We start from the raw sequence: 168,322 nt of genomic DNA on the forward strand, positions 1-168,322 counted from the left end.
TTCTCCTCCCGAGTTTTGTCCAAGTTTGATCACTGTAATGACCAACAATTGGCTGAACAATTAAACCCATTAAAGGTGCAATGATCCAAAACCAGGATAAATGAGAGACATCAGCACCAAAATTTTGAAGAATACGGCTTGCGTTTGCGTTTTGAAGCGCAAAACCCATTTGTATTCCGAGAAAACCGAAACTAAGGTTCCAGATTTCGAGAATACCTAATCTACGTTTCTGCATATCGCTTTATTTAAGTTAAAACGATAAGTTGAGAAGTTATTCAAAACTTATCTTTTGTTGTGGAAGTAAAAGTATAAGTTTTGTGAAGTCACAAAGATATAAAAAATTACGAATTAATGGACTTTGTTGTTTCTCGTTCTATAATATCAGTTTTAACAATAACAGTTTTGTATTGATCTTCGGCTTCTTTTGACTCGTTTTCTAATCTATCAATGAGAAGCTCTGCCGTCTGCTTCCCCATTTCTTTACCATGCTGACTAACAGTTGTTAAGGGTGGGTAAGCGTGTTTAGAAAGGACACCATCAGTAAAGCCGATCACTTGTAAATCTTCAGGAATTTTATAACACATAGCTCGCGCAACTTTCATGGCTGTAATCGCATAAAGTTCGTTAACTGCAAAAATTGCATCAATATTTTTGGTCTCAAGAAATTCTTTGATTTGTTGTTCTAATTTTTCTAAATGATCTTCTTCATTAAGGTGATCATCAATTTTGAGAATTAAACTTTCATCAGGTTGAATTTCATTTTTTATTAAAGTTTTTAAATAGCCTTGTGTTCTCAATTTACCCACACTCACATAATCTTCAGTGGTAATAATTGCAATATTTTCCGCTTTAGAATCAATTAATTTCTGAACGGCTTTTTCTGAAGTTTCAATATCATCAACAACAACTTTATCGCAAGAGATTTCATTGAGAACGCGATCGAACATCACAATTGGAATACCTTGATCGATTGTTTCTCTTAGGTGATGATAATCTTTTTTCTGTAAAGTTTCTTTTGCAACAGAAATAATAAAACCATCAATACTTCCATTAGCCAACATTTCAAGGTTAAGCACTTCTTGATCAAAAGACTCATTAGATAAGCCGACAATCACATTATAACCACGTTGATTTGCATAATCTTCGATTCCTGAAATCACAGTTGTAAAAAAATGATGAACGATTTCTGGAATGATAACACCTAAAGTTTTTGTTTTACGGTTTTTAAGACTTAATGCAATGTTATTCGGCTTATAATTATAAAGTTTCGCAAAAGCTTTTACTTTTTGTTTTGTTTCATCACTAATCTCTTTGCTGTCTCTCAATGCTTTGGAAACAGTTGATATAGAAACATCAAGTTCTCTGGCTATTATTTTTAAAGTCGGTTTTTGTTTCATTGATAGAATCTCAATAATTTTCAATAAAAATAGCTGCTTATTTTGACAAAAACTGATAATTATCAATTAATTGCAAAACTTTTCAACACGCAAACGTTATAGTTAATTTCTTATTTTAAAGTGTGCTTGTAGTTTGCCTATCTTTAGAAATGGAAGTAAAAGTATATCAATTTTTAACCAAAATTAACACGTATGCAAACTATTAAACAATTGGGTTTCTTACTCATGTTTTTACCGATGTGTCTCTTTGCACAAGATTCTGTTGAAGGGACAATTACAGGTGAAGATGGTGGCGCTATCCCTGGTGTCAATATCATTATTAAAAACACGAATAAAGGAACAACGACCGATTTCGACGGAAATTACGCAATCGTTGTCGAACAAAATCAAGTTCTTGTTTTTACTTACTTAGGCTTTAAAAGTCAAGAGATTACTTATACAGGACAAAGTGAAATTGACGTCATCATGAAAGAGGATGCCTCTATACTTGAAGAGGTTCTCGTGATTGGTTACGGAACAGCAAAAAAAGAAGATTTGACAGGTGCAGTTGACATGGTCAGCTCTGAAGACTTTAATAAAGGTCCGATCAACTCTGCTCAAGAATTAATTACTGGTAAAGTAGCAGGTGTTAACGTCACTTCAGCAAGTGGTGCTCCTGGTGATGGACAAACAATTACCATCCGTGGTCTCGGTTCACTTTCATTAGAGAATCAACCGCTTTATGTGATTGATGGTATTCCTATTGATAATGGTGGTGTTGGTGGTTCTCGAAACCCACTCAATATTATCAACCCAAATGATATTGAAAGCATGACAGTTTTAAAAGATGCTTCAGCGACAGCAATTTATGGTTCACGAGCAGCTAATGGTGTTATCCAAATCACAACAAAAAAAGGTAAAGACACTAAAGAATTTAGATATGATGTTTCTTTAAAAAGAACTGTCAGAAGCAAATTAGAAACTGTTGATGTCATGACGGCTTCTGAATTTAGAAACCTTGTTAATAATGTAGGAACTCCTGATCAAATTGGAAGATTAGGTGACGCTTCAACAGATTGGCAAGAACAAATTTACAAAGAGCAAGCCACTGGTGAAGAATTTAATATGAGTGCTTTAGGAAACGCTTTCGGCTTTATGCCAATGCGAGCTTCTATCGGTTATACAAATCAAGATGGGATTTTGAGAGGTGATAACTTTAAAAGATTTACTGGCGGATTAAATTTAACGCCTCGTTTTTTTGATGATCAATTAAAGGTGACTTTAAATGTCAGAGGTTCTTATGTTGAAAACATATTTGCTAACCGTGATGCGATTGGTTCAGCAGTAAACTTTGACCCAACGCAACCAATCTACGATTCAAATTCTCCATTTGGCGGATATTTCGCTTGGATTGACCCTCAAACTGGTGCACAACGTTCTTTAGCAGACACTAACCCTGTTGCTCTGCTTAATTTGGTTGATGACCACTCAGAAGTCAGACGTGTGATCACAAACTTACAAGCTGATTATGATTTAACTGAACATGTTAAAGCGACTGTGAATGTTGGTTATGATGAATCAAATAGTCACGGACGTACAATTACTTCAGATCAAATGCCTACAGATGACCAAGTTGGTGGTTTAAGAAACGGTGCTAGAACAACTTTTCAACAAACTCAAAAAAATCAACTTTTTGATGCGTATTTAACTTACGATAATACCTTTGAAGATGTGCACAGCTTAACAGCTGTTGCTGGTTATTCTTATCAGAAATTTGAATATGACAACTATTCTTTTGATAGTGAAAAAGAAGAGCAAGGCAACACAGCCGAGTTTATAGATCGTTCAAGAAATGTCCTTTTATCTTATTTTGGACGAGCTAATTATAGTTATGATAGTCGTTATTTATTGACAGCATCACTAAGAGCAGATGCTTCTTCAAAATTAAATCCAGATGACCGCTGGGGCTATTTCCCGTCTTTCTCAGCAGCTTGGAATATTCATAACGAAAGCTTTATGGATGAATCAGACTTTTTTAATGTTTTAAAATTAAGAAGTGGTTACGGACAAGTTGGTAACGTTAATGGTTTGGGAGATTATAACTTCTTAACACGTTACACATCGAGTCAATCAACAGCTAATTACCAAATCGGAAATAGTTTTTATCAAACTTACAGACCAGAGCCTTACAATGAAGATCTGAAATGGGAAGTTGGATCTACAATAAATGTTGGTCTTGACTATTCCATATTAGATGAAAAAGTGAGCGGTTCTATCAACGCTTATATCAAGAAAACGGAAGACTTAATTGCTTTTACACTTGTTGATCCATTTACAAACTTTGGAAACAAAATCGATAAAAACATCGGTGATATGGAAAACAAAGGAATTGAGTTTGCTATCAATTACAAAGCCATTGATACTGATGATTGGTCGTGGAATTTAGGTTACAATGTATCGTTTAACGATAACAAAATCACTAATTTACCAGATGAGCAAAATGTTGGTGGAATTTCTGGTGGTACAGGAAACAACATTCAACTTCACAGAGAAGGTGAAACGCCTTACAGCTATTATGTTTATGAGCAAGTTTACGACAGTAACGGAAGTCCTATTGAAGGCGTTTACGTCGATAGAAACAATGATGGCGTAATTAACGATGATGATAGATACATCAAGGAAAACCCTTACGCTGATGTTCTCATGGGCTTCAACACAAACTTAAGCTATAAAAACTGGGATTTATCAGTTCAATCTAGAGTTAGTTTAGGAAACTACGCTTATAACAACGTTGCTTCAGCAAATAGTTACGAGCGTAAAGCGACTGAAAACCAAATGTTATCTAACTTACATAGTAATTATTTTAATACAGGTTTTAAAAATATTACACAAAGAGGTTTACTGAGTGATTATCATATTCAAGATGCTTCATTCTTTAGAATTGATAATGTGACACTTGGTTACAATTTCAACAGTGTTTCAGGAAATACTCAGTTTAGAGTTTACGGATCTGTTCAGAATTTATTAACTGTAACAGATTATGACGGCATCGACCCAGAGATTTCTGGAGGTATCGATAACAATTTTTACCCACGCCCTAGAACATTTGTTTTAGGATTAAATGTTGACTTATAAAATAAGAAATGATGAAAATAAAATTTAATACTTTATTAGTCGCTCTGATCTCATTTTTCACATTGGTATCATGTCATGATGATTTGAATCAAACACCAATTGATCCAGACAGTACGACAGAAGAAGACGTTTTTGCAAATGCAAGCCAAGCTAAAGGAGCACTTGCAAAACTTTATGCGAGTTTAGCATTAACAGGACAACAAGGTCCAGCAGGACAACCAGATATTTCAGGAATTGATGAAGGTTTTTCACAATTCTCTAGAATGCTGTTTAACCTAAATGAACTTACAACTGATCAAGCTATTGTTGGTTGGGGTGACCCTGGTTTACCAGATTTACACGGTTTATCTTGGTCATCAGGTAACGACTTTACTGAAGCGATGTATTATCGTTTAGCACAAGAGGTTTCATTTACAAACTCTTTTATCTCAAATGCTGAATTATTAGCTGATGAAGAAGTGAATCAATTTATTGCTGAAGCGAGATTCTTAAGAGCTTTTGCTTATTATAACTTGATGGATTTATACGGAAATGTGCCTTTAACAACTGAAATTTCAACTGATTTACCTCAACAAGCTTCTCGTGAAGAGATTTTTAATTTTGTTGAAGAAGAACTTTTAGAAATTGAAGATCAATTGGCTGATAGTGGCGCAAATGAATACGGACGTGTTGATCGTGTTGCTGCTTGGGCTCTGTTATCAAGATTATATTTAAATGCTGAATCTTTTATAGGAACACCGCGTTACAATGATGCTGTCACTTATTCAGAAAAAGCAATTAACTCAAGCTACAGCATCAATACAACAGACGCTAATGGCAACGGAAGTGCTTACGATGAGTTATTCTTGGCCGATAACAACACAAACGGTGCTCAAAAAGAATTTATTTTTACCTTAAATTTTGATGGTATTCAATCTCAAACTTTTGGCGGAACAACATTTTTAGTTCATGCGGCTGTTGGTGGAACAATGAATCCAGCAGAATTTGGTATCAACGGTGGTTGGGCTGGTAACAGAACGACTGAAGCATTTGTGAACAAATTTGTCAAAACAAATGCTGAACTAAACGCAAATATTGGTCCTGTGTCTGACTGGGGAATTATCGGTGACTCAACACCAAATGGTTGGGCAGATCCTGATACAGATATGTATGAATCAGCATCAAATGTTTATAAAATCTTCACAGAATTAACTGAAGGTGAATTGAAGTTTAGAAAAAATGATGATTGGGCTGAAAACTTTGGTGGCGAAAATGGAAACCTTATTTCTGACGGTGACAACATTGCTGTAGAAACAACTGGTCGCGTTGTGATCACACTTAATCTAAATGACAACACTTACGCAATTCAAAGTATTTATGAAAGTTTACCTGATGCTAGAGCGATGTTTTATACTGATGGGCAAACTTTGGAGATCAATGATGTTGCAACATTTGAAGAAGGGTTAACTGTAACGAAATTCAGAAATATCGATTCAAATGGAAATCCAGGAAGTGACTCAACAGGAGATTTTGTTGACACTGATTTACCTATCATTCGTTTAGCTGAAATGTACCTGAATTATGCTGAGGCAACATTAAGAGGCGGCGGTGGAAACGCATCACGTGCAGTGAACTTAATCAATGAATTAAGAGAAAGAGCTTATGGAAATAACTCAGTAAACATCACAAGTGGTGATTTAGATTTACAATTCGTCTTAGATGAAAGATCACGCGAGCTTTATTGGGAAGGTCAAAGAAGAACAGATTTGATTCGTTATGAGCAATTCACAACTAATCAATATTTATGGCCATTTAAAGGTGGTGTGCAAGATGGTGTTTCTGCGCCAACTTATAGACGCCTCTTCCCTATCCCAAATGATTTATTAACGATTAACCCAAATCTTACACAAAATGATGGCTACTAAATTTTATACAAAATTTCTCTTCATTTTTATTGCAGCTATTTTTATCAGCTGTGAAGATGACGATGATTTTACAGTAATTAATGAAAACGCAACAACAAATCTGAATCTTTCAGATGATGTTGTCGTGATGACAAAAGAAAATGCTGATGAGGATATTCTAGAAGTGACTTGGCAAGAGCCAGACTTTGGTTTCCTTGCTGTACCGAAGTATAACATAGAAATTGACTTGGCTGGAAATGATTTTGCTAGCGCAAAAACAGTTGCCGTTGGATCAGAACTTTCAAAGACTTTTACGTCAGATGAGTTAAACAAGCTTTTATTAAACATCGGAATCACACCTTTACAGGAAACTGATGTTGAAATGCGCTTAAAAGTGATTTTAAGCCAAGCAAAAAGTATTTATTCTCCTGTATCAACTTTGCAAGTCACCGCTTTTTCTTCAATCTTAGATTTATCGACAGATTTTGGAGTTGTTGGAGATGCAACACCTGGTGGATGGTCATCTACACCAGAAACACCAATTCAAGATATTCCTTTTTATACAACTTCTGAAGATGGAATCATTGTCGCATATACAAGTTTACGTGATGGTGATATCAAATTTAGAAAAAATAACCAATGGAATTTTGATTATGGTGATAATGATAATAACGGAACCTTAGATGAAGGTGGTGCGGACATTCCAGTCACAGCTGGTGATTACAGAATCACTTTAAACCTCAATAATTTAACCTATACAATGGAAGAGTTTTCTTGGGGAATTGTTGGTGATGCTACGATCTACGGTTGGGATGCACCTGATGTAAAATTACACTACAATGCTTTTAATGACAATTGGGTAGCAGCTATTACATTAACAGATGGTGAGATCAAGTTTAGACAAAATGAAGAATTCGTTACCGATTTTGGTGGTAGCAACGGCTCACTTGTCTCTGGTGGTGATAATATCGCTGTAACAGCAGGACATTACATCGTTACAGTTGATTTTAAAAACTTGACTTATAATCTTGAAGAAACTAATTTATGGGGCTTAACTGGTGATGGAACAACTTTCGGTTGGGATGCACCTGATGTGAAATTTTTGCCAGATTTAGGAACTGAAGATGGTAAGTTTTACGCCAACGGTGTTGAACTTATGCTCGGTGATGTTAAAGTCAGACAAAATGAAAACTCAGATGTTAATTACGGCGATAACGGAAACGATGGAACTTTAGAAGAAGATGGTGATGACATTCCTGTTACGACACCTGGTATTTATAATATTGAGTTAGATTTTTCAGCGAATCCACCAACAATTTCATTTTTCCCTTGGGAAGAGTAAAATAGACTGAAATCTCATAATATAAAGCTGCTTTTCATCGCTGAGAAGTCATTCATTTAAGTTCTTTATTTTGAAAAAAGAACGCTTGAAGGGTTATAATTAATCTTTGATAAATGAAACTGACTTAAGCCTGAAAAGCAGCTTTTTTAATTTTAAAATCTTTAAAGATGAAATATTTTTACACACTCATTTTGAGCTTCATTGTATTTTGCAATTATGCTCAAACACAAACAGGCACATTTACAACAAGCCCAGAATTTTTTGACGCTGATCAACAAGTGACAATTACTGTGGATGATGTTAACGCTAACCTATGGAGTACATCTGATTTATACTTATGGATGTGGTACACTGACTCAAATGGCGTAGAATCTGATTCGCCAACAAATGGACAATGGTCAAGCTCTGATGAAGCTCAAAAAATGACAAATAATGGAGACGGAAGTTTTTCATTTACATTCATCCCTTCTACCCTATTTAATAACACCGACATTTCTGAAATTGGTGTTTTAGCAAAAGCTAAAAATGGTAGTGGTGACAAGAAAACACAAGATTATCTAATACCCGTTGGCACTTATCAAGTGACCCTAAATCAGCCAACACAAGACTTAACAATTTTAAACGCTGGTGATCAATTCACAATTTCTGCGGAGTCAAACCTGACTTCTGATTTTGAATTATACGCAAATAACACATTGATTTCTTCAGTAGCAGCAAACACTAATTTTACTTATAATTATACTGTAAATTCTGATACGGATTTTGAGCTTGTTGCAAATCATACAGATTCAAATGCGAGCGAAAGCTTTCTATTTTCAGCAGTGATTACGCCAACACCTGTTGAAGAATCATTACCTAGTGGTTTAAAAAATGGCATTAATTACGATGTGTCAACACCAAACGAAATAACTTTGGTTTTAGAAGCACCAAACAAAGATTTTATTCATGTAATTGGCGATTTTAATAACTGGGAAATGAATTCTAATTTCTTAATGAAGAAAGATTCTACACTAAATAAGTTTTGGTTAACAATTGATATTCCCGAAAATTCAAGTTGGTCAACTGATTTTTTATTTCAGTATCTCATTGAAGGACAAATCAGAGTTGCTGATCCCTACTCAACTTTAGTGTTAGATCCATTTAATGATACTTATATTAATGAAACAACTTTTGCAAACATTCCAGATTATCCTACAGAAACATCAGAAATTGTAAGCTGGTTTAGATATAATGAATATGACTGGCAATTCACAAATTTTGAAAGACCTCAACAGGAAGATTTAGTGATCTATGAAGTTTTATTGAGAGATTTTGATGAAAATCACTCTTTTCAAGCACTTATAGACAGACTCGATTACCTCGAAGACTTGGGCATTAACGCAATTCAATTGATGCCTGTTAATGAATTTGATGACAATATTTCTTGGGGTTACAATCCATCTTTCCACATGGCTTTAGACAAATATTATGGCTCGCCAGAAAGTTTTAAAGCTTTTGTAGATGCTGCACACCAACGCGGAATTGCTGTTATTTTAGATGTGGTTTATAATCACGGAACTGGTCAAAGTCCTTACTTCAGAATGTATAATAACTGTAACGGATGTTATGAAGGACAGGCAACTGCTGATAATCCACTTTTTAATCAAAACGATCCGAATACAGCATTTCAATTTTTTAATGATATCGACCACACTTCAACATTTACAGAAAATTGGTTAGATGAAATGAATCGTTTCTGGCTAGAAGAATACAATATTGACGGTTTTAGATTTGACTTTACTAAAGGCTTCACCAACACACCTGGAGATGGAGGCACCAATGATGCATCACGTATTGCCATTTTAAAAAGAATGTACAACCAAATTCGTGCGATTGATAATGATGCTTATGTAATTTTAGAACATTTTGCCCCAAATGCAGAAGAAACGGAATTGATAAATCACCGTGCAACTACTCAAAGCAACGAACCTGGTATGATGGTTTGGGGAAACTTGAACTTTCAATATAACCAAGCCACAATGGGTTATGACAATTCTGACTTCTCAGGCGTTAATTATCAAAATCGTGGCTGGACAACAGCATCCAATGTGAGTTATATGGAAAGTCATGATGAAGAACGCTTGATGCATAAAAATTTAGAATTTGGAAATAATTCAGGAAGTTACGACGTCACAAACCTCAATACTGCCTTGGATAGAATGAAGATGGCTGGTGCATTTTTCTTTACAGTTCCTGGGCCAAAAATGATCTGGCAATTTGGGGAATTAGGTTATGATTATAGTATTAATTATTGCGAAGATGGCTCTATCAACAATGATTGTCGAACTTCACCAAAACCTATTGTCTGGAATTATTTAAACAATAATAACAGAAAAAGTTTACATGATTCTTGGGCTGAATTGATAAACCTCAGAAATAATGAAAACATTTTTAAAACAACAAATTTCAGTGTAAATACGAGTGATAATGATCAAAAGATCATCAAATTAACACATGATAATCCGTCAACTGATGATGTTGAAGAAATTGTGATCATTGGAAACTTTGGCGTGACACAAACTTCTATTTCTCCAGAATTTCCTTCAACTGGCAATTGGTATAATTTTGTTGATGACAGTTATATTTCAATTACACAAACAAACCAAAGCATTAGTTTAGACGCAGGAGAATTTATGATTTTGATGGATAAAGAACCTCAGGGCTTATCAACTGATCAACCACAAATCAGTCAAAAACTCTCGATGTATCCTAATCCTGCAAGTCATGTAATCCGTTTTAATCAAGCTTTAGAAGCTGTCAAGATTTTCAACACCTTAGGGCAAGAAGTCAAGAGTTTTAATGAAACAAAAGCTGTCAATTCTCCTTATATTATTGAAGATTTAAGCAAAGGAATCTATTTTATCAAAGCAAAAAACAAAGAAGGTAAAGAACTTGATCTTAAGCTTATTAAAGAATAAATGACAATGCAGCTCTTCAACATGAAGCGCTGCATTTTTTAAATAGAACACTAAATAATTGAAAAAGCAACCTATTTGCTTATCATTTAATTCTGATTTAAAATTTAACAAACAGATAAAAACACAAGCAACTGGTTATTAGCAAATTACAATGTTAATCAGAAATTATTTTATTGAATTATTCAAAATAATATAACTTATATATTAAATTAAATACAAAATATTTAGAATTATCAAAGTTTAATTTCAAAGAAATTGAATTTCTACTTTTCTTTTACAGTCTAATCGTTATTGTATTTTTATTTTAAGAACAATTTCGTTATTAATCTTCAAACAAATCTTACTTTTGTGCATACTCTATTGAGAAATTAATAACATTAAATTATCAATCATATGGATGCAGAATTAATAAAAGGTCAAGATTTAAAAAAGGTTGCGCCAGTTTTCGGACAGCTTTCTTTTGATGACCATGAACAGGTTGTTTTTTGCTATGACAAAGAAACTGGACTAAAAGCAATCATCGGAATTCATGACACAACTTTAGGACCTGCTTTAGGTGGAACAAGAATGTGGAATTACGAAAGCGAATGGGAAGCTTTAAATGATGTTTTACGTTTATCACGTGGAATGACTTTTAAAAGTGCCATTACTGGTCTTGATTTAGGTGGCGGTAAAGCTGTGATTATCGGTGATGCTAAAACTCAAAAAACACCAGAATTAATGCGTCGCTTCGGTAAGTTTGTCGATTCTTTAAGCGGAAAATATATCACTGCTGAAGATGTTGGTATGGCAACTGAAGATATGGATACAGTTCGTGAAGTGACTAAACATGTGACTGGTATTTCTGAAAGCTTAGGTGGATCAGGGAATCCTTCACCTGTGACAGGTTACGGTGTTTTCATGGGGATGAAAGCTGCTGCTAAATTTAAGCTTGGCGTTGATACGCTTAAAGGCATTAAAGTGCTTGTACAAGGTATCGGAAATGTTGGCGAAACTGTCGTTAAACACATTCGTGAAGAAGGTGGTGAAGTTTTTATCACTGATATTAACAAAGAGCGTTTAGAAGAAGTTGCTAACAAGTACGGCGCTAAAATCTTTGAAGGTGATGATATTTACACAGCAGATGTTGAGATCTATTCTCCTTGTGCTTTAGGTGCAACTGTTAACGACGAAACAATTAATAAACTGAAAGCTAAAGTGATTGCAGGTGCTGCAAATAATCAATTGGCTGAAGAGGAGAAACATGGTCAAATGTTGCTTGACAAAGGTATCGTTTACGCACCAGACTTCTTGATAAATGCTGGAGGTGTAATTAATGTTTACGGTGAACTCAAAGGCTTTAAACGCGAGGAAGTGATGGAGAAAACTGAAAACATTTACAACACAACTTTAGAGATTTTAAAAACAGCTGAAGAAAACAAAATGACTACGCAAAAAGCAGCAATGAAAATTGCTCAAGAGCGTATTGATAAAAGAAAGAACGAAAAGTAATATTTGTATTTCTTTGAGAATACTAAAAAGGTGGTTTTTAATAAAACCACCTTTTTTATTTATAATAAATAATTGTTTCCTCTATTGGTCTTCTCACTTTTTCAAAAGAAGCAAATTGATCTTCTTCATCGCGATAACCAATTGGTAAAACCAAAACAGGTTTTAATGATTTTTCTTTTAACTTCAGAATTTCTCCATAAGCATCTGGCTGAAAACCTTCCATTGGGCAAGCATCTATTTCTTCCTTAGCACAAACAGTTAATAGGTTTCCTAAAGCTAGATAAGCTTGATTAATCGCCCATTTATCTTTTTCGCTTTTATCTTTTTCCTTAAAGAATTCAAGCAAGAAATTACGAAATGGCGCCAAAACCTCATCAGGTGTATTTCTGATTTCTTTTTGCAACTCAAAGTTATTTTCTATAAAAGCTGAATCAACAATGTCTTCAATACAAATCACCAAAATATGCGACGCTGTCCTCACCTGCTCTTGATGCATGCTTTTTTCATAAAGACGATACTTCAAATCAGGATCACTGACAACGGCTAATCGAAGAGGTTGCAACCCGTAAGACGTAGGTGTTAAATTAAAAGCTTTAGTAATAATATCAAGCTTCTCATCTGAAACTATTTTGTCTGCCTGAAACTTTTTGGCAGCATATCGCCAGTTTAAAGCTTTTAAAGTATTCATAGAATTTTTTCAGCAAATATAAGAAGTGCTTTCTGATATTACTTAGAAATCCAATTGAACGACAAAAATCTTTAAGATTTGTCTATCTTTTTTTACCCATAACATCGGATTTCTATTAATGGCATACTCAGCTTTCACTTGTGATTTAATTTCTTGATGACTAATCCAAGCTGAATTTTCAACATCAATAGTATTAAACCAATTCACTTTATCAGGTTTAAAATAAACAGCATCATGCCATTCGTCTTTAAGAAACTCGCCCCAATACAACCAAATTCCTGCAATTTGATCAGTATTCAAAAAATCAGATTGAGGAAGATCTTCCTTATATCTTCTAAAAAGAATGGCTTTAAAAAGCAATTTTTGCTGAATTGAATCTGCTGAATCTATGTTAAGTTGAGATAAGTCTTTTGCAGTTTCAGAATGATATAATAATGGAAACTGGTGCTGCATCAACTTTTCATATTTTTCATGAAAAGAATCTTTTCTATTCGGGCCGATCCAGCATAAATCAAGATTGTCAGAAAGTCTTGAGTCAAATAGATAAACTTTATAAACCATTTCCAAATGAATAATTTCAGAAGTGTTTAAATCTTGAAAGATAAAATCAAATTCACCTAAAGTTTTTTTATCGTCAAATATTTGTAAACTATGAGAAAGCAATCGATAATCAGAAGAGTTTTCTAAAACATATTTTGCAAAAAGCTCAGCGCGTTTCCCGATAAAACCTAATTTTTGAAAGCTTTTTAAATCCTCAATATCAGGTTTTGAAATCTGTTTTTTATCAAAATCAAAAATCCCGACATGGTCTAACATATCAGGATTCTTAATCAGTAAAGGCGTTTCAAAAAACGCTTTATATTGTTGTAATATCGTTTGCATTGTTTAAGCTAAACCTAAAGCAATGTCAATCATTTGGTTAAATGTCTTTTCTCTATCTTCAGTCGAAGTCACTTCTCCTGTTACCAAAGAATCTGAAATCGTTAAAACGGCCAAAGCGTCAACATTAAACTTAGCTGCAATCGTGTACAAAGCAGCAGCTTCCATTTCAACGCAAAGCACGTTATAATCAGCCCATTTTTTGTAATCATCTTTTTGATCTGTGTAAAATAAATCTGACGATAAAACATTTCCTGCTTTTACATCAATATTTTTTTCATCAGCAATTTTTAAGGCTTTTTTGAAAAGATCAAAACTTGCTGTTGGTGCATAATCACCACCATCAAAACGGCTTCTGTTAATCGATGAAGTTGTTGAAGCAGACATTGCAATGACAACATCTCTAAGTTTGACATGCTCTTTCATCGCGCCTGCACTCCCAACACGAATTAATTTTTTCGCACCAAAATCATGAATTAACTCATGTGCGTAAATACTAAAAGAAGGCAAGCCCATTCCGCTCCCTTGCACAGAAACAGGAACACCTTTATAAGTACCAGTGTAACCTAGCATATTTCTGACAGTATTGTAGCATTTAGCATCTTCTAAAAAAGTTTCTGCAATCCATTTTGCTCTCAAAGGATCACCTGGCATTAAGACTGTTTCTGCAACATCTCCAGGATTTGCGTTAATGTGAACTCCCATAATAATTAATAGTTTTGAGTTGAAGTTTTTCCTTGCATGATTTGAACGCCAGATGAGGCGCCTAATCTGCTCACTCCAAGATTGATATACATTTCAGCTGTCTCAAGGTCACGTATCCCTCCAGAAGCTTTTATTTTAACTTGATCAGAAATGTTTGCTTTCATAATTTTGACAGCTTCCGGCGTTGCACCTTCGCTTCCAAAACCAGTAGAAGTTTTCACATAATCTGCTTTTGCTTTTTCTGAAATCTGCGATGCCTTTGCGATTTCTTCATCGGTTAAATTACAAGTTTCTAAAATCACTTTAAGAAGTTTGTCTCCTATTGCTTTTCTAACTGCTGCAATATCGGCTTGCGCATCTTCTATTTTATTTGATTTTATCCAAGATTGATTTAAAACCATATCAAACTCATCTGCACCATCTTTTAAAGCTTGCTTTGCTTCATCAACTTTTGCTTGTGTTGTTGTATTTCCAAGAGGAAAACCAATCACTGTACAAACTTTAACTGAAGAACCTTTCAGTTGCTCAGCTGCATATTTTACAAAACAAGGATTGATACAAACACTTGCAAATTCATATTTTTTTGCTTCTTCACAAATTTTATCGATTTGATCAAAACTTGCTGTTGGCTTCAGCAAAGTATGGTCAATATATTTATTAATTTCCATTCTAAATTATTTTATACATTAAATCTAAAGTTCATCACATCTCCATCCTGAACAATATACTCTTTTCCTTCGACACTCAATTTACCAGCCTCTTTCACTTTGGCTTCGCTTCCGTATTTTACAAAATCGTCGTAAGCAATAACTTCCGCACGAATAAAACCTTTTTGAAAATCTGTGTGAATCACACCTGCCGCTTCTGGCGCTGTTGCTCCAACTTTCACTGTCCAAGCTCTCACTTCTTTAACACCAGCTGTAAAATAAGTTTGCTGATTGAGTAAACGGTAAGCTGTCCGAATCAGTTTTGAAGCGCCTGCTTCTTCTAAACCGATATCTTCTAAAAACATTTGACGTTCTTCAAAATCTTCCAATTCAGAAATATCAGCTTCAATACCTACTGCAAGAACTAAGACTTCAGCATTTTCATCTTTAACAGCTTCTTTAATTTGCTCGACATAAGCATTTCCGTCAACTGCTGATTTTTCATCAACATTACATATATAAAGAACTGGTTTGTCTGTGATAAATTGCATTGGTGTTACAAATTCATCTCTATCATCTTCATCAATATCGATCGCTCTAACTGAAATACCAGCTTCTAAACCTTCTTTCAATTTCTCAAGAATAGCAAATTCTCTTTGCGCTTCTTTTTGACCTGTTTTAGCTGCTCTTTTAGTTTTCTCTAATTTTTTATCAACAGCCTCAAGATCTTTTAATTGAAGTTCAATGTCAATCGTTTCCTTATCATTTAATGGATTGATTTTTCCATCAACGTGAACAACATTGTCATCATCAAAACATCTTAATACATGAAGAATAGCGTCTGTTTCTCGGATATTTCCTAAAAATTGGTTACCCAAACCTTCACCTTTACTGGCTCCTTTCACAAGACCTGCAATGTCAACAATTTCAACAGTTGCTGGCAAAACGCGCTCAGGCTTCACAAGCTCCTCAAGTTTACTCAACCTTGGGTCTGGCACATTAACAACTCCAATATTCGGTTCGATAGTACAAAAAGGAAAATTAGCACTTTGCGCTTTAGCGTTTGATAAGGAATTAAATAAAGTTGATTTCCCAACATTTGGTAATCCGACAATGCCTGCTTTCATCTATAATATTGATTAAAAATTTGAAATGCAAATGTAAGCAATAACTGAGAAACTAAGTTTAGAAACCAAGATGAACTTGTGATGAAAAGTCATCAAAATTGAATAAATTTGATAAAACTCAATGAATGAAATTCAATAGAACAAATATTCTCTACATCATTGCTGCAATCGTAACGCTTTATGGCTTAGTCACAGGTCGGTTCCTGTTTATTTTTCTAGCTCTACCAATGGGATTATTTTCATTTATGAACAAAAAAGATGATGGCAATTGAACGTTAATTTTTATTTAAAAGGCTTCTTCAAATTGCTTTAGACGTGAGATATTATTAGCTTTAACAAAAAACATTATGGAAAGCCCTGATACATTATCGCAAAGAATGAATAAATTAAAATCTGAAGGTTATACAATGGATTTTAAACTCACTGAAACTCACCTAAAAACAACTGATGATAAAAACTCATTTACTGGAGAGGATTTTATTGTTGACAATGTTTATCGTTTTGAAGGAATGTCCAATCCTTCTGACAACTCTATACTATACGCAATCACAACAACCGATGGCGTTAAAGGAACTTTAGTTGACGGATATGGCGTTTCTGGTGGACAAGTTTCAAAAAAGATTAGAGAAAAATTAAATTTATCATCAAACCGTAATTCATAAAAATTATATACAAAATGGGATATTTAAATCTAGATGACGAGAAAACCAAAAAGACAGTTGGTGAACTCAATACACTTTTAGCAGATTACCAATTATATTATCAAAAATTAAGAAATTACCACTGGAACATCAGAGGTAAAAACTTCTTCGACTTACATATTAAGTTTGAAGAAATGTATGATGATGCAATGGTCAAGATTGATGAAATCGCTGAACGTATTTTAACACTTCGTTTAAGTCCAGTCAGTAACCTATCTGATTACTTAAAAAGATCAAACTTAGAAGAATCTGAGTCTTACATCAGTGATGCTGATATGGTTAAAAATCTTTTAGCTGATCATAGTAAAATCATTCAGCAAATGCGTCAAGTGATTGATGTTGCAGATAAAAATGACGATGAAGGAACAATTGATTTGGTTGGTGCTTATATTCGTGAACTTGAAAAGACAAGCTGGATGTTAGATGCTTGGGCTTCTACACATTAATACAATCTTTAAGCACACATGCAAAACCCTAAAAAAGAAACTGAATTTATAGACCAGACTAAAAACGTCTGGTCTTCTTTTTACGATAAGATATTTAATTGGATAAACAACTTCATCGATAGTTTACCCAATTTAATTATTGCAGTTATCGTTTTTATTTTATTTCTACTCTCAGCAAAATATATTGGCAGATTAGCGACTAGAATTTTTAAACGTCACAAAACTGAACTTTCACTTCAACTTGTGATGGTGAAGATCATTAAAGTTGTCATTGTTCTCGTTGGTTTCTTTGTGATGCTTGGTATTCTTAACCTCGACACAGTATTAACCACAATTTTAGCTGGAGCTGGTGTCGTTGGTTTGGCAGTTGGTTTAGCACTTCAAACTTCATTAAACAATACTTTTTCTGGTGTCATCATCAGTTTTATTAAGAACATAAAAATTGGTGATTGGATAAGAACCCATGATCACGCAGGTCATGTTATTGAAGTTAACTTGCGAAGCGTTGTTATCAAAACTGCTGCAAACACACATGTTATGGTTCCTAATTCAAAAATAGTTGAATCTGTTTTTGAAAACTTATCGAGTACTAAACGCGGACGCATAACAATTAAAAGTCGTGTGAGTTTTGACAGTGATTTAGATCAAGCTGAAAAATTAGTCAAAAAGGTTTTAGCTGATAATTTCAAACAATCTGGGAATGAAGAAATTGAATTTTTCTACACTGAATTTGGAACAAGTTCAATTCAATTTATCACTCGTTTTTGGACAAATATCGTTAATCAAAAAGATATTTATACAGCTCAGCATAAAGCGATTGTACTGATTAAAAAAGCGCTTGATAAAGAAAACATCAATATCCCTTACCCTATAAGATCTTTGGATTTTAATAAAAGTAATTTTCCGAAGGAGACTTTAAAAATAGAGCAAATGGATTCTAAGCAAAAAAATTAAGAGTTACCATTTAACATTGTTTCATATAGTTTTTCATATTGAGGAACTATATTTTGCATGTCAAAATTTAATGCAATATCTCTAGCACGTAGTTTGAATTTGTCTAATGTATCAGTATTTTCTAATATTTTAATGGCATTATTTGCCATATCATTAATATCTCCTAAAGCACTTAAATAACCCGATTGACCATCTATATTAACTTCTGGCACACCACCAACATCAGTTGAAATTACAGGAACGCCGTAAGCCATTGCTTCAAGCGCTGCTAAACCAAAGCTTTCTTTTTCTGATGGTAGAAGAAATAAATCTGAATAGCATAAAATCTTTTCAATCTCATTACTTTTTCCAAGAAACATAATCTTCTCTCTAATACCGAGTTCATGTGCTAGTTTTGAAGCATTTTCACGTTCAGGACCATCACCGATAATAATTAAACGCGATTTGATCTTTTGCTGTACTTTATGAAAAACTTTTATCAAGTCATCTATACGTTTTACAGGTCTAAGATTGCTGACATGTGTGATAATTCTTTCATCATCTTCAGCCATTAAATCACGTTGACATTCACCTATATTTTTTGGTAAATTTTGAAAATCTATAAAATTTGGAACAACATGAATTTCTTTATGAATATCAAAAATAGCTTTCGTATCTTCTTTTAAACTCTGAGAAACCGAAGTGACCACATTGCTTTCATTAATACTAAAATTGACAGCTGGTTTATAAAAAGAATGACTTCCTACTAAAGTGATATCAGTTCCGTGTAAAGTTGTCATCATAGGTAAATCAATACCTTCGGTTTTCAACATTTGTTGTGCCATAAAACCAGCATAAGCATGCGGAATAGCATAATGTACATGCAGCAGGTCAATATCATGCTCTTTAACAACTGTAACTAGCTTGCTTGATAAAGCCAATTCATAAGGTTGATAATGAAACAATGGATATTCAGGAACAATCACCTCATGATACTTAATTTTATTTGAGAGATATTCGAGCCTAACAGGTTGTTTGTATGTTACGAAATGAATTTCATGTCCTCTTTTGGAAAGAGCAATTCCGAGTTCAGTTGCCACAACACCACTTCCTCCAAATGTTGGGTAACAGACAATAGCTATTTTCATTCAAAATATATTTGTGCAGCTAAATTACAACTTTTAGAAACTAATAAATCTTAAAGTCATCGCAAAATTAGTCATGTAAAGCGTCGTAAATATACTGTTGAAGTTTTGTTCTTATATCTTCAGTAATTAACTGACGATTTGTAGCATCAGGATAAATACGATTTGAAAGAAACACATACAGAATATCTGTTGAAGGATCAACCCATGCATAAGTTCCTGTAAAGCCAGAATGTCCGAAACTCGTCATTGAAAGACAGCCACAAGTCGGGCCAACATCATCTAATTGAGGTTTATCAAAACCTAAACCTCGACGGACATCTTCATCACAATAATAACATTTATTAAATGTGTGTAATGTACGTGGTAGAAAGTAGTTTTTACCACCATAATAACCATCATTCAAATACAACTGCATCATTTGAGCAACACTTTTAGCATTACCAAATAAGCCAGCGTGACCGCCTATACCTCCTAACATTGCTGCACCTTGATCGTGAACAAAACCGTGAATAAGTTGCTCTCGCCATAGCTCATCGTTTTCAGTAGGAACAATACGATTCAATGGCGCTTGATCTCTAGGAAGATAAAACAAATTTTGAATTCCCATAGGTTTATAAAATAAGTCTTGAACTAAGTTCTGTAATGAATCCTGATAACTTGTTTCAATATATTCTTTTAAAAAATAAAAAGGTAAGTCAGAGTATTTGTATTCGTCTCTTGTTCTTAGTTCTGATTGCTTAATTTTTTCATAAATAGAATCCTGATAATCAGATCTTAAATATAAATCATCAGCCACTTGAATTGAAAATTCATCAGACTTTTCATTTCTATAATAATCATTTTTAGTTTCTAAAGTATTGATGTAAAAAGGAATCCAAGCTTCTAATTTTGCATAATGAGAAAGCATCCTTTTTAAAGAAATATCACCTTTATTTGAATTTTTATAGGCGGGAAGAATATCTTTGATGTGATCTTCAATGTCAACTTTATCCTCCTCTTCTAGCCTCATGAAAATCGGTAATGTTGCTAGAATTTTAGTTAAGGAAGCCAAATCATAAAGGTCATCATTTTTGACATTTATCTTTTTATCGTAAGTATGAAAACCATAAGATTTTTCAAAAAGTATTTTTTTATCTTTTGCTATTAAAAGCTGAAAGCCTGGTGACATCTTATCTGACAAAACCAAATTTGCAATGCTATCAATTTGATTTCTTAATTTAGTCGCATCAAAATTTTTATTCTCTAAAAAATCATAGCCTAAACGTCCTAAAGATTTGGTTTTTAAACCAGTTCCTTCAGGATAAGCCGAAGTTACAGAAACCGGTAATTGACCAACAGCTTCACTTGCGCCAAAAATAATTTCTGCTGTTACTTGCTGTGCTTCACCTGCATTTTGATAAGACTGAATAATAGATTCAATCGGAAGGAAGCTATCTAAATCTAATAAAGCATAAGGACTTGTGAAATTGGCCAACACAAGGTTATTTTGCTTGGCAATTAACTGAATCAGTTTGATTTCAAAACTTCTTAATTCATAAGACTTCCATGGTGTTTCATCAGATTTGTGATGTCCAATAATCACAGTTTGATAAGTTTTAAGCTTCTCAAGTAATTTGTCAGATTCCGATGTAAAATAATCAACTTCTGCGTAATCTGTCAGAGTATTATAGAATTTTTCTGCTTTAGCATCGCCTAATTTTACATAAGCTATTTTATGATCTTGCAAATCAGCAATTGGCAATAAGCCTAAATCATTTTTAACTAAAGTGATGGCTTTTTGAAAAGCTTTAAAACGTGTTGCTTTATTTTGATCTGTTGCTAAATCTTGCTTTAAATTAACTTGACTTATTTGTTGATAATTTTTTAAACCAACTTTATACTTTGCAAATAGTATCTTTCTTACTGAGTTTGACAAACGCTTATCCGTGATGATACCATCATTATATGCCTTTTTAATTTTATCAAAGGCAGCATCCAAATCATTCGGAATCAATAATATATCATTTCCTGCTAAAAATGCTTGTAACTCTGCTTCACCAGGACCGCCATATTGGCTTGCGCCCTTCATATTTAATGCATCTGTAAAAATTAAACCCTTAAAGTTCATTTCATTTTGCAATAAATCAGTCACAACTTTTTTAGACAAAGAAGTTGGTAAAGTTTCTGAATCTGTTAAGGCAGGGACTTTGAGATGGGCAACCATAACACTGGTTAAGCCATAATTTATCAATTTCCTATAAGGATAAATTTCAGTATCCATCAACCGAGTTGAATCAGCGTCTATACTTGGCAACAATTTATGTGAGTCTTGATCTGTATCGCCATGACCTGGAAAATGTTTTGCACTTGTCAAGACGTCTTCACTCTGAAAACCTTTGATTAATGCGATTGACTTCGAAGTGACATTTTGTTTTCCTTCACCAAAAGCACGGTTCCCGATAATTGGATTTTTTGGATTGCTATTTAAATCAACAACAGGCGCAAAATTGAAATGCACACCAACGCGTTTTGAGTGTTGAGCGATTTGTTTAGCGACATCAAAAACCAAGTTATTGTCGTCGATAGCACCTAATGTCATATTATAGGGAAAAGCAAAACTATTTTCTAATCGCATGGCTAAGCCCCACTCTGCATCCATACCTATCAATAGTGGTGTTTCAGCTATTTTCTGAAATTCATTAGTCAATTTAACTTGTTCCTCTGCAGTTCCTTTAGAGAAAATGATACCACCGATGTGATATTTTTTTATGCGATGCTTTAAAAACTTGATGTCTTTATCTGAAGCACTAGAAAAAATATCTAACATGAAAAGTTGACCTATTTTCTGGTCAAGACTCATGTTTTTATATATGCTATCAGCCCATTGACGTTGATCATCTTTATTTAATTCGTCAATGAGAGGATTTGTATTTTGTGCGTAAAAAAAATTGGCTACTAAAAGAGCCAATAAAAGAAATTTTTTTGTCATAAATCTATTTTAAAAAACGACTGTGCCAGCTTTCTTCAAGAGGGACTTCCCAATATTCATCAAACTCTGCTTTAGTATTAACGAGATTATTAAAGACTATTGTACGAGGTGAAACAGATTTTTGTTTAACCATTTTTTTGAAGTCATTTAAAGGTTTATAGGCGACGTATTCTCCGTGCTTATAGCTGACGTTCATTTTATCTAATAAATCTATTTTGTATTTTTCTTGAAGCGCTTGAATAAACCTCATCGAAGCATCAATTGAGCAACCACTTGCTGCGCTCATAGACTCGTCTAATCCAAAAACAAGAAAACGATTATAAGGGATTTTATAACCTACTTTAAGCTCTTGGCCGTGCGCTGTCCATTCCTTCAGAAAAGCTTCAACTTCAGGCTTCATTGTTTTTAATTCCTCTTCAGAAATGCTTCTATCTGCTTGGTAAATCCATACGCGAGCATCTTCTGGTAATTGGTCAAAATTTACTAACATAAATTATAAGTCTTCTGCATTTGCAATCATTTCAACAACATCTAAAACTTCAATATCGTCTTCTTTGTTTTTTCCTTTAACGCCATCCGTCATCATTGTATTACAAAATGGGCAACCAGCAGCAATGGCATCAGGTTTTGTTTCAATAGCTTGTTCGGTTCTAAGTTCGTTAACTTCTTTATCACCTTTTTCAGCATCTTTAAACATTTGTGCGCCACCTGCTCCACAACATAAACCTTTTTGTTTACAACTTTTCATTTCAACAAGCTCAACATCAAGTTTTCTCAATAAATCTCTCGGGGCTTCGTATTCTCCGTTAGCACGACCTAAATAACAAGGATCGTGATATGTAATACGCTTACCTTTGAATTTACCTCCTTCAATTTTTAAGCGGCCTTCATCCATCAAACCTTTTAAGAATTGTGTGTGATGAACAACTTTATATTCTCCGCCTAATGATGGATATTCGTTTTTAATGGTATTAAAGCAATGTGGACATGCTGTAACAATCTTTTTGACTTCATAAGAATTTAAAACCTCAATATTTGTCATGGCTTGCATCTGGAATAAAAACTCGTTCCCAGCGCGTTTTGCAGGATCACCAGTACAGGATTCTTCAGTCCCAAGAACGGCAAAATCAACACCAATTTTATTTAAGATTTTCACAAAAGCTTTTGTGATTTTTTTAGCACGATCATCAAAACTTCCAGCACAACCTACCCAGAATAAGACTTCTGGTTCTTTGCCTTCTGCCATATATTGCGCCATTGTTGGCACTTTTAATTCTTCACTCATCGTCAGTTCGTTTTATTCTTTTTTATTCATTATGCTTCTTTTGACCAATTCAGGCGATCTTGCTGATTGTAAGGCCAAGGAGCTGCATTATTTTCAATATTTGTCATCGCATTATTAAGCTCTGCGGGAGCTGCACTTTCTTCCATAACCAGATATTGACGCATGTCCATAATGATTGAAAGTGGATCAATACCAACAGGGCAAGCTTCTACACAAGCGTTACAAGTGGTACAAGCCCATAATTCTTCTCTTGTAATATAATCATCAAGAAGTTGCTTATCATCTTCTTCTGGTTTGTAATCTTTATTTTTATTCAATTTTTCACCAACATCTTCCAATCTGTCACGTGTGTCCATCATAATTTTACGGGGTGACAATAATTTTCCTGTTTGATTTGCTGGACATTCAGCAGTACATCGACCACACTCCGTACAAGTATAAGAACTCAATAACTGAAACCAAGATAAATCTTGAACATCACTAGCTCCAAATTTCGCTGGCATCTCATCATCTTCTCCTTCTGCTGGTTCTGCAAAAGGATCTGCATCAGGATCCATCATCATTTTGACTTCATCTGTTACAGCCTGTAAGTTTTTAAACTCACCTTGTGGTTTTAGATTTGAAAAATAAACATTTGGGAATGCTAGTAAAATATGTAAATGTTTAGAATAATATAAGTAATTCAAGAAAAATAGAATTCCTAAAATGTGTATCCACCAAGCTGCTCTTTCAATAGCGATAACACTTCCTACAGACATCCCATCAAAAAGTGGCGAGATGAATTGGCTAACTGGGAAAGCTCCAGCTAAACCAGCTTCGTGCGCATAACCTGCAGCACCAACAGTTTGTAAATGCAAGTCGGCAGCATTCATCGTTAAGAATAAAGCCATCAAAACCAACTCAATATAAAGGATATAATTGGCGTCATCTTTTGGCCAACCTTTCATTTCACTGAGGATAAAACGTCTAATTTTAATCACGTTTCTTCTGATCCAAAAAAGAATAACACTTATTGCAACTAAAAGTGCTAATATTTCAAAACTCCCAATTAAAAAATCGTAAACAGGACCTAAAAATGCAAAAATTCGGTGTGTCCCAAAAAGACCATCGATAATAATTTCTAAGACTTCTATGTTTATGATTACAAAACCGACGTAAACAATCACGTGTAAAGCACCAGCTATAGGTTTTGTCACCATTTTGGATTGTCCTAAAGCAACACGCATCATTTTAGACATGCGTTCACTTTTGTGATCGCTCCTATCTAAATCTCGCCCTAAATTTATGTTTCTTCTAAGGCGTTTTACATTTCGCGCAAAGAAAATTAGTCCAAACGCTAGGGCTAACAGAAATAAAATTTGTGGGATAAATTGCATATTATAAATGTTTTAGTCTTCTTGGTAAGGTTGGTTTTTCTTTCCAAAGAGCGAAAAGTGTACGTATCGCTTTGGATTCTCTTTAATATCTTCAAGTAAAAGCTCTAATTCGTGAGTTGCATTATCTAGGTTGTTATAAAGTGATTTATCTTTAAGCAAAAGTCCTAAACTTCCTTCTTCGCTATTTATTTTTTCACTAACAGCATTCAAGTTGTTGATTGTTTCCTCAACTTCTGTAAACATTTTCTTGTACTCAACAGTAGAAAGACTGTCTGATATTTTTGAAAGATTATTAGAGGTTTTTTCAAAGTTATTGATAGAATTTGTAATTCCAGATGAATTTTGACTTAGAAGATTATCAACCCTTTCAGCTGTTTTTGATAATGATTGCATTGTTTGACTTAAATTAGCTATCGTCAATTTAATATCATCTTCAGTTTCTTTGTCAAGTATTCTGTTGATGCCATTCATCAAAGTATCAATGCTGACAACAGTTCCTTCAACCTTTTCTTGTAGAGGTGAAAGTTTTTCGTTGACAAGTTCGAGTAAACCTTCTTCAGTACGACCTTCTAAAGTATCATTGCTTACAGCGATTTCAGAGTTTTTAAAATCAGGAACAATAGAGATTGATTTCCCTCCTATAAAATCTCCGCCATAAATTTTAACAAAGCTTGTTTTGGAAAATTGAAAATCTTTTTCGATTCCCATCTCAACAATGATATCGCCAGTTTCATCTAAAAAACTAATGTTGGTCACTTTGCCAACTTGAAGCCCGTTGATTGTAACGGGTGATGAAGTCCCAAGTCCTTCAACATCATCATAAACGACGTAGTAAAATCTTGTACTTTTCAACAAGTTAGTTCCTTCAAGGTAACTGTAACCAAATATAAAAAGTAATATTGCAGCCACTGCGATAAGTCCTGCTTTGAATTCTCGTGTTAGTTTCAAATCAATTGTTTTATAGCGTCAAATGTAATAAATTATGGACTAAGTCTGATTATTTAGATGTATAATTAAGAGCTTCTTTAATACTGATCATCTCATTATTTTCATCAAAGGCGACAATAAAAGCTCCTTTGTATGAGTTTGCTTTAGCTTTGTCCTTAAGATTTTTGGCATCAAGATAGTTTTTTGCTTCACCATAAAAGTACTTATAAACCTTTCCCTTTTTCAGCTTACTAATTGGCGAGAGTTTGTTAAAATTATATGGTTTTGGCTCTAAATTATTTGAGCTGGCAGCAATCTGAACTTTAAAGCTTATCCCTTCCTTATCCTCAACTAAATCTTGTTGATTCACATTCATTCCTGCAACTTGAGCATCAACACTTGTTAGGTTAATAATGTTTTTGTAATTAATCAATCCGTCTATAATCGCGTTAGACATTTTTTCTTGTCCTTTTTTAGAATTCAAAAAACGTCCTTCGGCTTTATTTGTCAAGAAGCCAGTTTCGACTAAAACACTTGGCATATAAGTTTCCCTAAGCACCAAAAAACCAGCTTGTTTCACCTTTCTATCTTTTCTATTAAGGACACCAGTAAATTGTTTCTGGACAAAATCTGCCAATAAAATGCTTTGGTCTAAAAATTCTTCTTGCATTAAACTAAAAACAATATAAGATTCAGGAGATTCAGGATCAAAACCATCATATTTCACTTCGTAATCATCTTCCAGTTTAATCACTGAGTTCTCTTTCATCGCAATATCAAGGTTATCTTTATTTCTGTGTAAACCTAGCACAAATGTTTCCGCACCATAAGCATCTGAAGAGTGCGCATTACAGTGGACTGAAACAAATAGATCAGCTTTTGAATCGTTGGCAATCTGTGCTCTTTTATGCAAAGGAATAAACACATCTTTATCACGGGTGTAAATCACATTAATATCATCATAAGAAGATAGAAGTTCTCCCATTTTTAAAACAATCTTGAGGGCAATATCTTTCTCCGAATAACCGTTTCCAGTATTACCAGAGTCTTCACCGCCATGTCCAGCATCAAGAACAATATTAAACTTACTTGATGTCTGCGCATAAAGTGGTGTAAAAACTAACGAAAAACTAAAAATTAATAGGAATACAAATGGTTTCTTCATCATAGGTTTACTTTTGTAAAATCGTGAACATTAAAAGTGGTTTTTAATTTCACTTACTAAAATAATATGTAATTTTGAACTTTCAAAAATCAAGCCAGTAACTCAACAAAAATAGTTTTATTAATCTTGCAAACAAATCATCTTCAAATACTTTTTTTGTTCTTTCTCACTTTTGCTGGAAAATCTTTCGCACAAGTTAATGATTCGATTAACGTTGACCAAAAGCCAAAAGAAAGCTTGCAAGATTCTACTCAAATTTCTCAAGACTCCATCAAAGTTAAACAATCAATGCTGACTGATATTATCAGTACTAGCGCTATTGACTACAGAAGGTTTGACAGAAAAGAAAATAAGCTTTACCTCTACAATGAAGCTAAAGTGAATTATCAAGATTATAAAATTGATGCTGGTATCATTATTATAGATAATAACACCAATGAAGTCTATGCTAAAGGTATTGTTGACTCAACAGGAGCTTACACACAAAGCCCAGTTTTTGATCAAGGTAAAAACACGATTAAGCCTGATAGTTTGGTTTTTAATTTTAACACCAAAAAAGCTTTAGTCTATAATTCAAGAACAAATCAAGGTGCTTTTAATGTCAAGAGTAAAACTTCGAAGAGGGTTAATGACTCTGTTTATTACTCGGCAGATGCTATTTTTACAACAGATGATGATTTAGAAAATCCTGACTATTTTTTTAGAGCTAGAAAGATAAAATTTGTTCCAGATAAAAAGATTGTCACGAGTTGGGTGAATATGTATATCGCTGATGTACCAACACCTCTCGGTCTTCCTTTTGGGTATTTTCCCTTAACAGATAAGCAAGCGTCTGGCTTTATCATTCCATCTTTTGGTGAAAATGTCAACAGAGGTTTTTTTCTTCAAAATGGTGGTTATTACTTTGCCATCAGTGATTACTTTGATTTAGCATTAACAGGAGATTATTATTCTAACGGAAGTTATGGTTTTAGAGCGCAGTCAAACTATAATGTCCGTTATCGCTTTAATGGTAATTTCAACTTTAATATTGAAAAATTACTCAATGAAGAAAGAGGTTTCCCTAATTTTTCGGAGCAAAGTATTTTTAATATTAGATGGTCGCATAGACAAGATAGCAAATCTAATCCGAACTCGCGTTTTTCTGCTTCTGTGAATTTTGGTAGTAGTAAGTATTATAGAGAATCTGTAAATCAAAACAACACAGGGAACTTTTTAAACAACACCTTAAAATCTTCTATTTCATACTCAAAAACATTTGCTGGAGAACCACAAATGAATCTGAATGTCACTGCGACACATAGCCAAAACACAAATACAGAGAGAATTAATATGACATTGCCAACAGCGCAATTTAGCGTTGGTAGAATTTATCCTTTTGCGCCAAAAAATGGGATCAAAAAAGGAATTATTGACAATGTTAACCTTCAATATAATGTAAGAGCTGAAAACAGAATTAACACAACTGACTCTCTCTTTTTTAAACCTCAAATGTTTAAGGATGCACAAGTTGGTGCAAAACATAGCATTCCTTTAAGTACAAACTTTAAAGTTTTTGATCACTTTAGTGTCAGTGCTTCCACAAATATTGAGGAAGTGTGGACGCTTAAAACAATAGATCAAAGTTTTGATGAAATCAACAGAACTATTGTGAGAGATACATCTGACACTTTTGATCGCTACATGACATACAATTTCAGCGCAAGTGTTGGTACAACGGTTTACGGAATGTTTAATTTTGGAGATGATAAAAAGATTAAAGCAATTCGTCATGTGATGCAACCAAGCATTGGCTACTCTATCAATCCTGGGTTTGATCAATATTATGATTCTTACACAAAACCTGGAATTGCGGGTGTTGATGATCAGGAAATCGAATACTCAAGATTTGAAGGAACACTTTACGGTGCGCCTGGCAACAGATTTGCTAACAACTTGTCTTTTAGTTTGACCAATGATTTTGAAGCTAAAGTCAGAAAAAAAGATTCAACCCTCGTTGGCGATGAAAGATATGAAAAACGTAAATTACTGAGTAACTTCAGCATTGGCGCGAATTACAATTTAGCGGCAGACTCTCTTAAACTCAGTGATATCTCTCTTCGCGCGAGCATTCCTATTATTAAAGACAAATTAAGTATTAATACATCTGGTGCTTTAAATATGTATGCACTTGATAATAATAATCAGATTATTGATAAACTGAACATCAATAATGGCGGAAGTTTATTTAGATTGACAAGAGCAAACGTCAGTTTTAATTATGGTTTAAATTCCAAAGATTTATTCGGAAATAAAGATGATGATAAAGACAAATCTAACAAGAACGAAAATAGAGATGAAAAAGGTTTTGATGACACTGATTTATTTGGAAGTGGTAACTCAGTGAATGACCTCTCTGGCGGGGAAAATGATAATAGTTCAGATGAAGACGATGAAGAAAATGAAACACTTTACAATTATAAAATACCCTGGAGTTTAAACCTCGCCTATACAATGACTTATAATAACACAGCTAGGCAAAATGAAGTTAGCTCTCACTCAATCATGTTTTCGGGTGATGTTGATTTATCTCCGAAATGGTCGGTTGGTGTTTCATCAGGTTATGATATCAAAAATAAAGGTTTTACATTTACGCAACTTCGATTTTCGAGAGACTTAAATACATGGCGAATGAATTTCAACTGGACACCTTTTGGAACACGTAAATCATGGTTTTTCTTTATCGGAATCAAAGCAAATGTACTTAGTGATATCAAATACGATAAAAATAGAGAACGCGATAGACAACTTTAAAATTATGCCAAAAAAAATCATCAATACATCTGAAGCTCCACAACCTATAGGAGCATACAATCAAAGTGTTTTTAAAAATGGTTTTTTATACACTTCAGGTCAAATAGCGATCAACCCCAAAACTGGTGAAACAGAATTTGGTGATTTAACTCATGAAACCAAACTTGTGATGAGTCATTTATCTGAAATATTAAAGAAAGCTAACATGACTTTTGAAAACGTCATTAAAGTTTCAATTTTTGTCAAAGACATCACTAAATTTTCAGAAATTAATTCAGTTTACAGCACTTACTTTAATGAAAAAACTGCTCCAGCACGAGAAATGGTTCAGGTCGCTGACTTGCCAAAGCATGCTAATATAGAAATCAGCCTAATCGCAGCAGAATAATTTTACAATGGTTTTAGAAGCAATTGACTGGTCGATTATTATTACTTTTTTTGTCATCAGTTTATTGATTGGTCTTATTGTAGCCAAACAATCGGGCAAAAGTTCTGAAAACTTCTTCCTCTCTGGCCGTAACATGCCATGGTGGTTACTTGGTATATCTATGGTGGCCACAACTTTTGCAGCTGACACACCTGGCTTGGTTGCAGGAATTGTTAGGAAAGATGGCGTTTCAGGAAACTGGGTGTGGTGGGCTTTTTTACTAACAGGTTTACTCACTGTTTTCTTTTATGCTAAACTCTGGCGTAAATCTAATATTACAACAGATTTAGAGTTTTACGAATTGCGTTACGATGGAAAAAGCGCAGCTTTTCTAAGAGGCTTTAGAGCCATTTATCTCGGTGTTGTATTCAATATTGTCATCATGGCAACAGTTTGCTTGGCTGCTATAAAAATCGGTCATGTTCTTTTTGATTTCAGTGCAATTGAAGCCTTACTCATCGCCTGCTCTATTACTGTGCTCTACTCTATGCTTGGCGGTTTAAAAGGTGTTTTAATTACAGATTTCATACAGTTTGGTATTGCATTGGCAGGAAGCATTTGGGCTTCTATTTATGTAATCAATATGCCAGAAATCGGTGGTTTGGAAGCTTTAATTTCACACCCTAATCTAGAGAGTAAAACAAGTCTATTTCCTGACTTTACTGATCCTAGTAATTATATTCCACTTATTGTGATTCCACTTGCCGTTCAATGGTGGAGTGTTTGGTATCCAGGCGCTGAACCTGGTGGCGGCGGATATATCGTTCAGCGGATGCTTGCCGCAAAAAATGAAAAACATGCCACATTAGCGAGTTTGCTTTTTAATGTCATGCATTATGCTGTGCGTCCTTGGCCATGGATTATCATTGGTTTTGCTTCATTGATTATTTACCCAAATATTTCAAGTTTAGCTGAAGCTTATCCTGATTTAAATCCGTCTTTCATCAAAAATGATTTAGCATACGCTGCCATGCTTTCTTATTTGCCAGCCGGACTTTTAGGACTTATTATCACATCGCTCATTGCTGCATTTATGAGTACAATTTCAACGCATCTCAACTGGGGAAGTAGTTATGTTGTGAATGATTTTTATGCGCGCTTTATCAATCCAAACGCAAGTGATAAAAAGAAAGTTATGATTGGCAGATTATCAACGATTGTGATGATGGTTTTGGCGGGATTACTTGCTTTAAAACTTGAAGAAGCAAAAGAAGCATTTGACTTGCTATTACAAATTGGTGCTGGAACTGGTTTGCTTTTCATCCTCAGATGGTTTTGGGAACGCATCAATCCTTATAGTGAAATATCCGCGATGATTTCCTCTTTTGCAATCGCTTGTTTGTTCTTTGTCAATTCAAAATTAGATGAAGCCTGGTTTTCTATTCCTACTTATTGGGAGTTAGTGATTGGCGTGATCATCACAACGTTGGTATGGATTATCACAACTCTATTAACATCGAAACCTAAGCAGGAAACACTTACAAAGTTTAACGAGTTGATATTTGATGGAGGTCAAAAACTGATTTATTTAAAGTACAAATTAGCTGCTTTCTTTATCGCAACAATAGGAATTTATGCTGTACTTTTTGGAACTGGTTACTGGCTTTATGCCAATTATATTTTGAGTAGTATCGCTTTTGTCATTGCATTATTATCAAGCATTTTTCTGATTAAATACTGGAAAAAAATCACTCTTTAATCGTTCGACTTCTCGTTGATTTTGGGAATTTAATATAAGAAGGAATTTTGATTTTATCTTTATCTTCAAGGTCTTCAACTTCTTTTCGAGTTGCCTTTGCTTTATAGTTTTCATCAAAAATTTTCTTCACTAATTCTTTAAAAGAACCAAAATTAACTGTGTAAGAAATTCCGACACCTTGCGTATAACCCAAGTCTTCACCTATAAACTGAATATCACTTTCACGGTTGAAAGCTGTCGCTCTTAAATTCCCTTTTTCATTAAGTAGAAAGCTAATTTCAACATCGCCAAACACAACAGATTCAGTCGTTCCACCCACAGGAACGCCAAATCTACTATTGACATAAATTCGTTTGCTTAATTGCGTTTGTAAAGTAAAGCCAACACGATCGCCAGTTTGGTCTTGCGTTGGCGTTCTTTGTGATTGAACGTAGTCTAGGCCCAATTTAAACTTGCTATCATCACTTGAAATAATGTCATCAAAAATCCCAGATGCACTTTCAATTAAGTTTCCTGTTAAGGCATTTTGACCCAATAATTCTTGACTGTAAAAACTACCTTGTGTAATTAAACTCAATGCCTGATATTCAGTTTCTTCACCTTGAATCCTGTATTCCAATTCACTTTTAACAACTGAACTTAAATTCGGATAATTTAGTTCAAAACTAATGTCTGGTTGAATCAGTTGACCTCTTAAATTTGTAATAACTTCAACAGGAATTTCACGATTAATGCTTGGGTTCTCAAGAATAACAGCTGGATTTGCTGAAGTTGTGTATTTTGCTTGAACATCCATGTTCGCTTGAACAGGATCACCATTCCATGTTAGGTTTGAACCTGGAATAAGTTCAAATTTCTTTTGGACTAAATTTCCTGCATATCTAAAATCGTAGAAACCTTCATAAGCGACGAAATCTCCCCACATATTGAATTTTCCGTTGGTATTTATTTCTATTAAAATTGTTCCTGCGCCTCGCCCATTGAGTCGGCTTCCTGTACTTTGGTCAACAACAATTTCAACTTCAGCATCTCTTGTAATATCAAGTTCAAAATTCAATTTTAAACCCGTTACATCTTTTATTTGCACTTGTTGACCTGCTAATTGTGCTGCTTTTTCTTTTGGAGAAAGAAAGTAGATAAATGAATTATCAGCAACAGTTTCCGTATCATCAAGTGGTATTTTAAAAACCGTATTGGGTTGCGTGCTCGCATTGACATCAATGCTCAACTCATCGATTGGTCCATAAATTTGTGCATTTCCATCGATAAAAGCAGTTCCATAATACAAAGCGCCTCTTTCAAAATCAGTATCTAAAACAACTAAGTTTTCTGATGAAATATTAAGATCAAGCTCCCAATCATAAAGTGTATTATGAGTTATATCTCCAGATAAAACACCTTTTGTATCGTACTTGGTATCTTGAATATTGATATCGCTAAAAACAATGTCTTTATCATTAAATTTGACTGTGGCATCATTTGCAAAAGCATAATCAACATTCAGATAAGGAACACCCAAACCAGCTTTGTATAATTGAATTTCGCCGTTTAAATCAGGAGATTGTAAATCACCGGTTAATTTTGCATTTCCATAAAGCGTTCCTCGCATATTATTAATCACTTCATCCCCAAGTGGACTCAGCGCTTGAACATCAAAATCTTTAAAAGAAATATCTAAATCTGCAATTTGTTTCTGGTTCTTATTTTTAATTTGACCATCAATGTCAAAGAGATAAGTTCCTTCTTTCAATAATTTAGCAGAGACTGAAAATTCATTCAAATCTTTATTGCCATCTGCTTCCAATATCAATTGACCATAATCAAAATCATTTAATTTAAATTGGTCTATTTTAATATCTAAATTAGGCTTATAGAGTTTTCGCTCTTGTAAAATTTGAAGTTTTCCGTTAATTTCTCCATCAAGATTTAAGCTATCCATATAAGGCGTCACGCTGGCTAAATCTACTTTTTTGAAGTTAAGATTGACATTCTTGTATGTTGAATCTCTAACAGCTCCTTCTAAATCAATGATTTGATTTTCGTTAATCATCGAAATTGAATCAAATTCAAAATTCTGAAAACCACGCTCAACCAAAACGCGATTATTCTCATTATTATCTTTATTAATCCACCATAATTTATCTTTAAACTTCAAACTTGATCGCTTAAATCCAAACACAGATTTATTGTCTTCTGTTAAGGTTTGATATAAACTCAAATTAAACTTATCCTTATTATTTTGACCTCCTCTAAACTCTGATCGCATATATAACGTATCATTAAGCGTCACATTAATCATACTAAAGTCTGAGATATTATAAACGGATGTTGATAAACTATCGACTTTAACAAAGCTGTTATAAAGCGGGTTTTTGTTATCAATTTGAAGATTAACATTTTCTAATCTGTTTCCAAAAGCTTCAAGTAATGGCGTTTTAAAATTAAGCTTAAACTCGTTTTGGTTGGCGACTAAACTTCCATTCAAATATGTATCAGCTGACAGTCTAATATCAGGAAAGAAAACCTCGACTACTTTATTGTAAATTTTAAAATTAAAATCAACATACTGATAGTTATTTTGGTTGTAATCATCTTCCCTGAAATAAAGGTTTTGAATCGCATCTCCGAAAAGTTGAGGCAATGAAGTAATCCTAAATTCACCTGTCATTTTACCATCAATAATGTCAGGTGATTTAACCGTGATGATCTTTTTATTATTTTTATTAATCGATTTCAGAGTCAAAGTATCAAATTGATATGATTCTGCTTCTTCTTGATAAGCAAAATCAATAAACCGAAGTTCACCAACGGCTTCATCAATCGTATTTCCTTTTAAATCAACTTGAATTTTTCCTGAGAATTCTGATTTTTCAGAACGATCAACAATATTCATTTCATTAAGTTGAGCTTTCTTTATATCGAGATCAAAATCATAACTATTTAGTTCTTTTGAAGCATCAATAACACCATTAAAGTCGAATTCAAAATTATCATCGTGACTAATAATTTGTCCGTCAAAAATTGGCGCTTTTAAATTTCCTGAGACTTCGATGTCTTGGTACTCATATTTATTGATATTGATCGAACTTATCTTGGCATTGACACGCGTGTTGAGTGATTCTTGTGTAAAGCCTTTCCCATTCACAAAGGCAGACAAGCTGACTCTTCTGATTAATTTCGTATCAAGTATTGATGATAAATCATATTCGATAAGTCCTAAACTTCCTTTATAAGTGACTTGTTCAGGATCACTGATAGCTTCAAAGTCGACGTCAACTCTAATGTCTCCAAATTTATTTTTAGCATAAAAGTTTAATGCCAAATTATCGTTGTCATAAATGGTTTGTCCATTGAGATTGACATTCTCAAACTGATCCAAAAATTCAGGTAAATTTTCCTCCAATAAAGGTGGTAAAAGTCTGATAATATCATTTCGGTTGGATTGAAATGTTGAATGATTTGCTTCAACTCTAAAACCATTTTCAGTTGAAAAACTATTTCTTAAATCAATAGAACCTCGATATTTTGTTCCAGTCAAGCCATCCAAATAAAAATTGGTCAATGTAAAATCATTAAGACTTCCATTCATATTTCCTTGCACATAAAGCTTGTTTCCATAACCAAACTGATCATAAAAACGCCTTAAATCTGATGATGAAATTTCAGATGAATGTATTTGTGCATTAAAGTTCACCTTATTTTCAAAATCAGCTAAGTCTTCTCTTTCATATGTCATCTGAACATCGGCTATAACCGATGAATTTGACGTTAAAAGATTTAAATTCTTGACTTGCATTTCTTCCAAAGTATAACTGAATTGCGCTTGCATATCTTCAATGACAATTCCTCGTCCCATCACGCTAGACATTCTATTAATATCAACAGTAACAATTGGCCCATCAATCACTAAATCCGAGGCGTTTAGGTTGAGATAGTTCAGCTCTAAAGCTTTCGGATTTTCTAGATTTTCGTTTAAAATTTGGAAACGACTATCTGTCATCAAAATTCTTTCAAACTCAATAATTGTTGAGCTTTCAGAGGTTGATGTTGTATCATCAAGCTGATCGATGAAATAATCTAAGTTTGAAAAATCTTCACCTTTATATTGTGTCAATTTGAAAACCAGTGAATCTGCTTCTGTGGTCGAAAAATTCAAATGTGTAAAATCAAAGTTGATTAAATCTAGTAGCGAAGACGATAGTTGATCCGCATAAATAAGCGTATCCTTTTTATGATCCTTGATAAAAACTTTATCCAGTTTAAAGCGTCCATTATAGCCAACCTTGAATTTTTCGATGTTAATATCAGTTCCGTAATTATCATTAAGAGAAGTTGTCAATTCTTTTGCTATGCGAGTTTGCACACTAGGAATTGAGAAAAAGACAAGCAAGATCACAATCAGAATCAATAACAAAACGACAAATCGTTTGAGATAGTAAAAAAGTGTTCTTAATGCCTTCAATTATTGAATTTTACAAAAGATAATTAATTATCAATTAGAATGATTTTATAAAGCAACAAATTTATTTAGATTTGCCGTATAAAAAACAATATTCGCCTCTAATCTTATGCTCAAAAAGGAAATTTTTATTCTTGCGGTTGAGTCTTCATGCGACGACACCTCAGCAGCAGTTTTTAAAAACGAGCATAAACTTAGTAATATTGTGTCAACACAAGAGATTCACGAGGTTTATGGCGGTGTTGTTCCTGAGTTAGCATCGCGAGCTCACCAACAAAACATTGTACCTGTCGTTGATCAGGCTTTAAAAAAAGCTGGCATTACTTTACAAGATCTTGATGCAGTCGCTTTTACCAAGGGCCCAGGATTAATGGGATCTTTACTTGTTGCGAATAGCTTTGTCAAATCATTATCATTGAGCCTAAATATTCCGCTCATCGGTGTCAATCACATGCAAGGACATTTGTTAGCACATTTCATCAAAGATGAAAATCAAGATAAATCTCCTGATTTTCCTTTTTTAGGTGCAACAATTAGTGGCGGACATACGCAACTTGTCAAAGTGACAAATCATTTTAAAATGGAAGTGATTGGCGAAACTTTAGATGATGCTATTGGAGAAGCCTTTGATAAATGCGGAAAAATGTTTGGTTTGCCTTATCCGGCAGGTCCTGAAATTGATAAATTAGCGAAAGAAGGCGATCCTAAAAAATTTGTTTTTGCAAAACCTCAAGTCAAAAATCTTGACTTCAGTTTTAGCGGACTCAAAACATCCGTGCTTTATTTTTTACAAAGAGAAATTAAAAAGAATCCTGATTTCATCAAAGAGAATCTTAACGATCTTTGTGCGTCATTTCAATATACGGCTGTCAAAATTTTAACAGACAAAATCAAAAAAGCAAGTCAACAAACACAAATCAAAACAATCGCGATTGGCGGAGGAGTTTCTGCAAATTCTGGCATCAGAGAAAAGCTGAAAGAGGAAGCCAAAAAGCGTGATTGGAAAGTTTTTATTCCACCATTTGAATATTGTACTGACAACGCTGCAATGATTGCAATTGTGGCTTATTTCAAATACAAATACAGTTATTTTTCAGACTTAACATCAACAGCACAAGCAAGATTTAAAATTACAGAACACTAAGATTTATGAAAAAAATTAGCCTACTCATTTTAGTAATAATCAATATTAATTCACTGCATGCGCAGAGAAATCTTTTTAAAAATAGTTTTGACGAATTTAAAGATTTCGGCATTTCTAAAAGTGAGGCTAAAGCTTACGAAAAAGAAGGTTCTTTAAGTGTTTTCAATAAAGAAAAGCACAACACAAAACTTGCGAAAAAGCTTTTTAATAAAAAGGTCGGAAAATCAGTGAAAAACAAAACCCACGAGGGAAAAGTAGAATATAAAGTTATCGCTGAGGCTGAAAATAAACACCACAGAATCAATTATATATTTTTTGATGGGAATAAAAAAAGCTATGATAAAATAGAAGATCAACGCGGAAAGATGATCAAATTACTTGACAACAACTATAAATTTGAAAGTTTAGCACGTCAATACTCTATGGATTTAAACAAATATAAAGGTGGCGATTCTGGTTGGTTTAAATTTGGTAGTGTGATGCCAGATTTTGGAAACGCAATCACAAACACCATGTATTACGCCAATGAAGTTTTTAGAGTTGACATTCCAGAAAGAGATTGGTATTATTTAGTTAAGAAAAGTCACACGCCTAAAAATATCAAAGAAATTTTAGTTTTAAAAACTGTTGAATAATGCAATTTTTTTATCAACCACATTTTGATAAATCAAACGAAAATATCGTTTTTGATCCTCAAGAAAGCAAACATATTGTCAAGGTTCTGCGAAAAAAAAGTGGAGATATTCTTTGGATTACAAATGGAAAAGGCTTAGCTGCAAAAGCTGAACTTTTTCAGATCAATCAAAAAAAATGTGAAGCGAAAATTCTTGAATTTGATTCTCAAGAAAAATCAAAGTTTCATTTACATATTGCTATTTCACCTACAAAATCTAATGATAGATTTGAAACATTTCTGGAAAAAGCAACAGAAATTGGTATTCACGAAATAACACCACTTCTCACTAAAAACAGTGAAAGAAAAAAGCTTAACTTAGAGCGTTCCGAAAGAATCGTTCAATCTGCAATGAAGCAATCACTGAAATATCATTTACCTAAAATCAATGCTTTAACGAGTTATGATGATTTTGTTAAAGAAGAATTTTCTGGACAAAAGTGTATTGCACATTGTGAGGATAGCGATCAGAAAAAGTTTCTTTTTAACGCTATTGATTCTCATCAAGATTATAGAATATTAATTGGCCCTGAAGGGGATTTTAATTTAGAAGAAATTAAACTTGCTATTCAAAATAATTATCAAGAAATAAGTTTATCGTCTGAGCGTTTACGCACGGAAACCGCAGCTATTGTTGCAACACACATCGTTTCTTTAAAGCAAATTATATGAGGGATTTCTTCATCATTCTGTGTTTCCTTTTTGTACAATTTAATTACGGACAAGAGATTGCTACTTTAAAATATAAAGGCGGCGGTGATTGGTATAGTAACCCAACAGCACTCCCAAATTTGATCTCATTTTCAAATCAAAACATCAAAACAAAGATCTCTTCTCAAGTCAAAGAAGTTGCTCCTGATGATCCAGAGATTTTTGATTTCCCTTACATTTATATGACGGGACACGGCAATGTCTTCTTTTCGGAAAACGATATTGAAAACTTGAGAGAATATTTATTATCTGGAGGATTTCTCCACATCGACGATAATTATGGCCTTGACGAATATATTCATAAAGAATTAGAAAAACTTTTTCCTGAAAAAAAATTAGAAGAGTTACCTGCAAGCCACCCGATATTTTCAAATTATTTCAAATTTCCAAATGGGTTGCCAAAAATTCATGAGCATGATGGCAAGCCTGCTCAAGCTTTCGGGATTTATGAAGGTGATCGATTGTTATTACTTTACACCTACGAGAGTGATTTAGGTAATGGTTGGGAAGACAAAAATATCCATAACGATCCTGAAGAAGTTAGGCAAAAAGCCTTAAAAATGGGTGCAAATATTCTTTTTTACATATTTACAAAATGAGCCATCAACTCACACATTCTGAATTAAAAAACAAAGCTTCTAAAGCTGAGATTTATATTTTACTAGATGATGTCGCCAGTCCTGCAAATTTGGGGTCAATATTCAGGTTAGCTGATGCTTTTGGTGTGCAAAAAATCTTTATTCATGAAGATTTAAAAGAAACTCAATCTAGTACGAGATTTAAAAGAACAAGTCGTAGCACTGAAAAATTTGTAGAGACTTGTTTCTTTAAAAATATCACTAAAAAAATTTTAGAGTTAAAATCTGAAAACAAAAAACTCATTGGTCTTGAATTGACTTCAGAAAGTCAAGGCATCAACACTTATCCTTTTGATGTAAAAGAAACTTATATTTTAATTTTAGGAAATGAACGTTTAGGTATTTCAAATGAAGTTCTTACTAAACTTGACGCTTGTTTACATATTGATTTATTCGGTCAAAATAGCAGTATCAATGTCGCTCAAAGTTGTGGAATTGGACTGTATGAAATAACGCGTCAACTTAATAGCTAGGACAATGGCTAAATTAAAATCAATTTTAAAAAAAGAAGTTCAAGATTTTATTGATGCCAACATCAATGCAGATATCACGCGTATCATTTTATCAAAATCTCCTTTTGCTGATGTTGATTCTAAGACTTTAGCACAACAAATTGAAGCTAAACGCAAAGCAAAATCGAAATTACCAACTTGGTTTAAGTCTCAAAAAATCATTTATCCAAAGAATATTAATTTACAACAAAGTTCTTCTGAACTCACTGCAAATTACAAACTCAAACAAATAAAAGGACAAAGAATAGCTGATTTAACGGGCGGATTCGGGATTGATACTTTTGCTTTTTCTCAATCTTTTTCAAAAGTTGATCATGTTGAGAGAAATTCTGAACTCTCTGAAATAGTTCAACAAAATATGGCTTCATTAAATGTTAATAATGTTGAATGTCACACCACAACTGCTCAAGAGTTTTTAAGTACCCAGCAAGATAAATTCGATTACCTTTTTATTGATCCATCTCGGCGTGATGCTTCTCAAAACAAAGTGTTCAGACTTCAAGACTGCGAGCCGGATCTAACAAAAGAGCTTCATTTTTATCTTTCAAAATCAGAAAAAGTTTATATCAAAACCTCACCACTACTCGATCTCGATTTGGGTATTCAACAACTTAAAAATGTCGAATCCATCGCTATAGTCGCAGTACAAAATGAAGTTAAAGAATTATTATGGTTGGTTGGTCAAGAAAGTCTGAAAGACATCAATATCAAAACGGTTAACATCAAAACAAATGGAACTCAAGAAAGTTTTGATTTTAATTGGTCAGATAAATCTATTGAATTTTCAAATTATGCTGAACCTCAAAAAGATAGTTATTTATATGAGCCGAACGCAAGCATAATGAAGTCTGGCGCTTTTCAGCATATTTCAAAGTACTTTAATCTTAAAAAACTTGAAGTCAATTCACACTTGTATGCATCATCAGAAAAGAATCAGAATTTTCCAGGACGAGTATTTAAAATCAATCAAATTTTAGACTATAAGCCTAAACTGATTAAGAAAGAATTGGGTGGTGAAAAATTAAATTTGAGTGCAAGAAATTTTCCGATAAAAGTGGAAGACTTTAAAAAGAAATATAAAATAAAAGATGGTGGCAAAACTTATGTGTTTTTAACAACCACCATCTCTCAAAGAAAAATTATTTTGATTTGTGATAAAATCAATTAATCAAAACGTGTTATTTTAGCGCCGATTGCTCTCAACCTTCCATCGATATCTTCATAACCTCGATCTATCTGTTCAATATTATGAATTGTAGAAACGCCTTTAGCAGAAAGTGCTGCAATTAATAATGAAATACCTGCACGAATATCAGGACTTGACATCGTTGTCGCTTTTAGTTGCGACTCAAAATCATGACCGATGACTGTTGCCCTATGCGGATCACAAAGAATAATCTTTGCACCCATATCAATTAATTTATCTACGAAAAATAAACGGCTTTCAAACATTTTTTGATGTATCAAAACACTTCCACGAGCTTGTGTGGCGACAACCAAAATAATACTCAGTAAATCTGGTGTAAACCCTGGCCAAGGCGCATCGCTAATGTTCATGATAGAACCATCAATAAAGCTTGTGACCTCGTAACCATTTTTATGCTCTGGAATGTGGATATCATCACCGACTTTCTCAACTGTAATCCCTAATTTTCTGAAGGTTTCAGGAATAATCCCTAAATCCTTCCAACTCACATCTTTAATGGTTAATTCACTTTTTGTCATGGCAGCTAAACCAATCCATGAACCGATCTCAATCATATCTGGTAAAACAGTATGTTTACAGCCAGATAGTTTTTCAACACCTTCGATGTGGAGAAGATTTGATCCAATACCTTTGATCTTAGCTCCCATTGAGTTCAACATTTTACAGAGTTGTTGAATATAAGGTTCACAAGCAGCATTGTAAATAGATGATTTGCCTTTCGCCAAAACTGCAGCCATCAAAATGTTAGCAGTTCCGGTGACTGAAGCTTCCTCAAGAAGCATATCAACACCTTTTAATCCATTGGGTGCTTCTACGCCGTAAAAGCGTTCTTCTTTATTATATCTAAATTTCGCGCCAAGCTTGATAAATCCGCCAAAATGCGTATCCAATCGACGGCGACCAATTTTATCGCCTCCAGGTCTAGGAATATATCCTTTTCCGAATCGGCCTAAAAGTGCACCGACAATCATGATTGAACCACGAAGACTGCTGCCTTCTTCTTTAAATTTTTCACTTTCTAAATAATCAAGATAAAGCGCGTCACTTTTAAAAGAATAACTACCGTGACCTAATTTTTGAATTTTGACACCTAAATTACTGAGGATTTCGATGAGTTTATTGACATCTCTAATGTTAGGGATGTTATCAATATAAACTTTTTCGTCTGTCATTAAAACAGCGCATAATATCTGAAGAGCTTCATTCTTAGCGCCTTGCGGGCGAATTTCACCTTTGAGTTGATGTCCGCCTTCAATCTGAAAAGTTGCCATACTAATTACTTACGTTTACGATTATTTTTGTGATGACTTTTATGTGACTTCTTTGAAGATTTATAGCGTTGTTTGTGTTTCACTAAATCAGAAGCATCACTTAAATTAGACTCTATCTCTTTTAAACTTAATTTCCCATCACTTAATTCATCCAAATGTTTAATAATCACTTGATCATCAACATGGTCTTTATTCCAATTCAGATAACATTTCTTCATGTGATTTGCGATCGTTAAAGTCAGTGCTTCTTTTAAATCGCCATCTTCCATTTTTATTGCCTCATCAATCATCCTTTTAATGTTGTTCCCGTAAAATCTATATTTCGGAAAATTCTGAGGATAAGCTAAAGGTTCAGGACGTTCTGCTAGAAGTTCAGCCGTTGGCTTAGGAAAAGGAGAATCAACATCTAGTTTAAAATCACTGATAATAAAAAGTTGATCCCAAAGTTTATGTTGAAAATCAGTCACATCTCTTAAATGTGGCTGCATATTGCCCATCACATCAATGATGGCTTTGGCAGTTTCGTTTCGTTTTTGTTTGTCTTCAATGGTGATCGCATGTTCAACCATTCTTTGGATATTACGACCATATTCAGGAATGCGTAATTGAGTTCGCTCTGAATTGTACTCTAGTGAATTTGTCAAAATGATATTTTTAATTTAAAAAGAGAGTTGCAAAATACATAAAAAAATGCAGTCTAAATGACTTATAAAGAAATTACACCGTCAACTTCCTGACCGACTTCTTTATACTTCTCCACAACATCTTCAGGTGATTTCATTTTTACATGAATAGAAACGCTTGTATATTTGCCCTTTGAAGATTGTTTTGTTTTGATAACAGCACCCATATCATCAAATAAAGAGCTCAATTTTTGAAGTTCTTTTTCGTGTGTTGTAGGTAATATAAATTTGAACAAATAAGGGCCAGGCCACTTGTCCAATTTCTCAAGTTGGCGTCTTAGTTTGTTGTAAAATTCATCTTGTTGTTTATCTTGCATCAATTTTTTTTACAAATATAAAAGTTATTAAGTAAAACAATAACTGAAATGAACATTAAAAACCACTTATGGGGAGTGAAAAAATAGTATTAATTGGTGGACCAAGCACTGGAAAATCATCTATCATTGAAAGTTTGACACGTCAGAAATATCAATGTATGCCAGAAATTTCACGCGAAGTGACACGAAGAGCTAAAGAAGATGGTATCGATCAGCTTTTTTTAACAGACTCTCTGAAGTTCAGTGAGTTGCTATTAAAAGGGAGAATTAATCAGTTTAAGGCCGCAAATGCGTTGAGCAGTAAATATGTTTTTATAGATAGAGGGATTCCCGATGTCACTGCCTACATGGATTATTTTGGTCAAGAATATCCTGAATATTTTAGTGAAGCAAATAAAAATTTTATTTATGATAAAATTTTTATCTTGCCTATTTGGGATGATATTTACACAACAGATGGTGAACGTTTTGAAGAAATTGATTTGGCAAAAGGATTACAGAAAGCCCTTCAAAACACTTATGAATCGCTTGGTTATGATTTAATTGAAGTCCCAAAAACAGATATCAACAGACGTATAGATTTTATTTTAGCGCATTTATAATGACTGATGTTCAGCAAATTCTTCAAAAATATTGGGGTTTTGATCACTTTTTGGATAGTCAAGAAGATGTTATCAAAAGTGTTTTAAATCAAGAAGATTGCTGTGCAATATTACCAACTGGAGGTGGAAAATCTATCTGCTTTCAAGTTCCTGCAATCGCTATAGATGGTATTTGTTTAGTTGTCTCTCCTTTATTAGCCTTGATGGAAGATCAAGTACAGAATCTTAAATCTAAAGGTATTAAAGCGGATTACATCAAAAGTAGTATGTCTTTGAAAGATATACATCAGTTGCTTGATAATTGTGTTTATGGTCGATATAAACTTTTATATTTATCACCAGAGCGCCTTCAAAATAAAGAAATTTTAGAGCATTTAATCAAGCTACCTATTTCTTTTGTCGCCATTGATGAAGCGCATTCAATTTCACAATGGGGACACGATTTTAGACCCGCTTATCGCCAAATTCGAATTTTAAAAGACTATTTACCAAATCTGACTTTTTTGGCATTAACTGCAACGGCTACACCTGAAGTCCTGAAAGACATCAAAGAGAATTTAGTTTTAGAAAAACCTAAAACTTATCAACGTAGTTTTAAAAAACCAAATCTCAATTTCGGATTTTTCAAGGTTTCTGATAAACTTGCCGCCATTGCTAAATACCTCAAATCGCATTCAGATGACAGCGGTATTATTTATGTAAGGAAAAGACAATCTAGCCATGATATTTCTGCTTATCTCAATAAAATCGGTTTTCAATCAGAAGCTTATCATGCTGGAATATCAACTCGATTAAAAGAGAAAATTCTTAAAAACTGGATTGCCAACAAAACTAAAATTATTGTCGCCACAACTGCATTTGGAATGGGGATTGACAAACCCGATGTCAGATTTGTTTTGCATTATCATCCGCCAGAAAGCATAGAAAGCCTCTATCAAGAAGCCGGTAGAGCTGGCAGAGATCGAAAGCCTGCTGATGCATTTCTTTTTTACAATAAAAATGATATCTTTATTTTAAGATCTTATATTTCAAATCAAATTCCTGATTTCTCTTTTATAAAAACACTTTATAAAAATTTAAATCAATTTTTTGGAGTCGCTTATGGCGAAGGTCAAAATGAAGTTTTTGATTTTAATTTCAGTGAGTTTTGTAAACACAATCATTTCAACTTTAATCAAACCTATGCTGGACTACAAGTTTTGGACAATTTAGGTGTGATTCGTTTAAGCAAAAATTTTAAGGAGAAAATCAGAATTACTTTTATTGTTTCAAGTGCTCACCTGATTAATTTTTTAGATAAAAATATCAATTATCAAAATGTTGTCAACAGCATTTTAAGAACTTATGGCGGACTTTATGAACAAGAAATTAATATCAATCTAGATTTAATTAGTTACAAAACCGGTATTGCTAAACAAAATATCAAAAAGCTTTTAAGTGAATTGGAAAAGAAGGACATGATGACCTATGAAAATTTTAAGCATGATGTAAATGTTGAATTTCTTGTCCCTAAAGAAAATGATAGATCGATAAACCCACATAAAAAAAGTATCGAGTCACTCAAGAAAGCGAAAGTTAATCAGATTGAATCCGTCATTGACTTAATACTTAATCAAAAAGATTGCATCCAGAATCAAATTCTTAATTATTTTGGTGAAGCAACTTATAAAAACTGTGGCCATTGCCAGAATTGCTCAAATAATAAAGGTCAGAAATTAGACTTGAAGAAAGACGTTTACAAATATCTCCAGAATGTTGATTCTGCTTCTGTTGAAGAGTTATCAGCTCAATACAAAAATAAAGATCAAGCTGTTTTATCAAGTTTAAGAGAACTTCTTAAGCTAGAGAAAATCACAATAACAGCAGACAATAAATATAAAACAAAATGAAAAAATTAAAAATACTTTTTTTAGGAACGCCTGACTTTGCTGTTGAAACACTTTCAAAGCTTCATCAGCATTTTGAAATCGTAGGTGTTGTCACAGCTCCAGATAAACCTTCAGGGAGAGGTAAGAAGCTAAATCAATCTGCTGTAAAAAAACACGCGTTAGAGAAGAATTTAGAAGTCTTACAGCCATCAAATCTTAAGTCTGATGAATTTCAGCAAGATCTCATACGTTTAAATCCCAACTTAGCAATTGTTGTTGCCTTTAGAATGCTTCCCAAAAAGGTATGGAGTTTCCCTGAGTTTGGAATATTCAACATTCACGCATCACTGCTACCAAACTATAGAGGAGCTGCTCCGATTAACTGGGCTGTAATAAATGGCGAAAGGGAAACAGGTGTCACAAGTTTTTATTTAGATGAAAAAATTGATACTGGAGCAATCATCGATTCACGTTCCGTAGAAATTGAGAAACATGAAACCGCTGGTAGCTTGCACGATAAACTGATGGTTTTAGGTGCTGATCTAGCAGTTGAAACTGCAAAAGCGATTTCTGAAGGTACCGCTGTAGCAAAAAAGCAAATTAAAAATTCAGATAATAAGGAAGCACCTAAATTAACTAAAGAAAATACACAAATCAATTGGAGTAATGATGCTGATCAAATTATGAATTTCGTCAATGGTTTAAATCCTTATCCTTTAGCCTGGGCATCACTTATTGAGGAAGGAAAAAAAGTTCAGGTAAAAATTGGACGTGTGGAAATCGAAAGTGAAATAGACCAAGAAGCTCTTGTTGGCGAACTCATTTTTGAAAAAAATAAATTCTTAGTCAAGTCAGGAAATAAATGGATCTCAATTAAAGAATTAAAATATCCAGGCAAGAAAATGTTGAAAATTCAAGATTTTCTTAACGGCTACAATCAGGCTAAAGCTGATAAAATGGAGCTTTGAGAAGCTTTTGAACGGTCTATAACCCAAAAAAAATGCTAAAATCAAAGAAATTTGCCCTAATCAATAGGATTTATAGCCAAAAGACTTGCATAATTAGAATTTACATATAAATTTGTAATGTATTAACAAAATTTTTATTCAACAAAATTCAATTTTTTAGTTATGAACAAAACAAATTTAATCGACGCAATGGCAGAAGATGCCGGAATCACAAAAGCTGATGCAAAAAAAGCTTTAGAGTCTTTCTTAGAAAATGTAGAAGGAGCTTTAAAGAAAGGTGACCGCGTTTCACTCGTAGGATTTGGATCATGGTCAGTATCAAAAAGAGCTGCACGTGAGGGAAGAAACCCACAGACTGGAAAAACAATCAAAATTGCAGCTAAAAACGTTGTTAAGTTTAAAGCAGGCTCAGACTTACAAAAATCAGTTAACTAAGATTTTTGATTCGTATAAGAAAAGGCCTTTTTAAAAGGTCTTTTTTTATTTAATACCAAAAATAACTAACCGATACGGATTATATGCCAAACCAAAATCAATTCACAAAAGGACAACTTTTAATAGCAGAACCATCTATTTTGAATGATAGAAGCTTTTCAAGATCTGTCATATTGATAACACATGTTGATCAAAGTGATGTCGTTGGTTTTATTCTTAACAAAAAATCAAATCATAATCTTAAGGAACTCATTCCAGATTTAAAAACAGACTTTCCCATACATAAAGGTGGACCTGTAGAAGAAGATAGTCTTTACTTTATACATACAATTCCAGAATTAATTCCTGATAGTTTAGAAATTAAAGACGGTATATTTTGGGGAGGGAATTTTGAAAATGTTGTACAACTTGTCAATGATGGAATTGTCAACAATGAAAATACTAAATTTTTCTTGGGCTATACTGGTTGGCTCAATGTTCAACTTCAAGATGAAATCAACAACAAAACATGGATTATTGATAACTTTAAACAAAAAAGTAATTTGTTTAAAGTTTCATTAGAAGGAGAATACTGGCAAGATAAATTGAAATCATTGGGTGGCGATTACCTTATATGGTCTAATGCACCAGGAAATCCTAGTAACAACTAAATCACTTTTTTCTCCGTCAATCGCAACTCAGCGTTAATTTTATTTACCAATTTTTTAGCAATGTCGTTTTTAAACTCCTTTTTGCGATAACGCGAAACACTTTGAATTCCCTGAATACTATTCGTCATAAAAAGTTCATCAGATTTTTGAATCTCAAATGGTGATATCGAACTTTCTTCTAAGGTCAATTCATCCATTTTGCTAATAATTTTAATCAATTCAGATCTTAATATACCTTTTAAACATCCATCAGACAATGGCGGTGTCTTAACAAGATTACCTTTTATCAAAAACAAATTAGCATTGGTAAATTCAATAACAGATTTTTTTTCATTTAATAAAATACAATTATCTAAATCATTTTCATCTGCATATATTGATCCCAAAATCGAAGGTAATTTTGATGTCGTTTTTAAATTAGATAACATCCCAGATAATACAAAATGATCTTTAAAAAGATCAACTTCGCATTTTATATCATGGTGTTTGTAAAAAGGAGAATCAAGCTCAGAGCAAGTGATAACGAAATCTATTTCTCGTGTATCTGGCTTATACAAACCGCCATCTTTACGAAAAACTAAAATTTTAACACGTGCGGGTTTATGCTCAAGTTCATTGGCTTTTAAAGTCAATTTAATCTGATTCAATAAATACTCTGGAGAGAAAGATTGAGGAATCTCCATTCTTAAAATCCGCATGGAAGACATCAATCTAAAATAGTGTGACTCCCAAAACATTTCTTGTCCATGTATGACACGCATGCTTTCAAATAAAGCATCGCCATAATTTAAGCCTCGATTGTTAACTGAAAAATCAGGTTTATCAGTTAGGTTTCCGTTTAAGTTGACCATAAAAAATTAAGCTGAACCTAGAACTTGTTTTAATTCAGAAATCATATTTTCCCAAAGCATCTTACCTTCTTCTACTTCATCATCTTCAGCGTAGTCTGTAATCATCAATGAAACATCTTTTGTAATTTCATCAACTTGAATACGCATCTCGAAAAAATAACTTTCATCGTCTTCTTCATCAGCTAACCATCTGAGTTTTATTTTTTCATCAGATTTCTTGGTTAAAAGTTTAGCTTGCTCTTCACTACCTTCCCAGATAAATGTATAAACTTCGCCTCTAGAGTTCACATTATCAGCAAACCATTCGCTTAATCCTGAAGGTGTGGAAATATATTGATATAACAAATTTGGAGAAACTTGTATTGGAAATTCGAGTTCGTATTTTGTCTTTTCACTCATGATTATATATTCTAATTAGAAAAGCAATATATGTATTTATTAGGTAAGAATAAAAAAATAATTTTTAAATTTCATTTAAAAGAAACTTGCAGCAGCGAAAATTAATTTTATCTTTGCAAACCGAAAATGGCGAGGTAGCTCAGTCGGTTAGAGCGTCGGATTCATAACCCGGAGGTCGGCAGTTCGATTCTGCTCCTCGCTACACAAAAAAAGGCTTTCGAATAAATTCGAAAGCCTTTTTTATTTTAAATATAAATCTAGGAATTACATATCCTTGATTTCTTTCTCAAGCTCTTCTTTGGTTTTTCCAGTTTTTTCTTGAAGACGTCCTAATAATTCATCTTTTTTACCATCTGCATACTTTAAATCATCATCAGTCAAATCTCCATATTTCTGTTTCAATTTTCCTTTAGCTTGATTCCACTTTCCTTTAAATTCTTGCTCGTTCATCGTTTTTTTGTTTTATGATTATATCCTAAAATTACGATTATTATATGTTAAGTCATCACAAGATAAAGTTATATAATGTTATAAAAATGATAATAATTGAATTTTATTTTTTCAATTTTGCTTTATTATATTCAAAATTCATTTTAGCAATATTTAAAACTGAAATATCTTGAGGACATTCAATTTGACAAGCTTCTGTATTTGTACAATGACCAAAATCTAATTCCTCCATCCTATTGACCATATCGACAGTTCGTTTTGCGCTTTCTTTTTTTCCGTGCGGTAAGTGTGTGAATTGGGAGATCTTAGCTGAAGTAAACAAAGCTGCACTTGCATTTTTACAAGTAGCTACACAAGCACCACAACCTATACAAGCAGCAGAATCAAAAGCAGCCTCTGCCTCGTTATGTGTTACGGGAATACTGTTTGCCTCTGGCGCTTGACCAGTATTGACTGAAACGTAACCACCAGCTGCAATGATATCATCAAAGCCTGTACGGTCAACTTTTAAATCACGAATAACAGGAAAAGCTTTTGCTTTAAATGGTTCTATATAAATGGTATCACCATCTTTAAATGAACGCATATGTAGCTGACAAGTAGTTGTGTTTTTTAACGGGCCGTGAGCAATACCATTAATCATAACGCCGCATTGTCCACAAATTCCTTCTCGACAATCATGATCAAATTCTACTGGTCTTTCTCCACTTTTAGCCAACTTTAAATTAAGCATGTCCAACATTTCCAAAAAAGACATTTCAGCACTGACGTTGTCAAGGGTATGATCTTCTAATTGCCCTTTAGTGTCTTTATTTTTTTGACGCCATATTTTTAAATATATTTTCATAGCTGACTTATTTATAATTTCGTTGAGTCGGTTTAACGTACTCAAATTTTAAAGGTTCTTTGTTTAAAATAGGTTCCGAAGCTTGACCGCTCCACTCCCATGCTGCAGAGTAAGAATATTCAGCATCATTACGCATTGCTTCGCCTTCTTCTGTTTGAAATTCTTCTCTAAAATGTGCTCCGCAAGATTCTTCTCTTCGCAAAGCATCAATACACATCAACTCTGCTAATTCAAAATAATCGCTAACTCTTCCTGCCTTTTCAAGTTCACTATTTATATCTTCGACATCGCCAGGAACAAGTAAATTTTCATGAAATTCCTCTCTCAAGTTCTGAATATCTGTGATTGCTTTTTTCAACCCCTCTTCTGATCGTGATAAACCACATTTATCATAAAGTATTTTTCCAAGTTCTCTATGAAATTCTTCAGCTGTCTTGTTGCCCTTTAAATTGACAAATTTTTCAAGTTGAGATTTAACCTGTTTTTCTGCTTCATCAAAGGCTGGATGATTCACATCTGTTTTAGCAACTTGAATTTCATCAGCCAAATAATTTTGAAGTGTATAAGGCGCAATATAATATCCATCAACACAAGCTTGTAATAATGAATTTGCCCCCAATCTGTTAGCGCCGTGATCAGAGAAATTAGCCTCACCGATTGCAAAAAGCCCAGGCGTTGTTGTCATCAAATCATAATCGACCCAAAGTCCACCCATTGAAAAGTGCGCAGAAGGCGAGATTTTCATCGGTTCCTTGTAAGCATTAATTCCTGTAATTTTTTCGTACATGGTAAATAAGTTTCCATAACGCTCTTCAATTACATCTTGACCATATTCTTTAATGGCATGAGAAAAATCTAAATAAACTGCATTCTTTAAAGCGCCAATACCTTTACCGGCATCAATTTGCTCTTTTGCTGATCTCGATGCAATATCTCGTGGTGCTAAATTTCCAAAAGCAGGATATTTCCTTTCTAAATAATAATCTCTTTCTTCTTCAGGAATATCCTTAGGTTTTCTCGTTTCGTTTTTATCTTGAGGCACCCAAATACGACCATCGTTTCTTAATGACTCAGACATCAACGTCAGTTTTGATTGATACTCTCCGCTTTGCGGTAAGCTTGTTGGGTGAATTTGTGTCCAACTTGGATTAGCCATCAAAGCTCCTTTTTTATGAGCACGCCAAATTGCTGAAGCATTACAACCCATGGCAAGTGTTGATAAATAGTATATTTTACCAAAACCACCAGTAGCTAATATGACAGCATGAGCTCCGTGACGTTCAATTTCACCAGTATCTAAATTTCTAGCAATAATTCCTTTTGCTTTTCCATCGATAGTGACTAAATCTAGCATTTCATGTCTTGCATAAAGTTTGACTTGGCCAGTTTCTTTTTGACGCATTAAAGCCTGATAAGAACCTAAAAGCAACTGCTGACCTGTTTGTCCACGTGCATAAAAAGTTCTGGAAACTTGAACACCTCCAAAAGATCGGTTTCTCAGGTAGCCACTATATTCTCGTCCAAAAGGAACACCTTGAGCAACAGCTTGATCGATAAGACTTGCTGAACATTCGGCCAACCTATATGTATTTGCTTCTCGTGATCTAAAGTCTCCACCTTTTAAAGTATCATAGAACATTCTGAAAACGCTATCACCATCATTTTTGTAATTTTTCATTGCATTAACACCACCTTGAGCAGCAACAGAATGTGCTCGGCGTGGAGAATCTTGAAAACAAAAACTTTTGACTTTGTATCCCATTTCAGCTAAAGACGCTGCTGCTGAAGCACCTGCTAAACCAGTTCCGACAACAATTACTTCAAGCTTTTTACGGTTATTAGGGTTTACTAATTTCGCTTTTGCTTTATAATTGCTCCATTTATCTTTTAGATCTCCTTCAGGAATATTTGCGTGAATTTCTTTAATCATAATTATAATTTTAAAAAGATATAGAAAGGAATAATGAGATAACCAAATGTCATCACTACTGCGAAACCTATTCCTATAGATTTCACAATTTTACTGTAGTAAGGATGGTATAAACCAACACTTCGGAATGCACTAAAAAAACCATGTAGCAAGTGAAAGCCTAAAGCCAAAATAGCCACAGCGTAAAGAATGACATACCATAATTCTTGAAAAGACACAACGACTAATGAGTATAAATCTTTATTCCCATTAATGTCAGCTTCTATGCTTCCAAACTTATAGGGATACCAAAAATCTTTAAAATGAATCACAAGAAAAGCGAAAACAATTGTTCCCAAAAGCATCATTTGTCTTGAATACCATTTACTAGCTCTGTTTCTTTTGTCCTTGACATAAGTTTCACCAGAAGCTTTTTTTGCTTTTATACTTAAATAAATTGCATCAATTGTATGCAGTAAAATACTCGCATACAAAACGTACGAAACAATCTTAATCAAGATATTTCCCGACAAGAAATGACTGTAAAGATTGTACTGAAGTTGCGCTTCTTCTTTTGGTAGTAATAATTGAAGATTACCTAGCAAATGAATGATCAAGAAAAAGCAGAGAAAAAGACCTGTTAAAGCCATCAGGTTTTTTCGCGTTATCGCATTGTTAATAAACCACACATGAATAGATTTAGAATGAACTTCTAAGTTACGCCTTTATTTTATGAAGCTCAATCATAAAGCTGAATTTAGAATGATTTTAAAACAGCATCATAATAATTAAATCAAACTAAAAACACATTCAATATGTTGATTTTCAACTACTTATGTTTAATAAAAACAAAAGAGCTGATTTTATAAAATCAGCTCTTTTATGAGAAATCTCATAGATGCAATCATTAAAAAATAATCACATTATTTGTTAGGCAAATTTCTTCAGAATAGTTTCTAAATCCACTAATTCTTGCTCGCCTGTTTCTAGATTTTTAAGATTAAAAGCTTCTTTTTCAATTTCGGATTCTCCAGCAATCACTGCGTATTTAATACCGCGTTTATCAGCATACTGCATTTGTTTTTTAAATTTGGTATCATCAGGATAAAGCTCAGCTTTGATATCTTTTTGACGAAGTTTATTTATTGCTTTCATCGCATATTTAGACTCCTCAAAACCAAAATTCACAAAAAGAATTTGAGTTGAATCGGTTACAGTTTCAGGGAATAAATTCAATTCTTCTAAAACAAGATAAATACGGTCAAGTCCAAAAGAGATTCCGACGCCACTCATATTTTTTAAACCAAAAATACCAGTTAAATCATCATAGCGACCGCCACCGCCAATTGAACCAATTTTGACATTTTCAGGTGCTGATATTTCAAAAATTGCACCTGTGTAATAGTTTAAACCGCGCGCCAAAGTGACATCTAAATCTAAAGTTGCAGATTTAAATTCATAATCTTCTAAAGCTTGATGAACAAAAGTCAATTCTTCAACACCTTCTAAACCTATTGTTGACGTTGAAAGAATATCTTTTAATTGATCGATCTTTTCTTTAAAATTACCAGAGAAATTAAAAATTGGCTGAATTTTAGAAATCGCTTCTTCTGCTATTCCTTTTTCAAGCATTTCTTTTTTAACACCTTCCTCTCCAATTTTATCAAGCTTATCTAGTGCAACTGTAAAATCTATTAATTTATCTTGTTCGCCAATCACTTCAGCAAAACCTGATAGAATTTTACGGTTGTTTAATTTAATGGTAATACCGTTCAGTTGAAGTGCATGAAAAACCTGATCGTATAACATCACAAATTCAACTTCTTGCCATAAACTATCACTTCCAATAACATCAGCATCGCACTGCACAAATTCTCTAAAACGTCCTTTTTGCGGGCGGTCTGCTCTCCAAACTGGCTGAACTTGGTAGCGCTTAAATGGAAAAACCAACTCATGTTGATGCTGTACGACATATCGCGCAAAAGGAACTGTTAAATCATATTTTAACGCCTTTTCTGCAATTTGAGAAGACACAGCATTTGAATCTTTAGCTTGTAAATGCTGCTCGTTAGATTTTTCCAGAAAATCACCAGAATTTAAGATTTTAAAAATCAAACGATCTCCTTCTTCTCCGTACTTACCAAGTAATGTTGAAGATTTCTCAAAGCTTGGCGTTTCGATAGGTTGAAAACCAAAGTTTTTGAAATGAGATTTAATTGTTTGAATAATATATTCTCGTCTAGAGACCTCAACAGGAGAAAAGTCTCGAGTTCCTTTAGGAATTGATGGTTTTTGAGCCATGGTTAAAATTTAATTAACAACAATTTTTTCAAAGTAAGTATATAAATCGCCTTTGGTAATGTGCGCTCCTTTTTGGATCAATGCAAAAATATCTGTGTTGCGCTCTTCTGCAATTGGCTTTGTTGATGTGTAGATATTGACATCATCATTATTCAAGTTTTTACGCAACCATTGGTACCCGTCGGTTGTTGTAATATCGACAGCAGGATTTTCAATTTTGATTGCAATCAAATCAATATCTGCATCTTTAAAGTGAAAAAGAAATAATTGCTGAGGAGAAAAATGTTCGAGATAATTGACTTTATTCAAAACGCCTTCCCAAACTAGATCGCTAAAAACATCGAGTTCTTGCTCGACTATGCCGGGCTGATCTTTCTTAATTTTTTCCCACTCATCAACAGTAATTTGCTGAGTTGCCAAGAAGTTAATAAACTCTTGATGCATTTCTTCAAACTGCTCTCGTGTAAGTCTTTCGTATTTCATAATTAGCAAAAATAAAAAAAGATCGACAGTAAATTGCCGATCTTTCAAATGTTATTCAGTTATTGATTAAGCTTCGCCAACCACGTCGAATGTAATTTCGATAATTACCTCGCGATGGAAACGCAACTTAGCTGTGTACTGACCCAATCTTTTGATGTTACCACCAAAGATTGAAATATATTTCTTATCAATTTCAACATCATTTTTAGCAAGTTTCGCGCTTAAATCAGCAGTTGTAATACTACCAAAAAGTTTGTCACCAGCTCCAGCTTTCGCTGTGATCTCGATTGATACTTCTTTTGCTTTCTCAGCTAATTGTTTAGCTTCAGCAACAGCTTTCTCTTCTTTGTGAGCACGTTGTCTTAAGTTTTCTGCTAAAACTTTTTTCGCAGAAGGTGTTGCTAAAATTGCAGAACCTTGAGGAATCAAAAAGTTTCTTCCGTAACCGTTTTTTACAGTTACTAGATCATCAGCAAAACCTAAGTTATCTACATCTTTTTTTAATATAATTTCCATAGTTTTTGCTTTTTATTTTAATAAATCACCAACGTAAGGCATTAAAGCTAAGTGTCTAGCTCTTTTAATTGCTTGAGATACTTTTCTTTGGTATTTCAAAGAAGTTCCTGTTAAACGTCTTGGTAAAATTTTCCCTTGAGGGTTAACAAACTCCATTAAAAAATCTGGATTTTTGTAATCTACATACTTAATTCCAGCTCTTTTAAAACGGCAGTAACGTTTTTTTGCAGTCGTCTCAATATCTAATGGCGTTAAATATCTGATTTCGCCATCGTTCTTTCCTTTCGATTGTTCTTCAATACTAGCCATTTCTTAAGGTTTTGATTTTACACGTTTGATTCTTTCTTTAGCCCAATCGATAGCGTGTTTGTCTAACTTTACAGTCAAGAAACGCATCATACGCTCGTCTCTTCTAAACATCACTTCTAAAGGATCAATTGCAGAACCTTCTACTTCATACTCGAATAAATGGTAAAAACCACTTTTTTTGTGCTGGATTGGGTAAGCTAATTTTTTTAAGCCCCAATTTTCTTTGTTTACGATCTCGGCACCCTTAGAAGTCAAAAAATCTTCGTACTTCTGAACTGTCTCCTTTATCTGATCTTCAGATAAAACGGGATTCAAGATGAAAACAGTTTCATAATGATTCATATTATACATTTTAATTAATGGCTGCAAAAATAATCTTTTTCTTTTAATTAGAACTGTTTTTTCAAAATTGTTTTAATTTTCGTCTTCACATCTTGAACTGCATCAAGCAACATTCTTTCATTAGATGGAAAGTTTACAAAACCTTTTTGAATTAAAAGCTGTTCTTTAGGTGTTAAGACTTTTGGATCACCTTTAAATTGAGCAAAGTTATTTTCAAAAACAAATAAACTTTCAAAATCTCGACTTGTAATTTGTTCATTTTTATAAAGATCGACAAATCTCACTTTTGCTCTTACCTGCACTTCTTTAGATTGTCTCGTTTCTAGGAACAAACCTTTAGCAACACTTATGATTTCTTCTTTAATCTTATTCCCGTTTTCATCCAAAACATAATTACCACGTCTATCTTTTTTATACTCCCAACCTTCGATAATTTCTCTTTCTAAAGGAATTTCTCGCTCTTGTAGTCTTTCAGGTGAAAAATTAAAATCAGTAAATTCAACAATTACTTTCTGGTCATAATCCAATTGCTCATTTGGATTATTGTGATAAACTGTCCAAAAATCATCGAGATGATAAGTTTCTAAATTTAATATTTCTCTTTGAAAATTCTTAGGAAGTAGAAGGTCCGTTTGATTAACTGAACTGATCCATACATAAGAAACACCGTTTTGATAAGCGATGTTTTGCATTTCTTTCAGCTGTTTGTAATGAGGATTTAGACCTTCAACTCTTTTCAAAAGCTGATAAGCTTTTCTGTAACTTTGACGATTATTTTGGTCGATCAAATCAAGCGCTTCACTAAATAATTGATCAGTTAAATTCCTTTTTGAATCGATAATTTCATCTGAGTAATCATTCAATTTGAAATTTAGAGCTTTATTTTTTGAAGATTTTAAAGGAAGTAAAGGTCGAATTTGATCTTGATAATATTTTATTTCTCTGTAAGATTCATAAAGATCTTGTGCGTTATTTTTTTGAGAATCACTTTCTAAAAAGGCAATATCTCTGTGTTTTTTATCTCTATATTTTTGAAAAGCATTAAATAACAAATCTGCATAAGCTTTAGACTTATCAGAGTTTTTATCTTTCTTGATTTTAGAAATCGCATCCAGCATAGCAGTTTTGTAATTTCCACTATTAATATCTTTTTGCGTGCTTTTTAATGTTGTACAACTCATTAAAATGATAAAAAAAGAGCTTATAAATATAGTTTTCATTAGATGTAAATTTATAAGCAAATTAACAAAATAAAATTTTAACAATTGTTGTTTAAATTAAATCTAAATAAATTTTTTTGATTTAAAAATTACACTTATATTTGCGCTTAATTTTAAATAAATCTAAGTAAAAGTTATGCGTAAATTAATGTTGAGTTTATTAGGTTTCTTAGTTGTAAGCTTTGCTTATAGCCAAGACCTAGCACCTGAAAAGGATAGTATTAATCAGCTTGAAGGCGTGACGATTGTTGCTAATAAATTACTAGGCAGCAAGTTTGAGGCCAAGAACAGAACAGGTTCTGCATTTTTTATTTCAAGCAAAGAAATACAAAAATTTAATTACATTGATGTTAATAATCTACTCGGTCAAGTACCAGGTGTTAACATCTACCAAGAAGAGGGTTTTGGTTTACGGCCAAATATTAGTTTAAGAGGAACATCACCAGAGAGATCGAGTAAAATAACCTTGATGGAAGATGGTGTTTTAATTGCACCAGCTCCTTATAGCGCCCCTGCAGCATATTATTTCCCTACGATTTCCAGAATGCAAAATGTAGAAATTTTGAAAGGTAGTAGTCAGATTCAATATGGCCCATTTACAACTGGTGGAGCTGTTAACTTTGTTTCAACAGAAATTCCTGATCAATTTAATCTTAACATGAGAGCGCAGTATGGCTCTTATGACACAAGTAATTTTTATACTAACATCGGTAATTCTCACGATAACTTCGCTTATATGCTAGAGTATAATAATTCTCAATCAGATGGATTTAAAAAATTAGATAATAGATCTGAAACAGGGTTTGATATTAATGACTTTGTTGGAAAGTTGAGAGTTAACACGAATTCTGACGCTAAAGTATATCAATCATTAGAATTTAAATTTCAATACTCCGACGAATTATCTAACGAGACTTACCTAGGCTTAACTCAAAATGACTATAATAAAACTCCTTTTAGAAGATATGCTGGTTCGCAAAAAGACAATATGGATAATGAGCACACTCAATTTATGTTAACTCATACAGCAAAATTTACAAATTTCTTAAGACTGACAACAACTGCCTATCGAAACAATTTTAAAAGAAATTGGTATAAATTAGACAAAGTTAAATTTAACGATAATTCTGTCAAGATCAGTAAACTTCTTTCTAACCCAAACCAATACCCTGATCACTTTTCAATCATAAATGGCTCACAATCAATCAATGAAGGAGCTTTAATCATTAAAAATAATAATCGTGAATACTATAGTCAAGGTATTCAGACAAAATTTGATTATCATTTTTACACTGGAGACATTTATCATGACGTTGAAATTGGTTTAAGGTATCATCAAGACGAAATAGATCGTTTTCAATGGGTTGATGATTATAATATGATTAACGGAAATATGAATTTGGTGTATGCTGGTGTGCCTGGCACTGAATCCAATCGAATTCAAGATGCAGAAGCTCTTGCTAGTTACGTTTTCTATAAATTAAAATTAGGTGATTTAACTTTAAATCCTGGTATTCGATATGAGACAATAAAACTTACCAGATCAAATTATGGCAAAGATGATGTTGACAGAACTGGAATTGACTTGAGCTACAGAGAGAACACTTACAACGAATTTATACCAGGTTTAGGAGCTAATTATAAATTTAATAATCAATTGTCTGTATTCGGTGGAGTTCATAAAGGGTTTGCACCTGGAGGCTCGTCTCCTGGGGAAGAAGCTGAGCAAAGTATTAATTACGAAATTGGTACTCGCTTTAATTACAAAGGTCTTAGTGGAGAAGTTGTTGGATTCTTTAATGATTATAGTAATTTGCTAGGAAGCGACTTAAATGCAACAGGTGGTACGGGAAGCCTTGAGCAATTTAATGCTGGTGAGGTTAATGTTGCTGGCGTTGAATTTCTTCTTGGCTACAATCTTTTATCTTCAAGTAAAAGTATAGATTTACCTATCAATTTTGCTTACACATATACTGATACAGAATTTCAAAATAATTTCGAAAGTGGAATTGGCACTTGGGGTGAAGTTTTTGAAGGAGATGAAATGCCTTATATTTCAAAGCATCAATTCAATTTAGGAGCTAGCCTAATAGCACAGAGGTTTCAAATAAATACAAATCTTAGATATAGAGGTGAATTTAGAACTCAGGCTGGTTCTGGGTCAATTTCTAATAATGAAAAAGTTGGTAGCAATTTAGTGGTTGATCTTTCTGGAGAATATCAATTAACTGATAATTTCAGTTTGACTGCTAACATCATAAATTTATTGGATAATGAATATGAAGTAGCGCGAGTCCCTGCTGGTTTGCGTCCTGGTCATCCATTTGGAATTTATGGCGGGTTTAAATTTAATCTATAAAAAGTTTTAATTTCCATAAAACACAAAAGGCTTCATGTGAAGCCTTTTGTGTTTTAAAAACTATTACATTAAAAATATTTTTCCATTTTTTGCTGCATGGCTTTAGCCTCATTTCTAGCAGCCTCTGCAAAATCAGTACCTGAAGATTTGTAAATGATGCCTCGTGAAGAGTTTATAAGAAGGCCATAATTATCAGACATACCATATTTGCATACCTCATCAAGATTTCCGCCTTGTGCACCTACTCCTGGGACAAGTAAAAATGATTTTGGCAAATGCTTTCTGATAATTTTTAGATATTCTGGTTTAGTTGCACCGACGACATACATCAAACGCTCTGAGTTATTCCAAGTTTTAGATTTTTGCATGATTTTTTCAAAAAGATAAGTGTCATTTTCAATCTTGCTCAATTGAAAATCTTCTGAACCTTGATTAGAAGTTAAACCTAACATAATCACGTGTTTTTCTGGAAATTCTAAGAATGGCTCTACAGAGTCTTTCCCCATGTAGGGAGCAACCGTCACCGAATCAAAACCCAAATCTTCAAAAAAAGCCTTTGCATACATTCTAGATGTATTTCCGATATCACCACGTTTAGCATCAGCAATTGTAAAAATATTGGGATAGTTTTCTTGTAGAAAAGAAATTGTTTTTTCTAATGATTTCCAACCTTTTAAACCATAAGCTTCATAAAAAGCTAAGTTGGGTTTATAAGCAACAGCAAAATCAGCTGTCGCTTTGATAATCTCTTTATTAAACTCAAAAATAGGGTCATCAAGTTTTAATAAATGTTGTGGAATTTTTTCTAAATCAACATCTAAACCAACGCACAGCATTGATTTTTTTAATTTGATTTGCTGTACAAGATTTTCGGTTGTCATTCTAATAAATTATAGAGAATCAGAAATATTTTTTAGCTTTTCAGTATTATCAACAAGTTTTAGCTCTTCAATAATTTTGTCTATATCTCCGTTTATAATGCTGTCAAGGTTATATAAAGTCAAATTAATACGGTGATCCGTGACTCGACCTTGAGGATAATTGTAAGTTCTAATTTTCGCACTTCTGTCACCACTTGTCACCATGCTTCCTCGCTTTTCAGCATCTTCAGCTTGCTTCTTAGCTAGCTCCATTTCATAAAGTCGTGAACGCAAAACTTTAAAAGCTTTCTCTTTATTTTTATGTTGAGATTTTTGATCTTGACATTGCGCGACAAGGCCTGTCGGTTCATGCGTTAAACGAACAGCAGAATAAGTTGTATTAACCGATTGTCCACCTGGCCCTGATGAACAGAAATAATCAATACGGACATCTTTGGCTTCAATTTCAACATCAAATTCTTCAGCTTCAGGAAACACCATCACAGTTGCAGCACTTGTATGCACACGACCTTGTGTTTCAGTTTGTGGAACACGCTGAACTCGATGCACACCAGCCTCATACTTTAAAGTACCGTAAACATCTTCTCCCGAAACTTCAAATTGAATTTCTTTAAAGCCACCGTTTGTTCCTTCGTTATAATCAACTGTGCTCACTTTCCATCCTTTATTTTGAGAATAACGCGTAAGCATATTATAAATATCACCTGCAAAAATACTCGCTTCATCTCCACCTGCTCCAGCTCTAACTTCAACAACAGCATTTTTGGCATCTTCAGGATCTTTAGGAATCATCATCATTCTGATTTTCTCCTCAAGTTCTGGCAATTCTGACTCAGCATCTTCAAGTTGCATTTTAGCCATTTCAACCATTTCGGCATCACCTCCATCGGCAATAATTTCTTTGGCTTCAGCAATATTATCAGTTAGCTCAATATACTTATCACGTTCCGTCATGATGTCCTTCAGGTCCTTATATTCTTTTGATAAGCCAACATATCGCTTTTGATCAGAAATAATATCTGGTTGAATAATCAGGTCATTCACTTCGTCGAAGCGTTGTTTGATAATGTTTAATTTGTCTAACATAAATACTTTAATTGTGCTGCAAAAATAAGATAATTTATGAATTGATATCGGCTTGCAGAAAGATAACTGACAGAAAAACAAAAACTGCCTTAAAAGTCAATCATCACTAATCTTTTATTTAAAAAGAAAACAATGATTTTCGACTTTTAAGACAGTTAATAACTTATTGAGCACTATTATTTATCCACATTTAGAAGAACCGCAGTCCTTACAAGTTAGGCAACCTTCTTGATAAACCACTTTGTCCGAATTACAATTTTGACAACGGCCTTTTGCCTCAGTTCCATCTTCAACATAACGTTTTAAAGCACGAACAACACCGTTTTTCCATGTATTAATCGACTGACTGTCAAGCTGTAAACTATTAATCAAATCAACAATTTTATCGATAGGCATACCATAGCGTAGTGTACTTGAAATCAGTTTAGCATAATTCCAATACTCAGGATCAAACTTATGTGATAAACCTTCAATTGTTGTTTTATAACCGCGTTTATTTTCATATTGGAAATCATATCGAGAGCTTCCATCATCGTTTCTTGCTTTGATGACTAAACCATTGCTCACCCAACGCGGTAAAACAATACCATCTTCATCATCAGCCAAACCTGTAAAAATCTCATAAGGTTTGTCATTAATTGTACCAACGACAGCTATCCATTTTTCTTTATTATTTTGAAAACGAACAATTTCGGCAGTCAACACTTCAGGACGTATCGTCGGGAATGTTGTTAAAGATTCTGATTCCTCTTCTTTTTCTTCATTAGAAATCAAAACGCCAGAGCGTGAGCCATCACGATAAACTGTGACACCTTTACAACCTGACTGCCAAGCCTCAAGATATAATTGCCCAACTAATTCCTCAGAAACATCATTCGGGAGGTTGATTGTCACACTTATCGAGTGATCAACCCACTTTTGAACAGCACCTTGCATATGCACTTTACTCATCCAATCCACATCATTTGATGTTGCTTTATAATACGGTGATTCTTTAACGAGAACATCTAATTCTTCTTGTGAGTAATTTTTTTCTGTATCATGACCTTTAATTTTCATCCACTCTTTAAATCTATGATGAAAAACAACATATTCTTCCCAAGAATCGCCAACCTCATCTACAAAATCAACACGTGTATTTTTATCATTCGGGTTGACTTTACGTCTTCTTTTATAAACCGGAAGAAACACAGGCTCAATACCAGAAGTTGTTTGCGTCATCAAACTCGTTGTTCCTGTTGGTGCAATCGTTAACAAAGCGATATTACGTCGACCATATTCCATCATTTCGTAATAAAGCTGCTCATCAGCTTCTTTTAATCGCTGAATAAATGGGTTATTTTCTTCGCGTTTAGAATCGTATATTTTAAAAGCACCTCGCTCTTTTGCTGTATAAACAGAACCTCTATAAGCTGCGATTGCTAATGTTTTATGGACTTCAACTGAAAAATCATTCCCTTTTTTTGAACCATATTGAATTCCTAATGATGCTAACATATCACCTTCAGCAGTAATTCCAATTCCTGTTCGGCGACCTTCTTCAGCTTTCTTTCTGATATTCATCCATAGATTGCGTTCAGTTCCTTTAATTTCAGAAGATTCAGGATCACTTTCTATCTTTTCAATAATCGCATCAATTTTTTCTAATTCTAAATCGATGATATCATCCATGATGCGCTGCGCATAAGCCACATGTTTTTTGAAAAGTTCAAAATTAAACTCGGCTTCATCAGTAAAAGGATTTTCTACATAAGAAAACAAATTAATCGCTAAAAGTCGACAAGAATCATATGGACATAAAGGAATTTCTCCACAAGGATTTGTTGAGACAGTTTCGTAACCTAGATCTGCATAACAATCAGGAATAGATTCATTGATAATAGTATCCCAAAATAAAATTCCTGGTTCTGCTGATTTCCATGCATTATGAACGATTTTACTCCACAAACCAGTCGCATCAATTTCATGTGAAACTTTTGGAGATTCACTAAAAACAGGATATTTCTGTGTGTATGACTTTTGATCACGAACAGCTTTCATAAAATCATCATCCATTCTGACAGATACATTTGCACCAGTTACTTTACCTTGATCCATTTTAGCATCGATAAAATCTTCAGCATCTGGATGATTAACTGAAACAGAAAGCATTAAGGCACCACGACGCCCATCTTGCGCAACTTCTCGCGTTGAATTTGAGTAACGCTCCATGAAAGGAACAACGCCAGTTGACGTTAAAGCAGAGTTTTTGACATCGCTGCCTTTAGGGCGAATATGTGATAAATCGTGGCCAACACCACCGCGGCGTTTCATCAATTGAACCTGTTCTTGGTCAATTTTCATAATACCACCGTAAGAGTCAGACTTACTTCCATTTCCAATCACAAAACAATTGGAAAGCGAAGCGATTTGGTAAGGATTTCCAATCCCTGCCATCGGACTTCCTTGAGGTACGATATATTTAAAACCTTTAATCAAATCGAAAACCTCATCTTCTGTCATTGCGTTAGGATATTTTTGTTCAACTCTTGCAATTTCAGATGCAATACGTCGGTGCATATCATCTGGCGTTAATTCAAAAATATTTCCTTCAGAATCTTTTAAGGCGTATTTATTAACCCAAACTCGGGCTGCTAAATCATCACCTTTAAAATACTTTAAGGAAGCTTCATAAGCTTCGTCTTGCGTGTAACTTTTTTTGACAGAATGTGCTTCAACTTTCATAAGGCTTTGTTTTAAAATGAATTAAGAATATTTTCCTTTTTTAAGGCACACAAACTTAATAAATTTTAAAAAATAAACACTCTAAAAAATAAAAGTTAACAGAAATAAAATACAAAACACTGAAAATCAATATTTTAATTTTTTATAATGAAAAAAAGTTGACAAATTATAATAGTTAGTCATTTAAAGAAGGGAAAAAAGTTAAAGGAATTAAAGCTCAACAACCACCCCAATTCCGAGCTGTTGCTTCCACTGAACTCGAGAACCACCTTCCACCATATCACCATCAGAGTTTTCAACTTTGATCTTGATATCATCATCATATTTCAGATGAGATCCGAAAGAAGCTTTAATATATCCATTGACTTTAAAGTTTAAACTCAATTCCCAGTCAACATCAACATTTCCAAAATTATGTGCATAATCGGAATACAAACTTAAACGACTAAAAAGGTTGACGTTTTCTAAAATTTCCTTTGAAATTTCATTAGTGATCAGCATACCAAGTTCAACACGAGAAGTTTTTCCTTCTCTAATAATATTACCATCAGCATCTTTCTCCGCTTCTCTCACGCCAAAAGCACCTTCATTAGCTAAACGCTGATTTAAGACAAAAGTTGACTTCAAAGTTAATGGAGAAAGATAAAAAATGCGTTTTTTATCTTCTGAAGTAAATTCAGCACCAGAACCTAAGAACAAATAACCTGGTGCCATAAATTGCGATATAGGTTCATCTCGATCTGGATAATTGTAACCATTTGAAAATTGAGACTTAAAGCTGAATTTTGAAGAATAGAACCAGTTTGAATCTTTAGTCACTCGATAACCCAAGGTTGAAACAATTTCGAGATTATCATCTGTTTTCCTGATATCTTGGCTTTCTTGCTTATTGACTCCAAAACGTGTAATCAACTCATTGCTCCATTTTAAATCGTCTTTGAGATAAAGTCTTTTAAAATATAAGCCTACTAATCCAGAAATAGAGTTTGAGCCTCCTGCATTCCAATTCACAAAAGAGACTTCACTTAAATCAAAAGTTAATTTATTTTTACGATCCCAAAAACTAACAGGTCCTCTAATTCTGACCAAATCTGCTCTATCAAGAAGGTAGTTTTTTTTGAGATCAAAGCTTGTTTGAATTAAATCCTTAGGTCCTTTTGAGTAAAAGAATTGCGCAACAGACTTCTGCAACTGGATCTCACCAAAAGCTTGCCCATGACTCTGCTGAGATATTATAACTATAAAAAAAAGAAAAAGAAAAGGTTTCATCTTTAGTAATCAAATGTTCCGAACTCACTTTTAATTGTCAATGATTTTTTTTCAGCTGCTTCAACACGACCTACAATTTGCGCATCAACGTTAAAGCTTTTTGAGATTTTTATAATTTCATCAGCATACTTCTCATCAACGTAAATTTCCATACGATGTCCCATATTAAAGACTTGGTACATTTCCTCCCAAGAAGTTTGACTCTCTTCTTGAATTAACTTAAACAACGGCGGTACATCAAACATATTGTCTTTTATGACTCTTAAATCTTTGATAAAATGAAGGATTTTAGTTTGTGCTCCTCCACTACAATGAACCATTCCATTGATACTTTTGGAACCAATTTTATTGATGACTTTTTTAATAATTGGCGCATAAGTTCGTGTTGGAGATAAAATTAATTGTCCAACATTTAAATCAACACCTTCTATTTTATCTTCTAATTTTTTTGAACCAGAATAAATTAAGTCCTCTGGCACTTTTGGATCAAAACTTTCAGGATATTCTGAAGCTAATGATTTATCGAGAACATCATGTCGAGCAGATGTTAAACCATTACTCCCCATGCCACCATTATATTGTTTTTCATAAGTTGCTTGACCAGAAGATGATAAACCAACAATAACATTTCCTGGTTTGATATTCGCATTATCAATAACTTCGTTACGCTTCATGCGGCAAGTTACAGTAGAGTCTACAATAATTGTTCGTACCAAATCACCAACATCTGCAGTTTCCCCACCTGTTGTATGAATATCAACACCATGTTCAGCGAGATCACCACACAACTCTTCAGTTCCGTTAATAATCTCTGAAATGACTTCACCTGGAATCAAGTTTTTATTTCTTCCTATTGTCGATGATAATAAAATATTTTCAGTTGCACCAACACACAAAAGATCATCAACATTCATGATTAGTGCATCTTGGGCAATTCCTTTCCAAACAGAAAAATCACCAGTCTTTTTCCAATACATGTAGGCTAATGAAGATTTTGTACCTGCACCATCAGCATGCATAATGAGGCAATGTGCATCACTTTGCGTTAAATGATCAGGGATAATTTTACAAAATGCCTGTGGAAAGAGTCCTTTATCAATCTTTTTGATCGCATTATGAACATCTTCTTTTTGAGCTGAAACACCTCTTTGGCTGTAACGATTGCTTGTTGTGGACATGGTGAAAAAATTTTGACAAAAGTAATGAAAAAAGAAAACCCTCGGTATAAAAGCCGAGGGTTTAAAGTATAATTAATTTTATTTAGTAAACAATAATTCTCTGTATTTAGTGAGCGGCCAAAGTTCATCATCAACAAGGAGCTCCAGTTTATCACAATGGTATCGAATATCTTCAAAATAAGGCTTGACTTCATCACAATATAAATGTGCTCGCTTGACAGGATCTTCAGTATGATTTGCTTTTTTACGTGCATCAATCATCTGATCGATATTTTTATTGATATGAGCAATGTGTTTTGAAATTGCTTCAATAATATTCATCTGCTCCTTAGCTTGATCTTTAAAGTCTTTACCATAAATTTCTTTAAGACCTTTTACGTTTTTGATTAAAACATTTTGATATTTAATCACAGTTGGGATCACATGATTACGCGCAATATCTCCGATGAGTCGACCTTCAATTTGTATATGTTTTGAGTAGTCTTCAATTTCAATATCAAATCTCGCTTTAATTTCTGTTTCATTCATAATACTTAAATCAGAAAATAAATCAATTGCTTTTTGAGAAATTTTAGACTGAAGTGCTTCAGGTGTGTTTCGATAATTACTTAAACCACGTCCTTTAGCTTCTTCCTCCCAAGCTTTTCCATAACCATCACCTTCAAATCTGATTTTAGAAGATTTTTTGATATAATCTCTTAGTACATTAAATATCGCATCATCTTTCTTCATTTTTTTTGAAGAAATCAACCCATCAACTTCTTGCTTAAACTCGATAAGTTGCTTGGCGACAATACTGTTCAGTACTGTCATTGGATCGGCACAATTCGCGGTAGAACCGACAGCTCTTAGTTCGAACTTGTTACCTGTAAAAGCAAAAGGAGAAGTTCTGTTTCTATCGGTATTATCTAAAAGGATTTCAGGAATTTTACCAACAACATTCAATTTTAAATCTGTTTTTTCTTGAGGAGATAATTTCCCATCGGTCACTTTCTCAAGTTCATCAAGCACTTGTGTTAATTGTGACCCAATGAAAACTGAAATAATCGCTGGTGGCGCTTCTCCTGCACCCAGTCTATGATCATTTGAAGCTGATGCAATTGTTGCTCTTAATATTTCTTCATTTTCATAAACAGCTTTAATTGTATTGACAAAGAAAGTTAGAAAACTTAAATTCTTTGTCGGTGTTTTACCTGGACTCAATAAATTTGAACCAGTATCAGTCGCTAATGACCAGTTGTTATGCTTTCCGCTACCATTAATTCCTTTAAAAGGTTTTTCATGAAAAAGGACAACAAAATTATGGCGTTCTGCGACTTTTTCCATCACATGCATAAGTAAAGAGTTGTGGTCAACAGCCAAATTAACCTCTTCAAAAATTGGCGCTAATTCAAATTGATTAGGCGCGACTTCATTATGTCTTGTTTTAGCCGGAATACCCAAAAGCAAGCACTCATGTTCAAGATCTCGCATATAATTCAAAGCGCGAGAAGGTATCGAACCAAAGTAATGATCGTGTAATTGCTGACCTTTAGCCGGGGAATGACCCAATAAAGTTCGGCCAGAAATCATTAAATCAGGACGTGAAGCTGCCAAAGCCGAATCGATTAAAAAATATTCTTGCTCCCATCCTAAAGTTGCTGTGACTTTGTTGACCTTCTTATCAAAATAACGCACCACATCAGTTGCAGCTTTATCTAAAACTGAAATAGATTTTAATAAAGGCGTTTTATAATCTAGAGCTTCAGCAGTATATGCGATAAAAATTGTGGGAATACAAAGTGTTGTTCCCCATATAAATGCAGGCGATGTGGGATCCCAAGCTGTGTAACCTCTGGCTTCAAAAGTATTACGAATACCACCGTGTGGTAAAGAAGATGCATCTGGTTCTTGCTGAACTAATTGTTGACCGCTAAATTTTTCGATGGCACTATTTTCATCAACTGTTTCAAAAAAAGCATCATGTTTTTCAGCTGTAGAACCTGTTAATGGTTGAAACCAGTGCGTGTAATGCGTAGCTCCCTTTGAGATTGCCCACTCCTTCATACCAGTAGAAATATGATCAGCGAGTTGACGCTCTATTTTGTCACCTTTATCTATTGCATTAATGACACTTTTATAAGAATCACTTGTCAGATATTGACGCATTGCACTTTTACTGAAAACATTTTTTCCAAAAAGCTCAGAGCGGCGTTCAACTTCATTAATCTCAACAGGTTTTCTGTCAAGTGTTTTTTTGATTGCATTAAATCTCAAGGTTGCCATAAAATATTATTTAGCAACAAAAGTAATGTTTTTCAAAAAACACCCTATTAATTAAAGGGTTAAATTTTAAAAAAGTAACATTTTATTTAGAAACCCCCTATTTATTTAAGACTGAAAAGATAAAACAACAAAAACCAAATAAGGAATAATAATCAAAAACCCTTTATAGCGACCTAAGGAATGAGTTTTGGGAATTAAAGCTAAAAGAAGAATTAAGAATGCAAAAGCAATCATCCATAAAATATCATTTGTCAAGATTTCAATGGATTGCATGTGAATAGGTTGAATAAGAGCAGTAATACCAATAACAGAACCAATATTGAAAATATTTGAGCCGATGAGATTACCCAAAGAAATTGCTTTTTCACCTTTAAAAGCTGCGATTAATGAGGCTGCTAATTCAGGCACACTTGTTCCAATAGCAACCATGGTTACAGAAATCACACGTTCACTGACTCCTAAATCTTCAGCAATAGAAACCGCTCCGTCAACCAACCAAACAGAACCAAAATATAAGCCAAGCGCACCAATCACAAGCCAAATAAAAATTTTAAAAGCGCTGACGCCTCTTAAACTATCACTTACTTCTTCAGTTTCTATACTGGTTTTACCTCTCACCTTTCTTATTAATATAAAAAGATAGATAAATAATAAAGCTAATAAAATGAGACCCTCATAAGAAGTAATCACATGACCTGTGTATAAAAAATAATAGAACACACCTGAAAAAACAATCATGACTGGCCAATTGAGAAAATAAAAATCTCTGTCAATAGAAATGCTCGTAATTATAGTAGTTACGCCTAAAACCAAACCGATGTTAGCAATATTTGATCCAACTACATTTCCTAAAGAAATATCTGAAAAACCATTTAAGGCAGCTTGCATAGAAACAATTAACTCTGGTGCTGACGTTGCAAATGAAACAACCGTCAAAGCGATAATCATTTTTGAAATATTCAATTTAAAAGATAATGCAACTGATGATCTCACTAAATACTCACCTCCAATCACTAAGGCTGTAAAGCCTAATAAAACCAATACGACATCCATGCAAAAAAATTTTTGCTAAAATAGTATTTTAATTTTTTCTAAGATTAACTATTTAAATAGTTGTATAACTACAAAAATAGTTTACATTTGTCAATGTCACTTAAACTTCATAAATATGATTCAGAAATTAACAGCCAAAGAAGAAGACATTATGTCTATTATATGGAAGCTTAAAAAAACTTTTGTAAAAGAGATTATGCCTGAACTCAAAGAGAGCCTGCATTACAACACTGTTTCTACAATCGTTAGAAATTTAGAGGAGAAGAAATTTGTGGCTCATAAAGCTTTTGGCAAAACACATCAATATTATCCTTTAGTTTCAAAAGAAGAATACAGCAAACTCATTATGCAACTTAATTCGCAACGTTTTTTTGGTGGCTCTTATAAAAATATGGTTTCTTTTTTTGCTGAAAATGAAAAAATAAGTAAGAAAGAGCTTGAAGAAATTTTAGAACTCATTAAAAAATAAGCTTATGGAATTTTTAGTATATCTCTTAAAATCATCTTTGCTCTTATTTTTGTTTTGGGCGATTTACAAAATTTTACTTGAGCGAGAAACTTATCATTTCATCAAACGCGTTTACTTAGTGTCAGGCTTATTTATCAGTACATTTTTACCATTGATATATCATACAACTTACGAGAATTTAATTTTAAATCAGCAAGCTTTTATTTCAAAATCAAGCCAATTTGAAGAAGCAATCATCTCGCTAACTTGGTGGGAAGAAGCCTTAGAATTCATTACACAACAACATTTCATTGAGATAGCATACATTTCTGTTAGTGTAATTATTCTCGGTTACTTTATGTTTAATTTTTTGAAGCTAACTAAATCACTACGCGCTTCAGAGAAAATAACTAAAAATGGTATTCACTATATTACAACTTCTAAAAATGAAGCCTTTTCTTTTTTGAATTACATCGTTTATAATCCTGATTTATATACCGAAAAAGAAGTTGATTTTATTTTAAAACATGAAGAAGCACATGTTTATAAAAAACACAGTTTTGACACAATTCTAATCATTATCTATAAGTCAATTTTTTGGATTAACCCGATTGCTTGGTTGTATAAAAAAGATATCGCTCAAAATCTTGAATTTGAAGCTGATGCTGAAGCGACAACAGAAACAAATAGCAAAGCTTACCAATATTCATTATTTAAAATGACTTCACAGAATTACATTTTACAACAATCATTTAAACAATCATCACTAAAAAAACGAATCATGATGCTCAACACCAACAACTCTAAAAATTCAATCTGGAAGGTCTTTATGATCACGCCTTTTCTATTCGCTTACTTCATGCTTTTTCAAACTGAAACAAAGGCACAAGTTATTGACTCGACAAAAGTAAAAACTCTAGTCAACTATGAAGCTAAAGCTGAAATTACCAGAGTAACTTCAACTTATGATGAAAAATCAACTTTGAAGCAACTTAAAGAAGACATTGCTTTTATTAAAGATTCTTTTGACATAGACATCAATTATAGCCGTCTCAATCAAAAAAATGGTTTTATCACAGCCATGAAATTAAAAGCTGAAAAAGATGGTAACTCAAGCTCAGCTTATTCTAATAATTTAAAAGAGAACCCTATTTATTTTTATTACGATAAAAGCAAAAAAGAAGATCCTTTTGGCGTCGGTACTGGAGAAATAGAGAAAGAGCAAAATGAGCAAATTATCATTGAAAAATTAGAAAATGCTCAATACATCACTATTAATTCGAAAAGATACAATCGTGATAAGCTTATAAAAAAGACAATATCTGTTAAAGATTTGGATTATAACGAAGATACAAAAACGATACATATTACATCTGACCCTGAATTATCTCAAGCAATTTATGAAGAAAAAGCAAGAGATCTATTTAAAATAATTGAAAAAGAAACAGGTTCAGATATCATTGAAAACAAAAAGTTTTTGATCATTTCTGAAAAGCCAAAACCAATGTTATTGACAATAAATAAACTTTCTATAACTGATTCAGCTGAAAATGCTTCTAAATTTAAAGTTGATAATGTAAAGTTTGATTCAGCTGACCCTATTTATCTTTTAAATGGTAAAGAGATTGACAAAAAAGAAATGAATTTAATTGACCCTAAACAAATTAAAAGCGTAAACGTCTTAAAAGATAAAGATGAAATTAAGAAGCTTGGTTACGATCCTAAGAAAGTTCCTGGTATTATTGAGATCACAACTGAAGAATAAATTAGTCAGCTATCAAAAAAGCCTTTTGAGAAATTCTCAAAAGGCTTTTTTTTGTGTTTAAAATCTAAATAACCATTTACTCATCGTAAATATTTTCATACTTTCCATCTGAAGTTTCAAAAAACTTGCCATTGACATAACGAAAATGTTTGTCAAGCGTTTTCAGTTCCTTCATATCATCTTGGGTCAGATCAAAATTAGCTGCTTTCAAGTTTTGTTTTATTCTGTCAGCATTTGTTGATTTTGGAATCACGATGCAGTTTCTTTGTAAGTGAAAGTTAAGTAAAACTTGGGCTGCAGAAACATCATGCTTTTCAGCAATAGCGTTAACAACAGGGTTTTCTAATAAGCTTGGTTCGTTATCAGCTTTCATTTCAGGAATTCTATCTTGACTTCCTAAAGGAGAAAAAGCAGTCACCAAAATATCATTTTCGTGACAGAAATTAATCAATTCATCTTGATGTAAGTATGGATGTAGTTCAACTTGATTCATCTCAGGATTTTCATCAGTTTTTGACATTAAATCTTTCAGCTTTTTAATGCTAAAATTTGAAACACCAATATGTTTAACAAGTCCTTGTTTCTTTGCCTCTACCATTGCTGCCCAAGTGTCTATAATAGGAAGTTCTTTTAAAGACACATAATCTTCATCAGATTGCGGCATGCCTTCTAAACCTGGTTTGAAGGCAACTGGCCAATGTATTAAATAAAGATCTAGATGATCTAGATTTAAATCAGAAAGTGTTTGCTTCAAAGCAGGGATAACATCTTCTTTTTTGTGCGCGTTATTCCATAATTTAGAAGTGATAAATATATCTTCACGATTAACTTCTTCAGCATCAAACAAGTCAGTCAACGCTTCACCAATTTCAGCTTCATTGCCATAAGTTGCGGCACAATCAATGTGTGTATAACCTGATTTCACAGCAGTTTTAACAGCTTCTCCAACAAGGCCATCTTTAGATTTCCATGTTCCTAAGCCGATTTGAGCTATTTGATCTCCATTTCTAAATTTTAATGATTTCATTTACTTTTTATTTAAAAATAAGTAAAATCATTATTTATAAAGAAGCCTGAACAAAGTTTATAAAGATTTTAACCTTAAAACATAAATGCAAAACCTAATGAAATTTGATGGAGTTGATTATCGACATTAACAGGAGAATTAATCCCAGATTGCTTCATCATGACGTTACGCTCTTGATTTGAATTAACATAAGATAAATCAACTCTTGTCATTCCGAAAGTATAACCCAATCCTGCAGAAAACCTATTGATATCACCAGCGGTAAAATCATCTTTGTAAGGGCTTTCAACATAAGAATACCCTGCTCTCAAGCTCAGGTTATCAATACGATACTCACCTCCGACATTAATTCTATTTGAGACTTGCATCATATCATTGATTTCGGTATTTTGAGCTTCAAAGCCGTTACTTCTAAATTTCATCTGAGTGAAATCTTTTCTAGAATAATCAATACTTAGTAAAGCATTTTTGTTAAAAATCATCGCTAAACTTCCTGTCCATTTTCCTGGTGTTTTGTATTTATAATCAGGAAAGACATTAAAAATTTCAGGATCGGCTGTTGCACTTCCAAAACCATCACCACGCGTTCTTAAGGTGTGAGATATTTTCTCTGAAACGCTCATCCATGTTGGCGTTTCGTAACTTACCCCAAACCTCAATTTATCATGAATGTTGTAAATCGCTCCGAAGTCAAGAGAAATACCTGAAGCTTGAACATCTAAAATGTTATCATAAACAATTTTATTGACTCCAGTAGAAGAAGAGTTTTGTTCATTGAATCTAGTAAAACGTGTGTAATCACTAAATGTGGCATTCACATTCATTCCCAGTTTCAATCTTTGATTAATATCCAGCGCACCGTTGAAAGATATTTTACCGCTATTTCCGTCATAATTTTCATTGTAAGCCTGACGCAAATCAGTTGAGTTGACGTTAGATTGGTAGCTGTTTCCCTGAAGGTCACTTGGATCAATAGGATCGATTAAAAAAGACTCATAAGCCAAATAAGCTTCTTGACCTGAAAAACCATATTCATAAAGCAAATCATCATAACGAGAAAAAAAGGTTTCGTTGTTTTGAAGTGTGAAGTAATCGAGTGCAATACCGTTTGCTTTGTTCACGAAATAATCTCCAATAGACTGATTGTTTTGTCCTTCAGCATAAATAGCATTATTGATGTTGCTCGTTCTTTCGTAATTGACACCAAAAGCAAATTTATTTATTGCTGCATTTTCATTATTTGACTTGAAAACAAAAACGGCACCAGCTTGATTGACATCAAAACTATTATCATCTGAACTTCGCATGGTGCCTCTGTAAGCATTGTCATTACTAAAGGTATTAAAATCTAAGGAAAAACTTGATTGGTTAAGTGCAAAAACGGCACTACCCGCTGGGTTAACTTTTAAAGCAGAAAGATCTCCTCCTAAAGCTCCAAAAGCGCCTCCCATTGCTGTAAAACGTGGTGTACCTTGAAGATCTTCAGTGCTTAAAAGAAGTGCATCATTCACATTTTGGGCTTTACTTATAAAACTCAGACTAAAAATGAATAATGCACTATATAAAATGTTTAAATTAAAACGCATAAGTTATGTAATATAGATGTTAGTTAATTATTTGGCTTATCTACCGCCTCTTCTAGAACTTCTTGTTGACCCTCCCGTACTTCTTGAACTTCCGCCAGATGATCTAATTGTTCCTGTATTACTACTTCCACTATTGCTCCTTCTCACTTTATTATTATTTGAAGATGAACGTCGAGTAGATTTTGTATTCACTTTTCGTGTATTACTATTACGAGGTGAAACTTTCACTTTTCTACTTGAAGATTTAGGATTTGAAATACGTCTTGCATCTGAACTTCTGACCCTATTCACAGGCGTACGTCTAGTAGAATTTCTAATATCCTGACGAGTTCTTGCACTAATGTTACGTGGGTTAGCAACACGTGAACTCCTTGCTGAAACATTACTCCTTTGAGCATTACGATTACTTCTGATGCTTGAAGCTCTTCTTTGATTTGATTCACTTCTTGAAATATTAGATCTTGAATTTCTTAAATTTCTATTTGATCTAATTGATTGATTAGAATTGTATCCCCTGTAAGAATTCGCATAATTTGCTCCTCTATAAGGATAGTAAGAATATGGACTTCTATAATTATACCATCCAGAATAATATCCGCCATACCATCTATTTGGGCCATTATACATTTCTAAATATGGTGACCAGTATGGGCCATAATAAGCTCCGTAATAACTGGCTCTCCATGGATTATAAAAACCTTGATAAGAAATAAAGCGATTATGATCCCACCACATGTTCCAGCCACCATTGTAAAACCATGGATTGTTTTGGTGAATATTAATTGTTACTTGGCTTGGGTTATTTCCCCAACCTGATTGATTAGCATTATAATCAATGTATTCACTTTCTTGATAAGTGTTGTCAGATACCTGATTTTGACTATTCTGCGTTTGCTGATTTTGAGATGAGTAAGAATCAATATCTGTAAAGACCTCATTTTGAGATCTAGCTTCAGATATCATATCTCCTTGCTTCTTAAAATAATCAGTATACTCACCTTGATTGGTCTGTTTTCTTTGCGATTCATTTTGAGTTTGAGTCGCCAGATTTCTTTCTGAAGTTTGTGCGTTTTCGTCTTGGTAAATCCCATCATACGCTGAAGCATTTGAATATGAACTACAAGAACTTACAACAACAATCAACCCAGAAAAGAGTAGTGTCTTAAATAAATTCTTTTGATTAAACATAACTTTTGGTTTTTAATTAAACATTAAACAAATTTACTTAGTTTTGTCCGAATAAAATAGCACTTTAACTAAGCATAATCAGTACATAAGTTACAATAGTTATGCCAAAAAAAATATAATGGGTAAGAGTTTAACACGTAGAGATGAAGATTATTCCAAATGGTATAATGAATTGGTTGTCAAAGCTGACTTAGCAGAAAATTCATCAGTGAGAGGATGCATGACGATCAAACCTTACGGATATTCTATTTGGGAAAAAATCCAAGCTGAATTAGATAAAAAATTTAAGGAAACTGGTCATCAAAATGCTTACTTCCCTTTATTAGTTCCCAAAAGCTTGTTTGAAGCAGAAGAAAAAAATGCTGAAGGTTTTGCCAAGGAGTGTGCGGTCGTCACTCATTACCGCTTAAAGAATGATGAAGACAATCCTGGCAAACTTAAAGTTGATGAAAATGCTAAGCTGGAAGAAGAACTCATTATTCGTCCAACTTCAGAAGCACTCATCTGGAATACTTTCAAAAACTGGATTCAATCTTATCGTGATTTACCTTTAAAGATAAATCAATGGGCAAACGTGATGCGTTGGGAAATGCGAACTCGTTTATTTTTAAGAACAGCTGAATTTTTATGGCAAGAAGGACACACAGCTCATACCACAAAGAAAGAAGCACTTGAAGAAGCTGAATTGATGAATAACATTTATGCTGAATTTGCAGAAAAATTCATGGCGATTCCTGTTATTAAGGGTTTAAAAACAGAAAGTGAAAGGTTTGCAGGTGCTGATGAAACTTATTGTATTGAAGCTTTAATGCAAGATGGTAAAGCTTTGCAAGCAGGAACATCACACTTTTTAGGTCAGAATTTTGCAAAAGCTTTTGATGTCAAATACACAGGGAAAGATGGCAAACAAGATTACGTTTGGGCGACGAGTTGGGGCGTTTCAACAAGGTTGATGGGCGCTCTTATTATGACTCATAGTGACGACAACGGTTTGGTTTTGCCTCCCAACCTTGCACCATATCAAGTTGTGATTGTTCCGATATTTAAAAACGAAGATCAATTCGCTCAAATTTCAGAAGTAGCTCAACAAATTAAGACTGATTTACAAGAGAAAAACATTTCAGTAAAATTTGATGATCGTGATACACATAAACCTGGCTGGAAGTTTGCTCAGCATGAAATGCAAGGGGTTCCTTTGAGAATAGCAATCGGACCAAAAGATCTTGAAAAAGGAACTGTTGAATTAGCAAGACGCGATACTTTAGAGAAAAGTTTTGTGGAACAAGAAAACCTTGTTAGTACAATACAAAAAAAACTCGAAGAGATACAAAACAGTTTATTTGATAAAGCATTGAAGTACAGAGATAGTCACATCACTGAAGTTGATACCTATGAGGACTTCAAAAAAACACTTAATAAAAAAAGTGGATTCATTTCAGCGCATTGGGATGGAACTGCGGAAACGGAAGAAAAAATAAAAAACGAAACAAAAGCGACAATTCGTTGTATTCCTGAAAACACTGATAATGAAGAAGGTAAATGTATCGTAACAGGTAAAGCTTCAAATAAACGCGTACTTTTTGCAAAAGCCTATTAATTTTTTTCGTTTTTTGTTTGCACAAATGTAAATATTGTCTATTTTTGCAACCGCAAATAACAATTGGTCCGTTCGTCTAGGGGTTAGGACGCATGGTTTTCATCCATGTAACAGGGGTTCGAATCCCCTACGGACTACAAGAATTGAAATAATTAAAAAAACAAACGGTCCGTTCGTCTAGGGGTTAGGACGCATGGTTTTCATCCATGTAACAGGGGTTCGAATCCCCTACGGACTACAAAACATTTTACAATGGCAAATCATAAATCAGCATTAAAGAGAATTAGAAGTAACGAAACTAAGCGTTTGAGAAATCGTTACCAGCATAAAACTGCGCGTACTATTATTAAGTCACTTAAAGAAACAACTGACAAAGCTGAGGCTGAGAAAAAGCTTCCTGAAGTTTATTCTGCTGTTGATAGATTAGCAAAGAAAAACATTATACATAAAAATAAGGCTGCAAACCTTAAATCAAATTTAACGAAGCACGTCGCTTCACTATAATTTGTATTGTAAAAATTTTAAAAGCTGGTTTTGAAATCAAAACCAGCTTTTTGTGTTTATAATATTTCACCAATAAAATTTCATCAATAAAAACGGCTGACTTTACATAAAATCAGCCGTTTTTTAAGTGATGAAAAGGTTCAAATCATTAAGAATTTGTCATTTCTTTTGGCTTAACCCAAGCATCAAATTCCTCTGCAGTTGTATGCCCAAGGTTAACAGCTTCTTCTTTTAAAGTTGTTCCATTCTTGTGTGCCGTGTTTGCTATTTCGGCAGCTTTGTAATAACCAATTTTGGTATTCAATGCTGTTACTAACATCAATGAATTTTCAAGCAATTCATCAATACGTTCTTGATTTGCCTCAATACCGGCAGCACAATTTTCATCAAAAGAAACAGAAGCATCTCCTAATAATTGTGCCGATTCTAATAAATTAGCGGCCATTACAGGCTTAAAAACATTTAATTCAAATTGACCTTGCATCCCTCCTGTTGTTACCGCAACATCATTTCCGATTACTTGACTACAAACCATTGTCAAAGCTTCACACTGAGTTGGATTTACTTTACCAGGCATAATTGAAGATCCAGGTTCATTCGCAGGAATAGTAATTTCACCGATACCACTTCTTGGTCCTGAAGAAAGCATTCTGATATCATTTCCTATTTTATTTAATGCAACAGCTAATTGTTTTAAAGCACCGTGTGTTTCGACAAAAGCATCATGAGCTGCAAGCGCTTCAAATTTATTTTTTGCTGATGTAAAAGGATAACCTGTAAATTCCGAAATGTATCCAGCAACTTTTTCTGCGTAACCTTCTGGTGTATTCAAACCAGTACCCACAGCTGTTCCGCCTAAAGCTAATTCAAGCAAATGCGGTAAAGTATTTTTTAATGCGTTTAATCCATGATCAAGTTGAGCTACATAGCCGCTAAATTCTTGGCCTAAAGTTAAAGGTGTTGCATCCATAAAGTGAGTACGACCAATTTTGACAACATCCTTGAAAGCTTTTGCTTTATGATCAAGTTGATCTCTTAATTGCTGGATTCCAGGAATTGTAACATCTACAATTTTTTTGTAAGCAGCAATATGCATTCCTGTTGGAAAAGTATCATTAGATGATTGTGATTTATTAACATCATCATTTGGTGCAATTTTACGCTCTCCTTCTCCTAGTTTATTTCCTGCTAATTGATGAGCTCTATTGGAAACAACTTCATTGACATTCATATTACTTTGTGTTCCTGAACCCGTTTGCCAAATCACTAAAGGAAATTGATCATCGTGTTTTCCATCGAGTATTTCATCACAAACCTGGCCTATTATGTCTCTTTTTTCTTCTGGTAAAACACCTAACTCACAATTGGTATATGCGGCAGCTTTTTTTAAGTATGCAAAACCATATATAATCTCTAATGGCATTGAAGCAGGTGCTCCAATTTTAAAATTATTACGTGAACGCTCAGTTTGCGCTCCCCATAATTTATCAGCTGGCACCTTGACTTCGCCGATAGTATCCTTTTCTATTCTGTACGACATAATTATAATTTTTGATTACATACAAATTTAATCAATATTAAGATGAAGACATCGCTTATCATTCTAAATAAAATTATATCCGGTTTTTGTATTTTAAATTTAACTAATTCTTATATTTGTCAAAAATACATTCAGCCATGTTCGAATTTAATCAATTTTTAGGTTTCTTAGCTTTTCTCGTTATTTTGGGAATTGGTTTCTGGTTACTCATATTCCTAACAGCTATTATTCCTTACTGGATTGGTGGCGCATTAACAGAAAGATTAAAAGAAATCAAGGAAAGTAGAAAAAACAAAGAAGAAGCCTAAAAAGCTTGTTTCTAGTGATTTATAAAAAAAGAGTTTCGAAACGAAGCTCTTTTTTTATGTCAAAAACTATAGTTTATTTTTAGTATAAAAATCTAAAAAACGCTCTACAAATTAAATTTGCAGAGCGTTTTTTATAAAAGAATAAAAAGTAAAACTATTTATTCTGTCATTTTTTGTTGTAATTTTTGTTGAAGCTCTGGACTCGTTTGAAGCTTTTGCATAATGCCTTGGTAAGTTACCATATCTAGACCTGCTTCCTTAATTTTCTTTTCCATATCTTCTTGAACTGAAGCTTGCTTCTTTTCAATATCAGCCATTGCTTTATCAAACTTTTTCTGTTCGTCAGCAGTCGCTTCCATTTCTTTCCCTTCAGTCATTGAAGCTTCATACATTTCATTAAAACGCTGTGGCTCTAATCCTGCTTCCTGAATAACGCTCATCATCTCTTGTTGTACCTTTTGGCTTTCTTGCTGAACCGCAGTATAAGCATCTACAAATTTGTCTAAATCAGCATCACTTACTGAAGATGTTTGTGCAAATGCAAAAACACTCATTAAAAAAGCACCGGTGAATAAAATTTTCTTTAACATAAATATTATTTTGATTTCAGCAATATTAATAAAACTAAAAGAGTCAATAAAGAATAAGACGTTAATATTAAACTAATTCAGTTTTTAATCGTTTTTCTTGGCTTTTTCCCATATTTCATCCATTTCAGCGAGCTTCATTTGCTTTAAACTCAATTTTTGAGCTTCTACCTCTTGTTCTAAATACTGAAATCTCTTCATAAATTTCTTGTTTGTTCGTTCCAAAGCGTTCTCAGGGTTGATTCCTAAAAAGCGAGCATAGTTAATCATTGAGAAAAGCACATCACCAAACTCAGCTTCCATTTTGTCTTGATTTGCTTTATCAATTTCAGCTGAAAACTCATCAAGCTCTTCTTTTACTTTTTCGAAAACCTGATCAGGAGTATCCCAGTCAAAACCAACTCCGGCAACTTTTTCCTGAATTCGACTTGCTTTAACCAATGCTGGCAGTGATCTTGGCACGCCTTCTAAAACTGATTTTTTTCCTTCTTTTAACTTGAGAGCTTCCCAATTCTTCTTAACGTCTTCTTCATTTTCAACCTTAACATCTCCATAAATATGTGGATGTCTATCAACTAATTTATTACATATGCGTTCTGCAACATCACTAAAATCAAATGTGTTTGTTTCACTAGCAATTTTGCTGTAAAAAACTAAGTGTAACAAAACATCACCGATTTCTTCCTTAATAGCTTCATCATCTTTATCAAGAATTGCATCACCAAGCTCATAAACTTCTTCAATGGTTAAATGCCTTAAAGACTCCATTGTTTGCTTACGATCCCAAGGGCATTTCTCACGTAAATCGTCCATGATATGTAACAAACGCTCAAATGATTTGAGTTGTTTTGATTTATCAGCTTTCATAAATTTATTATTTTAAAAGTAAAAAGCCTCAAAATCAAAATTCTGAGGCTTTATAAATATTATCTGTGTCGTTTCCTAACTTATTCAGTTTCTGTAGCTTCTTTTTCCTCAGCTTCACTTTCTTCAGAAAAATCTAACAAATCACGTGTTTGAAGTAAGTTATACCATTGTATCACCTTCTTGATATCACTTGGGTAAACACGATCTTCATCATATTCTGGTAAAACTTCAGAGAAATAAGACTTTAATTCTGTGATTGCAGATTTATGAGAAATAGCTTCCTTCCCTTCTTCTTTTTCTTTGATTTTTAGAAAAACTTCTTTTAAAGGAACTTCTTCTGTGTAAGTATATATTGCAATTTCACTTAAAATACTGACGTTGTTCTGAAGGTTAATTGGCATCTTTTTGTCATTCTCCAAAGACTTAATAATAAAGCCTCCTCTCGTTTTTGCCATTAATTCATATAAGCCAGGTTTTCCTGAAACTGCTAAGATTTTATCTAATTCCATATTTTTTATTTTACGCACAAATATGCGATATCAGTATTATTTTTCAAAATTTATTTGCGCTTTTTCAACTGTGGAAAACGCATTCGATAGTCCACTTTTACTTTACCTTTTGTAATATTATTGAGTTTGCCTTTGATCAATTTTCGTTTTAAACTTGAAAGTTTATCGGTAAACAAAATTCCTTCTATGTGATCATATTCATGTTGCACAACACGTGCTGCCAAACCTGATAATTCTTCAGTTTGCTTTTCAAAATTTTGATTATAATACTCAATCTTAATATTAGGCTGACGAAAAACGTCTTCTCTAACGTCAGGAATACTTAAGCAACCTTCATTAAAATCCCACTCATCACCATTTTCTTCTATAATAACCGGATTGATAAAAACACGTTTGAAGTCTTTCAAGTCTGTTTCTTCATTTTCAATTAAATCGTCATCTTCAGCAAATGGTGAAGCATCAATCACAAACAAGCGTATTGAAAGGCCTACTTGTGGCGCGGCTAAACCAACGCCATGTGCATTGTACATGCTTTCCCACATATTCTCAATTAAGGTATCAAGTTTGGGATAATCCTTTTGTATTTCTTTAGCTTTTCTCTTTAAAACAGGATCGCCATAGGCGACAATTGGTAAAATCATTACTGAAAATTTTGTAGTGCAAATTTAAACATTCTCTTAGATATCACACATGAATAGCAGATTTATCCTTCTGAGTAAATAGATTAATATAAGTAATTTTGCAAAATAATTGTTGCACTCACCTCATCAATTAGAGCTTTATTGCGACGTTTTTTCTGACTCAAACCAGAATCAATCATGGTTTGAAATGCCATTTTTGAAGTAAAACGTTCATCGATGCGTTCAATTTTTATGCTGGGAAAGATTTTGTTCAAATCTTCTACTAAAAAACCTATGTTCTTCTCAAGAGCCATCGGGTTTCCATCAATATGTTTAGGCTCTCCAATGACAATGACATCAACTTTGTTTTTATGAATATAATCTTTCAAAAAAGGCATCAGTTCTTTGGTTTCAACAGTTTTTAATCCAGAAGCAATCATCTTCATATCGTCAGTCACAGCAATTCCTGTGCGTTTTATTCCAAAGTCTAAAGCAAGTGCTTGCGCCATTGATATCATTTTTTACAAAGATAGCTTTTCAATTTCAATAGTAGAATTTACAAAATCTTATATTTGAAAAAAAATAGTGAAATGGAAGATTTAAAGCAAGTGATTTTAAAAGCTTGGGACAACAGAGATTTACTTAAAGATGAAAAAACCATTGCTTCGATTCGAGAAGTCATCAATAAAATTGACTCAGGTGAGTTAAGATGTGCAGAGCCTACTTCAGATGGTTGGCAGGTCAATGAATGGGTCAAAAAAGCTGTTGTTCTTTATTTCCCAATTCAAAAAATGGAAACTTTAGAAGCTGGTATTTTTGAATATCACGATAAAATGCCGCTTAAAACTGGTTATAAAGAAAAAGGAATTCGTGTTGTGCCAAACGCTGTTGCACGACACGGCGCTTACATTTCAAGCGGTGTGATTATGATGCCGAGTTATGTTAACATCGGTGCTTACGTTGACGAGGGAACCATGGTTGATACTTGGGCAACTGTTGGTAGTTGTGCACAAATTGGCAAAAACGTTCACCTCTCTGGTGGCGTCGGTATTGGTGGTGTTCTCGAACCTTTGCAAGCTTCACCAGTTATTATTGAAGACAATGCTTTTTTAGGATCAAGATGTATTGTTGTTGAAGGCATTCGTGTTGAAAAAGAGGCTGTTCTTGGTGCAAATGTTGTTTTAACGGCTTCTACAAAAATTATAGATGTCACTGGAGATTCACCTGTTGAAATTAAAGGGAGAGTTCCTGCGAGATCGGTTGTGATTCCTGGCAGTTATACCAAAAAATTCCCAGCTGGAGAATACCAAGTGCCTTGTGCATTAATTATTGGTCAACGTAAAGAAAGCACCAATAAAAAGACATCTTTGAACGACGCTTTAAGAACTTACGATGTCGCTGTCTAAACGATAAAATAAAAGCTGATTTATGAAAATACTTGTCATTCAACAAAAAATGATCGGAGATGTTTTGATCAGCAGTTTGATTTGTGAAAATTTAAAAAAGAATTTTCCTGAAGCAGAGGTTCACTATTTGGTCAATGCATTTTGTAAACCTGTGGTTCAGGGAAATCCTTATATCGACAAGTTCATTTTATTTGAAGATCAATTTAGAAAAAGTAAAACTGAATTGTTCAAGTTTTTAGGTTCTATTAAAAAAGAAAAATATACCCATGTTTTTGATGCTTACGGAAAGATAGAAAGCAATCTCGTCTCGCTTTTCAGCAAAGCTTCCTTTAAAGCAAGTTACTATAAGCCTTATACAAGCTGGATTTATCAGAAAACCTTCAAAGAATTGTCCGTTAATCATTCAGAAGCTGGCACTGCCATTGACAACAGAATAAAATTATTAAAAACTTTAAAAGATGTCAAGGTTTATAGCAATAAACCAAAAATATATCTGACTAAAGAAGAGAAAAATTCGGCTGCTGAAATTTTTAAAAATCATGGTTTATCAGGTCATAAAACTATTATGATTAGCTCAATGGGGAGTAATAATAGCAAGACTTATCCAATTGAATACATGGCGCAAGTTTTAGACTTTATGACTTCTCTAACTGATTTTAATCTGATCTTTAATTATTTACCACAGCAGAAAAAAGAAGTTCAAACATTATATGATCTCTGTTCTAAAAAAACACAACAAAAAATCAACCTTGAATTAACCGCTGAATCTTTAAGAGGATTTATGACGCTTTGCGATCAATGTAGAGCGATTATTGGCAATGAAGGTGGAACAATTAATATGGCTAAAGCTTTAGATGTGCCGAGTTTTGCAATATTTTCACCGTGGATTTTAAAAGATGGCTGGAACAGTTTTGAGAAAAATCATCCAAATGCTTCCGTGCATCTCAATGATTATAAACCTGACTTGTGTAAAGAACCAACTAAAATTTTAAAAGAAAAGTCATCTGAATTGTACCAAGCTTTTAAGCCTGAATTATTTCTACCTAAATTAGAGAGATTTATCAATCAGTATGTAAATTAAGACCATGGCTTGTTTTAATTCTTTTAAGAGATTTTGTTTCTGATCTAATAGCATCATTTTTCTGCCAAGCTTCATCAGTCACATAACCTCTTTCGTGCTCTAAATGAACAACAATTGCAAAATACCTGACGCGTTTTGCTTCTAAGCCAGCGTTTTCAAGCCTTTCGCCAAACTCTCTGTCTTCGCCTCCATATTTCATACGTTCATCAAAACCATTAACCGAAAGAATATCCTTCTTCCAAGCAGATGCATTCCCACCATTCCATGTGGCTTTTGTTGGCGTAATAAAATTCATTAAATGCGTGACACCCTTACTTTTACTGAGTTTTACATTCTTGAAATTAGACTTTAAACCTTTAGATTTTAACCAACCAATATCAAAGCATTCCTGAGAAATAATATCACTTTCGTCAATTAACTCAGAAATTTCCATCGTTAAAGGAAAGTGTCCCCCAGATAAAAATGTTGATTTTTCTCTATTCTCAATATGAGATTTTACAAAGTCTTTTCGAGGAATACAGTCGCCATCTGTGAAAATAAGATAATCTGTAGATGAAGCAATAATGGCTTTATTTAAGATTCGTGTTTTTTGAAAACCTTCATCAGGATGCCAAACATGATTAATAGTTAAATCGGTTTGTTTTTGAATCTCATCAAGCATTTCAGCTGTTTCTGGACCAGAACCATCATCAGCGATAACAATTTCAAAGCCCTTAAAATCTTGGCATGCATAGCCTATCAGAACTTTTCTTAACCATTCTGGTTTGTTGTATGTACTGATAATAACTGACGCTTGCATCTATTGAAAATTTTGACAAAAATAGAAGTTTAATTCAATTTAAGTTTGATTTTTAAAATGATTTAAGGTTTTAAAAATCAAAAATTATTTTAGAGACTCATAACAATAGTTTAGTTTTGCGTACTTTGTAGTTATTCAAAGTAAAACTTCTTAATGTCTCAAATTAAGCCTAAAATCACTGGACTGATTATCACACTTAATGAAGAAAGAAATATCAAATCTGTTATTGAAAATCTTCATTTTGTGGATGAAATCATTGTACTAGACTCATTTTCAACTGATAAAACAATTGAAATTATTAAGACATTTCCTCAAGTGAAGCTTTATCAAAATAAGTTTAAAAACTTTACAGATCAAAGAAATTTGGCACTTACTTATGCTGAAAATGACTGGATTCTTTTTCTTGATGCCGATGAAAGAATAACGCCTGAACTAAAAACTGAGATTTTAAATGAAATAGAAAAACCTCATACAGCTGATGCTTATTTTTTTAAAAGAAAATTTAAATTCAAAGACAAAAATCTTAACTTTAGTGGTTGGCAAACTGATAAGAATGTTCGATTATTTAAAAAATCCAAAGCTATTTACACCAAAGAAAGATTGGTTCATGAAATTTTATCAGTTAACGGCAGTACAAAAACTTTAAAAAACAAGCTGATTCATTATTCATATCTTGACTATCAATCCTACAAAGCAAAAATGATCAGTTATGCACATCTCAAAGCACAAGAACTACATCAAAAAGGCGTAAAACCTAACTTTTATCATTTTATCATCAAACCTGCTTATAGGTTTTTTCATAGCTACTTTATACGTCTTGGCATTTTGGATGGGAAAAAAGGAATCATTATCTGCTACCTCAATGCTTTAAGTGTTTATCACAGATACCCTGAACTCAAAAGATTAAATGCTTTACCTGAAAAATCGACTGCTTGATTATTTCTTCCAGAATTTAATTTTCTTTTTCAAACGTTGTTTACGATGAAACTTTGCTTGAAACTCAACCGTATAAAACCACATTTTTTCAAAAACTTCTTCAAAAGGTCGTTGAGATAGTTTAGCGTATTCATCACTCATGATTTCAACCATAATTTTGTGTGGCGTGAGTCTCCTCATATTACGCATACGCTCATCAAAATTTAAAGATCTAAAATTCATTCTGTTTAAATCTACCAACTTAAAGCCGTATGAATTTTCATTTTCAAAAATGAGCGTATTACCTGGAGAATGATCTAAAAACTCAACTTCTTTCTCATGTAAATCAAAAGAAAAAGCTGTAAAAGCTCTTAATATTTTCTCGTGATTATCTATTTCTGAATCGTGAACTAAGTCACGATAAGTATATTTTGGTTCATCATGAAAACTGATGTAATAAGAATCCTTTAAGCCTAAACCACCATAATTTTCAATATAAGCCACTGGTTTTGGCGTTCCAATACCTAAATCAGTAAGTTTATTTGCATACTCAAAAGATCGCTCAGCTTTAGAGTGTCGTATATATTTATAGGCAAATTGGTTCATTGCATTTGGCGTTTTGAAGGCTTTAATGTTTATTTTCTGCCCTTTAAAATCAAATAATTTGATCCGGTTTCTGTCACCATTTCCAAAATCTTCACCTGAGTTCTGAAAATTTTCGATGAAAGACAAGAGTTCTTCTTTGTCTTTTTGGTAAATCGGATTAAATACTGCTCGCATAATTTATTTAAAGTCGCAAATTTAGCTTGTATTTTAAAAACAAATTCTCTAAATACTTTAAAATATTGTTTTTATTTAGATTTCTGATTAATCTATAGGATATTTCAGGATTATCAATTGCATAAAGTTTAAGTATTTCAAATTGTTTAGCCTTTTTTATATTTATTTGATTATATTCTATAGCATTCAATTGCTTCAAATGCTTTTTAATCATCATTAACCCTTCTTCTCTAAAACCAAAGCACTTATGAAATCTCATAAATCTAAAAAAAGCAGAAATAGTAGTAATCTGAAGGTTTAGTATGTAAGCTCCTATAATAGATTTTTTCTTTGCATTATTTTCTTTTAAATAATAATTTAAATAAATATTATTAATAATAAAAATACAAGACTTAAGATTTTTTAATGTGTAATTTTTAGTTATTGAATGATAGTTAGCAATATTATAATAATAAGTAACTTTAGAATTAAAGATTATATTTTTGGCATAATACATGGTTTCAAAAAACCACATTTCATCTTCATGCAAAATTTTATCAATAAAATTTAAGTTTTTTGAAAAGATAAATTTTGAACTATAAAGCTTATTCCACACAACAATATCAAAAGGCTCTCTTAAAGAGAGTTCTAAAAAATCTAAATCACTTAATTCCCTATTAACTAACTTGTTATGCCTTAACTTTTTATTAATTTTTTTTGTTTGACCATATGTAGAAGCGTTTTTTCCAATGACGATATCAATATCGCTATTTGTTAATTTAATTAAATCATTTAAACATTCCTTATCAAGCAAATCATCAGAATCTAAAAAAAATATATATTCTCCCCTAACATGTTTAAGACCTTCATTTCGTGCAGAAGAAACACCTTTGTTTCTTATTGTAACTAGCTTAAAGCGAATGTCCTTTTTTATCCATAAGTTAACTTTTTCTTCTGTTCCATCTGTACTACCATCATTAATAATAATGCACTCCCAATATAAATAAGATTGGTTTAATACGCTATTTAATACATTATCAATAAAATCACTAGCATTATAACTAGGTATTATAATACTAATTAGTTTTTTTAAAAATCTATCATTATTCACCATTATTATATTTATTTTACTTTAGCAAAATACATTTATATAAACAAAATATTAGTGAAACATGAGAAAAATTAAAGTTGGATTTTTATTATCTTACGATTACAATAGATTAAAAAAATCTATTCCAGCAGTTTATAAATATTCCGATGCTATTTATTTGGCAATAGATAAAAATTTAAGAACTTGGTCGGGTGAAGTTTTTGTTATCGATAATAATTTTTTCTTATGGTTAAAGAAATTTGATACAGAAAATAAGATTATCATTTACAAAGATAACTTTTTTAAACCAGAACTTTCTCCCATACAAAATGACACTAGAGAACGTCATATGCTATCTATAAAAATGGGTATAGGGAATTGGCTTATTCAAATAGATGCTGACGAAATATTTATAGACTTTAAAAAATTTATTGATACATTGAGAAAGTATGATCACTATTTAAAAAAACCTAAAACTAACCCAATACAAGTTTCAGGTTTTTTAATAAATATCTATAAATATTTAGATGATGGAATTTTATATGTAAAAAAACCCACAAAAGTTCTTTTAGCTACTAATTTTCCCAATTACAAGTTGGCTCGTAAAACTAAAGAACGAATAATTTACACAGATAATCTATTAATTCATGAAAGCTTATCCAGAGATGAAGAGGAACTAAAATTTAAATTAAATAATTGGGGCCACACTAATGAGCTTAATAAAAGTTTTTTTTGTAAATGGAAAAGTGCTAATAAATACAATTATCATAAAATTAAAAATACATTTTATTTAGATCCTAAAGTTTGGAAAGATTTAGAGTACTTTAATCAAAAAGATCTTAATGAATTTAAAAAAACAATACACAAAACTTCAAATTTAAGAATATCTAAAGTGTACTTAATTAGAAAAAATTTCGGCCAATGGTTTAAGCATCTTAAAATTTTCAAATAAAAAACTTAGGTATCAGTAAATTCCTGCTAATAGTATTATTAATTTTACTCACAAATTACATTAAATTGAATATCAAAATGTCTAATGTTACGAAATCAAGTCTTATTACACCAACTTATAATTGGCCCGAAGCGCTTGAACTTTTGTTACTCAGTATTTTAGATCAAACTCAACTACCTGACGAAGTGATTGTTGCTGATGATGGTTCAACTGAAGAAACTAAAAATTTAATTGAAAAGTTTCAAAAGAATTTTCCAGTGCCACTAATTCACGTTTGGCATGAAGACAAAGCAAATCGCAAGCCTCGTATTATGAATCAAGCGATTGCTAAGGCTAAATATCCTTATATTGTTGAAATTGATGGTGACATTATTATGCATAAAAATTTTGTAAAAGATCATCTAAATTTCGCAAAAAAAGGACTTTACCTATATGGTTCAAGAGCAAACATTCAAGAGGAATATCTTGAAGAATTGATCGAAAAAAAACAAATCCATTTTAATTATTTCTCAAAAGGAATTAAAAAACGCGGACGAACGTTGTATTTTCCAGCACTAACAAATATCTATAAACCTGTTGATGAACGCTCTCGAAAATTACGCGGATGCAATATGTCTTTTTGGCGAGAAGATTTTATCAAAGTAAATGGTTTCAATGAAAATCTTGTTGGCTGGGGAATCGATGATTCTGAAATGATTCAGCGATTGCATAATATTGGTATCAAAGGTAAGCGCCTTAAATTTGCAGGGATTGCTTATCATATTTATCATAAAGAACAATCAAAATCTCATATTGATATCAACAGAGAAATTGAAGAACAAACTACTGAGAAAAAACTGACTTATTGCGAAAAAGGCGTTGATCAGTTTTTATAAATATTTTTTAAGAAAAAAATATTTGACTGCTTTGATGACTAACTATATAAAATATGCTAAATTACCATTTGACAATAAGCTCTAAAAAAAGAAAAAATAACATTATTAATGAGATTCTAAATCAACCTATTAATAATAATGGAGTAGTTAATATTCATCGATTGAACCCTAATAACATTGGAGATTATTATTGTGCACCTCACCAATTTTTTAAAAAATTAGAACATAAAGCTCTAGACATTTCAGATTTAAGATCAAGAAAAAAAAGTGTTACAGATAATTTCAAAAATGAAATATTACAGAAAAGTTTAATAATAGGTGGTGGCGGACTATTTAACATCAAACATTTTAACTTACAAATGGAAATGTTTGAATCTTTAAGCAAAAAGGGGAAAAAGATTGTCATATGGGGAGCTGGTCATAACGAAATTGATTATCAAAAATATTTAAAAACCAATCAATACTGGATTGATACAAGTAATTTCGGCCTAACAGGAACTAGAGACTATGCAAATAATCAAAAAGATTTTTGGATACCTTGTGTGAGTTGTTTAGATTCTTCTTTCGATAAAGAGTATACCATAAAACACGATATTGGTCTACTTTTTAATCATAAGTCAATAAAAGATAATGACTTGAAAAATAAATTTAAACACTTTCCTATTTCATCTAACACAACAGATATGAACGAAATGATTGAGTTTATTGGGTCTTCTGACACTTTGGTTACAAACGTATTGGGCTATTCTAATGAAAAGAAAGGTTATTGCAATACCTACTACATCTAAATTTTTTGATTTCAAATATAAAATTCCGATTTCAACATTTGACGATTTTAAAAGTGAAATTAGTAATACAAAAGTTTTTGATAATGTGCTTGAAGAATGTAGAGAATTAAACATTAAATTTTCAAAAAAAGCTTTTGAATATCTTGAAATCTAAAAAAATATCATATTGTTCTTAAATTGTAAGCACACCAAAAACATAATTTTCTAGATCATTTTTGTTTAAATTTGTCACCAAATTAAAGAGTTGTTGCTCGTTGCCTCCCCATATTTTTGCACCAGTAACGTGTAAAACCTTCATTTAATTTTTTTTGTAAATTTTAGCATTTTATCCACTTTATGCAAGCAGAATTAAAAAAATCAGTACAAATTCTTGAAGATGGTAAACTCCTCCTCTATCCATCGGATACGGTCTGGGGAATCGGTTGTGATGCAACAAACCCTGATGCCGTCCAGAAGGTATATAATCTTAAACAAAGAGACGATTCCAAAGCCTTGATCTGTTTGGTCTCCAGCATAGAGATGCTAAAAGATTATGTTGAAAATGTACCAGCTGAGGCTATTGAAATCATTTTAAAAAACACAAAAAAGCCAACAACAATTATTTATTACGCCAATGAAAAATTGGCGCAAAATCTTTTAGCTGAAGACAATTCGGTAGCTGTTCGTGTCAGTCAATCAGAGTTTTGTCAACGCCTCATTAATAATTTTGGTAAACCTATCATTTCAACCTCAGCAAACATCAGTGGCGTTTCAACACCTCAAAATTATAATGAAATACAGCCTGAAATTTTAAAAGGCGTTGACTATGTTGTAAATTTGCAAAAATCTAAAAAAAATGCGCAGCCTTCTCAAATTTTAAAGATTGATAAGTCTGGACAAATTCACGTGATTCGACCATAAATATGTCTGATAATAACTATTCCAACGCTCTTGAACATGAGATTTTTAACTACATCACAAAAGCTGCTGACCACCTAAAAGTTGATACTTATGTGATTGGCGGTTTTGTAAGAGATTTTTTCCTGAAACGTCAAAACAAAATGGACATTGATATTGTCTGTGTTGGCGATGGCATTGCATTAGCAAAAGAAGTCGCAAGTTTATTGCCTAATAAACCTAAAGTACAAGTTTTTAAAACTTTCGGAACGGCAATGTTAAAAGCTTTTGACCTGGAAATTGAGTTTGTCGGTGCGCGAAAAGAATCCTATTCTGAAGATAGCAGAAAGCCCAGTGTTGAAAAAGGAAGTTTAAGTGATGACCAAAATCGTCGTGACTTCACAATTAATGCTTTGGCACTTCAGCTCAATTCAGAAAAATTTGGAGAATTACTCGATCCTTTTGATGGTTTAGAGCATCTCAAACAACAACTCATCATCACGCCGTTAGATCCCGATGAAACCTATTCTGACGATCCTTTGCGTATGTTGAGAGCAATTCGTTTTTCAGCGCAACTTAACTTTTTTATCGATCCAAAATCTTTAGAGTCTATTGAGAAGAATGCTGAGCGTTTAAAGATTATTTCTAACGAACGCATCGTTACTGAAATCAATAAAATACTATTGACAGAAAAACCTTCAACAGGTTTTAAACTGCTTCATAAAACAAAACTATTGCCACTCATTCTGCCTGAATTAACAGCTCTTGAAGGTATTGATGAAAAAGATGGTCAAAAACATAAAGACAACTTTTGGCACACCTTAGAAGTTGTCGATAATATTTCTCAAGAAACAAACAACCTTTGGTTACGCTGGGCTGCTTTACTTCATGATATTGGCAAAGCGCCGACAAAACGTTTTAGTAAACGTGTGGGTTGGACTTTCCACGGACATGAATTTGTTGGTTCAAAAATGGTTTATAAATTATTCAAACGTCTTAAAATGCCGTTGAATGATAAAATGAAACTTGTTCAAAAACTTGTTTTATTAAGCTCAAGACCTATTGCCATTGTTGACGATAACGTGACTGATTCTGCTGTAAGACGCTTAATATTAGACGCTGGAGATTATTTTGAAGATTTAATGATGCTTTGCGAAGCAGATATCACAACCAAAAACCCGAAGCGTTATAAAAAATATCATAATAACTTCAAGATTGTAAGACAACGCGTGAGGGATGTTGAAGAACGCGACCACATTCGTAATTTTCAACCACCAATTTCTGGGCAAGAAATCATGACTATTTTTGATATTAAACCTTGTCGTGAAGTTGGTATCATCAAGGATACAATTAAAGAAGCTATTTTAGAAGGCGACATCCCAAATGAATATGATGCTGCTTATCAATTTATGCTAAATAAGGCTCAAGAACTAGGACTCAAACAGAAAGCATAAATTTCTTAAAAATAAGTGAAACAAATTAAAGATTGAGATACATTAATTTGCTTAAGTGTAACTTTGTGTGATCTTAATAAAATCGGTCAATGGCAACAAAAAGAAAAGACAACAAAACGGTTATCGCTTGGTTAATTACTGGCTGCGTTTTATTGTTTATTATGGTTTTAGTGGGTGGTATTACCCGACTCACAGACTCTGGTTTATCAATGTCTAATTACAAATTAATTTCAGGCACAATACCGCCAATATCTGATGCTGAATGGCAGGACGCCTTTGAACATTATAAACAGTTTCCTGAATACAATGCTTACAACACACATTTTGAGTTAGAAGATTTTAAAGCAATTTATTTCTGGGAATGGTTCCACAGAGTTTTAGGACGCTTAATCGGTTTGGTTTTTATCATTCCTTTCCTCTACTTTTTATTGACAAAACAATTAACAAAGTCAACGATTAAAAAATCTATCGGACTTCTCATGCTCGGAGGATTTCAAGGTTTTTTAGGTTGGTTTATGGTTAAAAGTGGTTTAGTCGATCAACCTGATGTCAGTCATTTTAGATTAGCAGCTCACTTAACAACAGCTTTTATAACTTTTGCTTTAACGCTTTGGGTGGCTTTAGATCTGGTTTATCCTCATCGAAAACCAGCAATCAAACCGATGAAGAATTGGATTATTGCAGGAATTTCCATCTTATTAATTCAAATAATTTATGGCGGTTTTGTCGCTGGCTTAAAAGCTGGACTTTTACACAACCATTGGCCAATGATGAATGAAGGTATGTTTATGCACGATACCGTTTATTTACTAGAACCATTTTATAGAAATTTGATTGAAAACCCTAGCGGCATTCAGTTTATCCACAGAACATTGGCTTATATCGTCGTGCTATTTGTCTTTATCATTTGGTTTAAATCTAGACAATTCAGAATAAATTCAACTCAAAAATTCAGCGTGAATATTCTTGTCATTTTAGTGTTTATGCAATTTGCACTTGGTGTTTATACAATTCTATATAAAGTTCCGCTTTCACTAGGATTAGCGCATCAAATAGGTGCTTTTTTCTTAATTTCAGCAATGGTTTTTTCGTTGCATAGATTTAGTAAGTAAACAGAAAAAGTAGCATTGATATATAAAATGTCAGTTCAAAAATTAATCATAAAATTAAATGCAACTTTTCTATTCTAGATTTTATTAAGAACTTTGCAACTCAAATTTTAAAACTGAGAAGTTCAACTTTAAACTTTCTTCGTTATTTAAATTTTATTACTTATCACTGCTTAAAAAGCAAAAAGTATCATCAATAAAAAGAGCTTCATGATTTTTAAATTTAGAATAATACTTGACACTTTAGACGACGTTTTTAGAGATATTGAAATCAGAAAAACCGATACGCTTGAAGATTTACACAATGCTATTGTTCAAGCTTTTGGATTTGACGGAACCGAAATGGCTTCATTTTACAAAAGTGATGAAGAATGGAATCAAGGCGAAGAAATTGTTTTACACGATATGAGCGGTGGCGAAGAATCAGTGTTGATGATGAACGAAACACCAATTGAAGATGCTTTTTCTGAAGATAACACGAAAATGATTTTTGTTTACGACTTCTTCAGCATGTGGACGTTTTATGTTGAATTAGCTGACATTGCTGAACCAATTGATGGCCAAGATTATCCTAACCTTATGTTTGCCCAAGGTCATTTACCAGAAAATCCACCTGAAAAAAGTTTTGAAGCAGAGAAGCTTGATGAAGACAATGATTTTGACGACAATGAAAGTTTTAATGATAGCTTTGAGAGTCTAGATGATTTTGATTTCGATCAAAACTGGAATTAATCAACATTATTTTTTTACTGATATCATCAGTCCTAACAATTGTTATTTTTGGAGTTTAATCAAGATGAAAATCTGTTTTAAATTTCGATATTTAACCAAAAAATCCTTCTATGTTAAATTTATATAGTGCACGAATTGAAAGCATGTCAATACATCGTGTTGGTAATAAAAGCCGCAACGAAAGTTTATTTCTTTCAGAAGAACCTTTCGAACTTTCTGATGAATTAACACCTTTAATCAAAGAGTATTTCCTTAAATCTTTCAGAGATAAAGAAGAAAACTACTATCAGTTCGTTCATGAAACAGATTTAGAGTTTCATAATCTCTACAATTTGGCAAATGAGATTTTTAATAATCCATCAAAAACGCATGAGATTTCCAAAAAGATCACAACTTACCTTTTTGAACAATCGATGCATCAACATATTAAAGGAGGAGAAGTTTATGTGGTTTATTTTGAAAATGTTTTAGTTGATAACGAAAAAGTGAATGCCATTGGCATTTTTAAATCGGAATTAAAACACGATTTCTTACAATTTGAAGAAAACCAAAACAACCTCGATTTAATTTTGCAACAAGGGGTTTACCTTAATAAACTTGACAAAGGCGCGTTGATTTTAGAAACCGAAAAAGAGCAAGGCTACAAAGTTCTTTCTGTTGACTCTAATAAATACGATACTAAATATTGGCTAGAACAGTTTTTAGGCGTTGACTTTTTTGAGGATGAAAATTTCTACACCAAAAAATATCTGAAATTTTGTGAGAACTTCGCCAAAGATGTGGTTTTACCAGCTGAAGATAAACAACAAGAGGTGATGTTTATGAATAAAGCCATGAATCACTTTGCTTCTAACGATAACTTTAACGAGCAAGAATTTTTAAAAGATGTGATTGAAAATCCAGACTTAGAACCTGAGTTTCAAAATTATAAAACTGAGCAAGCCCCTAAATACAAAATTGAAGATCTGGCTGAATTTCCAATCTCAAATACGGCTGTGACGGCTGCTCGTAAAAAAATAAAAAGCGTGATAAATTTAGATACAAATGTTCAAATTAAAATGGACTTTGTCAATGGTAATAGCGCTGATAAATATATTGAAAAAGGTTGGGACGAAGACAGACAGATGTATTACTACCTCGTTTATTTCAATAAAGAAGAAAAGAAATAGGAATCAACTTCTAATAGATTCTAAAAATTTAAAAAGCATCAAATCATTAAGGTTTGATGCTTTTTTGGTTAAACAAATAATAACATATAAAATAAATTTCACTCTTAAAGTTAAAAAAACTAAGTTTGTTTAACTCAGTAAATGATTTATGATGACAAAAGCAAAATTCTACTTTTTTCTCTTTTTTATATTTTCTATTCAAGCCTTCAGTCAGGAAACTGAAACAACACCAATCATCCACACTGTCATTTCAAGTGGTGTTGGCTTAGGAACTGTACTTGCCATTGTAACATCATGGGAAAGAAATAAATCAGTTTTACTGGCTTTTCTGCACGGAATTTTCAGTTGGCTTTATGTGATCTATTTTGTAATCACAAGAAAAAAAAGCGAGCGTAAATAATAGGTTTTTTAGCCTTTAAAATATCAATATGAAAATAAAATACTTATTCGTTTTTGTCGTCGTTTTTCTATTTTTCAAAACGAATGCACAAAATTTACGCGGAACTATTCTGGATAAATCAACTCAAGAAACTATTCCATTTGCGACAATTCAGTATGGCAAAAATAATGGTGTTATCAGTAATATTGAAGGCAAATTTAGCGTTGACACCACCAGAACTCGCAACATAGATAGTTTAAAAATATCTAGCATGGGTTTTGAAACTTTCAGTTTGGCTTTAGTAGGTTTTAGAGATAACGATAGTATTTACTTGACACCAGCCATCAATGAATTGTCAGAGGTTTTTTTGAGAGATGAAAATTTAACTGCTAGAGAATTAATTGATCTTTTTATTAAAAATAAAGACAGTAATTACGTGACTGATGCGAACCAGCTTCAAGTTTTTCAAAGAACAGAATACAAAACAAAATTTAAAGATTACGGCTTTGAACTTACAAAAGCCAATTACATCAAAAAATCGACACGAAAAGAAATTAACAGAGATTTAGAGGAAACCTCAAAGACAGTTATCGGCTCAAACACGACATATTTCAGGGAAAGATTAGTTGATGTCTATCTCAACGAGAAAGATTCTTTAAAGATTATTCCACAAAAAGCTATTAAAATTGTTTCGTCGGATGCTGACCAAGACATTGAAGAAATTCAAACCAAAGCTTTTAAAAAAATATTTGAAAAATTAGAAAATTCCAATAGTTTTAAAGTGAGAACTTTTATCATCACAGTTGAAGATTCCTTGGATTTATCAAAAATCAATAAACAACTGGAAAAAAGAGTTGATAGCACGAAAACGAAAAATATCAGAAATTCCTATAAAAGTTTTTTACCTCAACTAAATTTCAAAACAGGATTGTTTGAACCACTATCTGAAGTTGATGATTACAGTTTTGAAATTGAAGATGTCACAAGTTTTAATGGAGAAATGGTCTATATCATCAATTTTGAACCAGACAGAAACCGAGCAAAATACAGAGGAAAACTTTACATCACAGCAGAAAATTATAGCATTGTCAAATTTGAGAGACAGCTTATTGAAGGCAAAAGTGAACAAAAATTAAATCTTAAGTTTCTATTCGGTGTAAAATTCGATAGCTATAGAAATGATTTAGAAATGATGTATTTCAAAAATGCTGAAGGCAAATATTATCCAAAATATATCAAACAGACCGATGGACAGTATTTCTATGTCGATAGAAAGTTTATTTTTAAAGAAAATGAGGACAACCGTCGAGAAAGAATGAAATTTAAATTAAACATTTTAGCTGAAGTCAATAACTTTACCTCTGATGAATTTTTTATTATTTCAGAAAATAAAATAAACAAAAATCAATTTGATGAGATTAAAGAAAACGAAGGCATCATCATCAAAGAGTTTGATCGCTATCCTTCTTCTTTCTGGAAAAACTATAATGTTATTGAAGCCACAGATAAATTAAAAAACTATGAGTAAGTTTAAATAATTCCCTGATAAAATGATCACTAACTCTAAGTTTTGAGTTAAAATTAAGAACTCTACTCTACTCTGATTTGTATCTTTACAAGTTCTAAAAAAAGAACGAAATATGAGTCAGGACAATCCATTATTACAACATTTTGAATACCCTCCTTTTTCAAAAATAAAAAACGAACACTTTAAACCTGCCATTGAGCAAGCGCTTAAAGATGCAAGAAAAGATATCACTACCATCGCTGAACAAAGCGCTGAACCTACTTTTAAAAATACACTTGAAGCGCTTGAATTTGCTGGCGATCAGTTAGGCAAAGTCACACGTATTTTCTTTAATTTAAATTCAGCTGAAACGAATCCTGAGATTCAAAAAACAGCGCAGGAAGTTTCTCCTTTACTGAGTGAGTTTTCAAATGATTTGCTTTTAAACGAAAAATTATTCGCGCGAATCAAATCTATTTACAATCAAAAGAGCGAACTTGATTTAAACGACGAACAAGAAAGATTATTAGATAAAGTTTATAAAAACTTCACTCGCAACGGTGCAAATTTAGAAAAAGAAAAACAGGCACAGCTTCGTGATATTGATAAACAATTGTCTCAACTTTCATTACAATTTGGAGAAAATGTTTTAGCAGAAACCAATGCTTTTGAACTTCATATTGAAGATGAAAAAGAGCTTGATGGTGTTCCAGAATCAGTAAAAGATTCAGCACAAGCACTTGCAAAAGAAAAAGAAGTTTCGGGTTATATCTTAACACTTGATTTCCCAACTTACCTGCCTGTGATGAAGTTTGCAAAAAACAGAAGTCTCAGAGAAAAAATGCTCAAAGGTATTGGTGCTAAAGCCTTCAAAGACAATGAATACAACAATACTGAAAATGTTTTAAAAATCGTCAAACTCAGGTATGAACGCGCGCAATTATTAGGTTTTGAAACACATGCCGATTTTGTTCTTCAAGAACGCATGGCAAAAACTCCTGAAAATGTGATGTCGTTTTTAAATGAAATCTTGACAAAAGCAAAACCAGCTGCGATTAAAGAATTTGATGAATTAAAATCTTTCGCAGAAAAAACTGATCAAATAACAGATTTTCAAAAATGGGATCAAGCTTATTATTCTGAAAAACTCAAGCAAGAAAAATTCGACTTAAATGAAGATGAACTCAAAGAGTATTTTGAATTAAATAATGTGATTGACGGACTTTTTAAAGTTGCGCACAAACTTTACCAAGTCAATTTTAAAAAAAATAAAACCATTGATGTTTATCATGAAGATGTTCTTGTTTTTGATGTGACTGATGATAATGGAAAATTTTTAGCCACTTTTTATGCTGACTTCCATCCACGTGCTGGAAAACGTGATGGCGCATGGATGACTACCTACAAAGATCAATATGTCAAAGATGGAAAAGAAGAACGCCCACAAGTATCCATTGTTTGTAATTTCACAAAACCATCAGCAAAGCAACCGTCATTGTTGACTTTCATGGAAGTCACAACATTGTTTCACGAGTTTGGTCACGCTTTACACGCGATGCTTGCTAACACTGTTTACCCTTCATTATCTGGTGCATCGGTTTATTGGGATTTTGTAGAACTTCCTAGCCAATTAATGGAAAATTGGTGTTACGAACACGAAGCACTTGAATTGTTTGCAAAGCATTACAAAACTGAAGAAGTTATCCCGCAGGAATTGATTGAAAAAATCAGAAAATCTTCAAACTTTATGGAAGGCTTGCAAACCATCAGACAGGTAAGTTTTGGGCAATTAGATATGTCTTGGCATAACCTTAATCCAAGCAAAATCACTGATGTGAAAGCTCATGAAAATAAAGCATTCAAAGAAACTTCTCTCCTACCCGATATTCCGACAAACTGTATGAGCACAGCTTTTGGACATATTTTTCAAGGTGGTTATTCTGCAGGTTATTATTCTTATAAATGGGCTGAAGTTTTGGATGCAGATGCATTCGAATTGTTTAAAGAAAAAGGAATTTTTGATTCAGAAACAGCTCAGAAATTTAAAGAAAATGTCTTACAGCAAGGCGGCACAAAAGATCCGATGGAACTGTACAAAAACTTTAGAGGACAAGAACCAAACCCTGATGCTTTATTGAGGCGTGCTGGTTTACTTGAAAATAAGAAATAGATAATTTTTAATAATTAAAGCTGCTTTAGAAGTATATTTACATTCTAAAGCAGCTTTTTTATTCTGATAATAAATGCTGAAAACTTTCTCTTAGTTTTTTCAACTTAGGCTCAATGATCAATTGGCAATATCTGAATTCAGTATTATTTTGATAAAAGTTTTGATGTTCAAATTCAGCAACATAAAATTCTTTAGCAGCTGAAAGTTTTGTCACTATTTTTCCATCAAAAACATTCTCATTTAATTTTTTAATCACAGCTTCAGCAATTTCTTTCTGTTGTGCATCATGGTAAAATATTTCGCTGCGATATTGCTCACCTACATCATAACCCTGACGATTTAGAGTTGTTGGATCGTGAGTTGTAAAAAAAACATGCAAAAGCGTTTCGTAATCAATTTTTGTATCATCATAATCAAGTTGAATCGCCTCAGCGTGACCAGTTCTTCCCATCACGACTTCTCGATAAGGCGGATTTTTAATTTGACCACCTGTAAAACCAGATTCAATATTTTCGACAAATTTAAGGTGTTGGAAAACAGCTTCAGTACACCAAAAACAGCCATTAGCAAAAGTTGCTTTTTTCATAATAATAAAATTAGATTTCAAAGTTCTTACAAAATTAATGAGCAAAGACCAGGCTCTTTAGGAATTAACGATAAATTAGTAGCCGATAAAGGAGGCTTTTAAAAATATTATTAAGAATTTTGAAGAAGAAATTAATCTCATGATAAAGGCGAAAAATATCTTTAAGCATTACAAAGATCTCAGGGTTTTAAATGGTGTAAATATTGATGTGAAGAAAAGTGAAGTCATATCAATTGTTGGTGCTTCAGGTGCAGGAAAAACGACTCTGCTTCAAATTTTGGGAAGCCTTGAAAAAGCTGATCAAAAAGATGAAACATCAATCATTGTTAATGGTACAGATTTAACGCAACTTAAAGAAAAAAAACTCGCCAAATTCAGAAATGAAAACATCGGATTTATTTTTCAGTTTCATCAGCTTTTACCAGAATTTTCAGCGCTAGAAAACGTTTGCATTCCTGCATTTATTAAAAAAACTCCTACAGCTAAAGCTGAAAAAAGAGCTTTGGAGCTCTTGAAATTTTTAGGCCTTGAAGATCGCGCTCAACATAAACCAAATGAATTAAGCGGTGGTGAACAACAACGTGTGGCTGTTGCTAGAGCTTTGATTAATGAACCTGCTGTGATTTTTGCTGATGAACCTTCAGGAAATTTAGACTCAAAATCTGCTGAAAATTTGCATCAACTTTTCTTCGATTTAAGAGATCAATTTGGGCAAACTTTTGTAATTGTCACGCACAATGAAGAGTTAGCAGATTTAGCCGATAGAAAATTGACGATGCAGGATGGACAAATTGTAGAAGATTGAAATATGACATCAAAAGAACTTCAATCTTTCCTTGATGAAAAAGTTGAACTTTACAATAGACCGAAGTTTATCACCACTGATCCTATTAATATACCACATCAATTTCAGAAAAAAGAAGATATTGAAATTGCAGGTTTTTTGATTGCAACAATTGCTTGGGGCAACAGAAAATCAATTTTAAAAAATGGGCAAAAACTGCTTCAAATTCTGGATTATGAGCCACATGATTTTATTTTAAATCACACAAAAAATGATCTCAAAGCTTGTGATGGATTCGTCCATAGAACATTTAATGCCGAAGATTTAAAATATTTTTTAACAGCATTAAAATCACTCTATCAAAAACATAAGTCACTTGAAAATGTATTTGCACAACATCTTCCACAGAAAAATTTACAAGAAAGCATTCATCATTTTAAAAAAGAATTCTTCAGTTTACCACATCAAAAAAGAACTGAAAAACATGTGAGCGATCCCTTAAAAAAATCAGCTGCGAAACGCATTAATATGTATTTAAGGTGGATGGTAAGGCAAGATTCAAAAGGTGTTGATTTTGGTTTATGGACAAAGATAAGTCCGAGTCAACTCTCCTGCCCTTTGGATGTTCATTCAGGTCGCGTTGCCAGAAAACTGGGCTTATTAAATCGTAAACAAAACGATGCGAAAGCAGTTTTGGAACTCGACAACAATTTAAAAAAATTAGACCCTAAAGATCCTGTTAAGTATGATTTTGCTCTTTTTGGGTTAGGTGTTTTCGAAGCTTTTTAAAATTGATAATTCTCAATATATAGAGTTGAACAATTCTTAAAGTTCGAAAAATAAGTTTATCGTATCGTAAATTTCGTTTTACTTTATAGATTCATCAATTATTTAAATAAATTGAGATTATCTAACCAACAACTAAAGGAAATCTTACAAAAGCCAGAAGAGTTTATTGATATGGCAAACCTTGTTTATATCAACGATGAAGATTTATGCATCACAAGACATAAACACGGGCGTGGTTTTTATTACAAAGATAAATCTGGACAAAAAATAACTCAAGCTGATGAGAAAAAACGCATTAAAGCTTTAGTCATTCCTCCCAATTGGAAAGATGTTAGAATCACAAGTATCATAAATGGTCACTTACAAGCTGTTGGTAGAGATGATAAAAAAAGAAAGGTTTATCTCTATCATCAATCTTGGACAGAGTTTAAAAATCAAACCAAGTTTTATAAAATGCTCGCTTTCGGAAATCAATTGACGAAAATAAGAAAACAAGTAGAGAAAGATTTGAGTTTAAAAGGTATGCCAAAGCAAAAAGTGACTGCTTTAGTGATACGTTTAATGGAAGAAACACACATCAGGATTGGGAATCATTATTATGCGCAAAAAAATAAAACTTACGGTTTATCGACATTGCGTTCAAAACACGTTAACATCAGTAAAGATTTATTGGCTTTGGATTTCATCGGTAAAAAAGGCAAAGAACACCATATAGAAATTACAGATAAAAATTTGATTGAACTGGTTCAAAATTGTGAAGAAATCCCAGGCTGGGAATTATTCAAATATTATGATGAAACTGGTGATAAACAAATTATTGACAGCGGTTTAGTTAATGAATATATACAGAATAGTTGTGGCGAATTTTTCTCAGCAAAAGACTTTAGAACTTGGGCAGCGACTAAAATTTATTTTGAAACACTTAAGGATTTTGATATGACTGAAGATGAAAAAGAGCAACAAAAAAATATTATTTCAGCTTTAGACGAAGCTGCAGAGGCCTTAGGCAATACAAGAGCTGTTTGTAAAAGTTATTACTTGCATCCCAGTGGTTACGGAGAAATATCTTGATGGGAGTATTAAAACTTATTTTGATCAAGTTGATAAACGAGACGAAAACCAAAACTCAAGTTTATCAAATACTGAAATAATATTAATTGAACTCATAAAAGATTTCGAACTTGATTTGTCTCATTAATATTTTCACTGTTTAAGCTTCTTTAATTTATCTATTTCCCTTAAGTTTAATAAATTATAATAATTAAATTTAATCATTTTCAAAAATGAAATTATAGTTTCAAATTAAACCCTCATGAATTTTACTTTAAAAGTTTTATCATTCTGTGCTGCCTTATTCATAATTGCGTTTAATTCATATTCTCAGTCTCAAGACTCAACATCAAGACCTCTGATATCATTAGATAAAATTAAATTTTTAGAAAATATCGATATGACTTTTGATATGCGAATGGGAATGCAGGCCTATACTTTTAGAGGTGGTGATAAATATTACAACGGAGTACAATTTAAAAATGAACATACCGCACTTGGTATTTCTGCTAAAGTTCATGAAAAAGTTGATTTACATTTCAGAAATCGTTTTAATAAAGGAAGTGATGTTCAAACGCTTGATCAATTGGGCAGTAACATCGAGTTGGCTTATATCAATGTCAAAGCTAGCGATCAATTGAATATTTTACTTGGTAAAATGACTACCTTTTATGGTGGTTACGAGTATCAATATAGCGCCATGAATATTCTGGAATATAATGATATTTACAGTAGAGCTTTGGCTTATGTGACTGGAGCTGGGATAAGATTTCAAGCTTTTGAAAATCAGAATTTTGGCTTGCAAATCTTAAATTCTCGAACAATGCATTATGACGATTTGTATGGCGATATTGCTGCTAACAACATAGAGGAACCTGACTGGCCTGTTGCTGTTGTTGGGAACTGGAATGGTCGTTTCTTTGATGGTAAGTTACAAACAAACTACAGTGCCAGTTATTCAAATCAAGTCAAAAGCAGAGGAACATATTTCTTTACAGTTGGCCACAAATATCAAAGCAAAAAATTCTCAATCATGTATGATTTTGAGTACAGCTATGAACAAATCGATACAAAAGGAATCATGACAGATATTATTCAAAACGATAATGTTGCTGAAGACGTCAGATATATTGAAAACTGGATGCGAGCAGAATATCAATTTAATGATAAGTTTAAAGGCTTGTTGACCTTAATGACAAGTAGTGCATACGGAAATTTTGAAAATGAGAAAGATCATACAAGAACAAGTTATGGTGTTATCCCAACGCTGTATTTCAGTCCATTTAAAGACATTGATATTAGGTTTTACATCGCTTATATCGGTTGTTATTATGATTACACTGACTATGCAAAAGAAACTTTTAATGTATCAAATTACAATAAAAATGAAGCCAGAATAGGCTTTATAGCACCTTTTAAAATTCTGTAAACATCTTAATTTTCAGCTTTATTTTAAAGCAATATGAAGTTGAATCAATGATGAGAATTTTTCGTAAATTGCGCATATATTTTTAAACTATGCAGTCATCTCCCCTAACCTTAAAAGAGCAAAAGCGAATAGAAGCTCTCAAATCATTGAATATACTTGATTCAGAAAACGAGCGAGAGTATGATGATATTACAGATTTAGCTGCTGCAATTTGTGACACACCAATTGCAATTGTGTCTTTAGTTGACAGACATAGGCAATGGTTTAAAGCTAAAATAGGTATTGACATTTGTGAAGTAGACCGTGAGCACTCCTTCTGTACACATGCTATTGAGAATCCATACGAAATTATGGAAGTTAATGATGCAAGATTAGATCCTCGTTTTAAAGATAATCCATACACTTTTGGTGACGATGCAATTATCTTTTATGCTGGCGCTCCGCTCATTGATTCCGATGGTAATGCCCTAGGTACACTTTGTGTTATTGATCACAAACCTCGCAAACTGACTGACATCCAACTTTCTAGTCTAGATAAACTTGCGAAACAAGTTGTTAAACTATTTAAGCTTCATGCATACAACTCTCATCTTAAGGATAAAGAAATTGAGCTTAAGGACACCAACACAAAATTAAAAAATTTCGCAGGTGTTGTTTCACATGATATGAAAATGCCTTTAGCTAACATGATCGTTACTTTTGACATCTTAAAAGCGAAATATGCTAAGAGTTTAGATGAAGGTGGTTTGGAGTATTTGGCAAACCTTAAGCAATCCGCTTTTAAAATGAGTGATTACATCACTAACATTCTTGCTCACTACGAGAGCGACAATATCACGGGTTCACCAGAGTCTAACGAAATTTTCGACATAAATGAACTCCTTGAAAGCATTGAAGAAATGCTTGATATTAACGATAACTGTGAGATTGAATTTCCTGAACAAAATAGAGAAATCAACACAAATAAAATTGCTTTAGAGCAAATTTTCCTCAATCTTATAGGCAATAGCATTAAGTATAACGATAAAGATGTTATAAAAGTTAAAATAGACTTTGAAGAGGATGATTACAATTACTACTTTGGTATACGTGATAATGGCATTGGTATTCCCGAGGAAGAAAAAAAGCGTGTTTTTGAATTATTCTCAACTGTTGCTTCAAAAGATAGAAATGGTAATGTTGGCAACGGTATCGGTCTATCAACCGTTAGAAAACTCATTTTTAATCTGGGAGGAAAAATTGATATCAAATCAAAAGTAGGTATTGGAACAACAATCAAGTTTTCAATTGAAAAAAGGTAATTAAACAGATCACGAAATAAAAAGTGTTAACTCATGGTTTTTAAAAATCCTGATATTCTTTATGCACTCTTTGCACTTCTGATCCCAATACTCATACATTTATTTCAATTTAGACGCTACAAAACAGTTTGGTTTTCAAATGTTCATGCGCTGAAAGATTTAAAAAAACAATCAAGAAAAAGTAGAGAACTCAAAAAGCTATTAATACTCTTAACACGACTCCTAGCTTTAGCTGCTTTAATTTTAGCTTTTGCAGAGCCTGAAATTCCTGCTCAAAAAGAAGAAAAAGAAAATCAATTAGCCTTGTATCTGGATAATTCACTGAGTATGCAAATTGAGCATCAAAACTTGAATTTATTATCGATAGCTAAACAAGATTTACTCGCAAACATCCCGGCTAATAAAACATTCACGCTATACACAAACGACAAAACTTATAGAGATTTAAAAACTGAAGAATTAGACGATATTCTAAGTAAAATCAAACCTACTGAAGTAAGCCTTTCTCCTAAAAACTTATATTTAAAGCTCAAGACTGAAGCCGATAAAAGCAATCAGAAAATAAGTTTTATTTATATTTCGGACTTTTTGAATATTGAGAATACTGAAGATTTAAAATCACCAACCAAGACTATATCAACTAATTATTACCAGCCAGAATTTAATGATGTTCAAAATATAAGTATTGAAAATGCACAACTAAAAACCGATAATACACTTGAAGTAACTTTAAGTTCAAACCTCAAGAATTCTCAAGCCAGTTTATCCCTCGCAAATAAAAATCAACTTATTGGTAAACTTGATGTACAGTTTAAAAATGAAACTGAGAAAAAATTAATTTTTAAAGTTAATCCTAAAGATTTAAAAAATGCTGAACTTCACTTAAATCAAGACCAAGTGGCTTATGATAACACTTTTTACTTGCATCAAAGTCAGAAAGCTCTAAAAAGAATTTTATCTATAGGGGAACAGAAACCTGAGTTTATTAAAAGAATTTTTAATGATCAATCTAAATATGAACTCAACATAAAAAACCAAACAAAAGTTGAACTCATTGACATACAAAGCGCTGATTTGATTATTCTAAATGCTTTACCTGAGATTTCAACTAGCTTGAAAGCGAGCCTAGAGCAAGCCTTGAAAAATCAGCAGAGTATTATCATCATTCCAAATCATTCTAAAGCTTCGCAACAAGAATATTTAAGACTGAATTTTGATGGAACTCAAATTTTTGAAACTCATCTAAATCAAGAACAAAAAATAACTAAAATTCATTTTGAACATCCACTTTATAAAGATGTTTTTACAGATCAAATTCTAAATTTTGATTTTCCAAATACCAAGCAATCTTATAAAGTTGCTTCGAACTTTCAACCGATTTTGAGTTACGCTAACCGAAGTGCATTTCTAGCACATCGAAATCATTTATTTGTTTTTGCTGCTGATTTTAATAAGGAAAACAGCAACTTTAAACAATCACCCTTAATTGTCCCAAGCTTTGTAAAAATCAGTGAATATAAAAATAAAACGCAAGATTTATTTTACATCAGTGGTGATAAAAATGAAGTTAAATTTGACGTTCAAATTCCTAAAGATCAAATTCTAAAACTCGTAAAAGAAGATCAAGAATTTATCCCTGAACAAAGAAATTTTGGACAAAATATCACATTAAACTTAGCGAGTTTAAAGCTTGAAGCTGGTCATTATGCTTTAATGAATGATAAAGATACTGTTGCTCAAATGAGTTTTAATACCACCCGAGAGGAAAGTCATTTTGAAAAAGATAACCATGAAATCATTTCAAAAAATTTAACGCAAAACTCTTTACAAGAAATTTTCACAAATTACAATGCGGAGTATAATGCTATCGCTCTTTGGAAATGGATGCTTATTTTTGCAATTATCTGTTTCTTAGCAGAAATACTTTTAATTCGGTTTTTAAAATAAAATCACATGAAGCAGCTTTTAAAATCAGCTTATATTTGGAATCAGACTTCGAAAGAATTTTCAAAAGAACCACAAGATATTTTAATTGAAAATGGTTTTATAAAAGCCATCAAAAAAGAAATTTCTGATGTTGAAGCTAAAGAAATCAACTATCCAAATCTACACGTCTCTCCTGCTTGGTTTGATCCATTTGTCAGTTTTGGAGAACCAGGTTTTGAAGAAAGGGAAACACTTTCAAACGGAAGCTTAACTGCTCTTAAAAATGGGTTTTCCGGCATAGGTTTATGCCCAAATACAAATCCCATTTTAAGTCATAAATCTGATATTGATTTTATTAAACGTTTTGAAACTGATCTCGAGATTTCGCCAATTGGCGCGTTGACCAAAAATTTTGAAGGAAATGAATTGACAGATCTTTTTGATATGTCTCGAGCTGGCGCTGTTGCTTTTTATGATTTTAAAAAATCTGTGCCTAATGCGAATGTTTTAAAAGTCGCATTACAATATGTCAAAGCTTTTGAAGGCCTAATTATCAACTTTCCTGAAGACAAAAGCTTAACCGGAAAAGCGCAAGTTCATGAAGATGAAGTGACCATTCATTTAGGGATGAAAAGCACAAGTGCAATTAGTGAAACAATTCAAATAGAAAGAGATTTAAAACTTCTTGAATACACAAATTCAAAATTGCACATTCCTTATATTTCAACTGCTGATTCTGTTGAGATTATCAAAAAAGCAAAAGAAAAAAATCCAAATCTGACGTGTAGCACTAGTATTAATAATTTGTTTTTTGATACCACACGATTAACAGGTTTTGATCAAAAATATAAAGTTAAACCACCTTTAAGAAACGCCAAAGATCGTAAGATTTTGATCCAAGCTGTAAAAGAAGGTGTTATCGATTATGTTACTTCAGATCATCAACCCATCAACATCGAACTCAAAGATCTTGAGTTTGAAAATGCAGCTTATGATTCAATCGGTTTAGAAAGCTTTTACCCAGCTCTAAACACTTTGTTTGGAAAAGGAAAAGCCGTTGATATTTTAATCAAAAACTGGCAAATTTTTGGGAAATCGATTTCAGAAATTAAGCCTGGAGAAAAAGCTGAATTCAGTCTTTTTAATCCTGAGCATGAACAAAAATTCACAAAAGAAAATATTTATTCTAAAAGCAAAAACTCAATCTTCTTGAATGAAAATTTAAAAGGTAAAGTTTACGGCTTACAGATAAAAAATACACATTATGGAAATTAAAAAAGAAGGTGAAGGCAAAGGCAAAGGCAAAGCCTTGATTGCACATCTTACAATTATTGGATGTTTAATTGCTTTATTTATGAATAAAGAAAAACAAAATGAATTTGCTTCTTTTTACATCAGACAAACTTTGGGTATTCATTTATATTGGTTAATTTTCACAGTTTTGGTCACAGGCTTTGATTCTTGGTTGGCCTCTATGGGTTTTTACTTATCCTATGTTATTCTGTGGTTTTATAGTTTTATAAATGCTATACAATACAAAAAACAAGAAATTCCAGTCATTGGTCTTTATTTTCAAAAATGGTTTAAACAACTAGCATAAATTTTTATGACAACAAAACAACTTTCTTTAGAACATTTAATCAAACCTTCTAATAAAGAAGGTAAAGCGCCGCTGATTTTATTATTGCATGGTTATGGCAGTGATCAGCATGATTTATTCAGCTTTGCTTCTGAGCTTCCTGATGAATATATTGTTGTTTCTGCTAAAGCACCTCATCAACTTCAACCTTATGGTAACGCTTGGTATGCTATCAATTTTGATGCACAACAAGGAAAATTTAGTGACATCGAACAAGCAGTTGAGTCAAGAGAAATGATCGTAAAGTTTATAGAAGAACTCAAAGAAAACTATCCGATTGATGGTAATCAAATCACGTTATTTGGGTTTAGCCAAGGAACAATTTTGAGTTTTGCAACTGCTTTCTCAAAACCTGAATTAATTAAAAATGTCATTGGCTTAAGCGGTTATATCGATCAAAATATGTTTGACACATCAAGTTTAAAAAAGGATGATTTAAAGCATTTATCAATTTACAATTCACATGGCACACAAGACCAAGTGATCCCTGTTGAATGGGCTAGAAAAAACAAAGATTTCTTTGAGAAATACGGACTTGATTACACTTACGAAGAATATCCTGTCGGTCACGGTGTGAATCCTCAGAATTTTCAAAGTTTAAAAAATTGGCTTTTAAAAAACGCTTAGAAACATTAGTTTTTATTGACTTTTGTTTCTAATTTTTCAATTTTATTCTGTAGTGAATCAATTTCTGAAGCTTGTTTTTCGACAAGATTTTGATAATTGAAATACATAAAAAGAGCTATTATAAATGTAAAGACGAAAAGATATAGATATATGTTTTTTTTCATTAAATCTGAATTTGTAAATTATCATAAGCCAAATGGACGTTATCAGGCAGTTCAGCCTCAACATCATCATGAAAACCTAAAAGATGTGAAATATGCGTGAGGTAAGCTTTTTCTGGTTTTAGAATAGAAATTATTTCTAAAGCTTCCTCTAAATTAAAATGAGAATGATGTGGTTTGAGACGTAAAGCATTTAGTACTAAAACTTTCAAGCCTTTTAGTTTTTCCATTTCAGAATCTGGAATTGTTTTAGCGTCTGTTACGTATGCAAAATCATTCATACGGTAACCAAAAACAGGGAGTTTATTGTGATATACACGAATTGGCTTAACCTGCATATTTTTCAGTTTAAAACTTTCAATATCTACGAGATTAACATCAAGTGTTGGAGCGCCAGGATATTTATTTTCTTCTTGAAAAACGTATTCAAAGCGTTTTTTTAGTTCACCAATCACCCGATCTTCAGCGTAAACAGAAATGTCACTTTGCCTAAAATAAAAAGGGCGAATATCATCGAGACCAATTACATGGTCATTATGCTCATGTGTAAAAAGAATACCGTCGATGCGGTCAACATCATGACGCAACATTTGCTGCCTAAAATCAGGACCACAATCAACAATATAACGGTAATCATCCCACTCAATCATCACAGAAACACGCAGACGTTTATCTTTCGAATTTTGGCTTAAACACACAGGATGTTTACTACCAATAATAGGAATGCCTTGCGATGTTCCCGTTCCCAAAAAGGTTATTTTCATAAAAAATATCTTTCTCACAAAATTAGCTAATATTTTTTGTTTGAGTTGCTAATTGGCTATTTTTGTCTTTGTTTTATTATACACACAACCAGCTATTCTAAATAATGACCTATGGCGATAAAGATTCTTGGAGATAGAGATTTTGAAAGCAAACCGTCCATCCAAAACAAAGCACTTAAGATAAACCTCAACAAAAATATCTACGGTACCTTTGCTGAAATTGGTGCTGGTCAAGAAACAGTTCGTAATTTCTTTAGAGCTGGTGGTTCATCAAACACCATTGCAAAAACAATGAGTGCTTATGACAAAGATTTTAGTGACGCAATCTATGGGACAGAACCAGACAGACGCTATGTCACTGAAGGTCGATTGCATAAAATGATCGACCACGAGATGGAACTTATCGAAAAACGTATTTCACGCGAGAAACATCCTAACAAACTGTTTTTCACCTATGCAAATACAGTTGCAACAATTGATTTTGCTAAACGTTACAAAGGTCACGGTTGGGTTGGTTTAAAGTATCAAGTTGAGCCAAAAGGTGGTTTCAATAAAATTGTTTTACACTTACGCTTTAAAGAAAACGATGCGCGATTACAGCAAAATACGCTAGGTATATTAGGTACAAATTTAATATATGCCGCTTACTATGCTTACAATAATCCTAAGCAAATTCTGAAAGATCTTTTTGATCACATCGATGTTGATCAAATTGAAGTCGATACAATTAACTTTTCTGGACCTCAGTTTAAAGATGTCGATAACCGCTTGATGAGTTTACACCTTCTGAAAAATAAAATGACAGAAGCTGTTATGTTTTCTCCTGATGGAAATAATGTTCTTCCTGCAAAAGTTTTATACAAAAAGAATGTTTTAGCGCTCAGAGGAAGCTTCAGGCCTGTAACAAAAGTGAATCTCGATATTTACGAAAAGTCTCTCGAGCTCTTTAAAAAAGAGCGAAAAGTCAAAGAAAAAAATATTCAGGTTGTCTTTGAAATTACTTTATCAAATCTAAGATCAAAAGGTGAAATTGATGAAGAAGATTTCCTTGATAGAGCTAAACTTCTTTGTTCGTTAGGTCACACAGTTTTAATTTCAAATTTTCAAGAATATTATAAACTTGTTGAATACTTATCTGAATATACCAAAGAAAGAATGGCCCTTGGAATGGGTGTCAATAATTTAGTCGATATTTTTGACGAGCGCTATTATAGAGATTTAAGTGGTGGAATTTTAGAAGCTTTTGGAAAACTGTTTTTCAAAGATTTGCGTGTTTACCTCTACCCTTTCAAAGATGAAAAAACTGGAGAAATCACGACAAGTGAAAATCTAAAAGTTCATCCAAGGATGAAAGAATTGTACAAATTTTTTAAATATAATGGCCGCGTCATTGACATTGAAAATTACAACAAAGACATCTTAGGTATTTTCTCTAATAAAATTCTTCAAATGATTTCTAACGATGAAGAAGGATGGGAAGATGCTTTATTAGAAGAAACTGCAAATATGATTAAAGACCAGAATCTTTTTCATAGAGAATATCAAGAATTAGAAAACGTCGGCTTTTAAATAAATCTTAATCAAAATATTTTAGAAAACTCCTTCAAATATCAGAAGGAGTTTTCTAATTGAATGACTATTAAATCATTTGCTTTATGTCATTCCCCCAAGTTGGATAAGCAAATATTAAGGCTTTTACTTCTTTATAAGTCAATTGAGTTTGCATTGCCATTGCAAATAAATTAATCATTTCTGCTGCTTCTGAAGCAATGATGTGAGCGCCTAAAATTTGACCAGACTTTTTATCAACAATTGTTTGAAATCCATAAGAACGTTCATTAATACGTTTAGCATTAAACCAATTCAAACCAAAATTTTCTTTGACATTAATATCAAAATTTCGACGCTCAGCCTCTTCTACAGAAAGGCCTATGGAAGCCAGTTGTGGTGTTGTAAAAACAACAGAAGGTTGAGCTGGATATTTAGCTTCTTCTTTGATATTTTTATCTAAAAGATGTGTGATCACAATCTTAGCTTCAATGCTTGACAGAGGTGTCAATGGCAAGCCTTCACTCGCAGCAACATCACCACAGGCGTACACATTTTTGTTACCAGGATTTTGCAAATATTTATTAACAGTCATTCCTTTGTTCGTAAAACTCACATTTCCTTTTTCTAAATTTAATTCATCAATTGACTGAACGCGTCCAGCAGTATTAAAAACCATTTCAGCTTTTACTGACTCTTCAATATCATCTTTTTGATAGTTAACACGGAAGTTCTTTTGCAATTTTTCAATCTCAGAAACACCTGCGTTGAAACTAAACAACTCTGCACTGAAAGTGCAGAGGTTTATTAAGACTGGGGACTAAAAGTCCCACTTTACTATTCCAATATAAAATTGGAATTATCACTCGAATCTCGACGGTGATGTTCCAAATATTCGTTGACCATTTTATCGGTAATATTCCYAGTACTCCATACTCCATAACCGCTTGCCCAAAAATGTTGCCCCCAATAACGCTCTTTCAGTTTTGGAAACTCTTGTTGAAGTTTCCTTGAGGTTCGCCCTTTGAGCTTTTTCAATATACTACTTACATTCAATTTTGGAGCATATTCAATGTGCATATGAACGTGATCCGAACTCACTACTCCTTTCAGTATTTCTATACCTTCGGCTTCACATATTTGGATTAAAAGCTCACGACAACGAGTTTGAACATCTCCGCGAAGTACCTTGTACCGATATTTTGTAACCCAAACAATATGGCACGTTAAATAACTTACCGTATGGGAGCCTTTTCTTTGATAACTCATAGTACGAAAATATAGATTTTTTCGCACTACTAAAGTGCTGCAATAAAATTGCAGGGTTTAAATCCCTTTTTTGAGACCAATAAAATCAATTCCAATGTCCTCTGAAATTTTCGTCAATGGGTTGACTATTTTTTCATTGAAGTTGGATAAAGGTCTATCAGCCATATCTAATATTGTGACTTTTACACCTAACCTAGCTGCGATGTGCGCAAGCTCCATCCCGATGTAACCTGCACCGATAAAAATCATACTTTCAGGAAGCTCAGATAAATCTAAAAAATCATCACTTACCAAAGCAAAATCTCGACCTGGAATTTTCAATTCCATAGGCTTCTGACCTGTTGCAATAACTATTTTTTTTGCTTTAATTGTTTTACCTTCAACAGAAAGTGTGTTTTCATCTAAAAATTGTGGTGACTGATGATACATCTCAATTCCTAAAGATTTGAGATCTTTTTCAGTTGCGGCAGGAACAGCATCAACAAATTTCTTTTTAAAATTTTGAATATTCTGCCAACTGAATTCTGGCATCTGAGTAATGCCTTTGCCTTTCATTTTTTCAGTTCTGTCCATAATTTCAGACAAACCGACAAACACTTTTTTAGGATCACAACCTCTGTTTGCACAAGTTCCTCCAAATTCACGATGATCAGCAATACCTACTTTTTTGCCTGCTTCAACACATGCCTCCGCAACAGTTTTACCAGCCGAACCCGTTCCGATAACAAATACATCAAATTCTTTGATACTCATAATGCTGTTTTTCTTATCAAGATAAAATTTAGACTTATAAAACTTGTTATGAAAATGATAAATCATTTAAAATAGAATTATAAGAGTAAAACTTATTTATACTAATAAATATAAAGTGTAATTTCATTTAACAACATTATTAATTATTGACTATATTGCTCTGTTAACTTTTAAAAATTTTATGATGAAAAAAATTACTTTACTCTTTATTTTAATGACAATTAGTCTTCAGGCTCAAAACTTTCCTGAACCTTACTGCGACATTGATGACACAGATACAACAACTGAAGAAATTACTTCAATTGTTTTTGCAGATGCTGATATCACAAACACAGACATGTCCTCTATTTTAGTTGATAAAACTGCATCTGTTGCTAATCTTCAAATTGGTGAAACTTACACTATTACTGCTGAAGGAAACACTTATGGTGATTTCAGTAATTACATGGTCGCTTTTATTGACTGGAATCAAGATGAAATTTTGGATGATGCAAATGAAGTTTACGAGATTGGAACACTTGTAAATTCTGACGGAAATGATGGCACTTCTATTTCTTTTGACATAACAGTTCCTGCTGATGCACTTGCAGGTTCAACGCGTATTAGAATCACAAAAACTTATGGCGATCCACAATCAATTGCTCTCATCAATCCTTGTGCAATTGAAATGGATGCTTTCGGTCAAGGTGCTAATGGTGGATTTGGTCAAGCAATAGATTTTACACTGGATGTAACGGCTGCTCCAGAATTCCCAGCACCCTACTGCGACATTGATGACACAGACACGACAACAGAAGAAATTACTTCAATTATTTTTGCAGATGCTGATATCACAAACACAGACACGTCTTCTATTTTAGTCGACAAAACTGCAACTATTGCTAACCTTCAAATTGGTGAGACTTACACTATCACCGTTGAAGGAAATACTTATGGAGATTTTGATAATGACATTGTTGCATTTATAGACTGGAACCAAAATGAAATTTTGGATGATGCAAATGAAGTTTACGAGATTGGAACGCTTATAAATTCTGACGGAAATGATGGCACTTCTATTTCTTTTGACATCACAGTTCCTGCTGATGCACTTACAGGTTCAACGCGCATTAGAGTCACAAAAACTTATGGTGACCCACAATCAATTGCTCTCATCAATCCTTGTGCAATTGAAATGGATGCTTTCGGTCAAGGTGCTAATGGTGGATACGGTCAAGCGATAGATTTTACGCTGGATATTGAAACCTTAGGTACAAATCAATTTGACAAAAATGCATTGACAGTTTACCCAATACCTACTCGTGATTTTTTAAATATTGAGTATAAAGATGCTATTGATGAAGTGACAGTTTACAACCATATAGGTCAGGAAGTTTATTTACAAAAATCCGATTCATCTAAGTTACAACTGAATTTATCAAATTTAAAATCAGGTATTTATTTTGTAAAACTATCTTCAAATGAAACGCAACACAATTTCAAAATCGTCAAAGAATGATTTATTCTTAATTAAAAAGAGTTTTTAATCACTATCAAACCGTTTCATTTTGATGACTGAAACGGTTTTTTTATATAATAATCTTAACATCATCTGAATCATATAAATTTTAACACCTAAGAAATTAGTTTAAACTAAATATTTAGTTATATTTGAATTGTATTCATTTAAAATATGTGTTGAGATGAAAGAATTGACAAAAGCTGAAGAAGAGATTATGCAACTTTTATGGAAGCTAGAACAATCAACAGTTGCTGGAATGTTAGAAAAAATGAAATCACCAAAACCAGCATATAACACTGTTTCTACAATTGTTCGAATTTTAGAAAACAAAGGATTTGTCACTTATAAAAAAGTTGGTCGTGGACATGAATATTATCCACTCATTAAAAAAGATAAGTACACAAAATTTTCATTATCAAAAATAATGAACAATTATTTTGATGGATCTGTCAAGTCTATGTTGTCGTTTTTTGTCAATAAAAACGATATGAGCGTTCAGGAACTGGAAGATATTCTTTCAGAAATAAATAAAAAAGAAGACTAATGGAAACTTTCGTCATCAATTTTAGCTTGTTTTTATTTCTGTTTTGGGGTTTATACATCTTGTTTTTTAAGAAAGAAACCTTCTTTCAACAAAACAGAGCTTATCTGATTTTAACACCAATTTTAGCGGCTGTTTTACCTTTTATTTTGATTAATCAGCTCAACATTAATCAAGAAAATACAATAAATTGGCAGGAAATAACGCCTCTTTTATTTACTGAGAATATCGAAGAAGTCAATATTAATGCAGCAAATACAAATTCAAATATTGTTGATTTCACTTTAAAAAATGGATTGGCTATTGTTTATTTTCTTGGTGTTGCGTTTATGCTTTTCAATTTTTTTAGAAAGTTAAAACAGTATCATATTTTAAAGAAAAAAGCTGAATCAATGCAAACAGCATTTGGTGAAGTTTACGTGATTCAAAATAGCAAGGCTGCTTTTACATTTTTAAATAAGATTTTTATTGGAGATCTATTAGAAAATGAGGCTCAAAAAGAAATTTTACAGCATGAAGTTGTGCACAAAAAACAAAAACACAGTTTTGATTTAGTTTACTATGAAATCTTGAAAATCATTTTTTGGTTTCACCCTGCTATTTATAGTTTGCAAAATCAAATCAAACTCATACATGAATATATCGCTGATGCAAAAGTATCAAGTCGAATTTCAAAAAAGAAATATTACGAAAACTTGTTAAATGGATTTTTCGGCGTCAAACAAATTTCATTTACAAGTCAATTTTTCAATCATTCATTAATCAAAAAAAGAATTATCATGTTACAAAAATCAAAATCGAACAAAACAGCATTATTGAAATATCTCATGGTCATTCCTTTATCTCTGGCCATGTTAACTTATGTTTCATGCTCTCAAGATGAAGCAATAACTCAACCTGAAAATGAGGAATTTGAAACTACAGAAATAGAAAAAATTATCAGATTAGAAGTGGAAAATGTTAATAACTTAAGTGAAAATGAGAAACAAGAATTTGCTACGCATCTTTCAGAAATTCTAAGTAATAATACACCAACTCAATTTGTGTTATTTGATGAGTACGAGGAAAAATCAATCATTATTAATGAAGACAATTCTATTAACTATCCGCCTACTCCTCCAACACCTCCAACTCCTACATCCTCTTCAGACGGAATATCTTTTGCAGTTATTGATACGCCACCTTTATACATAGGTTGTGATGCTAATTTAAGTAAAGAAGAAGCGAAAAAGTGTTTTAGTCAAAAAATCAGTGAATTTGTGGGCTCAAATTTCAATATAGACTTAGCAAAAGAAAATGGATTAACTGGTGTGCATCGTATTTATGTTCAATTCAAAATTTCAAAAGAAGGTCAAATTACTGATGTTAAATCACGTTCAAAACACACATTTTTAGGAGAAGAAGCCGAACGCGTGATAAAGAATTTACCACAAATGAAGCCAGGAGAAAACGATGGACAAAAAGTAGGTGTTTTATATTCACTTCCTATCAGTTTTGAAATCAAATAATTTTGAGAATTTCAGTTTTAATTTTATTTATTTTTATTAGTCAACAGGTCGAAGCACAAACTTCGACCTTAGTTGTTGCAGATAGTTTATTTGCTATTGGAAATTATGAAAAAGCAATTAAAATTTACGAATCTCAATCACCAATAAAAGCTAAAACTTATCAAAAAATAGCCGCTGCGCAACAAGCAAGAGGTCTTACTTCAGAAGCCTTGAAAGCTTATCAAAAAGCGATTGAAAAAGATAATAATTTAACAATTGTTAAAAGTCGTTATGCAAAATTATTACGACAAACAAAACAATTCAACAAAGCCGATAGTCTTTACAAAAACTTAATTAATGAGTTTCCTGAAAACCCGAATTTCCACTATCAAATGGGCTTAGTTAAGCAACAACTAAAAGACAGCACAGCTGTTTCATATTTTCATAAAACATTAGAAAAAGATTCTCTGCACTTAAAAGTAATGTCTCGTTTAGCAAAACACTACTTTAAAAAGAAAGACTATCATAAAGCTGATGCTTTTGCTAAAAAAGGATTACAAATAAACAATCAAGACGTGCAAATGAGTCTGATATATGCACAAACAGCTTATGCTTTAAAAAGTTACCATATAGCTATTGAGCGTTATCTGAAAGTCATTGATTTAGGTTACGAATCATCAAATGTTTATGAACGATTAGGAATGGCTTATTATCAAGAATCTGATATTGAAAAAGCGATTACATATTACAAAAAAGCAGTTGAACTCGATATACGCAAAATATCAGCTCAACAGACTATAGGTCAATTATTACTCATCAATGAGAAACCGCATGATGCTGAAAAGCACTTATTGATTGCTTTACAATTAGCCAAACCTCAATTAGATAATCTGTATCAAAATTTAGGTTTAACTTACAAAGCTCAAGATAATTTTAAAAACGCGATTGAATATTTTAGACTTGCTTTAAAAGAAAATCCAAATAAAATCCGCAGTCAATTTGAACTAGCAGTGGCGATTGACAATTATTATGCTGATTTGGAAACCCGATTATCTTATTATAATTTATTTATCAAAAAATTTAAATCTCATCCCAAAGCTGAAAATTATCTCGCTCTCGCCTATCGCAGAATATCAGATATTAAAAAAGAACAACACCTCAGCAATAACTAATAATTGGCTTTTGATTTATCGATTTCTCCAGAAAAACGGAGTTAAGATGATCAGAACAGTGAACAACTCTAATCGCCCAATCAACATCAAGAAACTACACCAAGATTTTGCAAAATCGCTCAACCCAGCATAATTATCAACAGGACCTAAATCGCCAAAAGCTGGACCAACATTCCCTAAAGAAGAAGCTGCAGCGCCTATTGATGTTTTCAAATCTAAACCTGTTGCACCTAATACAACTGCACCTATGATAAATGACAACATGTATAAAATGAAAAAACCAAGTATGTTATAAACAATATCAGAATTAACTGCTCTTTTAGCGTAACGTACAGGTAAAACTGCATTTGGATGAAGAATTCTTTTAAATTCAAGAATTGCATTTTTGATCATAATTAAATGCCTGACAACTTTTACACCTCCTGATGTTGATCCTGCTGACCCTCCCAAAAAGAAAAGTCCGAAAAACAATACTGTCAGAAAGGGTGTCCATAAAGTGTAATCTGCCGTTACAAAACCTGTGGTTGTCATCACAGCTAACACCTGAAATGAAGCATGCCTAAATGCAGATTCTAACTCTCCGAAAACCTGAGGATGTTGAATGCTAGACAAGCCCAAATCAGCACTAAAATAAATTAAAACGCCTGATATAATGGTAAAACCTAACACAAATGTTGCGTAAAGTTTAAATTCTTCATTTTCATATATCTTCTTGAAATTCAATTTAAAGCCGTAATAACTCACAACGAAATTTGTTCCTGCCAAGAACATAAATAATATAATGATGTATTGTATCAAAGGTTGATCATTCCAGTAAGCAATACTTGCATTTTTGGTCGAAAAACCTCCAGTTGACAATGTGCTCATCGCATGATTAATCGCATCAAAAACACCCATCCCTGCAAAATAAAGCAACACTGCTTCAACAATTGTATAGCCTAAATAAATCAACCATAAACGTTTTGCTGTATCTGTAATTTTAGGCTTGAGCTTATCAGCACTTGGTCCAGGAGATTCTGCAGAGAAAAGCTGCATTCCACCAATTCCAAATAAAGGAAAAATAGCGACAGCCAACACGATAATTCCCATTCCTCCTATCCAGTGTGTCATCGATCGCCAAAGCAAAACACCTTTAGGAAGCACTTCAATATCTGTTAATATTGTCGCACCTGTGGTTGTATAGCCAGACATGGTTTCGAAAAAAGCATCGGTTATGGATGAGATTGAATTAGTAAAAAGATAAGGCAACATTCCGCTGATTACCATGAAAACCCAACCTAATGTCACGATTAAATAGCCTTCTTTTTGTTTGAGATTTTTGTCATGGTCTCGTGTTGTAAACATCATCAAGAAACCAGAAAAGCTTGACGCAACTGCTGCAGAAGCAATTTGATAAGCTTCATCTCCCTCGTTATAGTAAACGCTTGTCAGAACAGCGAACAACATAAAAATTCCATTAAAGATCAACAGTAATCCTAATGTGTGTAAAACGATTTTATGATTGATTGACGACATTAACTAAAAAGCTTTTCAACGCGTTTAATAGATTTTGGCAGACAACAAATAACCAAACGATCATCTTCTTTGATAACAAAATCACCCAAGGCTATTTCTCCTTTTCCATCCCTGATCACTCCGCCTACAACTGAGGTTCTAGGAAAATCTATATCTACAATTTTACGATTACAAATTTTTGAATTCTTCTTCACTTGAAATTCTAGCAATTCAGCATTCATGTTATTTAACTTCGTCATTGCCATTAAATTCCCTTTTCGGATAAATCTAAAAATATCATTAGCAGCAATCAGCTTTTTATTTACAAATGTGTTGATCCCCATATTATGACTTAACTGAAAGTAATCCATATTTTCAACTAAAGCAATTGTCTTTTTGACTTTTTTGGTTTTCGCAACTAAGCTTGACATGATGTTGGTTTCTGAATTTCCTGTGACAGAAATAAAAGCATCCATTTTAGAAATATTTTCATCTTCAAGTAAACTTACATTTCTACCATCTTCATTAATCACTAAAACATCTGGAATATCATCTGCGATCTCGAAAGCTTTTCTTTCATTCTTCTCAATAAGCTTCACATTATACTTACATTCTGAAAGTTCTTTAGCAAGCATTTTACCAATGTTACTTCCTCCCAAAATCATCACGTTCTTTATAATTCTTTTTTCAGCTCCTGTTAAATTATATAGCTCTTCAACACCTTCATCATCAGTCACAAAATAAACAAGATCTCCTCGTTTAAAAGCAGTATCGCCTCTCGGAATAATCGTGTATTGTGTTCCGTGTCGCTGAATAGCAATCGGTATAAAGTGCAATCCAGGATAAACCTCAGCAGCTTCCTGAACAGTTTTTCCGATAAAAGAAGCCTTTGATCTTAAAGTTACACCTATCATTTTAAGCGCACCTTCATCAAATTCAAAAGTATCTGTGAAACCAGATTGATTTAAAAGAAGTTTAATTTCATCGGCTGCTAAATATTCAGGAGAAATAACTTCATCAATACCGATTTCTTTTAAATTGATTTTGAGTTTTTTAGAAATTAATTCCTGACTTCTAACTCGCGCAATAGTTCGTTTAGCGCCAAGTTGTTTAGCAAAAATACAGACATTGATATTGATAGATTGATTAGATGTGACAGCAATAACCAAATCTACATAAGGCGCGTTTGCCTGCATCAAAAGTTGCGGAGATGTTGCGTCTCCCTCTATCGTTTGGATATCTAAATTTTTATCGGCGTATGCCAAACGTTCCTCATCGACATCGATTAACATAATGTCATGAGCCTCGTAAGAAAAGAGTTTCGCTAAGTGATAACCCACTTCACCTGCTCCAGCAATAATTATTTTCATAACACAAAGGTAAATGATTATGATATTCAAATAAAAATATGAACATAAATTTTCGGATTGTATTTAAAAATTATCTTTGTAAAAAAAAGTATGGCAAAAGAAATCAAACCCTATAAAGACTCCGAGATTGATAAGAAGAAACAAGTTGAACAAATGTTTGACAATATTTCTGGTGGATATGATAATCTCAACCGAGTTATTTCTTTTGGAACTGATCTTTCTTGGCGAAAAAAAGTGATTCAAATTGTTAAAGATTCAAAACCTGATAGCATTTTAGACATTGCAACCGGAACAGGTGATTTGGTTTTATCACTCGCTGATTCTGAAGCTTCTAAAATTGTTGGCCTTGACCTTTCAGCTGGCATGTTAGCAATTGGGAAAGAAAAAATCAAAAAAAGAGAACTGACAGATCGTATTGAAATGGTTCAAGGTGACTCTGAAAACTTACCTTACCCTGATAATTCTTTTGATGCCATTACTGTTGCCTTTGGCGTGCGAAACTTTGAAAATTTAGATAAAGGTTTATCAGAAATTCAACGTGTTTTATCTCCTAAAGGAAAGTTTGTGATTTTGGAAACTTCTGTACCAACTAAATTTCCTTTTAAACAGGGTTACAATATCTACACAAAACACATGATGCCAGCTATTGGGAAGCTTTTTTCTAAGGATAAAGATGCTTACCAATATTTAAGTGAAAGCGCAAGTAAATTTCCTTTTGGTCAAAAACTTTGCAATATTTTGAAGAAAAATGGGTTTAAAGAAGTAGAATTTATGCCACAATCATTTGGCATAGCAACGATTTATACAGCGACTAAATAAATTTTTATGAAAAAAATAGCAGTGGTTCTCATTCTGATATGTGCCTCTATGCAAGCCAATGCACAGCTTTTCACGAAAGAGAAAATACGCAATAGAGAAAATGTTGATAAAAAACGTTGGTCTTGGGGCTATTATCTCGGCTTTAACAATTACGGATTCAAGATTGATTACATAGATCAAAATGAAATTGATGTCACGCGTAATATTGGTTTTAATGTGGGTTTAGTCGGAAACCTACGCGTTAATGATTATATCGATATAAGGCTAGAACCTGGTGTTGTGTTTGCCAATAGAAATCTTGAATTTCCTAATTTAACTGAAACTTTTGAAAGAGAACGCGAAGTCAAATCATCTTATGTTCACATTCCACTACTTATTAAATTTTCATCCAAAAGAATCAACAACTTCAAGCCTTTTTTAGTTGGCGGAGCATCGGTTTCTCATAACTTATCGAGCAATGAAAATAACCCAAATGATAATAGCGCTGGTGAGTTTAGAATGAAAACAAATGTTGCAAATCTAGAAGTTGGTTTCGGAATTGATTTTTATTTTGAATACTTCAAATTTACACCTTCAATTCGTGGTATTTTCGCCATCACTGATGAACTTGTTCAAGACAATGACCCTAACAGTCCTTGGACATCAGAGATTGATAGCATGAAATCTCGCGGACTATTTATCAACTTTACTTTTCAATAAACGACAAGCGTTTAAACTCATTTAATAAAATAGAAGAAGCCGTTGCAACGTTGAGGCTTTCGACGGCAGGATCGCCAAGTTGCGGAATACTTATTCGCTCTTGAACGTAAAATGAGGTTTCTTTTGAAATTCCTTGTGCTTCATTCCCCATCACAATCACAGCATCTTGAGAGACCTCAGTTGTATAAATTGGTTCGCCATCCATAAAAGCACCATAAACAGGCAATGTGTTTTTCTTAAAGAAAGTTTCTATATCTTGATAACTGATTGAAACTCTCGCTAATGAACCCATAGTGGCTTGCACAACTTTAGGGTTGTAGCAATCAACTGTGTCAGAAGAGCAAACGAGCTCATTGACATCAAACCAATCACATAAACGAATGATTGTTCCTAAATTACCTGGGTCACGGACACCGTCAAGAACAAGTTTTAAACCGCCATTATTTCCCTCATTCTCTTCATTCTCAAACTCATCTGTTGGAATTTTAAAAAGCGCTAAAGCAATTTGTGGTGTTATCAAACAACTCACCTTTTTAAGTTCACTTTCATCAATCAGAAAATATTTTTTGGCGTCTACTGAAAAAATATCCACAGTTGTATATAAAGCTTCCAACTCGTAATCACTTTTTAAAAATTCTTTGATTACTTTTACGCCCTCAGCAATAAAAAGCTTGTGTTTTGATCTGTATCTTTTAGTTTTGAGATTATTAATCAGCTTGATTTGATTTTTACTGAGCATAAAATTGAAAAATTTAATTGAAAAATTTAATTGAAAACTTTCACAAAAATATCATTTCTATTCATACTGATTCTTTTTTCAGCTTGTAATTCTATCAAGCATCTTGAAAATGATGAGTTTTTAATTACAGAATCAAAGATTAAAGTTGATTCAGCAGCAAAACCCAATAACAAATTACAGCAATATACTTCGACAACTCCTAATTCTAAAATTTTTGGAGTTCCTTTAAAACTGCATATTCATAATTTAGCCAAACAAGATCCTGAAAGTAGTTTTGAACGTTGGAGATATCGAAAAAAAAATCGTGAAAAAAGACTGGAAAAATTTCTTTCTTTAAAACAAGTTGAGAAACTCAAAAGCTCTTATATCACAATCAACGAAGCGATTAAGCAATCAGGAGAAGCACCGAAAATTCTTCAAAAAGACTTGATTGAAGAATCAACAACAAGATTAGAGAGTTGGTATTGGAATCAAGGCTATTTTAACGCCAAAACGACTTATAATGTCGAAAAAGATACTGCCAAACAAAAGGCAAAAATCACTTATCATGTTAATAAAAAAGAAGTATACAAGCTCGATTCCATTTATAACCGAATATCATCTAAAAGCGTTGACTCTGTTTATAATAAAATTTTAAAAAAGAATTCGTTCATCAAAAAAGGTGAAGCTTTTAAAACTCAAAATTTCGATGACGAAAGAAATCGCATCACAAATTATTTAAGAAATAGAGGTTTTTATCATTTTGAAGAAAGCTATATTTCATTTTATGCAGATACTATTGATACAGGTCATAAGGTGAACTCTGAAATGATAATTTCTAATCCAGAAGAAAGAAAAAGAGACAGTACAATCATCATCGATTTTAAGCCTCATAGAATTACAGAAGTCAATGTTTTTACAGATATTGATTCAGATGTTAACGTGAATTATGCAAGTGACAGCATTCAATTTGAGAATTATAATATTTACAGCTTCGGCAAAATGAAGTTTAAACCAAGCGTTATTGCCGATCTTATTTTTATAAAAAAAGATAGTCTTTACAAAGACATTGACAATAAGCAAACTTATAACCGGATTAGTAATACGCGTATTTTTAAATATCCTAGCATTCAATATATTGATGATCCCGAAGACTCAACTGGCTTAGTCGCTAATGTTTTTCTAACACCAAAAGAACGTTACTCTCTAAATCTTCAAGCTGATGTCACTCAAAGTAATATACAAGAGTTTGGAATTGGTTTTAACACATCTGTGTTGGCAAGAAATCTTTTTAGAAATGCTGAAACACTTGAATTATCAGGACGTGGAAATTTTGGTTCTTCAAAAGATGCATCGACTAGCGATAAGTTTTTTGATATTTTTGAATTTGGAACAGATTTGAGGTTGAGTTTTCCGAAAGTCATTTTTCCTATTAAACTAGAAAGCATCATTAAAAACTCAATGTCACCTTTTACAAGCTTCAGTATTGGTTATAGTTCTCAAAAAAACATAGGTCTTGACAGAACTAATTTCAACCTCACTTATAATCTTAATTGGAAACCAACCAAAACCATCACGCACAATGTTGACATTGCTAACATTCAATTGGTGAACAATCTTAATGTTCAAAACTATTTTAACGTCTTTTCTAATTCCTTTGATCAACTTAACGATATTGCTGTTGAAAATATAAATCAACTAGACGACTCATATTTTACAAATCTTGACACCGATTCTCCCGAACTTATTATTCCTGTTGGTACAGATGGATTTATCAATCAGGTTAATAATAACCAAATCAATCTTGACTCTCAGGAACTCACGGAAACACGAGCAATTATCGAGCGTAAAGAAAGATTGACTGAAAACAACTTGATTGTTGCTTCTAATTATACTTACAACTTCAGTACACGAAAAAATATTTATGATAATGAGTTTTCTCAATTTAGAGCAAGAATTGAGTTGTCTGGAAATTTACTTTCTTTACTCGCTAAGCCTTTAAGTTTTAAAAGAAATAAACGAGGAAACTATAATGTTTTTGACGTTCAGTTTTCACAATATATCAAGCCAGAATTAACTTTTATCAAGCATTGGGATTTAGGCAACAAAAATATTATTGCGACAAGAGCTTATACAGGAATTGCAATCCCTTTAGGAAATAGTGAATCTATCCCTTTCTCAAAAAGTTTTTTTGGCGGCGGACCTAATGATAACAGAGGTTGGCGACCTTATGATTTAGGCCCCGGAAAGACAAACGGAATTAATGAATTTAATGACGCAAACTTCAAGTTATCTTTCAACGCAGAATACCGTTTTAATCTTTTTGGAGGATTAAACAGTGCTTTATTTGTTGATGTTGGTAACATCTGGAATGTTTTAGACAATGTCAGTAACTCAGAGGCAAGATTTGATGGCCTTAAAGACTTACAAGATTTATCTGTCTCTTCAGGATTTGGTTTACGTTACGATCTTGAGTTCTTTGTAATTCGTATCGATTTAGGTTTTAAAACCTATAATCCAGGAAGCGATGGCCAGAAATGGTTTAGAAAATACAACTTTGGCAACGCTGTTTATAACTTTGGAATTAATTATCCTTTTTAGATAGTTATATTTTTTTACTTTTACACTTTAAAACAATTTACTATGGCTCACAACATTAAACCAGGAGTTGCAACAGGTTATCAAGTTCAAGAAATTTTTAACCACGCAAAAGAAAATAATTACGCTATACCCGCTGTCAATGTCGTAGGGTCAAACACCATCAATGCAGTTTTAGAAACAGCTGCTGAATTAAATTCACCAGTTATCATCCAATTCTCTAATGGAGGTGCACAATTTAACGCTGGAAAAGGTCTTTCAAATGAAAATCAAAAATCAGCTGTTTTAGGTGCTGTATCTGGCGCAAAACACATACATGAATTAGCGGAAGCTTATGGAGCAACCGTTATTTTGCACACAGATCACTGTGCAAAAAAATTACTTCCTTGGATAGACGGCTTATTAGATGAAGGTGAAAAATTTTATAAGATTCATGGAAAGCCTCTCTATAGCTCACACATGATTGACCTATCAGAAGAGCCAATCGAAGAAAACATCGAAATCTGCAAAACTTACTTAGGCAGAATGAAAGAGATGGGAATGACACTTGAGATTGAATTAGGAATCACAGGTGGAGAAGAAGATGGCGTTGACAATACAGATGTTGATTCTTCAAAACTATACACACAACCTGAAGAAGTTGCTTACGCTTATGAAGAGTTGAGTAAAATTTCTGATCAATTTACAATTGCAGCTGCATTTGGAAATGTTCATGGTGTTTATAAACCAGGAAATGTGAAGTTGACTCCGAAAATTTTAAAAAATTCACAAGAATATATCACTAAAAAATATAAGGTAGAAGAAAATCATATTGACTTCGTTTTCCATGGTGGTAGTGGCTCTACTGAAGAAGAAATCAAAGAAGCAATTGGTTACGGCGTTATCAAAATGAATATTGATACAGATTTACAGTATGCATTTACTGAAGGTATCAGAGATTACATGAAAGACAAAGCTGGATACGTAGCATCACAAATTGGAAACCCAGATGGTGATGATTTACCAAATAAGAAATACTACGATCCAAGAAAATGGTTAAGAGAAGGCGAAAAAACGTTTGTAACACGTTTGAAAAAAGCCTTTGATGATCTTAATAACATCAACACTTTATAAAAAAGCATTCAACAATGGCTTGGTTTAAAAGAAAGAAAAAAGGAATTCGCACAGCGACTGAGGACAAAAAAGATGTCCCAAAAGGTTTATGGTATAAATCTCCTACAGGAAAAATAATTGATCATGAACAACTTGCTGCAAATTTCTATGTAAGTCCTGAAGATGACTACCACGTTAGAATTGGCAGTAACGAATATTTCGAAATACTCTTTGATGATAACAAATACAAAGAATTAAATGAAAAAATAACTTCAAAAGATCCTTTAAAATTTGAAGACACAAAGAAATATAAAGATAGGTTAGCTGCAGTTCAAGATAAGACAAAATTGAATGATGCGATAAGAACTGCTGTCGGAAAGTCTAAAAAAACTGACATACTCGTTTGTGCTATGGATTTTCAATTCATCGGTGGTTCAATGGGATCAGTCGTCGGAGAAAAAATAGCACGTGCAATTGATTATGCGATTGAGCATAAATTGCCTGTCGTTATTATCTCTAAATCAGGTGGAGCAAGAATGATGGAAGCTGCATTATCATTAATGCAACTTGCCAAAACATCAGTTAAGCTTGCACAATTAGCAAAATCTAAATTACCTTATATTTCACTTTGTACCGATCCAACAACAGGCGGAACAACGGCTTCATTTGCAATGTTAGGTGATATTAATATATCTGAACCAGGCGCACTCATTGGTTTTGCGGGACCTCGTGTTGTAAAAGATACAACTGGAAAAGATTTACCTGAAGGTTTTCAATCAGCTGAGTTCTTACAAGAACATGGATTTTTAGACTTTATTTCTCATAGAAAAAATCTAAAAGACAAAATCAATCTTTATATTGATTTAATCATGAATAAAAAAGTTAGAACATAACTTGTGTAACGCTATGCTAATTAGAAAATAAAGCATAATTTTGCAGCTTGATAGAAAATCTATCATTACATAATAACTATTGAAATAATATTGGCATGTATTTATCACAAGAAGAAAAAGGCAAATTATTTGCTGAGTTTGGTAAAAACGAAAAAGACACAGGATCAGCAGAAGGTCAAATCGCTTTAATGACAAAGCGTATTGCATATATCTCTGACCACTTGAAAACGAACCGTAAAGATTACAACTCTGAACGTTCACTAGTAAAACTTGTAGGTAAGCGTAGAAACTTACTTGATTATCTGAAAAATAAAGATATTTTACGATATAGAGAGATCGTCAAAACTTTAGGATTAAGAAAATAAAAATTATCAAGGGGCATTTTGCCCCTTTTTTAATATATTGCCTCTCCCATTTTTTGAATTGTTTCTATAAAGTTTATTAGACTCTGCACACACAACACATTAATCTATAAATTTTAGCTATGATTCCAAAAACATTTAAAGAGGTTATCGATCTTGGCAATGGCAAGACGATTTCACTTGAAACAGGTAAGCTTGCAAAGCAGGCTCACGGATCTGTTGTCGTAAGAATGGGAGATGCAATGTTACTTTGTACTGTTGTTTCTTCACACAAACCAAGCACAATGGATTTCTTTCCATTGACTGTTGATTATCGAGAAAAATTTGCTGCAGCTGGTAAATACCCAGGTGGTTTCCTCAAAAGAGAAGCCCGCCCAAGCAATGATGAAATTTTAGTCATGCGTCTTGTTGATAGAGCTCTTAGACCGCTTTTCCCTAGCGATTACCGTTATGAAACGCAGGTCATGATTCAATTAATGTCACATGACGAAAACGTTATGCCTGATGCTCTTGCTGGTCTTGCTGCCTCTACCGCTATCCAATTATCTGACATTCCTTTTGAATACCCTATTTCTGAAACTCGTGTTGCACGTATAAATGGTGAATTTGTCATTAACCCGAGCCGTGCTGAAATCGAAGAAGCTGATTTAGACATGATTGTTGGAGCTTCAGAAGACAGTGTTTCAATGGTTGAAGGAGAAATGGATGAAGTTTCTGAGGAAGAAATGACAGAAGCTATCAAATTTGCTCATGAAGCGATCAAAATTCAATGTCAAGCTCAACGCAGGCTTGCAGAAGCAGTTGGTAAAAAAGAAACAAGAGCTTACGAAACAACTGGAAAAGACGAAGAACTTGAAGCAAAGATTCTTGATGCTGCATACCAGAAATGCTATGATATTGCCAAGGAAAGCTTAGGAAAGCACGAGCGTACTGAAAAGTTTGGTGAAATTAAAGAAGAAATCAAAGGTTTATTCACTGAAGAAGAACTTGAAGAATACGGCAAACTCGTTGGTAAATATTTCGACTCAGCTCAAAAAAAAGCTGTTCGTGACTTAACATTAAAAGAGAAAGTAAGACTTGATGGACGTCAACTTGACGAAATCAGACCAATTTGGTGTGAAACTGATTACTTACCATCAACACATGGTTCATCAATCTTTACACGTGGTGAAACACAAGCTTTAGCGACTGTCACTTTAGGGACATCTCGTGAAGCAAATATGATTGATACTCCGACAAATAGTGGTGAAGAAACTTTTTACCTTCATTACAACTTCCCTCCTTTCTGTACAGGTGAAGCTTATCCAATTAGAGGAACTTCACGCCGTGAGATTGGACATGGAAACCTTGCACAACGCGCACTCAAAGGAATGATTCCTGAAGATTGTCCTTATACAGTAAGAGTTGTTTCTGAAGTTTTAGAATCTAATGGTTCATCTTCAATGGCAACAGTTTGTTCTGGAACAATGGCGTTAATGGATGCAGGTATTCAATTAAAGCAACCTGTGTCAGGAATCGCAATGGGATTGATTACTGATGGTGAAGATTACGCTGTTTTGTCTGATATTCTTGGTGATGAAGATCACTTAGGAGATATGGATTTCAAAGTGACTGGTACTGAAAATGGTATCACAGCTTGCCAGATGGACATTAAAGTTAAAGGTTTATCTCACGAGATTTTAATCAATGCTTTAAAACAAGCGCGTGAAGGACGTTTACACATTTTAAACAAATTGACCGAAACAATCGCTCAACCGAACGCAGATGTTAAAGCGCATGCGCCAAAAATTATTACACGCACAATTCCTGGAGATTATATCGGTGCATTAATCGGCCCTGGTGGAAAGAATATTCAAGAATTACAAAAAGCTTCAGAAACAACAATTGTTATTAATGAAGTTGATGAGCAAGGCGTTGTTGAAATTTTAGGAACAAGCCAAGAAGGTATTGATATGGTTCTTCAGAAACTTGATGCGATGCTATTCAAACCAGAAAAAGGATCTGTTTACGAAGTTAAAGTAATCAAGATACTTGATTTTGGGGCTGTTGTAGAATATGTTGAAGCACCAGGAAATGAAGTCTTACTTCACATTTCTGAACTTGCTTGGGAACGTACAAACAACGTGACTGATATCGTAAACCTCGGTGATATTATCGATGTGAAATACTTTGGTGTTGATCCACGTACACGTAAAGAAAAAGTTTCAAGAAAAGCTTTGATCCAAAAGCCCGAAAACTTTAAAAAACCTGAACGTAAAAATGATAATAAAAAATAATTATCTATTCATATAGATTTTGATAAAAGCCTCGAAAATTCGAGGCTTTTTTATGCGCCATATTTGCAGAACTGACATAATTTCAGACTTAAATGTTAATATTAAATCAAATAATTTAACATTAACTCAATGAATTAAGAAAATTCATAAATTTACTGATGATTTGATGTATTACTCAGTTCAAAAGCTTATTCCAGCATAGAACTTGCACTTAATGTGACAAATGATTTTAATAATTAAAAAAACTAAACATGAAAGTTTTAGTAATTGGCGCAGGCAACATGGGCTTAACTTATTCAGAAGGAATGGCTAAGTCACCTTTGCTCAACCGAAAAAATTTAATGATTCACGATGTGTCAGCTGACACAATCGCAACCTTAAACAAAATTTCTTATTTCGATGTTTATGAAAACTTGGAAGATTGTCTTCCTAAAGCAGACATTGTATTTATAGGCGTAAAACCTTACCACGCTGATGAGCTTTTCGAAAGAATGAAACCAATGCTTAATAAAAATCAAATTTTTGTTTCATTGATGGCAGGCGTCACTATTGGAAGTATGGTCAATGGTTTGGGCATGCCAAAAATTGTGAGAACTATGCCCAACTTACCTGCTAAAGTAGGTAAAGGCGTGACATCTTATACAGAGTCAAAAGACGTCTCTCGTGTGGAGCTTCTTATGGTTAGAAACTTATTGGATACAACTGGAGAATCCATACACGTTGATAATGAAGATTTCATTAATAAATCAACAGGGATTTCAGGAAGCGGTCCTGCATACATATTCTACTTTATGCAATCAATGCTTGAAGCTGCTCAAAAAATGGGCTTCTCTGATCATGACTCTAAGGTGTTGGTGTCAAACACATTTGAAGGTGCGGTTCAACTCTTTAATGAGTCAGATTTATCACCTGAAACATGGATGAATCGTGTAGCTTCTAAAGGCGGAACAACAAGAGCTGCACTTGACTCTATGGATGACAACAATGTTAATCAACTCATTAAAGACGCTGCTTATGCTGCCTTTAACAGAGCAGTTGAATTAGGAGAATCATAATAAAACCAACCAAAAATTTATGCATAAAAAAAGAATAGTCGTCAAAGTCGGAACCAATGTCATGACTAATATGAACAACAGAATTGTTGGTCCAATTCTGAAAAACTTAGTTCGCCAAATTGCTTATCTATATGAGCGTGATATTATCACAATACTCGTATCATCAGGATCAGCGATTGCAGGTAAAGAAGTTTTGGGTTCATGCATGGCAGAAGATAAATCAACCCGAAGACAAATATATTCATCTGTTGGTCAACCACGAATGATGAGACATTATTATACAATGTTTCATGATTTTGGTATGCGATGTGGTCAAGTTTTGGCTACCAAACGTGATTTTGCTCCAGGTAGATACCGTGAAAACATGATTAATTGCTATGAGGGTTTATTATCCGAAGGGATTATTCCAATTGCAAATGAAGATGATGCTGTATCATTATCAATGTCAATGTTTTCAGATAATGATGAGCTTGCCAGTCTAGTTGCACAACTTGTTAATGCTGATAGTTTAATTATGCTAACAGACATTGACGGACTTTACACTGGCCACCCTGATGATAAAAACACAAAGTTATTACATGAAGTAAAAGTTCATGATGACGTTGAACAATATGTTCAAGAAAATGAAAAAGGAGAAGGCGAAGGTCGTGGCGGTATGCAGTCAAAATTAAAAATTGCAAAAGATACTGCTAGCAAAAATATTCCGACTTATATCGCTAATGGAAAAGAAGAAAATGTCATTATTGACATTGTAGAAGGAAAAAAATTAGGAACTAAATTTACAATTTAAAAACATGAAACTTTTAGATACTAAAACAAAAAATAACGTCTTGGCATCTATGATGAATATTATAGATAAAAAGAGAAAAGACATTATTGCTGAAAATAAAAAGGATCTTGATGCATTTCAAAGAGATGATCAAGCACTTTATGATAGACTTGTCGTTGACGACAAAAAAGTTGACGAAATGATTCAAGCGATTAAAGAAGTCAAAGATCAAGAGGATCCTGTTGGGAAAGATATTTCTGAAAGAACACTCGATAGCGGTTTGAAAATCGTCAATAAAACAGATCCATTTGGAACAATCATGATTATTTATGAATCTCGACCAGATGTGACGATTGAAGCTGCTGTTCTTGCATTTAAAGCTAACAATAAAATTCTTTTAAAAGGTGGTAAAGAAGCAAATCATTCTAATATCATTCTTGAAAAATGTTGGCATGAAGCACTTGAAGAAAATAATCTTTCTAAAGATTGGATTAAACTTCTTCATATGAAGCGTGATGAAACTCAGGAATTTCTTAGAAATCCATCAGAAAAATTAGATTTAATCGTTCCGAGAGGTGGCGAGAGATTGATTGATTTTGTGAAACAACACGCAAAATGTGCTGTTTTAATTAGTGGTCGTGGTAATAACTTTTTATATGTATCAAAACAAGCAGATTGGGATATCGCTAAAAAAGTGATTATCAATGCTAAAACCGATAAAATTTCAGGATGTAATGCTTTAGATAAAGTCTTTATCGATGCTAATTTAGATGGTTTTGATGAAAAGATAAAAGACCTTTATGAAACTCTAAAGTCACACAAAGTTGAAACTGTTATTGATGATAATCTGAGTTCAATTTTAAGTGAAGCAGAAGTCGTGAAAGGTGAAGATGTTTGGTATGAAGAATTTTTAGCTATGAAAATATTATTGGCTAAAGTCGATAATTTCGACCAAGCTGTTGATAAAATCAATAAATATTCAGGTGGACATTCATCAGTTATTATTACCAAAGATGATGATGAAGCTATGGCATTTATGCAACAAATAGACAGTGCTGCAGTATACCAAAATGCTTCAACAAGATTTACAGATGGTGGACAAATGGGTGTCGGTGCTGAACTCGCAATTTCAACTGATAAATTGCATCACCGTGGACCATTGGGTCTAAAACAACTTGTCACGAACAAATATTATGTATTTGGTAATGGTCATATCAGATCTTAATCCATAAATAATTTATTTCTTAAGATGTTGTAAAAGCGAGGTTTATACTAGCCTCGCTTTTATTTTTTAAAAAAATAAAGATTTCTTGTAACATAATGAGAAGATCGTTCGTAAAATATAAAACACTAAACCCATAATTCAGTTTTTGTTTAATGAGACAACTTAAAATTACAAAGCAGGTAACAAATCGTGAAACAGCTTCACTTGATAAGTACTTACAAGAAATTGGTAAAGTCGATTTGATTACAGCAGAAGAAGAAGTAGAATTAGCACAACGCATCAAGGCTGGTGATGACTTGGCTTTAGAGAAACTGACTAAGGCAAACTTGAGGTTCGTTGTATCTGTTTCTAAACAATACCAAAATCAAGGTTTAACATTACCCGATTTAATTAATGAAGGAAATTTAGGCTTGATTAAAGCTGCTAAAAGATTTGATGAAACACGTGGATTTAAGTTTATTTCATATGCCGTATGGTGGATTAGACAATCCATATTATCGGCATTAGCAGAGCAATCTCGTGTGGTTAGACTTCCACTAAACAAGATTGGATCGATCAATAAGATCAACAAGACCTTTGCGTTTTTAGAGCAACAACATCAACGTCCACCAAGTCCTGCTGAAATAGCAAAAGAACTTGACATGACGGAAAGTGATGTTAAAGAATCTCTTAAAAACTCTGGTCGACATATTTCAATGGATGCACCTTTAAAAGAAGGAGAAGATTCAAACTTATATGATGTTTTAAACCTTGGAGACTCTCCAAATCCTGACAAAGAGCTTATTCAGGAGTCTTTACAAAATGAGATTGAAAGATCTCTTGAAACATTAACACAGCGTGAAGCTGATGTGATTCGTTTATTTTTCGGCTTGGGCAACCAACAGCCGATGACACTTGAAGAAATCGGCCAAACATTTGGATTGACTCGTGAAAGAGTTCGCCAAATTAAAGAAAAAGGCGTGAGAAGATTAAGACATACTTCGCGTAGCACAATCTTGAAAAAATATCTTGGATAAGAAAACTTCAGAATAATACACAAAAAATCCCGCCACTGAGCGGGATTTTTATTTATATGTCGATTATGATTAAATTTAATCCTCTGTTTCTTCAACAGATGGGTTATCTTCAACTTTAATTGAAGAGTTTGTTTTTGCTTCTTCAGCTTTAATTTCATTTAATTTCTGTTGTGCTACTTCAGCTAAATCAGGAAATTGATCACTAAAGTTTTTAATGATATTTTCAAGAATATAACTTGCCTGATAAGCATCATCTAATTCATGATAGTTTTTTGCCATTAAATAAAAAGCTTTGACGGCATAAGTTCTGTAACGAGAATAATTTTTAGTAATATCTTCTACAACTTTATTTGATTCTTTATATAGACCATCTTCATGTTTGAAATAAGCATTATAATAAAGTGCTTCTGCTTTTAAACGACCAGATGCCAACTTTTCAACTTCACTATAAGCTTCTTTAGCTTTTGCTTCATTTTCTAACTTGATCGCTGATCTTGCTGTGAAAATATGTGCATCAGCTTTTGCATCTTCATCAACATCATTTAAACCTAAAATCAAATCAGCATAACGAATTGTTTCTTGATATTCCTTTTGCTCATATAAGGCTTTCATCAAGTTAGATTGTGCAAAGACAATATTCTGTGTAAAATTTGCTTCTTTTTCGAGACGCTTCAAGGTTTCTGTTGCTAATTTATAATCTTCCTGAGTTAAATAAATTTGAGATAATTTTCGTAAAGCTTCTTCTGTAAACTCACTACTCCTCGCCTCGACAACATTTTTGTAATATTTTATAGACTCATCTTTCTGACCTCCATCAAAAAGAAGTTGTGCTAAATAAAAATTCGCATTTAAGGAGTTTAAACCATTAGGAAATTGAACAAGATATTTTTTAAATCCTTTGATTGCAGCGTTTGTTTCATTTTCTAAAAATTTATTCTCAGCAGCTTCATAAGTTGCCATGTCGATATCAGAATCTTCAACATCAACGAAATCAAGGTTTTTAACCCATTTCGCATAAACTTCTGTCTGTCCTAAATCTATATAAACCAGCCTCACCGTTTGAACAGCTTGTCTCGCTTCCTTAGAGTTTGGATATTCATCAACCAATCGTTTTAAATCTTTTAAAGCTGCTTGGTAATTTTCTCTGTTATAGTTTATTAAACCTTGTTTTGATAAAGATCTAGCATAGTAGGGACTTTTCGGATAATCATTAATCAACCTTTCGTAATATGTGATTGCTTTTGCCTCTTGAGAAACGCTAGAATACGTATTTGCCAAGTGATAAAGTGCATCATCGTAATAAATTGATTTTGGATATTTCTTTAAAAAGCTCTGTAATTCTTCTATTTTACGATCATTTTTATCCACAAAACCATAACTGTAAGCTTTCTGGAAAAATGCATAATCACTTCTGTAGGCATTCATCGCAATCGCTTTGTTGTAAGATTCCATTGCCGGCCAGTAACTTCCTTCAGCAAAATGAGAATCACCCAATCTAACATAAGCATCATATTTTGTAGCGTTCGAATTCGCTTTCTTTGCAAAATCATCAAAGGCTTCAGCTGCTAAATTGTACTTTTTTAGTTTGAAATAAGTGTAAGCGATATTGTAGTCAATTTTGTCATAAATATCACTAAGCTGAGAAGCTGACTCCATTTGCTTAAACTCTTTATAACCGATCAAAGCCTCGTTATAGTTGTTAAATAAGTAATCAACTTCAGCGTTCCAGAAAGTTGCTCGTGCTATCAATTCTTGATCGATACGTTGAGATAAAGATTTCTGAAACATTTCTTGTGCGCTCTTATACTCATTGGCTTTATAAAGTTCAATCGCATATAAATAAGTCACTTTTTGATAAGCCTTTTTGTCATCAAAAGAACTATTACCTTCCAACATATCTACAGCTTCATTGTACTGTTTTGAAGTGATGTATGAATCGATTAAAAGCTCGCCGATTTGGTCAGCTTCCTCTGATGTTGGATAAGCTTCTAAATAATTCTGAAGAACTTTTGGAACTGGCAGATAATTGTTCCCGATTTCATAACTCAATTTTGCATAATTCAACATTGCATCTTTTTTGATTTTTTTATCAAAATCCATTTCAGATGCATTTTTAAAAGCATTTAAAGCTTGTGTTTTCTTCTCAACTTCTAGATAAGATTTTGCCAAATGATAATACGCATTTTGAGCAACGAAATCATTTCCATCAATGATTTTATTAAATTCAGAAATTGCATTTTCGTATTCTTGCGCTTTATAATAAGCGAAACCTAACTGATAATAATCTGTATTATTCCATTTCCCGCGCTCTCCTCTATATTCTTTCAGGTAAGGAATGGCTTCATTATATTGTTCTAAATTAAAATAACTTTCACCAATAATTTTATTGAGTTGTGAACGCTCCATCGCGTTCGATCTGTCAAGTTGTTCTTTTCCTTGTGCAATTGCCTTTTCAAATTTTCCCAATTTAAAATTCATATCACTTTGAAAGTATGACATGTTTCTACCTTGCACGCCATCTCTTTTAGCTTGACCAAACATTTCATTCGCATCTTCATAATTATCGCTTTCGTAAGCGATATATCCGATGTAATATTTTGCTTGTGCACCATACTTTTGAGAATTTCTAACTTTTTCAAAATAAGATTGAGACTGCTCAGGATGATTCGTTTTGAATAATGTGTAAGCGTAATTAAAGTAAAATTCATCTTGATTTTGATAATTCAAAATAGATTGATCAACTTTATCATACCAATTTTTGGCATCGCGATAATTACTGTTTACAAAATAAAAATTTCCAACGCTTAAATAGGCTATTTTGCGTTTGTTACTTTGCGGAAAATCTCTCACAAAATCTTCCATCAATCGATCACCACCAGCATTATCTAATCGCACAGCAGAACTTGCTTTGTAATATGCTAAATTAGAAGCTAAAAGGCCGTTTTCATCCGTTGATTCAATTTTATTAAACTCTTGTAAAGCAGCAGCATATTGTTGATTGGCGTATAATGCCATGCCTTTTTGGTAAGTGCCTAATTCATTGGTGTAAGTTTCAGTTTGCTGAGCTGAAACAAATGAACCTGCAAACATTAAACTCAAAGCAATTTTATGGGAAAATTTCATTTTTTACGATTTTAAAATACCAAAGATAAAATTATGTAGTTATAACGTCAACATTGCCAAATAAATTATAAATGATTCATGGAGTTTTGATTTTTGACTCTCCAAATAAATAGTATCTTTAAGGCTTCAAAACACTCATATCAACTATGTCAGACGTAATTTTAGAGCTTAGTAAAGCTAGCATTTACCAACGCGAAAACCTCATTTTAAGCGAAGTCAATGTGAGTATCAATAAAGGAGAATTTGTATATCTCATCGGTAAAACAGGAACTGGAAAAAGTAGTTTTATGAAAACACTTTACGGTGATATCCCTTTAAAAGATGGTATCGGACACATTGTTGACTACGATTTAAGAAAACTAAAAACAAAAGAAATTCCACATTTACGTCGTAAACTCGGTGTTGTATTTCAAGATTTTAAACTTCTGAATGATAGAAATGTTCAAGAGAATTTGAAGTTTGTTTTAAAAGCAACTGGCTGGAAAGACAAAACAAAAATAGAGCATAAAATTGATGAAGTTTTAAAGAAAGTTGATATGAAAACGAAAAGTTTCAAATTTCCTTATCAACTCTCAGGTGGCGAACAGCAACGTATTGCCATTGCGCGAGCTTTACTCAACGACCCCGAACTTATTTTAGCAGATGAACCAACAGGAAATCTCGATCCACAAACTTCAATTGAGGTGATGGAAGTTTTACAGCAGATCAACAAAAACGGAAATACAATTTTAATGGCAACACATGATTACGCTTTGCTATTAAAATATCCTTCAAAAACCTTAAAATGTGATGGACAAAAAGTCTTTGAAGTTGTCCAAAAAAATACTAAATCAACATAAACAATGAAATATAATTTTTTAAAACCAGTTGGTATTCTAAGTTTAAGTCTTAGCATATTAAGCTGTGGAAACTCATCAGAAACAAAAGATCAAATGGATGATCTTTCAGTTAATATGGAAAATAAAAAAAACAGTTTGCTCAAAGAATGGGAAGGACCTTACCAAGGTGTTCCTGCATTTGATAAAATGAACCTTGAAGATTTAAAACCAGCCATGCGTGAAGCCATGGAGAAACATCTTGAGGAAATTGATGAAATTGCAAATCAAAAAGAACCTGCAACTTTTGAAAATACCATAGTAGAAATGGAGCGTGCAGGAAAAATGATTGATCGTGTTTATACCTATTATGGCATATGGAGCAGCAACTTATCCACTGAAGAATTCAGAGAAATTCAACAAGAACTCTCACCTGAGTTATCAGAATACAGCTCAAAGATCAAGCAAAACGAAAAATTGTTTCAACGCATAAAAACTGTTTATGATAACAGTCAAGAGAAACCTCTTGATTCCCAAAAACAACGTGTTGTTGATTTAGTTTATAAAAACTTTGAAATGAGCGGCGCTAATCTCAACAAAGAAGACAAAAAGCGTTACGCAGAAATCAATAAAGAATTAGCTGAACTTTATACGACATTTTCAAATAATGTTCTTCACGACGAAGAGAATTATGTCACTTTTCTAGACGATTCTCAACTTGATGGTTTGCCCGAATCTTATGTCAGTTCTGCAAAAAAAGCAGCAAAAGAAATCGGCAAAAAAGATGCTTACGTTGTGACGAACACGAGATCATCAATGGATCCATTTCTCACCTACTCTGAAGAGAGAGATTTAAGAGAAAAAGTTTGGAAAAAATATTACTCAAGAGGTGATAACGGAGACAAATATGACAATAACAAGATCATCACGAAAATATTAAAACTACGTGATGAGCGTGTTGAATTAATGGGTTACGACAATTACGCTGAATGGCGTTTACAAAACAGAATGGCTAAAAATCCAGAAAACGCAATGGATCTTTTAATGCAAGTTTGGCCAAAAGCGATTGAGCGCGTTGATGAAGAAGTTGCTGATATGCAAGAAATTGCTGATAAAAATGCTGACAACATTACAATCAAGCCTTGGGATTATCGTTTTTATGCTGAAAAAGTTAGACAAGCAAAATATAATTTAGATTCTGATGAAGTTAAACAATACCTTGTTTTAGAGAATCTTGAAGAAGCAATTTTCTATGTTGCGGGAAGACTCTTTGATTTTAATTTTAAGGAAATTACAGATGGAAGCGTTCCTGTTTTTCATGAAGATGTCAAAGTTTTTGAAGTCACAAACAAAACAACTGACGACCACGTTGGTTTATTTTACTTAGATCCTTACGCTCGTAAAGGAAAAAGATCTGGAGCTTGGGCGACAACATACCGCTCTTACACATCATTTGATGGAGAAACAAACGTTTTAGCTTCCAACAACTCTAACTTTGTCAAAGGAAATGAAGGTGAATCTATTCTTGTTTCTTGGGATGACGCGACAACATTTTTTCATGAGTTTGGTCACGCGCTTCACTTCTTAAGTGCGGATGTCAAATACCCAACTTTAAATGGTGGCGTGAGAGATTATACTGAGTTTCAGTCACAATTATTAGAGCGTTGGTTATCAACAGATGAAGTGATTAATCGCTTTTTAAAGCATTATAAAACTGGTGAACCAATGCCAAAAGAATTGATTGCGAAGATTAAAAAAGCATCAACATTTAATCAAGGATTTGGCTCTACAGAATTTTTAGCCTCAGCAATTATGGACATGAAATTCCATACAACTGATCCTGATAAAATTGGAAACCCAAGTGAATTTGAGAAGAAAACACTTGACGAGCTTGCTATGCCTGACGAATTAGTGATGCGCCACAGAACGCCGCATTTCGGCCACGTATTTTCTGGTGAAGGCTATGCAACAGGTTATTATGGTTATCTGTGGGCTGACGTTTTAACAGCTGACGCATCTGAGGCTTTTGCAGAAGCAGAAGGTGGTTTTTATGATGAGGAATTGGCTGATAAATTGGTCAAGTATTTATTTGCACCACGTAATGCAATTGATCCAAGTGAGGCTTACAAAAAATTCAGAGGTCGTGATGCAAAAATTGATGCCTTAATGAGAGACCGAGGCTTTTCGGTCGATTAAAACTTAAATGACGAAATCGTCTCAAGATCTTTATTCAAATACTTTTTTACTTTATTTACTTGAAAATAAGAACAGGTTCTTGAGACGATTTTTTAATAGTTATGAAATTACTTTGTGTAGGTTATTACGATAAATTTTCCAGATTCTTTATTGGCATTCATAAAGAACTCAAAAAAAAATTGCCAGAAAGTGAGATCAAGATTGCCAGTCTATACACAAGTGGTTTTCTATACAGTTTTATAAGATTTTATAGCAGCATCAATATTTCATTTAAAGTTTGGTGTAAGGTTTTAATAAACTATAAATCTTACAAAAAACAACTTCAAAAAAATCAAACAGATTTCGATTTAGACAAGCTTATTTCCTATAAATTAAAAGAAAATAAAAACGTTAATGTTAACAACTTAAAACTTCAAGCCTTAGCTTGCATTGAGGTCTATACAAAGATTTTTAATTCATTTCAACCTGATGTTTTATGCTGTGTTGGTGATTCTAGGTTAGCGATTAAAATCGCAGTTCTTATAGCTAAAAAAAGAAATATTCCATGTCACTTTATTGAAATAGGACCTTTTGGAACAACTATTTTTGATGCCAAAGGAGTTAACGCTAATGCATCAATTAATAATAAGAGTCTGATTTCAAGACTCCCAAAATCTCAATTTAAAGATCCTAAAGAAGTTTTTAATCAGATTAAAATTAACGATAAGAAGTATAAAAGGTCGCCAATATATAGAGGTATAGATTATGCTTTAGGCGCTTTATTTAATTCTACAAAAATTTATCCACCCGATTTAAAATATCAGCATTCAACTTTTAATGGAGAAAAAAAATCCATAAAATCGCCGCTTAAGGAAAACAAATTCCTGCTAATTGGTCAGGTTACTGATGATGTTAATATGAGTTATCACAGTCCGAATTTTGATAGTTTTGAAAATCTTTTAAAAACAGTTTATCAAAATTTACCCGAAAATTCAAGTTTAACTTTTAGAGAACATCCGCATTTCACAGGAAAACACAGTAAGGATTTTTATTCTTTTATGAAAGAGAATCATATCAACTTGGATAATAAAACATTGTTAAATGAACTGATTGAATCACATGATGTAGTTGTTGTCAATAATTCTACAGTTGGTTTGGAAAGTATAGCAGAACAAAAAAGTGTTGTTGTATTAGCAAACGCATATTATGCTCTACCTGAATTGTGTTTACAACTTAAAAATAAAGATGAATTAAAGGCTGTTTTAAAGCAAACATTAAGTTTTAAACCTTCAACTGAAAATGTAACAAAATACTTTGATTTTTTATTAAATTCATATTTTATCGAAGGGCGATTAGTTGATGAAAATCTGAAAAGTGCTAAAAATATTGCTCACATTTTAATCAAAAAACATGATTAAATTTTCAGTTGTCATTCCAGTTTACAATAAAGTTGAATTTATAGAGAACACATTGGACTCAGTATTCAGTCAAACCTATCCGCACTTTGAAGTTATCGCAGTGAATGATGGATCAACGGATGGCAGTTTAACGATTTTAGAAAAATATAAAGCAAAAGGTTTAAACATTATCAATCAAGAAAACCAGGGAGTTTCAGTAGCGAGAAATGTCGGAATTGACCTTGCTCAAAATGAATACATCGCACTAATTGATGCCGATGATATTTGGTTAACTAGTCATTTGGAAGAACACGCTAAAAGCATTAAAAAATTTCCTGACAATCCTATTTTTACAAACCATTACGACATTAAATGGAACTCAAACATTATTAAGTCAGCTAAATTTAATTTAGATGAATCTGATCAAAACATAAGAAGTATCTATGATTACTTTAAAGCAAGTTTAAATGATAATTTAATTTGGACTTCAGCTGTTTGCTTTAAACGCAGTACTTTTCAAAGTTTAGATGGTTTTAATCCAAGCTATACAACTGGTCAAGATCTAGATTTATGGATAAAATTTGCATTAAAATTCTCTGTTGTTTATAATCCAAAAACAACAATGATTTACCACAAAGGAATTGTCAACAGTCTTTCAAAAAATGAATATAATGAAGTGAGGTATGATTTGTTTTCTAGTTATTTAAAAGAAGAACAAGAAAATCAGGATTTGAGTTTATATCTTGATCAAAAAAGATATGGATTGGCATTAAGGACAAAAGCCAAAAATAACTTAAGCTTATTCAAAAAAACCTATACTCTCATCAACATTGGAAAGCTAAATTTCAAACAAAAGTTACTTCTCAGTTTACCCGTATTTATTTTAAAGCCACTTCATCATTTAAGAGATTATTTGGTGCAAAAAGAATGGTTTCTGAAGCTAACGAGATGATTTAAATTTTCTCAGTTCTGCTGACATTATAGTATAAATTTGAAGAATTTCTGATCGAGGTTGAAGTCGTTTTCGCCAGATATAAAACAAATATTTATAAAGCCAAATATTTACTATCCAGCCATTATTTAGATAATATAAAATAAGTTGAGTTTTTAAAAAATCATAATCTTTCACTTTAGTTCTTGAGCTTTCTTGTAAATGCTTGACAACAATTTTTGGAAAAAATATTGCATTCAAATCGACCTTGAGCAAATCAATTAAAAAAACCTCTTCCTCTCCTACCGGATAATAAGCGCCTAAACCAAAATCCTCATCAAATTTCAGGTTTTTATTTTTAACTAAATCAATATTAAGCATTATCTCTATTGAGCTTGGCTTAAATTTTTTAAGAGGTAAAGAAAAGTTGAAGATAGAATTTGGGTAATTTTTACGATCACGATTATTAAAGTCGCAGCTTTTAAATGCATATAAAGCTAATTCAGGTTTTTGTTGAATAGCGTTCAAAAAAAACACCATACAATCTGATTCGTAAACAACATCATCATCGGCTATAACCCCATAAGTTGTTCTGGAATTTTTTAAAGCTAAATTTCGGCTTTTAGATAAACCAATTTCATAACTATTGACAACGATAATATTTTCTAAGTTGGATTTAAGTTCTTTTCCCTTTTTTGTTTGATTAACAATCACCAAATTTAGATCTCGCCATTCATGATGCGGAAACATAGCGCTAAGGAATGAAAAATCAGAACGATTCATCGTTGATATTAAAATTGAGATATCACTTTTTGAATAACTCATTTTTTCAAATCTTTATCGTAATTAATGTCGTTGCCAATTATCCGATCTTTAATTTTAAAATCATCAGAAAAAAGACTTCTTGTCGTATCATAACCATCAAACTTAACTTGAATTAAATCTGAAAGTGAATGAACGAAATCTTTTAAAGAAGCTGGACGATTTGTATTAATTTTCAGAGAAAATTCATTTTGAAAAGTTTGATTTCTCCACAGAAAAAATGGAATTTCGTACATTGATGGCGTCGCCCGTTCATCTATATGACCAGCGAAATCAATTGTGTCATAAACTTCTTCGCCATGATCAGAGAAATAAAGCATGAAAGAAGCTTCTTTTATTTTAGTCAATCTTTCATGTAAATTTTTTATAAAAAAATCATGATATAAAATTGCATTATCATAAGCATTTGAGCGTGAATGAGCCAAATTATGATCAAAATTTGAACTGCTTTGACCTGTAAATTTCTCAAAACCTGAAGGATATCTATCGCTATATTTCATGTGAGTTCCGAGCGGATGTAAAATGATAAATTTCTTCTGAGCAGGATCTGAAATTGCCTTTTCAAACTCAGGAATCAAAACTTCATCCAAAGGCGTGATGCTTCCGTCCAAAGCTGTATTTTTTGTAATGTAAACATCACTTGCCATCGCAAGTTTTGTCACCAAACTCTCATATTGTCCAATTGGTCTTTGGTTTGATAGCCAAAAAGTTTTAAAACCAGCTTGATTCAGTAATTGAATAATAGAAAAATCTTCAGATGATTTTAAACCATTCAAGGTTAAAGCATCTTTTAAGGCGCCAATTGTAAAAGCGTGACTACTGACAACATCATCGTACTTATCAATGTTGGCATGAATTTCATCTAAATAAGGAGTTGTTTTATTTTGGTAATCATATAAACTCATTCGGTTTCTCGTTGTTGATTCACCAATAATCAATACAAAAGTGGCTTCATCAATATCATGTATCTGCTCAAAGCCTTCTATCTCAACTAAAGGTTGATCAATATGAAGATCTTTCATTTTCTCTTGCTCCTCAAAATACTCATTAACAGACTGATAACTTAGATAAATGAAATTAAATTGTAAATAATCACGATTCTTCATCAAAAAAATAGTCAGAACAACACATGATACAAAAATTAATTGTTCGTAATTAAAAACAGATTTTAAGATAAAATAGCCAGGTTTAATTGCATAAAAAACAGCTATGATTATAAAAACAAAAGCGGTGAATATCAATGTAGGATTCAAATAAAACTCAGCGAACTCAGTTGCTTCTGCTAAATTGGTTTCAAGTATGATGAAAATTGATGAAGCGCTAATATTCGCTTTAAAAATAGAAAGATAAATCGTTTCAAATAAATTTGTGAAAACAAATATGTAAAATAAAATATGCTGAAATACCTTGCTTAATTTATTTTTAAAAATCAGAGCAAAACAGACAAACACAAAAGCAGTTGCAGAATTTTCTAAAACGTTTTTGAACAAAATCCGGTTAATACCAAAGCTGAACATTTGTAAGAAGAAAGCTGTAAAAACAGGCAGCATCCAGATCAAAATTGGATATCTATTTTGCTTAAGATTTGCGAATTTTAATACTTTTCTAAAAAACTTCATATCAAATAGTGCTATCTTCTTGAGTTGGTTTTACAACAGGGATTAATATAGGCTTTCTAAAGATAAATAAGATAATGAGAAAATAAATGAAATATGTAAATGCGTGTCCAATGACAACGCTTTTTAAGTCATACAAATCAATCAAAAAGTAAGTGCTAAAATAAAGAGAAGCTGCAAGGAATAAATCGGTTAATATATAATGCCAAAACATTTTCTTTGCATGAAATTGATACACCATCACAAGTGCTAGCACGCGAAAAACATCACCGATCATTTGCCATAAAAATAAATCTTCAACTGGCAAAAATTCTTCTGTTAACACCAAACGAATAATCCATTCTTTGAGAATATAAACCAAAATTAATCCTCCAAAAAATAGTGGCAGTATGTTTTTGTAGAAATTAAAAACTATTTCTCGAAATTGGAACATATTCTTAGCTTCAGCTAATTTCGGTAATAATATTAAGTTCATTAAGGTGATCACAAACATCAGGTATAAATTCGATATTCTAAAAATTGCTTCCCAATAACCTGCTTCTTGAATGGATAATTCATGCGTTAATAATTGACGAATTGACAAATAAGCAATAGGGAAACTCACGCCAGAAATCAGCGTCATTACAGAAAATTCACCAAAACTTTTCATCATTTTAGAAGAAATAAATTCTTTTGAAAAGCTGACAAAAACAAGTTCTGAACGATAGGCAAAACCTAAGGTCACAAAAAACAAGACTGACGGTAAAATAATTAATGCAAAAAGCGCTCCTGATAAACCATAAAAATAAATAAGCCCAGAAAAAAGAATCAAATTCACAAGATAACTGATGCTGTTAATTTTTATAACACGATTAAAGTAAGCGTGGGCCCTCATCAAGGCTAGCAAAAATATATTTGCAACGTGTAAAGGTAAAATCAAGCCTAGAATTCGGATATGTATTGCATAAGTCGACTCATCAAAAATATAATTGCTCAATGCATTAGCAAAAAACAAACAACTTAAAGCTGTAAGCAAACAAAAAACACTCACATAAAAAAAAAGTGTTGTCTGAAATTCTTTTCGCTGGCGGTGATCATTTCTAGTTTCAACACCATATTTAACAACAGCATTTTCAACACCAGCTGTTGAAAATTTTTGAAAAATAGCAAGACCATTTCTGAGGTTTCCTAACATCGTTAACCCAGAAGGACCAAGATATATTGCACTCAATTTAGAAGTTACCAAAGCTACCAAAACCTTTAAAGTCACTGATAAGGCATTAAAAGAAGTGACTTTTAAAAAGATGAATTGTGATAAAATTTTCTGAAACGGCTTGATGTTAAAAAAGTTTTAAATCCTGATGCAAGTTAAAGTCGGAAACGCAAAAAACATAGTAGATCAAGATTTATTTTCTAATAAGGGAACAAAACGAAATTCTCCAAAAGTTTGCTTATCAAAATTGCGTTGAGATTTTCGATCAAAAAGTGTCATAATTTGAGGATTTTCTCCAACGGGAATCACAAGCTTCCCTCCCACTTTTAGTTGTGATAGCAAAGGTTTTGGAACAAAAGGCGCACCTGCAGTTACAATAATTTTATCAAAAGGTGCGTATTCTTTTAAGCCTTTGTAGCCATCGCCAAAAGACATGTATTTTGGTCGATAACCTAATTTGTCCAGAAATTTCTGAGTTTTTTTGAATAACTCTTGTTGGCGTTCAATAGTGTAAAGTCTCGCTCCTAATTCACATAAAACAGCGGCCTGATAACCACTTCCTGTTCCGATTTCAAGAATTTTTTCATCGGATTTTACTTCTAAAAGTTGTGTTTGAAAAGCCACTGTAAAAGGCTGAGAAATTGTTTGTCCTGCACCAATAGGAAAAGCTTTATCTTGATAAGCATGATCCTCAAAACTGCTATCCATAAATAAATGTCGAGGTATAGAGCCTATTGCTGATAAAACTTTTTCATCAGAAATTCCTTTTTCTCTCAATAATTCTACAAGCTGATTTCGCTTTCCTTGTTGTCTAAACCCGTCTTTCACTTCTTCAAAATTAGAAAATGTAAAAATAGAAAATATTTGATGTCTTTAAAGAGAAGCTAGAAAAGAGATAAAATTTAAAACACAATTTTCAACTCACCATAAACACTTCTTAATTCAAATTAAAAAAGAGCTTCATCTATAAGTTTAGATTGAATCAATCCAATGGAGAACTATCATTTCTCAAAAGAAATGTTATTTTTGTGGAAAACCATATTATATGCTTAAAGTTGGCGTTTTGGGTGCTGGACACCTTGGCAAAATCCATTTAAGACTTCTTAAAGAGTCAGAACATTACCAACTCGTAGGATTTTACGATCCTGACACAGACAATGCTCAAAAACTGAGTCAAGATGCTGGTTATCACCTTTTTGATAACTTAGATGAACTTATTAATCATGTTGATGTAGTTGATATTGTCACACCGACAATGGCACATTTCGAAACAGCAAAAAAATGTGTTGAGGCTGGTAAGCATATATTTATAGAAAAACCAATTACAAACACTGCTGAAGAAGCTGAGACATTGATTTCTTTAGCCAAAAAACATCAAGTTAAAGGTCAGGTTGGGCATGTTGAACGTTTTAATCCAGCGTTTAGAGCTGCCATTCCTACCATTAAAGATCCGATGTTTATTGAAGCGCATCGTTTAGCAGAATTTAACCCAAGAGGAACTGATGTTCCTGTTGTTCTTGATTTAATGATACATGATATTGATGCGATTTTGAGTTTAGTCAAATCAAAAGTGAAATCGATCAATGCAAGTGGTGTTTCTGTTATTTCAGAAACGCCAGATATTGCCAATGCAAGAATTCAATTTGAAAACAATTGTGTTGCCAACCTAACTGCGAGTCGTATTTCATTAAAAAACATGCGTAAATCACGTTTCTTTCAAAAAGATGCTTACGTTTCTGTTGACTTTTTAGAGAAGAAAACTGAAGTCGTTCGTATGAAAGATGCACCAGAAAATCCTGATGATTTTGCGATGATTTTGCAAAATGCTGAAGGTGTCAAAAAACAAATTTACTTTGAAAATCCAGATATTGAATCAAATAATGCAATCTTAGATGAACTCGAAACTTTTGCACTTGCCATCAAAAACGATACAACACCAATTGTAAGTTTAGAGCAAGGTGCTGAAGCTTTACGTGTTGCTAAACAGATTATTGCAGCATTTGACAATTAATCACAAAAATTTAATTTTATGAAAAATATAGCAGTTATTGGTGCAGGATCAATGGGAAATGGTATTGCACACACTTTTGCTCAATTTGGCTATAAAGTCAATTTAATCGATATTTCACAAGAAAGTCTTGATAAAGGAATGGCAACCATTACCAAAAATCTTGACAGAATGCTTTCTAAAGAAAAAATTAGTGAAGATGATAAAAAGTCAACTTTAGATCATATCACAACTTTTACCGATTTAAAAGAAGGTGCAAAATCTGTTGATTTGGTTGTTGAAGCTGCCACCGAAAATGAAAAAATTAAGCTTGATCTTTTTAAACAACTCGATGAGATTTGTCCTGAAAATACAATTTTAGCTTCAAATACAAGTTCAATTCCGATTACTAAAATTGCAGCAGTGACAAAACGTGCTGAAAAAGTTATTGGCATGCACTTTATGAATCCAGTGCCAATCATGAAACTTGTAGAAATCATCAGAGGTTACAACACAAGTAATGAAACTAATGACACAATCGTTGAACTTTCTAAGAGCTTGAAAAAAGTTCCTACAGAAGTTAATGATTATCCAGGTTTCGTTGCTAACCGTATTTTAATGCCAATGATCAATGAAGCTGTTGAAACTTTATATAATGATGTTGCTGGTGTAAAAGAAATTGACACTGTGATGAAACTAGGAATGGCTCATCCAATGGGACCTTTGCAATTAGCTGACTTTATTGGTTTAGATGTTTGCTTATCAATTTTAGAAGTGATGTACGACGGATTTAAAAATCCAAAATACGCACCTTGCCCACTCCTTGTCAATATGGTAAGAGCTGGAAAAATGGGCGTAAAATCTGGCGAAGGTTTTTACGATTACAGCGAATCTAAAAAAGCCGAAAAGGTTTCAAGTCAATTTAGCGCAGCGTAGATATGCCCTTAGTCAATCCTTTCAAGGCAGTTCGACCCTCAAGAGATAAAGTAGGTTTGATTGCCTCAAGACCTTATGAAACTTATACTAAAGCGCAATTAGAAGCGAGATTGGACAACAATCCTTTTTCATTTTTGCACATTGTTAATCCTGGTTATAAGTATCATAAAGAAATCTCTGGTCCGCAACGCTTTAAACTTGTTAAGAATAGATATGATGAATTTAAGGAAGATGGCAGTTTTATTCAAGACAAAACTGCCAACTTCTATTTGCATAAAATTGTTTATCGTAAAAAAATAGAATTTGTAGGTATTGTTGGTGCTGCTTCAGTTGATGATTATGAAAATAGAGTTATCAGAAAACATGAAGATACCATTTCAGAAAAAGTTGAAGTTTATAACGATTATCTAAAGACAGTCAGGTTTAACGCTGATCCTGTTCTATTGACGCATCCTAAAAACAGTAAGATTGAAGAAATCAAACAAAAAATGATGAAGGATCGCGCTGAGTATGAATTTACAACAACTTCACGCGAAACGCATTATTTATGGTTAATCAAGGATAAAGGAGACATTAAAAGTATTCAAGAAGAATTCAATAAAATGTCGCATTTCTATATTGCTGATGGACATCACAGAACAAACTCCTCTATTTCATTAAGAGCTGCTATTGCAGAGGAAAACAAGAAACATACAGGAAAAGAAGCTTATAATTTCTTTATGAGCTTTTTAATTCCTGAAAATCAGCTTCAAATTTTTGAATTCAATCGTTTGATTCAATCATTGAACGGTTTGAGCAAAGAGAGTTTTTTAATTCGTTTAGACGAATATTTCAAAATTGAAAACAGAGGTCAAAACTATTATAAACCTGGAGGAAAGCATAGGTTTAGTATGTACCTTGACAATGAATTCTACTCACTAGCTTTAAGGAAAAACTCATATAAATTCACAGATTCACTTTCTCAATTAGATGCTCAAATTCTGTTTAAAACAGTTTTAGAACCCATCTTAGGCATCAGTGATCTTCGACATGATAAACGCATCAAATATGTGCAAGGTCAAAAGGATATGACTTATGTTAAAGGCGCGATTGACAATGGAAGTTATCGTGTTGGTTTTGGTCTTTTTCCTGTGACAGTTCAAGAAATGAAGCGCATCGCTGATGAGAGTTTAGTGATGCCACCTAAAACAACTTATATTGATCCAAAACTGAGAAGCGGAATCACTATTTATGAGTTTTAAATGCTTCAGTCAAGGAAAACTATTATCTTGTATTTTTTATAAATAATAAATTTATGTCAGTCAAAATTGCTCAAAATCTTGAGGAAATTAAAAGTCAAATTGATAAGAAAGTCATATTAGTCGCTGTTTCCAAAACAAAACCTGAAAGTGACATCATGGAAGCTTACAATGCTGGTCATCGTGTTTTTGGAGAAAACAAAATACAAGAAATGGCAGACAAATATGAAAGCTTGCCAAAAGACATTGAGTGGCACATGATCGGCCATGTACAGTCAAACAAGGTTAAATATATGGCGCCTTTTGTGACGCTTGTTCATGCTGTTCATAAAATGAAATTACTAAAAGAAATCAATAAACGTGCAAAGCAAAACAATCGCGTTATTGATTGTTTATTACAAGTGAAAATCGCTGATGAAGATTCAAAATATGGAATGTCTGTTAATGAAACTGAGGCATTTTTAAAAGACGAACGCTTAAATAATTTTGAAAATGTTCGTATTAAAGGCTTAATGGGCATGGCAACCTTCACTGATGATGAAGAACAACTTAAACATGAATTTTCTATCTTACAGAACTTATATCACAAGTTGGAAAAAGAATATTCAGAATTTGATACTTTATCAATGGGTATGAGTGGTGATTATGAAGTTGCAATCGCTCACGACTCCAATATGGTTCGCGTCGGAAGTTCTATTTTTGGTGAAAGAAATTATTAGAATTTGTATGTAATACTCGACATAGAATCAACTGGTGGTAAATACAATGAAGAAGGTATTACCGAAATTGCAATCTACAAACATGATGGCAACAAAATTGTTGATGAATTTGTCAGTTTGGTTAATCCAGAGCGAAAAATTCAATCTTTTGTTATCGGTTTGACAGGCATTAATAATCAAATGCTTCACGACCAACCCAAATTCTATGAAATAGCAAAACGCATTATTGAGATTACTGAAGGCTGCATTATCGTTGCGCATAACGCAAAATTTGACTATCGCATGCTACGCTTAGAGTTTGATAGGCTAGGTTATAAATTTGAAAGACAAACTTTATGCACAATCAAACTTGCTGAAAAGTTATTGCCAAATTTAAAATCTTACAGCTTAGGAAAGCTCGTCAAGAAACTTGAGATTCCTATCCAAAATAGACATCGCGCAAGTGGTGATGCTTTGGCGACTGTAAAGCTTTTTGAATTGCTTTTGAGTAAAGAAAATTCAGAAGATCTCATCAAGCTTCAAATAACTCAAAATCCTAAATTTATAAAAGATAAAAAGGCAACTGATTTATTAGAAAAACTACCGCAATCAATAGGTGTTTATTTTTTTTACAATGAAGATGATGAAATTATTTATATAGGAAAAAGTAAAAATATCAAGAAAAGAATTCAGCAACATTTTGCAAATTCAAGTCATAAATCAAAAAAGATTAGGGATGAAATTAATCGTATTTCTTTTGAAACAACCGGCAATGAACTCATCGCCTTATTGATTGAAAATCAAAACATTAAAAAACAAAAACCAAAATATAATCGTGCTTTAAAAAAAGATATTTTTTCTTACGGACTTTATACTTCTAAAAATAAGGAAGGCTATCAAGTATTGAATCTTAAGAAAATTGATGAAACAAAGGATAAAAGTTATATCACGAGTTTTACAACCCTAAAACAAGGACGAAAATTTTTAGCAGCCTGTGTCGAGAAATATGATTTATGTCTAAAACTGACAGATTTACACAAAACGCAAGGCCCTTGCTTCAATTACGGTATCAAAAAATGTAAAGGCGCATGTATTTCAGAAGAAAGTGCTGAGCTTTATAATCTAAGAGTTAATGAAATTATTGATCATTATCAAATGCCTCAAGAAAACTTGATTGTTTATGATCGTGGGCGTCAAAAAAATGAAGAAGCCATTATTCTTACCGAAAAAGGAAAGATGAAAGGCTATGCTTATGTCAATTCTGATAAAAGAAATTTAAAATCTGACATTGAACAAAATCTCGTTAAAATTAATGATGACAGAGATGCTAGACATATTTTTCAGTCGTATATTCGAAAAAATGAAAAAAAATTGAAAATTGAATTTTTAGAGTTTTCTGTATGAGTTGGAAAGAGAAATTACATGAAATAATTTACGAAGCTGACACAAGAAAAGGTAAAATCTTTGATGTCATCCTTCTTATTGTTATTGCAATTAGTATAATTCTTGTGATGCTCGACAGCGTACAAAGTATTTATGATCAATACCATGATTACTTTTATTATGCTGAATGGATCATCACGATTATTTTTACAATTGAGTACATTCTCAGAATAATTTGTATCAAAAAACCGATAAAATATATTTTTAGTTTCTATGGTATTGTTGACTTACTCTCGACACTCCCACTCTACATCAGTTTTTTCTTCACAACAAGTTACGCTTTAATGACGCTCAGAGCTTTAAGACTTTTGAGGGTCTTTAGAATTTTAAAAATAACACGTTACATCGGTGCTGGAAATCGTTTGATGATTGCTTTAAGGTCGAGTTTACCTAAAATCATGATTTTTGTATTTAGCGTTGTTATTATTTCATTTATAGCGGGAACAATCATGTATCTTGTAGAAGGTCCAGAACATGGCTTCACTTCAATACCGGTGAGTATTTATTGGACAATCGTTACTTTAACAACTGTAGGTTTTGGTGATATACACCCTGTCACGCCTTTAGGTCAATCCATTGCAACACTTATTATGGTTTTGGGTTATGGTGTTATCGCTGTACCTACAGGAATAGTCTCATCTGAATTTGTACAAAACTCAAATAATCAAACGCAGACACAATCTTGTTTTAATTGTAATGAAAAAGATCATCTTGATGATGCTAAATTTTGTCAGAATTGTGGATATTCTTTAAAAAAATAATTCTTTGAAAAACAATTATTTAATCAGCATTATTGGGCCAACAGCCATTGGTAAAACAGCATTGGCCATTCAATTGGCGAGATATTTTGATACTGAAATATTATCTTCAGATTCACGTCAATTCTACAAAGAAATGCAAATTGGAACTGCAGTTCCTTCTCAAGAAGAATTATCAACAGCAAAACATCATTTCATTCAACATAAATCAATTCATGATACTTACACTGTCGGTGATTTTGAAAAAGAAGCTTTAGCTACATTAGAAAAACTTTTCAAAGAAAAGTCTGTTGCCATTATGGTTGGCGGAAGTGGCCTTTATGAAAAGGCTGTAACTAAAGGATTAGATAAATTTCCTGAGGTTGATCAAAATATCTTAGACACCTTAAACGAAGCAAATCGCAAAAATGGTATTGAGAAATTAGCAAATAAATTAATCGAATTGGACCCAGACTATGCTAAGAATGTTGATTTAGAAAATCATCAACGCGTCATTAGAGCATTATCCATTTGTTTATCAAGTGGAAAGAGATTTTCAGGTTTTTTGGGACAAACAGAAAATAAACGTCACTTCAGGAATATAATTGTTGGCCTGGATGCTGACAGAAGAATCATCTATGATCGCATCAATCAACGTGTTGATATCATGCTTAAAAATGGTTTATTAGAAGAAGCCAAAAGTTTAGAGAAATATAAAACTTTAAATACACTCAACACAGTTGGTTATAAAGAGCTTTTTGAATTTATGGATGGTAATGTCTCTTTAGAGAAAGCGATTGAAAATATCAAAACGAATACAAGAAGATTTGCAAAACGTCAATTGACATGGTATAGAAAAGACGATAGAGTCAATTGGTTTAATTATCAAAAAACTCCTGAAGAAATTATTAAAAAATTAAAGGATAAATACTTATTGCAATCTTAGAGATTGCAATAAGTATCGTTTTTTGAAACTGAATTTATCCTATTTTTTAATACGTGCTCTTTCCACTTTCGTCTTTAACAACTAAACGGAATCCTTCACCGTGAATGTTCAGGATTTCAACTAAATCATCTTTCTTCAAATACTTTCTAAGTTTAGCGATGTAAACATCCATACTACGAGAAGTAAAATAGTTATCATCTCTCCAAATCTTAGTTAAAGCAAGTTCACGTGGCATTAAATCATTTTCATGTAATGCAAGTAATCTTAGCAATTCGTTCTCTTTTGGAGATAATTTGATAGGCTCTTCCTCCTTATAAGTTAAGAAACGTAGCTTAGAGTTCAGGTGGAAGTTTCCAATTATAAATTCAAACTGCTTGCTATCAGCTAAGCTGTCACTTGATTTGCGTTGCATGATTGCCTTTATTTTCATCAAGAGAACCTCACTGTCAAATGGTTTATTTAAATAATCATCTGCACCTACTTTATATCCTTTCAAAACATCTTCTTTCATTGCTTTTGCAGTTAAAAAGATGATAGGAATATCTTCATTTTTGCCACGGATTTCTTTTGCTAAAGTGAATCCATCTTTGTAAGGCATCATGACATCGAGTATACAGAGGTCATAAGTTCCTTTTTTGAATTTCTCGAAACCCTCCATTCCATTTTTGGCATGTGTCACATCAAAATCATTCATAGCTAAATAATCTTTCAGAACAATACCAAAGTTTGGATCATCTTCGACAAGTAAAATCTTTTTGTTTTCAGTTTCCATAGTTTTATGATATTAATGGTAATTTTATTATAAATGTACTTCCAGCATTCTTATCGCTTTCCACACTCACCTCTCCGTGGTGGTCATCGACGATTTGTTTCACATAAGCTAGACCAAGTCCATGCCCTTTTACATTGTGAACATCGCCTGTGTGTTCGCGATAGAATTTTTGAAATATTTTCTTTTGTGTTGTTTTATTCATTCCGTCCCCATGATCTTTAACACTTAAAACGATATAGTTCTTAACAACTTCTGTAAAAATATCAATTTCCGGGGATTCAGGCGAATACTTAATGGCATTATCCAGTATATTAACAATAACGTTAACAAAATGTGAGTTATTTGCCAAAATCGTACAGTCTTTAGCTTTGTAATGCTTTTCAATATAACCACCTCTATCCTTAACAATTAGACTCACATGCCTCACTGCAGAATCAATAATTTCATGCAAAGAGGCTTTTTCTTTCTTAATATCTAACTCATTTTTTTCAAGTTTAGAAATGCGCAAAACATTTTCTACCTGAGCATGCATACGCTTATTCTCTTCACGAATCATCTCTAAATATCGAGCAACCATTTCTGGTTTTTCAGAAATTTTAGGATTTTTCACAGAATCTAAAGCCAAATTAATAGTTGCAATAGGTGTTTTAAATTCGTGCGTCATATTATTGATAAAATCTGACTTGATCTGAGAAATCTGTCTTTGTTTTATCAATTGATTAATGGCTGTCGCAAACACAAACACAATAATAATAGTGAAAGAACCTGACAAGATAGCCATTAAAAGTATTGACGATAAAATCGCTTTTTTCTTATCTTGAAAATTGATAAAAAGTTGATAACTCGATGTGTTATTATTGTATTTAAAGACAGGAATACCGTAAGTTGAAGGTGAATTTAGTTTAAAATCAGCAGAGCGAACTCTGGTGTTTAAACCATTACTGAAGATACCAAATTCATAATCAGAATTGATATCTAATTTTGAGATATAAGAATCGATAATCCTTCTCACTTCAGTAGTGTCAATACGTTTATGAATAGGCAATTGAGACGCCATTTCCTTAACAACATCAAGCAATAAAAAACGTTCAGCATCCTCAATACGGTTGATGCGCTGATAACGCTCTTGAGCTGACAAGCCAACACCATCGACTTGGTCAGCGTCATTTCTAGATATCTTTGTGGCTAATTTTTTTGAAGTAATCTTCTTAAAAGAAACTGAATCTTCTTCGTCTGCTAAAAATTGTGATGAGATTTTATATTCTTCTTGAATCAAACTATTGGAATACACAAAATACTCGCTAGAGACGTCACCTTTTTTAACCTGAAAAAGTTCACTAAGCTGCTTCTCAATTGGCTTGGTAGAATCCGCAATACTGGCCAATTCAAAGTAGTATTTATTGACCTCACGTTCTTCAATGTCGCTGACAACATTGACTAACATCTGTTTTGCTGCAATGGAAAACTGCTCTTCGTTATTTTCTACATTACTCTTGATCCAATAGCCTTGTACGAAAATAATTCCGATAAGTGCAAGCGTCATTGCAATGATCAAAATTTTAAACAACCTCGTATTCATAGCTGCGAAATTATTGTTTTAACATTCGCAGAACTCAGCGTTTAACCTAAAGTTAACATGACTTTGCAGGATTAAATTCAAATCCCATGAAATATTTTATCGAACCTGTTAACTTGCTGTTTAGTATCTTCAATCTTAACATTATTTAAGATATAGTCTGCCAATTCTACCTTCCGAGATTCAGACCATTGGTTCTCCATTCGTCTTAAAACCTCATCTTCAGTGACTGAATCTCGCTTCATCACTCTTTCGATACGTAATGCTTTTGGTGCTGTCACTAAAAGTGTTTTATCAAAAAATGATTGTCTGTTATGTTCAAAAATAATTGCTGCTTCATAAATGATATAAGGCGAATTTTGTTGAACAAACCAATTTTCAAAAGCTTGATGAACTTTGGGATGAATTATGTTGTTGAGCTTCTTGAGTTCTTCAGAATCTGAAAAAACAATCTGACCTAAAGCTTTTCGGTCGATGCTGTTCTTTGAAATCACACTGCTTCCAAAACATTCTTTAATTTCGTTGACAACTTCTTCTTCTTCAAAAAGCTTTTTCGCTTCAATATCGGCTATAAAAACAGGAACTCCCTTTTCCTTAAAAAGCGCTGCAACAGTTGATTTACCACTGCCAATTCCTCCTGTTAAACCAATTTTTTTCATTCCCTGATTAAGTAATTAACTTTTGAAGTATTAAAACGTATGTTTTTGATATGTTTAGGTTTCATATCAAGATAAGGCGTCAAGACATTATCATCTTTTTCACGTTTCTTATAATCACAAATAAGACGAAAATCTTTATTGGTAATATCATCATAATGCTGAAGTTCGACCTCAATATTCATCTGAATTTCCTTAGGAAAAATAGACAGCTTCATATTATCAGGTACATTGATCACATCAATTGGAAGCTTGATTTTTTTCTCAGTGTATTTGGCGACTTTCAATTTGTAATCAACTTCTTTTTGAGAAATATCATGAATATCAAGTTGATTTAAGTCAATCGCAATGTGATCTTCAAGAGATTCTTTGACTTTATGAAGTGTTTTCTGCTGTGTTGAAACAAATTGAATTGTATCTAAAACAGTTTGATTTCCGTAAATCGTTAAGCTGTCAGGTGAAAACTGAAAATCAGCAACAGAATCGTACCCAGTTGCGAAATCAATGTTGATACGAGATTGAATTCCCACTTTTTTAGAATAAAGCTTGTAAGTGCTGATGTTGATATCTTTGGTTTTGATATCAAAACTTCCATTAGGCAATTCTAAATTTTCTTGTACGACGGATTTGATACGCTCATTTGCTAAATAATAATTATCATTAACTTGCTCTAACTGATTAAAATCTATCAATATAGTTTTTTCAAATAAGCTAAAACTGATAAACTTAATTCCTGTGGCTTCAAGTTGTACCTTAATGATCTCATTATTCGATTTCTTAATTATTTTATTTTTGGGTAGATTTTTTAATTCATAATTAAATTCAATTGTATCAGTGTATGTTTTTGATAACTTCAATATAAACCATATAAGGCTTGTTGATATCAGAATAAACAAAAAAGCTTTGTTACTATTTTGAAAGATTTTTTTGATATTTATTTTCTTCATTTAGTAAAAAATAAAAATGGATATTTCTTTTGAGGGTTTTTGTCTGTTAAGATAAAATGATAATAACTCTGCAAAAATGCAAAACCATAACCTGAAAACTGAATAAAAATAGCAATAATGCTATAAAAAGCAACATTGAAAGATTTATATTTTATAAAAGCCGAAACAAAGGCGATGAGAAAATAGATCAAGTAAAGCCAAATGAAATAAGGTAAGCCAACGAATGAAAGCATCAGCGAGACTATAAATCCAAGAATAAAAACACTTGGAAAGAAGAAAGTGATCTTCTGAGTTTCAGGAAATCTTTTGATTAAAATAGGTCTGACTAATCCAAATTTTCTGACTTGTTGGTAAAATTTAGAAAAATCAATGCGACGTTTATGATACAAATAAGCTTGAGGTATAAAACCTAATTTAAAACCAAGTTTTTTAAGTCGAATTGAGAGGTCAGGATCTTCCCCTGGATGTATATTTCCAAAACCTCCAGATTTTTTAAAAGCTGCTTCAGAAATTCCCATGTTGAAACTTCTAGGCTCATAAGACTGCTTTACATTATTGTTTCCTCTGATGCCACCTGTCGTTATCAAGGAAGTCATTGAAAAATCTATGGCTTTCTGTATATTTGAAAAAGAATCATGTGCACGATCAGCACCTCCAAAACAATCCAAATAATTATTATTTAAAGAAGTTTCAATGTTTTTTAAATAATAAGAAGGAAGTATCACATCACTATCTAAAATAATGAAATAATTTCCTTTTGCACGTTGCATTCCATAGTTTCTGGAATCACCTGGACCGGTGTTTTTTTTCTTAAAATAAGTGATGTCTAACCACTGTTGATAAGGCTCAACAACAGCCTCAGAACTCTCTTCAGAACCATCCTCAACAATGACAATCTCAAAAGATTTATCATACTCTAAGGCTGTCAAACTCTGAAGTAATTCATCGACCTCTTGCGGTCGATTATAAACGGGAATAACAAATGAAAAATAAAATGACATCTTGCAAAAATAGAGTAATTAATAAGAAGTCTAGCATACTTTTTAGAAACAAAAAACCCCAGAACTTGCGCTCTGAGGTTTTATAATTTAGAGTGAAGTTTTACACTTACTCTTTTATCAATCTAAAGGTTTGTGTTTGTCCTTTAACCGTTGCTTTTACTAAATAAACACCAGCTTGAACATCACTTAAATCAAAACTCACTTCAGTTGATTCTGGAGAAATTTCTCTCACCTCCTGACCCAACATATTGTAAATCACAATTTGCTCCAATTCATAAGTTGAATTAATCACAAATCTCGATTCAACTGGGTTTGGATAGTAACTAAAGTTTGCATCACTAAAGAAATCTTGGTTTGATGCGGTTCCTGCGTCAACATTAAAGATAATCTCTGTTTGACCTCCCGAAGCACATGATCCACCGAAATCAGCATCTAATGTGATGTACATCATTCCTGACTGAGCAGTAAAGATTAATCCTGCCAGCTCACCTGCTGTTGTGGTTGGATTATCTGAATCATAAAGTACAACTCCTGTATCATCTGAACCATCGTAAATCATTAAATCATCCCAAGTCCCTCCACTAAAGTTAGTTTCAAGTGTTCCTTGAATAAACTCAATTGTTAATGGTGAACCGTCTGATGACTCAAACAACCATTCTTTAAAATCAGTATTCTCATAGCAATATGTTCCAGATTCTGTTGTCCCTGGCGTCACTATTACTGCACCTAACAAGGTTTCGAAAGTTGAAGATGCAGAATATGTACTCATTCCATCCGTGTCACAATCTGCTCTAACATAAGCCTGGTAAGTTGAACTAGGAGACAAACCATTCACGGTCGCTGTCACTTCACCAGCAGCAGTTGACCCTGTTGCAACAGCAGTTGCTGTTTCAGGATCTTCCCCTTCTTCAAAAACACTCCACACATAGCCATTCACTGCTTCTGTATTATCTGTCCATGTTAAATCAGCTTCAGTTTGCGTTATGTTTGAAACTGACAAATCGTAAACTTCAGGACATATCAATGGTGTTCTGACTTTAAAATTATCGATGAAAATATAGTAATCTTCAGAATCATTTACATCACCATCAGTTGCATAAATTGCAAACTTAACATTTGCTCCTGTGATGCCAGATAAATCAAAAGCGACGGTCTCGCCTGTATTAGATGGTTCGCTTCCTGCTTCCCAAGTTTGTAATACAGTCCATGTTACACCATCCAAAGAATAAAGTGCATAAACCTCATCATCTGAGCCCATTGCCGAATTGTCTGAACCTATAAATGCTGTTATACCAATATCAAAAACAACTTCATAACCATCAGCTGATAAATCAAATGCTGGGGAAATTAACCATTCACTTCGTGTCGTTGTAGATAAATTAATACGCGCAGCTCCTGAATATCCGTTATTTAAAAAACCATCAGATGTCCAAGCGCCTGAACCATAACTTGCTGGCCCTGTTGCAAAATCACCATCTTCAGCTTCTTCCCAACATACTGGTAGAAAACCTGAAAAATCTTCTAAATAATCAGGTACAAAAGTTTCACAAGCCGTTTGAAAACTTTCTGGCCCTTCATAATCACTTAGACCATTCGCATCACAGTTTGATAAAATATAAAAATCATAAACTGTCGCTGCTGTTAATCCAGTCACGGTCACAGCTGAATCTCCTGGGTTTGTTGTTCCAGATTCAACTGGCGTGTCAATTTCAGGATCTTCTCCTTCTGCCATAACAACCCAGTCGTAACCCAATTCTTCAGAAGCAGACACTGTCCAAGTGAATTCAGCTGACGTAGATGTAACATTTGTTTCATTAAGTGCTAAATCTGTTGGTGCTGCACAAGTTACAGTTGTTTCTACTGTTAAAGTATCAGAGTAATCACTCATGCCTTCAACACCACAATCTGTTCTCACGTAAACATCATAAGTTGTTGTTTCTGACAAACCAGTAATACTAACTGTTGTTACACCTGTTCCAGTTGTTCCTGTTTGAATAGGTGTATCAACAGCTAGATCTTCATTTTCAAGCATCATATACCATTCGTAACCATTAACTTCAGACGCTTCTTGATTCCAGGATAAATCTAATGAACTTCCTGAAATATTAGATGCTGTAACATCTGAAGGTTTGATACATGTTGGCGCTTCCATAAAAGTAACATCATCAATCGCAAACCCCCAATAACTAGAAGCAGAATAAGTTTGATGAAAAGCAACATAAATTGTTTCTCCAGCATAAGCAGAAAGATCTAGTGTATGCTCTAACCATTCTTCGTTAGCCACATCAAAAGTGCCTAAATTATCAGTGAAACTTGAGATTTGCATATCAGTGGTTGACACTAAAACATCATAAGTATTATTGTATGATGCGCCTTCAACAGCATCAAACCATAACATTTGCATATCTGAGTTTGAAGATAAATCTAATGCCGGAGAGATCAGGTAATCATCATTATTACCTGTTCCTTGAGCAAAAGAACTTCCTGAATGAGGCGTAATATATTGTGATGATTTATTCCATGTACTCGCGTCATTGTCATTATTAACAACTGTCCAACACAAAGGAGCTTCAGGACTGCCAAACCATGTTCCATCAAAATTTTCAGTTAAAAAATATGTTGTCACCGCCTCACATACTGTTGCAAACATCTGGGATTGACTGAAATAGCTTTCATCTGCAGGACTACAATTCGCTTTCACATAGAAGTCATAGATTGATGATGGCATTAACCCCGTTAATGAAACGCCTAAAACACCATCATTATCAACAACTTCAGTTCCTTCAGTTGCTGGATCAAAACCTTCAGCACCATAAATAATTGACCATTCTGTTTCACCTCCATTTGAAGTCCAACTTAAATCTGCTTCTGTTGTTGTGATGTTTGAAACAACCAAATCTGACGGTGCTGGACAAGTTAATTCTTCTAAACAAAAAGAGGTATTTGTAGCTCCTGAATATGTGTCATAAATTTGAATTATCAAATCGTCACCTACATTCCATCCACTTAAAATAGTATCTTCTGATGCGAATGATGATTCGCAAATAATTTCTGTACCATCTAATTGTCGAATTGCAATACCTGGGTTAGCATCACCATCATTCCAGACTAAAGCAGAAGATGTTGCAGTCCATGAGAAAAACAAATCATGACCAGTATTTTCGTTATCACAAGATGTATTTAGACCACTATCAGAAACAGAACCGTCACCAAAATCGTAGGAGAATGTGAAAGTGTCACAACCTGTGCCTGGTGCTGATGGTGTAATAGGTATTGCTCCTGCTATTGTATCATTAGGTGCTGGACAAGTATCCTTAAAAGCTCCTAAATCAACATTGCATTGAGAATCTTGGTCATGTTCTAAAACTAGATTAATAACAGTTCCTACAGGAATTGGTCCAAATGAAACTACACCTGTTTCTGTCACAGGCATATCAGGCGCACCTAAGTCATTAGTAATTGTCAAACTTGTTGCATCACCCATGTCGGTTACATCAACATTAATTGTATAAACACCATTGACACAATCTTCATCTATAGAAGTTGTTGCTTGCGGCGATGTACAATTTGCCTGAAAGGCTTCGAAAGAGTCAAAAGGATTCATGTCCAATGTGCTCAATTTTTCAGAGTCAAAACTCTCTGAACTAAATAGCGCTGCTTCACTATGCCACGATATGGCAAACAGAAAAGCAAAAATAAAAGTCATTTTTTTCATTTTAATTATATTTTTGATTATTAACGAAAATATAACTTTTTACATTTAAACAATAAGAACATCATAAAAATTTACGAGAAAATATTTTAATTATTAAAATAAAAAAACCCAAAGCTTTCACTTTGGGTTTCTGTTTTAATGAATAAATTATAAAACTTATTCTTTGATTAATCTAAATGTTTGTACTTGCCCTTCAACTGTTGCTTTTACTAAATAAACACCAGCTTGAACATCACTTAAATCAAAACTCACTTCAGTTGACTGTGGAGAAATTTCTCTCACCTCCTGACCCAACATATTGTAAATCACAATTTGCTCCAATTCATAAGTTGAATTAATCACAAATCTCGATTCAACTGGGTTTGGATAGTAACTAAAGTTTGCATCACTAAAGAAATCTGAATTTGAAGCAGTTCCTGCGTCAACATTAAAGATGATCTCTGTTTGACTTCCATACTTACATGAGCCAGAAATATCAGAATCTAAAGTCATATACAGCATTCCTGATTCAGCGACAAAGATCAAGCCTTCTAATTCTCCAGCATCTGATATTGGGTTATCAGAGTCATACAGAACAATCCCTGTGTCATCATTACCATCATAGATCATCAAATCATCAAAAGTTCCTCCACTGTAGTTTGTTTCAAGCGTTCCTTGCTCAAACTCTATTGTTAGTGTCGATCCATCTGAAGACTCAAACAACCATTCTTTGAAATCATCATTTTCGTAACAGTGATCAATTGTCTCTGTTGTTCCAGGTGTTACAATTGTCGCACCAAAAGCAGTCTCAAATTGAACAGCAGAAGATATATAGCTCAACCAATCAGCAACACAATCTGCTTGTACGTAAGCATCATAAGAAGAGTTTGCTGACAAACCAGTTACAGTAACTGTTACTTCTCCAGCAGTTGTTGTTCCAGTTGCAACAGCTGTTGCTGTTTCAGGATCTTCCCCTTCTTCAAAAACACGCCAGACATAACCATTAACTGCTTCAGTGTTATCTGTCCAGGTCAGTTCAGCTTCAGTTTGCGTTATGTTTGAAACTGACAAATCGTAAACTTCAGGACATATCAATGGTGTTCTGACTTTAAAATTATCGATGAAAATATTGTAATCTTCAGAATCATTTACATCACCATCAGTTGCATAAATTGCAAACTTAACATTTGCTCCTGTGATGCCAGATAAATCAAAAGCGACGGTCTCGCCTGTATTAGATGGTTCGCTTCCTGCTTCCCAAGTTTGTAATACAGTCCATGTTACACCATCCAAAGAATAAAGTGCATAAACCTCATCATCTGAGCCCATTGCCGAATTGTCTGAACCTGTAAATGCTGTTATACCAATATCAAAAACAACTTCATAACCATCAACTGATAAATCAAATGCTGGGGAAATTAACCATTCACTTCGTGTCGTTGTAGATAAATTAATACGCGCAGCTCCTGAATATCTGTTATTTAAAAAACCATCAGGTGTCCAAGCGCCTGAACCATAACTTGCTGGCCCTGTTGCAAAATCACCATCTTCAGCTTCTTCCCAACATACTGGTAGAAAACCTGAAAAATCTTCTAAATAATCAGGTACAAAAGTTTCACAAGCCGTTTGAAAACTTTCTGGCCCTTCATAATCACTTAGACCATTCGCATCACAGTTTGATAAAATATAAAAATCATAAACTGTCGCTGCTGTTAATCCAGTCACGGTCACAGCTGTATCTCCTGGATTTGTTGTTCCAGACTCTATTGGTGTGTCAACTGCAGGATCTTCTCCTTCTGCCATAACAACCCAGTCGTAACCCAATTCTTCAGAAGCAGATACTGTCCAAGTGAATTCAGCTGACGTAGATGTAACATTTGTTTCATTAAGTGCTAAATCTGTTGGTGCTGCACAAGTTAATTCTTCTAAACAAAAAGAGGTATTTGTAGCTCCTGAATATGTGTCATAAATTTGAATTATCAAATCGTCACCTACATTCCATCCACTTAAAATAGTATCTTCTGATGCGAATGATGATTCGCAAATAATTTCTGTACCATCTAATTGTCGAATTGCAATACCTGGGTTAGCATCACCATCATTCCAGACTAAAGCAGAAGATGTTGCAGTCCATGAGAAAAACAAATCATGACCAGTATTTTCGTTATCACAAGATGTATTTAGACCACTATCAGAAACAGAACCGTCACCAAAATCGTAGGAGAATGTGAAAGTGTCACAACCTGTGCCTGGTGCTGATGGTGTAATAGGTATTGCTCCTGCTATTGTATCATTAGGTGCTGGACAAGTATCCTTAAAAGCTCCTAAATCAACATTGCATTGAGAATCTTGGTCATGTTCTAAAACTAGATTAATAACAGTTCCTACAGGAATTGGTCCAAATGAAACTACACCTGTTTCTGTCACAGGCATATCAGGCGCACCTAAGTCATTAGTAATTGTCAAACTTGTTGCATCACCCATGTCGGTTACATCAACATTAATTGTATAAACACCATTGACACAATCTTCATCTATAGAAGTTGTTGCTTGCGGCGATGTACAATTTGCCTGAAAGGCTTCGAAAGAGTCAAAAGGATTCATGTCCAATGTGCTCAATTT

Annotated in this window: 148 protein-coding genes, 3 tRNA genes and 1 pseudogene (1 of these 152 running past the window's edge); 82 read left to right on the forward strand and 70 right to left on the reverse strand. The window is 33.1% G+C overall.

The annotated features are described in order from the left end of the window. Both CAP47_RS10535 and CAP47_RS10540 read right to left on the reverse strand, forming a co-directional pair. A protein-coding gene (locus CAP47_RS10535) for an MFS transporter (RefSeq protein ID WP_100776593.1) crosses the window boundary here: on the reverse strand, positions 1–235 show its start. 1,127 nt of this gene lie to the left of the window's left edge; the window shows 235 of its 1,362 coding nt (coding positions 1–235); its start codon is at positions 233–235; its stop codon lies off the left edge, out of view. A 106-nt stretch (positions 236–341) separates the two neighbouring features. Further along, complete coding sequence (locus CAP47_RS10540) at positions 342–1,397, reverse strand: LacI family DNA-binding transcriptional regulator (RefSeq protein WP_100776594.1); 1,056 nt, start codon at positions 1,395–1,397, stop codon at positions 342–344. Positions 1,398–1,589: 192 nt separating this feature from the next. Here CAP47_RS10540 and CAP47_RS10545 point away from each other — a divergent pair, with 192 nt between their 5' ends. The 5 genes from CAP47_RS10545 to CAP47_RS10565 all read left to right on the forward strand — a co-directional run bounded on the left by CAP47_RS10545 (position 1,590) and on the right by CAP47_RS10565 (position 12,184). Further along, complete coding sequence (locus CAP47_RS10545; RefSeq protein WP_100776595.1) at positions 1,590–4,511, forward strand: SusC/RagA family TonB-linked outer membrane protein; 2,922 nt, start codon at positions 1,590–1,592, stop codon at positions 4,509–4,511. 11 nt (positions 4,512–4,522) lie between these two features. Next, on the forward strand, positions 4,523–6,415 hold the full coding sequence (locus CAP47_RS10550) for a RagB/SusD family nutrient uptake outer membrane protein (protein WP_100776596.1): 1,893 nt from the start codon (positions 4,523–4,525) through the stop codon (positions 6,413–6,415). Beyond that, positions 6,405–7,736, forward strand: a complete 1,332-nt coding sequence (locus CAP47_RS10555; protein ID WP_192869989.1) for a SusE domain-containing protein — start codon at positions 6,405–6,407, stop codon at positions 7,734–7,736. The genes CAP47_RS10550 and CAP47_RS10555 overlap by 11 nt, the downstream gene beginning before the upstream one ends. A gap of 167 nt (positions 7,737–7,903) precedes the next feature. After that, positions 7,904–10,693, forward strand: coding sequence for an alpha-amylase family glycosyl hydrolase (locus tag CAP47_RS10560; protein ID WP_100776598.1), 2,790 nt, complete (start codon positions 7,904–7,906; stop codon positions 10,691–10,693). A 393-nt stretch (positions 10,694–11,086) separates the two neighbouring features. Then, entirely contained in the window at positions 11,087–12,184 is a 1,098-nt protein-coding gene (locus CAP47_RS10565) for a Glu/Leu/Phe/Val family dehydrogenase (RefSeq protein ID WP_100776599.1), read from the forward strand. A 55-nt stretch (positions 12,185–12,239) separates the two neighbouring features. Here CAP47_RS10565 and CAP47_RS10570 read toward each other — a convergent pair whose 3' ends face one another. From CAP47_RS10570 to ychF, 5 genes are read right to left on the reverse strand one after another with little or no spacing between them, the layout of a single operon-like run. Then, a complete protein-coding gene (locus tag CAP47_RS10570; RefSeq protein WP_100776600.1) occupies positions 12,240–12,872 on the reverse strand; it encodes a nitroreductase family protein in 633 nt (210 codons plus the stop codon). A gap of 42 nt (positions 12,873–12,914) precedes the next feature. Continuing rightward, positions 12,915–13,754 carry a DUF1853 family protein gene (locus CAP47_RS10575; protein WP_100776601.1) on the reverse strand — a complete coding sequence of 280 codons (840 nt, stop codon included), beginning with the start codon at positions 13,752–13,754 and terminating at the stop codon, positions 12,915–12,917. A 3-nt stretch (positions 13,755–13,757) separates the two neighbouring features. Continuing rightward, positions 13,758–14,456, reverse strand: coding sequence for a purine-nucleoside phosphorylase (gene deoD / locus CAP47_RS10580; protein WP_100776602.1), 699 nt, complete (start codon positions 14,454–14,456; stop codon positions 13,758–13,760). A gap of 5 nt (positions 14,457–14,461) precedes the next feature. Then, a complete protein-coding gene (deoC, locus tag CAP47_RS10585) occupies positions 14,462–15,124 on the reverse strand; it encodes a deoxyribose-phosphate aldolase (protein ID WP_100776603.1) in 663 nt (220 codons plus the stop codon). A gap of 11 nt (positions 15,125–15,135) precedes the next feature. Then, positions 15,136–16,230 carry a redox-regulated ATPase YchF gene (gene ychF / locus CAP47_RS10590; protein WP_100776604.1) on the reverse strand — a complete coding sequence of 365 codons (1,095 nt, stop codon included), beginning with the start codon at positions 16,228–16,230 and terminating at the stop codon, positions 15,136–15,138. Positions 16,231–16,355: 125 nt separating this feature from the next. On the opposite strand from ychF, the gene CAP47_RS12400 reads away from it, so the two are divergent. The 4 genes from CAP47_RS12400 to CAP47_RS10605 all read left to right on the forward strand — a co-directional run bounded on the left by CAP47_RS12400 (position 16,356) and on the right by CAP47_RS10605 (position 18,331). Next, complete coding sequence (locus tag CAP47_RS12400) at positions 16,356–16,502, forward strand: hypothetical protein (RefSeq protein ID WP_192869990.1); 147 nt, start codon at positions 16,356–16,358, stop codon at positions 16,500–16,502. A 75-nt stretch (positions 16,503–16,577) separates the two neighbouring features. After that, positions 16,578–16,892 (forward strand): phosphoribosylpyrophosphate synthetase, encoded by a 315-nt coding sequence (locus CAP47_RS10595; protein WP_100776605.1) that lies wholly within the window; start codon positions 16,578–16,580, stop codon positions 16,890–16,892. A gap of 14 nt (positions 16,893–16,906) precedes the next feature. Next, positions 16,907–17,377, forward strand: a complete 471-nt coding sequence (locus CAP47_RS10600; protein WP_100776606.1) for a Dps family protein — start codon at positions 16,907–16,909, stop codon at positions 17,375–17,377. Positions 17,378–17,395: 18 nt separating this feature from the next. Then, positions 17,396–18,331, forward strand: coding sequence for a mechanosensitive ion channel family protein (locus CAP47_RS10605; RefSeq protein WP_100776607.1), 936 nt, complete (start codon positions 17,396–17,398; stop codon positions 18,329–18,331). Here CAP47_RS10605 and bshA read toward each other — a convergent pair. From bshA to CAP47_RS10640, 7 genes are all read right to left on the reverse strand, one after another. Further along, a complete protein-coding gene (bshA, locus tag CAP47_RS10610) occupies positions 18,328–19,458 on the reverse strand; it encodes an N-acetyl-alpha-D-glucosaminyl L-malate synthase BshA (protein ID WP_100776608.1) in 1,131 nt (376 codons plus the stop codon). The genes CAP47_RS10605 and bshA overlap by 4 nt on opposite strands. Positions 19,459–19,525: 67 nt before the next feature. Beyond that, complete coding sequence (locus tag CAP47_RS10615; protein WP_100776609.1) at positions 19,526–22,426, reverse strand: glycoside hydrolase family 3 N-terminal domain-containing protein; 2,901 nt, start codon at positions 22,424–22,426, stop codon at positions 19,526–19,528. A 4-nt stretch (positions 22,427–22,430) separates the two neighbouring features. After that, the gene (locus tag CAP47_RS10620) at positions 22,431–22,916 is read right to left on the reverse strand and encodes an ABC transporter ATPase (protein ID WP_100776610.1); all 486 of its coding nucleotides are present in this window, start codon (positions 22,914–22,916) and stop codon (positions 22,431–22,433) included. A 3-nt stretch (positions 22,917–22,919) separates the two neighbouring features. After that, positions 22,920–23,711, reverse strand: a complete 792-nt coding sequence (locus CAP47_RS10625; RefSeq protein WP_100776611.1) for a (Fe-S)-binding protein — start codon at positions 23,709–23,711, stop codon at positions 22,920–22,922. Between the two features lie 29 nt (positions 23,712–23,740). After that, positions 23,741–25,087, reverse strand: a complete 1,347-nt coding sequence (locus CAP47_RS10630) for a (Fe-S)-binding protein (protein ID WP_100776612.1) — start codon at positions 25,085–25,087, stop codon at positions 23,741–23,743. Positions 25,088–25,099: 12 nt separating this feature from the next. Further along, complete coding sequence (locus tag CAP47_RS10635) at positions 25,100–26,035, reverse strand: MlaD family protein (protein ID WP_238141041.1); 936 nt, start codon at positions 26,033–26,035, stop codon at positions 25,100–25,102. A 49-nt stretch (positions 26,036–26,084) separates the two neighbouring features. Beyond that, on the reverse strand, positions 26,085–27,182 hold the full coding sequence (locus tag CAP47_RS10640) for an N-acetylmuramoyl-L-alanine amidase (protein ID WP_100776614.1): 1,098 nt from the start codon (positions 27,180–27,182) through the stop codon (positions 26,085–26,087). A 153-nt stretch (positions 27,183–27,335) separates the two neighbouring features. On the opposite strand from CAP47_RS10640, the gene CAP47_RS10645 reads away from it, so the two are divergent. Genes CAP47_RS10645 through CAP47_RS10655 form a run of 3 tightly spaced genes read left to right on the forward strand, consistent with a single transcriptional unit; the run spans position 27,336 to position 32,098 of the window. Continuing rightward, on the forward strand, positions 27,336–29,972 hold the full coding sequence (locus CAP47_RS10645; RefSeq protein WP_238141042.1) for a putative LPS assembly protein LptD: 2,637 nt from the start codon (positions 27,336–27,338) through the stop codon (positions 29,970–29,972). 4 nt (positions 29,973–29,976) lie between these two features. Beyond that, positions 29,977–30,360, forward strand: a complete 384-nt coding sequence (locus CAP47_RS10650) for a Rid family detoxifying hydrolase (RefSeq protein WP_100776616.1) — start codon at positions 29,977–29,979, stop codon at positions 30,358–30,360. Positions 30,361–30,367: 7 nt separating this feature from the next. Further along, positions 30,368–32,098, forward strand: a complete 1,731-nt coding sequence (locus tag CAP47_RS10655; protein ID WP_100776617.1) for a sodium:solute symporter family protein — start codon at positions 30,368–30,370, stop codon at positions 32,096–32,098. On the opposite strand, the gene CAP47_RS10660 is transcribed toward CAP47_RS10655, so the two are convergent. After that, positions 32,088–36,560 carry a translocation/assembly module TamB domain-containing protein gene (locus CAP47_RS10660; protein WP_100776618.1) on the reverse strand — a complete coding sequence of 1,491 codons (4,473 nt, stop codon included), beginning with the start codon at positions 36,558–36,560 and terminating at the stop codon, positions 32,088–32,090. The genes CAP47_RS10655 and CAP47_RS10660 overlap by 11 nt on opposite strands. Positions 36,561–36,666: 106 nt before the next feature. Between CAP47_RS10660 and tsaD the strand changes: the two genes are divergently transcribed. From tsaD to CAP47_RS10690, 6 genes are read left to right on the forward strand one after another with little or no spacing between them, the layout of a single operon-like run. After that, positions 36,667–37,701: a tRNA (adenosine(37)-N6)-threonylcarbamoyltransferase complex transferase subunit TsaD gene (gene tsaD / locus CAP47_RS10665; RefSeq protein WP_100776619.1), complete on the forward strand. Its 1,035-nt coding sequence runs from the start codon at positions 36,667–36,669 to the stop codon at positions 37,699–37,701. A gap of 5 nt (positions 37,702–37,706) precedes the next feature. After that, positions 37,707–38,336, forward strand: coding sequence for a peptidylprolyl isomerase (locus tag CAP47_RS10670; RefSeq protein WP_100776620.1), 630 nt, complete (start codon positions 37,707–37,709; stop codon positions 38,334–38,336). Beyond that, on the forward strand, positions 38,336–39,046 hold the full coding sequence (locus CAP47_RS10675; protein ID WP_100776621.1) for a 16S rRNA (uracil(1498)-N(3))-methyltransferase: 711 nt from the start codon (positions 38,336–38,338) through the stop codon (positions 39,044–39,046). The genes CAP47_RS10670 and CAP47_RS10675 overlap by 1 nt, the downstream gene beginning before the upstream one ends. After that, positions 39,043–39,684, forward strand: coding sequence for a DUF4159 domain-containing protein (locus CAP47_RS10680; RefSeq protein ID WP_100776622.1), 642 nt, complete (start codon positions 39,043–39,045; stop codon positions 39,682–39,684). Before CAP47_RS10675 ends, CAP47_RS10680 begins: the two co-directional genes overlap by 4 nt. Further along, positions 39,681–40,196, forward strand: coding sequence for a TrmH family RNA methyltransferase (locus CAP47_RS10685; protein ID WP_100776623.1), 516 nt, complete (start codon positions 39,681–39,683; stop codon positions 40,194–40,196). Before CAP47_RS10680 ends, CAP47_RS10685 begins: the two co-directional genes overlap by 4 nt. 4 nt (positions 40,197–40,200) lie before the next feature. Then, a complete protein-coding gene (locus tag CAP47_RS10690) occupies positions 40,201–41,403 on the forward strand; it encodes a class I SAM-dependent methyltransferase (protein ID WP_100776624.1) in 1,203 nt (400 codons plus the stop codon). Here the strand turns inward: CAP47_RS10690 and murA are convergent. From murA to CAP47_RS10705, 3 genes are all read right to left on the reverse strand, one after another. Further along, positions 41,400–42,713 (reverse strand): UDP-N-acetylglucosamine 1-carboxyvinyltransferase, encoded by a 1,314-nt coding sequence (gene murA / locus CAP47_RS10695; protein WP_100776625.1) that lies wholly within the window; start codon positions 42,711–42,713, stop codon positions 41,400–41,402. The genes CAP47_RS10690 and murA overlap by 4 nt on opposite strands. A gap of 5 nt (positions 42,714–42,718) precedes the next feature. Further along, positions 42,719–43,357, reverse strand: coding sequence for a DUF4290 domain-containing protein (locus CAP47_RS10700; RefSeq protein ID WP_100776626.1), 639 nt, complete (start codon positions 43,355–43,357; stop codon positions 42,719–42,721). 62 nt (positions 43,358–43,419) lie between these two features. Beyond that, complete coding sequence (locus CAP47_RS10705) at positions 43,420–43,713, reverse strand: DUF493 family protein (RefSeq protein WP_093239366.1); 294 nt, start codon at positions 43,711–43,713, stop codon at positions 43,420–43,422. Positions 43,714–43,781: 68 nt separating this feature from the next. Between CAP47_RS10705 and CAP47_RS10710 the strand changes: the two genes are divergently transcribed. From CAP47_RS10710 to CAP47_RS10730, 5 genes and pseudogenes are all read left to right on the forward strand, one after another. Then, complete coding sequence (locus CAP47_RS10710; protein ID WP_100776627.1) at positions 43,782–44,315, forward strand: AAA family ATPase; 534 nt, start codon at positions 43,782–43,784, stop codon at positions 44,313–44,315. After that, on the forward strand, positions 44,315–46,204 hold the full coding sequence (locus CAP47_RS10715) for an ATP-dependent DNA helicase RecQ (RefSeq protein ID WP_100776628.1): 1,890 nt from the start codon (positions 44,315–44,317) through the stop codon (positions 46,202–46,204). Before CAP47_RS10710 ends, CAP47_RS10715 begins: the two co-directional genes overlap by 1 nt. Continuing rightward, positions 46,201–47,151 carry a methionyl-tRNA formyltransferase gene (gene fmt / locus CAP47_RS10720; RefSeq protein WP_100776629.1) on the forward strand — a complete coding sequence of 317 codons (951 nt, stop codon included), beginning with the start codon at positions 46,201–46,203 and terminating at the stop codon, positions 47,149–47,151. Before CAP47_RS10715 ends, fmt begins: the two co-directional genes overlap by 4 nt. A gap of 144 nt (positions 47,152–47,295) precedes the next feature. Next, positions 47,296–47,586 (forward strand): annotated as a pseudogene (locus CAP47_RS10725) (HU family DNA-binding protein); the annotation flags it as partial. An 83-nt stretch (positions 47,587–47,669) separates the two neighbouring features. After that, positions 47,670–48,236, forward strand: coding sequence for a YqgE/AlgH family protein (locus CAP47_RS10730; RefSeq protein WP_100776630.1), 567 nt, complete (start codon positions 47,670–47,672; stop codon positions 48,234–48,236). Here CAP47_RS10730 and CAP47_RS10735 read toward each other — a convergent pair. Beyond that, entirely contained in the window at positions 48,233–49,087 is an 855-nt protein-coding gene (locus CAP47_RS10735; protein ID WP_100776631.1) for an aminotransferase class IV, read from the reverse strand. The genes CAP47_RS10730 and CAP47_RS10735 overlap by 4 nt on opposite strands. A 6-nt stretch (positions 49,088–49,093) precedes the next feature. Next, the gene (locus CAP47_RS10740; RefSeq protein ID WP_093239389.1) at positions 49,094–49,486 is read right to left on the reverse strand and encodes an START-like domain-containing protein; all 393 of its coding nucleotides are present in this window, start codon (positions 49,484–49,486) and stop codon (positions 49,094–49,096) included. Positions 49,487–49,614: 128 nt separating this feature from the next. Between CAP47_RS10740 and CAP47_RS10745 the strand changes: the two genes are divergently transcribed. Beyond that, positions 49,615–49,688: transfer RNA gene (locus tag CAP47_RS10745), tRNA-Met, on the forward strand. 62 nt (positions 49,689–49,750) lie between these two features. Here CAP47_RS10745 and CAP47_RS10750 read toward each other — a convergent pair. From CAP47_RS10750 to CAP47_RS10795, 10 genes are all read right to left on the reverse strand, one after another. After that, positions 49,751–49,936, reverse strand: a complete 186-nt coding sequence (locus CAP47_RS10750) for a CsbD family protein (RefSeq protein ID WP_100776632.1) — start codon at positions 49,934–49,936, stop codon at positions 49,751–49,753. Positions 49,937–50,039: 103 nt separating this feature from the next. Next, a complete protein-coding gene (locus tag CAP47_RS10755) occupies positions 50,040–50,783 on the reverse strand; it encodes a succinate dehydrogenase/fumarate reductase iron-sulfur subunit (protein ID WP_100776714.1) in 744 nt (247 codons plus the stop codon). Between the two features lie 7 nt (positions 50,784–50,790). Continuing rightward, positions 50,791–52,713, reverse strand: a complete 1,923-nt coding sequence (locus CAP47_RS10760; RefSeq protein WP_100776633.1) for a fumarate reductase/succinate dehydrogenase flavoprotein subunit — start codon at positions 52,711–52,713, stop codon at positions 50,791–50,793. Positions 52,714–52,715: 2 nt separating this feature from the next. Continuing rightward, the gene (locus CAP47_RS10765) at positions 52,716–53,372 is read right to left on the reverse strand and encodes a succinate dehydrogenase cytochrome b subunit (RefSeq protein WP_100776715.1); all 657 of its coding nucleotides are present in this window, start codon (positions 53,370–53,372) and stop codon (positions 52,716–52,718) included. Positions 53,373–53,622: 250 nt separating this feature from the next. Beyond that, positions 53,623–54,993 (reverse strand): histidine--tRNA ligase, encoded by a 1,371-nt coding sequence (gene hisS, locus CAP47_RS10770; protein ID WP_100776634.1) that lies wholly within the window; start codon positions 54,991–54,993, stop codon positions 53,623–53,625. A 9-nt stretch (positions 54,994–55,002) separates the two neighbouring features. Further along, entirely contained in the window at positions 55,003–55,476 is a 474-nt protein-coding gene (locus CAP47_RS10775) for a DUF6495 family protein (RefSeq protein WP_100776635.1), read from the reverse strand. Positions 55,477–55,542: 66 nt separating this feature from the next. After that, complete coding sequence (gene rplI / locus CAP47_RS10780; protein WP_100776636.1) at positions 55,543–55,992, reverse strand: 50S ribosomal protein L9; 450 nt, start codon at positions 55,990–55,992, stop codon at positions 55,543–55,545. A gap of 12 nt (positions 55,993–56,004) precedes the next feature. After that, positions 56,005–56,301: a 30S ribosomal protein S18 gene (gene rpsR / locus CAP47_RS10785; RefSeq protein WP_093239401.1), complete on the reverse strand. Its 297-nt coding sequence runs from the start codon at positions 56,299–56,301 to the stop codon at positions 56,005–56,007. A gap of 3 nt (positions 56,302–56,304) precedes the next feature. Next, entirely contained in the window at positions 56,305–56,643 is a 339-nt protein-coding gene (rpsF, locus tag CAP47_RS10790; RefSeq protein WP_100776637.1) for a 30S ribosomal protein S6, read from the reverse strand. Positions 56,644–56,690: 47 nt separating this feature from the next. After that, on the reverse strand, positions 56,691–57,863 hold the full coding sequence (locus CAP47_RS10795) for a hypothetical protein (protein WP_093239407.1): 1,173 nt from the start codon (positions 57,861–57,863) through the stop codon (positions 56,691–56,693). A 136-nt stretch (positions 57,864–57,999) separates the two neighbouring features. On the opposite strand from CAP47_RS10795, the gene CAP47_RS10800 reads away from it, so the two are divergent. Beyond that, on the forward strand, positions 58,000–60,222 hold the full coding sequence (locus CAP47_RS10800; protein WP_093239409.1) for a TonB-dependent receptor family protein: 2,223 nt from the start codon (positions 58,000–58,002) through the stop codon (positions 60,220–60,222). Between the two features lie 68 nt (positions 60,223–60,290). Here CAP47_RS10800 and pyrF read toward each other — a convergent pair whose 3' ends face one another. The 7 genes from pyrF to CAP47_RS10835 form a co-directional block, all read right to left on the reverse strand. Then, the gene (gene pyrF / locus CAP47_RS10805) at positions 60,291–61,103 is read right to left on the reverse strand and encodes an orotidine-5'-phosphate decarboxylase (protein ID WP_093239412.1); all 813 of its coding nucleotides are present in this window, start codon (positions 61,101–61,103) and stop codon (positions 60,291–60,293) included. 9 nt (positions 61,104–61,112) lie between these two features. Then, on the reverse strand, positions 61,113–62,189 hold the full coding sequence (gene prfA / locus CAP47_RS10810) for a peptide chain release factor 1 (protein ID WP_093239414.1): 1,077 nt from the start codon (positions 62,187–62,189) through the stop codon (positions 61,113–61,115). 180 nt (positions 62,190–62,369) lie between these two features. Further along, positions 62,370–64,913 (reverse strand): adenosylcobalamin-dependent ribonucleoside-diphosphate reductase, encoded by a 2,544-nt coding sequence (locus CAP47_RS10815; RefSeq protein WP_093239417.1) that lies wholly within the window; start codon positions 64,911–64,913, stop codon positions 62,370–62,372. A 210-nt stretch (positions 64,914–65,123) separates the two neighbouring features. Continuing rightward, positions 65,124–66,182, reverse strand: a complete 1,059-nt coding sequence (locus CAP47_RS10820; protein WP_100776638.1) for a DUF3078 domain-containing protein — start codon at positions 66,180–66,182, stop codon at positions 65,124–65,126. 2 nt (positions 66,183–66,184) lie between these two features. Continuing rightward, positions 66,185–67,360: an AIR synthase related protein gene (locus CAP47_RS10825; protein ID WP_100776639.1), complete on the reverse strand. Its 1,176-nt coding sequence runs from the start codon at positions 67,358–67,360 to the stop codon at positions 66,185–66,187. A 78-nt stretch (positions 67,361–67,438) separates the two neighbouring features. Beyond that, complete coding sequence (locus CAP47_RS10830; protein WP_100776640.1) at positions 67,439–69,625, reverse strand: glutamine synthetase III; 2,187 nt, start codon at positions 69,623–69,625, stop codon at positions 67,439–67,441. Positions 69,626–69,730: 105 nt separating this feature from the next. Continuing rightward, positions 69,731–70,678 (reverse strand): calcium/sodium antiporter, encoded by a 948-nt coding sequence (locus CAP47_RS10835; protein WP_100776641.1) that lies wholly within the window; start codon positions 70,676–70,678, stop codon positions 69,731–69,733. A 118-nt stretch (positions 70,679–70,796) separates the two neighbouring features. Between CAP47_RS10835 and CAP47_RS10840 the strand changes: the two genes are divergently transcribed. Continuing rightward, a complete protein-coding gene (locus CAP47_RS10840) occupies positions 70,797–71,147 on the forward strand; it encodes a BlaI/MecI/CopY family transcriptional regulator (protein ID WP_192869996.1) in 351 nt (116 codons plus the stop codon). A gap of 4 nt (positions 71,148–71,151) precedes the next feature. Continuing rightward, positions 71,152–72,891, forward strand: coding sequence for a M56 family metallopeptidase (locus CAP47_RS10845; RefSeq protein WP_100776643.1), 1,740 nt, complete (start codon positions 71,152–71,154; stop codon positions 72,889–72,891). Positions 72,892–72,967: 76 nt separating this feature from the next. Here CAP47_RS10845 and CAP47_RS10850 read toward each other — a convergent pair whose 3' ends face one another. From CAP47_RS10850 to CAP47_RS10860, 3 genes are all read right to left on the reverse strand, one after another. Next, positions 72,968–73,918 (reverse strand): aldo/keto reductase, encoded by a 951-nt coding sequence (locus CAP47_RS10850; RefSeq protein ID WP_100776644.1) that lies wholly within the window; start codon positions 73,916–73,918, stop codon positions 72,968–72,970. A gap of 74 nt (positions 73,919–73,992) precedes the next feature. Continuing rightward, positions 73,993–75,429, reverse strand: coding sequence for an OmpP1/FadL family transporter (locus tag CAP47_RS10855; protein WP_192869991.1), 1,437 nt, complete (start codon positions 75,427–75,429; stop codon positions 73,993–73,995). A gap of 111 nt (positions 75,430–75,540) precedes the next feature. Beyond that, the gene (locus CAP47_RS10860; RefSeq protein ID WP_100776646.1) at positions 75,541–76,692 is read right to left on the reverse strand and encodes a hypothetical protein; all 1,152 of its coding nucleotides are present in this window, start codon (positions 76,690–76,692) and stop codon (positions 75,541–75,543) included. A gap of 118 nt (positions 76,693–76,810) precedes the next feature. On the opposite strand from CAP47_RS10860, the gene proS reads away from it, so the two are divergent. The 4 genes from proS to rpsT all read left to right on the forward strand — a co-directional run bounded on the left by proS (position 76,811) and on the right by rpsT (position 78,793). After that, entirely contained in the window at positions 76,811–78,289 is a 1,479-nt protein-coding gene (gene proS / locus CAP47_RS10865) for a proline--tRNA ligase (protein ID WP_100776647.1), read from the forward strand. Positions 78,290–78,354: 65 nt separating this feature from the next. Next, a tRNA-Glu gene (locus tag CAP47_RS10870) sits at positions 78,355–78,426 on the forward strand. A gap of 29 nt (positions 78,427–78,455) precedes the next feature. Next, positions 78,456–78,527 (forward strand) — tRNA-Glu (locus tag CAP47_RS10875). A 14-nt stretch (positions 78,528–78,541) separates the two neighbouring features. After that, positions 78,542–78,793 carry a 30S ribosomal protein S20 gene (gene rpsT, locus CAP47_RS10880; protein ID WP_093239450.1) on the forward strand — a complete coding sequence of 84 codons (252 nt, stop codon included), beginning with the start codon at positions 78,542–78,544 and terminating at the stop codon, positions 78,791–78,793. A gap of 148 nt (positions 78,794–78,941) precedes the next feature. Here rpsT and fumC read toward each other — a convergent pair whose 3' ends face one another. Then, complete coding sequence (gene fumC / locus CAP47_RS10885; protein WP_093239453.1) at positions 78,942–80,333, reverse strand: class II fumarate hydratase; 1,392 nt, start codon at positions 80,331–80,333, stop codon at positions 78,942–78,944. 137 nt (positions 80,334–80,470) lie between these two features. Between fumC and CAP47_RS12405 the strand changes: the two genes are divergently transcribed. Then, positions 80,471–80,641, forward strand: coding sequence for a hypothetical protein (locus CAP47_RS12405; protein WP_192869992.1), 171 nt, complete (start codon positions 80,471–80,473; stop codon positions 80,639–80,641). 158 nt (positions 80,642–80,799) lie between these two features. Here CAP47_RS12405 and CAP47_RS10890 read toward each other — a convergent pair whose 3' ends face one another. The 5 genes from CAP47_RS10890 to ruvX form a co-directional block, all read right to left on the reverse strand. After that, complete coding sequence (locus CAP47_RS10890; RefSeq protein WP_100776648.1) at positions 80,800–81,231, reverse strand: DUF4168 domain-containing protein; 432 nt, start codon at positions 81,229–81,231, stop codon at positions 80,800–80,802. An 84-nt stretch (positions 81,232–81,315) separates the two neighbouring features. Continuing rightward, complete coding sequence (gene mazG, locus CAP47_RS10895; RefSeq protein WP_100776649.1) at positions 81,316–82,095, reverse strand: nucleoside triphosphate pyrophosphohydrolase; 780 nt, start codon at positions 82,093–82,095, stop codon at positions 81,316–81,318. Between the two features lie 80 nt (positions 82,096–82,175). Further along, positions 82,176–82,604: a DUF5606 domain-containing protein gene (locus CAP47_RS10900; protein ID WP_100776650.1), complete on the reverse strand. Its 429-nt coding sequence runs from the start codon at positions 82,602–82,604 to the stop codon at positions 82,176–82,178. 50 nt (positions 82,605–82,654) lie between these two features. Continuing rightward, entirely contained in the window at positions 82,655–83,245 is a 591-nt protein-coding gene (def, locus tag CAP47_RS10905; RefSeq protein WP_100776651.1) for a peptide deformylase, read from the reverse strand. 83 nt (positions 83,246–83,328) lie between these two features. Next, positions 83,329–83,733: a Holliday junction resolvase RuvX gene (gene ruvX, locus CAP47_RS10910; protein WP_093239471.1), complete on the reverse strand. Its 405-nt coding sequence runs from the start codon at positions 83,731–83,733 to the stop codon at positions 83,329–83,331. An 81-nt stretch (positions 83,734–83,814) separates the two neighbouring features. On the opposite strand from ruvX, the gene CAP47_RS10915 reads away from it, so the two are divergent. Together CAP47_RS10915 and CAP47_RS10920 are read left to right on the forward strand one after the other, a co-directional pair. Beyond that, positions 83,815–84,630 (forward strand): 2,3,4,5-tetrahydropyridine-2,6-dicarboxylate N-succinyltransferase, encoded by an 816-nt coding sequence (locus CAP47_RS10915; RefSeq protein ID WP_093239991.1) that lies wholly within the window; start codon positions 83,815–83,817, stop codon positions 84,628–84,630. 22 nt (positions 84,631–84,652) lie between these two features. Beyond that, positions 84,653–85,711 (forward strand): glycosyltransferase family 9 protein, encoded by a 1,059-nt coding sequence (locus CAP47_RS10920; protein WP_100776652.1) that lies wholly within the window; start codon positions 84,653–84,655, stop codon positions 85,709–85,711. Here CAP47_RS10920 and CAP47_RS10925 read toward each other — a convergent pair. Continuing rightward, positions 85,692–86,510, reverse strand: coding sequence for a glycosyltransferase family 2 protein (locus CAP47_RS10925; protein WP_100776653.1), 819 nt, complete (start codon positions 86,508–86,510; stop codon positions 85,692–85,694). The two genes, CAP47_RS10920 and CAP47_RS10925, sit on opposite strands and share 20 nt — an antisense overlap. 153 nt (positions 86,511–86,663) lie before the next feature. Here CAP47_RS10925 and CAP47_RS10930 point away from each other — a divergent pair, with 153 nt between their 5' ends. After that, positions 86,664–87,446: a glycosyltransferase family 2 protein gene (locus tag CAP47_RS10930; protein WP_100776654.1), complete on the forward strand. Its 783-nt coding sequence runs from the start codon at positions 86,664–86,666 to the stop codon at positions 87,444–87,446. Here CAP47_RS10930 and CAP47_RS10935 read toward each other — a convergent pair whose 3' ends face one another. Then, positions 87,447–88,205 (reverse strand): Kdo domain containing protein, encoded by a 759-nt coding sequence (locus CAP47_RS10935; protein WP_100776655.1) that lies wholly within the window; start codon positions 88,203–88,205, stop codon positions 87,447–87,449. Positions 88,206–88,212: 7 nt separating this feature from the next. Then, on the reverse strand, positions 88,213–89,298 hold the full coding sequence (locus CAP47_RS10940; RefSeq protein ID WP_100776656.1) for a glycosyltransferase family 2 protein: 1,086 nt from the start codon (positions 89,296–89,298) through the stop codon (positions 88,213–88,215). 58 nt (positions 89,299–89,356) lie between these two features. Between CAP47_RS10940 and CAP47_RS10945 the strand changes: the two genes are divergently transcribed. The 3 genes from CAP47_RS10945 to CAP47_RS10955 all read left to right on the forward strand — a co-directional run bounded on the left by CAP47_RS10945 (position 89,357) and on the right by CAP47_RS10955 (position 91,889). Then, positions 89,357–90,226 (forward strand): hypothetical protein, encoded by an 870-nt coding sequence (locus CAP47_RS10945; RefSeq protein ID WP_100776657.1) that lies wholly within the window; start codon positions 89,357–89,359, stop codon positions 90,224–90,226. A 77-nt stretch (positions 90,227–90,303) separates the two neighbouring features. Continuing rightward, positions 90,304–91,101: a glycosyltransferase family 2 protein gene (locus tag CAP47_RS10950; RefSeq protein WP_100776658.1), complete on the forward strand. Its 798-nt coding sequence runs from the start codon at positions 90,304–90,306 to the stop codon at positions 91,099–91,101. A gap of 53 nt (positions 91,102–91,154) precedes the next feature. Beyond that, a complete protein-coding gene (locus tag CAP47_RS10955) occupies positions 91,155–91,889 on the forward strand; it encodes a hypothetical protein (RefSeq protein WP_100776659.1) in 735 nt (244 codons plus the stop codon). A 172-nt stretch (positions 91,890–92,061) separates the two neighbouring features. Here the strand turns inward: CAP47_RS10955 and CAP47_RS12545 are convergent, their stop codons facing one another. Beyond that, a complete protein-coding gene (locus CAP47_RS12545; RefSeq protein ID WP_262502136.1) occupies positions 92,062–92,187 on the reverse strand; it encodes a hypothetical protein in 126 nt (41 codons plus the stop codon). A gap of 38 nt (positions 92,188–92,225) precedes the next feature. On the opposite strand from CAP47_RS12545, the gene CAP47_RS10965 reads away from it, so the two are divergent. The 8 genes from CAP47_RS10965 to CAP47_RS11000 all read left to right on the forward strand — a co-directional run bounded on the left by CAP47_RS10965 (position 92,226) and on the right by CAP47_RS11000 (position 101,285). Beyond that, a complete protein-coding gene (locus CAP47_RS10965) occupies positions 92,226–92,789 on the forward strand; it encodes an L-threonylcarbamoyladenylate synthase (protein WP_100776661.1) in 564 nt (187 codons plus the stop codon). 2 nt (positions 92,790–92,791) lie between these two features. Then, positions 92,792–94,219, forward strand: a complete 1,428-nt coding sequence (locus tag CAP47_RS10970; protein ID WP_100776662.1) for a CCA tRNA nucleotidyltransferase — start codon at positions 92,792–92,794, stop codon at positions 94,217–94,219. 89 nt (positions 94,220–94,308) lie between these two features. After that, on the forward strand, positions 94,309–95,331 hold the full coding sequence (locus CAP47_RS10975; RefSeq protein ID WP_100776663.1) for a COX15/CtaA family protein: 1,023 nt from the start codon (positions 94,309–94,311) through the stop codon (positions 95,329–95,331). Positions 95,332–95,538: 207 nt separating this feature from the next. Beyond that, a complete protein-coding gene (locus CAP47_RS10980) occupies positions 95,539–96,060 on the forward strand; it encodes an IS1096 element passenger TnpR family protein (RefSeq protein WP_100776664.1) in 522 nt (173 codons plus the stop codon). A 110-nt stretch (positions 96,061–96,170) separates the two neighbouring features. Next, positions 96,171–97,229, forward strand: coding sequence for a nucleoid-associated protein (locus CAP47_RS10985; RefSeq protein ID WP_100776665.1), 1,059 nt, complete (start codon positions 96,171–96,173; stop codon positions 97,227–97,229). 151 nt (positions 97,230–97,380) lie between these two features. Then, positions 97,381–97,629, forward strand: coding sequence for a hypothetical protein (locus CAP47_RS10990; RefSeq protein WP_100776716.1), 249 nt, complete (start codon positions 97,381–97,383; stop codon positions 97,627–97,629). A 28-nt stretch (positions 97,630–97,657) separates the two neighbouring features. Continuing rightward, a complete protein-coding gene (locus tag CAP47_RS10995) occupies positions 97,658–99,136 on the forward strand; it encodes a carboxypeptidase-like regulatory domain-containing protein (RefSeq protein WP_100776666.1) in 1,479 nt (492 codons plus the stop codon). A 112-nt stretch (positions 99,137–99,248) separates the two neighbouring features. After that, positions 99,249–101,285: a M3 family metallopeptidase gene (locus CAP47_RS11000; RefSeq protein WP_100776667.1), complete on the forward strand. Its 2,037-nt coding sequence runs from the start codon at positions 99,249–99,251 to the stop codon at positions 101,283–101,285. A 58-nt stretch (positions 101,286–101,343) separates the two neighbouring features. Here CAP47_RS11000 and msrA read toward each other — a convergent pair whose 3' ends face one another. Further along, positions 101,344–101,871 carry a peptide-methionine (S)-S-oxide reductase MsrA gene (gene msrA / locus CAP47_RS11005; protein WP_093239512.1) on the reverse strand — a complete coding sequence of 176 codons (528 nt, stop codon included), beginning with the start codon at positions 101,869–101,871 and terminating at the stop codon, positions 101,344–101,346. Between the two features lie 139 nt (positions 101,872–102,010). Here msrA and CAP47_RS11010 point away from each other — a divergent pair, with 139 nt between their 5' ends. From CAP47_RS11010 to CAP47_RS11050, 9 genes are all read left to right on the forward strand, one after another. Continuing rightward, positions 102,011–102,676, forward strand: coding sequence for an ABC transporter ATP-binding protein (locus tag CAP47_RS11010; RefSeq protein WP_093239515.1), 666 nt, complete (start codon positions 102,011–102,013; stop codon positions 102,674–102,676). A 3-nt stretch (positions 102,677–102,679) separates the two neighbouring features. Beyond that, positions 102,680–103,444 carry a TIGR02757 family protein gene (locus CAP47_RS11015; protein ID WP_100776668.1) on the forward strand — a complete coding sequence of 255 codons (765 nt, stop codon included), beginning with the start codon at positions 102,680–102,682 and terminating at the stop codon, positions 103,442–103,444. A gap of 111 nt (positions 103,445–103,555) precedes the next feature. Continuing rightward, the gene (locus CAP47_RS11020) at positions 103,556–104,515 is read left to right on the forward strand and encodes a DNA topoisomerase IB (protein ID WP_238141043.1); all 960 of its coding nucleotides are present in this window, start codon (positions 103,556–103,558) and stop codon (positions 104,513–104,515) included. A 241-nt stretch (positions 104,516–104,756) separates the two neighbouring features. Then, positions 104,757–105,923, forward strand: coding sequence for a porin (locus CAP47_RS11025; RefSeq protein WP_100776669.1), 1,167 nt, complete (start codon positions 104,757–104,759; stop codon positions 105,921–105,923). An 89-nt stretch (positions 105,924–106,012) separates the two neighbouring features. Next, positions 106,013–107,224 carry a sensor histidine kinase gene (locus CAP47_RS11030; protein WP_100776670.1) on the forward strand — a complete coding sequence of 404 codons (1,212 nt, stop codon included), beginning with the start codon at positions 106,013–106,015 and terminating at the stop codon, positions 107,222–107,224. Between the two features lie 33 nt (positions 107,225–107,257). Continuing rightward, on the forward strand, positions 107,258–109,171 hold the full coding sequence (locus tag CAP47_RS11035; RefSeq protein ID WP_100776671.1) for a BatA domain-containing protein: 1,914 nt from the start codon (positions 107,258–107,260) through the stop codon (positions 109,169–109,171). Between the two features lie 6 nt (positions 109,172–109,177). After that, positions 109,178–110,425, forward strand: a complete 1,248-nt coding sequence (locus CAP47_RS11040; protein ID WP_100776672.1) for a dihydroorotase — start codon at positions 109,178–109,180, stop codon at positions 110,423–110,425. Further along, complete coding sequence (locus CAP47_RS11045) at positions 110,415–110,750, forward strand: hypothetical protein (protein WP_100776673.1); 336 nt, start codon at positions 110,415–110,417, stop codon at positions 110,748–110,750. The genes CAP47_RS11040 and CAP47_RS11045 overlap by 11 nt, the downstream gene beginning before the upstream one ends. 6 nt (positions 110,751–110,756) lie before the next feature. Continuing rightward, positions 110,757–111,416 carry an alpha/beta hydrolase gene (locus CAP47_RS11050; protein ID WP_100776674.1) on the forward strand — a complete coding sequence of 220 codons (660 nt, stop codon included), beginning with the start codon at positions 110,757–110,759 and terminating at the stop codon, positions 111,414–111,416. A gap of 163 nt (positions 111,417–111,579) precedes the next feature. On the opposite strand, the gene CAP47_RS11055 is transcribed toward CAP47_RS11050, so the two are convergent. Beyond that, positions 111,580–112,341, reverse strand: coding sequence for an MBL fold metallo-hydrolase (locus tag CAP47_RS11055; protein ID WP_100776675.1), 762 nt, complete (start codon positions 112,339–112,341; stop codon positions 111,580–111,582). A gap of 111 nt (positions 112,342–112,452) precedes the next feature. On the opposite strand from CAP47_RS11055, the gene CAP47_RS11060 reads away from it, so the two are divergent. Next, positions 112,453–113,910, forward strand: coding sequence for a nicotinate-nucleotide adenylyltransferase (locus CAP47_RS11060; protein ID WP_100776676.1), 1,458 nt, complete (start codon positions 112,453–112,455; stop codon positions 113,908–113,910). Positions 113,911–113,980: 70 nt separating this feature from the next. On the opposite strand, the gene CAP47_RS12430 is transcribed toward CAP47_RS11060, so the two are convergent. The 3 genes from CAP47_RS12430 to CAP47_RS11075 are packed head-to-tail and all read right to left on the reverse strand — an operon-like array spanning position 113,981 to position 115,911. Then, positions 113,981–114,670 (reverse strand): FAD-dependent oxidoreductase, encoded by a 690-nt coding sequence (locus CAP47_RS12430; protein WP_100776677.1) that lies wholly within the window; start codon positions 114,668–114,670, stop codon positions 113,981–113,983. 56 nt (positions 114,671–114,726) lie between these two features. Continuing rightward, positions 114,727–115,158 carry an IS200/IS605 family transposase gene (gene tnpA / locus CAP47_RS11070; protein ID WP_100775184.1) on the reverse strand — a complete coding sequence of 144 codons (432 nt, stop codon included), beginning with the start codon at positions 115,156–115,158 and terminating at the stop codon, positions 114,727–114,729. A gap of 57 nt (positions 115,159–115,215) precedes the next feature. Then, on the reverse strand, positions 115,216–115,911 hold the full coding sequence (locus tag CAP47_RS11075; RefSeq protein WP_100776717.1) for an FAD-dependent oxidoreductase: 696 nt from the start codon (positions 115,909–115,911) through the stop codon (positions 115,216–115,218). Between the two features lie 184 nt (positions 115,912–116,095). On the opposite strand from CAP47_RS11075, the gene CAP47_RS12525 reads away from it, so the two are divergent. From CAP47_RS12525 to CAP47_RS11095, 4 genes are all read left to right on the forward strand, one after another. Then, on the forward strand, positions 116,096–117,409 hold the full coding sequence (locus tag CAP47_RS12525; protein WP_238141044.1) for a T9SS type A sorting domain-containing protein: 1,314 nt from the start codon (positions 116,096–116,098) through the stop codon (positions 117,407–117,409). Positions 117,410–117,593: 184 nt separating this feature from the next. Next, a complete protein-coding gene (locus CAP47_RS11085) occupies positions 117,594–117,956 on the forward strand; it encodes a BlaI/MecI/CopY family transcriptional regulator (RefSeq protein WP_100776678.1) in 363 nt (120 codons plus the stop codon). After that, positions 117,956–119,461, forward strand: a complete 1,506-nt coding sequence (locus tag CAP47_RS11090) for a M56 family metallopeptidase (protein ID WP_100776679.1) — start codon at positions 117,956–117,958, stop codon at positions 119,459–119,461. The genes CAP47_RS11085 and CAP47_RS11090 overlap by 1 nt, the downstream gene beginning before the upstream one ends. A 2-nt stretch (positions 119,462–119,463) precedes the next feature. Next, positions 119,464–120,612 carry a tetratricopeptide repeat protein gene (locus CAP47_RS11095; RefSeq protein WP_093239553.1) on the forward strand — a complete coding sequence of 383 codons (1,149 nt, stop codon included), beginning with the start codon at positions 119,464–119,466 and terminating at the stop codon, positions 120,610–120,612. A gap of 15 nt (positions 120,613–120,627) precedes the next feature. Here CAP47_RS11095 and CAP47_RS11100 read toward each other — a convergent pair whose 3' ends face one another. Both CAP47_RS11100 and trkA read right to left on the reverse strand, forming a co-directional pair. After that, positions 120,628–122,127 (reverse strand): TrkH family potassium uptake protein, encoded by a 1,500-nt coding sequence (locus CAP47_RS11100; protein WP_100776680.1) that lies wholly within the window; start codon positions 122,125–122,127, stop codon positions 120,628–120,630. Next, the gene (gene trkA, locus CAP47_RS11105; protein ID WP_093239558.1) at positions 122,127–123,476 is read right to left on the reverse strand and encodes a Trk system potassium transporter TrkA; all 1,350 of its coding nucleotides are present in this window, start codon (positions 123,474–123,476) and stop codon (positions 122,127–122,129) included. Before trkA ends, CAP47_RS11100 begins: the two co-directional genes overlap by 1 nt. Positions 123,477–123,566: 90 nt before the next feature. Between trkA and ubiE the strand changes: the two genes are divergently transcribed. Further along, positions 123,567–124,295 carry a bifunctional demethylmenaquinone methyltransferase/2-methoxy-6-polyprenyl-1,4-benzoquinol methylase UbiE gene (gene ubiE / locus CAP47_RS11110; RefSeq protein ID WP_093239561.1) on the forward strand — a complete coding sequence of 243 codons (729 nt, stop codon included), beginning with the start codon at positions 123,567–123,569 and terminating at the stop codon, positions 124,293–124,295. A gap of 6 nt (positions 124,296–124,301) precedes the next feature. After that, complete coding sequence (locus CAP47_RS11115; protein ID WP_093239563.1) at positions 124,302–124,994, forward strand: porin family protein; 693 nt, start codon at positions 124,302–124,304, stop codon at positions 124,992–124,994. On the opposite strand, the gene CAP47_RS11120 is transcribed toward CAP47_RS11115, so the two are convergent. Beyond that, the gene (locus tag CAP47_RS11120; protein ID WP_100776681.1) at positions 124,981–125,733 is read right to left on the reverse strand and encodes a TrmH family RNA methyltransferase; all 753 of its coding nucleotides are present in this window, start codon (positions 125,731–125,733) and stop codon (positions 124,981–124,983) included. The two genes, CAP47_RS11115 and CAP47_RS11120, sit on opposite strands and share 14 nt — an antisense overlap. A 30-nt stretch (positions 125,734–125,763) precedes the next feature. Between CAP47_RS11120 and CAP47_RS11125 the strand changes: the two genes are divergently transcribed. The 9 genes from CAP47_RS11125 (at position 125,764) to CAP47_RS11165 (ending at position 136,998) form a co-directional block, all read left to right on the forward strand. Beyond that, the gene (locus CAP47_RS11125) at positions 125,764–128,313 is read left to right on the forward strand and encodes a BamA/TamA family outer membrane protein (RefSeq protein ID WP_100776682.1); all 2,550 of its coding nucleotides are present in this window, start codon (positions 125,764–125,766) and stop codon (positions 128,311–128,313) included. A gap of 42 nt (positions 128,314–128,355) precedes the next feature. After that, positions 128,356–129,423, forward strand: coding sequence for a class II fructose-bisphosphate aldolase (fbaA, locus tag CAP47_RS11130; protein ID WP_093239570.1), 1,068 nt, complete (start codon positions 128,356–128,358; stop codon positions 129,421–129,423). A 14-nt stretch (positions 129,424–129,437) separates the two neighbouring features. Continuing rightward, a complete protein-coding gene (accD, locus tag CAP47_RS11135) occupies positions 129,438–130,295 on the forward strand; it encodes an acetyl-CoA carboxylase, carboxyltransferase subunit beta (protein WP_093239573.1) in 858 nt (285 codons plus the stop codon). 95 nt (positions 130,296–130,390) lie between these two features. Then, complete coding sequence (rpsO, locus tag CAP47_RS11140; protein WP_093239575.1) at positions 130,391–130,660, forward strand: 30S ribosomal protein S15; 270 nt, start codon at positions 130,391–130,393, stop codon at positions 130,658–130,660. Between the two features lie 119 nt (positions 130,661–130,779). After that, positions 130,780–132,933: a polyribonucleotide nucleotidyltransferase gene (locus CAP47_RS11145; protein WP_100776683.1), complete on the forward strand. Its 2,154-nt coding sequence runs from the start codon at positions 130,780–130,782 to the stop codon at positions 132,931–132,933. A 251-nt stretch (positions 132,934–133,184) separates the two neighbouring features. Then, positions 133,185–133,988: a pyrroline-5-carboxylate reductase gene (gene proC / locus CAP47_RS11150; protein WP_100776684.1), complete on the forward strand. Its 804-nt coding sequence runs from the start codon at positions 133,185–133,187 to the stop codon at positions 133,986–133,988. Between the two features lie 19 nt (positions 133,989–134,007). Then, a complete protein-coding gene (gene proB / locus CAP47_RS11155; protein ID WP_100776685.1) occupies positions 134,008–134,778 on the forward strand; it encodes a glutamate 5-kinase in 771 nt (256 codons plus the stop codon). Between the two features lie 4 nt (positions 134,779–134,782). Next, on the forward strand, positions 134,783–135,982 hold the full coding sequence (locus CAP47_RS11160; RefSeq protein ID WP_100776686.1) for a glutamate-5-semialdehyde dehydrogenase: 1,200 nt from the start codon (positions 134,783–134,785) through the stop codon (positions 135,980–135,982). Positions 135,983–136,134: 152 nt separating this feature from the next. Then, positions 136,135–136,998, forward strand: a complete 864-nt coding sequence (locus tag CAP47_RS11165) for an RNA polymerase sigma factor RpoD/SigA (protein WP_100776687.1) — start codon at positions 136,135–136,137, stop codon at positions 136,996–136,998. 75 nt (positions 136,999–137,073) lie between these two features. On the opposite strand, the gene CAP47_RS11170 is transcribed toward CAP47_RS11165, so the two are convergent. Beyond that, the gene (locus tag CAP47_RS11170; protein ID WP_192869993.1) at positions 137,074–140,121 is read right to left on the reverse strand and encodes a tetratricopeptide repeat protein; all 3,048 of its coding nucleotides are present in this window, start codon (positions 140,119–140,121) and stop codon (positions 137,074–137,076) included. Between the two features lie 146 nt (positions 140,122–140,267). Here CAP47_RS11170 and CAP47_RS11175 point away from each other — a divergent pair, with 146 nt between their 5' ends. From CAP47_RS11175 to CAP47_RS11190, 4 genes are all read left to right on the forward strand, one after another. Continuing rightward, on the forward strand, positions 140,268–140,960 hold the full coding sequence (locus CAP47_RS11175; RefSeq protein WP_100776689.1) for a cell division ATP-binding protein FtsE: 693 nt from the start codon (positions 140,268–140,270) through the stop codon (positions 140,958–140,960). Positions 140,961–140,963: 3 nt separating this feature from the next. Beyond that, complete coding sequence (locus tag CAP47_RS11180; protein WP_100776690.1) at positions 140,964–143,132, forward strand: M3 family metallopeptidase; 2,169 nt, start codon at positions 140,964–140,966, stop codon at positions 143,130–143,132. A gap of 101 nt (positions 143,133–143,233) precedes the next feature. Beyond that, positions 143,234–144,529 carry a hypothetical protein gene (locus CAP47_RS11185; protein ID WP_100776691.1) on the forward strand — a complete coding sequence of 432 codons (1,296 nt, stop codon included), beginning with the start codon at positions 143,234–143,236 and terminating at the stop codon, positions 144,527–144,529. Further along, positions 144,522–145,460: a glycosyltransferase family 2 protein gene (locus tag CAP47_RS11190; RefSeq protein ID WP_100776692.1), complete on the forward strand. Its 939-nt coding sequence runs from the start codon at positions 144,522–144,524 to the stop codon at positions 145,458–145,460. Before CAP47_RS11185 ends, CAP47_RS11190 begins: the two co-directional genes overlap by 8 nt. On the opposite strand, the gene CAP47_RS11195 is transcribed toward CAP47_RS11190, so the two are convergent. Genes CAP47_RS11195 through CAP47_RS11210 form a run of 4 tightly spaced genes read right to left on the reverse strand, consistent with a single transcriptional unit; the run spans position 145,449 to position 149,897 of the window. After that, the gene (locus CAP47_RS11195) at positions 145,449–146,264 is read right to left on the reverse strand and encodes a glycosyltransferase family A protein (protein ID WP_100776693.1); all 816 of its coding nucleotides are present in this window, start codon (positions 146,262–146,264) and stop codon (positions 145,449–145,451) included. The two genes, CAP47_RS11190 and CAP47_RS11195, sit on opposite strands and share 12 nt — an antisense overlap. Further along, the gene (locus CAP47_RS11200) at positions 146,261–147,880 is read right to left on the reverse strand and encodes a sulfatase-like hydrolase/transferase (protein WP_100776694.1); all 1,620 of its coding nucleotides are present in this window, start codon (positions 147,878–147,880) and stop codon (positions 146,261–146,263) included. The genes CAP47_RS11195 and CAP47_RS11200 overlap by 4 nt, the downstream gene beginning before the upstream one ends. 1 nt (position 147,881) lies before the next feature. Continuing rightward, complete coding sequence (locus tag CAP47_RS11205) at positions 147,882–149,195, reverse strand: O-antigen translocase (RefSeq protein ID WP_100776695.1); 1,314 nt, start codon at positions 149,193–149,195, stop codon at positions 147,882–147,884. A gap of 60 nt (positions 149,196–149,255) precedes the next feature. Beyond that, positions 149,256–149,897, reverse strand: coding sequence for a protein-L-isoaspartate(D-aspartate) O-methyltransferase (locus CAP47_RS11210; RefSeq protein WP_100776696.1), 642 nt, complete (start codon positions 149,895–149,897; stop codon positions 149,256–149,258). 217 nt (positions 149,898–150,114) lie between these two features. Here CAP47_RS11210 and CAP47_RS11215 point away from each other — a divergent pair, with 217 nt between their 5' ends. The 7 genes from CAP47_RS11215 to miaA are packed head-to-tail and all read left to right on the forward strand — an operon-like array spanning position 150,115 to position 157,054. Next, positions 150,115–151,080 (forward strand): Gfo/Idh/MocA family protein, encoded by a 966-nt coding sequence (locus CAP47_RS11215; protein WP_100776697.1) that lies wholly within the window; start codon positions 150,115–150,117, stop codon positions 151,078–151,080. An 18-nt stretch (positions 151,081–151,098) separates the two neighbouring features. Continuing rightward, a complete protein-coding gene (locus tag CAP47_RS11220; RefSeq protein ID WP_100776698.1) occupies positions 151,099–151,992 on the forward strand; it encodes a 3-hydroxyacyl-CoA dehydrogenase family protein in 894 nt (297 codons plus the stop codon). 2 nt (positions 151,993–151,994) lie between these two features. Then, positions 151,995–153,233: a DUF1015 domain-containing protein gene (locus CAP47_RS11225; RefSeq protein WP_100776699.1), complete on the forward strand. Its 1,239-nt coding sequence runs from the start codon at positions 151,995–151,997 to the stop codon at positions 153,231–153,233. A 53-nt stretch (positions 153,234–153,286) separates the two neighbouring features. Further along, the gene (locus CAP47_RS11230; RefSeq protein ID WP_100776700.1) at positions 153,287–153,949 is read left to right on the forward strand and encodes a YggS family pyridoxal phosphate-dependent enzyme; all 663 of its coding nucleotides are present in this window, start codon (positions 153,287–153,289) and stop codon (positions 153,947–153,949) included. Positions 153,950–153,952: 3 nt separating this feature from the next. After that, positions 153,953–155,332, forward strand: coding sequence for an exonuclease domain-containing protein (locus CAP47_RS11235; RefSeq protein ID WP_100776701.1), 1,380 nt, complete (start codon positions 153,953–153,955; stop codon positions 155,330–155,332). Beyond that, the gene (locus CAP47_RS11240; protein ID WP_100776702.1) at positions 155,329–156,132 is read left to right on the forward strand and encodes an ion transporter; all 804 of its coding nucleotides are present in this window, start codon (positions 155,329–155,331) and stop codon (positions 156,130–156,132) included. The genes CAP47_RS11235 and CAP47_RS11240 overlap by 4 nt, the downstream gene beginning before the upstream one ends. Before the next feature lie 4 nt (positions 156,133–156,136). Next, positions 156,137–157,054, forward strand: a complete 918-nt coding sequence (gene miaA, locus CAP47_RS11245; RefSeq protein WP_100776703.1) for a tRNA (adenosine(37)-N6)-dimethylallyltransferase MiaA — start codon at positions 156,137–156,139, stop codon at positions 157,052–157,054. A 46-nt stretch (positions 157,055–157,100) separates the two neighbouring features. Here miaA and CAP47_RS11250 read toward each other — a convergent pair whose 3' ends face one another. The 7 genes from CAP47_RS11250 to CAP47_RS11280 all read right to left on the reverse strand — a co-directional run. After that, positions 157,101–157,826: a response regulator transcription factor gene (locus CAP47_RS11250; RefSeq protein WP_093239640.1), complete on the reverse strand. Its 726-nt coding sequence runs from the start codon at positions 157,824–157,826 to the stop codon at positions 157,101–157,103. A gap of 4 nt (positions 157,827–157,830) precedes the next feature. Further along, entirely contained in the window at positions 157,831–159,405 is a 1,575-nt protein-coding gene (locus tag CAP47_RS11255; RefSeq protein WP_100776704.1) for a sensor histidine kinase, read from the reverse strand. Between the two features lie 77 nt (positions 159,406–159,482). After that, positions 159,483–160,061: a dephospho-CoA kinase gene (gene coaE / locus CAP47_RS11260; RefSeq protein ID WP_100776705.1), complete on the reverse strand. Its 579-nt coding sequence runs from the start codon at positions 160,059–160,061 to the stop codon at positions 159,483–159,485. Then, a complete protein-coding gene (locus CAP47_RS11265) occupies positions 160,058–160,915 on the reverse strand; it encodes a hypothetical protein (RefSeq protein WP_153043518.1) in 858 nt (285 codons plus the stop codon). The genes coaE and CAP47_RS11265 overlap by 4 nt, the downstream gene beginning before the upstream one ends. Before the next feature lie 86 nt (positions 160,916–161,001). Beyond that, a complete protein-coding gene (locus tag CAP47_RS11270) occupies positions 161,002–162,006 on the reverse strand; it encodes a glycosyltransferase (RefSeq protein WP_100776707.1) in 1,005 nt (334 codons plus the stop codon). Between the two features lie 106 nt (positions 162,007–162,112). After that, positions 162,113–165,721 carry a T9SS-dependent choice-of-anchor J family protein gene (locus CAP47_RS11275; protein WP_100776708.1) on the reverse strand — a complete coding sequence of 1,203 codons (3,609 nt, stop codon included), beginning with the start codon at positions 165,719–165,721 and terminating at the stop codon, positions 162,113–162,115. A gap of 156 nt (positions 165,722–165,877) precedes the next feature. Continuing rightward, positions 165,878–168,322 (reverse strand): T9SS type A sorting domain-containing protein (locus tag CAP47_RS11280; protein ID WP_153043519.1); only part of this gene is annotated, 2,445 nt, incomplete at its 5' end.

It is taken from the genome of Psychroflexus sp. S27, assembly GCF_002810405.1.
Classification (GTDB): Bacteria; Bacteroidota; Bacteroidia; order Flavobacteriales; family Flavobacteriaceae; genus Psychroflexus; species Psychroflexus halocasei_A.

What these genes read in the sequence shown, in the direction of transcription:
- CAP47_RS11195 (WP_100776693.1), bottom strand. Translation starts at nt 146,264, where the DNA reads ATGAGTTATTCAAAAAGTGATATCTCAATTTTAATATCAACGATGAAT.
- def (WP_100776651.1), bottom strand. Translation starts at nt 83,245, where the DNA reads ATGATTTTACCAATTGTCGCCTATGGCGATCCTGTTTTAAAGAGAAAA.
- proC (WP_100776684.1), top strand. Translation starts at nt 133,185, where the DNA reads ATGAAAGTTTTAGTAATTGGCGCAGGCAACATGGGCTTAACTTATTCA.
- CAP47_RS10965 (WP_100776661.1), top strand. Translation starts at nt 92,226, where the DNA reads ATGCAAGCAGAATTAAAAAAATCAGTACAAATTCTTGAAGATGGTAAA.
- CAP47_RS10775 (WP_100776635.1), bottom strand. Translation starts at nt 55,476, where the DNA reads ATGAAATACGAAAGACTTACACGAGAGCAGTTTGAAGAAATGCATCAA.
- CAP47_RS11225 (WP_100776699.1), top strand. Translation starts at nt 151,995, where the DNA reads ATGCCCTTAGTCAATCCTTTCAAGGCAGTTCGACCCTCAAGAGATAAA.
- CAP47_RS10675 (WP_100776621.1), top strand. Translation starts at nt 38,336, where the DNA reads ATGCAATTTTTTTATCAACCACATTTTGATAAATCAAACGAAAATATC.
- CAP47_RS12545 (WP_262502136.1), bottom strand. Translation starts at nt 92,187, where the DNA reads ATGAAGGTTTTACACGTTACTGGTGCAAAAATATGGGGAGGCAACGAG.
- CAP47_RS11220 (WP_100776698.1), top strand. Translation starts at nt 151,099, where the DNA reads ATGAAAAATATAGCAGTTATTGGTGCAGGATCAATGGGAAATGGTATT.
- fumC (WP_093239453.1), bottom strand. Translation starts at nt 80,333, where the DNA reads ATGTCGTACAGAATAGAAAAGGATACTATCGGCGAAGTCAAGGTGCCA.
- CAP47_RS11045 (WP_100776673.1), top strand. Translation starts at nt 110,415, where the DNA reads ATGGAAATTAAAAAAGAAGGTGAAGGCAAAGGCAAAGGCAAAGCCTTG.
- CAP47_RS10815 (WP_093239417.1), bottom strand. Translation starts at nt 64,913, where the DNA reads ATGAAAGTTGAAGCACATTCTGTCAAAAAAAGTTACACGCAAGACGAA.
- rpsF (WP_100776637.1), bottom strand. Translation starts at nt 56,643, where the DNA reads ATGAATCATTATGAAACTGTTTTCATCTTGAATCCCGTTTTATCTGAA.
- CAP47_RS10935 (WP_100776655.1), bottom strand. Translation starts at nt 88,205, where the DNA reads ATGCGAGCAGTATTTAATCCGATTTACCAAAAAGACAAAGAAGAACTC.
- CAP47_RS10920 (WP_100776652.1), top strand. Translation starts at nt 84,653, where the DNA reads ATGAAAATACTTGTCATTCAACAAAAAATGATCGGAGATGTTTTGATC.
- CAP47_RS10735 (WP_100776631.1), bottom strand. Translation starts at nt 49,087, where the DNA reads ATGGTCAACTTAAACGGAAACCTAACTGATAAACCTGATTTTTCAGTT.
- CAP47_RS12405 (WP_192869992.1), top strand. Translation starts at nt 80,471, where the DNA reads ATGTTCGAATTTAATCAATTTTTAGGTTTCTTAGCTTTTCTCGTTATT.
- CAP47_RS11145 (WP_100776683.1), top strand. Translation starts at nt 130,780, where the DNA reads ATGATTCCAAAAACATTTAAAGAGGTTATCGATCTTGGCAATGGCAAG.
- trkA (WP_093239558.1), bottom strand. Translation starts at nt 123,476, where the DNA reads ATGAAAATAATTATTGCTGGAGCAGGTGAAGTGGGTTATCACTTAGCG.
- rpsR (WP_093239401.1), bottom strand. Translation starts at nt 56,301, where the DNA reads ATGGCTAGTATTGAAGAACAATCGAAAGGAAAGAACGATGGCGAAATC.
- CAP47_RS10545 (WP_100776595.1), top strand. Translation starts at nt 1,590, where the DNA reads ATGCAAACTATTAAACAATTGGGTTTCTTACTCATGTTTTTACCGATG.
- CAP47_RS10955 (WP_100776659.1), top strand. Translation starts at nt 91,155, where the DNA reads ATGCTAAATTACCATTTGACAATAAGCTCTAAAAAAAGAAAAAATAAC.
- CAP47_RS11090 (WP_100776679.1), top strand. Translation starts at nt 117,956, where the DNA reads ATGGAAACTTTCGTCATCAATTTTAGCTTGTTTTTATTTCTGTTTTGG.
- CAP47_RS10835 (WP_100776641.1), bottom strand. Translation starts at nt 70,678, where the DNA reads ATGGATGTCGTATTGGTTTTATTAGGCTTTACAGCCTTAGTGATTGGA.
- CAP47_RS10550 (WP_100776596.1), top strand. Translation starts at nt 4,523, where the DNA reads ATGAAAATAAAATTTAATACTTTATTAGTCGCTCTGATCTCATTTTTC.
- murA (WP_100776625.1), bottom strand. Translation starts at nt 42,713, where the DNA reads ATGGCAACTTTTCAGATTGAAGGCGGACATCAACTCAAAGGTGAAATT.
- CAP47_RS11010 (WP_093239515.1), top strand. Translation starts at nt 102,011, where the DNA reads ATGATAAAGGCGAAAAATATCTTTAAGCATTACAAAGATCTCAGGGTT.
- hisS (WP_100776634.1), bottom strand. Translation starts at nt 54,993, where the DNA reads ATGGCTCAAAAACCATCAATTCCTAAAGGAACTCGAGACTTTTCTCCT.
- deoC (WP_100776603.1), bottom strand. Translation starts at nt 15,124, where the DNA reads ATGGAAATTAATAAATATATTGACCATACTTTGCTGAAGCCAACAGCA.
- CAP47_RS11170 (WP_192869993.1), bottom strand. Translation starts at nt 140,121, where the DNA reads ATGAAATTTTCCCATAAAATTGCTTTGAGTTTAATGTTTGCAGGTTCA.
- CAP47_RS11180 (WP_100776690.1), top strand. Translation starts at nt 140,964, where the DNA reads ATGAAATATAATTTTTTAAAACCAGTTGGTATTCTAAGTTTAAGTCTT.
- CAP47_RS11250 (WP_093239640.1), bottom strand. Translation starts at nt 157,826, where the DNA reads ATGGAAACTGAAAACAAAAAGATTTTACTTGTCGAAGATGATCCAAAC.
- CAP47_RS10595 (WP_100776605.1), top strand. Translation starts at nt 16,578, where the DNA reads ATGGAAAGCCCTGATACATTATCGCAAAGAATGAATAAATTAAAATCT.
- CAP47_RS11275 (WP_100776708.1), bottom strand. Translation starts at nt 165,721, where the DNA reads ATGAAAAAAATGACTTTTATTTTTGCTTTTCTGTTTGCCATATCGTGG.
- CAP47_RS10615 (WP_100776609.1), bottom strand. Translation starts at nt 22,426, where the DNA reads ATGACAAAAAAATTTCTTTTATTGGCTCTTTTAGTAGCCAATTTTTTT.
- CAP47_RS10820 (WP_100776638.1), bottom strand. Translation starts at nt 66,182, where the DNA reads ATGAAACCTTTTCTTTTTCTTTTTTTTATAGTTATAATATCTCAGCAG.
- CAP47_RS10890 (WP_100776648.1), bottom strand. Translation starts at nt 81,231, where the DNA reads ATGTTAAAGAAAATTTTATTCACCGGTGCTTTTTTAATGAGTGTTTTT.
- msrA (WP_093239512.1), bottom strand. Translation starts at nt 101,871, where the DNA reads ATGAAAAAAGCAACTTTTGCTAATGGCTGTTTTTGGTGTACTGAAGCT.
- CAP47_RS11025 (WP_100776669.1), top strand. Translation starts at nt 104,757, where the DNA reads ATGAATTTTACTTTAAAAGTTTTATCATTCTGTGCTGCCTTATTCATA.
- CAP47_RS10685 (WP_100776623.1), top strand. Translation starts at nt 39,681, where the DNA reads ATGAGCCATCAACTCACACATTCTGAATTAAAAAACAAAGCTTCTAAA.
- rpsO (WP_093239575.1), top strand. Translation starts at nt 130,391, where the DNA reads ATGTATTTATCACAAGAAGAAAAAGGCAAATTATTTGCTGAGTTTGGT.
- CAP47_RS10915 (WP_093239991.1), top strand. Translation starts at nt 83,815, where the DNA reads ATGGAAGATTTAAAGCAAGTGATTTTAAAAGCTTGGGACAACAGAGAT.
- CAP47_RS10640 (WP_100776614.1), bottom strand. Translation starts at nt 27,182, where the DNA reads ATGATGAAGAAACCATTTGTATTCCTATTAATTTTTAGTTTTTCGTTA.
- CAP47_RS11270 (WP_100776707.1), bottom strand. Translation starts at nt 162,006, where the DNA reads ATGTCATTTTATTTTTCATTTGTTATTCCCGTTTATAATCGACCGCAA.
- CAP47_RS11075 (WP_100776717.1), bottom strand. Translation starts at nt 115,911, where the DNA reads ATGAGTATCAAAGAATTTGATGTATTTGTTATCGGAACGGGTTCGGCT.
- CAP47_RS11240 (WP_100776702.1), top strand. Translation starts at nt 155,329, where the DNA reads ATGAGTTGGAAAGAGAAATTACATGAAATAATTTACGAAGCTGACACA.
- CAP47_RS10990 (WP_100776716.1), top strand. Translation starts at nt 97,381, where the DNA reads ATGACAAAAGCAAAATTCTACTTTTTTCTCTTTTTTATATTTTCTATT.
- accD (WP_093239573.1), top strand. Translation starts at nt 129,438, where the DNA reads ATGGCTTGGTTTAAAAGAAAGAAAAAAGGAATTCGCACAGCGACTGAG.
- CAP47_RS10575 (WP_100776601.1), bottom strand. Translation starts at nt 13,754, where the DNA reads ATGCAAACGATATTACAACAATATAAAGCGTTTTTTGAAACGCCTTTA.
- CAP47_RS10900 (WP_100776650.1), bottom strand. Translation starts at nt 82,604, where the DNA reads ATGGAATTAGATAAAATCTTAGCAGTTTCAGGAAAACCTGGCTTATAT.
- CAP47_RS11120 (WP_100776681.1), bottom strand. Translation starts at nt 125,733, where the DNA reads ATGCTCAGTAAAAATCAAATCAAGCTGATTAATAATCTCAAAACTAAA.
- CAP47_RS10800 (WP_093239409.1), top strand. Translation starts at nt 58,000, where the DNA reads ATGCGTAAATTAATGTTGAGTTTATTAGGTTTCTTAGTTGTAAGCTTT.
- ruvX (WP_093239471.1), bottom strand. Translation starts at nt 83,733, where the DNA reads ATGGCGCAAGCACTTGCTTTAGACTTTGGAATAAAACGCACAGGAATT.
- CAP47_RS10620 (WP_100776610.1), bottom strand. Translation starts at nt 22,916, where the DNA reads ATGTTAGTAAATTTTGACCAATTACCAGAAGATGCTCGCGTATGGATT.
- pyrF (WP_093239412.1), bottom strand. Translation starts at nt 61,103, where the DNA reads ATGACAACCGAAAATCTTGTACAGCAAATCAAATTAAAAAAATCAATG.
- CAP47_RS10930 (WP_100776654.1), top strand. Translation starts at nt 86,664, where the DNA reads ATGTCTCAAATTAAGCCTAAAATCACTGGACTGATTATCACACTTAAT.
- CAP47_RS10860 (WP_100776646.1), bottom strand. Translation starts at nt 76,692, where the DNA reads ATGTTTAATCAAAAGAATTTATTTAAGACACTACTCTTTTCTGGGTTG.
- CAP47_RS10705 (WP_093239366.1), bottom strand. Translation starts at nt 43,713, where the DNA reads ATGCAAGATAAACAACAAGATGAATTTTACAACAAACTAAGACGCCAA.
- CAP47_RS10570 (WP_100776600.1), bottom strand. Translation starts at nt 12,872, where the DNA reads ATGAATACTTTAAAAGCTTTAAACTGGCGATATGCTGCCAAAAAGTTT.
- CAP47_RS10760 (WP_100776633.1), bottom strand. Translation starts at nt 52,713, where the DNA reads ATGATTAAAGAAATTCACGCAAATATTCCTGAAGGAGATCTAAAAGAT.
- CAP47_RS10985 (WP_100776665.1), top strand. Translation starts at nt 96,171, where the DNA reads ATGTTAAATTTATATAGTGCACGAATTGAAAGCATGTCAATACATCGT.
- CAP47_RS12400 (WP_192869990.1), top strand. Translation starts at nt 16,356, where the DNA reads ATGAAATTCAATAGAACAAATATTCTCTACATCATTGCTGCAATCGTA.
- CAP47_RS11050 (WP_100776674.1), top strand. Translation starts at nt 110,757, where the DNA reads ATGACAACAAAACAACTTTCTTTAGAACATTTAATCAAACCTTCTAAT.
- CAP47_RS10630 (WP_100776612.1), bottom strand. Translation starts at nt 25,087, where the DNA reads ATGCAATTTATCCCACAAATTTTATTTCTGTTAGCCCTAGCGTTTGGA.
- CAP47_RS10750 (WP_100776632.1), bottom strand. Translation starts at nt 49,936, where the DNA reads ATGAACGAGCAAGAATTTAAAGGAAAGTGGAATCAAGCTAAAGGAAAA.
- CAP47_RS11175 (WP_100776689.1), top strand. Translation starts at nt 140,268, where the DNA reads ATGTCAGACGTAATTTTAGAGCTTAGTAAAGCTAGCATTTACCAACGC.
- CAP47_RS11040 (WP_100776672.1), top strand. Translation starts at nt 109,178, where the DNA reads ATGAAGCAGCTTTTAAAATCAGCTTATATTTGGAATCAGACTTCGAAA.
- rpsT (WP_093239450.1), top strand. Translation starts at nt 78,542, where the DNA reads ATGGCAAATCATAAATCAGCATTAAAGAGAATTAGAAGTAACGAAACT.
- CAP47_RS10850 (WP_100776644.1), bottom strand. Translation starts at nt 73,918, where the DNA reads ATGAAATCATTAAAATTTAGAAATGGAGATCAAATAGCTCAAATCGGC.
- proB (WP_100776685.1), top strand. Translation starts at nt 134,008, where the DNA reads ATGCATAAAAAAAGAATAGTCGTCAAAGTCGGAACCAATGTCATGACT.
- CAP47_RS10670 (WP_100776620.1), top strand. Translation starts at nt 37,707, where the DNA reads ATGAAAAAAATTAGCCTACTCATTTTAGTAATAATCAATATTAATTCA.
- CAP47_RS10565 (WP_100776599.1), top strand. Translation starts at nt 11,087, where the DNA reads ATGGATGCAGAATTAATAAAAGGTCAAGATTTAAAAAAGGTTGCGCCA.
- CAP47_RS11185 (WP_100776691.1), top strand. Translation starts at nt 143,234, where the DNA reads ATGAAATTACTTTGTGTAGGTTATTACGATAAATTTTCCAGATTCTTT.
- CAP47_RS11055 (WP_100776675.1), bottom strand. Translation starts at nt 112,341, where the DNA reads ATGAAAATAACCTTTTTGGGAACGGGAACATCGCAAGGCATTCCTATT.
- prfA (WP_093239414.1), bottom strand. Translation starts at nt 62,189, where the DNA reads ATGTTAGACAAATTAAACATTATCAAACAACGCTTCGACGAAGTGAAT.
- CAP47_RS10600 (WP_100776606.1), top strand. Translation starts at nt 16,907, where the DNA reads ATGGGATATTTAAATCTAGATGACGAGAAAACCAAAAAGACAGTTGGT.
- CAP47_RS10625 (WP_100776611.1), bottom strand. Translation starts at nt 23,711, where the DNA reads ATGAGTGAAGAATTAAAAGTGCCAACAATGGCGCAATATATGGCAGAA.
- CAP47_RS11190 (WP_100776692.1), top strand. Translation starts at nt 144,522, where the DNA reads ATGATTAAATTTTCAGTTGTCATTCCAGTTTACAATAAAGTTGAATTT.
- CAP47_RS10680 (WP_100776622.1), top strand. Translation starts at nt 39,043, where the DNA reads ATGAGGGATTTCTTCATCATTCTGTGTTTCCTTTTTGTACAATTTAAT.
- CAP47_RS10795 (WP_093239407.1), bottom strand. Translation starts at nt 57,863, where the DNA reads ATGAAAACTATATTTATAAGCTCTTTTTTTATCATTTTAATGAGTTGT.
- CAP47_RS11100 (WP_100776680.1), bottom strand. Translation starts at nt 122,127, where the DNA reads ATGTCGTCAATCAATCATAAAATCGTTTTACACACATTAGGATTACTG.
- CAP47_RS10845 (WP_100776643.1), top strand. Translation starts at nt 71,152, where the DNA reads ATGGAATTTTTAGTATATCTCTTAAAATCATCTTTGCTCTTATTTTTG.
- CAP47_RS10540 (WP_100776594.1), bottom strand. Translation starts at nt 1,397, where the DNA reads ATGAAACAAAAACCGACTTTAAAAATAATAGCCAGAGAACTTGATGTT.
- mazG (WP_100776649.1), bottom strand. Translation starts at nt 82,095, where the DNA reads ATGAAAGCTGATAAATCAAAACAACTCAAATCATTTGAGCGTTTGTTA.
- CAP47_RS10925 (WP_100776653.1), bottom strand. Translation starts at nt 86,510, where the DNA reads ATGCAAGCGTCAGTTATTATCAGTACATACAACAAACCAGAATGGTTA.
- CAP47_RS10970 (WP_100776662.1), top strand. Translation starts at nt 92,792, where the DNA reads ATGTCTGATAATAACTATTCCAACGCTCTTGAACATGAGATTTTTAAC.
- rplI (WP_100776636.1), bottom strand. Translation starts at nt 55,992, where the DNA reads ATGGAAATTATATTAAAAAAAGATGTAGATAACTTAGGTTTTGCTGAT.
- CAP47_RS11255 (WP_100776704.1), bottom strand. Translation starts at nt 159,405, where the DNA reads ATGAATACGAGGTTGTTTAAAATTTTGATCATTGCAATGACGCTTGCA.
- CAP47_RS10560 (WP_100776598.1), top strand. Translation starts at nt 7,904, where the DNA reads ATGAAATATTTTTACACACTCATTTTGAGCTTCATTGTATTTTGCAAT.
- CAP47_RS10830 (WP_100776640.1), bottom strand. Translation starts at nt 69,625, where the DNA reads ATGGCAACCTTGAGATTTAATGCAATCAAAAAAACACTTGACAGAAAA.
- tsaD (WP_100776619.1), top strand. Translation starts at nt 36,667, where the DNA reads ATGCTCAAAAAGGAAATTTTTATTCTTGCGGTTGAGTCTTCATGCGAC.
- coaE (WP_100776705.1), bottom strand. Translation starts at nt 160,061, where the DNA reads ATGAAAAAAATTGGTTTAACAGGAGGAATTGGCAGTGGTAAATCAACT.
- CAP47_RS12525 (WP_238141044.1), top strand. Translation starts at nt 116,096, where the DNA reads ATGAAAAAAATTACTTTACTCTTTATTTTAATGACAATTAGTCTTCAG.
- proS (WP_100776647.1), top strand. Translation starts at nt 76,811, where the DNA reads ATGGGTAAGAGTTTAACACGTAGAGATGAAGATTATTCCAAATGGTAT.
- CAP47_RS11085 (WP_100776678.1), top strand. Translation starts at nt 117,594, where the DNA reads ATGAAAGAATTGACAAAAGCTGAAGAAGAGATTATGCAACTTTTATGG.
- CAP47_RS11230 (WP_100776700.1), top strand. Translation starts at nt 153,287, where the DNA reads ATGTCAGTCAAAATTGCTCAAAATCTTGAGGAAATTAAAAGTCAAATT.
- CAP47_RS10755 (WP_100776714.1), bottom strand. Translation starts at nt 50,783, where the DNA reads ATGAAAATATATTTAAAAATATGGCGTCAAAAAAATAAAGACACTAAA.
- CAP47_RS10605 (WP_100776607.1), top strand. Translation starts at nt 17,396, where the DNA reads ATGCAAAACCCTAAAAAAGAAACTGAATTTATAGACCAGACTAAAAAC.
- CAP47_RS10825 (WP_100776639.1), bottom strand. Translation starts at nt 67,360, where the DNA reads ATGTCCACAACAAGCAATCGTTACAGCCAAAGAGGTGTTTCAGCTCAA.
- ychF (WP_100776604.1), bottom strand. Translation starts at nt 16,230, where the DNA reads ATGAAAGCAGGCATTGTCGGATTACCAAATGTTGGGAAATCAACTTTA.
- CAP47_RS11200 (WP_100776694.1), bottom strand. Translation starts at nt 147,880, where the DNA reads ATGAAGTTTTTTAGAAAAGTATTAAAATTCGCAAATCTTAAGCAAAAT.
- bshA (WP_100776608.1), bottom strand. Translation starts at nt 19,458, where the DNA reads ATGAAAATAGCTATTGTCTGTTACCCAACATTTGGAGGAAGTGGTGTT.
- deoD (WP_100776602.1), bottom strand. Translation starts at nt 14,456, where the DNA reads ATGGGAGTTCACATTAACGCAAATCCTGGAGATGTTGCAGAAACAGTC.
- CAP47_RS10940 (WP_100776656.1), bottom strand. Translation starts at nt 89,298, where the DNA reads ATGGTGAATAATGATAGATTTTTAAAAAAACTAATTAGTATTATAATA.
- CAP47_RS10555 (WP_192869989.1), top strand. Translation starts at nt 6,405, where the DNA reads ATGGCTACTAAATTTTATACAAAATTTCTCTTCATTTTTATTGCAGCT.
- CAP47_RS10710 (WP_100776627.1), top strand. Translation starts at nt 43,782, where the DNA reads ATGGGGAGTGAAAAAATAGTATTAATTGGTGGACCAAGCACTGGAAAA.
- CAP47_RS10980 (WP_100776664.1), top strand. Translation starts at nt 95,539, where the DNA reads ATGATTTTTAAATTTAGAATAATACTTGACACTTTAGACGACGTTTTT.
- CAP47_RS10690 (WP_100776624.1), top strand. Translation starts at nt 40,201, where the DNA reads ATGGCTAAATTAAAATCAATTTTAAAAAAAGAAGTTCAAGATTTTATT.
- CAP47_RS11115 (WP_093239563.1), top strand. Translation starts at nt 124,302, where the DNA reads ATGAAAAAAATAGCAGTGGTTCTCATTCTGATATGTGCCTCTATGCAA.
- CAP47_RS10995 (WP_100776666.1), top strand. Translation starts at nt 97,658, where the DNA reads ATGAAAATAAAATACTTATTCGTTTTTGTCGTCGTTTTTCTATTTTTC.
- CAP47_RS10950 (WP_100776658.1), top strand. Translation starts at nt 90,304, where the DNA reads ATGTCTAATGTTACGAAATCAAGTCTTATTACACCAACTTATAATTGG.
- fmt (WP_100776629.1), top strand. Translation starts at nt 46,201, where the DNA reads ATGAAAAAATTAAAAATACTTTTTTTAGGAACGCCTGACTTTGCTGTT.
- CAP47_RS11035 (WP_100776671.1), top strand. Translation starts at nt 107,258, where the DNA reads ATGGTTTTTAAAAATCCTGATATTCTTTATGCACTCTTTGCACTTCTG.
- ubiE (WP_093239561.1), top strand. Translation starts at nt 123,567, where the DNA reads ATGGCAAAAGAAATCAAACCCTATAAAGACTCCGAGATTGATAAGAAG.
- CAP47_RS11060 (WP_100776676.1), top strand. Translation starts at nt 112,453, where the DNA reads ATGGCGATAAAGATTCTTGGAGATAGAGATTTTGAAAGCAAACCGTCC.
- CAP47_RS10650 (WP_100776616.1), top strand. Translation starts at nt 29,977, where the DNA reads ATGCCAAAAAAAATCATCAATACATCTGAAGCTCCACAACCTATAGGA.
- CAP47_RS11215 (WP_100776697.1), top strand. Translation starts at nt 150,115, where the DNA reads ATGCTTAAAGTTGGCGTTTTGGGTGCTGGACACCTTGGCAAAATCCAT.
- CAP47_RS11015 (WP_100776668.1), top strand. Translation starts at nt 102,680, where the DNA reads ATGACATCAAAAGAACTTCAATCTTTCCTTGATGAAAAAGTTGAACTT.
- CAP47_RS10740 (WP_093239389.1), bottom strand. Translation starts at nt 49,486, where the DNA reads ATGAGTGAAAAGACAAAATACGAACTCGAATTTCCAATACAAGTTTCT.
- CAP47_RS11165 (WP_100776687.1), top strand. Translation starts at nt 136,135, where the DNA reads ATGAGACAACTTAAAATTACAAAGCAGGTAACAAATCGTGAAACAGCT.
- CAP47_RS11000 (WP_100776667.1), top strand. Translation starts at nt 99,249, where the DNA reads ATGAGTCAGGACAATCCATTATTACAACATTTTGAATACCCTCCTTTT.
- CAP47_RS11030 (WP_100776670.1), top strand. Translation starts at nt 106,013, where the DNA reads ATGCAGTCATCTCCCCTAACCTTAAAAGAGCAAAAGCGAATAGAAGCT.
- CAP47_RS11160 (WP_100776686.1), top strand. Translation starts at nt 134,783, where the DNA reads ATGAAACTTTTAGATACTAAAACAAAAAATAACGTCTTGGCATCTATG.
- CAP47_RS10945 (WP_100776657.1), top strand. Translation starts at nt 89,357, where the DNA reads ATGAGAAAAATTAAAGTTGGATTTTTATTATCTTACGATTACAATAGA.
- CAP47_RS10715 (WP_100776628.1), top strand. Translation starts at nt 44,315, where the DNA reads ATGACTGATGTTCAGCAAATTCTTCAAAAATATTGGGGTTTTGATCAC.
- CAP47_RS10730 (WP_100776630.1), top strand. Translation starts at nt 47,670, where the DNA reads ATGCCAAACCAAAATCAATTCACAAAAGGACAACTTTTAATAGCAGAA.
- CAP47_RS10655 (WP_100776617.1), top strand. Translation starts at nt 30,368, where the DNA reads ATGGTTTTAGAAGCAATTGACTGGTCGATTATTATTACTTTTTTTGTC.
- CAP47_RS10975 (WP_100776663.1), top strand. Translation starts at nt 94,309, where the DNA reads ATGGCAACAAAAAGAAAAGACAACAAAACGGTTATCGCTTGGTTAATT.
- fbaA (WP_093239570.1), top strand. Translation starts at nt 128,356, where the DNA reads ATGGCTCACAACATTAAACCAGGAGTTGCAACAGGTTATCAAGTTCAA.